This window comes from Pseudomonas sp. S3_B11 (assembly GCF_054667715.1).
In genome coordinates this window covers 575,536-802,505 of sequence record NZ_CP162749.1, presented here as the reverse complement: position 1 = coordinate 802,505, position 226,970 = coordinate 575,536, and the positions used below count along the sequence as shown (strand labels likewise).

Here is a 226,970-nt window from a genome sequence, read left to right as displayed (position 1 = left end):
GATAAATCCACCTATCAACTGGCCCTGCAGCACGACGTGGCGGCCGGCAAGAAAAGCATGAGCTATCAGGTCGTCGATGATGGCGAGGTCGATACCTATGACTTCCGCGTGCTGGGTTCGGAAAAGGTCGACACCAAGGCCGGCCAGATCGAGGCGATCAAGGTCGAGCGTGTGCGCGACCCGACACAAAGCAAGCGCATCACCGTGCTCTGGTTCGCCAAGGACTGGGATTACCTGCTTGTACGCCTGCAACAGGTCGAGACCGACGGCAAGGAGTACAACATCATGCTCCTGGACGGCACGGTCAACGGCAAGGCTGTGAAAGGCAGCTGATCGACGCCGACAACAAGAAGCCCCGCCGATGCGGGGCTTTTTTATTGCCCGGATTTCATGACCACCCACAGGGGTTGCGCTTTCACTCAGGTTTGCCGCTGCAACATGAAAATTTCTTCATGAAAAACCACCTGCGACCGAATGCCGCGCACTGCCTGGCCTGCAGGACTGATGCGCTTTCCATGAAAACTTTTTAACGCGCCGAAGCATTTACTTAGCACGCTACCAAAATCTATAACAAAGTCCTGCACACGCCTTGCTGCAGATAACAGAGATTGGAGCTTGCAAGATGACTGTGAAAGTAACTGAACGCGACGACGCCCACATGTCCCACGAAGGGATTGCCGCCGGTATCCGGATCTGGGATGTGCATCAACAGGATCTGCTGGTGGGAATGTTCCACTCCGAAACGGACGCTCACAGCTACAAGGCCGAGCTGGAGCGTGAGGAATGGCTGCACTCGCGGGAAATGGCAGAATCCTGAACGACAGAAACACTTTATGGGAGCGAGCTTGCTCGCGATGACGTCGTGTCAGTCAATGTTACTGCCACTGATATACCGCCATCGCGAGCAAGCTCGCTCCCACAGGTTTTGTGTTTCAACTCAATGGCATTGCGCTCGGCTTACCACATCAAATCATCAGGAATCTGATACGCCGCGTACGGATCATCGGCATCCACTTCTTCGGTCTGGGTGTTGAGCTGGACGATGCGCTGGGGGTCGCGCTCCTGGATCTTCAGGGCCGCCTCGCGCGGGATCACTTCGTAACCGCCGGCATGGTGGACAATCGCCAGCGAGCCACTGCTCAGCTTGTTGCGCATCAGAGTGTTGACCGAGATGCGCTTGACCTTCTTGTCGTCGACGAAGTTGTAATAGTCCTCAGTAGTCAGCTTCGGCAGGCGCGAGACTTCGATCAATTGCTTGATCTGCGCGGCCCGAGCCTTCTGCTCGACCTTTTCCTGCTGCTGACGGTTGAGTTCCTGGTCGCGCTTGACCTTCTCGGCCATGGCCTCCTGGGCGGCGCGCTGCTGGGAGTCATCCAGTTCGATCTGGCCTTTATGGGCCAGGCGTTGCTGCTTCTGTTTCTCTTTGCCGACCTGCTTGGCCTGCTTTTGGTTGACCAGCCCTGCTTTGAGCAACTGGTCGCGAAGGGAAAGGCTCATGGTGCTTACTCACTTAGGCAACGGCCTCAGCCACAGCTGGGCAAATTCTTTTCCTGACGTTTGGCTTCGCCCCACAAGGCGTCCAACTCTTCGAGGGTGCAATCTTCCATGGGACGGTGGGTGTCGCGCAATGCCTGTTCGATAAATCGGAACCGCCGCTCGAACTTTCCGTTGGCGTCGCGCAGCGCGGTTTCCGGGTCCACTTTCAAGTGACGAGCCAGGTTCACCACACTGAACAGCAGATCGCCGATCTCATCGCTGATGGCCACCTGATCGTTGTCGGCCATGGCTTCGAGCACTTCGTCCAGTTCCTCCCGCACCTTGTCGAGCACCGGCAACGGGCCCGGCCAGTCGAAACCGACCTGAGCGGCACGCTTTTGCAGCTTCGCCGAACGGGACAACGCCGGCAGCGCTCCCGGCACATCGTCGAGCAATGACAACTGCTCGGGTGCCGAGGCTTTCTCGGCCCGTTCCTCTGCCTTGATTTCCTCCCAGCGCCGCTTGACCTGTTCTTCGCTCAGGCGCGGGATATCCACGGGCGCATATAGGTCACCGGTAGGAAACACATGGGGATGGCGGCGGATCAGCTTGCGGGTGATGCTGTCGATCACACCGGCAAATTCGAAGCGGTTTTCTTCCCGGGCCAGTTGGCTGTAATACACCACCTGGAACAACAGGTCGCCCAACTCGCCCTGCAAGTGATCGAAATCGCCGCGCTCGATGGCATCGGCCACCTCGTAGGCTTCTTCCAGGGTATGAGGGACGATGCTCGCGTAGGTTTGCTGGATGTCCCACGGGCAGCCGTACTGCGGGTCCCGCAGGCGGTTCATCAGGTGGAGCAGGTCTTCAAGGCTGTACATTAAATCCGTCTCATCACACAAAACCCTGTGGGAGCGAGCTTGCTCGCGATTGCGGCTTTTGAGTCACTACATCCTTGACTGCAAGGCCCTCATCGCGAGCAAGCTCGCTCCCACATCAATCACGGGATCACCCTGGCGTCCGGTTGCGCCGGGTCTCGATGATGTTCGGCAACTGGGAAATCCGCCCCAGCAACCGCCCCAGCGCATCCAGCCCCGGAATCTCGATGGTCAGGGACATCAGCGCGGTGTTGTCTTCCTTGTTCGAACGGGTGTTGACCGCCAACACGTTGATCCGCTCGTTCAGCAACACCTGAGACACGTCACGCAACAGACCTGATCGGTCGTAGGCGCGGATGACGATGTCCACCGGATAGGTGAGCACCGGCACCGGGCCCCAACTGACCTGGATGATCCGCTCCGGCTCGCGACCGGCCAGTTGCAGCACCGAGGCACAGTCCTGGCGGTGAATGCTCACGCCACGGCCCTGGGTGATGTAGCCGACGATCGCATCCCCCGGCAGTGGCTGGCAGCAGCCCGCCATCTGGGTCATCAGGTTGCCCACGCCCTGGATCTGGATATCGCCGCGCTTGCCCGGCTTGTAGCCGGTAGCCTTGCGCGGAATCAGCTCCAGTTGCTCGTTGCCCCTCTCCGGCTCCACCAGTTGCTGGGCCAGGTTGACCAACTGCGCCAGGCGCAGATCGCCGGCACCGAGGGCGGCGAACATGTCCTCGGCGGTTTTCATGTTGGCTTTTTCGGCCAGCTTGTCGAAATCCACCTGAGGCAGGCCCAGGCGACCGAGTTCACGCTCGAGCAGGGTCTTGCCGGCGGCGACGTTCTGGTCGCGAGCCTGCAACTTGAACCAGTGGACGATTTTCGCCCGCGCCCGCGAGGTGGTGATGTAGCCCAGGTTCGGGTTCAGCCAGTCGCGGCTCGGCGTACCGTGCTTGCTGGTGATGATCTCGACCTGCTCACCGGTCTGCAGGCTGTAGTTGAGCGGTACGATCCGCCCGTTGATCTTGGCGCCACGGCAGTTGTGGCCGATCTCGGTGTGGACCCGGTAGGCGAAGTCCAGCGGCGTCGCGCCCTTGGGCAGGTCGATGGCGTGGCCGTCGGGGGTGAAGATATAGACCCGGTCCGGCTCGATATCGACCCGCAGCTGTTCGGCCAGGCCACCAATGTCACCCAGCTCCTCATGCCACTCGAGCACCTGACGCAGCCAGGAGATTTTCTCTTCATAGTGATTGGATCCGGACTTGACGTCGGTGCCCTTGTATTTCCAGTGGGCGCAGACGCCCAGCTCGGCCTCCTCGTGCATGGCATGGGTGCGGATCTGCACTTCCAGCACCTTACCCTCGGGGCCGATCACTGCAGTGTGCAGCGAGCGATAGCCGTTTTCCTTGGGATTGGCGATGTAGTCGTCGAACTCCTTCGGAATGTGCCGCCACAAGGTATGGACGATCCCCAGCGCGGTGTAGCAGTCGCGCATTTCCGGGACTAGGACGCGAACGGCGCGAACGTCGTAGATCTGGCTGAATTCCAGGCCTTTGCGCTGCATTTTTCGCCAGATCGAGTAGATGTGCTTGGCCCGGCCACTGATGTCTGCTACCACGCCGGTGGCCTGCAGTTCTTCTCGCAACTGGGTCATCACATCGGTGATGAAGCGCTCGCGATCCAGGCGCCGCTCATGCAGCAGCTTGGCGATCTGCTTGTACTGATCGGGCTCCAGGTAGCGGAAGGACAGATCCTCCAGCTCCCACTTGATGTGACCGATGCCGAGACGGTGGGCCAGGGGTGCATAGATGTCGAACACCTCCCGGGCGACGCGATTGCGTTTTTCGTCATCGGCTGACTTCACGGCGCGGATCGCACAGGTGCGTTCGGCCAGCTTGATCAGCGCGACACGCACGTCGTCGACCATCGCCACCAACATCTTGCGCAGGTTTTCCACCTGGCCCTGGGTGCCCAGCACCATGGACTGGCGCGGGCTGAGGCTGGCACTGATGGCCGCCATGCGCAGCACGCCGTCGATCAGCTTGGCCACCACCGTGCCGAAGCGCTGGCTGACCACCGGTAGCTGGATCTGCCCTTCGCGCACGCCGCGGTACAGCACCGCCGCCACCAGCGAATCCTGGTCGAGCTTGAGGTCCGCGAGAATTTCGGCGATCTCCAGGCCCGTCTGGAAACTCGAGGTGCCTTCGGACCACAGGTTCTTCGCCGCGTTGTGTTGCTGCTCCGCCTCGCGAGCGAACTCGCAGGCGGCCTTCAAGGCTTCGCGATCCAGAGCCATGTCGACGCTGACCGCATGATCGAGCCAAGCCTCGAGATTGATACTGCCGTCGGTGTTGATCGGCTGGTGTGCTCTCACCTGTACCATCTTTACTTACCTTCCCTACGACGCAGATTCAATGCGTCAACTTCGCTGACCTTCATGCCCGTGTTTGCGCCCAGGGCTGTGGCGGGTTGGCACGAACGGGTCAGTCGGACAAGCCATCCTGGCTCGCTTCAAATAACGCCATGGCCTCGACATGCGCCGTTTGAGGAAACATATCGAGAATCCCGGCACGTTTTAACCGGTAGCCCTGCTTGATCAGTTCGACCGTATCCCGGGCCAAAGTTGCCGGGTTGCACGAAACATAAACCAACCGTTTGGCACCCAGGGACGACAGCTTGCGCACCACCTCGAAAGCACCGTCACGGGGTGGGTCCAAGAGTACCGCAGAAAAGCCCTCGCCGATCCATTCGGCATCAGCCAGAGGCTGGGATAAATCGGCCTGAAAAAAGGCAGTGTTATTCAAATTGTTGCTGACGGCATTGGCCGCCGCACGCTCCACCATGGTCTGCACGCCTTCGACGGCCACCACCTGGCGCACGCTTTTGGCCAGCGGCAAGGCAAAGTTGCCCAGGCCGCAGAACAGATCCAGCACCCGCTCCTCGGCTTGCGGTGCCAGCCATTGCAGGGCCTGGGCGATCATCGCCTCGTTGACCCCGGCGTTCACCTGGATGAAATCCCCCGGCCGGTAGGCCAGCTCGAGGTCCCAGGCATCCAGGCGGAACCCCAGGGCCTGCCCAGGCTCCACCGGTCGCGGCTCACCTTCACCGTGCAGCCACAACTGGGCTTCATGGAACGCACAGAAGTCCTTGAGGATCGTCAGGTCGGCCTCCGACAGCGGCGCCATGTGGCGCAGCAATACCGCGAGGGACGAACCGGCGAACAACTCCACATGCCCCAGCGCCTGGGGTTTGCTCAAGCGACGCAGCATTTCCGGCAGACGGCTCATGATCGGCTGCAAGGGCTGTACCAGCACCGGGCAATCACCGATGGCAACGATGTCCTGGCTGCCGACGGCACGGAAACCGACTTCGAGTTTTTTCGCTTTCTGGTCCCAGCGCACCGCCACCCGGGCGCGACGTCGATAACCGAACTCCGGCCCGCTCAACGGCGCTGCCCACTCTTGCGGCTCAACCCCGGCCACCCGCGACAATTGCTCGGCGAGCATGCGCTGTTTCAGGGCGAGTTGTTCGTCATGGGGCAAATGTTGGACGCTGCAACCGCCACAGCGACCGGCATGGATGCACGGCGCCGCACGACGCAGTTCACTGGGCAGGAACACACGCTCGGTACGTGCCTCGACCACTTTGCCATGGGCACCGAGCACCCGCGCCTCGACTTCTTCGCCGGCCAGGGCACCGATGACAAACCAGGTGCGCCCGTCAACAAAGGCAATGCCCCGGCCATCGTTGGCCAGGCGTTCGATGGTCAAGCGCTGCTTTTTACCGGTGGGCACTTGCGGGGCCCGGCTTCCGCCGCTGGGTTGGAAGCGCAAGCCTCTTTCTTGCTTGGCCATCAGTTGGGCGCGTCGAAAATGCCGGTCGACAGGTAACGGTCGCCACGGTCGCAGATGATCGCGACGATCACCGCATTTTCAACTTCCTTGGACAGACGCAGCATCCCCGCCACGGCACCGCCCGAAGATACGCCGCAGAAGATGCCTTCTTCGCGAGCCAGGCGACGGGTCACGTCCTCGGCTTCGCTCTGGGCCATGTCGATGATGCGGTCCACGCGCTCGGCCTGGTAGATCTTTGGCAGATACTCCTCGGGCCAGCGACGAATGCCTGGAATGGCCGAACCTTCCATCGGTTGCAGGCCGATGATCTGCACGTTCGGGTTCTGTTCTTTGAGGTAGCGCGAGGTGCCCATGATGGTGCCGGTGGTGCCCATCGAGCTGACGAAATGGGTGATGGTGCCGTCGGTCTGGCGCCAGATCTCAGGGCCGGTGGTGGTGTAGTGGGCCTCGGGATTGTCGCCGTTGGCGAACTGGTCCAGCACCTTGCCACGACCCTCGGCCTGCATGCGCTCGGCCAGGTCCCGGGCACCCTCCATGCCCTCCTCCTGAGTCACCAGGATCAACTCGGCACCGTAGGCCGTCATCGCCGCCTTGCGCTCGGCGCTGGAGTTGTCGGGCATGATCAGGATCATCTTGTAGCCCTTGATCGCCGCTGCCATCGCCAGGGCAATACCGGTGTTGCCGGAGGTCGCCTCGATCAGCGTGTCGCCGGGCTGGATCTGCCCGCGCAATTCGCCACGGGTGATCATTGACAGCGCCGGCCGGTCCTTGACCGAACCCGCCGGGTTATTCCCTTCGAGCTTGAGCAAAAGCGTATTGGTGGTCACGCCGGGCAAGCGTTGCAAACGGACCAGCGGAGTGTTGCCGACGCAATCGGCGATGGTTGGGTACTGCAGAGTCATGGCGTATTCGCAATCCGGACTGCGGGGGCGCCTATCATACCGGCAAACCTGGCCAGGCCATATCACGCAAAGTAAGGGGGTTATGGCTTATGGGAATAAGCGAGGCGAAAGCCGAGCACGCGCTTAGCTTTCCCTCGATGGCTATCCCATGGACCGCGCGCCCATCGCCTTGTGAATTTTACGAAGATCGCCCGCCCGCAAATCGCTACACTGCGCAGGTAATGCGTGCCGGATGCGCGCACCGCTCAATCAGACGCTGGATGCAGGAGACAAGTGTGCTCAAGAAACTGGGAATCAAAGGCCGCGTGCTGTTGCTGACCCTGTTGCCGACCAGCCTGATGGCGCTGGTCCTGGGCGGCTATTTCACCTGGATGCAGCAATCGGACCTGCACGCCCAGTTGTTGCAACGTGGCGAGATGATCGCCGAACAACTTGCGCCGCTGGTCGCCCCAGCCATGAGCCGCCAGGACACCGATCTGCTGGAGCGCATCGCCACCCAGTCCCTCGAACAGGCGGACGTGCGCGCCGTAACCTTCCTCGCCCCCGACCGCATACCACTGGCCCACGCCGGCCCGACCATGCTCAACCGGGCGCCGGAAGGCAACAGCACGCAGCTACTGCAACGCACTGGCAACGACGCCACGCGCTACCTGCTGCCGGTATTCGGCAAGCACCGCAACCTGGCGGGCGAACTGATCCCCGAAGAAGCCGACCGCCTGCTGGGCTGGGTCGAGTTGGAGTTGTCCCACAGCGGCATGTTGCTGCGTGGCTATCGCAGCCTGTTCGCCAGCCTGCTGCTGATCGCCGCCGGCCTGTGCCTGACCGGGTTGCTGGCCCTGCGCATGGGCCGCACGATCAACCGTCCACTGAGCCAGATCAAGCAGGCCGTGGCGCAACTCAAGGACGGTCACCTGGAAACCCGCCTGCCGCCGCTGGGCAGCCAGGAGCTGGACGAACTGGCCTCGGGCATCAACCGCATGGCCAGTACCTTGCAGAACGCCCAGGAAGAATTGCAGCACAGCATCGACCAGGCCACCGAAGACGTGCGCCAGAACCTGGAAACCATCGAGATCCAGAACATCGAGCTGGACCTGGCCCGCAAGGAAGCCCTGGAAGCGAGCCGGATCAAATCCGAGTTCCTGGCGAACATGAGCCATGAAATACGCACACCGCTCAACGGCATCCTCGGTTTTACCCACCTGTTGCAGAAAAGCGAACTGACCCCGCGCCAGCTCGACTACCTGGGCACCATCGAGAAATCCGCCGACAGCCTGCTGGGGATCATCAACGAGATCCTCGACTTTTCGAAGATCGAGGCCGGCAAGTTGGTGCTCGACAGCATTCCGTTCAACCTGCGCGACCTGCTGCAAGACACCCTGACCATCCTCGCCCCCGCCGCCCATGCCAAGCAGTTGGAACTGGTGAGCCTGGTCTACCGGGACACGCCGCTGTCGCTGGTGGGCGATCCGCTGCGCCTCAAGCAGATCCTCACCAACCTGGTGAGCAACGCCATCAAGTTCACCCGCGAAGGCACCATCGTCGCCCGGGCCATGCTCGAAGACGAGCACGAAGACAGCGTGCAATTGCGCATCAGCATCCAGGACACCGGCATCGGCCTGTCCAACCAGGATGTGCGAGCGCTGTTCCAGGCATTCAGCCAGGCTGACAACTCACTGTCGCGGCAACCAGGGGGCACCGGGTTGGGCCTGGTGATTTCCAAGCGCCTGGTGGAACAGATGGGTGGCGAGATCGGCGTCGACAGCACACCGGGCGAAGGTTCGGAGTTCTGGATCAGCCTGCGTCTGCCCAAGACCCGCGACGATGCCGAGGACCTGCCCGGCCCGCCGTTGCTGGGCCGGCGCGTGGCGGTGCTGGAGAATCACGAACTGGCCCGCCAGGCCTTGCAGCACCAGCTCGAAGACTGCGGCCTGCAAGTGACGCCGTTCAACACCCTGGAAAGCCTGACCAACGGCATCACCGTCGCCCACCAGACCGATCAGGCGATCGACCTGGCCGTGCTGGGCATCACCAGCAACGACATGCCGCCGGAGCGCCTCAACCAACACATCTGGGATCTTGAGCACCTGGGCTGCAAAGTACTCGTGCTGTGCCCCACCACCGAACAGACCCTGTACCACCTCTCGGTGCCCAACCCTCACAGCCAGCTCCAGGCCAAGCCGGCCTGCACCCGCAAGTTGCGCCGCGCGCTTTCCGACCTGGTCAACCCGCGCCCGACCCGCAGCGAACCCCACGAGCCGGTTTCCAGCCGCGCCCCGAAAGTGCTGTGCGTGGACGACAACCCGGCCAACCTGCTGCTGGTGCAAACCCTGCTCGAAGACATGGGCGCCAAGGTGCTGGCCGTGGAAAGCGGCTATGCGGCGGTCAAGGCCGTGCAGAAGGAAACCTTCGACCTGGTCTTGATGGACGTGCAGATGCCCGGCATGGACGGTCGCCAGAGCACCGAGGCGATCCGCCTGTGGGAAAGCGAGCGGCACTGCACGCCGCTGCCGATCGTCGCCCTCACCGCCCACGCCATGGCCAACGAAAAGCGTGCCCTGCTGCAAAGCGGCATGGACGACTACCTGACCAAACCCATCAGCGAGCGGCAACTGGCCCAGGTGGTGCTCAAATGGACTGGCCTGGCCCTGCGCAACCAGTCACCGGAGCGCAGCGGCGATGCCCAGGGCGGCAGCGAACTGCTGGTGCTCGATCACGAAGAAGGCCTGCGCCTGGCCGCCGGCAAGGCTGACCTGGCGGCGGACATGCTGGCGATGCTGCTGGCGTCCCTGGAAGCCGACCGCGAAGCGATCCGCCAGGCCAGCGAGGCCAACGATCACAACGCACTGATCGAACGCGTCCACCGCCTGCACGGCGCCACCCGCTACTGCGGCGTACCGCAATTGCGGGCGGCCTGCCAGCGCAGCGAAACCCTGCTCAAGCAACAGGATCCCAAGGCCACCGCCGCCCTGGAAGAGTTGGAGCGGGCCATCAACCGCCTGGCCAGCGAGGCCCGTATCAGCGCCTGATCCAGGGCAAGATCCAGGGAACCGGAATCGCTGAAAATCCACGTTCCGACAGCTCCTACGGGCTTGTTTTTTTCTGCCAGGAGGCCGCCATGCGCGTGATTTTTTTCAGCAGCCAGACCTACGACCGCGACAGTTTCACCAAGGCCCCGACGCCCGCAGGTCTTCAATTGCAATTCCAGCCCGCCCGTCTGAACCTCGACACCGTGGCCCTGGCCGAACGGCATGAAGTGGTGTGCGCCTTCATCAACGATGACCTCAGCGCCCCGGTGCTGGAGCGGCTGGCCGAAGGAGGCACGCGGCTGATAGCCCTGCGCTCGGCCGGCTACAACCACGTCGACCTGCTCGCCGCCCAACGCCTGGGCTTGAGCATCGTCCGGGTGCCGGCCTACTCGCCCCATGCCGTGGCCGAACATGCCGTGGCATTGATCATGGCCCTCAATCGCTGCCTGCACCGCGCCTACAACCGTACCCGGGACGGCAATTTCAGCCTGCATGGGCTGACCGGGTTCGATCTGGTGGGCAAGACCGTCGGGGTGATCGGCACCGGGCAGATCGGCGCGACGTTCGCGCGGATCATGGCCGGCTTCGGCTGCCAGTTGCTGGCCTATGACCCCTACCCCAACCCGCAGGTCGAAGCTTTGGGCGCCCGCTACCTGCCCTTGGCCGAGCTGCTCGCGCAGGCGCAGATCATCAGCCTGCATTGCCCGCTCAATAAACAAAGCCGACACCTGATCAACGCCCGATCGCTTGCTGCGATGCAACGCGGCGCCATGCTGATCAATACCGGGCGCGGCGGCCTGGTGGACACACCGGCCTTGATCGAGGCGTTGAAAAGCGGCCAGTTGGGCTACCTGGGCCTGGATGTGTACGAGGAAGAAGCCCAGCTGTTTTTCAAGGACCGCTCCGACCTGCCCTTGCAGGACGACGTGCTGGCCCGGCTGTTGACCTTCCCCAACGTGATCGTCACCGCACACCAGGCGTTCCTGACCCATGAAGCCTTGGCGGCGATTGCCATGACCACCCTGGACAACATCGCCGCCTGGGCCGCCGGCACGCCGCAAAACCTGATAGACAGCTAAACCTTGAGCCGGCACAAACCCTGTGGGAGCGAGCTTGCTCGCGATAGCGGTGTGTCAGTCAACATCGATACTGACTGGTCCGCCGCCTTCGCGAGCAAGCTCGCTCCCACAGGGTGGAGTTTCGTCGGTCAGATCCCTTATGGAGCATCCAAAGCCATGCCCCGTGCTAGCATGTCGCGCCTATTTGGAGGACCCATGGCCGAACACGATTTCCGCTACACCCTGATGAACCCTCAGCACACCTTGACCGAAGTCCGCGCGCTGGCGCCGGGCCGCTACCAGGTCACCGGCAATGGCGGTTCGATCCAGGCCAATGATGTGTTGCTCGTCACGCTCAAGGGCAGCAAGGACTTGTCCATGCGCCTGACCGTGGACACCGTGCGGCACCTGCTCAAGCCCATGGGCCAATGGACGGCCATGACCACCGGCCCGGTGTTCGGCGAACTGGCGATCCACACCTGGCAGGTCAACTGCGACAGCTGCGCCAAGGAACTGAGCTTCGAATTCGCCGTGGATGCCAAGCTCGGCGTCAAGGCCGAAAAACCGGCCGCCACCGCGCGAATCGCCGAACTGGGCTGGACCACCGTGGGTGAAAAACACCTGTGCCCGAAATGCCAGGAAGCCGCCTGATGAAACGTTTGGCCCTGTCCGCGTTGATCGGCATGAGCCTGATGGGCTGTGCCGCTGAACCTGTGCAGCTGCAACATAACCGCAGCTACATCCTGGAGTGGATCGGTGAACGGCCATTGATGGACTACAGCCACCTGACCATCACCCTTGGGGATGACGGTCGCGCCTATGGCAACGGCGGCTGCAACCACTGGTTCGCGCCCTACACCCTGGAAGGTCACCGCTTGAGCTTCGGCAAGATCGGCAGCACACGCAAACTCTGCGCCCCGGCGGTGATGGAGCAAGAAACGCGCTTCTTGCAGGCCCTGGAAAAGGTCGAGCGCTGGGACATCTCGCCCATCGAGCAAATGCGCTTCTGGCCGGCCCAGGGCAAGCCGCTGCGTTGGTGGCTGGAAGAGGGCTGAGCTCCGGCCCCACTTGATCGTTCCCATGCTCCGCGTGGGAACGCCTCTGGGGACGCTCCGCGTTCCGCTTTTGGGACGCAGAGCGTCCCGGGCTGCATTCCCACGCGGAGCGTGGGAATGATCATCACTTGAGCGCTTGCAACGCCTCAAGCTTGGCCATCACCCCCGCCGCCGTCTGCTCCCCCAGCAACTGCTCGCGCACCTTGCCCTTGTTATCGATGATGTACGTCACCGGTAGCCCTTCGCTGCGAGGAAGGTCGAAGATCTCGGCCGGATCCCGGGCCAGCACCGTGAAGCGAATCCCCATCTTGTCGCTGGCACTCTTGAGCTCTTCGCCCTGCATCTGGTCGAAGTTGACCCCGAACACACCGACATTGCGGCCCTTGAGCTGTTCGGCCAAGGCATTGAATTCCGGGATTTCGGTACGGCACGGCGCACACCATTCGGCCCAGTAGTTGAGCACCACCCACTGTTTGTCCAACCGCTGCGAGGCAATGGCCTGGCCGTTCTGGTCCACGCCGTAGTCGTTCCCGCAGCCGGCGAGCAACAAAATGCCGATGAATGTCAGTGCCGCCGTCAATCGCCTTGCCATGTGCCAATCCTTGTCTGAATGTGAACGCTGCTGCGACCCGTCGCCTCTCTCAGGTGCTAGGGGCTTCGCGGCACAGTAGAATAGCCGCCACCTTACGCAAGATGCGACCCACTCATGACCGATCTGACGCTTTATCACAACCCGCGCTGCTCGAAATCCCGCGGTGCGCTGGAACTGTTGGAGGCCCGTGGCCTGACGCCCACCGTGGTCCGTTACCTGGAAACCCCGCTCGACGCCACGCACCTGGAACGCCTGCTGGGCAAGCTCGGCATCACCGCCCGGCAATTGCTGCGCACCGGCGAGGACGAATACAAAGACTTGAACCTGGCCGACGAAAGCCTGAGCCAGGCCCAGTTGATCGCGGCCATCGCCGCCCACCCGAAACTCATGGAACGGCCGATTCTGGAAGCCGGGGAAAAGGCCGTGATCGGCCGTCCGCCGGAGAAGATCCTGGAGATCCTGCCGTGACCACGCCGTACATCCTGGTGTTGTATTACAGCCGCAGCGGCTCCACCAACGAAATGGCCCGGCAGATCGCCCGTGGTGTCGAGCAGGCCGGGCTGGAAGCCAGGTTGCGTACAGTGCCGGCCATTTCCGCCGAGTGCGAAGCGGTTTCGCCGGACATCCCTGAGCAAGGCCCGCTCTACGCCAGCCTTGATGACCTGAAGAACTGCGCTGGCCTGGCCTTGGGCAGCCCGACCCGTTTCGGCAACATGGCCGCGCCGCTCAAGTACTTTCTCGACGGCACCAGCAACCTGTGGCTGACCGGCGCCCTGGTGGGCAAACCGGCCGGGGTGTTCACCTCCACCGCGAGCCTGCACGGCGGCCAGGAAACCACCCTGCTGTCGATGATGCTGCCGCTGCTGCACCACGGCATGCTGATCACCGGCCTGCCCTACAGCGAATCGGCCCTGATCGACACCCAGGGCGGTGGCACGCCCTACGGCCCGAGCCATCACGCCGGGGCCGACGGCAAAAGCGGCTTGAACGAACATGAGGTCGCCCTGTGCCGCGCCTTGGGTTTGCGCCTGGCGAAAACCGCCCTGTTGCTGGAGAACGGCCGTGGCTAAGAAGCCGAAGATCCTGCCTTCGATCCAATGGCTGGAACCGCGCGTACGCATCGCCCGCATCCTCAGCCTGCTGTGCTTTTTCGGCCTGGTGGGGTTGCTCAGCGCCTATTACCTGCTGATCGCCGACCTGCACGGCGCGCGCCCCTGGGTCATTCTGCTGATCGAACTGGTGCCGCTGCTGATACTCGCCCCCGGCATGCTCACCGGCAGCGCCCGTGGACACTCGTGGATGTGCTTTGTAGTGAACCTGTATTTCATCAAGGGTGCGCTGGCGGCCTACGACCCCAACCGACAGTTGTTCGGCGTGCTGGAAATGGCGGCGAGCGTGGCGGTGTTCTGCTCGGCGTTGTTGTATGTGCGGTGGCGGTTCCAGTTGAACCGGCGGTTGGCGGGCGAAGGCGAGCCTTCCGTCGCCTGATAGGCCGCTATCGCGAGCAAGCTCGCTCCCACAGGGGGTTTGTGAACGCCAAAGATCCAGTGTGGGAGCGAGCTTGCTCGCGATGGGCGCGACGCGATTTCAATGATTGACGGTGTAAGCCAGCATCATCGAAATCTGCGACATCGGCCGTCCGCCACTCTGTTCATGCCACTGGTTGAAGGCGTTCTGCACCGTCGCCAGGTCCCGCTGGCTGGTGGGGACTTTGTCGATGATCTCCTGGGCATTGAGCGCCGCCACTACGTCATAACTGGGCGTGAAGGTGTCCTTGCCCATCATGCGCAGGAAGCGCGGTGCCGACAGGCCGCCCAACTGATGGCCGTGTTTTTTCAGATAGGTCCACAGGCCGACGATGTCGGTCACTGGCCAGTCGGCGACCAGCGCGCCGAAGCTGCCCTTTTCATGGGCCACGTCCAGGATCAGTTGCGCGTTGCGCGGCACGCTCTTGAGCTTGCCCAGGTGGCGGATGATCCGCGTATCCTGCATCAATCGCTCCAGATGCTCAGCCCCCATCAACACGACTTTTTCCGGGTCGAACTTGAAGAACACTTCCTCGAACGCCGGCCACTTGGCGTCCACCAGGCTGTGCTTGAGCCCGGCGCGGAAGACCCGCAGCGCCATGGTCGAGAGGTAACGATCGTCGCTGATCTTGCGCAGTTGCGCCGGGGTCTTGGGCACCGGCAGACGGGCTTCCAGTTCAGCCGCCGAACCGAAGCGGTTCAGACAGTACTCGTGCAGCCACTTGTAATCGCGCATGCCCTCTCCTGGGGGTTAGAAATGAAAACGGCGCTTTCAAGCGCCGTAATAACTATCGGTAGAGTCAGAGATTCACCACATTGACGAACCGCGGCGTGGCGTTTTCATCGATGCGCAGGTTGGTGAAGTCAAACAGGTTGCGGTCCGCCAGTTGCGACGGAATGACGTTCTGCAGGCCGCGGAAAATGCTCTCGGTACGACCCGGCGTCTTGCGTTCCCATTCCTGGAGCATCTCCTTGACCACCTGACGCTGCAGGTTTTCCTGGGAGCCGCACAGGTTGCAGGGGATGATCGGGAATTGCTTGAAATCCGAATAGGCCTGGATGTCTTTCTCGCTGCAATAGGCCAGCGGGCGGATCACCACGTTGCGCCCGTCATCGGCGCGCAGCTTGGGCGGCATGGCCTTGAGCGAGCCGTTGTAGAACATGTTCAGGAAGAAGGTCTCGACGATGTCGTCGCGATGGTGCCCCAGGGCCATCTTGGTCGCACCGATCTCGTCGGCGAAGGTGTAGAGCGTTCCGCGCCGCAGGCGTGAGCACAGCGAACAGGTGGTCTTGCCTTCGGGAATCAGTTCCTTGACCACCGAATAGGTGTCTTTCTCGACGATGTGATATTCCACGCCCAGCGACTGAAGGTAGGCCGGCAGCACATGCTCGGGGAACCCGGGCTGCTTTTGATCCATGTTCACCGCGACGATGTCGAACTTGATCGGCGCAACCTTCTGCAGATGCATCAGCACATCGAGCAAGGTGTAGCTGTCCTTGCCGCCGGATAGGCAGACCATGACCTTGTCGCCGTCCTCGATCATGTTGAAATCGGCGACCGCCTCACCGGCCTGGCGGCGCAGGCGCTTTTGCAGTTTGTTCTGGTTGACCGTAAGAGTGCCCATGACGCGAAATCCGTGAGGTGTGACGAAAGGCCGGCATTTTACGCAAAAAATCCCGGATGTGGCACGTTCCTGCCTGCAAGGTTTGCGCGCACAGATCAAGCCGCGATTAGCCTTTTCCTTTACAGCGCGATTTGCTCTAAGCCCCCCATCCCCCTCGGGGTGACTCCTTTCTATACTGCGACATAAGGTCGCACACACTTACAGACCTTTACTTACCCGGCCATTTGGCCCGTAGGCGCTCCGTTGGGGGGCGATGGCAATAACAAAGGAGTGACTGACTATGATCTCTCATGTCGTGGGGCTCTTTACCCACCCTGATCAAGAATGGAAAGAAATCCGTGGCGATCAGGAGGAAAGCATCAGCCACATGTACCTCACCCACACGCTGATCCTGGCGGCCATTCCCGCGATTTCGGCGTTCATCGGCACCACACAGGTGGGATGGGTCATCGGCAATCGTGCACCGGTCATGCTTACCCAGGAAAGTGCGCTATGGATGACCGTCATGTCGTACCTGGCCATGTTGGGCGGTGTGGCAGTGATGGGCGCCTTCATCCACTGGATGGCCCGCACCTACGACGCCAATCCGAGCCTGGCCCGTTGCGTCGCGTTCGCCACCTACACCGCGACACCTTTGTTCATCGGCGGCCTGGCGGCGCTCTACCCGCACATGTGGCTGGGGATGATCGTCGGCACAGCGGCGATCTGCTACACGGTCTACCTGCTGTATGTGGGCTTGCCGACGTTCATGAACATTCCCCAGGACGAAGGTTTTCTGTTTTCCAGCTCGGTGCTCGCCGTCGGCCTGGTGGTGCTGGTGGCCATCATGGCGTTCACGGTGATTGTCTGGGGGCTCGGCGTCGGCCCGGTCTATACCAATTGAAGGAATGAAAAGGTCCCGATAGTACCCTCCAATAAAAACAGGATCTGCCGACACAGGCCGCCGCAAGGCGGCCTTCCTGTGTTTGAGCCGCTCGAAACGACCACTGGGCGCCTGGACGATTCGCAACGGCCGACGCTTGCGGCATACTCGGGCTTCTGGAGACCCGTAAAGCATGCTCGAGCAACTCAATACCCGCGTCGAAGAGTGTTACCAACAAGCCGAATCCTTTTTCAAACGTCCTTTCAAACGCCCCGTGGTCAGCTTCAAATTGCGTGGCCAGAAGGCCGGTGTCGCGCACCTGCATGAGAATCTGCTGCGCTTCAATCCACAGTTGTACCGGGAAAACGCCGAAGACTTCCTCAAGCAGACCGTCGCCCATGAAGTCGCACACCTGATCGCCCATCAACTGTTTGGCGAACGCATCCAGCCCCATGGCGAGGAATGGCAACTGATCATGCGCGGGGTGTACGAACTGCCGCCCAACCGCTGCCACACCTACGAAATCAAACGCCGCAGCGTGACCCGCTACATCTACAAATGCCCCTGCGACGGCAGCGACTTCCCGTTCTCGGCCCAGCGCCACAGCCTGGTGCGCCAGGGGCGGCGGTATTTGTGCCGTAGCTGCCGCAGTACCTTGGTGTTCAGTGGGGAGACGCGGGTCGAGTAGCAGGATTTTGTAGTGTCAGGGGCAGGCCTCATCGCGAGCAAGCTCGCTCCCACAGGGGTTTTGTGAGCGCCGCAAATCCAGTGTGGGAGCGAGCTTGCTCGCGATGGCGGCCTGACAGACGCTACAAAACCACCCCGCGCTTACGCAACGCTTCGATCCGCTGCGCACTGAACCCCAACTCCCCCAGCACCTGATCCGTATGCGCCCCCAACCCCGCGCCAATATGCCGAGGCTCGGGCAACCCTTCGGAAAATCTCAATGGACAAGCCATCTGCGCCTGGCTCGAACCATCACCCCGGGGCACCTGCGTCACCAGCTCCCGAGCCCGTAACTGCGGATGCCGGACAGCTTCCTCCAGGCTCAGCACCGGCTCGACGCAGGCATCGATCCCGGCAAACAGGCTGCACAGCTCGGCGAAATCGTGTTTTTCAAACTCGGCCTGCAGCGCCTGCTTGAGCGCATGTTGTTGTTCAGGCTTGGGCGACAACCCCTGGGCCGCCAGTTCCGGCCGTCCCAAGGCCTCGCACAACGCCTGCATGAACACCGGTTCCAGGCTGCCCACCGACATCCAGCGACCATCGCGGGTGCGGTAATAGTCATAGAAGCTGCCGCCGTTGAGCATCTGCTTTTCCCACCCCGGCTCGACACCGCAGGCCAGGTAACCGGCACCGGCCATGGCGTTGAGGCTGAACACACAGTCAGTCATGCTCACGTCCAGGTGCTGGCCCTGCCCGGTTTGCTGGCGGGCGATGACCGCCGCCAACAGCCCGATCACCCCGTGCAACGAACCACCGGCGATGTCAGCCGCCTGGATCCCCAGCGGCAACGGACCGCTGTCGGCACGGCCGGTGTGGCTGGCCAGCCCCGCCAGGGCCAGGTAATTGATGTCGTGGCCGGCGCGGTCCTTGTAGGGTCCGGTCTGGCCGTAGCCGGTGATCGACACGTAGATCAGCCGCGGATTGATCGCCTTCAAGGCCTCGTACCCCAGGCCCAGTCGCTCCATCACGCCGGGGCGGAACTGTTCCAGCAGGATGTCGTAGTCCTTCAGCAACTGCGTGACCACCGCCAACGCTTCCGGTTGCTTGAGGTCCAGGGCCAGGCTGAGTTTGTTGCGGTTGAGGTAGGCGTGGCTGGCCGATACCCCCTGGTCATGGGGCGGCAGTACCCGCAGCAGGTCCTGGCGGGTCGGCGACTCGATGCGCAGCACCTCGGCCCCCATGTCCGCCAGCAACAGCGAGGCGAACGGCCCGGGCAGCAGGGTCGAGAAGTCCAGAACCTTGAGCGATGCCAGTGGGCCTTGCATGGGCGATCTCCGAGGGGGATGGCTAAAGACTAGGCAGGGGTTGGCGGTGGGGCAATTACCGCAGGTGTCGTTTTGGATGACGATTGCGCTCAGTGTGAACCCATCGTGGCGAGGGAGCTTCAAAATTGAGAACCAATAAAAAACCCGCCGAAGCGGGTTTTTCATTGCAACCTGAAAATTACCTCACAGCGCCTGGAGCAGAGGTTTCAGCCGCTGCAATCTGCGCCGCTGCGATCTGCTCGTCATCTTCACGAACGTCGGAGATACCACGACCACCGGAAGCCAGCTCGGTCTGCAACTGGTCTTCGTCCAGCTCCTTGACCCACTTGGCAACCACGATCGTGGCGACAGCGTTACCCACGAGGTTGGTCAGGGCACGAGCTTCGGACATGAAGCGGTCGATACCCAGGATCAGGGCCAGGCCGGCCACCGGCAAGGTGCCCACGGCCGACAGGGTGGCCGCCAGCACGATGAAACCGCTACCGGTCACGCCAGCCGCACCTTTGGACGACAGCAGCAGCACCAACAGCAGGGTGATCTGGTGAGTCAGGTCCATCTGGGTGTCAGTGGCCTGGGCGATGAACACTGCGGCCATGGTCAGGTAGATCGAAGTACCGTCGAGGTTGAACGAGTAGCCAGTCGGGATCACCAGGCCTACGACCGACTTCTTGGCACCCAGGCGCTCCATCTTGATCAGCATGCGTGGCAGGGCCGATTCCGACGAGGAAGTGCCCAGCACGATCAGCAGCTCTTCACGGATGTAGCGGATCAGCTTGACGACGCTGAAGCCGTGGGCGCGGCAGATGGCGCCCAGCACTACCAGCACGAACACCACACAGGTGATGTAGAAGCAGATCATCAGCTGGCCCAGTTGCACCAGCGAACCGACGCCATAGGCACCGATCGTGAACGCCATGGCACCGAAGGCACCGAGGGGGGCCAGCTTCATGATCATGTTGATGATGATGAACATCACGTGGGCGAAGCGATCGATGAAGTCCAGCACCGGCTTGCCGTAGGCACCCAGGCGATGCAGGGCAAAACCGAAGATCACCGAGAACATCAGCACTTGCAGGATGTCGCCGTTGGCGAACGCGCCGACGATGGTGTTCGGGATCACGTTGAGGATGAAGGCAATGATGCTCTGGTCTTTACCAGCCGAGATGAAACCGGCGATCTTGCTGGTGTCCAGGGTCGACACATCGATGTGCATGCCGGCGCCCGGTTGCACGACGTTGACCACCACCAGGCCGATCAGCAGGGCGATGGTGGAAACGATTTCGAAGTACAGCAGCGCGAAGCCACCGGTCTTGCCCACCGACTTCATGTTCTGCATGCCGGCGATGCCGCTCACGACGGTACAGAAGATGATGGGGGCGATGACCATTTTGATCAGTTTGATGAACCCGTCGCCAAATGGCTTGAGGGCAACACCGGTCTGCGGATAGAAGTGGCCGAGCAAAATACCGATGGCAATGGCTACGATCACCTGGAAATACAGGGATTTGTACAGTGGCTGACGAGTCGTCATGGCAAACCTTCCTCAAGAGTCCCGTTTGACGACTTCCACCTGTCGTCCACGGCACCTCAATTGCGAACCCTCCTGCACTGGAGGGATTTGTTTTTTGTCGGCTGCACGCGGCAGACCTGGGTGCTCTATCGCAAGGCTCGTGCCATTTTTCAGAAAAACCCTACAAGCGCTGTTGCAGAAGGCTCCTGGAATTATTCACGGGTTAAACACGGGCGTGGAATGTGGCGGATTTCCGCCCACAGGGCGTTTATCACTCCGGGATTTGGCGGATATCCGCCTTGTCGAGCCGCAGTGCCCTGCTACCATCGCCCGCTCAACGGACGGACTTCAGCCATGCGCCAACGCACGATCGCCAGCCACTTCGCCCGCGCAGCCTTGGGCGGCGCGCGTCGGCAAGGCTTCGACTACTTTCCTCTGCTGCACCAGTTGGGCATCAGCCCAGAGTTGTTGGATGAGCCGCGCGCGCGGATTGCGCCCGAGCAGTTCGCGCGTCTGTTGCAGGCGCTGTGGCTGGCATTGGGGGACGAATACCTGGGATTCGGCAGGGCTGCGAGTAAACCCGGGACGTTTGCCATGATGTGTCACGCGTTGATCCACTGTCGCACCCTGGGCAAGGCCCTACAGCGCGGCTTGCTGTTCTACAGCCTGTTCCCCGACGCGCCGAGCCTGACGCTGGAAGCCGAAGGCGAGCGAGTGCGGCTGGTGCTGGACGATTCGACGCTGTGGGACCCGGATCACTTCCTGACTGAAAGCTTGCTGGTAGTCTGGCATCGCCTTGCCAGTTGGCTGATTGGCCAGCGGATCGGCCTGGAACAGGCGACCTTCGGCTACCCCAAGCCCCCCCACGGTGCCGAATACGACTTACTGTTTCCCTGTCCGCTGGTGTTCGAAGCGCGCAGCAGCAGCCTGTTGTTCCACAGCCGTTACCTGGACATGCCGCTGCTGCAGGACGAACGCACCCTCAAGCATTTCCTCGAACGCTCCCCCGCCGACCTGCTGTCGCGCCCGGACGATGGCCACAGCCTGAGCAGCCAACTGCGCCGGCTGCTCAGCCGCGACGCCGCCCGCTGGCCCGACCTGGATACCGTCGCCGGCCATCTGCACATCAGCCCACAGACCTTGCGCCGGCATTTGCGTGAGGAAGGCACCAGCTTCCAGGAGCTCAAGGATCAGCTGCGGCGGGATATCGCCATCTACCACTTGGGGCGTGCGGATTTGTCGTTGCAGCAGATCGCCGAGCAGTTGGGGTTCTCAGAGCCGTCGGCGTTTCACCGGGCGTTCAAGAAGTGGACGGGGGTCACGCCGGGGGCCTATCGGGAGTTGGAGAACTGAATGGATGTGCTGTGTTGACTGGCCTCATCGCGAGCAAGCTCGCTCCCACACTGGATTTTCGGCGTTCACCAAACCCTTGTGGGAGCGAGCTTGCTCGCGATGAGGCCAGTGGCGACACCAAGGACCCTCAGTCAAACCACCGAAAAATGAATCCTGAACGCCGCCCCGCCCAGCTCTGAATCCCCCAGGGTCAACTTGGCGCCATAGCTCTCGATGATGTCTTTCACCACGGCCAGCCCGATCCCCTGCCCCGGATGCTGGCGATCCAGTCGCTCGCCCCGCTGGAGAATCCGCGCACGTTGATCCGGTGGCACACCCGGCCCATCGTCCTCGACACTCAACTCCGTGCCGCCGAGGGTCTGGTGCACGCTGACGCGCACCTCGCCCAAACACAGCCGATAGGCGTTTTCCAGCAGGTTGCCGAGCATCTCCAGCAAGGCGCCCTGTTCGATCGGCACCTGGCAGTGCTCCGGCAGATCGAAACTGACACTGACCCGTTTGTCGCGATAGACCTTGTCCAGGGTGTCACACAGGCTTTGCAACACCGGGCGCAAGCGCACCTGATGGCGCACCAGCCCGCTTTTGCGCAGACTGGCGCGCTGCAACTGGTAGCCGATCTGCTGGCTCATGCGCTCGATCTGGGATTGCAGCACCCAAGCCTGTCCACGGTCCTCGGGGCGCCGGGCCATGTCCTCGCTGACGCCCTGCAACACCGCCAACGGGGTCTTCAAGCTGTGGGCCAGGTCATCGAGGGAGTCGCGATAACGGCTGCGTTGCTCCCGCTCGCTGTACAGCAGGCGGTTGAGGGAGCCGGTCAGGCGCAACAGTTCCCGGGGATGTTCGGTACTGAGGCTTTCCCGGGCCCCGCTTTCGATTTCGTCCAGTTCCTGGCTCAGGCGCCGCAGCGCCCGAAGGCCCCAGGTCAGGCCGATCCACAACAGCGCCAGCAACACCAACAGGGCCGCACCAAAGCCCAGGTACAGATTGTCCCGCAGCCCTTGCAGGGTCAATTCGTAGTCGCGCACAGGTTGCAGGGTGACGATGCTGAACGCCGCGCTCTGGCCGCCGAGCAGCTTGATCTCGACGTCATAGACAAAAAACTCCTGGCCGTCGTTCTCGCGAATGCGCGCGAACTGGTTGCCCTGGCCGTCATAGCGTGGCGTGTAATTGATGTTTTCTTCCTGGGTGGCCTTCGACCGCCAGACCAACCGCCCCTCGCGATCATAGATGTAGCCCAGCAGGCGGGCATCGGCGAGGTTGAAGCGCTCGTCGGGCAACTGCGCCGGCATCTTCAAGCGGTTGTTTTCCACTCGGGCGGCGGAAATCAGCGTGGTCACGTCCGAGGCCAGGCGTTGCTCGATGGATTCCTGCAACGCCAGGCTGAACGCGCCTTGCATGGCCGGCAACAAGGCCAGCATGAACAGCACCGCCAGGGTCATGGCGGCCAACATCAACCGCAGGCGAAGCGAACGAATCACTGGCAGCGCTCGTTGAACAGGTAGCCCAGGCCACGCACGGTATCGATCGGCTTGAAGCCGGCCGGGGCTTCCAGCTTACGGCGCAGGCGCCCGACCAGCACTTCGATGACATTGGGATCACGCTCGTCGTCATCGGGGTAAAGCTGCTCCATCAAGCGGTCCTTGGCCACCACCTGCTGGTGATGACGCATGAGGTATTCGAGGATGCGGTACTCGTAGGCGGTCAACGCCAGCGGCTCCTCGCCGAGGGACGCCTGCTTGCGGTTGAGGTCGAGCAGCAACGGACCGGCAACAATGGTCGATTGGGTAAAACCACTGGAGCGGCGCAACAGCGCGTTCAGCCGGGCCTCCAGCTCTTCGAACTGAAACGGCTTGACCACGTAGTCGTCGGCACCGGCGGCCAGGCCTTCGACCTTGTCCTGCCAGTTGCCGCGGGCGGTGAGGATCAGGATCGGAAACGTCTTGTCCTGCGAGCGCAGCCGGCGGATCAGTTCCAGCCCGCTGATGCCCGGCAGGCCCAGGTCGATCACCGCCAGGTCATGGTTGAATTCCCGGACCTGGTACAAGGCCTCTTCGGCATTGGCCACGGCCTGCACCACATGGCCGCTGTCGGTGAGACGGGTTTGCAGGTGGTGGCGCAACAGCGCTTCGTCTTCGACGACCAGTAATTTCATGGAGCCTCTCCCCAGGCAAATCAAACAATCCAGTGCGCACTTCAACGCAAGGCGCCGGATCGTCTTCGACCGATCCGGCTGGATACGCTCACCATCGACCGCTTAGAACGTGTAGTTGGCGGACAGGTACGTCTGGGCGCTGCTGGTCAGGTCCAGCGAGCCAACCTTGTCGCCACCGTGCGGGCTCATCTCGGTGCTGGCGTTGCTGCGCAGGTAACGGTAACCCAGTTCAACCGAGGTGTTTTGCGAAATTTGTTGCAGCACGCCCCCTTGCAAGCCCACGGCGTAGCCGATGTCGCTGTCGCGACTGAAGCCGGGAGAGTCCTGGGTCAGCTTGGTCAGGCCCGCCGTGCCGCCACCGAACAGTTTGGTGCTGCTGGTGACCGGATAGAACACATCGTAGCTGCCCAGCAGGTTTTCCTGGCGCAGCTTGATGCCGTTGTGGGTACCCGAGACGTTGTCGTAGGTGGCGTAGTAGCGGCCCTGGTCGTTTTGTTTGCCCAGTCGGATGCCATAGGTGGCGTCCTTGCCGATGACGCCGTCGGCGTTCGGGTTGTTCAGGGCGCTGTCCAGGGCGTTGGACTTCTTCACCTTGTCGCTGGTCTGGCCGAGGGTCAGGCTGGCGAAATTGTCATCGGCGTGGGCCAGGGCGCTGGCGCCCAGCACGGTGAAAGCCAACAGCAGTTTTTTCATAGCAGTCATGATCAAGTTCCTTTGCAGCGTGGATGTTTTGTGAAGTCGTGGTCACCTTAACCAGCGATCCCTGAACACCCCTTGAACGTTCTCTGAACCTGCGCTGAATGAATCGGCTAGAGTGTCCTGTCTCAGCACTTTTTAAGGAGATCCATCATGCGCAGGCTGCTTGCTGTTGTACTTCTGGCCATTAGCGGCGTGAGCCACGCCGCCATCCAGACCCAGGAGCTCCCCTACACCAGTGCCGACGGCACCAAGCTGATCGGCTATTACGCGTATGACGACGCCGTCAAGGGCCCGCGCCCGGGCGTGGTGGTGGTGCATGAATGGTGGGGGCTGAATGACTACGCCAAGCGCCGTGCCCGTGATCTCGCCGGCCTGGGCTATAGCGCCCTGGCCATCGACATGTATGGCGACGGCAAGAACACCGAGCACCCCAACGATGCCATGGCCTTCATGCAGGCGGCGCTCAAGGACGGCGCGGCAGCCAGTGCCCGCTTCCAGGCCGGTCTCGACCTGCTGAGGAAACAACCCCAGACCGATCCGGACAAACTCGCCGCCATCGGCTACTGCTTCGGCGGCAAAGTGGTGCTCGATGCAGTGCGCCAGGGTGTGCCGCTGGCCGGCGTGGTGAGCTTCCACGGTGCGCTGGTGACCAACACCCCGGCAACGCCTGGCAGCGTCAAGGCCAAGGTGCTGGTCGAGCATGGCGCCCTGGACAGCATGGTCACCCAGGACAACGTCACCGCGTTCAAGAGCGAGATGGACAAGGCCGGCGCCGACTATAAATTCGTCAGCCTCAAAGGCGCCAAGCACGGCTTCAGCAACCCCGATGCCGACCGCTTGAGCCACGGTGAACATGGCGGGCCGGACATTGGCTACAACAAGGAAGCCGATGAGAAATCGTGGGCGGATATGCAGAAGTTCTTCAAGAAAATCTTCTAATACATACCCCCTGCATGATCGCTCCCACGCAGAGCGTGGGAACGATCATTGACCACCTGCCTCGTTCACGACCTCCATTCATACAGCTCGCCCCCACTACCCAGCCTCCAGCCAACCCGGCAAAATGCCCGGCATGAAGACACTCCCCTCCCTGCCCGCCTGTTGCTCGCCTTTGGATGAACATTGGCTCTTGCCCGATGCCCTGTCCGATACGGTGCTGCTGAGCACGCGCTTCGACCCGTTGTTGCTGGTGGGCGCCGACTTCCCCAACAGTGCCATCGAGCCCCCTGCGAGCATCCAGCGCTCGGTAGCCAAGCGCCAGGCAGAATTCCTGGCCGGGCGGATCTGCGCCCGGGCGGCGTTGCAGCGGCTCGACGGCCTGGCCTGCGTGCCGGCCATCGGCGAAGACCGCGCCCCGGTGTGGCCGGCCCATGTCAGTGGCTCGATCACCCACAGTACGGGTCGGGCGGCAGCCATCGTCGCGAAAAAAGATCATTGGCAAGGGCTGGGCATGGACGTGGAAAACCTGCTCGATCCCGAGCGCGCCGAACGCCTGGCCGGTGAAATCCTCACCTCGCCAGAGCTGCAACGCATGACCAAGCTCGCCCGCGATGACCGGGCCTTGCTGGTGACCCTGACCTTTTCCGTGAAGGAAAGCCTGTTCAAGGCGCTGTACCCCATCGTCAGGCAGCGCTTTTATTTCGAGCATGCCGAGGTGCTGGATTGGACACACGATGGGCAGGTGCGCCTGCGCCTGCTGACGGACCTGTCGACCGAGTGGCGCCATGGCAGTGAGCTGCAGGCGCAGTTTGGGGTGAAGGATGGGCAGTTGTTGAGTCTGGTGGGGATCAGGGCCTGAGATCTTGGGTGTTTGGGAGGGCCTCATCGTGGGCAAGCCTTGCTCCCACAGCAAACAACACTTAAATGAGAGAGCACTGACCTGTGGGAGCAAGGCTTGCCCGCGATGGCGGTCGATCAGGCACCACCCCCATCAAGACCTGTCCTGATGCCTCGGCCAACTCAAGCTGAAACAAGCCCCGCCCAGGCTCTTGCTCTTGCCGATCAGCGCCCGGCCGTCATGCCAGTGGATGATCCGCCGCACGATCGACAGCCCCAGCCCATGGCCGCCTGACGCCCGGGCGCGGCTGTCGTCCAGGCGCAGGAAAGGTTTGAAAATCCGCTCCCATGCCGCTTCCGGCACGCCGGGCCCGTCGTCTTCCACATCCACCCGGCAGCGCAACTGGCCCACCTGGTAGCTGACGGTGACCCGGGAGCTGGCGTGGCGCATGGCGTTACCCACCAGGTTCTGCAGGGCGCGATGCAGAAAGCGTGGCTCGGCCTCGACCCAGGCGCCGTCGCAATCGGCGGCCGACAGGCATAAACCGCGCTCGACCGTGATCCCCACCCGCAACGGCCCCAGTTCATCGATCACTTGATTGACCAGCGCATCCAGGTCCACCCGCTGGAAATTCAGGGCCGGTGACCCCTGTTCCAGCCGCGCATAGGTGAGCATTTCGTCCACCAACCGATCCAGGTCTTCAATGTCGTGGTCCATGCCCGCCAGGTATTTGTCCCGAGCCTGGGGCGTGGTGGCGCTGCCGAGCATTTCCAGGCCGAAGCGCAGGCGCGCCACCGGGGTACGCAATTCGTGGGACACCGCCCGCACCAGCTCTCGCTGGATCGCCAACAGTTGCTGCAGGTGCTCGGCCATGCCATTGAACGCAGCGGCCAATCGTCCCACCGAGTCGGCGCCTCGGGCCGGCACCCGGGTTTCCAGGCTGCCCTGGGCGATATGGGTGGCGGCCGACTCCAGGCCACGCAAGCGCCGCTCCAATTGGCGCACCAACAGGTAGACGATCAAGCCGATCAGACTCAAGCCCAGCGCCGCGATCAGCACCAGCCATTGCGGCGGATAAGGGTTCATCTGGTACAGCGGGCCGATCTCCAGCACCCACGGCGTGCCGACCATGCCGGCGAAGACCCGGATGGAGTCGCCGCCCTTGCCCAACGCCATCACCGTATCGCCCTCGGACACACGACGGCGCTGGTCGTCGTCCATGTCCGCCTGCTCAGTGGTCATGAGTCGCAGATCGAAACCAAAACCTTTTTCCTGCGCCAGTTGCGCCAGCCGTTTGGGCTGTTCGGCCACCGGATAACGCACCAGCTCGTCGGCCAACAGATAGATGGTCGCGCGGGCCAGTTGTTCGCTGATCTGCTGGACTTCCCCCACCAACATCAGTTGCTCGGCATCATTGATCAGCCGATAGACTTTTGCCGCGTGCGGCCCGGTCTGCTCCACCAATGCCTGGCCGCGCATTACCCGGGTGCGCTGCCCGAGGTCGAGGTCGGTCTGGGGGAAAGTCTGCAACGCCAGGGGAATGCCCAGCAGACGCTCCCACACCAGCAACGCCCGGCGCCGTTCGGTGTCGTTCATCGGCCGCAGGTTGTCGGCCATCAACGAAAACGTGCCGTGGGCCAGCCGCTCGCGGTATTGCTCGCTGCGGGTCTGGTTGAGCAGATGCAGGGCCAGCACACCGAGGACCGCCACCAGCACCAGTGCCGCACACATGCCGCCATAAATACGCAGGAAGATCGAATTCACGGTGCCAGGTCTACGCAGGCTTCAGGAACGAACAGGTAGCCTTTGCTGCGAATGGTCTTGATCAGCCGTGGATGGTCCGGGTCGTCGCCGATCTTGGGGCGGATGCGTGAAATGCGCACGTCGATGGAGCGGTCCTGGCCGTCATAACCGATGCCGCGCAAGGCGGTGAAGATTTCTTCCCGGGACAGGATGCGCCCGGCATTGGACACCAGCAGCCACAGCAGGTCGAATTCGGCGCTGGTCAGCTCGATACCGTTGCCCTGCAACCAGGCTTCGCGCAGGGCGTCGTCGACCACCAGCGGGCCGAATTGCAGGCGTCGCTGCTTCTGCGCGACGCTCGGCTCCGGTTCGCTGCGCCGCAGCAAGGCCTGGATCCGCGCCAAGAGCAAACGCGGGCGAACCGGCTTGCAGACGTAATCATCGGCGCCCAGGTCCAGGCCCTGGATCTGATCGGTGTCGTCGGTGCGGGCGGTGAGCATCAGGATCGGCCCGTCATAGTGCCCGCGCACCTTGCGACAGATGCTCAGGCCGTCTTCGCCGGGCAGCATCAGGTCGAGGACCACCAGGTCCGGCTGCTCGGCAATGATCCGCGCCGCCGCCACCGCGCCGTCGCCTTCGATGGCAACGCGCAGTCCGTTGCTTTCGAGGTACTCCCGGGTCAACTCGGCCAGACGCTGGTCATCCTCGACGATCAATACCTGCCAGGCTTCTTGTTCCACTGAGGGACCTTTTGGCTGATTAGCTAAATAAGGAAAGGCGTGTCGCCAATATCACTGACAAGGCGAACCCTGTGGGAGCGAGCTTGCTCACGATGGCGGTGTGTCAGGCACCCTTGGTACGGCTGAACCGACGCTATCGCGAGCAAGCTCGCTCCCACAGGTTGGGTCCTGCGCAACTCCCGTCTTTTTGTCATGTTAAAGGAGGATAAACACGCCCATGCATGGGCCGATTGTATAAACGTCACCTGCGCAGAAAACAAGCGGACAAATGCGTTTCGATCGACTGGGTTTTATGTGGTAATGTCCGCGCCCGCAAAAATCACCGAGCTGTTTTCGGATCGTCGAAACCGATGAAAAAAGGTCCACTCCAGCTAGGTCGCGGCCTACAGAGCCGTTCCACGATTCGCACACAAATTACGCACAGGCTTATCCACAGGTAGTACGTTGCATACCCCCCGAAAACGCATTATCTTGTAGCCCGCCGCGTAAAAAACCCTACATGTAGGGTTTCAGGCCAAAAACCAAACACAAGTCGGGCAGAGAATTCAAGCGCTTTTCTTGCTTCTGTCCAACTGAAACACCGCATTTCCCCAAGCCCAGACCGCCCCTGCGGATGGCAACTGTTTCCAGGTCGAAAACGACCGAAACGGTACGGGTGTTGCAGTCAATTGCTGCCACCCCGGCAAGCCGGTTTCGAGCCCCGCTCGCAACCTGAGAACTTCGGATGGAAGCGGCATTAAACGTCTGCTTCCTACTGTCCCGAAGTTGTTATGCCCGGCGCCAGTCGGTTGTAGTGCTTCAGGACGGAACGGTGGGCACCGTGATGGTGCCCAAACAAACATAGAGAACGTGGAGACACCCATGCACACCGACACAACTCGCGAGAACCCGCAGGGCACCGCGCCGCTGGCCGCCGATTCGAACCCGGATCTGTCCGCCACCGCGCCGGGCCAACTGCGTGTGATCAAGCGTAACGGCACTGTCGTTCCTTACACCGATGACAAGATTACCGTCGCCATCACCAAAGCGTTTCTCGCAGTTGAAGGTGGCACCGCTGCCGCTTCGTCGCGAATCCATGACACCGTGGCCCGCCTGACCGAACAGGTCACCGCGACCTTCAAGCGTCGCATGCCCTCGGGCGGCACCATCCACATCGAAGAAATCCAGGACCAGGTCGAACTGGCCCTGATGCGTGCCGGCGAGCAGAAAGTGGCCCGCGACTACGTGATCTACCGTGACTCCCGCGCCAAGGAGCGTGCTACCCGTTCCCCGGCCGACGCACCGGTCCAGGCCCACCCTTCGATCCGCATCGCCCGCGCCGACGGCAGCCTGGCGCCGCTGGACATGGGTCGCCTGAACACCATCGTCACCGAGGCCTGCGAAGGCCTGGAAGAAGTCGATGGCGACCTGATCCAGCGCGAAACCCTGAAGAACCTCTATGACGGCGTTGCTCTCAAGGACGTCAACACCGCGCTGGTGATGACCGCACGGACCCTGGTGGAACGCGAGCCGAACTACTCCTTCGTGACCGCCCGCCTGCTGATGGACACCCTGCGTGCCGAAGGCCTGAGCTTCCTGGAAGTCGCCGAGAGCGCGACCCACCACGAAATGGTCGACCTGTACGCCAAGGCGTTGCCAGCTTATGTTGCCAAGGGTATCGAGTTCGAATTGCTGAACCCGGTCCTGGCTGAATTCGACCTGGAAAAACTCGGCAAGGCGATCAACCACGAGCGCGACCAGCAGTTCACCTACCTGGGCCTGCAAACCCTGTACGACCGTTACTTCATCCACAAGGACGGCGTGCGTTTCGAACTGCCGCAGATCTTCTTCATGCGCGTGGCCATGGGCCTGGCAATCGAAGAGAAGCAGCGTGAAGACCGTGCGATCGAGTTCTACAACCTGTTGTCGTCCTTCGACTACATGGCCTCGACCCCGACCCTGTTCAACGCAGGTACCCTGCGTCCACAGCTGTCGAGCTGCTACCTGACCACCGTGCCGGACGACCTGTCGGGCATCTACGGCGCCATCCACGACAACGCCATGCTGTCGAAATTCGCCGGCGGCCTGGGCAACGACTGGACCCCGGTTCGCGCATTGGGCTCGTACATCAAGGGCACCAACGGCAAATCCCAGGGCGTCGTGCCGTTCCTCAAAGTGGTCAACGACACCGCGGTCGCGGTCAACCAGGGCGGCAAGCGCAAGGGCGCGGTCTGTGCCTACCTGGAAACCTGGCACATGGACATCGAAGAGTTCATCGAGCTGCGCAAGAACACCGGTGATGACCGTCGTCGTACCCACGACATGAACACCGCCAACTGGATCCCTGACCTGTTCATGAAGCGCGTCTTCGATGACGGCAAGTGGACCCTGTTCTCGCCATCCGAAGTACCGGACCTGCACGACCTGACCGGCAAGGCTTTCGAAGAGCGCTACGAGTACTACGAAGCCCTGACCGAGTACAACAAGATCAAGCTGTTCAAAGTCGTCCAGGCCAAAGACCTGTGGCGCAAGATGCTCTCGATGCTGTTCGAAACCGGCCACCCATGGCTGACCTTCAAGGACCCGTGCAACCTGCGCAGCCCGCAGCAACACGTGGGCGTGGTCCACAGCTCGAACCTGTGCACCGAGATCACCCTGAACACCAACAAGGATGAGATCGCGGTCTGCAACCTGGGCTCGATCAACCTGCCGAACCACATCGTCGACGGCAAGCTGGACACCGCCAAGCTGCAGCGCACCGTGAACACCGCCGTGCGCATGCTCGACAACGTGATCGACATCAACTACTACTCGGTGCCACAGGCGAAGAACTCCAACTTCAAGCACCGTCCGGTCGGCCTGGGCATCATGGGCTTCCAGGACGCCTTGTACCTGCAGCACATCCCGTACGGTTCCGATGCCGCGGTCGAGTTCGCCGACAAGTCCATGGAAGCGGTCAGCTACTACGCGATCCAGGCCTCCTGCGACCTGGCCGACGAGCGTGGCGCCTACGAGACGTTCCAGGGTTCGCTGTGGTCCCAGGGCATCCTGCCGCTGGACTCGCAACAGATCCTGATCGCCCAGCGTGGCCAGAAGTACATCGACGTTGACCTGAACGAATCCCTGGACTGGGCACCGGTTCGCGCCCGTGTGCAGAAAGGCATCCGTAACTCCAACATCATGGCCATCGCACCGACCGCCACCATCGCCAACATCACCGGCGTGTCGCAGTCGATCGAACCGACCTACCAGAACCTGTATGTGAAATCGAACCTGTCGGGCGAGTTCACCGTGATCAACCCGTACCTGGTTCGTGACCTCAAGGCCCGTGGCCTGTGGGACTCGGTCATGATCAACGACCTGAAGTACTACGACGGTTCGGTACAACAGATCGAACGCATCCCGCAAGAGCTCAAAGAGCTCTACGCAACGGCCTTCGAAGTGGACACCAAGTGGATCGTCGACGCCGCCAGCCGTCGCCAGAAGTGGATCGACCAGGCTCAATCGCTGAACCTGTACATCGCCGGCGCTTCGGGCAAGAAGCTGGACGTGACCTACCGCATGGCTTGGTACCGTGGCCTGAAAACCACCTACTACCTCCGTGCCCTGGCCGCCACCAGCACCGAGAAGTCGACCATCAACACCGGCAAGCTGAACGCTGTTTCCAGCGGCGGCAACCATGGTGACGATTCGGTCCTGGCTGCTCCAGCAGGTCCTGCGCCAGTGCCAAAAGCCTGCGCGATCGACGAGCCGGATTGCGAAGCTTGCCAATAAGCTGAGCGAGTGGGCGCGTAAAGGCGCCTACTGAAAGAACCCCCCGATAGACCGCTGGTTTATCGGGGGTTTTCTTTTGTGTAGGGAAAAGCTCGCTAAAAAAAACGGCAAAGCCTGGGTTGTGGCTTTGCCGTTTGCGTTTATCTCAACGCAACATCCGCTGGAAAGCCACGGATGCTGCGGTGGCCAGATGGCGCTTAGACCGGAAGGGTGAAAGAGTCACCGTTATTGGTGAAGAACGTCTCGATAGTGTTGCTTCCTGCATACCAGTCCTTCAGGAAAACACCGGAGTCCAGGTTGCCGCTCTGGTAATCGGCAACGTTGAAGATGTAGGCACCTGCATCAGTCTTGATAACCTGCACCTCATTGACGCTCTGGATATTCTTCAGCCTGACAGTGTCGACACCTGTCGTCCCGGTGTCTTCAATGGCGACCATGCTTTTGGAGTTGACGATGTAGGCATCCCCACCTTCCCCGCCATAGGCATCGCCAGACGCATTCATATTGAAAGTATCAAAACCTGCGCCGCCATGAAGTTCATAGGCGTAGCCAGCTCCCGTCAGAATGTCGTTGCCATCGCCGCCATAGGCAATACCGGAGGAGACAGTCAACGTATCACTGCCAGCCTCGCCGTAAAGCACACTGCCCGCGTCGTTGCCACTGCTGGACATGGTGTCATTGCCATTGCCGCCATACAGCGTATCGGCCTGGTTGCCCGTGGAAGGCGTCAATGCAAGGGTGCTGATATCCGTGACGGTGCCGCCATAGATAAAGTCATCGCCATCGCCGCCATAGAGCAAGTCGTTACCCGCCCCACCTTCCAGCTTGTTCGAGTAGGCGTTGCCCGTCAGCGTGTCGTTGAATTGCGAGCCAATCAGATTATCGATATTGGCCAGCACGTCGCCTTGCGCATCACCGCCCGACGCAGTTCCCGCGAGCAGGTCGATCTGCACCCCATCGCTGCTGGTCAGGTACCAGGCACCATCACCACGGCCCAAACCATTGAGCGTGTCGGCGCCAGCACCACCGATGAAGTTTTCCGCAGCCCCCGTACTACCAGTGAAGGTATCGGCCTGGGCAGTTCCCTGGAAAATCTCAATGGAGGTATAGCTATCACCTGCCGCGACCCCCGTCACCAGCGGCGCACTCAGATCCAGCGTGATGCCTGAGCTCTCACTGGCGAAGCTCAACAAGTCCAGGCCGGTGCCGCCGTTGAAGATGTTGGCGCCCGCATCACCGACAAAGACGTCACTGAAGTTGGAACCGGTAATCGCTTCGATGCTGCTATAGGTGTCACCTGCGGCGATGCCTGTGTGAATGCCCGTTTGGATGTTGATGGTCACGCTCGCACCGCTGTCAGCGTAGCTGACTGTATCGGTTCCCGCGCCACCGATGAGTTGGTCCGCACCAGCGCCACCGAACAGGGTATCGTTACCCGCGCCGCCAATGATGATGTTGTCCGAGGCGTTGCCGCGACCGATGAAATTACCCGTGCCGGTGAACGTCAGGCGTTCAACCTCCGTGGCCAGGGTCACGCTGGCCTGATTGGTACGCACCTCATCGTCACCGCCACCGGCAAATTCCCGCACGAGCTGGCTGGCAGTGCCGTTGATGACGTACACGTCGTTACCCGCACCGCCATAGAACTCGGTAGTACCCACTGCAGTGGTGAAGACATCGTCGAAGTCCGAGCCCCTGATGGTCTCGAAGCTAGTGAACGTATCGCCTTGGGCATCGCCGCCCAGCCCCGTCCCCGCAGTGGCGGACGTCATGGTGATGTTGACGCTTTGTTCCGACTGCGAGTAAGAGAGCGTGTCGGTGCCCGTATACCCATCCAGGCTGTCGGCTGCTGCACTGGCGTAGAACGTGTCGTTGATTGTCGAACCCCGGTAGGTTTCGATGCCGTCGAATGTATCGCCCGCCGCAAACCCGGTGTGCACACCGGTTTTCAGGTTCAGGGTCACACCACCCGAGTCCTCGTAACTGGCGATGTCAATGCCGGCACCACCAATCAATTGGTCGGCGCCATTTCCTCCAATCAGCACATCGCCAAGCGCGCCGCCGGTAATGATGTTGTCCAAGGCGTTGCCGCGGCCGACGAAACTACTTGTGCCGGTGTACGTCAAGCGCTCGACTTCTGCCGCCAGGGTCACGTTGATCTGGTCGGTACGCACCTCATCGTCACCACCACCGGCAAACTCGCGTACGACCTGGGTGGCCGTGCCTTTGATGATGTAAACGTCGTTGCCATCGCCACCGTAGAATTCGGTTGTGCCCGCGGATGCGCTGAAGACATCGGCATGGTTGGAGCCGTTGATTCTTTCGAAGCTGCTGAACGTATCGCCTTGCGCGTCACCACCCGACCCCGTCCCCGTAGTGGCCGAAGTCATCGTGATGTTGACGCCCTGCTCCGACTGCGCATAAGAGAGTGCGTCGGTGCCTGTATAACCATCGAGATTATCGGCAGTCGCGCTGGCAAAGAAGGTGTCGCTGGATACTGAACCACGGAATGCTTCAATACCGTCGAAGGTATCGCCCGCCGCAAACCCGGTGTGTACGCCGGTTTTCAGGTTCAGGGTCACACCGCTTGCGTCCTCGTAACTGACGGTGTCAATGCCGGCACCACCAATCAATTGGTCGGCGCCATTGCCTCCAATCAGCACATCGCCAAGCGCGCCGCCGGTAATGATGTTGTCCAAGGCGTTGCCGCGGCCGACGAAACTACTTGTGCCGGTGTACGTCAAGCGCTCGACTTCTGCCGCCAGGGTCACGTTGATCTGGTCGGTACGCACCTCATCGTCACCACCACCGGCAAACTCGCGTACGACCTGGGTGGCCGTGCCTTTGATGATGTAAACGTCGTTGCCATCGCCACCGTAGAATTCGGTTGTGCCCGCGGATGCGCTGAAGACATCGGCATGGTTGGAGCCGTTGATTCTTTCGAAGCTGCTGAACGTATCGCCTTGCGCGTCACCACCCGACCCCGTCCCCGTAGTGGCCGAAGTCATCGTGATGTTGACGCCCTGCTCCGACTGCGCGTAAGAGAGCGCGTCGGTGCCTGTATAACCATCGAGATTATCGGCAGCCGCGCTGGCAAAGAAGGTGTCGCTGGATACTGAACCACGGAATGCTTCAATACCGTCGAAGGTATCGCCCGCCGCAAACCCGGTGTGTACGCCGGTTTTCAGGTTCAGGGTCACACCGCTTGCGTCCTCGTAACTGACGGTGTCAATGCCGGCACCACCAATCAATTGGTCGGCGCCATTGCCTCCAATCAGCACATCGCCAAGCGCGCCGCCGGTAATGATGTTGTCCAAGGCGTTGCCGCGGCCGACGAAACTACTTGTGCCGGTGTACGTCAAGCGCTCGACTTCTGCCGCCAGGGTCACGTTGATCTGGTCGGTACGCACCTCATCGTCACCACCACCGGCAAACTCGCGTACGACCTGGGTGGCCGTGCCTTTGATGATGTAAACGTCGTTGCCATCGCCACCGTAGAATTCGGTTGTGCCCGCGGATGCGCTGAAGACATCGGCATGGTTGGAGCCGTTGATTCTTTCGAAGCTGCTGAACGTATCGCCTTGCGCGTCACCACCCGACCCCGTCCCCGTAGTGGCCGAAGTCATCGTGATGTTGACGCCCTGCTCCGACTGCGCGTAAGAGAGCGCGTCGGTGCCTGTATAACCATCGAGATTATCGGCAGCCGCGCTGGCAAAGAAGGTGTCGCTGGATACTGAACCACGGAATGCTTCAATACCGTCGAAGGTATCGCCCGCCGCAAACCCGGTGTGTACGCCGGTTTTCAGGTTCAGGGTCACACCGCTTGCGTCCTCGTAACTGACGGTGTCAATGCCGGCACCACCAATCAATTGGTCGGCGCCATTTCCTCCAATCAGCACATCGCCCAGCGCGCCGCCGGTAATGATGTTGTCCAAGGCGTTGCCGCGGCCGACGAAACTGCTTGTACCGGTGTACGTCAAGCGCTCGACTTCTGCCGCCAGGGTCACGTTGATCTGGTCGGTACGCACCTCATCGTCACCACCACCGGCAAACTCGCGTACGACCTGGGTGGCCGTGCCTTTGATGATGTAAACGTCGTTGCCATCGCCACCGTAGAATTCGGTTGTGCCCGCGGATGCGCTGAAGACATCGGCATGGTTGGAGCCGTTGATTCTTTCGAAGCTGCTGAACGTATCGCCTTGCGCGTCACCACCCGACCCCGTCCCCGTAGTGGCCGAAGTCATCGTGATGTTGACGCCCTGCTCCGACTGCGCGTAAGAGAGCGCGTCGGTGCCTGTATAACCATCGAGATTATCGGCAGCCGCGCTGGCAAAGAAGGTGTCGCTGGATACTGAACCACGGAATGCTTCAATACCGTCGAAGGTATCGCCCGCCGCAAACCCGGTGTGTACGCCGGTTTTCAGGTTCAGGGTCACACCGCTTGCGTCCTCGTAACTGACGGTGTCAATGCCGGCACCACCAATCAATTGGTCGGCGCCATTTCCTCCAATCAGCACATCGCCCAGCGCGCCGCCGGTAATGATGTTGTCCAAGGCGTTGCCGCGGCCGACGAAACTGCTTGTACCGGTGTACGTCAAGCGCTCGACTTCTGCCGCCAGGGTCACGTTGATCTGGTCGGTACGCACCTCATCGTCACCACCACCGGCAAACTCGCGTACGACCTGGGTGGCCGTGCCTTTGATGATGTAAACGTCGTTGCCATCGCCACCGTAGAATTCGGTTGTGCCCGCGGATGCGCTGAAGACATCGGCATGGTTGGAGCCGTTGATTCTTTCGAAGCTGCTGAACGTATCGCCTTGCGCGTCACCACCCGACCCCGTCCCCGTAGTGGCCGAAGTCATCGTGATGTTGACGCCCTGCTCCGACTGCGCATAAGAGAGCGCGTCGGTGCCTGTATAACCATCAAGATTATCGGCAGTCGCGCTGGCAAAGAAGGTGTCGCTGGATACTGAACCACGGAATGCTTCAATACCGTCGAAGGTATCGCCCGCCGCAAACCCGGTGTGTACGCCGGTTTTCAGGTTCAGGGTCACACCGCTTGCGTCCTCGTAACTGACGGTGTCAATGCCGGCACCACCAATCAATTGGTCGGCGCCATTTCCTCCAATCAGCACATCGCCCAGCGCGCCGCCGGTAATGATGTTGTCCAAGGCGTTGCCGCGGCCGACGAAACTGCTTGTACCGGTGTACGTCAAGCGCTCGACTTCTGCCGCCAGGGTCACGTTGATCTGGTCGGTACGCACCTCATCGTCACCACCACCGGCAAACTCGCGTACGACCTGGGTGGCCGTGCCTTTGATGATGTAAACGTCGTTGCCATCGCCACCGTAGAATTCGGTTGTGCCCGCGGATGCGCTGAAGACATCGGCATGGTTGGAGCCGTTGATTCTTTCGAAGCTGCTGAACGTATCGCCTTGCGCGTCACCACCCGACCCCGTCCCCGTAGTGGCCGAAGTCATCGTGATGTTGACGCCCTGCTCCGACTGCGCATAAGAGAGCGCGTCGGTGCCTGTATAACCATCGAGATTATCGGCAGTCGCGCTGGCAAAGAAGGTGTCGCTGGATACTGAACCACGGAATGCTTCAATACCGTCGAAGGTATCGCCCGCCGCAAACCCGGTGTGTACGCCGGTTTTCAGGTTCAGGGTCACACCGCTTGCGTCCTCGTAACTGACGGTGTCAATGCCGGCACCACCAATCAATTGGTCGGCGCCATTTCCTCCAATCAGCACATCGCCCAGCGCACCGCCGGTAATGATGTTGTCCAAGGCGTTGCCGCGGCCGACGAAACTGCTTGTACCGGTGTACGTCAAGCGCTCGACGTTAGCCGCCAGCGTCAGGTCCCCGAGCGTTGTACGTACTTCATCGTTTCCGAAGCCAGCAGCCTCGTAGACCGTGACCCCCGCCCCGCCGACGATGTACACATCATCACCGGCCCCGCCTTGAAGCGAATGCCCACTGGTCTGAGCGGTCAGCGTGTCGTTGAAGGACGAGCCCACCACCGTTTCGATGGCCGTTAATGTATCGCCTTGAGCATCCCCGCCCAGGCCAGTCCCTGTGATCAGGTTGACTGTCACCCCGGCGGTCGAATTCGCGTAGGACGCCGTATCAATACCTGTCCCACCATTGAGGGTGTCCGCACCGGCCCCACCCTCCAACCAATCATTGCCGTCCCCACCGCTCAGCGAGTCATTCCCTTCCAACCCATACAACTGATCCGCACTCGCGGTACCAACCAGAGTGTCCGTACCCGATGTCCCATTAATCACTGCCATTTTTTCTTCCTTGCCCTATTGATGATTTGGTTGCGCGTCGATGAATCAGCAGAGCCTCATCCTTCCCGGAAGGCCCGCTGGGCGTGGTCACTGATCGGTTTAAGCAAATAAGACATGACGTTCCTGGAACCGGTCTGGATCATCGACTCCACGGGCATTCCCGGCACCAGCGCAAGCCCTTGCAGCTTTGCCAATTCGCTTTGAGGAATCTTGATACCTGCCCGATAGAACCCCACTCCGGTGCGCTCGTCCTGGATCAGATCCGCTGACAACCTCACCACGGTGCCGGTCAATTCGGGCGTGGTATTGCGGTTGAACGCGCTCAAGCGCAAGGTCGCGGATTGCCCGACCGTTAGCTGGTCAATGTCCTGGGCACTGATTTTCGCCTCCACCAGCAGTTCATCGTCGGCGGGTACGATCTGCATGAGCCCCTCGGCCGGTGAGATGACGCCACCGATTGTGTGCACTGCCAATTGCTGCACGCGTCCGGCAATAGGCGAGGTGATGTCGATGCGTTTGAGCTGATCGCTGGCAGTGATTTCCCGCTCGATCAATTCGCCCTGGCGGGCTAGCAAATCCCTCAGCTCCTGGGACACTTCACTGCGGAAAGTCTGGTCAACCTGGAGTCGTTGCAACTCGGTTTCGGCGATCTTGCCCCGGGCCTCGGCAATGGAGGCCATGAGTTGTCCACGCTCTCCGCGCAGCCGAGCGATACCCCGAGCCAGGGCATTGACCCTGTCGAGGGTCATCATGCCTTTATCGAACAGTTTCTTGACGGCCTGGTATTCGCTATCGATCAGTTCGATTTCTTCCTGTTTGGTTTTCTGCTGGATGTCGTGGCCGGCAATGGTTTCGGTGAGTTGCTGGACGCGCTCGCGCAGCTGTTTCTTCTGGCCTTCGCGGGAAGCGCGTCGATCAATAAACAACTGCTGCTCGATGGCCATGACCGACTTGGCCTCCTCCAGACTCATGCGGGTCAGCAACTCTTTGGGGACCGCTACTTCGCTGGCATTGTCCCGCTCGGCCTCCAGGCGAGCCAGACGCGCCCAAGCCTGGCTCAAGGATTTACTGACGATGGCTTGGCTGGCGGCGGGCAATGTGGCGTCGAGGCGCAACAACACGTCACCCGCGGCGACTGTCTGCCCTTCCTTGACCAAAAGTTCGGCTACTACGCCGCCGGTAGGATGCTGGACGGTCTTGACGCTGCCTTCCACAGCGACCACGCCGGTGGCGATGACGGCGCCGGACAGGTTGGTGCACACCGCCCAGGTCAACCCTCCACCGAGCAACACCACCAATGAGATCGCCCCCCAGCGCAGATGACGGGACAAGGAATCGGTCAGGGTGATTTCTTGATCGCTATGCATCAGTTGGATGCTCCCAGTTCCACGACATTATTGGAGGGCCGTGGGGGCGCTACAGGAGGTCGTTTAAGGACGACATCCCTGGGGCCGTAAGCGGCTTGCACGCCGTTCTCGAGGATCAGTACCTGATCGATCACCGATAAGATATTGGTGCGATGGGCAATCACCACCACGATTGCGCCACGGGCCTTGAGCGCCAGGATGGCCTTGGCCAACGCCTGTTCGCCCTCGGCATCGAGGTTTGAATTCGGCTCATCCAGCACCACCAGGAACGGATCACCAAACAATGCCCTGGCCAGGGCTACCCGTTGGCGTTGGCCGGCCGAGAGGTTGATGCCTCCCTCGCCCACTTGAGTCTCATAACCTTGGGGCAGTTGCAGAATCAGCTCATGAACCCCAGCCAGTTGCGCAGCGCTGACAATCGCGCTGTCCTGTGCCGAAGGGTCTAGCCGGGCAATGTTCTGGGCGACGGTTCCAGTGAACAAACCAACGCTTTGCGGCAGATAACCGATCAACTTGCCTCGGGCCTGCTCGGTCAGCAGATCCAGCGGCGCGCCATCGAGCCGGACATGCCCGCGAGCCGGTGCCCAGGCGTTGACCAGCACACGCGCCAATGACGACTTGCCGGATGCGCTCGGCCCCACCACACCCACGGCGGTGCCCGCGGCGACCATGAACTTGATATTTTGCAAGGTCAGGCGCTGCGCGCCGGGCGGCGCGGCAAACACACTTTCGACCTGCAAACTGCGATGGGCAGTGGGCAGCTCGGTCTTGCTCTGGGCATCCGGAAACAGCGAGAACACTTCCAGCAGCTTCTTCCAGGCGATCTGGGCGCCCAACAGGCTGCGCCACGAGGCAATGACCTGCTCCGCCGGTGCCAGGGTCCGTGCCACAATAATCGAGGCGGCGATCATCGTGCCGCCGCTCAAGTCACCTTTGATCACCAGCCACGCCCCCAGGGCCAGGGCCGCCGATTGAACGACCTGGCGCAGGGTTTTGGAAATGCCGCCGTAAAAGCCGCCAATGTCGATCGAGCGTCGCTGCAGAGTGATGAAGATGCTGTGATTGTTCTGCCAGATATTCGACGTGTTGGCCAACATGCCCATGGCCATCAGCGCTTCGGCGTTCTGGTGAGCTTGCTGACCCAGGTGATTGCGCTTGTTCAACGCATCGGCCGAAGCCTGCATCAGTTTACGGGTTTGCCGGTCAGTGATCAGGGTCAGACCGATGAGGATGATCATCAGGCCGGCGGCCAAAAGGCCGAACAACGGATGAATGTAAAAGCAGACCGCGAGGTAAACCGGCATCCAGGGCAAATCGAAAAAAGCCACCAGGCCCGGTCCGCCAATAAAACCGCGAATCTGATCCAGTTCCTGGGCCGGCTTCAAGGCATCGCCGGTAATGGGCGTTTTCAGCGACGCACCGGCAATGACATTGAAGACCTTGGCGGACAACGCCAGATCCAGCGAAGAAGCAATTCGCACCATGACCCGGGAGCGAATGATATCCAGCAGGCCTGAAAGCGCATAAACCCCCAGCGCCAACAGCCCCAGGGCGACCAGGGTCGGGACACTCTGGCTGGGGATAACCCGGTCATAGACTTCCAGCATGAAAAGCGGGCCAATCAGCGCCAGAATATTGATCACACCGGAGAACAGCGCAGCGCCCAGCAGCCCCCGACGCAGTACCGATTTCAATGAAGGCGCGACAATAGGCGCACTGACAGCGTTATGGGGTTTCAACTGGTATCCGTCCCTTGGTTTTCGTGACATCCCTGTCGTCAGTCAATACAGACTCGATGACAGTCGTATGGAAACTTGACGCTCGTTGAGCGATTAGGACTGAAGTGCAAGTTCCGCACCAGCCAGCCGACAAACGGTCGTTATCCGTGAAGAATTTCGTGCATAAAAAAACCGACGCCTCTGGACGTCGGTTTTTTGAAAACAGCCAGCTATCAAGCCATCTGAATGATGGTCTGCATGATGGTGCTCTGGGTGGAAATGGTCTTGGCGTTCGCCTGGTAGTTGCTCTGCGCCTTGATCAGCTCGACCAGTTCGTTGGTCAGGTTGACGTTGGACTCTTCCAGGGAGTTGGAGACGATCGAACCCAGGGTGCCGGTTTCCGGGGCATCGTAGCCCGGGATGCCCGACGCGAAGGTTTCTTTCCAGCTGGTGCCGCCTACCGGCTGCAAGCCTTGCTCGTTGGTGAAGCTGGCGAGCGCGAGCTGGCCGATCGGCTTGGTCTGGTTGTTGCTGAAGTTGGCCAGCAATACACCGCTGCCGTCGATGGTCAGGTTGGTGATCTGGCCGGTGGCGTAACCGTTCTGGGCCGGAATCGAGCGGGCGGTGTCGGCGTTGAATTGTGTGGTGTTGGCCATGGAAATCGTGATGGTTGGCGCACTCGCGGCACCGTTGGCGGCCCATACGCCGTTAGTCACGGTACCAGGAACCCAGCCGGTCAGAACCAAATCGCTGCTGGTGGACGACGGAGGGGTGGTGACCGTGGTCAACTTGCCGTTCGAATCGAAGTTCATGGTCGAAGGGACCGGCGCAGTAGCGCCCGTCGTGGTCGGCAAGGTGCCGTTCAGGTTACGACCATCGATCAAGGTATAGACGTTCCAGGTGTTGCCGGCAGTCTTGACCATGTACTGGTCCATGGAATGCTGGTTGCCCTGGGTGTCATAGACCGGGGTAGTGAATTGCTTGGTGAACGTGGCCGTGTCGGTCGGATTGAACGCAACGGTGATCGGCGTCGCCGTCGAATTCAGGTTGATCGTCGAGGAAACCAGGCTGGTGGCTTGCGGCGGTAGATTCGAGGTGTCGATGCGCAGGTCGGTCAGGATACCGTTCTGGATCTTGCCGTTGGCATCCACGCCATAGCCCTGCAGGCGCGAAGTGCCGTCGCTGTTGGTAATGAAGCCTTCCTTGTCGGTCTTGAAGGTACCGGCACGGGTGTAGCTCAGGGAGCCGTCGTTGCTCAGGACAAAGAAGCCCTGGCCCTGGATACCCATGTCCAGCACGTTGCCGGTATTGTTCACGTCACCCTGGCCAAACTGCTGGGAAACGTTGGCCAGGCGCACGCCGTTGCCGACGGTCTTGCTGCCCGAACCCAGCTTGGTGGCCGAGTAGACGTCTTCGAATTCCGCGCGGGACGATTTGAAACCGGTGGTCGCCACGTTGGCGATGTTGTTGCCGGTCACGTCCAGCTGTTTGTTGGCTGCATAGAGACCGCTAAGGCCGATGTTGAAAGACATGTTGACTCCTTTTGCCGGTTAGTCGGCTCTACATACCAATAGTTTGTACTTTGGACAGGGCAATGCTGCCCAGCCCGGCCAGGTTGAGCATCAGCTCACCGCCCGTCTGGCTGATCGTCACGCTGCTGACCGTGGCCGGCAGGTTGGTGATCAGCGACGTGGCCTTGCCGTCGATGGTGGTCGAGGCCGCGAAGGTGTAAGTGCCCGATTCAACGACCGCGCCCGCATCGTTCTTGCCGTCCCAGATGAACGCGGAGTTGCCGGCGTTCTGGCTGCCCAAGTCAATGGTGCGAACGGTCTTGCCGTCCTTGTCCACGATCTTGACCGCGACGGAGGACACCGATGTTGGTACCACCACCGTGCCGTTGAGGCTCTTGGAGGTATCGACCACAGCCTTGTCGCCCGGGGCAATGACCGAGCGACCGACCAGCGACGAGGCTTGCAGGGCCTGGGACGAGTTGTAGTTGCCGGCGATGCCGCTCACGGTCTCGTTGAGGGTGGTGATGCCTTCCAGGCTGCTGAACTGCGCCAGTTGGGCAACGAACTCGCCGTTATCCTGTGGCTCCAGCGGGTTCTGGTTTTTCAGCTGGGTGACCAGCAACTGCAGGAACGCATCCTTGCCCAATTCCTTCTTGCCGGTGGCCGCACCGGTCGCCGCGCCCAGGGCATCGGTGGTGGTGCTGGTCTTGACCGAGGAGTTGGCCAGAATCTCGTTGAGGCTCAAACCACTTGTTGTACTGGTAACGCTCATGTGACTCGCCCCTTATCACTGACCGAGGGTCAGGACCTTCTGCATCATGGTTTTGGCGGTGTTCATCATTTCGGCGTTGGTCTGGAACGAACGACTGGCGGAAATCATGTCGGCCATTTCTTCGACGACGTTGACGTTCGGGTAGTAGACATACCCCTTGGCATCAGCGGCCGGATGGTTTGGCTCATAACGGGCTTCGAGGTTGCTCTGGTCTTCGACCACGCCAAGCACCTGCACGCCCTGCCCGGCCGCGTCCTGCTCCTGGAACAGCGAGTCGCTACCGCCGGACTGGCCACCCTGGAACATGGTGGCGAATACCGGGTGGCGGGCGCGGTAGGTCTGGTCGATGCTCGACGAAACGGTCTCGGCGTTGGCGATGTTACTGGCGACGGTGTTCAGGCGAGTGGTCTGGGCACTCATGGCACTGCCGGCAATGTTGAATACGCTAGCAATCGACATGGCTTACTCTCCGCGCAGGGCCGATACCAGCCCTTTGAACTTGCTGTTGAGCAGGGTGAAGCTGGCCTGGAAGTTCACGGAGTTTTCCGCGTAGTTGGACTGTTCCAGTTGAGCGTCTACGGTGTTCTGGTCGATCGAAGGCTGCATCGGCGTGCGATACATCAGCGATTCGTCGCCATTGCCCAGGCCTTCGGCTTCGATATGACGGCTGTTGGTCATGTTCAAGGCGAAGTGGCCGTTCTTGGTCTTCTCGTTCTGCTCGGCGAGCACTTTGGAAAAGTCCAGGTCACGCGCCTTGTAGTTCGGGGTGTCGGCGTTGGCGATGTTGTTGGCCAGGACTTCGGCACGCTGGGCGCGGAAGCTCAGGGCCTGTTCGTGGATACCGAGCGCTTTATCGAAGCTGATGCTCATGTCGGAAACCTTTGGGTGACCAGAATGTACGTACGATGAACTTAGCAAGCAGCGTGCCACTTTGGAAAACCCCATAAACCGGGGCTTTGCGGGCATCGGCAAAGCGGCAATGCCAGAAAAGCGGCAACTGGCTTCCGCTGGCTGCCGCTTTTCTGCCGCTTCTCAAGGGCAAATGACATTCGAACTGTGGGAGCGGGATTAGTGGTGACCGGCAGGCATAAAAAAACGGGAGCCCGTGGGGACTCCCGTTTTTTGACAGTTCAAGCCAATCACTTTGCCTGGTAGATGATCCCCGGACTGCACTGGACCATCTGGTAATGATCCGGCAAACCGTTCAACGCCTCGGAGGCACCGAGGAACAGGTAGCCGCCCGGCTTGAGCGTGCTGTGGATGCGCAGCAGGATGTCTTTCTTCACTTCGGCGGAGAAGTAGATCAGTACGTTGCGGCAGAACACGATGTCGAACTTGCCCAGGCTGGCATAGCTATCCAGCAGGTTGAACGAGCGGAACTCCACCCGGCTCTTGATCGGCGCCTTGACCACCCATTTACCCGGCCCTTTCGGATCGAAGTAACGTTGCAGGCGATCCGGCGACAGGCCCCGGCCGATAGCCAGGCTGTCGTACTCGCCGGTCTTGCAGTTATTGAGCATGGTCCCGGACAGGTCGGTGGCGACAATCTGCACGCCGCCTTTCAACTGGCCGAGGTTGGACCGCTCGAACTCATCGATGGACATCGACAGCGAATAGGGTTCCTGCCCCGACGAACAGGCCGCCGACCAGATCCGCAGACGCTGGCCCGGGCTGGCCTTGATGGCCGCCGGCAGCACTTTGTTCTTCAACACCTCAAACGGATAGGTGTCACGAAACCACAAGGTTTCGTTGGTGGTCATCGCGTCCACCACCATTTCGCGCAAGCCACTGCGCGGTTGGGTCTGGATACGCTGCACCAGTTCGCCCAATGACTTGAGGCCCTGCTGTTCCATCAATTTATTGAGACGGCTCGACACCAGGTATTGCTTGTTTTCACCAAGCAAGATGCCACAGGCTTTTTCCAGGAAGACCCGGAACTGTTCGAAATCCAAATTACCCGTAGACAAGATACCGCCTCTTTCATCGTGTTGACTTGCCGGGCGCACAACGCGCCCGACCTTTTATTCTGCTGCCTTGATCCGCTCGACGACCCGGGAAGCCAGGTCATCTGGACGGAATTTCGCCAGGAAATCGTCGGCGCCGACCTTCTTGACCATCGCCTGGTTGAAAACCCCGGACAACGAAGTATGCAAGATGATGTGCAGCTTTTGCATGCGCGGATCGCTGCGGATTTCCGACGTCAGGGTGTACCCATCCATCTCCGGCATTTCAATGTCGGAGATCATCATCAGGAACTCTTCCTCAGGCTTCTTGCCCTCGTCGACCAGCTTGCGCAGGTAATCGAGCGCCTGTCGCCCGTCGTTCAACGCCACCACCTCGACACCGACCGTTTGCAGGCAACGGGTCACCTGCTTGCGGGCCACTGAAGAGTCGTCGACGGTCAACACCCGCAGCGAAATCGCCTTGTGCTGGGTTTCGGCATCCACCACTCCCACGGAGATCGCTTCCGGCGTGGGCGCTACTTCGGCGAGGATCTTCTCCACGTCGATGATTTCCACCAACTGGTTATCGACCCGGGTCACTGCCGTGAGGTAGTGATCGCGGCCGGTGCCCTTGGGCGGTGGATGGATCTCTTCCCAGTTCATGTTGACGATGCGCTCCACCGAGCGAACCAGGAACCCCTGGGTCTTGGTGTTGTACTCGGTGATGATCACAAACGGATTGCTCTGGTCCAGCAGCCGGCCGGAACCGGTCGCCATCGCCAGGTCGAGAATCGGGATGGTCGCACCCCGGATATTGGCCACACCGCACACGACGGGGCTGGATTTGGGCATCAGGGTCAGCTTGGGGCATTGCAGCACCTCGCGGACCTTGAATACGTTGATCCCATACATTTGTTGGCCGTCGAGACGGAACAACAACAGCTCCAGGCGATTCTGACCGACCAGCTGAGTGCGCTGGTTTACCGAATCCATTACTCCCGCCATGCCCTGACTCCTACCTAACGCTAATGTGTCCGACGCGCATTCATCACTAAACGGCACGGGGCTTGCTATTGAACCGGCATGAACGCACAAACGACATTTTCTCGACGCCTGACCACTCACTGCCGCCACTGGCTCGGTGCACTGCTGGCTGTCTGCCTGTTCACTTCGGGCGGTCCTGCCCTTGCTGCTGTTCCGGTTACCTTGCCTGATCTCCTTATCGGCGTCACTCAGGGCTTTCTTGAATTCACCGTAGAAGACTATCTGGCTACCAGTCAAACGGAAGGTCGCTACGAAATCGAAGTCAACCAACTCGACCCGCGCCTGCGCATGCCGATGTGCGACAAGGAACTGACTGCTTCGCTGGAGAGCCCGGCCCGGCCCCTGGGACGCGTCACGGTGAAGGTTCGTTGCGACAGCGCCGCGCCCTGGACAGTGTTCGTGCCCGCTCAAGTGCGCCTGTTTCGGGAAATTGTCACCACCACTCGTCCGCTCAAGCGGGCCGGGATCGTCGAGCCCCAGGACGTGATGTTGCGTGAACGGGACATCAGCCAGATCACCCAGGGCTTCCTGACCTCCGTCGATCAGGCCATCGGGCAGAAACTTGTCCGACCAATGGTCGCCGATCAGGTCGTGACGCTGGTGCATCTGGAGCAGGCCGAAGTAGTCCGCAAGGGCGACCAGGTTGTGATCACCGCCCGTACCGGTTCCCTGGCCGTGCGGATGCCTGGCGAGGCCCTGTCCAACGGCGGTATGCGTGAACAGATACGGGTAAAAAACCTCAATTCCCAGCGCGTGATCAAGGCGCAGGTGATGGCCCCGGGCCAAGTGGAAGTGGCGATGTAGTGATCTGGTAGAGGAGGTAGAAAGCTGGCGCTTGATCCCGGTGTTCCCTAGACTGTGCCTTACGCAAAGGCAAGCGCAGACGTGCGCACGTTCATTTCATAAATGAGCCTAAAGTTTTTTTGGGGATGGCCGAAAACATGGCAAGCGTCCAAATACCCAGAGGTTTTTTACCATGGTCATCGATTTCAATCGTTTAAACAGCTCTTCACCGCTGACAGGCACTACGCGTACCAGCGCCACCAAGGAAACCGCCGAAGCCGGCAAATCCGCGCCGCTGCCTACACCAGCCGAACAGGTCAGCAACGGGGAGTCGGTACACCTCAGCAATGAGGCTCAGCAGTTGCAGAAGGTCACTGACAAGCTGCGCGATCAACCTGTCGTCGACAACGCCCGCGTGGCCGAGTTGAAAGCAGCAATCGCCGATGGCAGCTACAAAGTCGACAGCAACCGCGTAGCCAGCAAACTGCTCAACTTCGAAGCCCAGCGCTAGGCCGCCGCCTGCGCCAGGCTTTTGGACGCTAAGACCCAAGGCCAGCCATGCACGACACTCATTTGTTGCAATTGATCATCGACGACTTTGTTCCAGCGCAACAGCTACTGGAATTGTTGCAGGCCGAATCAGTGGCATTGCACGGTCGTGACATGCCTCTGCTGGAGAATATCCTGGCGCAGAAACAGGCCTTGATCATCCTGCTTGACCAGCATGGCCGCAAACGCAGCGAGATCCTCGCCAGCCTCAACCTGCCCGCCAGCCATGAAGGCCTCGAGCAACTGGCCAGCCAGTCGACGATCGGCGATCAGCTGCTGTCCCAGAGCAAAGTACTCAACGACCTGCTCGCTCAATGCCAGGCAACCAACGCTCGCAACGGCCAGTCGATCCTGATGCAGCAGGCCGCCACTGCCAACCAGTTACGCATTCTCAACGGTGGCGAGATCCCGACGCTGTATGACGCTAGCGGTTCAACGGCCAGAATGGTCAAGCATCGCCCGCTCAGCCAGGCATGAAACGAACAATGCCTTCGCTCTATCAACGCGCGATACATGCTGGCAAAATGCCCGCCATTCGTAGTCGTATTTTGCCTGGAGACTGACTCACCGTGTTCAATGCCTCAAACCCGGATGATGCTCCGCAGCCACCCAAGGTCCTCACCACGCCCCTGGAAATCTCCGGCAACCTGCGGATGCTGCAAGAGAGCCACGACCCACTGATCATTACCTTCCACGAACGTAGCCAGCGTTTCCAGAGCTATCTGGTCAACGTCGATCGCGAGACCAACTCCATCGCCCTGGATGAAATGATTCCCCGGGACGGCGAGCGTTTCCTGCTGGCCGGCGAGCCTTTTCGTGTCGAGGGTTTTCATGACGGCGTGCGTATCGCATGGGATGGCAAGGGCCCACTGACCATCGATGAATCCAGCGACGGTCGCTGCTATCGCGGCGCCCTGCCCGACGAAGTGGTCTACCACCAACGTCGCAATGCCTTCCGCGCCGCCCTGAAACTGGCACAACTGGTGAGCGTTGAACTGGGCGGTGACAAGCTCAAGTCCCCGGTGGACGGCAAGCTGCTGGACATCTCCGCCACCGGTTGCAAGTTGCGGTTTGACGGCGACATCACGGAGCGACTGCAATTGGGCCAGGTGTACGAGCGCTTCATTGCGGCCCTGCCGTTTGGCAACATGACCGCGCCAGTCGAGCTGCGTTACCTGCATTTCGAAGAAAGGATCAATACCACGTTCGCCGGCGTACGCTTCCACAACATCAGTGGCCTGGTGCAACGGCAGGTCGAGCGGTTCGTCTACCAGCTCCAACGAGAAGCCCGGCGCTTCGATAAAGACGACCTCTGATTTTCGAGGCAAAAAAACGGGCAGTCCCTTGCGGCGACTGCCCGTTTTTTCATGCCTGCTTCAAGGCCTGGCCTGGGTAAAACTCGGTGTCTCAGGCTCCTCAGGCCCAGTCTCGGCCTCGGTCGCGGTCTCAGTGGCCGGCTCAGGCTCCACGTCCGGATTGGCCGGCGCCTGCATCTGCTCCTGCACCACCTGCTCATCCACTCGCGGATCAAGACACGCCACCAAAGGCGAACTCGACATGCTGTCCGGCATCGCCACGTGATGCAGCGGTGCGTCATCGACCTGATGCAGGTTGGTCACCGCTTTCGGCCGGATCCGCCACACCAGCACCAAGGCGAAGAAAGCGAAAAAGCCGTAGAGCATCTGGCTGCCGAACATTTTCATCAGCACGCCGGCCACCAGCGGCCCGATACTGGCCCCCACGCCGTAGGTCACCAGCAGCATCGCGGTCAGGGACACCCTTCGATCAGCTTCGACGTGGTCGTTGGAAAACGCTACCGCCAGCGGATACAGGCAGAACTGCACCAGCGAACAGAAGAACCCCGCGACGAACAGCACCTCCAGCGGCACCGTCGGAAGAATCGCCAATGGCAGCGCACAGATCGTCAGGACCAGCGCAAAGCAGCGGATCAGCAGCGCCCGGTCATATCGATCGGACAGCCAGCCCAGGGGCCACTGCACCAGCAGTCCGGCGAAGATGCAGCTACCCATGAACAGACCGACCTGCTCGGTCGACAGGCCCTGCTGAGAGGCATACAGGGGCGCCAGGCCATAGAACGAGCCGACGATCAATCCAGAGCCCAGCACCGTACTCAATGACTGCGGCACACGCTTGATGAAGAAGCGCGGCTCCATGGGTGCCGGATGCAGCGCCGCCGGGTGAATTCGCCGGGTCAGCGTCACCGGCACCAGGCACAAGGCGAAGCACAGCGCCACCAGCATCAACAGCTCAAGCCCAAGGGCCGGATGCATGACCAGGATCAACTGGCCCAGCACCAGCCCCAGGTACGAGGCAATCATATAGCCGCTGAACACCACGCCACGCTGCTTGGCATCGGCTTGCTCGTTGAGCCAGCTCTCGATGACCATGTACTGGCACATCATCCCGAGGCCGACAATCATCCGCAGCACGATCCAGGCCGGCAGCCAGTTCACCAGGCCATGGCCCAGCACTGCCGCCCCGACGATCCCGGCGCAGGCCGAATAGGCGCGGATGTGGCCGACACGGGCGATCAGCCGGTGGCCGATCTTGCCACCCAGCACCAGGCCGAAATAGTTGGCGGCCATCAGTGCACCGACCCAGAGGCTGTCCACATGGTCGGCGGCCAGGCGCAAGGCCAGGTAAGTACTCAAGAGGCCCGAGCCGATCAACATCATCAGCGAGGCGAAATAAAGCGCTCGAAAAGGTTTCCAGATTTGGCGCATCGGCGTTCCGAGCGGCTCCTTGAGGTGAGTAAGGGCTACCTGTTGAAGATAGCCCGAATGCGACGGTTCGTTAGGCCTGGGCCGCTAGGACACGCCGCTCCCAGGGCGTGATTTCATCGAAGAAGCTGGTCAGCTCCAGGGTCTTGGAGGCGATGTAGCCTTCGATGAACTCCGTACCGAACAGTTCCTTCGCCAGATGACTACGCTTCAGACGCTCCAAGGCGGCATGCAAGGTACATGGCAACGACAGATTATCCGGCACTTCGAATTCGCCCTGGATCGCCGCGCTCGGTTCCAGCCGATGCTCAATCCCATACAGTCCGGCGGCCAGGCTGGCGGCAATCGCCAGGTAGGGGTTGGCATCGGCCCCCGGCAAGCGGTTCTCGACCCGCCGGGCCACCGGCGAACTGGCAGGAATCCGCAACCCGGCCGAACGGTTGTCATGGGACCAACAGGCATTGTTCGGCGAGGCGAACGGGTGGCACAGGCGCTGGTAGGAATTCACGTTCGGCGCGAACAACGCGGTGAAGTCCGCCAGGCACGCCTGTTGCCCACCGATGAAATGCCGGAAAGTCGCCGTCGCTTCGCCCGCTTCGTCGCTGAAAACGTTACGACCGCTGTCTGCCTCGACGACGCTCTGATGGATGTGCATCGAACTGCCCGGCGTGTGGGCCAGGGGCTTGGCCATGCAGACCACGGTCAGACCGTGCTTGAGCGCCACTTCCTTGAGCAGGTGCTTGAACAGGAAGGTCTGGTCGGCCAGCAACAGCGGGTCGCCGTGCAGCAGATTGATCTCGAACTGGCTCACGCCCATTTCATGCATGAAGGTGTCGCGAGGCAGGCCCAGCGCCGCCATGCATGCATAGACTTCACTGAAGAACGGGCGCAGGCCATTGTTGGAGCTGACGCTGAACGCCGAATGGCCATCTTCGCGACGTCCATCCATGCCCATCGGCGGCTGGAACGGCTGGGTCGGGTTCGGATTGGGGGCGAACACGAAGAATTCCAGTTCGGTCGCCACCACCGGCGCCAGGCCCAAGGCTGCATAGCGAGCGACAACGGCCTTGAGCTGGCCGCGCGTCGAGAGCCGGGAGCCTTCACCGGTCAACTCGTCGGCATCGCAGATCGCCAGGGCCCGGGGCTGCTGGCTCCAGGGCAGGCGGTGGATCTGTTTCGGATCGGCCACCAGCGCCAGGTCGCCGTCGTCGCTGCCGTAGAAACGCGACGGCGGATAACCGCCCATGATGCATTGCAGCAGCACGCCCCGCGCCAGTTGCAGCCGCCGGCCTTCGAGGAAACCCTCAGCAGTCATTACCTTGCCCCGCGGCACGCCATTCAAATCCGGCGTGACACATTCAATCTCATCAATGCCCGTCAGTCGCTGCGCGAGTGAACGCTGGCCATCGGTCGTCATGACGCAATCCTTGTTATGTGCGAGCCGCGAACGGCAACCCGTACAAAATAGGCTTCGGCTGTTCGGAATATCAAGCACCCGCAGACAATTAAAATCTTGTGCAATACGAGTGTGGGAGCGAGCTTGCTCGCGATGGCGTCGGCTCAGTCAATATTGAGCTGACTGATACATCGCTATCGCGAGCAAGCTCGCTCCCACAGGGGATTTGTGCTGCTTTTTATAAAGCGCACGCTCAGGGCAGGTAAAGCCGGAACACCCCACCACCCAACACACCGCCATTGGCGATTTCGGTACGCCCGCTCACGCCGCCGCGCTGGTGCAGCCCGGCGATCCGCGCGGCGAAGTACAGGCCCAGCCCGGTGCTGCCGCTGCTGTGGTTGATGCCCTGCACGTACTCGGCCTGACGCTCGATCATCTCTGGCGGGTAACCTTCGCCGTCGTCATTGATGGTCAGCACCAGTTGCCCGGCCTCGTCGCTCACACTGATCAGCAATGCCTGGCGCGCATGGCGAATGGCGTTGTTGATGCAGTTGTCGAGCACCGAAGCAATCAGTTCACGGTCGAAAAAGCCCAAGGGGCTGAGCGGATCGACTTCATAGGTGACCATGATCCCGCGACTGCGGAACACGTCCTGATGGCCGGCCAGTTGCGCCTCGATGAAGTCATCCAGTTCATGGTAGGCCGGGTGCAGCGGCAACTGGTTGACACCGAGCTTGTACAGCCCCAGCAGTTGTACCAGCAAACCATTGAGATGGGCGAATTCGAACTCGATGACGCCTTGCTCCGAGGTCTGGCGCTCGGCGTCGGGCAAGCGCTCGAGCCATTGCGTATGCGTCTGCATGAGCAAGGTCAGGGAGTTCTTCATGTCGTGCACGGTAGACGCGATCACCGTGGAAAAATCGAGGGCCTGTTCGCTGTCATTCATCGCCAAATGCCTTGCTTCGCAGTTTTTGATAACGCGCAAAACGCGCATCGGTGTCGGGCATCATGCCCACCAGTTTCAGGCAGGCGCGGCACTCCTGCAGCAGTTCCGACTCCACGCTGGTGTCGGTGCCATGCAGCAGCGATTGCGCCATGTTCAGGGCAATACTGATGTTCTTCGGTTGCATCTTCAGGGCGCGGCGGAACAGCTCCCGCGCCTGCGGCAACGCGCCGGTCTTGTAGACACGCACGCCTTCGCGGTTCAACTCGGCGGCGGCATTGCCTTGATTGAGGATGGTCGGGTCATCGGTCAGCTTGGCGATGCCTTGCATCACCGTCGGGTCATCGCCGTAGATTTCCGCGCAGTTCTTGAGCATCGACTCGCCGGCGCTGGTCTGGCCAAGCATTTGCAACTGCTTGGCCACCAGCAACGCGGCCTCGGCGCTCATGAATTGCTCCATGCCATCGAGGCGCTGCAAAGCCTGTTCGGTGAGTTTTTCGGCGGTTTCGGCATCGTTGAGCAACAGGCTGGTGGCTTTCATCAGCCGCGCCCGGACCTGCAGCCCCGGGTCGTTGAGGTTCTCCTTCGCCACGGCGCTGAGAGTCGTGTTGATCTCCAGCCGGGTGCGGGTGTCGAGGCCTTTTTCGCTGCCCTTGCTGATCAGCGCATGGGCCAGGCCGAGGTTGCTTTCCGGGTCCTTGAAGCGCGACTGCGCGCCCTGCCCGACCGCCTGGCGATAGGCCCGGGAAGCCGTGTCGTAGTCTTCGTTGGTCATCGCCAGCTTGCCCAACAACGATTGGCGGCGCACCGCCAGCGGCGACAGGCGCACCGCCTCTTCCAGCACGTGCTGCGCCTGTTTGGTGTCACCTTCGGCCACCAGCACGTCGGCCATGCCGTCGTACAAGGCCGGCATCATCGGAAAGACTTTCAGGGCCTTTTCATAGACAGCCTTGGCCTGCCCTACCTGGCCGCGCTTGAACATCAACTTGCCCAGCCCCGCATAGGCCCACGGCAACGGGCGATCCGCGATGATGGAGTTGTACAGTCGTTCAAGAGCCTCGTTCTGATTCAGGTCGCGCAACGCATCGGCCCGATAACGCAGGCACAACGGCCCGTAGCGCGGATCCTGCTTGCACAAGGCGACGCAGGCATTGAGCACTTCCATCGGCTTGCCACGATCGAGGGCTTGCAGGATCGGCTTGAGCAGGGTCTTGCGCTGCTCGAGCCGCTCCAGCCGCTGGGCCAGGCCGGAGCGGTTGAACGGTTTGGTCAGGTACGCATCCGGCTCATGCTCCAGGGCACTGAGCACCATCGCCTGGCTGGTCTCGGCGGTCACCATGAGGAAAACACTTTCATGGCTGATCAGCTTTTCAACCATCAGGTCTTCAAGCACCTGCTGGCCATTCTTGCGCCCGTCGCCCAGGTGATAATCCTGCAAGATGAAGTCATAGCGCTTCTGCGAGCACATGCGCAGCGCCACTTCACCGGTGTCGGCGGTGTCCACGTCCTTGACGCCCAGCTCACGCAGCATGGAGCGGATCGAACTGCGGAAATCCGAGAAATCATCGACGATCAGAAAACTTTTTTGGTGGTACGCCAGCATCGAGGATGTCCAGGCAAGTAAGAAAATAACCCAATGGCATAACAACGAAACACCGTGTCACCGCCCCGAGGCGCGCAGATGATAGCCACCAGCCAGCAACGTTCAAGGGATTTCAGCAATCGCTTGGCCTGGCTGTGTCGTGACGCACATCGCGAGCCGAAACGTTGGAGAGAAACGGGCTCATCGGGTTATCGGCAGGAGATGGCGTTCCGTTAAGGGGAACATGGGGAGAAACCAAGTACGGAGGACTGGTCGAACACCCGTGGCGAGGGAGCTTGCTCCCGCTGGGCCGCGCAGCGGACCTGTTTGTTTGGCGGCTGCTGCGCACCCGAGCGGGAGCAAGCTCCCTCGCCACGATCAGCAGATAACTTCACCCTCGCCATTCACACCTTCGAACAACATTCCAGAGAGGTCCGCTCGCTCCAGCCGAAGCTTCACCTCCTCGCTAACGATCAATGCCCCCGAGTGTTTCTTGACGCGGAAAATATGCTTTCCCTGAACCCTGGCAGGATCAATGACGAGACTCAGAAAGACGCTGTATTCGCCGGCTCGATCTGGTCGTACGGGATCATTGACCTCATATTTTTTGAAAGCGGAACGTGATTCGTCTACGCAATCCAATTGGGTCTCAACGATCATTACATAGTGACGATCATGAGCGTGCTCCCCCGCAACCGTCACGGGCTCAAGCACGACATTCATATAGGGTTCATCAACGTCGGGAATGCCCACCAACGCGTCCCTGGCTTTTTCGCTCAGGATCGGCACAGAGGCATATCCAGCCAAGGAAAAATCCAGACTCACACCTTCCTCACGAACCTCGAGGGCGTAGGTACACGGCTCCATGTACTCAGAAGGGGGGTCGATGAAGAGCCAGTTGTTACAGTGTTTGATATCGCCCAGGTACCAGCGCTCAGGAAACTGCACGTCTTCCCGCAATAAGTAATACTTCATTTCAGCTCACCGCATGTCATTGCTTAACTGAAAAAAGGGTCGCGCCTGCGTCTAAAGCCCGAAGAAACGCTCGTAGGCCGTTTCCACTCGGACAGCAAGTTGATCAGGAACGGTGACCAGGTTTTCTAGCGCAGCCGTCTCTGCGGACAACAACGGACTCGACACCGCTGGAGCAGTCAAACCCAGTTGCTGTCGGACCTGGAAAATCGCGTGGATCTCTAAAGGCAACAGATCGAAAGGCGCATGCTTGAACTCAGGATCCCAGGCCCCACCGTTGTCTTCAGCGTTGGATAAGTGATACCGACAAAGCGCTTCCAACGCATCAGCTAGCCCTCGCTCATTTGTCCATTCGTCTATCACGTTTTGATAAATCCCCAGATCCATCGACTTGATCTCCGGAAGCGCAGCACCTTGCGAATAGACTGAATAAAGCCAGAGCATGAAAGGTTCAAATCGACGCCGTTCAAGATAGCTCGAATCGACGGCGCCTTTGACGGACAGCATTCCGGCAAGCACATCGGCCACGGATGCAACCAGATCACGACGATCCACAGCTATCAACCCGGCCAGCAAGCACCCAGCAATGCTCAACTGGTTAGTCAGGTTGGGGACGGTTTGGATGCCCTGAAGAAAACTCGTTTTGGAGAAAGCCTTGGCCTTGAGCATCAGCGCCCAATAACGGTACATCATCGAGCGCGAGACCTGTTCCCAGCCAGTAGCCTCTCCGTCACTGATCGCGACTTCGCCCCGAATGCCGTAATAAGCCGCCAGCATCCCCAACGAGTCAGCCACATTGTCCAATCCGCTTAATGAGTCGCTGGCCAGATCCTCATCGATAAAATCAAGCTCTTGAGCCGTCAGGCCTTCCGACTGTGACAGCCAGCGCCGGTGTTGGTGAAGCCGGACGTTGATTTCATCCATTTCGATATGCTCCTTTTACACCAGTACAACGCCCTTCCGCTTACTGTGCCCACTCAGGAACGCATCTGTCGAAGGCTCGTTAAGTGAATCTCTAAATTGCACTTAACCAACTGATCCAGCGAAGCCGTCCCTCCAACAAACAATGCTGGCTCAAAACCGTAGACCTCATGCTCGTCAAGTGCACCCAACTTTTCTAGGGCTCGCTCAAATAAAAACTCACCTTGACTATCCTCCAGATCATAACGTTCCTTATCAGACATAGCGAAAAATGTCTGAATAGCTAGATCTGGATCTTTATTAGGTACATTCAGTTTATTCATCAACGCGACGATAGACCCCGTCGGACATGAAACAACAATTTTCTGATTGTATTTCTCGCCCCAAGCATACAGCGTTCCAAAAGCACTCCGGGCAATAACGTGGTAATTATCTATTTGCGAAAATTCAGTATCGGCTAACCACGTATCGAGCAGGTGTTTGTAATCGTCCGGATCCACCGTCCAGAAAAGTCCATTGGCATACCCACACCAACCTTCTTTCTGCCAATAGGTGAGCAACACGTCCGGCAGTACCCCCCGATATTTCGCAACCTGGGAATCAAGCACCGGTCGATGTGATGTAGCGTCACCCATTACACCAATGAAGCACTCAAAATCTTCGTCTCGCACCCTGTGCCTCCCGTAGCTCAACGCCAAATTTCATTTACTGACCTGGCCGCCTTATTCCTGGTTAGCCACTAAGAAGCCGCTTTCGGTGAGAGCACACCTTCCGCCAGCCCGCCAGAATTTAAAATAGGACGCCAAATCAATATCAAACTTAAACAACGGCTGCCCAATATACCAAGCAAGATAGTAGTCCGTAGCCAACCCATAGAGCGCCTCAAACAGCGCATACACCTGCTCGCTCTCAGATACCCTACTCCCCCTGATTGCATCCCCGATCTCATCAAACAACCAGTAATGAGGAATATCTTTCTGAAACGCACCTTGCATACATTGCGCATCAACAAAAAGCACCTGGGCATTATGGCAAATTTCGAAAATTTCGGAATCACCAAGCACACCACATACCCTTTCCTGCTCCTTTAACCACTCCCGACCTAACTGAATCAACTGGTTTTTCTCCGCCCTACATTTAGGTAAGAGATAAAGAGAGTTTTCCATCTCTCCAGCGGTGAGAACGCGCCCTGTTCTAACAATCAACTCTTCCGCAAAAGGAAAGTAACTAAATATTCGCTTAAGCTCCTCAGCACTACCGTGCACCTTCAACAGACCCAGAAAATGAGACTTATCAAAAAGTGTTTCACCTTCACAGAAGGCACACCATTCCGACAACAAAGAGTTCATAGCCAACTTCTTCCAACTTCTGGCAGTGGCGAAAATAAACCCCCGCAACCATAGCTTTCACTCTTCATCCCAAAACTCCCCTGGTGGTGCATATTCACCATTTTTCAAGATAGCACACCAACCAAAACTCCTATAAAACATCTCAAGATCAATTATTTCATAAATCCCATTCCCAACGGCCTTCAGGGTAATCAAACCAGAAGCATGATGCGTGTACTGACCGCCCGCCCCAGCGACCGCTCTTAACTCCAACGCTTTCCGATCCCACTCCAACACCACTCCAGACGATTCAGGAATAGTTTCCGCAAAAAAAACCTCAAATTCCTTGGCTACCTTGCATACACAAGGAATCCGCTCCTGTCGGAGCAGCTCATCCGTAATCAAATTCTGGGGGAAATCAACTTTCAACATCATTACAAAACTCTCCATAAAAAGAAGACAGCTTTATTTAAACACCGAACAGTTAAATACCCCCTTTTCCCATCAAGATCCCGACAAAACCAAGAGCACGGATCTAAAAATATAAAATCTATCATCAACAGCTGATGATGCGTCATATATTGCTTCGGTCGCTGTCATAAGCGAATCATCTCCGCCAGCTAAGGACAGCGCCGATACAACACGCGCCTGACTAAACAGCCGAAGAACTTTTACATCTAAGCCCTGCCCCTCATTCAGGCTGTCTTGCAAGTCAAAATACTGCTCATCTAACTGCGCAGCCAAAACATCGAGCCCAGAAACCTGCTCGGCCGCGAGCTTATTACCAAGACATAGTTGCTTAAGAGATTCGACGACAATAGGCACGTCTACTGGACAAGCCTGAAAAGCAAGCTCACAGGCTACCTTTACCGCACTTCGACGCTGTTCTTCATTGGCTACTTTCAGTTTTTCTACAAGGCTTTTCTCAACTTCTTCTAAGCGCATGATCATTACTTAACCTTGGACAGTGGCTTAATGACGTTAGCACATTGCCCCCAGCCGCCTCAAATAATCTCTCTACCTCTCGTCAAGACATATCCGCTAGACCAACCCCAAGATCGGCTTGATCTGTTCATTCATTTCCACAAAAGTTTCATAGGACATGTCCGGGTTATCATTGAGAACCAAATAAACCCCATCCTTCAGCCGAACAGCCATACGACACTTGTCTTGCAGTCGTGCAATGACTTCATCAGGGCCATAGCCTAGAGCACGCTGACAAAGGATTTTGTATGTCGAGGGCAGCAATAATTGAAAGTACCAGCGCAAACGTGCGCCGGGTATCAGCCAAAATAAAAACAGCTACCAATTAAGACTTTGGCAAGACCGAAAGTACGGATCTAAAAATATGAGACCCATCATCAACCGCTGATGATGCCTCATATATTGCTTCGGCCGTGGCCATAAGCGAATCCTCTCCGCCGGCTAAGTACAGCGCCGATACAGCGCGTGCCTGGCTAAATAGCTGAAGGACTTTTACATCTGAGTTCTGCCCCTCCCCATGCTGTCTTGCAAGTCAAAATACTGCCCATCTAACTGTGCAGCCAAATCTTCTAACCCTGAAACCTGTTCAGTCGTGAGCTTATTACCAAGACATAGTTGCCTAAGGGATTCGATAACAATAGGCACGTCTACTGGACAGGCCTGAAAAACAAGCTCACAGGCTACTTTTACCGCATTTCGTCGCCGCTCTTCACTGGCGACTTTTAGCTTTTCGACGAGGTTTTTCTCAACCATCTCTAAACGCATAATCATTAGATCTTGATATCGGCTTCGGCGGTCGGCACACGCTTGAAGTTTTCCAGCGCCTGCTCGATGTCGCGCAAGTTGAGCAGATCGCCAGGATTGGCCGGCATCGCGTTCCAGGCATTGGCGCGGGAGCTGGTGCCCTCTTCGAAACGAATCTCGCGAATGCGCCCCGGCACCAGGGTCAAGACCAGAACCCCGCTGTTCAAGTCCTGGGCTTCGGCGAGCACGCGAGTGGTGACGTAGCCGGCCTCGATGATCGCGTTCTGCATGCGCTTCATCGTCAGATTGATCCCGCCACCGCCGAGGCAACGACCGATGGCAGGGTCATCCTTGGGGTTGGCAGCGCGCAACGCCCACTGGAATTTCTCCGACGCCTCGCCAATCAGACGGATGTCATTGATGGCAAAGCAGGGACTTTCCTTGGCGGGCAAGCGATCGACACCCTCAGCCACAGGGGCCGCCTGCAGGCGCACATCCGGCCGGGATTCCAACTGCTCCCTCAACACCCGTTCGCGCTCTTGCTGGCGCAGCAGTTCTTCTTCAGGCCCAGCCGCCTGCGCAGCGCTCCACGCACCCGTCATCCACGCTGTCATCAACAGCAGCGCGAGAGACTTGGCGTTTTGTGCAGATGAACGGGTTCCGTCAACACAACGGCGAGTATTGCTCGGTTTACGCGTTCGGCAGGGTGCGGCTGGGTGCATGTCACATCCTTGTGGCCTGAATCAAAGACACGGTGGGTCACGCCCGCCGGACGCGGCATTGGCGCTGACATAGATAAAAGAGGTACGAACTCCATCGAAAACGAAGGAAAAGTCCTACAACGTACCGAGACGGTCAGATAGCCGAGGGGAAAGAAAGTTTCGCATTACCGAAATATCCTCGATACAAATGGCTAGAAATGGGGAATCGGTCACAGCATTGAGGGGTGAAATGGCCGTGCAAGGCCTGAACGGCGCGCTCAGACCGGAGTTGATCGTTCGGGGATGGGGATGGGGATGGAAGCAGGAAAAGTCAGCGGCAATTTCGCTAACCCATTGTTTATAATGGTGTCCCAGGGCAGGTTCGAACTGCCAACCTTCCCCTTAGGAGGGGGATGCTCTATCCAATTGAGCTACTGAGACACGAGTCGACCACGAGATACGCGGTGCGCGGGACGGCGTGCATGTTAACGACCTGCCCTGCGTTTGTCATGTCGCCCATGGCTTTTTAAGTGTAGGCAAATAGTACTCCCTGTAAGGCTGGCAGATCCCGGATGCCGAGTTTTGGCCGCCATTCATCCGCCCTGGTTCGCTTATCCTAGTAAATCGGCAATTTGCCACTATCCTGTACAAGACAGGGACGGCACACGTTTTTGTCCATTTCCGTTATCCGCCAGACGGTATGGCACATAGACACAATCCGACGGTCACAGATGCGAACCTGTTGTTTTTTACCAACCAGTCCGCATTTTTTGATGAAGGGTACTGGCAGAACGCCTTTACCCGGATCAGAATTTGTCACAGAATTGGCGCCAATGATCTGGCAATTTTGAGGCATGATGCGGGCCTCTTAACAATTCAGGTTGAACATTTGGCAATGGAGCTTGTCTTATCGACATCCTGCGGCCAATCCCGAGAACCGCTCCCCTGAACTAACCGGTTAAATATATGCGCCCATTGAAACAGGCAATTTATTCCAGCCGTACGGCTGACAAGTTCGTCGTACGTCTGCCAGACGGAATGCGGGAACGCATTGCCGAAGTGGCTCGCAATCATCACCGCAGCATGAACTCTGAAATCATCGCGCGTCTTGAACAAAGCCTTATTCAGGAAGGCGCGTTGGGTGAAGAGTTGAGCATGCGCCTGGACAGCCCAGAGCTGTCATTGCATGAGCGCGAACTGCTTCAACGCTTCCGACAACTCTCCCATCGCCAGCAGAACGCCCTCGTTTCGCTGATTGCCCATGACGCAGAAATGGCCGCAGACGCGACCTGATAGTCCCCAAAATACTCAAGCCAGCCTCGTGCTGGCTTTTTTTTGCCTGGCATTTGGCCCAAGCCTGCTTTTCAAGCACTCATCAGCGAACCAACACCACTGCTGCCCCATGGCAGTAATGCTAAATTGATCCGCTAAAAAGTATGGGCATGGAGGCCTGCATGACAGGTCACGCATTCAAGATCCAAAGAATCCCAGGGCTGGGCGTGGAAATCGTCGAGGCCGATTCAGATCGAACGTTCGTCCGGCATATGCACGAACATTTTGGCATTGGCTTGCTTGTGCGCGGGGCGCAACGTTCAACCAGCGGCCGAGGCCAGGTAGAAGCGACGGCCGGCGACCTTATTTCGGTCAATCCGGCCGAAGTGCATGATGGCGCGCCCATCGGAAACGGGACACGTCGTTGGCAGATGCTGTATTTCGACCCGCCACTGATTGCGCAGGCATTCAAGGATATGGCGAACGATGGGGGCATCTGTGCCCAGGAATTCGCTTATCCGGTACTGCCGCGCCCGCGCGCGGCAGAATTGTTCCGCACTTTGTACCAAGCCGTCGCTCAAGCCGAGGAGCTTGGCGATCACCTCAAGATCGAAGAAACGCTCGCGCTTTTGCTCGAACATTTGCTGGATCGCTCCATACCGGTATCGTCTTTGCCGGAGGTCGCGGCAAACCGTGCAAAAGCCCTGATCGACGACGATCCGCAGTCGTCCATGTCGCTTGCCCTGCTCGCCAGGGAGGCCGATTTAAGCCGTTTTCAACTGGTACGCGCCTTCACCCGCCTGACCGGTTTGACACCCCACGCCTATCTGCTGCAACGACGTATCCACCGGGCACGACAACTGATCGCTGCTGGCATGCCGCTGGCCGATGCGTCCCTGGCCAGCGGTTTCGCCGATCAGAGCCATATGACCCGATGCTTCGTGCGCAGCTTTGGATTCTCACCCGGCATGTACGCCCGGCAAGGGCACCCGTAGCGACCCGCAATTTCGTTCAAGATGCTCCTCCTCATCACAGGCAGGCTGGAGACTCCATAACTGCCAAGGTCGGCGTCGCATGAACCTCGAATTTTTTGTCACTTCCCTGATCGTGGCGGCTTCGCCTGGTACTGGCGTGGTCTATACGGTTGCAGCCGGCCTGGCCCGGGGCTGGCGCGCGAGTGTGGTAGCGGCATTGAGTTGTACCCTGGGGATCGTGCCGCACATGCTGGCAGCCATCACGGGCCTCGCGGCACTGCTGCACACCAGCCCACTGGCTTTCGAGATCACCAAGTACCTGGGCGTCGCTTACCTGCTGTGGATGGCATGGAGCACGCTCCAGAGCCACGGGGCATTGCATATTGATCCGCACAAGACTCCGCGCTCGAATGACGCGGTGATTTTTTCGGGCATTTTGCTCAACCTGCTGAATCCAAAGCTGTCGATTTTTTTCCTGGCCTTTCTACCGCAATTTCTCGCGCCAGGAGAAACGGATGCCATGTGGCGCATGCTGCAACTGAGCTTCATCTTCATGGCGATCACCTTTGCCGTCTTCGTCATCTATGGCGTGCTCTGCGCATCGATGCGCCGCCATGTTCTGGAGCGTCCATCCGTGTTGCAGTGGTTGCGCCGCCTGTTCTCGGCAGCCTTTGTGTTACTGGCTGTACGACTGGCGTTGATGCAGTGATGCGTGGGGGATTTTGTGAAGAGCAGGGTTGGTGTGTATATCCATTGCTGCGGTAACGGGGCGCCGAAATCAACGTCCACCGCGAGGCGGCCTTGTAGCCGACCTGGCTCTTTGGTGATCGCGTTTCTCCTGTGGGAGCGAGCTTGCTCGCACGATAGCGGAGGGTCAGTTTGTGGTGATGTTGGATGTGCCGGCGTCATCGCGAGCAAGCTCGCTCCCACAGATTTTGCGGTGCACACGGATTTTGTGCCTGCCAAAGATCCAATGTGGGAGCGAGCTTGCTCGCGATAGCGGTGGTGCAGTTGCATAGAGGCTGGACCTGCCAGCTGCTCTTGTCTTTAGTCTTGACGCCCCGCAATCCAAAAGAAGCGCAAAAAAAACGGCGCTTCCCATTTCTGAAAGAAGCGCCGTTTTTTCTATGTGGACAGTATTACGCCAAACAGGCGGTTTTTTCGATGAGCGACTCAGAGCAGGAAAATCGTCGCCAACCCCAGGAAAATGAAGAACCCGCCACTGTCAGTCACTGCAGTGATCATCACACTGGCGCCCATGGCAGGGTCACGGCCCATGCGGGCCAGGGTCATGGGGATCAGGACCCCCATCAATGCCGCCAACAACAGATTGAGCGTCATCGCGGCCGTCATGACCACCCCCAGCGACCAGCTGCCATAGAGCAGATAAGCCACCACGCCAATCACCCCACCCCAAATCACACCGTTGATCAAGGACACAGCCAGCTCCTTGCGCATCAATCGCGATGTATTACCGGTACTGACCTGGTCCAGCGCCATGGCACGGACGATCATGGTGATGGTCTGGTTGCCGGAGTTGCCACCGATGCCGGCGACGATGGGCATCAGCGCCGCAAGCGCCACCAGTTTTTCGATGGAGCCTTCGAACAGGCCGATGACCCGGGAGGCAACAAACGCGGTGATCAGATTGATCGCCAACCAGGCCCAGCGGTTACGCAGGGATTTCCAGACCGAGGCGAAGATGTCTTCTTCTTCGCGCAGACCGGCCATGTTGAGGACTTCGCTTTCGCTTTCCTCACGAATCAAGTCGACCATTTCATCGATGGTCAGACGACCGATCAGCTTGCCGTTCTTGTCGACCACCGGCGCCGAAATCAAGTCATAACGTTCGAACGCCTGGGCCGCATCATAGGCGTCTTCGTCCGGGTGAAAGCTCACCGGATCGCTGGCCATGACCTCGGCCACCTGTTTTTCCGGATCGTTGACGAGCAAACGCTTGATGGGCAGAACGCCCTTGAGTACGCCGTCGTAGTCGACCACGAAAAGCTTGTCGGTATGCCCCGGCAGCTCCTTGAGGCGACGCAGGTAGCGCAATACCACTTCAAGGCTGACGTCCTCTCGGATCGTCACCATCTCGAAGTCCATCAGCGCACCGACCTGCTCCTCGTCGTAGGACAACGCCGAGCGCACACGCTCACGCTGCTGGCCGTCGAGGGCTTCCATCAGTTCGTGGACAACGTCCCGCGGCAGTTCAGGCGCAAGGTCTGCGAGTTCGTCGGCGTCCATTTCCTTGGCCGCCGCCAGCAACTCGTGATCATCCATGTCGGCGATCAGGGTTTCCCGAACCGAGTCCGACACTTCGAGCAGGATGTCACCGTCGCGATCAGCCTTGACCAACTGCCAGACCGTCAGACGCTCTTCCAGTGGCAAGGCTTCAAGAATGTAGGCGACGTCGGCGGAGTGCAGATCATCGAGCTTGCGTTGCAGCTCAACGAGATTCTGCCGGTGGACCAGGTTCTCGACCCGGTCATGATGCGGACCTTCCTGGCGATGCGTCAGGTCTTCGACGACCCGCTGGCGCTGCAGCAGCTCAACAACTTGAGCGAGGCGATCCTGAAGGCTTTCCTGCGTTTTTTTTACATCTACTTGGGTCATAGGCGAACTCCACTCCCAGCAGTGGAGCACGCCGGAAGGATCAATCAGTCAATTCATGATTGGCAAAACTAAATATTGAGTAACTACTGGGTAAGTCCATGGAGATATTCCAAAGCCCCGGCGGGGCTGACGGGCGCAATCATACACCGCTTGACGCTTTAAAACGCTAAAAAATCATGGCAAGAACAAGCGCTTGCGAGACAAACCTGAACACAGGCTGAACCTGTTCCTTTACGACGACTTATCCAGAAAAGAAAACACACGCCGCGGCGCAAATGCAGCGACTACCCTTCTCTTCTGCACCGTCAAGGAGGACGATCGGATGCATCCAAACCACTGCCTGTTCCTGCTCGCCTGCTTGCCCTGCCTGCCTTTGTGGGCTGCCGGGCAGACCGTGCATCGCTGCGAAAACATCGCAGGGCACGTGACATTCACCACCCTGAGCTGCGGCCCGGGAGAAGCCCTGTCGCTACAACAGATCCATCCGTACCGCCCAGGTTCGACCGAACCGACAATCAAACCGACGACCGAGGCAATGCTGCCTGAAGCGGAGCGCGGGCAAACATCCGGCAATAAAACCACGCGCAAGGAACCGACCGTGGTTGGCCAGTTCCAGGACCGCTGCGGGAACCTAATCGACGCCAGGCAACGCCGCGACGCCATCCTGGACCGACGCATCATCACCGGCATGAGCCAACAGGACGTAGAGAGCGCCCTGGGCAAGCCAGACTCGATCAAAGTTCGGAATTCGAGCACGCGGTATACCTACAAGGCGAGGAAAGGTCGCAGCGCAGAGGTCGTGTTCGATGAGAGGGGATGCGTGAAAGGCAAATCGTAGACAGCAAAAAGCCCGCGTTAAACGCGGGCTTTTTGGTGTTTGGTGCACTCGACAGGATTCGAACCTGTGACCGCTCGGTTCGTAGCCGAGTACTCTATCCAGCTGAGCTACGAGTGCAGATTGTGGTTTTATACCAGATCACAACTGGTTGAAGCCAAGTTATTTGCATTGCTGCAAACAACTCTTAAATGGTGCACTCGACAGGATTCGAACCTGTGACCGCTCGGTTCGTAGCCGAGTACTCTATCCAGCTGAGCTACGAGTGCATTTGTTGCCGCGCATTATAGGTCGTCAATTCCTTTTGTAAAGCGCTTTTTTCAGTAATTTCAATCACTTACTGAACAAGCCAGGTTTTGACGCACTAAACGAATAATGGCGGAGAACGGGGGATTCGAACCCCCGACACCCTTTTGAGGTGTACTCCCTTAGCAGGGGAGCGCCTTCGGCCACTCGGCCAGCTCTCCGCAACACGGGGCGTATATTAACCACCTTCATCCCCGTTTGCAAACATAAAAATCGATAAAAATTAATGGCTTGGTTCGTCGTCCTTCTCTTTCTTGATACGCAGGTAAATTTCCTCGCGGTGTACAGCAACCTCTTTCGGGGCATTGACGCCGATACGCACTTGGTTTCCTTTGACGCCGAGCACGGTCACGGTGATTTCGCCATCGCCAATAATCAGGCTTTCTGCACACCGACGGGTCAGAATCAGCATACCTTTCTCCTCACGCAATTCACTTAAGGGACAACAGTCTGCAAAAAAAAGGCGTTGGACCTACAACCGAAACGGTCGAAGCCTACAGGCCTAGTATTGACCAGCGCGGGCAAAAGAACAGTTTTGGGACGCGCCATTCAGAAAAACAAAGGGCGCGGTCCAGCCGCGCCCTCCAGACAACGCTTTATTCGCCCGGCTGGGCAGGAGCGTCGAGTTCGAAAGCCGTGTGCAGGGCGCGCACGGCCAGTTCCAGGTATTTCTCTTCGATCACCACGGAAACCTTGATTTCCGAGGTAGAGATCATCTGGATGTTGATGCTTTCCTTGGCCAGGGATTCGAACATGCGGCTAGCCACGCCTGCGTGGGAGCGCATGCCGACACCGACGATCGAGACCTTGGCGATCTTGGTATCGCCCACCACTTCACGGGCACCGATCTCGCCAGCGGTTTTTTTCAGTATCGCTTCGGCAGACTGGTAGTCGTTGCGGTGCACGGTGAAGGTGAAGTCTGTGGTGTTATCGTGCGAGACGTTCTGCACGATCATGTCGACTTCGATGTTCGCGGCACTGATCGGGCCGAGAATCTTGAACGCCACGCCGGGGGTGTCTGGCACGCCACGGATGGTCAGCTTGGCTTCATCGCGGTTGAAAGCGATGCCGGAAATGATCGGCTGTTCCATGGATTCCTCTTCATCAATAGTAATGAGGGTGCCCGGACCCTCTTTGAAGCTGTGCAGAACGCGCAGCGGAACGTTGTACTTGCCGGCGAATTCGACCGCCCGGATCTGCAACACCTTCGAACCGAGGCTGGCCATTTCCAGCATCTCTTCGAACGTGATCTTGTCCAGGCGCTGGGCCACAGGCACCACGCGTGGATCAGTGGTGTAGACACCATCCACATCGGTGTAGATCTGGCATTCGTCAGCCTTGAGGGCTGCTGCCAGCGCTACGCCCGTGGTGTCGGAACCACCACGGCCGAGGGTGGTGATGTTGCCCTGCTCGTCCACACCCTGGAAACCGGCGACCACCACGACACGGCCAGCCTTCAGGTCGCCGCGAATCTTCTGGTCGTCGATCTGCAGAATACGCGCTTTGTTGTGCGCGCTGTCCGTCAGGATACGCACCTGGTTGCCGGTGTAGGACACCGCTGGCACGCCACGCTTGATCAGCGCCATGGCCAGCAAGGCGATGGTCACCTGCTCGCCGGTGGAAACGATCACGTCCAGTTCCCGCGGAACCGGTTGCTGATCGCCGCTGATTTGCTTGGCCAGATCGATCAGACGGTTGGTCTCGCCGCTCATTGCCGACAGCACAACCACCAGGTCATCGCCCGCCTCGCGGAATTTCTTAACCTTGTCGGCGACTTGTTCGATTCTCTCGACAGTGCCGACCGAGGTGCCTCCAAATTTCTGTACGATCAAAGCCATTTCAAAGCCGCCTCTGCCCATGAAGGGCGCCCAATAATCACTCAACAGCGGTCGGGCCCGTGACTAGACCACGAGCCCGCGACGCTGCCTTAAATACCCTGCTCTACAAATGCAACGGTCTGGGCCAGTGCTGCGTCCAGTGCGCCGACGTCGGTACCACCGCCTTGCGCCATGTCCGGACGACCACCGCCCTTGCCGCCCACTGCCGCAGCGGCTTGCTTCATCAAATCACCGGCTTTGAGTTGGCCAGTCAGGTCTTTGGTCACGCCTGCGACGAGAACGACCTTTTCCTCATGGACACTGCCGAGCAGGATCACTGCGCGGCCGAGTTTGTTTTTCAGTTGATCGACCAGCGCCAGCAGCGCCTTGCCATCCTGGCCGTCCAGACGCACGGCCAGCACTTTCACGCCCTTGACGTCCACGGCCTGGGCCGAGAGATCGTCGCCCGCGGCGCTGGCGGCCTTGGCCTGCAACTGCTCGAGCTGCTTCTCCAGCAGGCGGTTGCGCTCCAGCACAGCCGACAGCTTGTCGATCAGGTTGTCGCGGCTGCCCTTGATCAGGGTTGCCGCTTCCTTGAGTTGTTCTTCGGCCGCGTTGAGGTAGGCCAAGGCCGCCGCGCCGGTGACCGCTTCGATCCGGCGCACGCCGGATGCCACGCCACCTTCGCTGATGATTTTCATCAGTCCGATGTCACCGGTGCGGTTGGCGTGGATGCCACCGCACAGTTCAACGGAGAAGTCGCCCATGCTCAGCACACGCACGCTGTCGCCGTATTTCTCGCCGAACAACGCCATCGCGCCCTTGCGCTTGGCAGTCTCGATGTCGGTTTCTTCGGTTTCCACCGGGGAGTTCTTGCGAATCTCGGCGTTGACGATCTCTTCCAGCGCCTTGAGCTGCTCAGGCTTGATGGCTTCGAAATGGCTGAAGTCGAAGCGCAGGCGCTGACTGTCCACCAACGAACCCTTCTGCTGGACATGCTCGCCCAGCACCTGGCGCAACGCGGCGTGCAGCAAGTGCGTGGCGGAGTGGTTCAGCGACGTGGCATGTCGAACATCGGCGTCGACATGGGCGGCCACCGGGGCGGCGATCATCAGGCTGCCCGAAGCCAGCACGCCGTGGTGCAGGAAGGCACCGCCGGTCTTGGTGGTGTCACGCACGTCGAAACGCGAACTGCCGGCCTGCAGGTAACCGCTGTCGCCGATCTGGCCGCCGGATTCGGCGTAGAACGGGGTCTTGTCCAGCACGATCACGCCTTCCTGGCCTTCGCTCAGGATGTCGACCGATTGCCCGTCCTTATAAATGGCAACGATCTTGGCCGAACCGGTGGTGCCTGCATAACCGGTGAACTCGGTGGCCACGTCAACCTTGACCAGGCTGTTGTAGTCCATGCCGAAGGAACTGGCGGAACGCGCACGCACCCGCTGGGCGTCCATCTCGCGCTCGAAACCTTCCTCGTCGAGGGTCAGGTTGCGCTCGCGGGCGATGTCGCCAGTCAGGTCCATCGGGAAACCGTAGGTGTCGTACAGCTTGAACACCACATCGCCCGGGACCACGTTGCCCTTGAGCTCGGCCAGGTCCTGCTCGAGGATCTTCAGGCCTTGCTCCAGGGTCTTGGCGAATTGTTCTTCTTCAGCCTTGAGCACGCGCTCGATGTGCGCCTGCTGGGATTTGAGCTCCGGGAAGGCTTCGCCCATCTCGGCCGCCAATGCCGCGACGATCTGATAGAAGAAGCTGCCCTTGGCGCCCAGCTTGTTGCCGTGACGGCAGGCGCGACGGATGATCCGACGTAGCACATAACCGCGACCTTCGTTGGAAGGCAGCACACCGTCGGCAATCAGGAAACCGCAGGAACGGATGTGGTCGGCCACCACTTTGAGCGACGCCTGGTTGTCGTTGGTGCAACCGATGGCCTGGGCCGACGCGCTCAGCAGGCTCTGGAACAGGTCGATTTCGTAGTTGGAGTGAACGTGCTGCAGCACCGCACTGATCCGCTCCAGGCCCATGCCGGTGTCGACCGACGGAGCTGGCAGCGGATGCAACACGCCATCGGCGGTGCGGTTGAACTGCATGAACACGTTGTTCCAGATCTCGATGTAGCGGTCGCCATCTTCTTCCGGCGAGCCGGGTGGGCCGCCCCAGATGTCGGCGCCGTGATCGTAGAAAATCTCGGTGCACGGGCCGCACGGGCCGGTGTCACCCATGGTCCAGAAGTTATCGGAGGCGTAAGGCGCGCCTTTGTTGTCGCCGATGCGCACCATGCGCTCAGCCGGGACACCGACCTCTTTGGTCCAGATGTCATAGGCTTCGTCGTCAGTGGCGTAGACCGTTACCCAGAGCTTCTCCTTGGGCAGGTTCAGCCACTTGTCGGAGGTCAGGAAGGTCCAGGCGAAGGTGATGGCGTCGCGCTTGAAATAGTCACCGAAGCTGAAGTTACCCAGCATTTCGAAGAAGGTGTGGTGACGAGCGGTATAACCGACGTTCTCCAGGTCGTTGTGCTTGCCGCCTGCACGCACGCACTTCTGGCTGCTCACCGCACGGGTGTAGGCACGTTTTTCCTGGCCCAGGAAGCAGTCCTTGAACTGGTTCATCCCCGCGTTGGTGAACAGCAGGGTCGGGTCGTTGCCCGGAATCAAAGAGCTGGAGGCTACTCGGGTGTGGCCTTGCTCTTCGAAGAAGCGAAGGAAGGCTTCACGGATTTCTGCGCTTTTCATTAGGTTCTTCCACGGAGGCTGCGGCCAAAGGCCTGTGCAAAACGTCAACAGACGAAGCAACGGCAAAGGGCCGCATTATATCGGCCCTTCGCGTGGGGTACAGCGTGTTTATGCGATAGAAACTGTCAATTGGCCCGGTTGACGGGTCAGTGGCGGGAAAATTCGACGAAAGTGGCGACCACCTGGTCGATTTGCGCCGCGCTCACGTCCATGTGCGTCACCATTCGCAGGCGTGGCGCCGCGCTGAGCTTGACGCCCCGTTCATCGGCAAATGCCTTGATCGCCTCGGCCCGCTCGCCCATTTGCACGTAGACCATGTTGGTCTGCACCGGCTCGACTTCATAACCCGCCGCACGCAAGCCCTCGGCGAGCCGCTGGGCATTGGCGTGGTCATCGGCCAGGCGCTGGACCTGATGTTCCAGGGCGTACAGCCCCGCCGCCGCGAGAATCCCCGCCTGGCGCATGCCGCCACCGACCATCTTGCGCAGCCGGCGGGCCTTGCCGATCAGTTCGGCGCTGCCACACAAGACCGAGCCCACCGGCGCGCCGAGGCCCTTGGACAAGCACACCGACACCGAATCGAAGTACTGCGTGATCTCATGGGCATCGACATTCAGCTTGACCGCAGCGTTGTACAACCGCGCCCCGTCCAAGTGCAGGGCCAGGCCATGTTCCTGGGTGAAACGCCGGGCCCGGGCCAGGTATTCCAGTGGCAGCACCTTGCCCTGCATGGTGTTTTCCAGGGCCAGCAGGCGGGTGCGGGCAAAGTGGAAATCATCGGGTTTGATCGCCGCGGCGACATGCGCCAGGTCCAGGGAACCGTCCGCCTGCACTTCAAGGGGCTGGGGCTGGATCGAACCGAGCACGGCCGCACCGCCGCCTTCGTATTTGTAGGTGTGGGCCTGCTGGCCGACGATGTATTCGTCGCCGCGCTCGCAGTGGGCCATCAAGCCCAACAGGTTGCTCATGGTCCCCGTGGGCACGAACAGCGCTGCGGCAAACCCCAGGCGCGCGGCCAGTTCGGCCTCGAGGCGATTGACGGTCGGGTCTTCCCCATACACATCGTCGCCGGTAGGCGCGCTGGCCATGGCATCCAGCATGCCGGCGGTAGGTTGGGTGACCGTATCGCTGCGAAGATCGATAACACTCATGAATCTGGCCTCGGGCTCAAGTGGAGGGAAATCCCTTTCGAAGGGCAATTACTGCGGTCATGGCGAGGAATAATCAAGCCCAGGACGACACGAACCAACAGATTATTCAAAACCCCTGTTGGAGCGAGCTTGCTCGCGATGACGGCGGCACATTCAGCAGCGATGCAAGCTGATCCACCGCCATCGCGAGCAAGCTCGCTCCCACAAGGGGTTATGTGTTAAAAATTGCCCGCCGTCACAAAGCGTGGCGGCAAAACGTTCTCAGGGCGGGGTGTAATTCCCCACCGGCGGTAATTGCACGCAACGTGCATAGCCCGCGAGCGCTTGGTGGTACACCACTTTTTTAGGGTGTAGCGACAAGGTCAGCAGACCCGGTGTGATTCCGGGGCCGACGGTCATAGTCCGGATGAAGAGAGAACGGGATTGATACCCAAGGGCCGACTGCGACTGTCCGTGCGCGGCGTACCCTCGAATCCCCTTCGATTCATGACGCCCTGTTTTTCACACAAACAGGAACCAGAACATGCAACCCACTGCAATCGACAGCAAAAGCAAAAGTCATCCGGGCGAGCGCGTCGCGTTCATCCAGGCCTGCTGGCACAAGGAAATCGTCGACCAGAGCCGTAAAGGTTTCGTCGCCGAAATGATCATCCAGGGTTACCAGGAAAGTGATATCGACTTCTTCGAAGTCGGCGGTGCCTTCGAGATTCCGCTGCACGCCAAGCTGCTGGCCAAGTCAGGCCGCTACGCCGGCATCGTCGCCGCCGGCCTGGTGGTAGACGGGGGCATCTACCGCCACGAGTTCGTCGCCCAATCGGTGATCAGCGGCCTGATGCAGGTCCAGCTGGAAACCGAAGTGCCGGTATTCTCGGTGGTGCTCACGCCGCATCACTTCCATGCCGGGGAAGAACATCAGAAGTTCTTCTTCGAGCATTTCGTGCACAAGGGCCAGGAAGCAGCGAAGACCTGTGCCGATACGTTGCACAAGACCCGGGCGTTGCGCCGTAGTGAGCAGCGGGCGGTAGCGGTCTAAAAGCCGCTAAAAACCTGTGGGAGCGAGCTTGCTCGCGATGGCGGTGGTTCAGCCTGCATTAATGTTGACTGATACATCGCTATCGCGAGCAAGCTCGCTCCCACAATAGTTCGGTGTGGGTTTTAGATCAGGTTTTCGTCGGTCGCCGGCACGATCAGGATGCCAGCCCGCAAGCCATTCTTGACCTTGGGGTTCGGAAAGATGATCCGGGCACCCTCTTCTTCGATCACCCAGCGGGTCTGGGCGATGTCTTCGGCCAGCACGTAGCCTTTCCCCAATTCCGAGAAGTTCTCGATGTCCGCTGGCAGGTTCAGGCGGAAACTGTCGCTGTGCTTGATGATTTCCCGGGCCACGCTGAACAGCTGCAGGCCATCGAGCCCCTCATCCAGCTCCGGCTCGTTGCCCTCGATGATCTGTTGCAGGCGGGTTTCCAGCAGGCTGACGTTGACGCCGTCGTTCTGCCCGAATGGCCGGGCCTTGCCCAGTTCCAGGGTGAAGGACTCGGCACCGAGCTGGTCGTAGGTGTAGGCGCTGAACACAATGGACGGCTTGTTCTGCAGCAGCACCGCCTCCATGCCCCCGGCACGCAGGCGTGCCAGCTCACGGCGTGAATGCTGGCGACCTTCTTTCCACGGGTAGAGGGCGAATTGCTCGATCTTCGAGCCGCGGATGGCGGTGTGCAGGTCGTAATGCAAGCGACTGCGTTCTGGCCGGCTGAAGAAACTGGCGGCCAATCGCTCCAGCTCGCAGGCCCGCAGCGCCTCGGGGCCGCCGCTCAGCTCGTGGCGGCCATTGAACAGGCGGTTGACGTCCTGTTCGACGAAACGCTCACCGCGCCGGATGGCCTCGGGGTTGCCGAACAGGAACAGAATGCGTGCCCGCGGCTTCAAATGGCCACGGGCGATGTCATGCAGCAAGCGGTCGAGCAGCTCGATAGGCGCGGTTTCATTGCCGTGGATACCGGCCGACAGCAGCAGGTCCAGGCCGTTGTCCCGGGCTTCGGGCGGCTTGACCTCCAGCGCGCCCTCGCTCAACCAGCGCATCCGTACGCCTTCGACAGTCAGTTGAGTCTTCTCCGCCGGTTCACGGCCGGCGAGGGTCAGTTCAAGCAGTTTGCCGAGGGCGAGCATAGCGCGGTTTCCTTAATGGTCGTGGCCGCAATCCGGGCCATGGACATGGTCATCGTCGCCGACGTCCGCTGGTTCCATTTCCAGTTGCAGGCTGACCAGGTTGGTCGCCAATGGACGCAACAACAGGTTGGCGTATTCCTCGTCCCCTTCCTCGACATCGACGCCGATCAGCAACTGACCGCGGCCATCCTGCTGGATCCACAATTCCTTGCCTTGCCACATCACCGCGACGCGGGTGCAGGAAGTTTCCAGTTGAGTGCCGTCGGTGTCTTCAAGGATCAGCTGCAGGGTATCGCTCATGTCTTTACATTCTCGTCTGGGGATAAGGCAACGCGCCCTGCTTTGACTGTAGTCAGGTCGCGCGCGCTTTCAATTGATCTGGAAAGGATAAACCGCGCCAAGTTTAAGGATTTGTGTCAGTTCATCCAGTGCCGCACGGCATTCGAGCAGCAACTGCGGGTCTGCCAGATCGTTTTCGGTCATGCGGTCGCGGTAGTGCCGCTCGACCCATTGGGTCAGCGAATCGTACAGCGGCGCGGTCATGATAACCCCTGGGTTGACGGCCGCCAGCTCGGTTTCATTGAGCGCCACGCGCAACCTCAAGCAAGCCGGGCCACCACCGTTCTGCATGCTTTGCTTGAGGTCGAAGACCTTCACTTCGCGAATCACCCCGCCAGTGCCCGTCAGGCCCTGCAGGTATTGCCAGACACGTTCGTTGCTACGGCATTCTTCCGGCACGATCAACAGCATCGAACCGTCGGGACGCGACAGTAACTGGCTATTGAACAGGTAGGAACGTACCGCATCATCGACGGTGACCGCCGAACGCGGCACGCACACCGATTGAAATTTCCCACCGACCTTGGCGAGTTTGCCGCTCAATTCGGCCAGCATCTTGTCGGTCTCGAGAAACGCGTCCTCGTGATAGAACAGCACTTCGCCATTGCCCACCGCGATCACGTCGTTGTGGAACACACCCTGGTCGATCACCGATGGGTTCTGTTGGGCGTACACCACGCCCTCCTCCCTCAGCCCGTGCAGACGGGCAACGGCCTGGGAAGCTTCGAGGGTCTGGCGCGCCGGGTATTTCTGCGGCGCGGGATAGCGGGTGTCAAAAGCACTGCGACCGAACACGAAGAATTCAACACCAGCCTCGCCGTAGGCGCGGCAGAAACGGGTGTGGTTGGCCGCGCCTTCGTCACCGAACTGCGCCACCGCCGGCAAGGCGGCGTGGTGGGCGAAGTGTTGCTGGTTGGCGAACATCGCCCCCAGCACTCGACTGGTGGTCGGATGTTCGATGCTGCGGTGGTATTTGCAGTTCAGGTTGGCGGCGGTGAAATGCACGCGGCCATCGGCCGTGTCGGCGCTCGGGCTGACTGTGGCGGCATTGGCCACCCACATGCTGGAGGCCGAGCAACTGGCAACCAGCAACGGCATCGCTTCTTTCGCGGCCTGCTGGATGACCTGGGCATCGCTACCGGCAAAGCCCAACCGACGCAGGGCCGCCACGTCCGGGCGTTCCTGTGGCGCCAGCACACCTTGCTGGAAACCCATGTCCATCAACGCTTTCATTTTCGCCAGGCCCTGCAACGCCGCTTCCTTGGGGTTGGAGGACTGCTGGCTGTTGCTCTGGGACGCGACGTTGCCGTACGAGAGCCCGCCGTAGTTATGGGTCGGCCCCACTAGACCGTCAAAGTTGACTTCATAGGATTTCATCAGCGAGGCTCCACGAGGATCTGTTTTTTTATAGGCATCAATAACAACCGAGTCGCGGCTATCGCGGGCAAGCCTTGCTCCCACAGGTTCTGCATAGTTCCTGTGGGAGCAAGGCTTGCTCTCACAGATTTGGCATAACTCCTGTGGGAGCAAGGCTTGCCCGCGATGGCGGTCTCAAGACATGCGCACGCCGGGAGTGAGGGCAGCCGGCATCACAAGGCTTGGTGTCTCCAGGGAAGCCACCGGATACGCGCAATAATCGGCCGCGTAATAAGCGCTGGCGCGATGGTTGCCCGAGGCGCCGACACCGCCGAACGGCGCGCTGCTGGCGGCACCGGTCAGCTGTTTGTTCCAGTTGACGATACCGGCGCGGCTTTGCAGCCAGAACTGCTGGTAACGCTCCAGGGAATCGGACAGCAACCCGGCGGCCAGGCCATATTGCGTATTGTTGGCCTCGGCGATTGCCGCTGCGAAATCTTTGTAGCGGATCACTTGCAGCAACGGCCCGAACAGCTCTTCATCGGGACGCTCGGCCACGGCCGTCACGTCCAGGATACCCGGTGTCAGCAATGCGGCCTGGGCCTGCGGTTGGGTCATGCTCAACAGCGGCACGGCGCCTTTGCCCAGCAAATGGTTTTGCGCATCCATCAGCGCCTTCGCCGCGGCCAGGGAAATCACCGAACCCATGAACGGCGCCGGTTGCTGGTCGAAGGCACCGACTTCAAGGGTCGAGCTGACCGCCACCAGGCGCGCCAGCAAGGCATCGCCCCAGGCGCCTTCCGGCACCAGCAGGCGGCGCGCACAGGTGCAGCGCTGCCCGGCGGAAATGAAAGCGGACTGGATAATGGTGTAGACCGCCGCATCGACGTCGGCCACCTCATCCACCACCAGCGGGTTGTTACCGCCCATTTCCAGCGCGAGGATCTTGTCCGGACGCCCGGAAAATTGTTGATGCAACAGATTGCCGGTGCGGCTGGAGCCGGTGAAGAACAGCCCGTCGATGCCTGGGTTCGCCGCCAGGGCGATACCCGTCTCCCGCGCGCCTTGCAGCAGGTTCAGTACGCCCGCCGGCAGACCGGCCTCGACCCAGCACTTGACCGTCAGCTCGGCAACTTTCGGCGTCAGTTCGCTCGGCTTGAACAATACGCTGTTGCCGGCCAGCAGGGCTGGCACGATGTGGCCGTTGGGCAAATGACCAGGGAAGTTGTAGGGGCCGAACACCGCCACCACACCGTGGGGCTTGTGGCGCAGCACAGCGGTGGCGTCGCCCAGGGGGCCGCTCTTCTCGCCAGTCCGCTCGCGGTAGCTCTGCACCGAAATGGCGACTTTGTTGACCATGCTGGTCACTTCGGTCGCCGCTTCCCACAACGGCTTGCCGGTTTCTTCACCGATGCAATGGGCCAGTTCGTCTGCGTGGCTTTTCAGGGCAGCGGCAAAGGCTTCCAGCACCTGGATGCGTTCATCCAGCGAGCGCCGAGCCCAGTCCGGGAACGCCTGGCGCGCGGCCTGCACCGCCGACTCCACTTGTGCCGCCGTGGCGCCGTTGCCCGACCACAATACCTGCTGGGTCACCGGGTTCAACGACTCAAAGAGATCACCCTGGCCTTCCAGCCAGCTTCCTGCGATGTACAGCGAGTTCATTATTTCGACTCCCGGGCAGCAGACAGCGCGACGGCACGTACCTGATCGCCGGCGTTGAGTTGAAGACGTTTGGCGGTCAGCGGATCGACCACCAGCGTGCCGGCGGCAAAGCGCGCCGGTGCAGCGGTGATGCGGCAGTCTTCGCGCTTGCGGTTATGGATGAGGAACGGCGTGGCGTCATCGCCCGGCGTACCGATGGCCAGCACCAGCGCCTGGCTGTCGCGAATCGCGCGGATCTTGCCGGTTTCGCATTCCACCGCTGGGCCGGCGTCGAAGATGTCGACGTAACCCTGGTAGCTGAAACCTTCGCTCTTGAGCATCGACAATGCAGGTTCGGTATCCGGATGAACCTGGCCGATCACGGCCCGGGCATCTTCGGACAAGAAACAGGTGTACAGCGGAAACTTGGGCATCAGCTCGGCGATGAACGCCTTGTTGCCCACCCCGGTGAGGTAATCGGCCTGGCTGAATTCCATCTTGAAGAAGTGCCGGCCCAGGCTTTCCCAGAACGGTGAACGCCCCTTGTCGTCGGACATGCCGCGCATCTCGGCGATGATCTTGTTGCCGAACAACTGTGGGAATTCGGCAATGAACAACAGCCGCGCCTTGGCCAGCATGCGGCCATTGAGACCACTGCGGAAATCGGCATGGAGGAACAGCGAGCACAGCTCGGAATTGCCGGTCAGGTCGTTGGCCAGGAACAGGGTCGGGATTTCCCGATAGATGTTCAATTCCTGGGACGCGCTGACCGTCAGGCCAACCCGGAAGTTGTACCAGGGCTCACGCAGCCCAACGGCACCGGCGATAGCGGAAATGCCCACCACGCGACCGTCGTCGTCTTCGAGCACGAACAGGTAGTCCGCGTCACCGCGCCCGGCTTCACCGCGAAAGGTCTTCTCGGCCCAGCCGACCCGATGGGCCAGGCGCTCTTCGTTGGCCGGCAGGGTGGTCAGGCCGGTGCCCGTGCTGCGGGCCAGGGCGATCAGAGCGGGTAAATCGCTGCTGCGTACGGGACGAACGATCATGCTATCTCCTCAAACGGGTCGCTCACGCCACCCGCGAAACTCAGCTGTAAAGCGTTATACGGCTACCAGACGCACGCTGGCGCCTTCGCCGACGCCCAAGGCTTCGGCCGCTTCCATGTCCAGCGTCACGGGTTTGCCCGGCGCGTAATCGAGCTCGAGCAGCACGGCGCGGTAATCCTGCAATTGGGCATTGGCCACCAGGTATTGGCGGCCGGCCCCCTTGACCGGTTCGCCGATCTTGACCGGCACCACGCGGCTCTGGGCAATCGAGCGGATGCCCGAGACACGAGCATGCAGGGTCGGACCACCGTCGAAGATGTCGATGTAGTGATCGGTCTCGAAACCCTCACGCATCAGGATGTCGAAGGTGATCTGCGCCCGCGGATGGACCTGGCCCATGGCTTCCTGGGCGGCGTCCGGCAACAGCGGCACGTAGATCGGGTAATGGGGCATCAACTCGGCGAGGAAAGTACGGCTTTTCAGCCCGCACAAGCGCTCGGCGGCGGCGTAGTTGAGGTCGAAGAAGTTGCGACCGATGGCATCCCAGAACGGCGAGTCGCCATTCTCATCGCTGTAGCCGACGATCTCGGTCACCACCGAATCGGCGAACCGTTCCGGGTGGCTGGCGACGAACAGCAGGCGCCCGCGGGAATTGAGTTCCGACCATGGCGAACCCACCAGCTCCGGCACCACGTAGAAACTGGTCAGCAGGCTGTTGCCAGTCAGGTCGTGACACTGGGAGAGCACGTGGATCTTGTTGTGGATCTTCAGCTCACGAGAGGCGTGAACGAAGGTCTCGTTGCGAAAACTGTAGAACGGTTCGGAATAGCCGGCCGAAGCGACGATGGCCGAACAGCCCACCAGCTTGCCGGTCGCGGTGTCTTCAAGGACGAAGAAGTAGCTCTCTTCACCATTGAAGCTGACTTCGGCGGCGAACGAGGCTTCGCTTGCGGCGATCTTGTCGCTCAGGCGTTCCACGTCATCCGGCAAGGAAGTGACACCGATCGGACTGTCCGCAGCCAGACGCTGTACCTCGCCCAGATCAGCCATTTGCGCGGGGCGCATCACCAGCATGGTGTCACTCCTTAACTTGAAATAAAGGGTTCGACCGTCAGGTCGATACACAGAAAAAAACTAAACGAACACCCTGGCCCGCATTGCATCTGCGGCGGTCTTCGATTTTTCAACCGCTGCAAGACTCCTGTGGGAGCGAGCTTGCTCGCGATAGCGCAGTGTCAGCCAACATTCATTTCACTGAGGCACCGCTATCGCGAGCAAGCTCGCTCCCACAAGGGGTCCGACTCAGCCTTAGGCTTGCGTCAACTTCGCCACGGCCCGCTCGAAGCGGTCCAGGCCTTCGTCGATATCGGCGTCTTCCACCACCAGGCTCGGAGCAAAGCGAATCACGTCCGGGCCGGCTTGCAGGATCATCAGGCCTTCCTGTTCGGCGGCGTTGAAGATGTCCTTGGCCTTGCCTTTCCAAGAGTCGTTCAGCACGCAGCCGATCAGCAGGCCCAGGCCGCGCACTTGAGTGAACAGGCCATACTTCTCGCCGATCTGCTCCAGGCGCGCCTTGAACTTGGCGTGCTTGGCTTTGACACCCGCCAGCACTTCAGGGGTATTGACCACATCGATCACCGCCTCGGCCACCGCGCAGGCCAGCGGGTTACCGCCATAAGTGGTGCCGTGGGTGCCGACGACCAGGTGCTTGGCCAGCGCTTCGGTGGTGAGCATCGCCGCGATCGGGAAACCACCGCCCAGGCTCTTGGCGCTGGTGAGGATGTCCGGGACCACGCCGTAATGCATGTAGGCGAACAGGTGGCCGCTGCGGCCCATGCCGGTCTGCACTTCATCGAACACCAACAGCGCGTCGTGGGCATCGCACAGGTCGCGGGCGCCTTGCAGGTAGGCCTGCTCGGCTGGCAGTACACCGCCCTCGCCCTGGATCGGTTCCAGCACCACGGCGCAGGTCTTGTCCGAAATAGCGGCTTTCAAAGCAGCCAGGTCGTTGTAAGGAACGTGGGTGATGCCAGTAATTTTAGGACCAAAGCCGTCGGAGTACTTCGACTGCCCGCCGACGTTGACGGTGAACAGGGTACGACCGTGGAAGCTATTGAGCGCGGCGATGATTTCGTACTTTTCGCTGCCGAAACGATCGAACGCGACGCGACGGGCCAGCTTGAAGGCGGCCTCGTTGGCTTCGGCGCCGGAGTTGCAGAAAAACGCGCGCTCGGCAAAGGTCGCGTTGACCAACTTATGGGCCAGGCGCAGGGCCGGCTCGTTGGTGAATACGTTGGACACGTGCCACAGCTTGTTGGCCTGTTCGGTCAGTGCACCGACCAGTGCCGGGTGGGCATGGCCCAGTACGTTGACTGCGATACCGCCAGCAAAGTCGATCAACTCACGACCGGATTGGTCCCATACGCGGGAACCGGCGCCACGCACAGGTATGAAGGCAGCAGGTGCATAGTTGGGAACCATAACCTGGTCGAAATCGGCGCGTTGTACCGCGGCTTGCTCAACGGACATCGGAGTCTCCTGATGAGGAACACCCGCCTGGAACTGGCGGGCTTGGTAAGGATTGTAAGGACAGTTTTCAGCCCGGCCTTGCCGCCAAGCGACAACTTCTTATAGCGCCAACCCACGTTTTTCGCGGGTTTACGGCAATGCGACAAATAGCGTCGCAAAGGCGCAGTTTAAACGTTGTGGCGGGATTTGAGGTGTCGGCATCTACGTGCGGCGAGGAATATATCTGGAGCAAAGCTTGCTCGCGATGCAGGCACCTCGGTTCACCAAGGACCGCGTCGCCTGTATCGCGGGCAAGCCTTGCTCCCACAAGTCCAGCCCCCCCCACAAGTCCTGTTCCCACAGATCTTGCTCCCACAATAAATCCCCTCGCCACAGAGAGGTTGTGCCTGCCCTACCCGCGCTCGGACGGCACCGAGGACAATTCGAACGGGCTGCTGCTGCGTCGCTGGTTGCGGTCTTCCCGCGGTGTGGCGCCGAAGAAGTTGCGGTAGGCGCTGGAGAAGTGTGGCCCTGAGGAGAAGCCGCAGGACAGGCCGATCTGGATGATGGATTTGCTGGTCTGCATCAGCATCTGCCGGGCCTTGTTCAGGCGCAGCTCCAGGTAATACTGGCTGGGCACGCGATTGAGGTATTGCTTGAAGATCCGCTCCAGTTGCCGACGGGATACGCAGACATGCTGGGCGATCTCGTCGGTGGTCAGCGGCTCTTCGATGTTGGCTTCCATCAGCAGCACCGCCTGGGTGAGCTTTGGATGACTGGAGCCAAGGCGGTTCTGCAACGGGATGCGTTGACGCTCGCCACCCTCGCGAATGCGCTCGACCACCAATTCTTCCGACACCGCACCGGCCAGTTCCGCGCCGTGATCGCGGGCCAGCACCGCCAGCAACAGGTCGAGTACCGACATGCCGCCGCAAGCGCTCAGGCGATCGCGATCCCAGTCAAACAGATGGCTGGTGGCGATGACCTTGGGGAAGCGCTCGGAGAAATCGTCCTGCCAGCGCCAATGCACGGCGGCACGGTAACCGTCGAGCAACCCCAGTTGGGCCAGGGGATAGACACCGGCAGACAAACCGCCGATCACACAACCGGCACGCACCAGTTGCTTGAGGGCGCTGCTCAAGGGTGAGGCCAGCGCAGCCGGCGGCTCATCGGCCAGCAGGAACAGCTTCTGGAAACCTTCGAGCTTGCCGGCCCAAGGCTCGCCCGGCAGTTGCCAGGCGCCATCGGCCGGTGGTTCGGCCTGCAAGAACGACAGTTCGTAGACCACATCCGGATGCACCCGCTGAGCAACACGCAAGGCCTCCTCGGCCAGCGCCAGCGTCAAGGCTTTAGTGCTGGGCCAAATCAGGAAACCTATTCGATGGGCAGTCATGGCGGGCGATCCGAAGCGAAAACAGTGTTAAAGCCAAAAGCGGCTGCAACCAAATTAGACCATCTGGCGCGCGGTGCGCAGCATGACCCAAATCAGGTGCGTAACGGGAGCGATTACTTGAGGCTGCCCGACAGAAATTGTTGCAAGCGCTCGGATTGCGGATTGACCAGCACTTCGCGCGGGTTGCCGCTTTCTTCGACGATGCCTTTGTGCAAGAACACCAGTTGGTTCGACACTTCACGGGCAAAGCCCATTTCGTGGGTCACCACCACCATGGTCCGGCCTTCCAGGGCCAGAGCCTGCATCACCTTGAGCACGTCGCCTACCAGTTCCGGGTCCAGAGCCGAGGTCGGCTCGTCGAACAACATCACCTCCGGCTCCATCGCCAGCGCACGGGCAATCGCCACACGCTGCTGCTCGCCGCCGGACATATGGCCCGGGTAGGCATCCTTGCGATGAGCCACGCCAACCTTGTTCAGGTAGTGCTCGGCCTTCTCCCGCGCTTCAGCCTTGGACACGCCCAGCACATGCACCGGCGCTTCCATGATGTTTTCCAGCGCAGTCATGTGGGACCACAGGTTGAAATGCTGGAACACCATCGACAGCCGCGAACGCATGCGCTGCAGTTGCTTGGGGTCCGCGGCCTTCAACGCGCCGTCCTTGCCGGCCACCAGCTTCAACTCTTCGTTGTTGAGCAGGATCTTGCCGGCGTGGGGCTGCTCAAGCAGGTTGATGCAACGCAGGAAAGTACTCTTGCCGGAGCCACTGGAGCCGATGATGCTGATCACATCGCCAGCGGCGGCTTTCAGGGACACGCCCTTGAGCACTTCGTGACTGCCATAGCGTTTATGCAGGTCTTGGACTTCAAGCTTGTACATGCGGTCGGTTCTCACAAAACGTCAGTCGTTGAGCAGTCGATCGGATCGATGCGTTATCAGTGCTTGCGCGGGGCCAGGTAACCCAGCCAGCGGCGCTCGGCCAGTTTGAACAGGCGCACCAGGATGAAGGTCAGGCACAGGTAGAAAACGCCGGCCGTGATGTAGGCCTCGAACGGCAAGTAGTACTGCGCGTTCACCGTGCGCGCGGCACCGGTGATGTCGATCAGGGTCACGATGGATGCCAGGCTGGTGGTCTGCAACATCATGATCACTTCGTTGCTGTATTGCGGCAGCGCCCGACGCAAGGCCGATGGCAGCAGGATCCGGCGATACAGCTTGTAGCGCGACATGCCCATGGCCTTGGCCGCTTCGATCTCACCGTTGGGCGTGGCCCGCAGGCTGCCGGCGATGATTTCGGCGGTGTAGGCGCTGGTGTTGATGGCGAACGCCAGGCAGGCGCAGAAGGTTGCGCTGGACAGCCACGGCCAGAGGAAGCTTTCGCGAACGATCGCGAACTGCGCCAGCCCGTAGTAGATCAGGAACAGCTGGACCAGCATCGGCGTGCCGCGGATCACGTAGGTGTAGAGCCACGCCGTCATGTTGACGACCGGCTGCTTGGACACCCGCATCAGTCCCAGGGGCAACGCCGCCAACAGACCGAAGAACAGCGACAGGGCCAACAGCTTCAGGGTGGTCAGCAAGCCACTGAAATACAGCGGCAAGGCTTCATAGATGACGTTGTAGTCGAAGATCATAGATCAGCCGCCCTTACGCCTACCGAGTAGCGCTTCTCAAGGTGACGCAATGCCAGCAACGAGACGCTGGTGATCACCAGGTACATCGCCGCCACTGCGAGGAAGAAGGTGAAAGGCTCGCGCGTGGCATCTGCCGCCTGCTTGGCCTTGAACATCATGTCTTGCAGGCCCACCACCGAAATCAGCGCGGTCGCCTTGGTCAGCACCAGCCAGTTGTTGGTGAAGCCCGGGATCGCCAGGCGAATCATCTGCGGCACCAGCACCCGGAAAAACACCTGGAAACCGTTCATGCCGTACGCCATGCCCGCCTCGGCCTGCCCCTTGGGGATCGCCATGAAGGCACCGCGGAAGGTTTCCGACAGGTAGGCACCGAAGATGAAGCCCAGGGTACCAATACCGGCCGCCAGCGGGTTCAGGTCGATGTAGTCGTCGTAACCGAGCATCGGCGCCACGCGGTTGAGCAGGTCCTGGCCGCCGTAGAAAATCAGCAGGATCAGCACCAGGTCGGGAATACCGCGAATGACCGTGGCATACAGGTCGCCCAGCCACGCCAGCCAGCGCACCGGAGAGAGGCGCAACGCAACGCCGATCAACCCCAGGACGATGGCCAGGGCCATGGACGACAAGGCGAGCTCAAGCGTCAACCATGCGCCATCGAGGATGACAGCCCCGTAGCCTTTCAACATGATTCAGGTCCTCGAAAGTGGGATGAAAAAATGGCGCAAACCGCAGAGATCCTGTTGCTTGCGCCATTTCGCACGAGTGGCGGGACGTCGTTACTTGCCGTAGATGTCGAAAGCGAAGTATTTGTCCTGGATTTGCTTGTACTTGCCGTTCTCGCGAATGGCCGCGATCGCGCCGCTGATCTTGTCCTTCAACGCGTCGCCCTTGCGCACCGCGATGCCGACGCCGTCGCCGAAGTACTTGACGTCGGTAAAGGCCGGGCCGACGAACGCGAAGCCCTTGCCGGCATCGGTCTTGAGAAAGCCGTCATCCAACAGCGTAGCGTCTGCCACGGTGCCGTCGAGACGACCAGCGGACACGTCCAGGTAGATCTCGTTCTGCGAACCGTATGGCTTGATCTCGGCACCCAGCGGGGCCAGGACTTCACGGGCGAAACGCTCGTGGATCGAACCACGCTGCACGCCGATGTTCTTGCCCTTGAGCTCGGCCAGGCCGTCGCTGACCTGGGTACCGGCCTTCATCACCAGACGGGCCGGGGTGTTGTAGTACTTGTTGGTGAAATCAACCGACTTCTTGCGATCTTCGGTGATCGACATGGACGACAGGATCGCGTCGATCTTGCGGACCTTGAGCGCCGGGATCAGGCCGTCGAACTCTTGCTCGACCCACACGCACTTGACCTTCATCTCTTCGCACAGCGCATTGCCGATGTCGTAGTCGAAACCGACGATGCTGCCATCCGGAGCTTTCGAGGCGAACGGAGGGTAAGCCGCTTCGATACCAATCTTCAGGGGCTTCTCATCAGCGAAGGTCGGCAGGGACAGCACGGACAGTGCCAGGGCGCCAAGCAGCACAAGTTTCTTCATCTTGGGACTCCATCGGTAAAGGGCAAAAACGGCAGAGTGAGCAACAGCCCAATATGCGAATGGGTGAAACGAACTTTGGTGCTGCGTCCTAGGAAGCTCACGTTTTATTCAACACGAGCCACGACGAGCGAGTGATCGGCATTCTAACGACAGGCCCGAAGCCGATATTTCTTCAATGCGACAACAAATTACAGAAGCACCGAGAAAGCTGTTCGAGCGCATTGACAGCCCCGCAAATTCATGCAAGAGCAAAAGAAGGGAAACCGATCTATGCTGCAAATAGCGGGCCCATTATTCGCAAACCCTTCTAATCCGGCAAGCACAGCGTGTCGGCTTATTTTGGGAGACGCCTGGAACCGCCCTGTAATGGGGCTTGGCGTTTCACATCGCCCCGCTGTGGCGCCTTTGGTTACACATTTCGAAACACCGGTAACGTTCAGACACCTCCTACTTTGAAGGTCGATATTTATTCATCCATTCGCACGAGCCAGGCCTGATCGTTCCCACGCTCTGCGTGGGCACGCCTCTACGGACGCTCCGCGTTCGACTTCTGGAGAGGAACGCGGAGCATCCCGGGCTGCATTCCCACGCGGAGCGGGGAACGATTATTCGAAATAAAAAAGCCCCGCTCGGTACTACCGGGCGGGGCTTTTCGGTTTTACACGCTACCGTCAGGCAACGTTCATGGTCTTGTGCGTCTCGATCAGATGTGCCACCACACCCGGATCAGCCAGGGTGGAGATATCACCCAACCCGTCGTACTCCGCCGTGGCGATCTTGCGCAGGATGCGGCGCATGATCTTGCCGGAGCGGGTTTTCGGCAGCCCCGGCGCCCACTGGATCACATCCGGCGAAGCAATCGGACCGATCTCCTTGCGCACCCAGTTCTTCAGTTCCAGGCGCAGGGCCTCGCTGGTTTCTTCGCCGGCATTGAGGGTGACATAGACGTAGATGCCCTGCCCCTTGATGTCGTGCGGCACACCGACCACCGCCGCTTCGGCGACTTTCGGGTGGGCGACCATGGCGCTCTCGATCTCGGCAGTACCCATGCGGTGGCCGGACACGTTGAGCACGTCATCCACCCGACCGGTGATCCAGTAGTAGCCATCCTCGTCGCGACGCGCACCGTCACCGGTGAAGTACATGCCGCTGAAGGTCTTGAAGTAGGTGTCGACAAAACGGTCATGGTCGCCGTACAGCGTACGCGCCTGGCCTGGCCACGAATCGAGGATCACCAGGTTGCCTTCGGCCGCGCCTTCGATCAGGTTGCCAAGGTTGTCCACCAACGCCGGCACCACGCCGAAGAACGGACGCGTGGCCGAACCTGGCTTCAACGCCGTGGCGCCTGGCAGCGGGCTGATCAGCACGCCGCCGGTTTCGGTCTGCCACCAGGTATCGACGATCGGGCAACGCTCCTTGCCGACATTCTTGTAGTACCAGTCCCAGGCTTCCGGGTTGATCGGCTCGCCCACCGAACCCAACAGGCGCAGGCTGCTGCCGTCAGCACCTTCGACGGCGGCGGTGCCCGAGGCCATCATCGCGCGGATGGCGGTCGGCGCGGTGTAGAGAATGCTGACCTTGTGCTTGTCGATGACCTTGGCCACCCGGGTGATGTCCGGGTAGTTCGGCACGCCTTCGAACAGCAGCGTGGTCGCGCCATTGGCCAGCGGGCCGTAGACGATATAGCTGTGGCCGGTGACCCAACCCACGTCGGCGGTGCACCAGTAGACCTCGCCTGGCTTGTAGTCGAACACCCGCTCATGGGTCAGCGCCGCGTACAGCAAGTAGCCGGCCGTGGTGTGCTGCACGCCCTTGGGCTTGCCAGTGGAACCGGAGGTGTAGAGGATGAACAGCGCTTCCTCGGCACCCATTTCCTTCGGCGCGCAAACGGTACCGGCCACTTTCATCAGGTCTTCGTACCAGATGTCGCGGTGCTGGTTCCACTTGATGCCGCCACCGGTGCGCTTGCACACGATGACCTTCTGGATGCTGCTGGTTTCCGGGTTGGTCAACGCGTCATCGACGTTGGCCTTGAGCGGGATCTTCTTGCCGGCGCGAACGCCTTCGTCGGCGGTGATCACCACTTTGGATTTGCAGTCGATGATCCGGCCTGCCAGCGCTTCAGGCGAGAAACCGCCGAACACCACCGAGTGAATCGCACCGATCCGGGCACAGGCCAGCATCGCGACCACGGCTTCAGGGATCATCGGCATGTAGATGGTCACCACGTCGCCGCGGTGCACGTCCTGGCCGCGCAGGGCGTTGGCGAACTTGCAGACTTCTTCATGCAGCTCGCGATAGGTGATGTTGCGGCTCTCGGCAGGGTCATCGCCCTCCCAGATAATCGCAATCTGATCGCCGCGCTCGGCCAGGTGACGGTCGAGGCAGTTGTAGGAAACGTTCAGGGTGCCGTCGGCGAACCACTTGATGTCGACATGGTGATCGTCGAAGGACGTCTGCTTCACCGTGGTGAAAGGCTTGATCCAATCGAGGCGCTTGGCCTGCTCGCGCCAGAAGCCGTCCGGGTTGACGACCGACTGCTGGTACATGGCCTTGTAGGTCGCCTCGTCAGTCAGCGTATTGGCCGCAACCTCGGGACGAACGGGATACACAGAAGCCGCACTCATCTTTCTTACCTCGGTGAATAGTTGTTTTTGTATGATCCCGTTGTAGCCCGGGGCGGGCCTATAGAACCATTCGACGATGGTAGTAACAAGTCCCTACAAAATGTCGGTACTAACGTGCAATCCCACCAAATCCCCTGTGGGAGCGCGCTTGCTCGCGATAGCGCCTGCCCATCCAATATCAATTCACCAGACAGCCACCGACTCCCAGTCGATTATTACCAGATCAACCAACAGTGTTTATCAAAACCGAGTCTGTTTACCCCCACCCTCACCTTCTAAAATCCACCTCGCCAACCGGCAAACACGATTAGCGCAACACAGCCCCCACGAAGGCCGTTAATCAAACTTCCAAAATCAGCTCCACACGCAACCCTAAAAAGGTTGCGTGACCCCACTCGACTTCAAGAAAGGTGAATTAGATGAAAGCTTTATGGGTTCTGGTCCTCGGCAGCCTTTGCGCCACCGCGATGGCAGACGAGCTCCCGACCGATGCTGCACAGCAAAAACCGGCCATCGAGGAGTACACCTACTCCACCCACCTGGACATCGCCAAAGTCATCTCCATGAGCGAAATCCCGAACGTCTGCGAAGTGGTCCCGGCGAAGATGGAATACGACGATTCCAAGGGCCAACGCCACATCCTGCGCTACAGCGTCATGGGCAATGGCTGCTCCAACGGCTGATCAACGTCATCGAACCAGGAACAACTACCAAATGAAAAGCAGATTGATCTTCGCCCTTGCCCTGTCCGTGCTGGCCACCAATACTTTCGCCGCCGACGGTTTTGATCGCACCGGTTCCGCAGCCGCGATCAAGGGTTACGACCAGACGGATTCCGCCACGATCGCCAGTGACGATCACGCCAACACTGACCCCACCGCGGTGGCTAGCGACGGCAGCGATCACACCGGTTCGGCCCATATCGATTGATCATTACTGACATTTTCCACGGCCCGGTTTCGATCGGGCCTGGTTGTGTCTAGAACCGCTTAAACCCCTCCGCAAACACAACATGTAGTGCAAACACGCAAAAAACGCTCGTTTTTTGATCAAAAAAAACTGCAATACGATCCATGCAAAAAAAATCTTCAGCGGCCAAAGCCTTGTAAACCCTCGCTCCCATGCGGATATGCCGCCCACTACCCCTTCTGTGAGCTATTTCGTCGCAGCACGTAGGCAAAAAAGTCCTTATAATGCCGCGTTAAACGGGCCTGCAATATTCCCTTACAGGGGATCACGCCTACCTGGAGCCCACGCAGAGGCCAATCGCCTCCTCGCGTTCACAGCCGCTCCGGAATGACCCGTACATTTTTCTGTTTATTGCCTGCGTCAGCTGCTGCAACAAACGATTTTTCAAGATCCACCGCGGCCAGTAGGCCTTCATCGGGCATCTGGCCCTCACGCAGGAGACGACACGTCATGCTGAGCTGGGACGAATTCGACAAAGAAGACGGCGAAGTTGCTGTAAAAGGCGCAAACGCCGGCCACGCTTCTGAAGCCAACATGGACCGCCTCGACAGCGCCGGCGGTGCCGCCGCCCTGGAAGCCCGGGCCGTGACAGCCAGCGACTCGGCCGCGATCATTCGCGCCAAGGCCGCCCTCGACAAACTCGACGTCGCCGAAGGCCTCGCCGAACTCGAAGGCGCCTCCGCCCGTGTCGCCGTCGATGAAAAGCGCATGATCAACTGCCGCGCCGACCTCAACCAGCTCGTGCCATTCAAATACGACTGGGCCTGGCAGAAGTACCTGGACGGCTGCGCAAACCACTGGATGCCGCAAGAAGTCAACATGACCGCCGACATCGCCCTCTGGAAAAACCCGGAAGGCCTGACCGACGACGAGCGCCGCATCGTGATGCGCAACCTGGGCTTCTTCTCCACCGCCGACTCCCTGGTTGCCAACAACCTGGTCCTGGCCGTGTACCGCCTGATCACCAACCCGGAATGCCGCCAGTACATCCTGCGCCAGGCGTTCGAAGAGGCGATCCACACCCACGCTTACCAGTACTGCATCGAATCGCTGGCCATGGATGAAGGCGAGATCTTCAACATGTACCACGAGATCCCATCGGTCGCGAAAAAAGCCGCCTGGGGCCTGAAATACACCCGTTCGATCTCCGATCCGAAGTTCGAAACCGGCACCCCGGACACCGACAAAGAACTGCTGCGCAACCTGATCGCTTACTACTGCGTCCTGGAAGGCATCTTCTTCTACTGCGGCTTCACCCAGATCCTCTCCATGGGCCGCCGCAACAAAATGACCGGCGTCGCCGAGCAGTTCCAGTACATCCTGCGCGACGAATCCATGCACCTGAACTTCGGCATCGACGTGATCAACCAGATCAAAATCGAAAACCCACACCTGTGGGATGCCGAGATGAAGGAAGAAGCGACCCAGATGATCCTGCAAGGGACCCAGCTGGAGATCGAATACGCCCGCGACACCATGCCTCGCGGCGTGCTGGGCATGAACGCGGCGATGATGGAGGACTACCTCAAGTTCATCGCTAACCGTCGCCTGTCGCAGATTGGCCTTAAAGAAGAGTACCCAGGGACGACTAACCCGTTCCCTTGGATGAGCGAAATCATGGACTTGAAGAAAGAGAAGAATTTCTTTGAGACTCGGGTGATTGAGTATCAGACCGGTGGGGCTTTGAGCTGGGATTGATTTGAAAGAAAAATCCTAGGCTGCACACGTAACTAAAACCCCGTGAAAACGGGGTTTTTGTATTCAACGGAACCAAAGCCGCGTTTAACTTCAGGACAGGCACGCCACCTCTGCCCTACGAAAAACTCAGAATCTTTCCGCATTGACGCCGTATCGCCTCGTTACTTATCTTAGTCGCAGGTGCCTAAGAAACGCCCAACGTAGTAGCTAATCGCCGAACATAGAACCGCGTACTGTCTAAGGACATTTGCAACTCTATGTGGAGAAATAGCTAGTTGGGATTTTTCTTACATCCTCTACGTCGGGCTCGCGCCGCTAACCTTTGAACGTAGAGGTCGTTATGCCCACAAAAATTTCACCCTGCTCTCCGTATACCTCGGAGACCCATCTGCCTGATGCTTATATTCCGATCGCTTTCACCCGTCACAACCTCCATCTGCATACCCTCTTGGTTGAAAACCAAGCTTGGTTCAGCGCCTCGGATTTGGGGCGGTTGATGAGCAAGCACCTTGATGAACGCATGACGCGCAAGCTTGACCCTGACCAGCGCCGGATGATGCCCGTGCATGTCCACGGTTTGACTGAAGAGCGTCTGATGTTGAGCGAGTCAGGCGTCTATGCCATTGCTGGTTTATCACTACTGCCCTGAATATCGATTGCTGCGTGAGTGGATCACGCATCAGGTAGTGCCAACCCTGCGGGATGAGCGCTATTCGCATAAGGTGGAACGGCCTACGTTGAGCGTGTTGGATTGGCCGAAGATGTCGCTCTGCATGCTGCACTGGCAGGATGAGCCATGGATTCGCCTGCGGGATATGCCCGCGGTGCTGGTGGATGATCCGTTTAGCCAGCATGAATCCTGGTGGCGGAAAGCTTCTCGGATTTTGCGAGGGTTTTGAGAATCAATCGGAAGCCGTCGTCCGTGTTCGGGCGGCGGTTTTTGTTGGGAATATTGAATTGGGGCTGCTGCGCAGCCCAGCGGGAGCAAGCTCCCTCGCCACAGGTGTCAGGTCACAGGTTGGTGTAGGGCTTGGTTGCTGCGTTGTTTTGAAGATCGCGGGCGGGTTCCCACGCTTTGGCAGTGTGGAATAGTGGTTGCGGGAAACGCCCAGTTTTTGTTGGACGAAAAAGGACATATGGGGATATGCAATGACGAACAAAATCAAAAGTGAGGCCTTCGAATCGATTCACAGCTCGGCCGAAGCGCTGCTGAAAATCGGTGCTATCGACAAGGCCACCATGCGAGAGTTTGACGAGGCCTGCATGGCTGAGGTATCTGCTGAAATCTCAGATCAGGAAGATTCGTCTGCACTCAGAGCCGACCCTCAAAACCCTCGATGATGTCCTCGGGGGTGCGCTCAAAATCCGCCGGCATCCGAATCTTTCCCTTCAACCGCCCAGGCTTGCGTGTCTGCGGTGTATCGATATGGGGCAGCAGATCCAGATAAGGCTTGCCGGCCTTGGTGATCACCACCTTGTCGCCCAGCCATGCACGTGCCCCCAGTTGTAAGAGCTGGGACTTTGCTTCTTGCAGGGTTACTTGCACCTGTTCACTCATACATCGCCTCCATGGATTTAGCTGACCAAGCTTGAGCGTTCGATAGACTCGATCTGACGCATCTAGTCTCTGTCTTGAGGATTTTGCCTCATCGCTTATTCAGTCCGCCCCATGTCGCTATTCTTACTCTTCGCAATAACACTACGGAGCGGTCCTCCGTTTTTGCGTTTTGGATTGGCACCGCGAACGGGCATTTTGGAAACCAGATTTGGCTGCCTGAGCGGCGGGGTGTAAAGGGTTGTGGCAGCCAGGGTCAGCCCCAGGCGAAGCCCGAATTTCCTGAGAATTTCGTCGATGGTGCTAATGGTTGGATTACCCTTGTCCTTCTCGATTTGGTATAGGGCCTTGGTCGACATGTTGCACATGACCGCAAAGGTTTCCTGATCCAGGCCGGTCACCTCAAGCCGTAGCCGGCGAATAGCGGTTCCCAGGGTTTCGATCCCCGTCACATGCTGCATGACGATGTCGTCAATGAGCTCCCTGCGCCGTTCGTTGGTGTTCTCTTTCATCGTAGCCCCCATTCAACCAGGCGCTTATCCAAATTGTTCAGCGGAATAGACTGAGCGCGCCTCACTTCCTCTGGAAGATCGACCAGCAGATCCGGTAAAGCTCTGAATGCCTCGGCGGCTCCAAGCAAGCGCTCGAAAAGCACGTCAGGGCTGACCAAGTCCTGGAAGTTACTGCAGATCACTTTCCAGTCTGGATTTCCCATGTGCTCGGGCTGCCATTTGGTTGCCCGAGTAACGCCTTCAGGATCGAGCACCATCGGTGCAAGGTCGTAGATCGGCGCCAGCTCGAATTTTTCCCGATATCTGAAAATGGCCGTATTGCGTCCATGGTTGTCCGAGTTTCCGAGGATACGGTTGAGCAGGTCACGACGCAGGTACTCGAATACCAATTCCTCAAGCTCACCTTCCTGCCCATTTGTACGCCACAGATGGATCAGGCGGCTGAGCACATCCTCATGATTCATTCTCGAACCAGGCTCAGTGTTCTCACACACAGAATAAATCGACTCGACCGGAATCCTTTCCACGACGCCGTCGGCGACTCGCCGATCAAAGCGAGGCATCCACAGGCTTGGCTTATCTGCCTCCTCAAGCACGAGTTCATTTGTGGATATCGTGTTCAAACCGAGTTGGGAGATCGCTTTGTAATAGTGGTACTCGGCCCGTAGGATGTTCTTGTCGCGCTCAGTCGCTTGGTTGCGAGCAAACTTCACCAACCAATGACGACGCGCAAGTTCGTCAGAAAGCATCGCATCGGCATAAAGCGCGCCATCCCCATCCTCAACCATAATCAGCTTCGGAGCTTCCCCCTGAGCGCCCGTAGCACCGCCCAGCGCAGCGCCAGATTCATAGGCGTATTCGAGGAAGTCATTTGTTCTGTCTACGATTTCTTTGCGTGCAAAGGCCTCCTTGCGAGTCTGGTCGATATGCTCGAAAGATTCCTTCACGCGCAAGTGCCCAATGGGTGAAGGTGTGCAGCGACTCAGGAGGAAAAAGCCCATGTCCATGCCATCAGGCTTTTCCCCACCGAATCGCTTTTGCAGAGATTTACGAGCAGCACCGGCCGGTATGATGTCGTAGACAAATGGGGGATAACCTTTGCTATCGACAGGGTTCCAACTCAGCGGAAGGTTTACGCTGATGGCGGGTTCGAATGGGGTCTCCAGCTTATGGATGAAATGGACCAAGTAATGTTGGTCATAAGATACGCTGCATCGCGACTCATCAACCTTCTGGGCGTTCGACACAGTGAGGACCACAGCGTCGCGCCAATGGCCTTCAACGTAAGTCTGGATAGTGAGATGCTCTGACATTTTCACCTCAACCGGAACTATGATGCTGGTTAGTCTCGCTCAAAGCCCCTATATCAGCAATATAATTCCGATTATCTGCAGAACCTAGCGATTAATCGGCATTATGATACCGATTACCCTGAGCCTGATACTGCGGAACGGGGGCCGCTTCGCAGCCCAGCGGGAGCAAGCTCCCTCGCCACAGGTTGGTGTCAGGGCGCAGGTGGGTGGCAGGCTTGATGGTTGGGTTGGGTTTGGGAATCGCGAGCAAGCTCGCTCCCACAGGGGGTTTGTGGTGTGTTGAAACTTTGGGTGCAGCCCGCCGCGTCCTTCGGTATTAATACACTTCCTCTCATGGACCCGAGCCCCGATGAAATTCGATACCGCCTACTGCCTCAGCCTCGATGCCAAGCTTTCGATCTATGACGTTCGGGATCTGAATTTCGACGAGACCATGGCCTTCGATTCGGCCAAGGAGCGCTTTCAGTGCCCCAACGATGCCTGTCGGGCGGCGTTTGATGAGGACAATCGGCTGACGACGTTCAACGCCAAGAACATCAATTACATCCGCACGCCACATTTCAAGAATCAACCGACTACCCAGCATATCGAGGGCTGTCCTTACGTCAGTCCGAAAACGCCGGGGTTGGGTGCGGAGAGTGTTGAGGCACAAACGGATGACGACCGTGAGGAGCATTTCCCGTCGGAGCTGTTGCTGACTCGGCGTCAGTACGTACGCAAGCCGTCCGATCCGTCGAAGGACGTTGAAGCAGCGACTCGGCCTACGTCGCCCACCCTATCGTCCCACGGTGATGACGTTCATTGCGCCCAGGATTCGACACCCGACAAGACCAGTGTCTTTGCCCACCCGGTGGAGTGTTTTGTGTCGAACTTCGCGGACAAGGACCTGCTCAAGCGCAAGCTGTTGAAGATTGGCGAGCACACGGCGCCCTATGGATCGTTCTTCAAGAAAATCGAGTATTTGCAGGACAACAAGGGCTTGATTTACTGGGGCAAGATCAAGGAGATCAAGGATTACACACAAAGCTTTCGCATCGATTTCGAAGCAAAGGTCTGGTTCAAGCAACCGGACGAGGCGAAGAAGAAGCCTTACTCGGTCAACGTTTACCTGAGCAAGAAGCTGATCGATAACTACCGCAAGCGCAAAGCGTTCCTGGAAGAGATCAAGCATGCCGTCGACAGTGACGCTCCGTTGTATTGCTTCTTTTATGGCGTGACGCCGGAGTTGAAACAGGTACCGAGCAAGAAGAACCCCGAACAGACGTTCGGGGTGTTCAGTGCCAATATCGAGAACCTGGATCACTTCGTTATTCGGAAAGCGCCCGGGTTGGCTGAGGGTTAGTCACCAGTCCCGGGCAATTGAAGTTTGACCGCACCGGGGTGTTGTTTTACGACTGCGTACGGCAGCACCGACCAGCCGGGGTCATCACAAACGCGTTGCGCGCGGACGAAGAACGGTCCCAAGTACAAACCTTTTTCGGTGAAGTACCAATTGGAATATCCCCAGACGCCTTCATCGGTGTAGTCGCAGCTGTCTTCATCCGTTGGTTTCAGCATCTCGTCGGGGTACAGCGTGGTGAGTTGCTTGATCAGCCATGGCGCGAATACCTCGCGTTGGTAAGTGTATCGCGCCTGGCTCTCTCCATCGGTCAACGGAGCATCACCCGCATCGTTGTGGCCGGCGTACAGCGGTGGCTTGCCTGTGCCAACCCAGAGCACATCTTCCAGCGACAAACTGTGGCCGGTGTGAGCATCGAGATTGAGCGGCGAATTGCCAAAATCCGGATGCACGCCGCCGCAGTAGTAACTTGTGGAAATGTTCAGGCTGATCACATCGGGCGATAGGAATTTGGGCGCGACACCTTGGTCGAACTCGGCATTATCCGCGCCCTGCAACAGACAGCCGTGGTAGCTGATGACTTCGGTCCAGAGCCGCCCCAACAATTGCCGATTGACCCGTTGTAGTTCGTCTTTCGAGTAGCCGGACTCGACGCTGAACATGGAAATACCGGATTGTGGCTCCGTCCACCATTGCAAGTCATGGCCCATGAAAGATTCTTTCTTGCCCGGTTTGAGTTTCAAGCCCAGCAGACGGAGATACTCATAAGGGTCACTTTTTCGCAGCTCGGCGATAACGGGGGGAAGATCAGCTCCGGGTGCAGGGAGCGTGGCTTCGGTCAACTGCACGGGCAGAACTTTGTCCTTGAGACTTTTCCATTCACCCTGCCAGCCGTTGGCCGTTTTTTGCAGCGTCAGGGTTGGCAGCGATTGGCCGTCGTCGTAACGGGTACCGCCCTCGACCAGCGTCAGGGTCTTTCCTTGCAGCGAGCCGCTCAATCCCAAGTCACGATGGTATTTCTCATAGAAATAACGACCGATGACCTCGTCCTCTTGAGCAGTGTTGAGTCCCAGCACAATCGGCATCTTGCCCAAGGTGCCGGTAAAGACGCCACTACCACCATCGGCACTGGCTGTCGAACAGAACGCGATCAGGCACACGGCGCTGGATGCGAGGAGCAACAGTCCTTTGAACATGGAATCTTCCTGGAAAAAGCGAGCGTCAGCTCACGAAATGAGTGGAGCGAAGTATGACGAATCAGCCTCATAGAATCGATATGCCACCCTCTCCCACAAAATTTTGAGCAATGCCATGCAGCAACTTACTGCACCGATATGCCCAACATCACGACGATCAACAATCCGATATAAACCCCGGCGTGAAATCGATCCGGTATCCGCCCGATCCATGGCGTAGCTAATCGAATCCCCACTAACGAGCCCAGTGTCAAAACCGCAAACGCCTGCAAATCCACATACCCAACAAACCACGGCCCCAAATCAAACTCGGTAAACCCGGCCGTGGCCATGTAAGTCAGCGTCCCGGCCACCGCAACCGGCAAACTCAGCGGGTTAGCCATGGACGTCGCGCGCGACATGTTCAGCCCGCAACGACGCAATAACGGCACGGTCATGACACTGCCACCCACGCCCAGAAAAGTAGCGATAACGCCGATGCTGATTCCGCCTGCCGATACCTCCGCCCTACCCAATCGCCGTGGGATTACAGCGTCAGCCCGTGTCAGAAAACCGCGTCTGAACAAGCAGTCCAGAATGGTTACACCCAGATAAGCGATGAAGGCATAGCGAATGACTTCGCTACTCGCCCACATCGCGGCAACGGCGCCAACGATAGCGCCCAGGCCGATGAAGCCGCCCAACGGCCACACGTAGTGGCGAATGAGGTTACCGGCGCGGTGATGCTTGGCGGTGGCGATCAGCGCGTTGACGATCATCACGCAGGTCGAGGTGGCCACGGCGATGTGCATCGCCGATTGGCCGATAGGGTCGTCAGCGCCGTGGCTGGCGGTGAGCATGCGGTATAGCAAGGGCACCACGACGAATCCGCCGCCGAAGCCGAACAACACAGCGGTGACGCCAGTCATGCAGCCGAAGAGTGCCAACAAGAGGTAGGACATCGCGCAGCTTCCGTTAATTGAGAGAGGCCGACGATAGAGCGATGGGGCTTGGCCTGCTTCAGCAAGTAAGCCAATAATGTTTGCGTTTACGCCAATCGTTGGATACCGCTCGATGCGCAATGTTTCGATTGACCTGCTGGAGGACACGCCACGGCCAGTAGTGGCTATCGGCACGGATTACCCCGACGGTCATCGGTTGCCGCGCCATACCCATCGGCGCGCGCAGTTGCTCTACGGCGCCACCGGAGTCATGCAGGTCAGCACGGCAGACGGCAACTGGGTGGTGCCGCCGCAACGGGCGGTGTGGATTCCGCCCGGGGTTGCCCATGAGGTACTGATGCTGGGCGTCAGCACTCGAAGTTTGTATATCGAACCGGCCGCGGTAACGACCATGGACGCCCGTTGCCAGGTCATCAGCGTGTCGCCCCTGATGCGCCAGTTGCTGATGGAAGCCGTGGAGCTTGTGCTGGACTATGACGAGGCTGGGCGGGACGGTGCGCTGATCGATCTGCTGCTGCACGAGCTGCTGCGCAGCGCCCATCTGCCGCTGCACCTTCCACTGCCTCAAGACCCGCGCCTGCTGGGCCTGTGCCAGGCATTTCTGAAACACCCGGACGCCCATGTCTCGCCTGTGCAATGGGAGGCGCAATTGCCTATCAGCTTGCGCTCGTTCAATCGCCTTTTTAGCCAGCAAACCGGCTTAAGTTTCAGCCAATGGCGACAACAAGCCTGCGTGATGTCGGCATTGTCCCGATTGGCCGTAGGCAATTCAGTGACCCGAATCGCCCTGGACCTGGGCTACGACAGTCCTGCGGCATTTTCCACGATGTTTCGTCGCGTACTGGGTCACGCCCCGAGCGCCTGGCTGGAGAAGACCGCCGGTCATTGATCAAAAAATGAGATTGATCGGGATTCAAAACAACTGTACAAAAACACAGTATTTTTTAATCCCACAGCTTTGGAGCCCCCCATGGCCTCTCTCGCAATCAAAACCACCCTGGAACGCATCGCTGTCTATCAATTCACCCCTGCTCACAGTGCACAGGCGCGAGTCATGCTGGGCTGGAGTGTCGAGGAACTGTCCCGCCAATCCGGCGTCTCGGTCCAGGCCATCCGCCGCTTCGAGGCCGGTGGCGAGTTGCTCGATGTGACTCGCCTGGCCCTGGCCTTTCGCCTGGAGGCCGAGGGCCTGGTGTTCTTCCCCGGCTTCGCACCGGGGCGCGGCATGAACATCAAGGGTGCGACGCCGGACCCGATGGGGCGCTCCGATTACGCAATGATTGAATAACGCCAATCCTGTAAGTGCTATGCGATACCGGCCTGGTCCTGGTACCCCGAGGGCTCCACGTCCAGCCACCAGGCGCGGCCACGTTGCGGATGCGTCAGGGTGAATGCTTCGCCCATTTGCGGCGTGGCAATGTAAACACTGCGCTCCCAGGCCAGGGCCAGGATGCGATCGAAGGGTTCATACCAGGCATGCATCGCCAGGTCGAACGTACCGTTGTGGATCGGCAGCAGCCAACGGCCCTTGAGATCTATATGAGCCTGCAGGGTCTGCTCCGGCTGCATGTGGACGTGGGGCCAATCGACGTTATAGGCGCCGGTTTCCATCAGCGTCAGGTCAAAGGGACCATATCGCTCGCCGATGCGTTTGAAACCCTCGAAGTAGCCGGTGTCGCCGCTGAAGAAGATTCGCGTGGCGTCGTCGATCATCACCCACGAGGCCCACAAGGTGCTGTTGCTGTCGAACAGGCCTCGCCCGGAAAAGTGCTGGGAGGGCGTGGCAACGAATTCGATACCGTCCACCTCGGTACCTTGCCACCAGTCCAGCTGACGCACCTTGCTGGCGTCGACCCCCCATTTGATCAGGGTGTCGCCCACGCCAAGGGGCGCCAGGAAGTGGCGAGTCTTGGCCGCCAGCTGGAGGATGGCCTGATGATCGAGGTGGTCGTAATGGTCGTGGGAAAGAATCACCGCTTCGATCGGCGGCAATTCTTCCAGGCTGATGGGCGGCTGATGAAAACGCTTAGGGCCGGCCCATTGCACAGGTGAGGCACGCTCGGAGAACACCGGGTCTGTCAGCCAGAATTTATCCCGCAGCTTGAGCAATAGGGTGGAATGGCCCAGGCGGAAGACGCTGGTGTTCGGCGCCGCCAGCAGCGCAGCGCGCGTCAGCGCTTGAACCTCGATGGCGCCCGAAGGCCGAGTGGTGCGCGGCTTGTGGAAGATCAGGTTCCAGATGATGCGCAGGGTGGTGCCAAAACCTTCCCGAGGCGTGAAGGCATGATTGCGATACTTGCCCTGTTCATGCCGGGATGCGTCATGGGCGGACGGATTGTCGGTCGAAAGAGAGGGAATGGTCATGGTGCGATAACTCCAAGGGCGTCGGCGCAATTGCGCTTCGCCGTTGTGGGACGCTGGATGGCCGTTGCATGCACGCTCAGCCGCTTGACTCTAGAAACTACACCACTCGGTGTAGTTTCTAGATTGCATGAATCCCGGGAGCAAGTAAACTGCCGAGTGTAAGTTCTCTCATCTCAACCGACGAATTGCCCATGACCGTACCGCAGCGCCTTACCGAGCGAAAACGCGAAGCCATCCTCCAGGCCGCGATTGCTGAATTCCGTAGCAGCGGTTTCGAGATCACCAGCATGGACAAGATCGCGGCGACTGCCGGCGTATCGAAGCGCACGGTGTATAACCATTTTCCGAGCAAGGAAGAATTGTTTGCCGAAATTCTGAATCGGTTATGGAACAGCATTACCGCAGAACAGGACATGCCCTACAGCCCGCAAAAGCCGCTACGGGAACAGCTTCAAACGTTGCTGCAAGCCAAACTGCATATGCTGGCGGACGAGAACTTCCTCGACCTGGCACGCATCGCCATCGCCGCAACCATTCATTCCCCGGAGCGTGCCCAGGACATGGTTTCGCGCATGGGCCAGCGTGAAGAAGGCCTGACGGCCTGGATTCGCCAAGCCCAGGCCGATGGTCGGTTGAAACCCGCGGAGCCGGCATTTGCCGCCCAGCAAATGCATGGGCTGCTCAAGACGTTCGCCTTCTGGCCGCAGGTTTCGATGGGGCAACCCAGCCTGACCCAGGATGAGCAGGCCCAGGTGATCGAATCGGCCCTCGACATGTTCCTGAGCCGTTACCAGGCTTGATCAGGAAGTCCTGGAATGTAGGGCTACTGCACCGATGGGTTGTGCACGACCTTCTGGTGCATTTCAGTGGTCAAGTTGTCGATACGCTCGGTCAATGCCTTGGTCATTTCCGTCAGGCGGGTGTTCTGCTCCAACAACTCAAGCAACTGCGCCGTATTCTGCGCGGCCTGGGCTTGGCGCTCGCTGTTGGCGATGGCCAAGGCTTCACGATGCTGAGCGTCGGCTTCCGCCTGGGCTTTGTCCCGAGCGGCCTGGCGGGTTTGCGCCAGCAAAATCAGCGGCGCGGCATAGGCCGACTGCAGGCTGAACGCCAGGTTCAGCAAAATGAACGGGTAGGCATCAAAATGAAAGACCCCCACCAGGTTCAGGCTGACCCATATCAGCACGATCAGGGTTTGCGCCCCGAGGAACATCGGCGTCCCGAAAAAACGCGCGAACGCCTCCGCTCTCAGCGCAAAGCGGTCATTGCCAAAGGTCGGCGCCAGATGCGCGTGAGGGCGATGAAAGCGCAAGTGGTCAACGGGTGCGGCGGGAGTGGGTTGGGAAGACTTCGTCATCGTGATGTTCTCTGCCAAGGGCTGGTGCTCAAGGCACTATAACCGTTGGGGAACCGTCATCCATTGCGTCATGCACACCCTACCCGTTAAAAGTCAGCGCCAGCGCAGATTGCGCCCCAGCTCATCGAACAAGGTCACCACCGAGCGCAAGGCCCGGCAGTCGGGGCGGGTCAGGAGCCACAGGGCTGTGTCATACCCCTCCAGCGGTTCCCCAAGGGGCATCAGCCCCTGGTGTTCATCGATCAGAAAGTCCGGCAGCGCCGCCACACCCAAGCCGGTTCGCACCAGTTCGGTGACCGAGAGCATGCTGTTGCAGCGATAGGCGGGCACCACGCCGGGTAGATGCTGGCGGCGCCAGGCCACGGTGGGGTGATCCGGGAGAAAATCGTCCGGCGCGATCCAAGTCATGGAAGCCAGGTCATCCGTATTCGCCGAGCGCAGGTAGGTGGCGCTGGCGCATACCCGGTAAGCCACATTGCCCAGATTTCGACCGACCAGGTGTTCCGGCGGCGTACGGGTCAGGCGTAACGCAATATCGGCATCGCGGCGGCTCAGGTTGGCGAAGTCGTTCGAGGTGCTCAGCTCAAGGGTCAACGCCGGATAAGCGGGCATGAAGCGCGCCAGCGCAGGTAGCAGCAACGCTTGCAGGACCGAGTCGCTGCACGTCAGGCGTACCGTCCCGCTGATGACCTCGCCGCCCTGCTCCACCCCCACCCGCGCCGCCTCCAAGGCCTGTTCGGCGCGCTCGGCTTGTTCGGCCAGTGCCTGGGCCAGGCCCGTGGGCAAGTACCCGGCACGGCTTTTTTCGAACAAGGGCTGGCCCAGGGCCGCCTCCAGCCGACGTACCGAACGAAACACCGTGGACACGTCCACCTGCAGCAGCCGCGCGGCCCGGGCCAGTGTGCCGCCACGGACCAGTGCGAGGATCAGGGACAGGTCGGGATAGTCCAGACGATAGTGCGCTGCTGCATTGATCACTTGGATAAACGCCAATATTGATTGCGTGAACGCCAATTTATAGTGGCGACCAGGAATCAACAAGCGGCGAGTCTCTCATGGAAAAACAGCGTCCTTTACACATCGCCCTGGTCGGCGACCACGACCCACATATCACCGCTCACCGGGCGATCCCCATCGCACTTGAGCTGGCCGGCGGACAAACCGGTCATGACATCCGCGTCCAATGGCTGGCAACGCCGCTCATCGCCGACAACGCAGTGCTGGAGGATTTCGACGGTATCTGGTGCGTGCCGGGCAGCCCCTACCAAAACGAAGCCGGCGCCTTGCAGGCGATTCGTTTTGCCCGCGAACAGCGTCGCCCTTTCCTGGGCACCTGCGGTGGTTTTCAACATGCCGTGCTGGAATTCGCCCGTAACGTGATGGGTTGGGCCGACGCCGCCCATGGCGAAACCGATCCCGAGGCTGAACGGGCGCTGTTGACGCCGTTGAGCTGCGCGCTGGTCGAAACCATCGACAGCCTGCAACTCGAGGCGGACTCGTTGATTGCCAAGGCCTATGGCCGCCTGATGGTATTTGAGGGCTACCATTGTCGCTTCGGGGTCAACCCGGACTTTGAAGAGGATTTGCTCAAGCAGCGCCTGCACCCCGTGGCCCGGGACTCGGCCGGCGGCCTGCGAGCGGTGGAGCTGCGGGATCATCCGTTCTTTGTCGCCACGCTGTTCCAGCCAGAACGTGCCGCATTGGAAGGGCGCTTGCCGCCGCTGGTCAGCGCGTTTGTCGAAGCCTGCGCCAGGACAACACCATGAGCGCCCACTACTACGCGGTGATTTTCACCTCCCTGCGCACCGAGGGGGACCAAGGCTACGCCGAAGCCGCCGAGCGTATGCTGGCCTTGGTTCAAGAGCAGCCGGGGTTTCTCGGTGTCGAATCGGCGCGTGGCGAAGATGGTCTGGGGATTACCGTGTCCTATTGGAGCGATGAAGCGGCGATCCTGGCCTGGAAGCAGCATCCCGAACACAGCGCGATCCGTGAGCGCGGCCGCTCCACCTGGTATACCCATTGCCATACGAGGGTGTGCAAGGTCGAACGCGACTATGCCTTCCAACGCCCAATCTGATGCCAGGAAAAAAACCTGTGGGAGCGAGCTTGCTCGCGATGGCGGTATGTCAGTCACGATAATGTTGGCTGATCCACCGCTATCGCGAGCAAGCTCGCTCCCACAGGATCTCTGTTCAACGCAAGATTGAGGGCTTCAGCCTTCCACCAACTGCCGCACCGCCACGATTTCCGGCAGGTCGCTGCGGGCCATGTACACCCGTAAAGGTTCGGAGAGGTTGATCCGGTCGTCGATGTGCTGGTCCAGCAGCAACTGGATGCGCTCGCGCTTGAGGGCCATGGTGCCGTCCGCCACGGGGGCCCAGACAAATTCGCAGGTGGGGATGATGCCGTCGTCGGCCACGTCCATGCCGAAGGCGTCTTCGCTGAACCGCACGATGTACTGGCCAGTCTTGCGGTTCAGGCCGACAAAACCCTTGAGCTGGTCGGCGGCCTGGCAGATGAATGTCGAAGTGGTGCGCATGGTAAACCTCATGGATACGTCCCTCGGGACGTCTGATCAATGGTTTACACGCAGGGCAAGCGGACACAGGATTTAAGGTTTCCCTCTGCCGGGGAAACTGATCCGGCAAGGGTACTGCAAAGCGGTCTGGAAATGCGTGGGAAAAATCTTCTTTGCACAGGTTTATGTCGGTATGGCGATAGCGCCGACAGCGTTCAGTTGTTAAAAGATAGTTTTTTGCACACACCCACGAAAGGATTTCGAGCATGCCTGTCACCTTCACCCGCACCGCCTTGATGCTGAGCCTGTTGCTCGGCTTCGGCCAGACCCAAGCGTCCGAGGCCCCAAGCCCCAAGGCCCTGGCAGCCCTCCAGGGTATTCCACATCCGGCGGTCATCGCCCACCGCGGCGCCTCGTTCGACGCGCCGGAATCCACCGCTGCTGCCTACAAGCTGGCCCGCGACCTGGGCGCCGACTACCTGGAACTGGACCTGCAACGCAGCAAGGACGGCGTGTTGTTCGTCCTGCATGACGACAGCCTGCTGCGCACAACGGATGTCGCGGTCAAATTCCCCGAGCGCAAGGACAGCACCGCCAACGAATTCACCATGGCGGAGCTCAAAACCCTCGATGCCGGCAGTTGGTTCAACACCGCTTACCCGGACCGCGCGCGACCTTCGTTCGCCGGCCTGAAAATCCTGACCCTCGATGAAGTGATCAATATCGCCGAGGGCAACCCGCAGCAAAAACCCGGGCTGTACATCGAGACCAAGGCGCCGAAGCTGTTCCCCGGCATCGAGCGCGACCTGAAGGACAAACTGCAGGACCGCGGTTGGCTGAGCCCGGCCGGGTCGAAACTGGCCAAGCGCGCCACGGGTGTCGGCCAGGGCAAAGGCAAAGTGGTCTTGCAGACCTTTGAAAAGAGCAGTCTCGAACTGCTGCACAAAGAGATGCCGAAGGTGCCGAAGATCCTGCTGTTGTGGGTGGGCGAAGGCAACATCGAGCCCAAGTCCAAGGTGCCTTTTGCCGAGTCCGGCGAAACGGACAAGGCCGCCTATTACGCCAAGCAGGAACCCAAGGACAAGGCTGAATTCGAAAAATGGATTCAGTATGCCAAGGCCCAGGGCGCCATTGGTACTGGGCCATCCGCGGCGTTGACCCATGGCGGCAGCCAGAGTTACGCGGACCTGGTGCAGCCATGGATGAACCAGTACACCCATGACCAGGGCCTGCTGGTGCATGTCTACACTGTTGATGAGCCGGTGGACTTCAAGAAAGTGATGAACGCCGGCGTGGATGGCATTTTCACCAATCGGGCCAGTGAGTTGCTCAAGTACTTCAAGCGTCCCGAAACAGGCAGTGTGGCGCAACTATTGGAGAAGAACGGTTACTGAGGAATCAGGGCCGGATCGGTGCAGTCGCTGCAAGTTTTCCGAATTAAGGGTGAATTAAGTTGCCACAGATAATCTGAGCCCACTTAAACGAATCACCCTTTAACGACAAAGGAAAGACCTATGAAAACTTTGACTGCCCTGTTTACCGCTGCCGCCCTGACCCTCACCGCTGGCCTGGCCCAGGCGAAGGATGTTCCGGCCACCCAGATTCCCCAACTGGTCAAGGAAGGCAAGATCAAATCTATGGACGAACTTAAGCAGATCGTCGAGAAACTGCACCCGGGAGCGACCATCGGACTTGCTGACTTGGATGAGCGTTTCAACGGTTATGAATACGAAGTTGAAGTACGTTACCCAGATGGCAGAGAGTTTGACGTTGAACTCAATGCCGCTACCGGAGAGGTCTTGGAAAACAAACAAGACCGAGATGACTGATTTAATCCATGTAGAGCCGCGCAACTTTCAAGTTGCGCGGCTCTTTTGCGTGCGTATGTAAACGGCTAACGGTCCAAGTGACACAGCCACCTGTCACAAAACCTTCAAAAAACCCTGCAATGATGCCGCTCAAGTGACCCTGTTGTCGCCGCGACAGGCACTCCCCGCCAGCGAGCCCTCATGAACCACAGCATCGACCAAAGCCATCGCGATCCGGACCTGTTCGGCCTGCTTTACGGATTTCGTTTCCGCCCCGGCGAGCGTGGCAGGGAGATCGATTCGGCCCAGGCCCTGCAAAGCCTGCAACAACCGCAAGACGCCGACGAATTCCTCTGGCTGCACCTGAACCTGGCCCACGCTGCCTGCGAGCGCTGGATGAAAAGCCACCTGGCCTTGCCCCAGGAATTCTTCGAAGCCCTGCACGAAGGCTCGCGCTCGACCCGCATCGAACATGTGGACTCGGCATTGCTGGCGGTGGTGAACGATGTGGTGTTCAACCTCAGCAACCTGGTGTCCTCGGATGTATCGACGTTGTGGGTTTGCGTGCACAGTCGGCTGATCATCAGCGCGCGGCTGCAACCTTTGCACTCGGTCGACAAGCTGCGCTCATCGGTCAAGGCCGGCGAGTGCTTTCGCTCACCGCTGGAACTGCTCGTGCATCTGCTGCGCGACCAAGGCGAAGTGCTGACCCAGATCGTGCGCAAGACCAGCCTCAACGTCGATCAGATCGAAGACCAACTGCTCTCTTCGCGACTGTCCACCAACCGCTCCGAGTTGGGCGCCCAGCGCCGAGTGCTGGTACGCCTGCAACGCCTGCTGGCCCTGGAGCCAGGCTCGTTGCTGCGCCTGCTCAACCGCCCACCGCAATGGCTGCAGAAGGAAGACGTCAAGGAGTTGCGCAAGTCCACCGAGGAGTTCGCCCTGATCATCAACGACCTCACCGCCCTGGGCGAGCGGATCAAGCTGCTGCAGGAAGAGATCGCCGCCAACCTCAACGAACAAAGCAACCGCACGCTGTTCACCCTGACGGTGGTCACGGTCCTGGCATTGCCCATCAACATCATTGCCGGTTTCTTCGGCATGAACGTCGGCGGCGTGCCGCTGGCCGGTGATCCGGAGGGCTTCTGGATCCTGGTGGCGCTGGTGGCAACCTTCACCGTGATTGCAGGCCGATGGGCATTTCGCAAGCGGCGCGATTATTGAGATTGATCCACCTCAGGTTCGCACAAGCTTTTGTGGCGAGGGAGCTTGCTCCCTCGCCACTGGGGTTAGGCACTCAACCGCGCCGTCACTTCATTCAACTGCCCCGACAACCCATGCAAATCCCGACTGGCCGCTTCGGTGCGCTGCACATTGTCGAGGTTGGTGCTGGCGATGCAGGTGATTTCGGTGAGGTTGCGCGAGATGTCTTCGGCCACGGAGGTCTGCTCTTCCGCGGCGGTGGCGATCTGGCGGTTCATGTCGCGAATCGCTTCCACCGCCTGGGTGATGCGTTCCAGCATGGCGCCGGCCTGGGTCACCTGCTCGACACTTTCTTCACTGCGCGACTGCCCGCTTTCGATGGCCTGGGCCGCGTCCACTGCGCCAGTCTGCACGGTCTGGATAATCTGATTGATCTCGATGATCGATGACGCCGTGCGCTGGGCCAAGTTGCGAACCTCATCGGCGACCACCGCGAAACCACGTCCGGCCTCCCCCGCCCGGGCCGCTTCGATGGCAGCGTTGAGGGCCAGCAGGTTGGTCTGCTCGGCAATCCCGCGAATCACTTCAAGCACTTTACCGATGCGCCCGCTGTCGGTTTCCAGACGACGGATCACCGTGGCCGTGTTGGCAATCTCGCCGCGCATCTGGGTGATGGTGTGGATAGTGCCCTGCATCACTTTCTCGCCCTGCTGCGCCGAGTGATCGGCATCATCGGCAGCCCGCGCCGCATCGGCGGCATGGCGGGCAACTTCCTGGGCGGTGGCGGACATCTCGTTCATTGCCGTTGCCGCCTGATCGGTGCGTTCGAATTGTTCGCTGGTGCCTTGGCTCATCAGGCTGGCGATGGCATTGAGTTCACCGCTGGCACTGTCCAGCTCCGTGGCACTGCGTTGCAGGCGCGTGAAGGTTTCGGCGAGGAAATCGCGCAAGGTATTGGCCGCCAGGGCGAGATCGCCCAGTTCGTCCTGGCGATTGCTGACGACCCGCTCGGCGAAACGACCGTGACTCAATTGGGTCACGTATGCGATCAGGTTGCGGATAGGCTGCACCAGATTGCGGTTGACCATCCACAGGCTGAACACCCCAATCAGCAGGCCTGAGACCAGCATCACCACAGTACCCAGCAGAATGGTCCGGTCGGCCCCGGTACTGATCGACACCGATTGCTCGCTGCCCATCTTGTGCAACTCAGCGACCAGCTCACTCATCTGCTCACTGGCAGCACGGTCGACGCCCTTGACGGCTGCATCACCAGCCGTCGCGTCAGCACCTGCCGCCACAAACGCGTCCCGGCCCTTCTGGTACGCCGAACCCAACTGACGGTGTTCGTCCCGCAGGCGTTCAATGCGCGCCTTGATTTGGGCTGGGAGGTCCTTGTGCCCGATCAACTCCCCCAGAATGCCCTGGACATCGTGCTGGCGTTCCTCGAATTGCTTCCAGTACTTATCCAGGTCCGCAGGCTGCTTGCCGCGCAACAGGACGTTTTTCCATTCCTGGACCTGCACCTTGAATTGCAGGTTGGCCTCGTCGATCAATTGTGAGGCGCGCAACGGGCCATCAATCAGCTGGCGATAATTCTGGACACCCTCGGACAGGAAATGAAAGGACGCCAGGGCGATCAGCAGCATCGCCAACAGACTGCCGCTGAGCAGGGCAAGGATCTGGGCTCTCAAGGATTTTTGTAGAAACATGGAAAGAATCTCGTGGGGGTAAAAAGAGCTAACGACGCCCCGACTTCCATGTCCGGTGTCGAAACCGAATGCCAAAGGATTTGTACAGACCATCGGCCTTGCAGAGGCATTCTTGAGCCTTGCCGACCACTGGTAACGGCCGGTAGCCGGGGCTGAAAAAGTTGCGCCAGGACGCCGCACGGAGGGATTGGTCATGACTTGTCCAGACAATCCCTTTTGTCGGCCCGACGGGATTTAAAAGTCTTTTTGTCATTTCTCCTGCTGTATCCTGCCCAGGCTTTGTAAAAGCGCGGATCTACCAGATCTATCCACAGACTTTGCGAGGAGCGCGATATGCACGAGATCCCTAATCTCCCCTTCCCAAGCCTGCACGACACTGAGCAGACGACCACGCTACAAGCCGGGGGGCAAGCAGACGCCCAGCAACCCGAGCCTAAAGAAGCCACTGAACGCCGCCAGGCCGACAGCGAAGACTGATTGACCCGCACCACCAGACCGTGTGGAAAGCGCTAAGATGCGCTTTCCACACTGCCTGAATCCCGAGCCCTCCATGACCGATGACACCCCTCCATTCAGCGAAGCCCAGGCCAGCGTGCTGATCGGCACTGCCGAAAAAATGGTCGAGATCTGGACCCGCCTTCCTGCCGAGAAACAAGCAGCCCTGCTGGCGCGCTTTGGCAGCGAAGAAAACGCCATCGCCGCACTGGTGACCACACGCCTGGTCAGCGGTGAGAACGGCAGCTGAACCACCATTGGGCAAATAGTTTTACTTTTCCCCGCCCTGACCCCACGGTCGCCGTTATCATAAGCAGCCTACCTATCCTGCTGCTCCGTGGACCTTTACCCCATGTCAGATTCCCAGCGCCCCCTGGCGGTCACGCTGCAAGTCGTTTCCATCGTCCTGTTCACATTCATCGGCTACCTGAATATCGGCATTCCCCTGGCCGTACTGCCCGGGTTCGTCCACGGCGAACTGGGCTTCGGCGCGGTGATCGCCGGGTTGGTGATCAGCGTGCAATACCTGGCCACTCTGCTCAGTCGTCCTTATGCAGGGCGAATCATCGATAACCTGGGAAGCAAGCGCGCGGTGATGTTCGGCCTCGCCGGCTGCGGGCTGAGTGGTGTGTTCATGCTGGTGTCTGCCTGGACGCCCCACCTGCCAACGTTCAGCCTGATCAGCCTGCTGATCGGTCGCCTGGTGCTCGGTAGCGCGGAAAGCCTGGTGGGCTCCGGTTCGATTGGCTGGGGCATCGGCCGGGTCGGCGCGGCGAATACCGCCAAGGTGATTTCCTGGAACGGTATCGCCAGTTACGGCGCGCTGGCGATTGGCGCACCGCTGGGGGTGTGGCTGGTCAATGCGCTGGGGCTATGGAGCATGGGCGTGAGCATTATCTTGCTCGGCTTGCTGGGGTTGGCATTGGCCTGGCGCAAAACCGCCGCGCCCATCGTCACTGGCGAACGCCTGCCGTTCATGCACGTGCTGGGACGCGTGCTGCCACACGGCTGCGGCCTGGCCCTGGGTTCCATCGGGTTTGGCACCATCGCGACCTTCATCACCCTGTACTACGCCACCCAGCACTGGGACAACGCCGTGCTGTGCCTGAGCCTGTTCGGCGCCAGCTTCATCGGCGCGCGCCTGCTGTTCGGCAACCTGATCAACCGTCTGGGCGGCTTTCGTGTGGCGATTGCCTGCCTGTCGGTGGAAACCCTGGGCCTGTTGCTGTTGTGGCTCGCACCGGATGCCCACTGGGCCCTGGCGGGCGCGGCGTTGAGCGGCTTCGGCTTTTCCCTGGTGTTTCCGGCGCTGGGCGTGGAAGCGGTCAACCTGGTGCCGGCCTCCAGCCGCGGGGCGGCGGTGGGTGCTTATTCACTGTTCATTGATTTGTCGCTGGGGATCACCGGACCGCTGGCCGGTGCGATTGCCGCGGGCTTCGGCTTTGCCTCGATCTTTCTATTCGCCGCACTGGCGGCCCTGGGCGGGTTGGCATTGAGCGTCTACCTGTACCGACAGGCGCCGAGGCATCGCCAGGAACGGGAGAAAAGCTAGAAGTCCACCTTGCCGCGCCCGGCCTTGATCGAGCCGCGCTTGGTCTTGGATTCCAGGCGACGCTTTTTCGAACCCAGGGTCGGTTTGGTCGGACGGCGCTTCTTTTCGACCTTGGTGGCGCTGAGGATCAGTTCGGTCAGGCGCTCCAGGGCATCGGCCCGGTTCTGTTCCTGCGTACGGTATTGCTGGGCCTTGATGATCAATACACCATCGCTGGTAATGCGACTGTCGCGCAGGGCCAGCAGCCGCTCCTTGTAGAACTCGGGCAGCGACGAGGCCGGAATGTCGAAGCGCAAATGCACGGCGCTGGAAACCTTGTTGACGTTCTGCCCCCCTGCCCCTTGGGCGCGGATGGCCGTCAGCTCGATCTCGGCGTCCGGGATGTGCACGGTGTTGGAAATCGCCAGCATGGAAAGTATCCGGTATCAGGACCCACAGGATACTCGAAACCGCTGGAATGAGGCTTGTGAGAGCCTGGCCTGTGGAGAGGTCTGTGGGAGCAAGGCCTTGCTTCCACAGACCTTGTTCCCACAGATTTTGTACCTTCCTTGAACGACAAACCCGGCACTTGGCCGGGTTTGTTGTATTTCAGGCTTGCTTACTTGGTGGCAGCCGCTACAGCCAGTTCATGCCGGGCACTGCGCTTGTTCTTGATCACGTAGCACACCCACATGAACACCACCCACACCGGAATCGCATAGACCGATACCTGGATGCCGGGGATCAGCAACATCACGCCCAGGATGAACACCACGAACGCCAGGCAGATGTAGTTGCCGTACGGGTACCACAGCGCCTTGAACAGCGGCGTCTGGCGGGTCTGGTTCATGTGCTGGCGGAACTTGAAGTGCGAGTAGCTGATCATCGCCCAGTTGATCACCAAGGTCGCGACCACCAGCGACATCAGCAGCTCCAGCGCATGCTGCGGGATCAGGTAGTTCAACAGCACCGCCACCAGAGTGACAGCCGCCGACGCAAGGATCGAACGCACCGGCACGCCGCGCTTGTCGATCTTGGACAAGGCCTTGGGCGCATCGCCCTGCTCGGCCATGCCCAGCAACATGCGGCTGTTGCAATAGGTGCCGCTGTTGTACACCGACAGCGCGGCGGTGAGCACCACGAAGTTGAGGATATGCGCCGCAGTGTTGCTGCCCAGCATCGAGAACACCTGCACGAACGGGCTGCCGCTGTAGGCATCGCCGGAAGCGTTGAGCGTGGTCAGCAGGCTGTCCCAAGGGGTCAGGGACAACAGCACCACGAGCGCACCGATGTAGAAAATCAGGATCCGGTAGATCACCTGGTTGATGGCCTTGGGGATCACGGTTTTCGGTTTGTCGGCCTCAGCGGCGGTGAAACCGAGCATTTCCAGGCCACCGAAAGAGAACATGATGATCGCCATGGCCATCACCAGCCCGCTCACACCGTTGGGGAAGAACCCGCCGTGGGACCACAGGTTGGTCACCGACGCCTGCGGCCCGCCATGGCCACTGACCAGCAAATAGCTGCCCAGGGCAATCATGCCGACAATCGCCACGACCTTGATGATCGCGAACCAGAACTCGGCCTCGCCGAAGACTTTGACGTTGGCCAGGTTGATGGCGTTGATCAGGATGAAAAATGCCGCCGCCGAGACCCAGGTCGGAATGTCCGGGGCCCAGTAATGGATGTACTTGCCGACTGCAGTCAGTTCGGACATGCCCACCAGGATGTAGAGAATCCAGCAGTTCCAACCCGAGAGGAACCCGGCGAAACCGCCCCAGTACTTATGGGCAAAGTGGCTGAAGGAACCGGCCACCGGCTCTTCGACGATCATTTCACCCAACTGGCGCATGATCATGAAGGCGATGAAGCCGCAGATGGCGTAGCCAAGGATCATCGACGGGCCGGCTGATTTCAGCACCCCCGCCGAGCCGAGGAACAGGCCGGTGCCGATCGCGCCACCGAGGGCGATCAGTTGAATGTGGCGATTTTTCAGGCCGCGTTTCAGCTCGCCCGAATGCGTATTTTCTACAACGGTCATGCGTCACCTATTTGTTTTTATCTGTGACGAAATCGAACCCGACACGCTTATGACGTGGCGGAGTGAACAAGGCGGATAACCTTGAAAATGCGTGGGTACGCTAAGGGTCACAGTAAAACGCCGCGCATTGTACACTGCGGCCCTCCTGCTGCCAGACACCACCGGATCAGCGTCTTACCCCGCACTTCAGGTATGGCGCGCATCTGACCCTTCCCCTTGGCCTGAAACAAGCGCTGCGAAGTATCAGAAAACTCGTCAAACCGGGGCCCTCGGCAGCTTTTTCTTACAGCCATCCGAAACGCCGATAGAGGCCCGTTCACAAGGCAAAAATCGTCAGCATTCCTTTACGGTGCGTAACGCAAACTTTCCAAGCAGGAAATTTCCGGGGGCTGACTGCAAATTGACGGTAGGTAGCTACCTATTTAAAAAAACACCCAGGCGGCTGTTTTTGAATGACTAATGCCGTCGCTGAAAATGGAACAAAAAGTTCAAACAAAAAAAATAAAATTATTTTTTTGCAATCCAAAAATCCCTCGACTAGGTTTTCAGCGACTTGCCCAGGCATCGTGCCGACAAGTTCTGCGGTGCCGTTGCCGGCCTGTTTCCATTCGCCGAATCGAGCCGCTTATTTCCATAAAAGTCATCTAGGAGATTCACTATGCAAGCACTGGACAAAGACTTGGAAACCGAACTGCAACTGGACGAATGGTTTGAAGCCCCAACCCATGAAGCCGCCGTTGAAATGATGCAGGCCGATGCCGTCGTTCCATTCGGCACGGCGATGTGGCCTCTGTAGGCACCGCCCGGCGGAGGCGATCCGGCCGGTCGACTCCGCCACTTTTGCCGGTTGTCAGGGACGTTTAATGAACTTGTCAGGGAAGAATAAGCATGGACACACAACGAGCCATCTCACATTTCCTTTACTACCTCGAACACCATCCCGCCCTGGCCGGCATCCAGCCCGCCAAGGTGTTGCTCGGCCATACCGCTGACTACGAAGCGCTGACCGGCGCCATCGCCGAACAGGCCGGCAGCGGCTCGCCCTTCCGGTTCAGCGCCATGCGCCTGGACCTTGAACCCACGGAACGCCTGTCCAAGGCCATTGCCGACAGCGATCTGTATATTTTCTTCTACGACTCCTCCACCCTGCCCAACCCTCGCCCCGACGGCCCGGACTTTGTCCGCGCACTGCAAGGCGTGATGGCCGACAACTGGAAGAAATCGCTGCTGTTCAAGGACTACGGCGACTACTTCTATGACACTTTCAGCGTGATTCCCCAGCGTATCGCCGGGCTCAACAGTCACCTGATCCGGCGCATGTCCCAGGCGACGACCCTGAGTTTCCAGGATGACCACGGTTCGTATTTCGACACCGCCCTGGGCGGCGTGAAGAAATGGACCGACATCAACGGCCTCGGCAACTACGATCTGGCCCCCGGCGAAATCGCTACTCACAGCGACACCATCAATGGCCGAGTGAATTTTGTCGGCACCTTCCTGAGCACCATCCCGTTCGCGCGCAAATACGGCGTCCTGCAATCGCCGCTGGAGCTGTGGATCGAAGACTCCACCATCCAGAAAATCGCCACCGAGGTGCCGGGTCTGGAGCACGACTTCAACAAATACCTGGACGCCAACCCGTCCAACCGCCGCATCGAGGAACTGGGGATCGGCACCAACGAAGGGGTCAAGAGCCTGTACGCCCGCAATGCCGGTTTCGAGGAGCGCCATTGCGGCCTGCACCTGGGGCTCGGCGGCGGGGCCAAGGGCAGCCATCACCTGGATCTGATTTTCGAGAAGGGGATGTTGGCGCTGGATAATGAGCCGATGTTTGATGGGCGGTTTGTGCTTTAGGTTGGGATTTCTGCAAGGCTGATGCCTCCATCGCGAGCAAGCTCGCTCCCACACTGGAACGGTGTCGAACACCTATCTCCATCCACCGAAGATCAACTGTGGGAGCGAGCTTGCTCGCGATAGCGAACTCACCGGCACCGCATCACTAAAGTCTGCTCAAAAAAAAAGCCAACTCGAAAGTTGGCTTTTTTTCATGGGCGCTCGCCGATCACTCCGGCTTACGACGCCCAAACCCCGGACGCTGTCCCGAACCTGCCGGTGCACCACGGCGTTTACCCGATGGCGCATCGCGATCGGCCAGGACGATACCCGGGCGCTTTTTCGGCGCGGGCTTGGCCGGGCGCTTGGTGTCGGCCGGGCGATCGGCGACTGGCGTACCGCGGCCAGCCGGAGCACCGCGCCCTTCACCACGTTCAGTCCGACCGTTGGCCGGACGCGGCGTGCGTGGACCACGCTCACCGTCCTGACGCGGAGCAGGCTTGCGGGCCGGGCGTTCGCCTTCGATCTGCGGCTCGCGCGAAGGACGCGGACCGGTCGGTGCGCCTTCGGCAGCCGGACGCAGCGTACGCACGCGCTCGGTCTTGCCCATCGGGCGCGAGGATTTACGCTGCATCCGCTCCAGCTTGTCCTTGCTCTTGGCGGTCATCTGCGGCATTGCCACGGGCTTGAGGCCCACTTCGGCTGCCAGGATGTCGACTTCGTACTGGCTCATTTCGCGCCAGCGGCCCATCGGCAGGTCGGAATTGAGGAACACCGGACCGAAACGCACGCGCTTGAGGCGGCTGACCACCAGCCCCTGGGATTCCCACAGGCGACGTACTTCACGGTTACGACCTTCCATCACCACGCAGTGGTACCAGTGGTTGAAGCCTTCACCGCCGGGCGCCTGCTTGATGTCGGTGAAACGCGCCGGGCCGTCTTCCAGCACGACGCCGGCCTTGAGGCGCTCGATCATCTCGTCGTCGACTTCGCCACGCACACGCACGGCGTATTCGCGGTCCATCTCGTAGGACGGGTGCATCAAGCGGTTGGCCAGTTCACCGTCGGTGGTGAACATCAGCAAACCGGTGGTGTTGATGTCCAGGCGACCGATGTTGATCCAACGGCCTTCTTTGGGACGCGGCATCTTGTCGAACACGGTCGGACGGCCTTCCGGGTCGTCACGGGTGCAGATCTCGCCGTCGGGCTTGTTGTACATGATCACGCGACGCACCGTTTCGGCGGCCTCTTCGCGCTTGATCACCTTGCCATCGATGGTGATGGCGTCGTGCATGTCGACACGCAGGCCCAAGGTGGCATCTTTGCCATTGACCTTGATCCGGCCCTGGGTGATCCAGGCTTCCACGTCACGGCGCGAGCCGACGCCGATACGGGCGAGGACTTTTTGCAGCTTTTCGCCTGCTGGGCCGATTTCCTGGCTGTCGTTCTGGTCTTGGTCTTTCATTCTGGGCACCTCCCGGTGTGGTCGAGCCAGGCTTGGCCTGACGCTTTGAAAACGGGTCTTCGACGAAGGGATCGCCAAAGGGTCGCGAATCATACGCTCGTTGAGGCGATTGCGCATCAGAGACTAGCTGATCAACGCGCGCCCGGCGCTTTTTCCGCCGACCGGTGCGGCGCACGAATCATGTGGGAGCGAGCCTGCTCGCGATTGCCGGTGTTGACTGTCAGACCGCTATCGCGAGCAAGCTCGCTCCCACAGGGATTGGGATGCACCGGGTTCCTGTGACCGCCGCAGATCCACTGTGGGAGCGAGCTTGCTCGCGATAGCGGAGGTCCAATCACCAAAAAATCGGATCAGTCGTCGAACTGTCGCCGTTCGTTCTCGATCGCTTCGGCCAAGGCGCGGGCTTCGGCTTCTTCATCACTCAGTTCGGGTTCCGGCAGCTGGAGGGCGGCGACGGCGGCCAGCAGCTTTTCCCGGGCTTGGGCAACGCCGAGGATGTCTTCTTCCGGTTCCGGTTCCGCTTCTGGCTCTGGCTCTGGTTCCGCCTCGCTGTCAGGCTCCGGCAACTCATCTGTCTCGCTTTCTGGCCCCGGCCCCTCACGCAGCAGGTCGTCGAAATCGGTCTTCAAGCCCTCCTCCATGGTGTCCAGCTCCAGCAACAACGAGTGGAAACTGGTCTCTTCCTTCGGCTCCTCGGGCTCGGCACTGGCGTCGGCCAGTTCCTGCAGGCCCTGGGGCACCGGGGCGTCGTCGAACTCCAGCATAGGCTCGGGTTCCAGCTCCCGCAGTTCGGCCAGTGGCGGCAAATCATCGAGGTTCTTCAGGTTGAAGTGATCGAGAAAGGCCTTGGTGGTGGCGAACATCGCCGGTTTGCCCGGCACATCTCGATAGCCGACGACACGGATCCACTCGCGCTCCAACAGCGTCTTGACGATATGGCTGTTGACCGCCACGCCGCGCACATCTTCGATCTCGCCACGGGTGATCGGTTGGCGATAGGCAATCAATGCCATGGTTTCGAGCATGGCGCGGGAGTAGCGCTGCGGCCGCTCCTCCCACAGGCGCCCGACCCATGGCGCGAACTTCTCGCGGATCTGCAGGCGATAACCGGACGCCACTTCCTTGAGCTCGAAGGCCCGCCCCTCGCAGGATTTGCCCAACAGCGTCAGGGCTTTCTTGAATACGGCCGGCTCAGGTCGTTCGCCTTCTTCGAAGAGTTCGAACAGGCGCTCCATCGATTGCGGCTTTCCCGAGGCCAACAGGAAAGCTTCAAGCAAGGGGGCCAGCTCGCGGGGTTCAGTCAGATTCATTGATTTGCTCGTTATTCGGCTCGTGCCCGCACGTGGATCGCTGCGAACGGCTCATTCTGCACCAGCTCGACCAAGGATTCCTTGACCAATTCCAGGACCGCCATAAACGTCACAACGACACCCAAGCGCCCCTCCTCGGCGGTGAACAGCTCGACGAACGGCACGAAGCCGCCGCCCTTGAGCCGCTCCAGCACATCGCTCATGCGCTCGCGGGTGGACAGCGCTTCGCGGCTGACCTGGTGACTTTCAAACATATCGCCCCGGCGCAGGACCTCGGCCATGGACATCAGCAACTCTTCCAGGCTCACATCCGGCAGCAACTTGCGCGCCCGCGCCTCGGGGGCATCGAGCTTGGGCACCACCACGTCGCGCCCGACCCGGTTCAATCCATCGAGGCCTTCGGCTGCGACCTTGAAGCGTTCGTACTCCTGCAAGCGGCGGATCAGTTCGGCCCGCGGGTCGTCTTCTTCCGCTTCGACCTCTGCCGAGCGCGGCAGCAGCATCCGCGACTTGATCTCGGCCAGCATGGCCGCCATCACCAGGTACTCGGCCGCCAGTTCCAGGCGCACCGACTGCATCAACTCGACGTAGCCCATGTACTGGCGGGTGATTTCCGCCACCGGGATGTCGAGGATGTTGATGTTCTGTTTGCGGATCAGGTACAGCAGCAGGTCAAGCGGCCCCTCGAAGGCCTCGAGGAACACTTCCAGCGCATCTGGCGGAATGTACAGGTCCAGAGGCATTTCCATGACCGCCTGGCCATAGACCATGGCGAACGGCAGCTCCTGCTGCGCGCCGGCCTGGCTGTCTGTACGGTCCACGGCGGTTTCCACGGCGGACATTCAGGCCTCGACCATGAACGGCGTCGGATCGCCACAACCGACACGCACCACCTGGGGCTCGCCATCGGCCAGGTTGATCACCGTGGACGCCGACATGCCGCCGAAACCGCCGTCGATGATCAGGTCCACCTGATGCTCGAGGATCTGGCGCATTTCATAGGGATCGGTCAACGGCTCGCTCTCGCCGGGCATGATCAGCGTCACGCTCATCAGCGGCTCACCCAGTTCCGCCAGCAGCGCCAGGGCAATGGGATGGCTCGGCACCCGCAGGCCGATGGTGCGTTTTTTCGGGTGCAGCAACAGCCGCGGGACTTCCCGCGTGGCATTGAGAATAAAGGTGTATGGCCCCGGCAAATGCGCCTTGAGCAGGCGGAAGGTGCCGGTGTCGATCTTGGCGAACAGGCCCAACTGCGACAGATCGCTGCAGATGAGCGCGAAGTTGTGCTTGTCGTCCAGTTGACGCAGGCGTCGTACCCGCTCCACGGCATTCTTGTCGCCGATCTGGCAACCGATGGCGTAGGACGAGTCGGTGGGATAGACCACCACGCCACCGCCACGAATGATTTCCACGGCCTGTTTGATCAGGCGCGCTTGCGGGTTTTCCGGATGAATCTGGAAAAATTGACTCACGTGTTCTACCTGTTCAGACGGCGGCGGTAACGGGATCATGTTTGAATCTACACCATAGTGGTGGCAGATCTTCCGGCAACGGGCGGTATTCGCCAATCTCGGACCAGCCCCCAGGGCCATGGAAATCACTGCCGGCGGTGACCAGCAGGCCGAACTCACGGGCCAGTATCGCCAGGCTGCCGACCTGCTCGGCAGGCTGATGGCCGTTGACCACCTCAATGGCATGGCCCCCCGCTTGAATATAGTCGGCGACTAGGCGACGGCGCTTGCTGCGAGTGAAGTCATAATGCCATGGATGTGCCAGGCTGACCCATGCGCCAGCGGCCCGCAGGGTCTCGACGGTTTCTTCCAGCGTCGGCCAGTGCTGCTTGACGTCCCCCAGCTTGCCGGCCCCCAGCCATTTGCGAAACGCTTCGGCCCGGTCCTTGACGAACCCTTCGCGCACCATCCAATCGGCAAAATGTGGGCGGGCCGGTGCGTTGCCGCTGTCGCCCAGTTCCTGCTGGATCTGCCGGGCGCCGTCCAGCGCACCGGGCATGCCCTTGAGGGCCAGCTTGCGGCTGATCTCTTCGGAACGCAGCCAGCGCCCGTCGCGCAGCTGTGCGATGGCCTGGACCAAAGCGGGCGCATTCACATCGAAACCATAGCCCAGCACATGAATGGTCGCCCCGCCCCAGGTACACGACAACTCGACCCCATTGACCAGCTGCATGCCCAGCGCCGTGGCGGCGCTGCGGGCCTCGTCGAGGCCCTCGAGGGTGTCGTGATCGGTCAGGGCCAGGACTCGCACGCCGTGCTCGAACGCCCGCGCCACCAGAACCGCAGGCGCCAGGGCGCCATCGGAGGCCGTGCTATGGCAGTGCAAATCAACATTCACGAGAGTTTGTTACCTCAAATCAGCTGGCCCTATCGCGGCCAAGGATGTTTGTTATTATGCCGCCACATCCTGCTTCTGGCTGCCACTGTGAAACAATTCATCGACTTCATCCCGCTCCTGCTGTTTTTCATCGTCTACAAACTTGATCCCCGGGCCGTCGACTTCGCCGGTCATTCCTTGACTGTAGGCGGTATTTACAGCGCCACCGCAGTGCTGATCATCAGCTCCCTGGTGGTCTACGGCGCACTCTTCGTGTCCCAGCGCAAGCTGGAGAAGAGCCAGTGGCTGACCCTGATCGCCTGCCTCGTGTTCGGCAGCCTGACCCTGGCCTTCCACAGCGAAACCTTCCTCAAGTGGAAGGCCCCGGTGGTCAACTGGCTGTTCGCCCTGGCCTTCATAGGCAGCCACTTCATCGGTGACCGCTTGCTGATCAAGCGCATCATGGGCCATGCCATCAACCTGCCGGAACTGATCTGGACCCGGTTGAACATCGCCTGGATCGCCTTCTTCCTGTTCTGCGGTGCCGCCAACCTGTTCGTTGCGTTCACGTTCCAGGAGTACTGGGTCGACTTCAAGGTCTTCGGTAGCCTGGGCATGACGCTGTTGTTCCTGATTGGCCAGGGTATCTACCTGTCCCGTCATCTGCATGATGCCGACCCCACCACGCCAAAAACCGAGGACTGACATGCTCTACGCAATCATTGCTACCGACGTCGCCAACTCCCTGGAAAAACGCCAGGCCGCTCGTCCCGCGCACCTGGAGCGCCTGCAAAAACTCCAGGACGAAGGCCGCGTAGTGCTGGCCGGCCCGCATCCGGCGGTGGACAGCAATGACCCGGGCGCCGCAGGTTTCAGCGGCAGCCTGATGGTGGTCGAATTCGACTCCCTGGCCGCGGCGAAACAATGGGCCGAGGCCGACCCGTTCGTTGCGGCCGGTGTCTATGCCAATGTCGTGGTCAAGCCATTCAAGCAAGTCATGCCGTAAATGCCCCTGGCGCGATGAGCCTTCACGGCTCATTGCCCCCAGTTGCTCATCTTTCTCATTTGCCTGCCGACAACCTGTCTAATCTCGATTGGAATTCAGGAGTTGCAATGCGCAAAGGTCCGTTGTGCCTGTTATTGGTCACGTTGGCGATCGGGGCTCCCGCCCATGGCGAGGAGAGCACCGAGGGCAGTCATTCGACGCCTTTGTCCCTGAGTGCCGGCGGCCAGATCGCCGAACTGCAGCAACGCTTGAAAGACAGCGAACGCCAGCGCGAAGAACTGAGCAAGCAATTGCAAAGCGCCGACACCGAGCGCGAGAGCGCATTGCTGGGCCGGTTGCGCCAGGAGAACCAACGCCTGAAGCTGCAACTCAAGGAAGCCCAGGCCAGCCCCCTGCCACGCCTGTTGACCGATCAACAGCAATGGTTTGTCATCGGTGCCGGGGTAGCGCTATTGGCCCTGCTGTGCGGTATCTTTGCCAGCGGTGGACGTAGACAACGTCGGCAATGGCTAAATTGAGTGAGTCATGAGCGAGCTGTTACTGATAGACGATGACCAGGAGCTGTGCGAGCTCCTTGTAAGCTGGTTGAGCCAGGAAGGTTTTCAGGTCCGGGCCTGTCACGATGGCCAAAGTGCCCGCAAGGCCCTGGCCGAAACCGCCCCGGCAGCCGTGGTACTGGACGTGATGCTGCCCGACGGCAGTGGCCTGGAACTGCTCAAGCAATTGCGCAGCGATCACCCGGAGCTGCCGGTGCTGATGCTGTCGGCCCGGGGTGAACCGCTGGACCGTATCCTCGGCCTGGAACTGGGCGCCGATGACTACCTGGCCAAGCCCTGCGACCCACGTGAACTGACCGCCCGCCTGCGCGCCGTGCTGCGCCGCAGCCACCCGACGGCCGTGTCCAGCCAGATCGAACTGGGTGACCTGACTTTCAGCCCGGTGCGCGGCGTGGTCAGCATCGATGAACAGGAACAAACCCTCACCGTTTCCGAAAGCCGCCTGCTCGAAGCGTTGCTCAAGCAGCCGGGCGAGCCGCTGGACAAGCAGGAACTGGCGCAGATCGCCCTGGGCCGCAAGCTGACCCTGTACGACCGCAGCCTCGACATGCACGTGAGCAACCTGCGCAAGAAAATCGGCCCCCACCCCGACGGCCGCCCGCGCATCGTGGCGCTGCGTAGCCGTGGTTACTACTACAGCCTCTGAACACTGCGCCGCGGGGCTGTGGGAGCAAAGCTTGCTCGCGATGCAGGCGCCTGGGTTCCCTCGGAGACCGCGTTATCTTCATCGCGGGCAAGCCTAGCTCCCACAGGGCTTTGTGTCCGGCCCTGCAGATTTGTCAGGTCCGCACCAAACCGTCTTTACCCAAGCTTTACCCACCCCTGACCGCCGCTGACCTTGATCTCCGTAATCTGCACTCATCCGGAACTGACCGGGAACGAGACAAGGAGACACACCATGCGCAAGACCCTTATCGCTCTGATGTTCGCTGCTGCCCTGCCGACCGTCGCCATGGCCATGCCTGGAGACGCCGGCCCGATGGGTCCGATGGATGGCCCGCGCCACGGCGGCATGATGCATGACAAAGGTCCCTTCAGCGACCTGGACCTGAGCCGCGAACAGCGCCAGCAGATTCGCCGGATCATGGGCGAACAGCGCCACGAACAACGCGAACTGGTAGACAAGTACCTGGCCAAGCTGTCGCCAGCCGACCAGAAAGCCATGCAGGACGAAATGGAGGCCCGGCATCAGAAGGTCGATGCCCAGATCCGCGGGCTGTTGAAGCCTGAGCAGCAGAAAGAGTTCGACGCGATCCAGAAGAAACAGGCCGAGCGTCGCGCCGAGTGGGCTGAGTTCAAGGCCTGGAAAGCGCAACAGCCGCAAAAAGCGCAATAATGCATTGACGCCCCCAGCCCAACGGCAAATCGCCGTTGGGCTTTCTTTGTTTTCGAGGATTTACCGTGCGTTCATTGTTCTGGCGCATCCTGGCCAGTTTCTGGCTGGCCATCGCCCTGGTTGCAGGGCTTTCGATCCTGATGGGCCACATGCTCAATCAGGACGCCTGGATCCTCAGCCGCCACCCGGGTCTCAATACCCTGCCCGAAGAGTGGACGCAAACCTACGAAAGTCAGGGCGAGGACGCCGCCCAGGACATCCTGCAACAGCGCAAGCGCCAGTATCACATCGACGTCCAGGTGTTCAACGAAAGCGGCGACCCGGTGGTGCGCGGCACCTTCCCCCATCGCGCCGCGGCCTTCGAAGCTCGGCAGAACAACAACGAGCGACGCCTGCCCTGGCGGCGACTGACCGACGAATTCACCAGCGCCAAAACCAGTGACACGTATCTGTTCATCTACCGCATTCCCCATCCCGAACTGGACGCCTGGCACCGCGACAGCCTGCTCTGGCCCCTCAGTGCGCTGGGGATCGCGCTGGTGGTGCTGACGTTGTTCAGCCTGTTGGTGACGCTTTCCATCACCCGTCCGCTGAGTCGCCTGCGTGGTGCGGTGCATGACCTGGGCCAGGCCGCCTATCAGCAGAACAGCCTCGCCAAGCTGGCCAACCGGCGGGATGAGTTCGGCGTACTGGCCACTGACTTCAACCGCATGGGCGCGCGCCTGCAAAGCTTGATCACCAGCCAGCGACAACTGCTGCGCGACGTGTCCCACGAACTGCGCTCGCCCCTGGCCCGGCTGCGCATTGCCTTGGCATTGGCTGAACGGGCCAGCCCCGAGGAACGTGAAAGGCTCTGGCCACGCCTGACCCGCGAATGCGATCGCCTGGAAGCGCTGATCAGTGAAATCCTGGTGCTGGCCCGGGTCGATGCCGACAACGCCAGCGCCGAAGAGGTGGAACTCAACGGCTTGCTGGTCACCCTGCAAAAAGATGCGCAACTGGCCTCACCGGAACAAACCGTGCAACTCGAAACCGAGGCGGACCTGACCCTCAAGGGCTGGCCGACCATGATCGAGCGAGCGGTGGACAACCTGCTGCGCAACGCCCAGCGCTTCAATCCGGCCGGGCAACCCATCGAGATGCGCGCGGCGCACCAGGGCGACCGGATCCTGATCAGCGTGCGCGACCACGGGCCAGGCGTGGAGGCCGAACACCTGGGGCAATTGGGCGAGCCGTTCTACCGCGCGCCCGGCCAGACCGCCGCCGGCCATGGCCTGGGCCTGGCCATCGCACGCCGCGCCGCCGAACGCCATGGCGGCACGCTGGTGCTGGGCAATCATCCTGGCGGCGGGTTCATCGCAACGCTGGAGCTGCCGTTGGTGCCGGGGGCTGTCGTCCAACCTTAACCCCCCCGTGGCAAGGGAGCTTGCTTGCTCCCGCTCGGCTGCGCAGCAGCAGCAAACTGGCTGGCAGGGTTTACCTGTTGCACAGCGTTGCCAGTCTCGTCGCATCAATGCCAAGGAAAGGTCATACCTCTTTGATCATCCATCCCCTTGCATAGTCGCTATCCTGGGACAGTAACTCTCGGAGTCCTGTCTTGGGGTTGATTGTATAAACAGTCCTTTCACCAGGACCTTGGTCCGAAGTCCATGCACGCGAGTCACCCAAACCTGGGTCGCCGTCATGGATGGTTCGAAGTGCTCCCCAAGTCACCAGGTCAGGGATGCCCCCTCCGGCGGTCCACGCAGCCCCCGAGCAATTCCAATATGTCTGCCAATCATTGTCTTTGCCTAAGTCAAACAGCAGCCAAACCTTGGAAGTAATGACTCGGTAAGACACGCGTGCACCCATTTGATCTCCAACGGTTATCGTAGCGGTCCCTGAGCGCTTCGATACAACCCGCGGTTCTGATGATGAAAAAAGCTCTGCCACCTCTGGGTCGCTGGAAGTATAGATATAGGGAGGCACACCTCCCGACGGTATCCGCTCTACGAACGCCCCTACTGGCGGACGATCAGGAAACTTATCGGCTCTAAACATTAACTGGTCGAGAATGGCGTCGCTGGTATCGATGCTTAGGGGTTCAGGCATCACGGTCAGGGTGCGTACGTTCGAATATATGTTCGTAGGGTGGTAGAGCGACTTTGCATACAGGCGGCGAGCACCGACCGGGACGGTAATTTCTTTGGTCCATAGGCCAGTTGTCGCATCGGCAAGCGCTTTGCCCTTAGGGACGGCACTGGCTCCGCTGCCGTCGTAGACCTCGATTTCCTTGCCATTACTTGCCTGACCCGACAGCGCCAAGGTGGTGCTGGTTGTTTCGCCTCTGTCAGGAATCTCCTGGCCGGTGGAATCCTTGACATTGGTAAGAGTAGGAGCAATCAGCACGCGGTCCAAATGGATATCCAAGTACTTGATCGACGACTGGTTGGAGTTGCCCAACTGGTCAGTCACCGTGAACTGGAGCGCTGTATTGGGGTTGTCCCCTGCCTGTCTGAATGTGTCGGTAAACAGCGTATGCGTCACCGGTCTGGAGGCATCAAATCCGTCAACTGGAACGGTCACATCGCCCACTAAAAACCTGATGCTGTCGTAATCTCGCGGATTGGAATAGGTAAAACCAAACGCCACACCCTGCGCCGCCCGCTCGGCGCTGACCCCATCACGGAGCACATCCGACGGGATCACCAGATCCAGGCCTTGGGGCGCCGGCTCACCCGGTGCCCGTAAGTGATAAAGCACGTGCAGGTCCCTGGATGATTCACCGTTTTGACTGGGACGGGTTACCTTGTAATGCAACCGGTTGATGCCATGCAACAACCGCCCATGGGGCACATACAACTCCATGCGCAGCTGTTCTTCTCCGGGCCCTACATCTTTGCCAGACACCGGAAAGGGATCGTCATTGACGTATAAATCAGCTCGATCATCCACAGCCATTGTCCAGGAAACTCGCTGGAGTTCGCTCCACGGGTCGATCAGACATCTCAGTCCTCTGGGCTGATCGTCGTAAAGGCTCTTGGGGATACCGCCATCCGCAATGCCGGCCGGTTTAACTGGCGTCACCCACCCCATGATGATCACGGGAATCAGATCGAATAGTTCGTTCAAGGCAGGGGATTGAATGTCCATGACGGTTCCTGACAAACGGAGGGCGCGCGGCTTTTCGGCATGGAGCCATGAGACTTCAGGTAGGGGACGCTGGCTACTGTCAGGATTGACAGGTCAGAGCCGATCGCCGACGAACGGTTAGGGAGAGAATGACTGGACGCTGGAGCCAAGCCTTAGAAAAGCGCCCTGGTAATCTGGATAAAGTGCTGCTCAAAAACCAAACGATAATCCCTCTTATTCAAACCGCCTCGCCCTGTTAGACTTTGCGCCCTCGTTTTCACTCATCTCCCAGGACACCCGATGCCGTCGTTGCCTCTTCGTTTATGTGCGCTGTTCATGGCCCTGGGCCTGGGCGCCTGCGATGATGCCCCGCGTTTTACCCAGGCCGAACCGGGTGAAGCCCGTTCCGGTGGTGCCGCGACGGTACGCAAGACGGATCAGAACGCCTTTTCCCTGCCCTCGGCCAACCTGTCGCCCTCGCGGCGTGTGGATTTCAGCGTCGGCAACAGTTTCTTCCGCAGCCCCTGGGTGATTGCCCCCTCGACCACCACTGCCCGCGACGGCCTCGGGCCCTTGTTCAACACCAACGCCTGCCAGAACTGCCACATCAAGGACGGTCGCGGCCACCCGCCAACGCCGGACGCGACCAGCGCGGTATCGATGCTGGTGCGCCTGTCGATCCCCGACGCGCCGCCTTACGCCAAGGTCATCGAGCAACTCGGGGTGGTACCGGAACCGGTTTACGGTGGGCAATTGCAGGACATGTCCGTGCCCGGCGTCGCTCCGGAAGGCAAGGTGCGGGTCGATTACACGCCGGTTCCGCTACGCTTCCAGGACGGCACCATCGTGGAACTGCGCAAGCCGGACCTGCAGATCACCCAACTGGCCTATGGACCGATGCACCCGGACACGCGTTTTTCCGCCCGCGTCGCCCCGCCGATGATCGGCCTGGGGCTGCTCGAGGCCATCCCCGACGAAGCCATCCTGGCGAACGCCGAAGCCCAGGCCCGGGAGAAAAACGGCATCGCCGGGCGTCCCAACCAGGTTTGGGACGATGCCCAGCAAAAAACCGTCCTGGGACGGTTCGGCTGGAAGGCCGGACAGCCCAACCTCAACCAGCAGAACGTCCACGCGTTCTCCGGCGACATGGGCCTGACCACAAGCCTGCGGCCCTTCGACGATTGCACCCAGACCCAGGTCGACTGCAAGCGCGCGCCCAGCGGAAATGGCCCCGATGGCGAACCGGAAGTCAGCGACAACATCCTGCGACTGGTGCTGTTCTATAGCCGCAACCTCGCCGTACCGGCCCGGCGCGAGGTGAATTCGCCCCAGGTGTTGGCGGGCAAGAATCTGTTTTTCCAGGCCGGTTGCCAGTCTTGCCACACACCGAAATACACCACCGCCGCCAACGCTGCCGAACCGGAGTTGGCGAACCAGGTCATCCGCCCCTACACCGACCTGCTGTTGCACGACATGGGCGAAGGCCTGGCGGACAACCGCAGCGAATTCAAGGCCAGCGGCCGTGACTGGCGAACCCCGCCGCTGTGGGGCATCGGCCTGACCGAAACCGTCAACGGCCACACCCAGTTCCTGCATGACGGTCGGGCCCGCAACCTGCTCGAAGCCGTGCTGTGGCATGGCGGCGAAGCACAAGCAGCGCAGCGCCAGGTTTTAGCGTTCAATGCCGAGCAGCGCGCTGCGTTGCTAGCCTTCCTGAATTCCCTTTAAACGCCTTTTCCAGAAGTGGGAGCACGACATGTTCCGTCCCAAGCTGTTGTTCACCAGCCTCGCCGCCATCGCCCTCGGTGCCTGTTCGCCCCAGGACCCGCAAGCGGTCACCTCGGCCGCCATCGCCAAGCAAGTGATCCTGCCGACCTACAGCCGCTGGGTCGATGCCGACCGGCAACTGGCAACCAGCGCCCTGGCGTTCTGCCAAGGCAAGGAAAACCTGGAAACCGCCCGCGCCGATTTCCTCAAGGCGCAAAAAGCCTGGGCCGAACTGCAACCGCTGCTGATCGGTCCGCTGGCCGAGGGCAACCGCGCCTGGCAGGTGCAGTTCTGGCCGGACAAGAAAAACCTGGTGGGCCGTCAGGTCGAGCAATTGGTCAACAGCGAGCCACAGATCGACGCCGCCGGCCTGGCCAAGTCCAGCGTCGTGGTCCAGGGCCTCTCGGCCTATGAATACCTGCTGTTCGACGCCAAGATCGACATGGCCGACAGCGCGCAAAAAGCCAAGTATTGCCCGCTGCTCACCGCCATTGGTGAACGCCAGAAACAACTGGCCGAAGAGATCCTGTCGCGCTGGAACACCAACGACGGCATGCTCGCCCAGATGAGCAAATTCCCCAACCAGCGCTACGCTGATTCCCACGAGGCCATCGCCGACCTGCTGCGGGTCCAGGTCACCGCCCTGGATACGCTGAAGAAAAAACTCGGCACTCCGATGGGCCGCCAGAGCAAAGGCGTGCCACAGCCGTTCCAGGCCGATGCCTGGCGCAGCCAGTCGTCGTTGCAAGGCCTGGAGGCCAGCCTGAGTGCGGCCAGGACCGTCTGGGCAGGCGTGGACAACAAGGGCCTGCGCGGGCTGTTGCCAAGCGACCAGAAGCCCCTGGCCGACAAGATCGATGCCGCCTACGATGCCTCGTTGAAACTGTTCGCCAGCAGCCAGCGCTCGTTGACCGAAATGCTCAACGACGATGCCGGGCGCCAGCAACTCAACGATTTGTATGACAGCCTCAACGTCGTCCATCGCCTGCACGAAGGCGAACTGGCCAAGGCGCTGGGCATTCAACTGGGCTTCAATGCCAACGACGGTGACTGATCATGTTTCGACGTCAGGTTCTGGCACTGGGCAGCTTGCTGCTCGGCGCCGTCACCCTGGGCGGCTGGACGCTGTTCAAGCAAAAGGACAAGCACCCACTCTTGCTTTCGGCACGGGACGATGGCGACGGCAAGCACTACGCCGTCGGCTATCGACTGGACGGCACCCGGGTGTTCGCCACCCAGGTCGCCCAGCGTTGCCATGACATCATCAATCATCCGACGCAGCCGATTGCGCTGTTCGTCGCCCGTCGTCCAGGTACCGAAAGCTACCTGATCGACCTGCGCGACGGGACGCTGCTGCAAACCATCACTTCGTTGCCGAACCGGCATTTCTACGGCCATGCGGTGATCCACAAAAGCGGCGAATGGCTGTATGCCACCGAGAACGACACCACCGACCCGGGACGCGGCCTGTTGGGCGTGTACCGTTTCGAAGGCGAGCGACTGGTGCACAGCGGTGAGATGTCCACCCATGGCATCGGGCCGCACCAGGTGTCATGGATGCCTGATGGCGAAACGCTGGTGGTGGCCAATGGCGGCATTCGCACCGAGGCCGAAAGCCGGGTCGAAATGAACCTCGACGCCATGGAGCCAAGCCTGGTGCTGATGCAACGCGATGGCACCCTGCTGAGCAAGGAAACCCTCGCCCAGTCGATGAACAGCGTGCGCCACCTGGGCATCGCCAGCGACGGCACCATCGTCTCCGGCCAGCAGTTCATGGGCGCTGCCCAGGAGTCCTCGGAACTTCTGGCGATCAAGCGGCCGGGCCAGCCATTCCAGGCGTTCCCGGTGCCCGAAGAGCAATTGCAGGCCATGGGGCACTACACCGCCAGCGTCGCCGTGCACAGCGACCTGCGCCTGGTGGCCCTGACCGCTCCTCGTGGCAACCGCTTCTTCATCTGGGACCTGGACAGTGGCGAAGTACGCCTGGATGCGCCGCTGGCGGACTGTGCCGGCGTGGGCGCGGTGGCCGACGGGTTTGTCGTGACGTCGGGCCAAGGGCGTTGCCGCTATTACGATTGCCGGCAGACACAACTGGTTGCAAAACCACTGGATCTGCCGGCAGGGCTCTGGGACAACCATTTGCATCTGGCCTGAGCCAGGGAGCGAAGCACCTCGGTGCCGAGCTCCCTGATTTTTCGGAAAAATCCCACGCATCACCGGCCCGCCAACATCTGGAATAGCCCGCACACTCAGAGTAATGTGCCCGCCTATCTGTATTTTCTCTCAGCTCTTTTCCAAGGAAGTGGAACATGCTGCGTCGCCGCATGCTGATCATGTTGGGTGTTGTCCTGCTGGTGGTGCTGTTGCTCGCCGGCTACAAGGCCTTCTCCGTCTACCAGCAGATCCAGATGTTTTCTGCACCCAAACCGCCGGTCAGCGTGGCCGTGGCCACGGCAGCCCAGCAACCCTGGCAAGCTCGCCTGCCCACCGTTGGCAGCCTCAAGGCGCTGCAAGGCGTGGACCTGAGCCTGGAAATCGCCGGGACCGTGCAGAAGGTGCAATTCCAGTCAGGGCAGAAGGTCAAGGCCGGCCAGCCGCTCCTGCAACTGGACAGTGAAGTCGAAAGCGCCCTGCTGGAAACCGCCGAGGCCGACCTTGGCCTGGCGCAACTGGATTTCGGGCGCGGCCGACAACTGGTGGGCAGCCAGGCGATCTCCAAGGGTGAATTCGACCGGCTCTCGGCGCAATTGAAGAAGAACCAGGCCACGGTCAACCAGCTCAAGGCTTCGCTGGCCAAAAAACAGATTCTGGCGCCATTCAGCGGCACCATCGGCATTCGCCAGGTGGACGTTGGCGATTACCTGGCCAGCGGCACGGTGATCGCCACCCTGCAGGACCTCAGCAGCCTTTACGTAGACTTCTACGTCCCCGAGCAAACCGTGCCCAGGCTCGCCGTTACCCAGTCGGTCAACGTCAGTGTCTCGGCCTATCCCGGGCAAAACTTCGTCGCCACCATCAGCGCGATCAACCCCAAGGTCGAGGACAGCACCCGCAACGTGCTGGTGCGTGCCACCTTGGCCAACCCCGACGGCAAGCTGCTGCCCGGCATGTTCGCCAACCTGCAGGTAATCCTGCCGGAAGTGGCCGCCGGAATCGTCGTGCCGGAAAGCGCCGTGACCTACACCCTCTACGGCAACTCCATGTACGTGGTGAGCCAAAAGAAAACCGCCGACGGCAATGTCGAGAAAGACGACAAGGGCCAGCCGCTCCTGATCGCTGAACGGCGTTCCGTAGAAACCGGCGAGCGACGCGACGGGCAAGTGCTGGTTACCAAAGGCGTGCAGCGCGGCGAGCAAGTCGTGATCGCCGGCCAGCTCAAACTCGACAACGGCACGCCGATCGCCATCAGCGACGACAAGACCCTGACCGAACAGAACAGCCCACCGCGCGTGGACTGATCAAGGAACCCCCATGGCTTTTACCGATCCATTCATCCGCCGTCCGGTGCTCGCCACCGTGGTCAGCCTGTTGATCGTGCTGCTGGGCTTCCAGGCCTGGAGCAAGTTGCCCCTGCGTCAGTATCCACAAATGGAGAACGCCCTGATCACGGTGACCACCGCCTACCCCGGGGCCAACGCCGAAACCATCCAGGGCTACATTACCCAGCCGATGCAGCAGAGCCTGGCCAGTGCCGAGGGCATCGACTACATGACCTCGGTCAGCCGCCAGAATTTCTCGGTGATTTCGGTCTATGCCCGCATCGGCTCCAACAGCGACCGGCTCTTTACCGAACTGCTGGCCAAGGCCAACGAGGTCAAGAACCAACTGCCCCAGGATGCCGAGGACCCAGTCCTCAGCCGCGAGGCCGCCGATGCCTCGGCACTGATGTACATCAGTTTCTTCAGCAAGGAACTGAACAACCCGCAGATCACCGACTACCTGTCACGGGTGATCCAGCCCAAACTGGCGACCCTGCCAGGCATGGCTGAGGCGGAGATCCTCGGCAACCAGGTCTTCGCCATGCGCCTGTGGCTGGACCCGGTCAAGCTCGCCGGCTTCGGCCTGACTGCCGCCAACGTGACCAATGCCGTGCGCCAGCACAACTTCCTCTCCGCCGCCGGTGAAGTGAAAGGCGAGTATGTGGTCACCAGCATCAACGCCAACACCGAACTCAAGTCCGCCGAGGCCTTCGGCGCGATCCCGCTCAAGACCGACGGCGACAGCCGCGTGTTGCTGCGGGATGTGGCCCGCGTGGAAATGGGCGCCGAGAACTACGACTCCATCAGTTCCTTTGGTGGCACGCCCTCGGTGTACATCGGGATCAAGGCCACACCCGGTGCGAACCCGCTGGATGTGATCAAGGAAGTGCGCAAGATCATGCCGGACGTGGAGGCCCAGCTCCCGGCCAACCTCAAGGCCGAGATCGCCTACGACGCCACCCTGTTCATCCAGGCCTCCATCGACGAAGTGGTGAAAACCCTGTTCGAGGCAGTGCTGATCGTCATTGTCGTGGTGTTCCTGTTCCTCGGTGCCCTGCGTTCGGTGGTCATCCCGGTGGTGACCATCCCGCTGTCGATGATCGGCGTGATGTTCTTCATGCAGTTGATGGGCTACTCGATGAACCTCCTGACCCTGCTGGCCATGGTGCTCGCCATCGGTCTGGTGGTGGACGACGCCATCGTGGTGGTGGAGAACATTCACCGGCACATCGAGGAAGGCAAGACCCCACTCGACGCCGCGATAGAAGGCGCCCGGGAAATCGCCATGCCGGTGGTCTCGATGACCATCACCCTGGCGGCGGTGTACGCGCCGATCGGCCTGCTCCAGGGCCTGACGGGTGCTTTGTTCAAGGAGTTCGCATTGACCCTGGCCGGGGCGGTGGTGATCTCCGGCATCGTCGCCCTGACCTTGTCACCGATGATGTGCGCCATGCTGCTGCGCCACGATGAGAACCCCTCGGGCCTGGCCCATAGGCTGGACATGGTTTTCGAGCGCTTGAAGAGTCGTTACCAGCGCATGCTTCACGGCACGCTCAACACCCGGCCGGTGGTACTGGTGTTCGCCGTGATCGTCCTGCTGCTGATCCCGGTGCTGATCATGTTCACCAAGTCCGAACTGGCCCCCGACGAAGACCAGGGCATCATCTTCATGATGGCCAACGCCCCGCAGCCAACCAACCTCGACTACCTGAACACGTACACCGATCACTTCATTACCATCTTCAAGGAGTTCCCGGAGTACTACTCCTCGTTCCAGATCAATGGCTACAACGGCGTACAGTCGGGTATCGGCGGCTTCCTGCTCAAGCCCTGGAACGAACGCAGCCGAACCCAGATGGAAATCCTGCCAGAGGTCCAGGCCAAGCTGGAAAGCGTGCCTGGCTTGCAGATCTTCGGTTTCAACCTGCCCTCGCTGCCGGGCACCGGCGAAGGCTTGCCATTTGCGTTCGTCATCAACTCGCCGAAGGATTATGCGACGCTGCTGGAGATTGCCGACCGGGTCAAAAAGCGTGCATTGGAATCCGGCAAGTTCGCCTTCATGGACATAGACCTGGCGTTCGACAAGCCCGAAGTCGTGGTGGATATCGATCGCGCCAAGGCCGCCCAGATGGGCGTTTCGATGCAGGACCTGGGCGGTACCCTGGCGACACTGCTGGGTGAAGCCGAGATCAACCGCTTCACCCTCGAGGGACGCAGCTACAAGGTCATTGCCCAGGTCGAACGCCCCTTCCGGGACAACCCGGACTGGTTGAACAACTACTACGTGAAAAATGCCAAGGGTGAATCACTCCCGCTCTCGACCCTGATCAAGGTCAGCGACCGGGCGCGACCGCGACAACTGAACCAGTTCCAGCAGCTCAATGCGGTGACCATTTCGGGCTTTCCCATCGTGAGCATGGGCGAGGCGATCGAGACCGTCCGCCAGATCGCCCGGGAGGAAGCCCCGGTGGGGTTCGCCTTCGATTACGCTGGGGCTTCGCGCCAATTCGTACAGGAAGGCAGCGCGTTGTGGGTGACCTTTGCCCTGGCACTGGCGATCATCTTCCTGGTACTGGCCGCGCAGTTCGAAAGCTTCCGGGACCCGCTGGTGATCCTGGTGACCGTGCCGCTGTCGATTTGCGGCGCCTTGATTCCGCTGTTCCTCGGCTGGTCGAGCATGAACATCTACACCCAGGTGGGCCTGGTGACGCTGATTGGACTGATCAGCAAACACGGGATCCTGATTGTCGAATTCGCCAACCAACTGCGCAGGGAACAGAACCTGACACCGCGCGAAGCCGTGGAACAAGCCGCGTCGACTCGTCTGCGACCGGTACTGATGACCACCGCAGCAATGGTGTTCGGTATGGTGCCGCTCATCTTCGCCACAGGCGCCGGGGCGGTGAGCCGCTTCGACATTGGCACGGTGATCGCCACCGGGATGTCGATTGGTACCTTGTTCACGCTGTTCGTGTTGCCTTGCGTCTACACGCTGCTGGCCAAGCCAGACAAGGCTTGAAGTGGACATCTGTGGCGAGGTTTTTTTGGGAGCAAGGCTAGCCCGCGATAAAGGCGGTGCGGTCTTCCAGTAATCGAGGCGGCTATTTCGCGAGCAAGCTTTGATCCCACAATCCAACAGGGATAAATCCCCTCGCCACAATGGGTTTTCTGCAGTCAAAAAATAAAGGCCTCGCACAAGCGAGGCCTTTATTTTGGCTTTGTCTCGTCCTGAATAAGGTTTACACCTTCTGACCTATCCTCAGGGGGAACCAATGGATTCAGGAAAAAAGCGCAGTCAGCGTGATTACACGCTGAGCTTTAAATTGGCGGTCGTCGATCAGGTTGAAAAGGGCGAACTGAGTTATAAAGAGGCTCAACGGCGTTATGGGATCCAGGGCCGGTCGACTGTGTTGGTGTGGTTACGCAAGCATGGACGGCAGGACTGGAGCCAAGGCGCCTCCATTCGTGCCCAGAGGAACCGACCGATGGCCGAGCCAAATTTGCCGCTGACACCAGAGCAGCGAATCAAGGAGCTGGAGGAAAAGCTGGCCCTTTCCAACCAGAAAGCCCAATTTTTTGAAGCTGTCGTTGACGTACTAAAGAACGATTACGGTGTTTCTGTCGTAAAAAAGCGATCCGGCAAGTCCTCACCCAAGGGCAAATCGAAGGCCTGAGTGTCACCAGGGCTTGCCAGTTTCTGGGTATCTCACGGCAGGCGTATTACAAGCGCAATCGAGCTTACGACGCACAAGCCAGCCACGCGCAAAAGGTGCTGGGGTTTGTGCTGGAGACACGCCTTGAAATGCCCCGGTTGGGCACCCGCAAGCTGCATGGCCTTATGCAATCCGAACCTGAACTGACGCAAACGGTAGGCCGAGATCGGTTGTTCGATATTTTGCGGGATCATCGACAACTGGTCCCACGCAAACGCGCTTATCACAAGACGACCGACAGCCATCATCGCTTCCGTCGACATCCGAATCGGCTCAAGCCCGGCCCTGACCAGGTCACTGCGACCGGCCCGGAACAGGTCTGGGTGGCGGATATAACCTACTTACCGACCGAGCAAAGCGTCGCTTACGTAAGTCTGGTCACTGATGCGTTCTCGCGCAAAATAGTCGGCCATCACGTGCATGAAAGCCTGCATACCGAGTCAGTCATCCGGGCGATGACGAAAGCTCTTCGCCACCGAAGAACCAATCAACCGTTGGTACATCACTCAGATCGGGGCTCGCAATACTGCTCTGATCTCTACCAAAAGCTGCACGCCAAACATGGCGTCAGGTGTTCGATGACTGATGGCTACGACTGCTACCAAAATGCTCTAGCGGAACGAGTGAATGGGATTCTGAAAACAGAATTTCTTTTACACCGTCCCAAAGACCTTGCCCAAGCCAAGCGCATGGTTGAGGAATCGATAGAAACCTATAACCGTAAGCGACCTCATCTGTCCCTGAAATACAAAACGCCCGATGCGGTGCATCGGGCGTTTTGAGACTGAAACAGGTGTAAACCTATTTCAGGACTAGACACTTCATGTCTCTCAACTTTGCGGCCTCATCCCCTGGGACAGGCTGAACATGAACAGCAGCAGGTCATTGTCCGGTCGGATCGTCTCGCTGACCTTTGCCACGCGCGGCAAAGGACAATGCGCATCAGCATTGGAAGCACTGAGGATCTGCGAGCGTGGCTGTTCCCACACAGCCACCGCCATCGATGCAACTGCCAGGGCTCCGACTAAAAACAAACCTCTAGCAATTTCTAATTTCATCGCTATAAACCTTTGATAGCGCTGCCAAACGCCGCCTCGTAAAAGTAGACGAGTTTTTTCCAGTCAGCGTCGCTAAACGACGAGTGGCGCCGCAACTGCTTCAGGTCATGGGATGCCGCACGTTGGGCCGTCAGACGCTGGCGACACTTCTCAAAATCGAGCAAAGCCACCTCAGCCTTGGCCGCCTCGCCCTCTCCGGTCACTCGCACAAAGACGTGCTTGATGTAGATACAGCCATGTTGCCAACGCCCCATGTGCATGCGCGCAAGATTCTCAGCCAGACCCAGGAGGATTTGATCGTGCACCGCTTCGCCATGGCGCTCGCGGCCACCTGCGGCATACCAGTGCTCGATCTCTTCAAAGCCTTCCAGCGCCTGGGTCACCAGCAGCGCACGCCACTTGTGAACCGGGTCCCGCTGGGCGCCACAGAAAATGAGCTGGGGGACGCGAACACCCAATCGGGTCAACGCCAGAAGTGCGTCTTGCTCGCGCAGCACGGTCGGTCGACCGAACGGGTGCAACCAGCTGCGATAAATATGTCCGGTCTGACGCTTGGCATAAAGCAGCTTGCCGTCCTTGCTCTTGATCCGTTGCACGCCGCTTTCACCGCCGCGACGCACATTGGGTTCTTCCACCCACTCACCCTGCTGACTCCAGAAATGTTCAAAGTCGTCGTGAAGAATCGTTGATGGTTCTGCTGCCTGTACACCCATGCCTTTACCTCTTGCGTAATACATAAACTCGCCACATGGCATAGAGCGGTAGAAAATCCAGTCGTTCCTGAATACGAAACCCTGCCTGCCGAAACTCCTCCTCTACTGTAGCAACCGGTAACACAAATCGATTCTGGTAGTCTTTTTGCCCACGAGTGCGTTCCTGGCGCTTGCGTTTCCAGGCCTTGAAATTGCCATCAACCCATAACGAAACGATCACGCTGTCGCGGCTGACACGCTGGAATTCCCTAAGGATCGCCAGTCGATGCGCGGGTTCACCGATGTGGTGCAACAGGCGCATGCAAAAAATGCTATCGACGGCGTTATCAGGCAAGGCGATGTCGAACGCAGAAGTCTGCAAGGGTTGTACCCGTTTCACCACTTCGGCCGGTTGAGACTCCATTGCGGTCTTGAGCATGGCCTCGGAATTGTCCGCGCCGATGATGACCCGGTTCGGTTTTTCGGCCAACAAGGACCAGAATCGCCCGGCACCGCACGGCAAATCCAATACCAGGCCTGGATCACCCACGAGTGCCAATGCGCGCCGGGCCAGCTGCTGGTCTCGTAGGTTGGAAAGACGGCGACTCAAGCTGCCTCGATGCTTATGAAAATACTTCTTGGCGTGCTGCTCGTCGTATTTCTCGGAAAAATCGAGTTTGATAGGGTCGGGCATTGATGGGGGCCTCCATGTCTGAATAGCCCCCACCTTATGAATTGATATGTCAGGGTCAGGTCGTCACTTTGTGAAAAGTTTGTCATGTACATGACCGAATCATTACAGGATTTTTCCAACCTAAGCGATCATACCTTCGGATTCAACTCCACCTCGAAACGGCAACCGTTGGGTTCCATCGTGCTGAGACTCACCGTCCAGCCCTGGTTCTCGCAAATCCGTTGCACCAGTGACAGCCCCAACCCCAGCCCCTCGCCGCGCTTTTCGTTGCCACGCACGAATGGCTCGAACATCGCCTCGCGCTTCTCCTCCGGGATGCCCACGCCACTGTCCTCGACCATGAAGCCGGTCGCAGACAACGAGAGACGGATGAACCCCTGGTCGGTGTAGTGCAAGGCATTTCGCAGCAGGTTGCCCATGACGGCAGTCAGGAAAGTGGCGTTATACAAGGTGTCGAGTGTTTGTCCCGGTTCGAAGATCAGCGTCAGGCCTTTGGATTCGATAGGGTCGCGCCACACTCCGAGGAGATTTTCGGCCACCTGTGCAAGGTTCGACCGAGGCGACATGCCGTTGTCGTCGCGCTGTGCCCTGGCGAGCATCAGGAAGGTCTGCACCAGTTCGCGCATCTCTTCACTGGCCCTGTTGATGCGCTCGACCTGGGTGCGACCACGCAGATCCAGTGCCGGGTTTTCCAGAAGCAATTCGCAGGAGGTCGCCAAGACCATCAACGGTGTGCGCAATTCGTGGCTTACGTCGCTGGTGAACAATCGTTCGCGGGTCAGGGCCTGGCGCAAGCGTCCCAGTGTTGCGTCGAACGCCACGGCCAGTTCACCCACTTCATCGGCGGCATAATCCGGGGCCAGCGGCGGAGCCAGGCCCAGGAGCTGGTCGCGATGGCGCACTTGCCGGGCCAGGCGAACCACCGGCGCCATCACCCGGCGTGCCAGGACCCAGCCCAAAAATACCGCCAGCGCCAGGCTGAGCACAAAGCCCACCAGCACCACGGCGAACAGCACCCGCTCGCGCTCCTCGAAGTCGCTCTGGTCCTGCAGCAACACGTAATGCCGGCCATCAACGATCTCGACCATGGCGTGATATGACAACTGCTCGCGAAACACCTCATGAAAACCACGTTCCAGATGGCGCAGGTCCTTGGGCAACTCGAAGTCACCTGGGCCACCGCTGAAATAAAACAACTGGTCGGGTTCCGGGCGATGGTTCCAGTCCGAGACACTGTCCATCAACAGCAAGCGCTGCAGATCGCCGCCAAGCCCGGCGGAGATCAGTTTTTCTTCGACCAGGTGGACCGTTGCCACGATGCCCATGGCGAAAGCGCCAGCCACCAATGCGCTCATCAGCGCAAAGGCGATGATGATCCGTTGGGCGAGGCTCTGCTTAAACTCCATCGCGGCCCTCGGCCAAGCGATAGCCGACGCCGTGTACCGTGTGCAACAACGGCTTGTCGAACGGCTTGTCGATCACTTGGCGCAGTTGATGGACGTGGCTGCGCAGGCTGTCGCTGTCCGGACAATCATCGCCCCACAACGCTTCTTCGAGGATTTCGCGGCGCAGCACGTGAGGGCTTTTCTGCATCAGTACCGCCAGCAGCTTGAGGCCTACGGGGTTGAGCTTGAGCAGCTTGCCTTCACGCGTCACTTCCAGGGTATCGAGGTCGTAGCTCAGGTCGCCGACCTGCAAGGCACGGCGGCCACCACCCTGGGACCGACGCATGACGGCTTCGATCCGCGCCGCCAGTTCCGACAGGGCAAACGGTTTGATCAAGTAGTCATCGGCCCCGGACTTGAAACCCTGCAGCCGGTCGTCCAACTGGTCCCGAGCGGTCAGCATGATCACTGGCGTATCGAGCCGGGCGTCTTCGCGCAGGCGCTTGCACAAGGTGTAGCCGTCGATGCCCGGCAGCATGATGTCGAGCACGATCAGGTCGTAGTGTTCGGTCGCGGCCAGGTGCAACCCCGACAAACCGTCCTGGGCACAATCGACGGTGTAGCCCTTGAGCCCCAGGTAATCGGCCAGGTTGGCCAGGATATCGCGGTTGTCTTCGACCAATAGAATTCGCATGGGCACCTCTGTGTACACAGTTAACGGCCATCTTGGCCCGCGCAGCTTACGGCCAATGCCGATTCAGGGCTAGGGCTGGAGGCTGCGGAAAATCGACGCCTACCGTACATCAGCTTTTAATGGTTTTTTCACTATCGGTTCACAACCTGACTACAGTGAGGTAGCAAGACTCTCGCGCTATCGGATTGATATATAAGGAAAGTAGTAAATGGACTTTATCAAAGCAGCGCCCATGCGCTTTCTGCTGCTGATCACCAGCATCTGGCTGGCAGTGTTTTTCCTGACCCGAACCGTTCTGCTGCTCACTCACCTGGATGAGGCCGGAGGCATCGCGCTTTCCGTGTTTGGCACCGGGCTGCTGTATGACCTGGGGTTCCTCGCCTATGCAATCTTGCCGATGGGGCTGTATCTGCTGCTTTGCCCTCCAGCCCTATGGCACCGTCGCGGTCACCGCTGGTTTCTTCGGGGGCTGCTGACGGTCAGCGTGTTCGTCATGCTGTTCACCTCGGTCGCCGAATGGCTGTTCTGGGATGAGTTCGGCGTGCGTTTCAACTTCATCGCCGTCGACTACCTGGTCTATTCCGATGAAGTGCTGAACAACGTGCTGGAATCGTATCCAATCGGCCCCCTGTTGACGACTCTTGCGGTACTGGCCGTGGGCTTGAGCCTGGCGTTGGGTAAACCGTTCAATGCCGCGCTGGCCGCCCCATTGCCCCCCTTGCGCGGACGCCTGCTCAATGCATTCGGCCTGTTGGCTATCGCTGGCCTGAGCCTGCAATGGCTCAGCCAGGATGCGCCCCGCGCCCAGGGTGGCAATGCCTACCAGAACGAACTGGCGAGCAACGGTCCGTATCAGTTTTTCGCGGCGTTTCGTAATAACGAATTGGACTACGGACAGTTCTACAGCAGCCTGCCCCCGGCGACCGTCGCCCAGCAGATACGTGCAGAACTGAGCGGGCCCAATGCACGCTTCATCGGTGAGGATCCACAAGATATCCGTCGAATGATCGACAGCCCCGGCACCGCCCGTAAACCGAACATCGTGCTGGTGACCATCGAAAGCCTCAGCGCCAAATACCTGGGCAGCAACGGTGATCAACGCAACTTGACGCCCAACCTGGACGCCCTGCGCAAACAGAGCCTGTATTTCAATAACTTCTACGCCACAGGCACCCGCACCGATCGAGGCCTGGAAGCCATCACCCTGGCTATTCCGCCTACCCCGGGGCGCTCGATCGTCAAGCGCATTGGCCGGGAAAGCGGCTTCGCCAGCCTTGGCCAGCAGTTGAACTCGGTCGGCTACGACAGCGTGTTTGTCTATGGTGGGCGCGGTTACTTCGATAACATGAACGCGTTTTTCAGCGGCAACGGCTATCGGGTCGTCGATCAAACCAGCGTCGATGAATCCGAGATCCACTTCAAGAATGCTTGGGGCATGGCCGATGAGGACCTGTACAAACAGACGTTGAAGTTGGCCGATGTCAATTACGCCAAACAGCAACCATTTTTATTGCAGTTGATGACGACCTCCAACCACCGCCCCTACACCTATCCAGATGACCGGATCGACATCAAGTCCGGCAACGGCCGGGATGGGGCAGTAAAATATACCGACTACGCCATTGGTCAGTTTCTGGAGCAAGCACGGCAGAAACCGTGGTTCGATAACACCCTCTTCGTTTTCGTCGCTGACCACACCGCCGGCAGCGCTGGCAAGGAAGACCTGCCGATCAGCAATTACCAGATCCCGTTGTTCATCTACTCGCCGAAGCTGATCGAACCACGAGAAAGCGCCCAACTTGCCAGTCAGATCGACCTCGCCCCCACCTTGCTCGGTTTGCTGAACATGGATTACCAGTCGACGTTCTTTGGTCGCGACCTGCTGCAGAACAACCCGTTGCCGCCCCGCGTCGTTGTAGGTAATTATCAGCACCTGGGCCTGTTCGACGGCAAGGATCTGGCAATCCTCAGTCCACGCCAAGGCCTGCGACGGCATGACGATGCACTGACCGAAAGTCGCGAATCCAGGGCGAACAGCGAAGACCCGCTGATCAGCCGCGCCATCACGTATTACCAAACCGCCAGTTATGGCTTCAAGCAACAGCTGCTTGGCTGGGAAGCACCCAAGGAGGGGGCCGAGCAAGTCAGCGAACGTTAATCGAACTGCCCCAGGCTGATGCCCTGGGGCGATTTCTTGGTCCTGGATCCGTCATGCAATCAAGCGCTCTACGCCCTACCCCTCGCCCGCTAAACTTCTGGTTGTGCCTCACAGCTCCCATCGCTGCGGCAATCACTCTGGTTTTGCTGGAGTGGACCGACCTGGACATGGATTTGGCCCGGCTGTTTTATGATCCGGCCGCCGGCTACTTCATCGGACGCCACAGCTTTTTCCTGGAAGACATCCTGCACGATCGAGCCAAAGAGGTGGTCATCGTGTTCTCCGTGCTGGCGGTCCTGGGATTCATCAGCTCGTTCTTCATCACCCGGCTCAAACCGTTCAAGCGGGAATTGGGCTGCCTGGTGCTGTCCCTGGCACTGGCGACGTCCTTCGTCACGCCGATGAAAGCGGTGACAGCGGTGCAATGCCCCTGGAGCCTGAAGGAATTCGGCGGCAAGGAAACCTATAGCGAACTGCTAAGCCCGCGCCCGGCCACGGACAAACCCGGTCGATGCTGGCCCGGCGGTCACGCCGCCACCGGGTTCACGTTGTTTGCGCTGTTCTTCGTCCTGCGCGACCGCCGCCCACGCCTGGCCCGCCAGGCTCTGATATTCGCCTTCACGTTGGGAACGGTGTTCTCCTTGGGGCGGATGATGCAAGGGGCGCACTTCTTTTCCCACAACGTGTGGACCGCGGTGTTCTGTTGGCTGATCTGCCTGGGGTGCTACTACTACATCCTGTACCGACCGGCCGTCATGACTGATCGCGTGGCGTTGAGCCAGCCTTCCAACGCCTGACAACGCCCCGGACAAACCCTGTGGGAGTAAAGCTTGCTCCCACAGAGACAGCTGGGTCCAGCTCAATGCCGGGATAAACTCAAGGCAATAAAAAACCCCGCCTGCTTTCGCAGGCGGGGTTTTTCGCTACAGGGGTAAGGCTGGCTTACATCATGCCGCCCATGCCACCCATGCCGCCCATGTCTGGCATACCGCCGCCAGCTGGAGCGTCTTCCTTGATTTCAGCGATCATCGCCTCGGTGGTGATCATCAGGCTGGCAATCGACGAAGCCGCTTGCAGAGCCGAACGAGTCACTTTGGCTGGGTCCAGGATACCCATTTCGATCATGTCGCCGTATTCGCCGGTAGCAGCGTTGTAACCGTAGTTACCCGTACCCTGCTTGACCTTGTCGACCACAACGCTTGGCTCGTCGCCGGAGTTGGCAACGATCTGGCGCAGCGGGGCTTCTACAGCGCGACGCAGCAACTGGATGCCCACGTTCTGGTCATCGTTGTCGCCTTTCAGCTCGGAGATAGCCTGCAGAGCGCGAACCAGTGCCACGCCGCCGCCAGGTACCACGCCTTCTTCGACGGCTGCACGGGTAGCGTGCAGGGCGTCTTCAACGCGGGCTTTCTTCTCTTTCATTTCAACTTCGGAACCGGCGCCAACCTTGATCACTGCAACGCCGCCGGACAGCTTGGCCAGGCGCTCTTGCAGTTTTTCACGGTCGTAGTCGGACGAAGTGTCGGCCACTTGCTGACGGATCTGCAGAACGCGAGCCTGGATGTCAGTCTCGACGCCGGCACCGTCGATCACGGTGGTGTTTTCCTTGGACAGGATCACGCGCTTGGCGTTACCCAGGTGCTCCAGGGTGGTGCTTTCCAGGCTCAGGCCGATCTCTTCGGAGATAACGGTACCGCCGGTCAGTACGGCGATGTCCTGCAGCATGGCCTTGCGGCGGTCGCCGAAGCCTGGAGCCTTGACGGCTGCGACTTTAACGATGCCGCGCATGTTGTTCACAACCAGGGTCGCCAGGGCTTCGCCTTCAACGTCTTCAGCCACGATCAGCAGTGGGCGGCCGGCTTTGGCAACGGCTTCCAGCACTGGCAGCATTTCGCGGATGTTGGAGATCTTCTTGTCGACCAGCAGGATCAGCGGACCGTCGAGCTCGGCAGTCATGGTCTCTGGCTTGTTGACGAAGTACGGGGACAGGTAGCCACGGTCGAACTGCATGCCTTCTACAACCGACAGTTCGTTTTCCAGGCCCGAGCCTTCTTCAACAGTGATCACGCCTTCTTTACCAACTTTTTCCATGGCTTCGGCAATGATGTCGCCGATGGAGTTGTCGGAGTTGGCGGAGATGGTGCCGACCTGAGCGATTGCCTTGGTGTCAGCGCATGGCTTGGACAGGGCTTTGAGCTCTTTGACAATGGCGATGGTCGCCTTGTCGATGCCGCGCTTGAGGTCCATCGGGTTCATGCCGGCAGCGACGGCTTTCAGGCCTTCGTTGACGATCGATTGAGCCAGGACGGTAGCGGTGGTGGTGCCGTCGCCGGCGTCATCGTTGGCACGGGAGGCAACGTCTTTGACCAGTTGCGCGCCCATGTTTTCGAAGCGGTCTTTCAGCTCGATTTCTTTGGCTACGGAAACGCCGTCCTTGGTGATGGTCGGAGCGCCGAAGCTCTTCTCGATGATCACGTTACGGCCTTTCGGGCCGAGGGTCGCTTTTACTGCGTCAGCCAGGACGTTGACACCGGCGAGCATTTTTTTGCGGGCGGAATCGCCGAATTTAACTTCTTTAGCAGCCATGATCGATATTCCTTAAATACTTTGTAGTAACGGGAAAATGGGCGGGGGAATCAGCCTTCGAGGACAGCGAGGATTTCGTTCTCGCTCATTACCAGCAGGTCTTCGCCGTCGACTTTCACTGTGTTGCTGCCGGAGTAAGGGCCGAACACAACCTTGTCACCCACTTTCACGGCCAGCGCACGTACTTCGCCGTTTTCCAGTGCCTTGCCTGGGCCTACAGCGAGAACTTCACCGTGGTTGGCTTTTTCAGCAGCCGAACCTGGCAGGACGATACCGCCAGCGGTTTTCTTCTCTTCTTCGCTGCGACGGATGACGACGCGGTCATGCAGAGGACGAAGCTTCATTGTCGATCTCTCCTAATTTTTGGTTTTCATCGGCCGGTGTAGTCCCGGCGGGTTTAACAAAGCCGGCGGAGCCGGGTGCGGTTCGTCAGTCGAACCGCGGAAGTCTGTCCGGTGTCACCACCGGAAACCTTGCGGTGACCGTTACATAAGGGCGCACAAGTGGATTACAAGGGCAGGGACAGAAAATTTTTTACTCCATGCCATCAAAACGAGCACGGCGCCCGAAGGCGCCGTGCTGATGGTTTTACTTGGAATCGCGGTGTTCGAATTCGCCTTCGATCACGTTGGGCTCACGGCCCACAGGCTCTCGCGGAGCCGGACCGCCACGAGGCTGGAGGTCATCGGCGAAAGCGCGCTGACGAATCGCCTGCTCTTCGGCGCGCTGGCGCATTTTATTGGCCAGCAGCCGACGGGTGAACGGCAACAGCATGACCAGGCCCAGCACGTCGCTGATAAAGCCTGGCAGGATCAACAGACCGCCACCCAGGGCCAGCATCAGGCCTTCGAGCATGGTCTGGGCGGGCAGCTCGCCGCGGTTCAGGCTTTCACGGGCACGCAATGCCGTGGCGAGGCCGGCGATACGCAGCACGAACACGCCGAGCATCGAGCCGAGAATGACCAGCAGCAGGGCCGGGAAAAACCCGATCGCACCGCTGACCTTGACGAATACGAACAGCTCCAACACCGGGAACAGCAGAAAGAGCAATAAAAAAGGGCGCATCAAATGGTTCCTCAACGCAAGAATACCTTGCTATGAAACTCTAAATGACGTCGCCCTTTCGTGAATTCAAGCGTCGACCTCGGCATTTTTCGGCCATTGCTCGGCGTGAGCCAGATAAACCAAGGCTTCGCGCACTTGTGTCGGGGTGTTGCAAGGCGTTGGAAACCCCAGCCAGTGCAGGCCCAGGCCAATACGCAAGTGCATGCCCTCGCTGTCGATACCCGCCAGTTGTGCCGGTTCGCTTTTCGGCAGGCCGGTCAATTCCACGTAATGGGCGATGGCCTTGGCGTGATCGGCATTCATGTGCTCGACCATGCTGGCTTCGGCTTTGCCGGCGAAGGGATTGGCCAGGGTGAGCTGGTCGATCCAGTGGATGGCGCCAAAGCCGCCGATGTAGCGATGGCGCACCGGCTCGAGCACCCAGAAGTCGAAATCATGGGCCTTGTGGTAGTTCTGCGAGTCAGGGAAATAGCGGTAGTAACGCTCAGCGGCAGCCTCGATGGCGGCGCTGTCTTCGAGTTTGCGGGCCTCGGCCAGGTAGGTCAGGCGCCCCACGGCCTGCACATCCTCGGCGCCCCGCTCGCCCACCAGCATCGAACACTTGGGGTCTTTCTGCAGATTGTGGGTGTGCTGGGCGATACGGCTGATCAGGATCAGTGGCCGACCTTGTTCGTCCAGGCAATAGGGCACCACGGAGCCGAACGGAAAGCCGGGCATGGATTTGGAATGAGTGGAGAGTACTCCACGGTACTCCTTGAGCAGCAGTTCCCGGGCATGCTTGGCAGCTTCAACGCTCAATTTATGACTCCTTTAATAAAATCCGTCTAGAAAACGGTCAGGCGACTGGAGTAATGTTCCGGGACACCGACAGGACAGTTCTCGTGTGCAACCGGGCTACACCGTCGCAAATCGAGAGACGTCCCAAAAAGTCTCCCCCTTCACCGCTGCGCCACCTGGACATGAGCATGCAACTCACTGACAAAGTAATCATTATCACCGGCGGTTGCCAGGGTCTGGGCCGCTCCATGGCCGAGTATCTCGCGGGCAAAGGCGCGAAGCTCGCCCTGGTGGACCTCAACCAGGAAAAACTCGACCAGGCGGTTGCCGCGTGTGTAGCCAAGGGCGTCGAAGCCCGGGCGTACCTGTGCAACGTGGCCAATGAGGAGCAGGTCAGCGACATGGTCGCCCGGGTCGCCGAGGACTTCGGCGCGATCCACGGCCTGATCAACAACGCCGGGATCCTGCGCGATGGCCTGCTGCTCAAGGTCAAGGACGGTGAAATGACCAAGATGAGCCTGGCCCAGTGGCAGGCCGTGATCGACGTCAACCTCACAGGTGTATTCCTGTGCACCCGTGAAGTGGCGGCGAAAATGGTCGAGCTGAAGAACAGCGGCGCCATCATCAATATCTCGTCGATCTCCCGCGCCGGCAACGTCGGCCAGACCAACTACTCGGCCGCCAAGGCTGGTGTGGCCGCCGCCACCGTGACCTGGGCCAAGGAACTGGCACGCTACGGCATCCGTGTCGCTGGCATCGCACCGGGTTTCATCGAAACCGAGATGACCCTGGGCATGAAGCCCGAGGCCCTGGAAAAAATGACCTCGGGGATTCCGCTCAAGCGTATGGGCAAGCCTGAGGAAATTGCTCATTCGGCGGCGTATATCTTCGAGAACGACTACTACACCGGTCGGATCCTGGAGATGGATGGCGGGTTGCGGATCTAAGAATCTGCACACAATCAATGTGGGAGCGCTTGTGGGAGCACAGCTTGCTCGCGATGAGGGCGTCACATACAACACATCTGCTGGCTTTAAAACCGCTATCGCGAGCAAGCTGTGCTCCCACAGGCTTGCTCACACAATGGATCGCATTTCAGCCGATCAATCGTCGCTCATGGTGATGTTCGGCATCGCCGGTGACGCAGCCTCTTGCAACACGATCCGCGCGCCCACGTGGCGGGCCAGTTCCTGATAGACCATGGCGATCTGGCTGTCCGGTTCGGCGATGACCGTCGGCTTGCCGCCGTCGGCCTGTTCGCGGATCAGCATCGACAGCGGCAGCGAAGCCAGCAATTCGACGCCGTACTGGGTCGCCAGTTTTTCCCCGCCACCTTCGCCGAACAGGTGCTCGGCATGCCCGCAGTTCGAGCAGATGTGCACGGCCATGTTCTCCACCACGCCCAGCACCGGGATGTTGACCTTGCGGAACATTTCCACGCCCTTGCGTGCGTCCAGCAAGGCCAGGTCTTGAGGCGTGGTGACGATCACCGCACCGGCCACCGGGACTTTCTGCGCCAGGGTCAGCTGGATATCGCCGGTGCCCGGAGGCATGTCGATCACCAGGTAATCCAGGTCGCCCCACGCGGTTTGCGTGACCAGTTGCAGCAAGGCGCCGGAAACCATCGGCCCGCGCCAGACCATCGGCGTGTTGTCGTCGGTCAGGAAGGCCATGGACATGACTTCCACGCCATGGGACTGGATCGGCACGAACCACTTCTGGTCCTTGACCTGCGGCCGGGTGCCTTCGGCAACACCGAACATGATGCCTTGGCTCGGACCGTAGATGTCTGCATCGAGAATCCCGACCTTCGCCCCTTCACGGGCCAGGGCCAGGGCCAGGTTGGCCGCGGTGGTGGACTTGCCCACGCCGCCCTTGCCCGAGGCCACGGCGATCACGTTCTTGACGTTCGCCAGCCCCGGCACCTGCGCCTGGGCCTTGTGGGCGGCGATCACACTGGTGACGTCGACTTTGGCGGCGCTCACCCCGTCCAGGGCCTCGATCGCCATTTGCAGCATCTGCGCCCAGCCGCTCTTGAACAGGTCGGCGGCATAGCCGATTTCCAGCTGGACACTGACGCGATCGCCCTGGATGTCGATGGCGCGCACGCATCCGGCGCTGACCGGGTCCTGGTTCAGGTAAGGGTCGGTGTACTGGCGAAGGACGGCTTCCACCGCTGCGCGATTGACGGCGCTCATGGGCAACTCCGATAGCAAGACTTGAAAACAGGCCGCTATCCTACGCCGCGCATGCTTTTGTGGCGACCCGATTAAGGGCGACGAATGCTTCCGCTGTGTGGGAGCAGGGCTTGCCCGCGATGCGGTCGATGCGGTCTTTCAGAAATCGAGGCGCCTGTTTCGCGAGCAAGCTTTGCTCCCACAATCCCCTCGCCGCAAGTTGTGCCTGGCTTGATCCTTGCGCCGCTCCCGGCAATGCATCCGTAAACAGCCCCGAAGGGTGAAAAAAAGCCGCCAGCGCTTTATAGTGGCCGACCTCCGTTTCATCAAGTAGCCGAGCCCCATGTCCGAGCCACGCAAGATCCTCGTCACCAGCGCCCTGCCCTATGCCAATGGTTCGATTCACCTCGGCCATATGCTGGAGTACATCCAGACCGATATGTGGGTGCGCTTCCAGAAGCATCGCGGCAACCAATGCATTTATGTCTGCGCCGACGACGCCCACGGTTCGGCCATCATGCTGCGCGCAGAAAAGGAAGGCATCACCCCGGAACAACTGATCGCCAACGTCCAGGCTGAACACAGCGCCGACTTTGCCGAGTTCCTGGTGGACTTCGACAACTTCCACTCCACTCACGCCGAAGAAAACCGTGAGCTGTCGAGCCAGATCTACCTGAAGCTGCGTGACGCCGGGCACATCGCCACCCGTTCGATCACCCAGTATTTCGACCCGGAAAAGAAAATGTTCCTGGCCGACCGCTTCATCAAGGGCACCTGCCCGAAATGCGGCACTGAAGACCAGTACGGCGATAACTGCGAAAAATGCGGCGCCACCTACGCACCGACCGACCTGAAAGACCCGAAATCGGCGATTTCCGGGGCGACGCCGGTGCTCAAGGACTCCCAGCACTTCTTCTTCAAGCTGCCGGACTTCCAGCAGATGCTGCAAGCCTGGACCCGCAGCGGCACCCTGCAGGACGCCGTCGCCAACAAGATCGCCGAATGGCTCGATGCCGGCCTGCAACAGTGGGACATTTCCCGCGATGCGCCGTACTTCGGCTTCGAGATCCCCGACGAGCCCGGCAAGTATTTCTACGTCTGGCTGGACGCTCCGATCGGCTACATGGCGAGTTTCAAGAACCTCTGCAACCGCACGCCGGAGCTGGACTTCGACGCGTTCTGGGGCAAGGACTCCACCGCCGAGCTGTATCACTTCATCGGCAAGGACATCGTGAACTTCCACGCGCTGTTCTGGCCCGCCATGCTCGAAGGCGCCGGCTTCCGCAAGCCGACCGGCATCAACGTCCACGGCTACCTGACCGTCAACGGCCAGAAAATGTCCAAGTCCCGTGGCACCTTTATCAAGGCCCGGACCTACCTGGACCACCTGTCCCCGGAATACCTGCGCTACTACTACGCGGCCAAGCTCGGCCGCGGCGTCGACGACCTGGACCTGAACCTCGAAGACTTCGTGCAGAAGGTCAACTCCGACCTGGTGGGCAAGGTCGTCAACATTGCCAGCCGCTGCGCCGGGTTCATCCACAAGGGCAACGCCGGGGTCCTGGTCGCCGGCAATGCCGCGCCGGAACTGACCGACGCCTTCCTGGCGGCCGCGCCAAGCATCGCCGACGCCTACGAGTCCCGCGACTTCGCCCGTGCCATGCGCGAAATCATGGCCCTGGCCGACCGCGCCAATGCCTGGATCGCCGACAAGGCGCCCTGGTCCCTGGCCAAGCAGGAAGGCAAGCAGGACGAAGTCCAGGCGATCTGCGCCCTGGGCATCAACCTGTTCCGCCAACTGGTGATTTTCCTCAAGCCGGTGCTGCCGCTACTGGCCGCCGATGCCGAGGCGTTCCTCAACGTCGCACCGCTGACCTGGAGCGATCACCAGACGCTGCTGAGCAACCATCAGTTGAACGAGTTCAAGCCGTTGATGACCCGTATCGACGCGACCAAGGTGCAAGCCATGACCGACGCCTCCAAGGAAGACCTGGCCGCCAGCCAGACCGACACCGGCGCGCCTGCCGGGAACGGCGAACTGGCCAAGGACCCGCTGTCGCCGGAAATCGACTTCGACGCCTTTGCCGCCATTGACCTGCGCGTGGCGCTGATCGTCAAGGCCGAGGCCGTCGAAGGCGCCGACAAGCTGCTGCGCCTGACCCTGGACATCGGCGACGAGCAACGCAACGTGTTCTCCGGCATCAAGAGTGCCTACCCGGACCCGGCCAAGCTCGAAGGCCGGTTGACGATGATGATCGCCAACCTCAAGCCACGCAAAATGCGCTTTGGCATCTCCGAAGGCATGGTGATGGCGGCAGGCCCCGGCGGCGAGGAAATCTACCTGTTGAGCCCTGACAGCGGCGCCAAGCCGGGCCAGCGGATCAAGTAACGCGACCGCTTGCTGCACCGATCCCACAGTCGCCTTGCAGGTGGCTGTGGGATTTTCATATCTGGCCCACGCCCCCGGCGTGCCGGATAATGCCTAATCTTGTAACAGGCCCTTTGTCGCCAACACACCCATGACCGAAATCGTCCTCACGCTGTTCAGCGCTGCCCTGATCAACAACCTGGTGTTGCACTGGCCGCTGGGCGTCGATCCGCTGCTGGCGGTCAACGGCAGGAAGCAGGTACACGCCCTGGGCCTGGCGACGGCATGCCTGATGCTGATCGTCGGCACCCTGGGCTACCTGATCGATCATGGGCTGCTGGTGCCGACCAACCTGGTCTCGCTGCGCCTGTTGGCCTGGCTGTCCTTGAGCGTATTGCTGATCGGCCCCTTGCTGCGCCTGCTGGCCCGCTGGCGGCCGACAATGCCGTTCGAGGGGTTGTGGCCGCTGTTGCTCGGCAATGCCGGCATACTTGGCGTCACGCTGCTCAACGGCCAGCATAACCGAGACCTGGGCTACGCCATCGCCCTGAGCCTGGGTGCCGGACTGGGGTTCTGGCTGGTGCTGAGCCTGTTCGACGATCTGCGCCAGCGCACCTTCAATAACGATATTCCCCTGCCCTTTCGGGGCCTGCCGATTCAGTTGATCAGCGCCGGACTGATGGCGGTGGCCTTTCTCGGATTGCGCGGGCTGGTCAAAACATGAGCCTGATTCAACGTATCGACGCCCTGCTGCCGCAGACCCAATGCGGCAAGTGCGGCCACCCCGGGTGCAAGCCCTACGCCGAAGGCATCGCCCAGGGCGAGCCGATAAACAAATGTCCGCCCGGGGGGCGCGAAACCATCGCCGCCCTGGCCGAGCTGATGAAAATACCGGTGGTGGAGCTGGACACCAGCCGCGGCGTGGCCCCGGCGCAAGTCGCCTTTATCCGTGAAGCCGAATGCATCGGTTGCACCAAGTGCATCCAGGCCTGTCCGGTGGACGCGATTGTCGGCGCCGCCAAGCTGATGCACACCATCCTCATCGACGAATGCACAGGCTGCGATCTGTGCGTGGCGCCCTGCCCGGTCGATTGCATTGAAATGCACCCGCTGCCGACGGCAAACGTGCTGCCGATCGTCGGCGGCCTGGCCTTCAGCGTCGAAGAACAACTGGCGCGAACCGCCAAGCGCAATCATGCCCGGCGCCGCTTCGAACAACGCAATGCGCGCCTGCGCCGCGAAGAAGAACAGCGCCAGGCCGAACGCCTGGCTCGAACCCAACGGGCGGCCCAGGCCCAGGCCCAAACCCAGGACCCGGCACTCGATCCCGTACAAGCCGCACTGGAGCGCGTTCGCGCGCAAAAAGCCGCCACGGCCGATGCAGCCTTGAAAAAAGCCAAGGTCGACCTGGCCATGAGCCGGGCACAGCTGAACAAATCCTTGAAAGCGTTCGGCCACCCGCCAACCTTTGAGCAGCAATCGCAACTGATCGTGCTGCAACGCCAGTTCGAAGCGGCCGAACAGGCCCTGAGCCAACTGGAAAATGCCGCACCCGCACCCGCACCCGCGGCCGCGCCAGCCCCTGCACCGACGCAAAACGCCGAGCTGAAGCGAGCCAAGATCCAACTGGCGATGCGCCGCGCCGAACTCAGCAAAGCCCGCGCAGCTACGGCATCGGATGAACAACTGCAGGCATTGGAACACGCGGTGAAGGATGCCGAACGCCAGGTGGACGCCCATGCCGCCTCTTGAGCCAGCGGACGAACGGCTGCGCCAGGCGATGACGCGAGTGTTGCTGGCGACGCTGCCCGGCGTGCTGGCGTTGCTGTGGTTCCATGGCTGGGGCGTGGCGCTCAACCTGCTGTTGTCCGGCGCCACTGCGCTGGCGGTCGAAGCGTTGGTGCTGCGCTTGCGACGCCGGCCACTCAAGCCCGACCTGAACGATGGCAGTGCGCTGGTCAGTGCCACGCTGCTGGCCCTGGCCTTGCCGGCCTATTGCCCCTGGTGGCTGACCGTCACGGCGGCCGCCTGCGCCTTGCTGTTGGGCAAGCACCTGTGGGGCGGCGTCGGCAGCAACCCGTTCAACCCGGCAATGCTCGGGTACGCCCTGGTACTGGTGGCGTTTCCTTCCCAGATGAGTCACTGGCCGGCGCTCCACGGCATGGGCCTGTCTGAAGGCTTGCAGCAGGTATTCGGCGCTCATCCGGCGCCCGATGCCTGGGCCGGGGCGACCGCACTGGACAGCCTGCGAATCAACACGAGCCTGACCGTCGATGAACTGTTCGCCAACGATCCTGCGTTCGGGCGTTTCGGTGGCCGGGGTGTCGAATGGGTCAACCTGGCCTTCCTGGCGGGCGGTCTGTTTCTGCTGCAGCAACGGGTGTTCAGTTGGCATGCACCCGTGGGCATGCTGGTGAGCCTGTCCGCCGTCAGCCTGCTGTGCTGGAACGGTTCGGGTTCCGACTCCCATGGCTCGCCGCTGTTTCATCTGTTCAGCGGCGCAACCATGCTCGGCGCGTTTTTTATCGCGACCGAACCGGTCTCGGGTGCCAAGGCCCCTCTCGCCCGCCTGCTGTTTGGCGCGGGCATGGGACTGCTGGTCTATCTGATACGCACCTGGGGTGGCTACCCCGACGGCGTGGCGTTCGCGGTGTTGCTGATGAACCTCGGCGTGCCGGCACTGGAGCGGTTTGCCGAGGCGCGACAACGGCGGCCGCTGACATGAACAATCCCCTCGGCGTGGCAATCCTGACCTTGTTGATCGGCCTGGGTATCGGTGCCACTTACCTCACGCACCTCGGCACCGCCGGGCGTATCGAGACCCAGCAGCAAGCACTGGCGAACAGGGCCTTGCTCGAGGTGCTGCCCACCGACCACTATGATAACCAGCCGTTGACGCAGCCCGTTGTCACAGCCTCGGTGCCCCTGGCCCATAGCACGCTGTTGGGCGGCTACCTGGCGACTCGCGGCGGCCAACCCAGCGCCGTGCTGCTGCGTAGCCAGGCGCTGGGCTATGAAGGCAGCATCGAATTGCTGGTCGCCATCGATCCACAGGGCCGGTTGCTGGGCGTCAAGACCCTGCGTCAATCCGAGACACCCGGATTGGGCGCAGCGATTGCCGGCTGGCCGAACGCCTGGTTGCAGACCTTCACGGGTAAATCACGCCAGGCGCCTGATGACAGCGGCTGGGCCTTGAAAAAGGACCAGGGCCAGTTCGATCAACTGGCAGGCGCGACAGTGACGTCCCGGGCAGTGCTCCAGGCTGTTCACGATGCGCTGCGTTACTTCGACGAGCACAAGGCCCAGTTGATGGGGGTGGCAGCCAATGAATAAGCCATGGGGACTGACACACGGCCTGCTGCTCGTCCCATTGGTCGGCGCAAGCGACTCGCTGGTTGGCGCGCTGGGGTTATGGCTCGCCTGGGCCGTGGTTCTTTTCAGCCATGGCTTGGCAATGGGGCTTGTCCGGCAACGCCTGACAGCCTGTCAACGGCTGCTCGCCGCCATCGTATTGGCCGCTACCCTGACCACCTGCATTGGCCTTGTCGCCCAGGCCTGGGTGCTGGAATTGTATCGACCGTTGAACCTTTACGCTGGCTGGATCGCCCTGAGCTGCGTCGCGCTGGAGCATGAGGGTTTCTTCGTTGAATCCCGCTGGCACGGACGCCTCAGGCTGGCCGGGCTGTTTGGCCTCTTGATGATCAGCCTCGGTGCCGTGCGTGGGCTGATCGGCAGCGGCCTGCCCCTGGCCTTGCTCGCCCCCGGCGGGTTCATTCTGCTCGGGCTGTTGTTGGCGGCTCGACAGGCCTGGACGGCCGCCAAACCCCATTCATCCGTTGAGGAAACGCCGCGCCCATGAACGCCGCAAAACGCCTGGAAATATTTCGTCGCCTTCACGAGGACAACCCGGAACCGAAAACCGAACTGGCCTATTCCTCGCCGTTCGAGTTGCTGATCGCGGTCATCCTGTCAGCCCAGTCCACCGACGTCGGCGTCAACAAAGCCACGGCCAAACTGTTCCCGGTGGCCAATACGCCGGAGGCCATCTATGCCCTGGGCGTCGAAGGACTGTCCGAATACATCAAGACCATCGGCCTGTTCAACAGCAAGGCCAAGAACGTGATCGAGACCTGCCGCCTGCTGATCGAGCGCCACGGCAGTGAAGTCCCGCAGACTCGCGAAGCGCTGGAAGCCCTTCCGGGGGTCGGCCGCAAAACCGCCAACGTCGTGCTCAATACCGCGTTTCGGCAGTTGACCATGGCGGTCGATACCCACATTTTCCGCGTCAGCAACCGCACCGGGCTGGCCCCCGGCAAAAACGTGGTGGAGGTCGAGAAGAAATTGATGAAATTTGTTCCCAAGGAATTCCTGCTGGACTCCCATCACTGGCTCATCCTTCACGGGCGTTACGTTTGCCTGGCGCGCAAGCCTCGCTGCGGCAGCTGCCGAATCGAAGATTTATGCGAATACAAGCACAAGACCTCCGACGATTGAGACGCTATTGCTTTTATCGATCCATCGATTGAAAAAATCTTTTTTACCCGCCCGTGGTTTATCGATATAAGGAGCGCCAATGGCAGTCTTAGCCTGGAGTCGAACCCATGAGTGCTGGCAAAGAACAACTGGATGTAGAAGACGAATTCATCGCCGCTGAAGCCGACGACGTCGAACCTGTGGTCGTGGAAGTGGCGAAAACCAACCTGAGCAAGCGCCGCACCATTGATAACCTGCTGGAAGAGCGTCGCCTGCAGAAACAACTGGCCGATTATGACTTTGACCTCTGACACGTAAAAGCCTCCCTGATGGAGGCTTTTTACTGAGTACGCGTGACCCGAAAACTCACACCAAGCCATTGCGCTGCGCCAGTTCGATCAGGTCGACCAGCGAACGGGCATTGAGCTTCAATAACAGGCGCGTCTTGTAGGTACTGACGGTCTTGTTGCTCAAGAACATTCCATCGGCGATCTCCTTGTTGGTCTTTCCGCGCGCCAGTTGCTGCAAGACCATCATTTCCCGCCCCGATAATCGATCGACCATATCGGACTCACTGGCATTACCCAGACTCGACCGCACCGTATGCAATGCCTGGTTGGGAAAGTAACTGTAACCGGAAAGTACCGCCTTGATTGCACTCAGTAACTCGGTGAGATCCTGTTGCTTGCATACATACCCGGCCGCCCCCGTCTGCATGCAACGCATCGAAAAATGTCCCGGTGCCTGGGAAGTCAGCACCAACACTTTCATGGGTGAAGGAATGGCCGTCAGGCGAGCGATGACTTCCAATCCGTCCAGCTTCGGAATACCGATATCGAGAATGACAATATCGGGCATAAGTTCGCGAGCAAACTGTAACGCATCGACGCCATTATCGGTTTCGGCAACGACTTCATAACCATGACGCTCCATCAGCAAACGTACAGCAAGACGAATGACGGGATGATCATCCACGATCAGCACTTTATTCATGGGCAAATCCAACTTCGCTGTTCGAATTTTTAGAGCACGCACAATAGCCTAGTCATTTCTACCTTGGCATGCTGCCCCCCCCTGAACGCTCGCATCGAGAGACAGAACCTACAAGCTATACAGAATATTCCTACAAATCGCCGCAAAAAAAATGTGTCATGGATTTTTTTAAAGAGAAGGAATGGCCGTTCTTAACAATCCCGAAACCCTATGAACAATGCGCTCTTTCACCGCCATACCCACCTGCAGGCAGCCCACTGAAAAGCGCTTTATTCATAGAAAGTAACTGAATTATTTACTGTTAAAACTGACTTCCACTCACTTAAGGAAGGGAAATTCATATATAAAACACACTCAGACGCCTAATATTCAACATGGCCGGCCATTGCGCCTTCGCCTATATTTCATCAGGCATGGACTGCCACTTTCCAACTCACTCTCCGAGCACAAGTATTCCATGAGCATTAACCATGAACAAACCGTTGAAGACCATAACCAACCCCATGACCCTCATCGCCATATTCGCAACTTTATCCGAAACTTCCGCAGCGATTTCCCTGCCCTTTCTGGATGACCAGGATCGTGAATACTATCTCTGGTTCCTGATCAGCTTTCCTTTTTATCTATTGCTGCTTTTTTTCATAACGCTCAACTTCAATTATCGCTCCTTGTATTCGCCTTCGGATTTTCGCAAGAGCAAACATTTCATAAAGACCATGGATGATTCGCCCTGTCGACGCAAACGACAGCTACGTCGGGCGGAGGACGTCAAGGAACGGCTGGTCATACGTCTTCATCGACGCAGGCGCGAACCAGACAGCCTTTGTATCGTATGCAGCCAATCGAAACGCCCAATCGAACCCCGTCGATCAAGACATTTGAAGCAAGCCAGCATCGTCGTGTACGTCATCTACAGCAACGCAGGCCTGACAACGCAAGGGCAGGATGAATGAGCGACCGAGGGCAGCGCCGCAGCAAGGGTCACACAAAAAAAGGGCAAAAAAAACGGCCTGCTCATGGCAGGCCGCTTTCATGTCAACAGGGTCAGAACAACTTGCGACCCTTGTTCGCCGCGATGCGCATGCGCAGGGCGTTGAGCTTGATGAAGCCAGCCGCGTCAGCCTGGTTGTAGGCACCGCCGTCTTCTTCGAAGGTCGCGATGTTGGCATCGAACAGCGATTCGTCGGACTTGCGCCCGGTGACGATCACGTTGCCTTTGTACAGCTTCAGGCGGACCACGCCATTCACGTGAGCCTGGGAGGCGTCGATCATCTGTTGCAGCATCAGACGCTCCGGGCTCCACCAGTAGCCGGTGTAGATCAGGCTGGCGTACTTGGGCATCAACTCGTCTTTGAGGTGAGCCACTTCGCGGTCCAGGGTGATCGACTCGATCGCCCGGTGGGCGCGCAGCATGATGGTGCCGCCTGGGGTTTCGTAGCAACCGCGGGACTTCATGCCCACATAACGGTTTTCGACGATGTCCAGACGACCGATGCCGTGTTCGCCACCGATGCGGTTCAGGGTCGCCAGCACGGTGGCCGGGCTCATCTCAACGCCGTCCAGAGCGACGATATCGCCGTTGCGATAGGTCAATTCCAGGTATTGCGGGGTATCAGGAGCCTTCTCCGGGGAGACGGTCCAGCGCCACATGTCTTCTTCGTGCTCGGTCCAGGTGTCTTCCAGCACGCCGCCTTCATAGGAGATGTGCAGCAGGTTGGCATCCATCGAGTACGGGGATTTCTTTTTGCCGTGGCGCTCGATCGGAATCGCGTGCTTCTCGGCGTAGTCCATCAGTTTTTCACGGGACAGCAAGTCCCATTCACGCCACGGGGCAATGACTTTCACGCCCGGCTTGAGGGCATAGGCACCCAGCTCGAAACGCACCTGGTCGTTGCCTTTGCCGGTGGCGCCATGGGAAATGGCATCGGCACCGGTTTCGTTGGCGATTTCGATCAGGCGCTTGGCGATCAACGGACGGGCGATGGAGGTACCCAGCAGGTACTCGCCTTCGTAAACGGTGTTGGCGCGGAACATCGGGAACACGAAATCGCGGACGAACTCTTCGCGCAGGTCATCGATGTAGATCTCTTTGACGCCCATGGCCTGGGCCTTGGCGCGTGCAGGCTCGACTTCTTCGCCCTGCCCCAGGTCAGCGGTGAAGGTCACCACTTCGCAGTTATAAGTGTCCTGCAGCCACTTGAGGATCACCGAAGTGTCCAGGCCGCCGGAATACGCCAGAACGACCTTGTTTATGTCCGCCATGCCATCACTCCACGGGTTGTACGGAAAGCCGGGAAGTCTAACGTCCAGCGCGGATAATTTACAGGGGCGCGACAGCTTATGACGACGAAGCGACAGATTATGTCGAGCGTGCGACGGTCAAAATCGACTCAGGACGTTCGTGCCGTAGCCCCAGCGGGCGCCTTGGCCGGCGCTGCGGTTGGCGCCGGAGCCTTGGCAGGCGCGGCAGTGGGCGCGGGCTGCGCGGCGGGTGCCTGCGGTGCCGGCGCTTCGGTCGGCGCCACGCGCTCCAGGCGCACGACTACGCGACGGTTCTTGGCTCGGTTGGCGGCGTTGGTGTTGGGCACCAGGGGATAACGCTCGCCGTGGAAGCGCAGGGTAATCTGCGACTCCTGGAAGCCATTGGCCTTGAAGAAGTCCTGGACCGCCAGGGCCCGGCGGCGTGACAGCTCACGGTTGGTCAGGCGGTTGCCGCTGTTGTCGGAGTGGCCGTCAAGCTCGACATGATTGACGCTGGGGTCGGCCTTGATGAAGTCGAGCATCACCTGCAACTGCGCTTTGGCATGGGCATCGAGTTCGACAGCTTCGCCGGGGAAGCCGATCTGTGTCTGCTTCACCTGCTCGAAATTCTTTGGCAACAGTTTTGCCACGCAGCCTTGATAGTCGTTGAAGGCCTTGCTGAAACGCACCGGCAGCAGACGGACTTCCGAGACTCGCCCGTCCTCGGTGTTGCGGCGCACCACGGGGCTGCGACCTTCCATCAGCCCACTGATCAAGCGGCCAGCCTGGACCTGGGAGCTGTTGAACAGTACGTCGCCGCTGCCGATGCTGACCGAGCCCAGGTTGATATCGCCCCGCCCCGGCTGCCACGGTGCGGCGGCCGCCAGCAAGGTTGCCGAACCGCCACCAAGCATCGGGTTATAGGTCTTGAGGCGAAACGTCGCCTGTTCGCCCGCCCGGCGCACGAATTCGCCACTGCCAAAATCAGTGATCGGCTGGCTCAGCCGGCACTCGAACTTGTCGCCTTCGACCGTCCACTCAATGCTCTCCAGACGGGTCTGGAAAGTGAGCGCCATGGCGGGAAGGCTGGCAAACACACTGAGCAAGGCTAGATAACGCTGGCGCACGGGAGGCTCCACTGACTTTTATACAAAGATCGACGCATGCTGGAGGCATGACGCCTGTCCGGCGCACTGCACGGATTCGTGGCACACCTGTAGGAGCTATCGGTAAGTTGCGGCAGAACTTGATAGCGGGTGCCTGAATCGGTCTTTTCCGGTAGCATTCCCACAGTTTGACCCGCCTGGAAGCCCCCCAATGTCCGACCGCCTGACCCTGCTGCGTCCCGACGACTGGCATATTCATCTTCGCGATGGTGCTGTGTTGACCCATACCGTCGCCGATGTCGCGCGCACCTTCGGGCGCGCAATCATCATGCCTAACCTGGTTCCGCCAGTGCGCAACGCCGCCGAGGCCGACGGCTATCGCCAGCGCATCCTCGCCGCACGCCCGGCTGGCAGCCGCTTCGAACCGTTGATGGTGCTTTACCTCACCGACCGCACCCAGCCCGAAGAGATCCGCGAGGCCAAGGCCAGCGGCTTCGTCCATGCCGCCAAGCTGTACCCGGCCGGTGCCACCACCAACTCCGACTCCGGCGTCACCAGCATCGACAAGATTTTCCCGGCGCTGGAGGCCATGGCCGAAGTCGGCATGCCGTTGTTGATCCATGGTGAAGTCACCCGGGGCGACGTCGACGTGTTCGACCGCGAGAAAATCTTCATCGACGAGCACATGCGCCGCGTCGTGGAGCGTTTCCCGACGCTCAAGGTGGTGTTCGAACACATCACCACCGGCGATGCCGTGCAGTTCGTCAACGAGGCACCGGCCAACGTCGGCGCGACCATTACCGCCCATCACCTGCTGTACAACCGCAACCACATGCTGGTGGGCGGGATCCGGCCGCACTTCTATTGCCTGCCGATCCTCAAGCGCAATACCCACCAGGAAGCCTTGCTGGACGCCGCCACCAGCGGCAGCGCCAAGTTTTTCCTTGGCACCGACTCGGCCCCCCACGCCCAGCACGCCAAGGAAGCGGCCTGCGGTTGCGCCGGCTGCTACACCGCCTATGCCGCCATCGAGATGTACGCCGAGGCGTTCGAACAGCGCAACGCGCTGGACAAACTCGAAGGTTTCGCCAGCCTGCATGGCCCGCGTTTCTATGGCCTGCCGGTGAACACCGATCGTATTACCCTGGTCCGCGATGAGTGGACCGCCCCCGCCAGCCTGCCTTTCGGCGACCTGGCTGTCATCCCGCTGCGCGCCGGTGAAAAACTGCGCTGGCGCCTGCTGGAGGAAAACGCGTGAGTGAAGATCATTTCGACGACGAACTGGACGGCAACGGTGGTTCGGGCGGCGCCCGTCACCCCATGGCTGCTCGGTTCCGTGGCTATCTGCCGGTTGTCGTCGACGTAGAAACCGGCGGTTTCAACTCCGCCACCGACGCCTTGCTGGAAATCGCGGCGACCACCATCGGCATGGACGAAAAAGGCTTTGTGTTCCCTGACCACACCTACTTCTTCCGTGTCGAACCGTTCGAAGGCGCCAACGTCGAAGCGGCGGCCCTGGAGTTCACCGGGATCAAGCTCGATCACCCGTTGCGCATGGCAGTCAGCGAAGAAACGGCCCTGACCGACATCTTCCGTGGCGTGCGCAAGGCGCTCAAGGCCAACGGTTGCAAGCGAGCGATCCTGGTCGGCCACAACAGCAGCTTCGACCTGGGCTTCCTCAACGCCGCCGTCGCGCGCCTGGACATGAAGCGCAACCCGTTCCACCCGTTCTCCAGCTTCGACACCGCGACCCTGGCTGGCCTGGCGTACGGCCAGACCGTCCTGGCCAAGGCGTGCCAGGCGGCTGACATCGATTTCGATGGCCGTGAAGCCCACTCGGCCCGCTACGACACCGAGAAGACCGCCGAGCTGTTCTGCGGCATCGTCAACCGGTGGAAAGAGATGGGTGGCTGGCAGGATTTCGACGACTAACCAGTAGAGCCATTGTGGCGGCCCTCCGTGGGAGCAAAGCTTGCTCGCGACACAGGCGACTCGGTTTCTGGAAGACCGCATCGCAGCCATCGCGGGCAAGCCTTGCTCCCACAGATAAATTCCCTCGCCATAAGGTCCTGTGTTTCAGCCGACAAGTTTGAAACGCCCATAAAAAAACCGGCCCATCATGGGCCGGTTTTTTTATGCCTCGGTGCGCTTACAGCTTGTCGCTGTGCTCGCCCAGGTAAGCGGCAACGCCTTCAGGCGAAGCGGTCATGCCCTTGTCGCCTTTTTTCCAGTTGGCCGGGCAAACTTCGCCGTGCTCTTCGTGGAATTGCAGCGCATCGACCAGACGGATCAGTTCTTCCATGTTACGGCCCAGTGGCAGGTCGTTGATGATCTGCGAACGGACAACGCCTTTGTCGTCGATCAGGAACGCGCCACGGAAGGCCACGCCGCCTTCGGACTCAACGTCATAGGCCTTGGCGATTTCGTGTTTCATGTCGGCAGCCATGGTGTATTTCACCTGACCGATACCGCCATTGTTGATCGGGGTGTTGCGCCAGGCGTTGTGGGTGAAGTGCGAGTCGATCGAAACAGCGACCACTTCGACGTTGCGCGCCTTGAAATCATCCATGCGGTGATCCAGTGCGATCAGCTCGGACGGGCAGACGAAGGTGAAGTCCAGTGGATAGAAGAACACCAGGCCGTATTTGCCTTTGATGGCCGAGGACAGGGTGAAGCTGTCGACGATTTCGCCGTTGCCGAGGACGGCTGGAACGGTGAAGTCTGGGGCTTGTTTGCCTACGAGTACGCTCATTGGGTATCTCCTGATGTAATAGCGTGAAAACATGGTCCGGGCCAGCCTGTCACCCTCAGGCGACAGCCCTGTGACACGAACCCGCTTGCAAGGGCCGACCATCATACACCGCGCATTTGGACTGTCTTCAACGGTTTTTCGGTGACATCGAAAAATCGCCGTCCGGTTTCATGCAGCCTCAATTGTCCTGGACAAACCGTTCGTCAGCCTGGCAACACTCAGGCGCAAGACCTTGAGAAACCACTTTGACAATCATTCTCGTTAACATTAAGATCCGTCTCAATTGAGTCACAACCAGCGACGGTTCTCACTTATGTATGTATGCCTCTGCACTGGCGTCACCGACGGGCAAATCCGCGAAGCGATCTACGAAGGTTGCTGCAGCTATCGCGAAGTCCGCCAGACCACCGGCGTAGCCAGCCAATGCGGCAAATGTGCCTGCCTGGCCAAGGAAGTGGTTCGTGAAACCCTCGCCAAAGTGCAAACGGCACAGGCCTCGATCCCCTACCCGGTAGAATTTAGCGCCGCGTAACAGCACGTAATAAACAATTTTCAAGGAACCGGACCCAGTGTCCGGTTTTTTTATGCCTGCAAATCAATTGCTTAGCGTCCAGACGCGGAACACAAACATTCTTATTCCGATTAATTTTCATTTATTATTCAATAACTTAGGTTTGACACTCGTAAATGCGCGGCTCAAACTCCGCCTTATACACGGCTATTACAGGGCAGGCCTCATCATGAAAGGCGACATTACAGTCATCCAGCATCTCAACAAGATCCTTGCCAATGAGCTGGTCGCGATCAACCAATACTTCCTGCATGCACGCATGTACGAGGATTGGGGCCTGAACAAGCTGGGCAAGCACGAGTACCACGAATCGATCGACGAGATGAAGCACGCGGACAAGCTGATCAAGCGCATCCTGTTTCTCGAAGGCCTGCCGAACGTCCAGGACCTGGGCAAGCTGCACATCGGCGAACATACCCGGGAAATGCTTGAGTGCGACCTGCGTATCGAGCGCACCGGCCACACCGACCTGAAGGCCGCTATCGCCCACTGCGAAAGCGTTGGCGACTTCGGTAGCCGTGAACTGCTGGAAGACATCCTCGAATCCGAGGAAGAGCACATCGACTGGCTGGAAACCCAATTGGGCCTGATCGACAAAGTCGGTCTTGAGAACTACCTGCAATCGCAGATGGGTGAAGAGTAAGCTTCCCCGAAAGCAAGCCACTAAAAAGCCCCGCCCTCTTTCGAGAGGCGGGGCTTTTTATTACCTGGGTTTCCAGGCCCACCTAAATCCACTGTGGGAGCGAGCTTGCTCGCTCCCACAGTGGTTCGTGTTCACCACAACCGGTGTAGTGAACAGAACCTCATGGATCAGGCTTCGGTCTTGTTCGCCGCTGCTGCTTCCACAGCTGCCTTGATCGTGGCCTGCAGAGAGCCGTCAGCAGCCATCTCGGTCATGATGTCGCTACCGCCGATCAGTTCACCACCCACCCACAGCTGTGGGAAGGTTGGCCAGTTGGCGTACTTGGGCAGGTTGGCGCGGATTTCCGGGTTCTGCAGGATGTCCACGTAGGCAAACTTCTCGCCACACGCCATCACAGCCTGAGCAGCCTTGGCCGAGAAACCGCACTGTGGCGCGTTCGGCGAGCCTTTCATGTAAAGCAGGATGGTGTTGTTGGCAATCTGGTCTTTAATCGTTTCGATGATATCCATGGAGCACCTCGGCTTAAAACTTTTGCGACTTAAGTTGTCGACACGGTGACGCATTGTAACGGAAAGCCGAACCTGCTCCAGAGACAATTTTACGCAGCCGCCACCTTCACCGGTACGCCGTTGAGTGCCGCGTTGCCGGACAACTCATCGAGCTGACAATCATCGGTCAGGTCGTTGGCGCTGGAGCCCGGTTGTCCGCTGGCGATGGTCATCTGCACGCCCGGCCGGGCATGGCCCCAGCCGTGGGGCAGGCTGACCACGCCTTTCATCATGTCCAGGCTGCCCAGCACCTCGACTTCGATGACGCCCACCCGCGAACTGACGGTCACCCGTTGCCCGTCGACCAGGCCACGACTGGCGAGGTCATCCGGGTGCATCAACAACTGATGACGCGGCTTGCCCTTCACAAGTCGATGAAAATTATGCATCCAGGAGTTATTGCTGCGCACATGGCGGCGGCCAATCATCAGCAATTCGTCCGGTTTTGGCGCCTGCAACGCAGCGAAGCGCGCAAGATCGGCGAGTATCACCGCTGGCGCAGCCTGCACCCGCTGGTTTTCGGTTTTCAGGCGTGCAGCCAGGTTGGGCTTGAGCGCACCGAGGTCGATGCCATGGGGATGACCGAACAGGGTCGTCAGGGACAGCTTGTGCGGCGAGGCGTCGCCATACGCCCCGCTACGCAGGCCGAAATCGATCATCTGCGCCGGCGGCATGGTCGGCTTGAGCTCCTTGCCGGTTCGGGTGGCAAAGGCCTTGGCCAAGCCGACGAAGATTTCCCAATCGTGCAGCGCACCCTCGGGCTTGGGCAGGATCGCCCGGTTGAAACGGGTCACGTTGCGCACCGCGAACAGGTTGAACGTGGTGTCGTAATGATCGTTCTCCAGGGCCGAGGTCGAGGGCAGGATCAGGTCGGCGTAACGCGTGGTTTCGTTGATGTACAAATCGAGGCTGACCATGAACTCCAGCCCGTCCAGGGCCTGCTCCAGTTGCCGCCCGTTGGGTGTGGACAGCACCGGGTTGCCGGCCACGGTGACCAGCGCACGAATCTGGCCTTCGCCTTCGGTGAGCATTTCCTCGGCCAGGGCCGACACCGGCAACTCCCCTGCGTACTCGGGACGCCCGGACACCCGGCTCTGCCAACGGTTGAAATGCCCGCCCGAGGTGGTAGCGACCAGGTCCACCGCTGGCTCGGTGCACAGCGCCCCGCCTACCCGATCAAGATTGCCGGTGACCAGGTTGATCAATTGAATCAGCCAATGGCACAGCGTGCCAAACGCCTGGGTCGACACCCCCATCCGCCCGTAGCACACCGCTGACGGCGCGGCGGCGAAGTCGCGGGCCAATTGCCGGATCTGCGCTGCAGGCACCGCACAGAGCGGGCTCATGGCTTCAGCTGTGAAAGTGGCGACGGCCTCGCGCACCTCGTCCAGGCCGTCCACCGGCAGGTGGCTGTCACGGGTCAGGCCTTCGCTGAACAATGTATTGAGCAAACCAAACAGCAGCGCAGCATCACCGCCGGGGCGTACAAAGACGTGCTGGTTGGCAATGGCCGCCGTTTCGCTGCGGCGCGGATCGACCACCACCACCTTGCCGCCACGGGCCTGGATCGCCTTGAGGCGCTTCTCCACGTCCGGCACGGTCATGATGCTGCCGTTGGACGCCAGCGGGTTGCCGCCCAGGATCAGCATGAAGTCGGTGTGGTCGATGTCCGGAATCGGCAGCAGCAGGCCGTGACCGTACATCAAGTAGCTGGTCAGGTGATGGGGCAGTTGGTCCACCGAAGTCGCCGAGAAACGGCTGCGGGTTTTCAACAGGCCCAGGAAATAGTTGCTGTGGGTCATCAGCCCATAGTTATGCACGCTGGGGTTGCCCTGGTAGACCGCCACCGCGTTCTGGCCATGGCGCGCCTGGATGTCCGCCAGGCGCTCGGCCACCAACGCGAAGGCGTCGTCCCAGGCAATCGGTTGCCATTCATTGCCAACGCGCTGCATGGGCTGGCGCAGCCGGTCTGGGTCGTTCTGGATATCTTGCAGCGCCACCGCCTTGGGGCAAATGTGACCGCGACTGAAGGTGTCCAGCGCATCGCCCTTGATCGAGGTGATCACCAGGCCCTGGCCGTCGGTTTCGGTGGTTTCGAGGGTCAAGCCGCAGATGGCTTCACACAAGTGGCACGCACGGTGGTGGAGAGTCTTGGTCATGGCCAGTCTCTGTTTTATTCGTGGCGGGCGCTTTCGGCCGCGGGAACAAAACTATGGCGCGTGATTCCCGGCAGCGCCAGCGACGTTCGTCCTGTGAATTGCCGGGCATCAGGCCCACCGATGAGAGGGCGTCAAGGCTGGTCGGGAGGCGGTGCCAGCATCTGGATTTCTTCGACGGTTTCCACCTGCTCCTGGGCAATGGGCACACCCGTTAGCTCGCCAATCAGCCGCCAATGCTCGTCGAGGCCGCTGCTGATAGTGGCCATGCGATCGATCATCCGACGGCCCGCGGCCTTGGTCACCTCGTCATCGCTGCGCAGCAATTCGAATGACATGGAAGTCACCGAAGCCGTCAGGTGCGTCAGCGATCGTGCAGTCAGCCCCAGCAGTTCCATCAGTTGTTGCTCTTTCGAATCCATTTCGGGCTCCTGTGCCGCTGAGGCTCATTTATAACTCAGGCCTTTGCATTAGGAAATGTTTCACGACCACCACCAGACCGGCGAAAGGCTGGGGGGCCACGGCGCAAACCGCCCCTCATCCATCGCGCGCCCGCCGCGCTTGATTGCCAAGCCAAGCAACGCCAGTGTACAAATGGGTCGCTGCTGTCAGGAAACCGGCCACAAATATGCCATCGCATTCGCGTGATGGTCTCGCTGAAATCCCCAAAAACCGTAGCCCTATTGGTAAGACGCGACATTTAATTATAAGATCGCGCCTTCCCCTATTTCGTCGCCCCGTGCGGCTTTTGCCGCAGGTCTCGCCCGTTTTTTGAATAAACAAGGCTTTGAGCATCTGCGGTCAGTTACAAAAAGGTAGTCAATCATGAGCGCAAGGCACTTTCTCTCCCTGATGGATTTCACGCCCGATGAGTTGCTCGGCGTGATCCGTCGAGGCGTGGAGCTCAAGGACCTGCGTAACCGCGGCGTACTGTTCGAGCCCTTGAAAAACCGCGTGTTGGGGATGATCTTCGAGAAGTCATCGACCCGCACCCGCATCTCTTTCGAAGCCGGCATGATCCAGCTGGGCGGCCAGGCGATCTTCCTGTCGCCCCGCGACACCCAACTGGGCCGTGGCGAACCGGTCAGCGATTGCGCCATCGTCATGTCTAGCATGCTGGATGCAGTGATGATCCGTACCTTTGCCCACAGCACCCTGACCGAGTTCGCGGCCCATTCCCGCGTACCCGTCATCAATGGCCTGTCCGATGACCTGCACCCCTGCCAGTTGCTGGCCGACATGCAGACCTTCCTCGAGCATCGCGGCTCGATCCAGGGCAAGACCGTGGCCTGGATCGGCGATGGCAACAACATGTGCAACAGCTATATAGAAGCGGCGCTGCAATTCGACTTCCAGCTGCGCATTGCCTGCCCTGAAGGTTATGACCCCAATGCCGAACTGCTCGCCAAGGCCGGGGACCGGGTGACCATCGTGCGTGATCCGAAACAGGCCGTGGCCGGTGCGCACCTGGTGAGCACCGACGTCTGGACCTCCATGGGCCAGGAAGAAGAAACCGCCAAGCGCCTCAAGCTGTTCGCGCCGCTACAGGTCAACCGGGCCTTGCTCGACCTGGCGGATGCCGACGTGCTGTTCATGCACTGCCTGCCGGCCCACCGTGGCGAGGAGATCAGCTTCGACTTGCTGGACGACCCGCGCTCGGTGGCCTGGGACCAGGCAGAAAATCGACTTCACGCGCAAAAGGCACTGCTCGAGTTCCTTGTCGAGCCGGCGTATCACCACGCATGAGCCATTCGCTGCTGCTGAATTTGCATAACCTGGCCTGCGGCTACCAAAACCAGCGGGTCGTGCAGAACCTCAACCTGCACCTCAATGCCGGCGATATCGGTTGCCTGCTCGGTTCGTCCGGGTGCGGCAAGACCACGACGTTGCGCGCCATCGCCGGCTTCGAACCGGTGCACGAGGGTGAAATCCAATTGGCCGGGGAAACCATCTCCCGCGCCGGTTTCACCCTCGCCCCGGAAAAACGCCGTATCGGCATGGTGTTCCAGGACTATGCCCTGTTTCCCCACCTGAGCGTGGCCGAGAACATCGCCTTTGGCATTCGCAAGCATCCGGACAAGGATCGCGTCGTCGAAGAGTTGTTGGAACTGGTCAATCTGAAGCACCTGGGCAAGCGCTTTCCCCATGAGTTGTCCGGCGGCCAGCAACAACGCGTGGCCCTGGCCCGCGCGCTGGCACCAGAACCACAACTGCTGTTGCTCGATGAGCCGTTCTCCAACCTCGATGGCGAGTTGCGACGCAAGCTCAGCCATGAAGTGCGCGATATTCTCAAGGCCCGCGGCACCAGCGCGATCCTGGTCACACACGATCAGGAAGAAGCCTTCGCCGTGAGTGACCATGTCGGGGTATTCAAGGAAGGTCGACTGGAACAGTGGGACACGCCCTACAACCTGTATCACGAACCTCTGACGCCATACGTCGCCAGCTTCATTGGCCAGGGCTACTTCATTCGCGGCCGGCTCGACAGCCCGGAATCGGTGCAAACCGAGTTGGGCACCCTGCGCGGTAACCGGGCCTACACCTGGCCCATCGGCGGTGCGGTGGATGTGTTGCTGCGCCCAGACGATATCGTCTATGCACCGGACAGCCCGCTCACCGCCAGCATTGTCGGCAAGACCTTCCTGGGCGCTTCAACCTTGTATCGCCTGCAATTGCCCACAGGCGCGCAACTGGAATCGATCTTTCCCAGCCACGCCGACCATCAGCTCGGGGACAGTGTCGGCATCCGTGTGGCCGCTGAACACCTGGTGCTGTTCCAGGCCTCGGGCAGCACCGCGGCGCACATCCCGCCGGTGGACAGCGGTGTACGGCGCTATAGCACCGCCAGCTGATAGCTCCCGCCCCACAAGGGAATTTGCAGCAGGCACAAATCAGCTGCCATCCATAAATCCTGTGGGAGCGAGCTTGCTCGCGATGGCATAGGCACATTCAGCATCGATGTACGCTGAACCACCGCTATCGCGAGCAAGCTCGCTCCCACAGTTGGTCTCATTGGCTTGAGTGCAGAGTCAACCCAGCATCAACGTCCCGCTGGCCACCAACGTCGCATTCCCGCCGATCTTCACCCGCTCCCCCTCCAACCGGCAGAACAACGCCCCGCCCCGGGCCGAGCATTGGTAAGCCGTCAGCCCGTGCTTGCCCAAGCGCTTGGACCAATAGGGAATCAGGCTGCAGTGGGTCGAGCCGGTCACTGGGTCCTCGTTGATGCCAATCGCCGGGGCAAAATAGCGCGAGACAAAATCATGCTTGCTCCCCGGCGCGGTCACGATAGCGCCCGGCCAAGGCAGTTTTGCCAAGGCCGCCATGTCCGGCTTGCAATCGAGTACCGCTTGCTCCGATTCCAGCACCACGAACAGCTCGTTGGAACTCAGCACGTCCACCGCTTCGACACCCAAGGCACTCTGGACGGCCAAGGACGCGCCCAACTCCGCAGGCACGACAGCCGGAAAATCCAGCCACAACCGATCACCTTCGCGCGTAACGCTCAACGAACCGGACTTGCAGATGAAATCCAGTCGCTCGACCGTTTCGTGGTAGACCTCGAACAGTACATAAGCGCTGGCCAACGTAGCGTGCCCGCACAGCGGGACTTCGGTGGCGGGCGTGAACCAGCGGATATGCCAATGCTGGCCTTCACGCACCAGAAACGCGGTTTCAGCCTGGTTATGTTCGGCGGCGATCTTCTGCATCAAGTCATCGGCAAGCCAGCCGTCGAGTCTATAGACCATCGCCGGGTTACCGCCGAACGGCCGGTCACTGAACGCATCGACCTGATGAAACGCAAGCTGCATGGCACTTCTCCTTTTTTTGATGCGCCAGCATGCGGTGCAGCGGCACAGCTTAACCAGTGACAGATCAGTAGAATTTTCACCCTACAGCATGGGATGGAAGCTCTGACTCCTAGCTTAGCCTTTCACACCCTTGTGGCGAGAACGCTTGCTCCCGCTCGGCTGCGCAGCCGTTAATCAAGCACGTCCAATGTCAGCAAACGTCGCCCCGGTGTGCTCCTTCAATACCGAAGGCGCCAACTCGACTTCCAAGCCGCGCCGTCCCGCACTGACAAACATACTGGCGAGCGGCTGTGCGGAATTGTCGATAAAAGTGCGCAGGCGCTTCTTCTGCCCCAGCGGGCTGATGCCGCCAAGTAAATAACCGGTCGAACGCTGCGCGGCGGCTGGGTCGGCCATCTCGACCTTTTTCACCCCGGCGGCATGGGCCAGGCCTTTCAAGTCCAGGCTTCCGGCCACAGGCACCACCGCCACCAACAGTTCACCCTTTTCGCTGGCCGCCAACAACGTCTTGAACACCTGCGCCGGATCCAGGCCGAGCTTTTCCGCCGCTTCCAAACCGTAGGACGCGGCCTTGGGATCGTGTTCGTAACTGTGGATGCGATGTTCGGCGCGCACTTTCTTAAGCAGATCCAACGCGGGTGTCATGACTGCTCCTGACAAGGAAATGAAAAAAGAGTGGCCGGATTCTAAGCCATCGCCAGCGAAAAGGCTTGGGACGGGGTCGCGAGTACGGTGACCCACCGTCAGTGGAAGAGTCATTCACGCCACGAATAGTTGAAATGTGACCGATGGTTCACTTTCGACCTTTGACATCAGCGTTTCTTGTCTATATTTTTTCGAAACTGAAAGTCATATCGCAGGTCTCAAGCAGCAACCCGAGATCAGGATGGGGATCCTGCCTCGGTGGAGATCGCGCAATCGAGCTTTATCGAAGGCGCAGCAAAACAACAAAAAACCGAGGTTTGAATGACAACTGCTTTACAACAGCCGTCCCTGTCCGGCCAATGCCTGGCTGAATTCCTGGGCACTGCCCTGCTGATTTTTTTCGGAACTGGTTGTGTCGCGGCGCTCAAGGTCGCGGGTGCCAGCTTCGGCTTGTGGGAAATCAGCCTCATCTGGGGCGTCGGCGTCAGCATGGCGATCTATCTGAGCGCGGGCATTTCCGGCGCCCATCTCAACCCCGCCGTCAGCATTGCCCTGTGTATTTTCACTGACTTCGAAAAGCGCAAACTGCCTTTCTATATGCTGTCCCAAGTGGCCGGTGCTTTCTGCGGCGCACTTCTGGTCTACACGCTGTACAGCAACCTATTCTTCGATTTCGAACAGTCCCGGCACATGATTCGGGGCACCGAAGCCAGCCTCGAACTGGCGTCGGTGTTTTCCACCTACCCGCACGCAGCGCTGTCCACCGGCCAGGCTTTCCTCGTGGAGGTGATCATTACGGCCATCCTGATGGGCGTGATCATGTCCCTGACCGATGACAACAATGGTTTACCCCGTGGCCCACTGGCACCACTGCTGATCGGCCTGCTGATTGCGGTGATCGGCAGCTCCATGGGGCCGCTGACAGGCTTTGCGATGAACCCGGCGCGGGACTTCGGTCCTAAACTGATGACTTTCTTCGCCGGCTGGGGTGAAATTTCCCTCACGGGCGGACGCGACATCCCGTACTTCCTGGTTCCGATTTTTGCCCCGATTGTGGGGGCGTGCCTGGGTGCTGCGGCCTATCGCGGCTTGATTGCCCGCCACCTGCCCAGCGCCATAACTGCTACAAAGGATGCAGAACCGGCCATTGACGGCAAGCCCAGAACGTCCTGAAACAGTCGACGCTGGCTCCTGCCATTCGAGCCTGCGCCGTGGCTTCTTCCCTAATTTACGTCCCAAGGCAATCGACATGACCGACATACAGAACAAGAACTACATCATTGCCCTCGACCAGGGTACGACCAGCTCACGCGCGATCATCTTCGACCGTGACGCCAACGTGGTCTGCACCGCCCAGCGCGAATTCGCCCAGCATTACCCACAGGCCGGCTGGGTCGAACACGACCCGATGGAAATCTTCGCCACCCAGAGCGCGGTCATGGTCGAAGCCCTCGCCCAGGCTGGCCTGCACCATGACCAGGTGGCCGCCATCGGCATCACCAACCAGCGTGAAACCACCGTGGTCTGGGACAAGACCACTGGCCGGCCGATCTACAACGCCATCGTCTGGCAATGCCGCCGCAGTACCGAAATCTGCCAGCAGCTCAAGCGCGATGGCCACGAGCAATACATCAGCCAAACCACCGGCCTGGTCACCGACCCGTACTTTTCCGGCACCAAGCTCAAGTGGATCCTGGACAACGTCGAAGGCAGCCGCGAGCGTGCACGCAACGGTGAACTGCTGTTCGGCACCGTCGACAGCTGGCTGATCTGGAAATTCACCGGTGGCAAGGTCCACGTCACCGACTACACCAACGCCTCGCGCACCATGCTCTTCAACATTCACTCGCTGGAATGGGACGCGAAGATGCTCGACATCCTCGACATCCCCCGCGAAATGCTCCCGCAAGTGAAATCGTCCTCGGAGATCTATGGCCGCACCAAGAGCGGCATCGCCATCGGCGGCATTGCCGGTGACCAGCAGGCGGCCCTTTTCGGCCAGATGTGCGTGGAGCCAGGCCAGGCGAAAAACACCTACGGCACCGGCTGTTTCCTGCTGATGAACACCGGCAGCAAGGCCGTCAAATCCAATCACGGCATGCTCACCACCATCGCCTGCGGCCCGCGCGGCGAAGTCGCCTACGCCCTGGAAGGCGCGGTGTTCAATGGCGGCTCCACGGTCCAGTGGCTGCGCGATGAGCTGAAGATCATCAACGACGCGCTGGATACCGAATACTTTGCCAACAAGGTCAAGGACAGCAACGGCGTGTACCTGGTGCCCGCCTTCACCGGCCTGGGCGCACCGTATTGGGACCCCTATGCCCGTGGCGCGCTGTTCGGCCTGACCCGCGGCGTACGCGTCGATCACATCATTCGCGCGGCGCTGGAGTCGATTGCCTACCAGACCCGCGACGTACTCGACGCCATGCAACAGGATTCGGGTGAACGCCTCAAGGCCCTGCGCGTCGACGGTGGCGCGGTGGCGAACAACTTCCTGATGCAGTTCCAGGCCGACATCCTGGGTACCCGGGTCGAACGCCCGAAAATGCGTGAAACCACCGCCCTGGGTGCTGCGTACCTGGCCGGCCTGGCGTGCGGCTTCTGGGGCAGCCTGGAAGAACTGCGCGGCAAAGCGGTGATCGAGCGCGAATTCGAACCGCAGCTGGACGAACAGGCGAAGGAAAAACTCTATGCCGGCTGGCAGAAGGCGGTCAGTCGCACCCGTGACTGGGAACCCCATGAAGACGCTGAATAAAGCCTGATAAGGTTCTGAAACTGGTCGGGAGTGGATTCCTGCGGCATCATGGGCAAATTTTGTACGGCAGCCCAAAGGAAGCCCCATGAATCTGCCTCCCCGCCAGCAGCAAATCCTCGAACTGGTCCGCGAACGCGGCTATGTCAGCATCGAGGAAATGGCGCAGCTATTCGTCGTCACCCCGCAAACCATTCGCCGCGATATCAATCAACTGGCGGAAGTGAACCTGCTGCGTCGCTACCACGGCGGCGCCGCCTACGATTCAAGCGTGGAAAACACCGCCTACGCCATGCGCGCCGATCAGATGCGCGACGAGAAGCAACGCATCGCCGAAGCCATCGCCGCCCAGATCCCCGATCATGCCTCGCTGTTCATCAACATCGGCACCACCACCGAATCCATTGCCCGGGCGCTGCTCAATCACAACCATCTGAAGGTCATTACCAATAACCTGCATGTGGCGTCGATCCTCAGCGCCAAGGACGACTTCGAAGTCCTGATCGCCGGCGGCAACGTACGACGTGACGGCGGCGTGGTAGGCCAGGCCAGCGTCGACTTCATCAACCAGTTCAAGGTCGACTTCGCCCTGGTGGGCATCAGCGGGATCGATGAAGACGGCAGCCTGCTGGACTTCGACTACCAGGAAGTGCGGGTCTCCCAAGCCATCATCGCCAACGCCCGGCAAGTGCTGCTGGCGGCGGACTCCAGCAAATTCGGGCGCAACGCCATGGTCCGCCTGGGGCCCATCAGCCTGATCGACTGCCTAGTGACCGACCAGCAACCGGTGCCGGCTTTGGCGCAATTGCTGAGCCAGCACAAGATTCGGCTGGAAGTGGTCTGACGATCTCCTCAATACCTTGTGGCAAGGCTGCTGCGGGAGCAGGGCTTGCCCGCGATGAAGGCAACACAGTTTCTACATAGAACGAGGCGTCTGTTCCGCGAGCAAGCTTTGCTCCCACAAACTCACTCGCCACAAAAGCGTGCCCAAGCACCTTCTCTCCTTCCTTCCATGTTCGAAAATTTTCCTTTCAGCTTCCCTTGATCAGTATTTTCAATCGAAGTTGACTGGCTGTTGCCGTCTTTATGGGCTAGTATTTTCGCAAATGAACATTTATGTTCGAATTCAAATATTGCGAAAAAGAGCCCGAGGCCAGCCGATGCCCACTTCTACCTTGCCTACGCCCCCTCTCGCCGAGGTTTACGACGTCGCCGTCATTGGTGGCGGTATCAACGGCGTGGGGATTGCCGCGGACGCTGCCGGTCGCGGTCTTTCGGTGTTCCTTTGCGAAAAGGACGACCTGGCCAGCCACACCTCGTCGGCCAGCAGCAAGCTGATCCACGGTGGCCTGCGCTACCTCGAACATTATGAATTCCGTCTGGTGCGCGAAGCGCTGGCCGAGCGCGAAGTGCTGCTGACCAAGGCCCCGCACATCGTCAAGCAAATGCGCTTCGTGCTGCCTCACCGCCCGCATCTGCGCCCGGCCTGGATGATCCGCGCCGGCCTGTTCCTCTACGATCACCTGGGCAAGCGTGAGCAGCTCGCCGGCTCGAAAAGCCTGAAGTTCGGTGCCGACAGTGCATTGAAAAGCGAGATCACCAAAGGTTTCGAATATTCCGACTGCTGGGTCGACGATGCGCGACTGGTAGTACTCAACGCCATGGCCGCCCGGGAAAAAGGCGCGCATATCCACACCCGCACGCGTTGCGTGAACGCCCGCCGCAGCAAAGGTCTGTGGCACTTGCACCTGGAACGTGCCGACGGCAGCCTGTTTTCGATCCGCGCCAAGGCACTGGTCAACGCCGCCGGCCCGTGGGTCGCCAAGTTCATTCGCGATGACCTGAAGCTGGAATCGCCCTACGGCATCCGCTTGATCCAGGGCAGCCACCTGATCGTGCCGAAACTCTACGAAGGCGAACATGCGCACATTCTGCAAAACGAAGACCAGCGCATCGTGTTCACCATTCCGTACCTGAACCAGTTCACCCTGATCGGCACGACTGACCGCGAATACACCGGTGACCCGGCCAAAGTGGCGATCACCGAGGGCGAAACCGATTATCTGTTGAAGGTGGTCAATGCCCACTTCAAGAAGCAGATCAGCCGCGGCGATATCCTGCACAGCTATTCCGGTGTGCGTCCGCTGTGCAACGACGAATCCGACAACCCATCGGCCGTGACCCGCGACTACACCCTGGCGCTGTCGGGTGGCGGTGAAGAAGCCCCCTTGCTGTCGGTGTTCGGCGGCAAGCTGACCACCTACCGCAAACTGGCCGAATCGGCGATGGCGCAACTGGCCCCGTACTTCACCCAGATGCGTCCGAGCTGGACCGCCGTAGAGGCCCTCCCCGGCGGCGAAAACATGACCACCCCGCAGGCGCTGTGCTCGGCGATCCGCGACAAGTTCGACTGGCTCCCAACCGACATCGCCCGCCGCTGGGCCACCACCTATGGCAGCCGCACCTGGCGCATGCTCGAAGGCGTGCACAACCTGGGTGACCTGGGCGAGCACATCGGCGCCGGTCTCTATACCCGCGAAGTCGACTACCTGTGCAGCGACGAGTGGGCCGTCGATGCCCAGGACATCCTGTGGCGCCGCAGCAAGCTGGGCTTGTTCACTACCCCGCTCGAGCAGGAGAAACTGCAGCAGTACCTGGACAAGGTCGAACACAACCGCCGCAAGATCGAAGCGGCCTGAACGCTAGCCCGCTGAACCCAAGGCCCCTGAATCCTGCGATTCAGGGGCTTTTTGCATTCTGGAACACACCGCCGAACCCTGCGGGAGCTAGCTTGCTCGCGATGACACCTGCACATTCAACATCTATGTGGCTGGCACACCACATTCGCGAGCAAGCTCGCTCCCACAATGGATCGATGCAGTCTCAAGCCATTCGGTTTTCCGAACAGAACCCATCAGTCAGTTCGGCTAACCGGATGAAACAGGTCGCAAAAAACCTGGAACAAAACATTAATTACCTTTAAAAACAACATTTTAAACAGACGCAACTGGCCTGGCACGAGTCATGCTCTACACTCCTGGAGACGAATGCCTGTACGCCAACACAACAGGAGCTGCCAGGCACTTCGAAGTACTCAGGGCCAACAAACCGGCCGAAATAAAAAAAACAATGTCGAGGAAACATCGATGCGTATCGTTCCCCATCTCCTGGGCGCAGCCATTGCTGCCGCTCTGATCAGCACTCCGGTTTTCGCAGCCGAACTGACCGGCACACTGAAAAAGATCAAAGAGTCCGGCGTTGTCACGCTTGGCCATCGCGACGCTTCCATTCCGTTTTCCTACATCGCGGACGCTTCCGGCAAACCGGTTGGCTACTCCCACGATATCCAGATGAAAGTCGTCGAAGCGCTGAAAAAAGACCTGGACCTGCCCAACCTGCAGGTCAAATACAACCTGGTCACCTCGCAAACCCGTATCCCGCTGGTGCAGAACGGCACCGTGGACCTGGAATGCGGCTCCACCACCAACAACGTCGAGCGTCAGCAGCAGGTTGACTTCTCCGTTGGCATTTTCGAGATCGGCACCAAGCTGCTGTCCAAGAAAGACTCCAAGTACAAGGATTTCGACGACCTCAAGGGCAAGAACGTCGTGACCACCGCCGGCACCACGTCCGAGCGTATCCTCAAGGCGATGAACGCCGACAAGCAGATGGGCATGAACGTCATCTCCGCCAAGGACCACGGCGAATCCTTCCAGATGCTGGAATCGGGTCGTGCCGTCGCGTTCATGATGGACGACGCCCTGCTGGCTGGCGAAGCCGCCAAGGCCAAGAAAGCCGATGACTGGGCCGTGACCGGCACCCCGCAGTCCTACGAAATCTATGGCTGCATGATGCGCAAGGGCGACGAGCCGTTCAAAAAGGCTGTCGATGACGCCATCAAGGCCACCTACGCTTCGGGCGAGATCAACAAGATCTACGAAAAATGGTTCATGCAACCTATCCCGCCAAAAGGCCTGAACCTGAACTTCCCGATGAGCGACGAACTCAAGGCACTGATCGCCAAGCCGACCGATAAAGCGGCTGACGACAAGAAATCCTGATTTCTGACTAACCTTATCTCCTGAAGGGGCCCGGCCCTTTCAGGGGATGGTCACTCCCTGCTGGCAAATCTGGAAACACTCGAACCGGTGGCTGTCGAGCCGATCGCGTGTGCCTGGCCTTCAAGTCGGGCGGGAACGGAGTTTCCCCAGGCGGGCATTTGTACATCGAACGATCTGAGGGGAGACCCTAATGAATTACAACTGGGACTGGGGCGTGTTCTTCAAGTCCACCGGCGTGGGCAGCGAGACCTATCTCGACTGGTACGTGACCGGTTTGGGCTGGACCATCGCCATCGCCGTCGTAGCCTGGATCATCGCCCTGCTGCTGGGCTCGGTGCTAGGCGTCATGCGTACCGTGCCGAACCGGCTGGTGTCGGGCATCGCTACCTGCTACGTGGAACTCTTTCGTAATGTGCCGCTGCTGGTTCAGCTGTTCATCTGGTACTTCCTGGTGCCGGACCTGCTGCCCGCCGATATGCAGGAGTGGTACAAGCAGGACCTGAACCCGACCACCTCGGCCTACCTGAGCGTCGTGGTGTGCCTGGGCCTGTTCACCGCCGCCCGGGTTTGCGAACAGGTGCGCACCGGTATCCAGGCGCTGCCGCGCGGCCAGGAATCCGCCGCCCGCGCCATGGGCTTCAAGCTGCCACAGATCTACTGGAACGTGCTGCTGCCCCAGGCCTACCGGATCATCATTCCGCCGCTTACCTCGGAATTCCTCAACGTCTTCAAGAACTCCTCCGTGGCCTCGCTGATCGGCCTGATGGAGTTGCTCGCGCAGACCAAGCAGACCGCCGAGTTCTCCGCCAACCTGTTCGAAGCCTTCACCCTGGCCACGCTGATCTATTTCACCCTGAACATGAGCCTGATGCTGCTCATGCGCATGGTCGAGAAGAAAGTCGCGGTGCCCGGCCTGATCTCCGTGGGGGGTAAATAATGGAACTCGACTTCACTGGCATCATCCCGGCCATTCCCGGTTTGTGGAACGGCATGGTGATGACCCTCAAGCTGATGGCCTTGGGCGTGGTCGGCGGGATCATCCTCGGCACGATCCTGGCGCTGATGCGCTTGTCCCATAACAAGCTGGTCTCCAATCTCGCTGGCGCCTATGTCAACTATTTCCGCTCGATCCCGCTGCTGCTGGTGATCACCTGGTTCTACCTGGCGGTGCCGTTCGTGCTGCGCTGGATCACCGGCGAAGACACGCCGATCGGGGCATTCGGTTCTTGCATCGTGGCGTTCATGATGTTCGAAGCGGCGTACTTCTGCGAAATCGTCCGGGCCGGCGTGCAGTCGATTCCCAAGGGCCAGATGGGCGCCGCCCAGGCACTGGGCATGAATTACGGCCAGACCATGCGCCTGATCATCCTGCCCCAGGCGTTTCGCAAGATGACCCCGCTGCTGTTGCAACAAAGCATCATCCTGTTTCAGGACACCTCGCTGGTCTACACGGTCGGCCTGGTGGACTTCCTCAATGCTTCGCGGGCCAGTGGTGACATCATCGGCCGCTCCAATGAGTTCCTGATCATCGCAGGTCTCGTGTACTTCACCGTCAGCTTTGCCGCCTCGCAGCTGGTCAAGCGTCTGCAAAAAAGGTTCGCCGTATGATCTCTATCAAAAACATCAACAAGTGGTATGGGGACTTCCAGGTACTGACCAATTGCAGCACCGAGGTCAGCAAGGGTGAGGTGGTGGTGGTGTGCGGGCCGTCGGGTTCGGGCAAGTCCACGCTGATCAAGTGCGTGAACGCCCTGGAACCGTTCCAGAAAGGCGACATCGTGGTCGACGGCACGTCCATCGCCGACCCGAAGACCAATCTGCCGAAGCTGCGGTCGCGCGTGGGCATGGTGTTCCAGCATTTCGAACTGTTCCCGCACCTGACCATTACCGAAAACCTGACCATCGCGCAGATCAAGGTGCTGGGCCGCAGCAAGGAAGAAGCCACCAAGAAAGGCCTGCAACTGCTTGAGCGGGTCGGCCTCTCGGCCCACGCCCACAAGCACCCGGGCCAGCTCTCCGGCGGCCAGCAGCAACGTGTGGCGATTGCCCGTGCCCTGGCGATGGACCCGGTGGTGATGCTGTTCGACGAACCGACCTCGGCCCTTGACCCGGAAATGGTCAACGAAGTGCTCGACGTCATGGTGCAACTGGCCCACGAAGGCATGACCATGATGTGCGTGACCCACGAAATGGGCTTCGCCCGCAAAGTGGCGAACCGGGTGATCTTCATGGACCAGGGCCAGATCATCGAAGACTGCAAGAAAGAAGAGTTCTTCGGCGACATCAGCGCCCGCTCCGAACGCGCGCAGCATTTCCTTGAGAAAATCCTGCAGCACTAAACAACACCGCTCCCCACTGTGGGAGCGAGCTTGCTCGCGAAGAGGGCAGCACATTCAACATCAATGTGGCTGACACACCGCCTTCGCGAGCAAGCTCGCTCCCACAAGGGAGAAGTGTTGGCTTGTCGATTTGTGTTGTGGTTGACCCAAGGCTTCTGTGATGAAATGCGACCCCACCCTCTATCGCGCCGCGCCGCCATCACTCGCCGTGAAACCCCGCCTGATCCGCCATCTGTTCCTGCCGCCACTGGTCATCGCCCTGATGATCGGCCTGGGTTACCTCGGCTTCTGGATCAGCGAGCACTATGGCGTACGTGGCCTCGCCGAGAATGGCGAACGCCAGTTGGAGCTGCACGCCCGTGCGGTCGAGAGCGAGATCAGCAAGTACACCTACCTGCCTAGCCTGCTGGAGCTTGAGTCGAGTGTCTCGCAACTGCTCGACGACCCGACGCCCGAGCACCGCAGGACCGTCAATGAATACCTCGAAGGCCTGAACCGCCGCAGCCGCAGCCGGGCCATCTACGTGATGGACACCACCGGCCGGGTGATGGCCACCAGCAACTGGCGCGATGTCGACAGTTACCTGGGCGAAGACCTGTCCTTTCGCGCCTATTTCCAGAACGCCGTGCGCGGCCAGCCGGGGCGCTTCTACGGCATCGGCAGCACCAACGGCGAACCCGGCTACTACCTGGCCCATGGTCTGGAGCAACAAGGCAAGATCATCGGCGTGGCCGTGGTCAAGGTGCGCCTCGAAGCCCTGGAGGAACGCTGGCAGCGAGCGCGGCTGGAGGCGTTCGTCAGTGACGAGAACGGCATCATCATCCTGTCCAGCGACCCGGCGCGGCGGCTCAAGTCGGTTCGCCCCCTGAGCGACGACACCAAGGAACACCTGGCCCGCAGCCTGCAGTACTACTGGTTCCCGCTCAATGAACTGGTGCCCCTGGCCCGGGAACGCCTGGCCGAAGGCATGGAGAAACTGACGTTCCCGGCCAACAGCGAACTGGTGTCCGACGAGCGCGCCATCAGCTACTTGTCGCAGACCCGGCCCTTGAGCGATACCCCGTGGAATTTCACCCTGCTGACCCCACTTGAAGACCTGCGTCGCCAGGCGATCAACCAAGGCATCCTGGTAGCCGTGGCCTTCGCCCTGGTGGCGTTCCTGTTGATCGCCTGGAACGAACGGCGCAAGGTCATCGCCACCCGTCTCGCGGCCCGGGAAGCCTTGCAGCAAGCCAACAACCAGCTCGAGCGTCGGATTACCGAACGCACCACCGACCTGCGCGCCAGCAACGAACGACTCAAGGGCCAGATCCGCGAGCGGCGGCAGGCCGAAGAGACCTTGCGCCGGGCCCAGGACGAATTGGTCCAGGCCGGTAAACTGGCAGCCATCGGCCAGATGTCCACCAGCATCGCCCACGAACTCAACCAGCCGCTGGCGGCACTGCGCACCTTGTCCGGCAATACCGTGCGCTTCCTGGAACGCGGCCAGCTGGACATCGCCAGCGCCAACCTCAAGACCATCAACGATTTGATCGACCGCATGGGCCGGATCACCGCCAGCCTGCGCTCCTTTGCCCGCCGTGGCGACGACCAGGGCCAGGCCAGCCTCGGCAAAGGCGTCGAGGCTGCGCTGCAACTGCTGGGCGCCCGCCTTGAAAGCTTGAACATCCAGATTCATTCCAGCTTCGACGATGTCCAGGTGCACATTGACCAGACGCGCCTGGAGCAGATCCTGGTGAACCTGATCGGCAATGCCCTGGACGCCATGCAGACACAACCCGAACCGCAGCTGTGGCTCGAAGGCCAGGCCGGCGATGGCAAATATCGCCTGCGCGTGCGGGATAACGGCCATGGCATTGACCCGCAAGCACGCAAGCATCTGTTCGAACCCTTCTTCACCACCAAACCCGGCGAACAAGGCCTGGGCCTGGGCCTGACGCTTTCCGCCAGCCTGGCCGCCGCCACGGGTGGATACCTGGGTGTCGAGCATCCGGTCGAGGGCAGTGGAACCACGTTTGTCCTCAGTTTACCGTTGGTAAGCCTTTTACCTGCCGAGCCGCTATGAACAACGACCTGAGCGTACTGATCGTCGAAGACGACCCCCATGTCCTGCTGGGCTGCCAGCAGGCGCTGACCCTGGAAGACATTCCCTGCATCGGCGTGGGCAGCGCCGAAGAGGCCCTGGAGCGCGTCGACGATAACTTTGCCGGCATCGTCATCAGCGACATTCGCCTGCCGGGCATCGACGGCCTGGAACTGCTGACCCGCCTCAAGGCACGGGACCGCAGCTTGCCGGTGGTGCTGATCACTGGCCACGGCGACATCTCCATGGCCGTCGGCGCCATGCAAAAAGGCGCCTATGACTTCATGGAGAAACCCTTCTCCCCTGAACGCCTGGTGGACGTCGCCCGCCGTGCCCTGGAGCAGCGCAGCCTCGCCCGGGAAGTGTCATCGCTGCGTCGGCAATTGGCCGAACGCGATTCCCTGGAAGGCCGGATCATTGGCCGCTCGCCCGCCATGCAGCACCTGCGCGCGCTGATCGCCAACGTCGCCGATACCTCGGCCAACGTGCTGATCGAAGGTGAAACCGGCACCGGCAAGGAACTGGTCGCTCGCTGCCTGCACGATTTCAGCCGACGCCACGACAAGCAGTTCGTCGCGCTGAACTGCGGCGGCCTGCCGGAGAACCTGTTCGAAAGCGAGATTTTCGGCCACGAGGCCAATGCCTTTACCGGAGCCGGCAAACGGCGGATCGGCAAGATCGAGCACGCCGACGGTGGCACGCTGTTTCTCGATGAAGTGGAAAGCATGCCCCTGCCCTTGCAGATCAAGTTGCTGCGCGTGTTGCAGGAACGCACCCTCGAGCGCCTGGGTTCGAACCAGAGCGTGGCCGTGGATTGCCGGGTGATCGCCGCCACCAAGTCCGACCTGGACGAAATGGGCCGGACCGGGCAGTTCCGCAGCGACCTGTATTACCGACTCAACGTGGTGACCCTGGAACTGCCGCCACTGCGCGAGCGGCGCGAAGACATCCTGCAACTGTTCAAGCACTTTCTCCAGCAGTCGTCCCTGCGCTTCGATCGCACGGTACCGGAGCTGGACAACCAGACCCTGTCGAACCTGATGAGCCACGACTGGCCGGGCAACGTACGCGAACTGCGCAACGTCGCCGAGCGTTACGCCCTTGGCCTGCCGGCGTTCAAGCGCTCCGGTGCCAGCGGCGGCAACCAGGGCCTGGCCTTCGCCGAAGCAGTCGAAGCCTTCGAGCGCAACCTGCTGGTGGACGCCCTGCAACGCAGCGGTGGCAACCTGACCCAGGCCAGCCTGGAACTGGGCATGGCCAAGACCACGCTGTTCGACAAAGTCAAAAAATATGGCTTGAGCCATTAATCAACTGGGCGGGAAACCTGTGGATATGATTTTCAAGGCGGCGCTCGGTGCAGCCGTGGTGGTCATCCTGGCGATGCTGGCCAAGACCAAGAACTATTACATCGCCGGGCTGGTGCCGCTGTTCCCGACCTTCGCCCTGATTGCCCATTACATCGTCGGCAAGGGCCGCTCGGTGGACGACCTGAAGACCACCATCGTGTTTGGGATGTGGTCGATCATTCCGTACTTCGTCTACTTGGCGACCCTTTACGTGATGGTCGACCGCATGCGCCTGGAGGCGTCCCTGGCCGTGGCGGCGGTGGCGTGGTTGATGGCGGCGACGGTGCTGGTCAGCGTCTGGGTGCGGGTTCACGGCTGATCCCTGTAGGAGCTGTCGAGCGAAGCGAGGCTGCGATCTTTTGATCTTTCGCTAGAGACTCAAGTGTCCAAGGAAAGATCGCAGCCTCGCGTTGCTCGACAGCTCCTACACAAACCAGTGATCAGTAGCCGACGGTAAACCGCGTCCGCGAAAACTGCGGTGTTTCCACTTCATCGATCATCGCAATGGCGTAATCGGCAAAGCTGATCCAACTGCGCCCGGCGGCGTCGAACAGCAAGTGATCCTTGCCAAGACGAAACTGCTCCGTGCGCTCGGTTTCGACGAACTCTGCCGAAGGCGAAAGGAAGGTCCAGTCCAGGTCCTGCTCCTGGCGCAGTACGTCCAGGAACAACGCTCCGGCGCTGGCTTCGGCCAGGTATTCCTCCGGGAAGCCATCGCTGTCGATCACACGAGAGCCGTCCGGGAGCAGCAACGAACCGGCCCCGCCGACCACCAGCAAACGCTTGACCCCGGCGGCTTTCACCGGCGCGATGACCTTGTCGGCCGGCACGGTGGCAAAGTGGGCCGCGCTGATCACCACATCGTGATCGGTCACCGCCGCCGACAATGCCTCGCTGTCCAATACGTCCAGTTGCTTGCTGACCACCCCGGCCCTTTCACCTATTTTCGCGGTGTTGCGGGCAATGGCCGTCACGCTGTGACCACGGCGCAGGGCTTCTTCCAGCAATTGGCTGCCGGCGCGACCGGTGGCGCCGATGATTGCGATTTTGCTCATGGTGTTCTCCATTGGTTAGCGATGTTCGAAATGCATGCTCTTGTGCGAGGGGATTTATCCCCTCGCCATAACGGTGCTCCGATCAAAGATCGTTTCTCACCACTTCATCTCGCCCTTTGCCACCTTGGCACTGAGCTCCAGGGAGCTGTCTTCACCCAGGTTCGGGTAGCGTTGCTTCATGGCGGCGATCAGCGCGGCGGAATCCTTGGCCTTGGCGGTTTCTTCATCGAAGGCCTTGATGTAGCCAGCGGTGAATGTCACCGGAGCCAGGGACCGGGTGCTTTCACCCAGGTAGTGGCCCGGGATCACGGTGTTCGGTTGCAGCTTTTCAATACCGGCGAGGGTCGCCAACCAGTCCTTGTGGGACTGCGGTGTCTGGGTGTCAGCCATCCAGACGTGAATGTTCTCGGCCACCACCACACCGCCTACCACGGCCTTGATCGATGGAATCCACACGAAACTGCGGTCCGGCTGTGGGCCATCGAGGCCGACGATCTGCAAGCGCTGGCCTTCCAGGGTCAGGCTGTCGCCCTTGAGCACCTGGGGCAAGATGGCTTTGGCCGGGGCATCGGTCTTCAGGATCGGCCCCCAATATTTCAGCTTGCCGTCCATGGTCTGCTTGATGTGCGCGACGGTCGGCGCGGACGCCAGCACCTTGGCCTCAGGGAACGCGGCGGTGAGGGTTTCCAAACCAAAATAGTAGTCCGGATCGCCATGGCTGATGTAGATCGTGGTCAATCGCTTACCGCTGGCGCGGATTTTTTCCACCACCTGTGCGGCCTGGGTCTTGCCGAACTGGGCGTCTACCAGGATCGCTTCTTTTTCACCGCTGACCAACACCGAGGTCACCGGGAAAACCGCCGCCGCGCCGGGGTTGTAGACGTCCAGCGTCAAGCCGGCGGCCCAGGTCTGGGCGGTGAAGGCCAGGGCGGCGGTTGCCAGCAGCAGGCGCTTGAGGGGGATAAATCCGGTCATGGTGTGCTCCGTTGTCCAAAAGCCCGAAAGGGAATGAGATGGAGCTTAGTGACCTGACTCGTTTCAAAAAATGCGATGATCGAACATAGTTTGTTTCTGAAATCGGGCAGATCATGGATCGTCTACAAGCAATGCGGGTGTTCGTCACGGTGGTGGACCTGGGCAGCCAGTCGGCGGCGGCCGAGCATCTGGACCTGTCGCGGCCGGTGGTGTCGCGGTATCTGGCGGAGCTGGAGGACTGGGTCGGTGCCCGGCTGATGCACCGCACCACTCGCAAGCTGAGCCTGACGGCCGCAGGCACGGAGATCCTGCCGCGCTGCCGGCAGATGCTCGAGCTGTCCGGCGACATGCAAGCCGCCGTCAGCACCCCGGACGACGCGCCACGGGGCATGCTGCGCATCAGCGCCAGCACCTCGTTCGGCCAGGCCCAACTGGCGAGCGCCATGGCCGAATACGTCAAGCGCTACCCAGGGGTGAGCGTCGACCTGCAAATGCTCGACCGCACCGTGAACCTGGTGGATGAGCGCATCGACCTGGCGATCCGCATGAGCAACGACCTGGACCCGAACCTGATTGCCCGCCGCCTCACGGTCTGCCGCTCGGTGATCTGCGCCTCGCCGCACTATCTGCGTGAACACTCGACACCGCTGCGCGTGGAAGAGCTGAGCCGGCACAACTGCCTGACCCACTCCTACGTCGGCAAGAGCCTGTGGCATTTCGAGCAGGACGGCGAGCAGGTCTCGGTGCCGGTGCAGGGCAACATCAGCGCCAACGAAGCCAGCACATTGCTTCAGGCCACGATAGCCGGTGCCGGCGTGGCCATGCTGCCCAGCTACCAGGCCGGCGCTCACATCAAGAACGGCGAACTGATCCGCCTGCTGCCTCACGCCGAACCGCGGCGGATGAACATGTACGCGGTGTACGCCTCACGCAAACACATGCCGTCGGCGCTGCGCAGCCTGCTGGATTTTCTGGTGCTGAAGTTTCCCGAGATGCCCGAGTGGGACGTGGGGCTCTAAACAGTAGTAGCCCCACCGAATTCCCCTTGTGGGAGCGAGCTTGCTCGCGAAGACGGTGTGTCAGCCAAATTAATGTCGACTGATACATCGCTATCGCGAGCAAGCTCGCTCCCACAAGGGATCTCTGTACGGCCTCAAGCTTTGCGCCAGGATTTCACCATTAGCCCGCCCCAAGGCATACTTGCGGCCCTCCGAGTTCCAGAATCCATCGCCCCATGCGTATCCACGTCAGTTTTATCGACCGCGTCGGCATCACCCAGGAAGTCCTGGCCTTGCTCGGTGGGCGCAATCTCAATCTGGATGCGGTGGAGATGGTGCCGCCCAACGTCTACATCGACGCCCCGACCCTCAGCCCGCAAGTGCTCGACGAGTTGCGCGAGGCGCTGTTCAGCGTGCGCGGCGTGCAGGCGGTCACCGTGGTGGACATCCTGCCGGGCCAGCGTCGGCACTTGCAGCTCGATGCCTTGCTCGCGGCCATGACCGACCCGGTACTGGCCCTGGACAGTGCCGGCAAGGTGTTGCTGGCCAATCCGGCGCTGATTGCCCTGTACGGTCGTGAACCGGCCGGGGAAAGCGTGGCCGAGCTGTTCGGTGACGAGGCCTTGCTGGACGCCTTGCTGGAGAACGGTTTTCGCTTGCCGCTGCGGGAAATCACCCTCAACGGCCAGACCTTGCTGCTGGACGCCACCCCCATCACCGACGCCGGCGCGCTGCTGACGCTGTACCAGCCGAACCGCATCGGCGAGCGCCTGTCGGCCCTGCATCACGATCACGCCGAAGGTTTCGACGCGCTGCTGGGCGAATCCCCGGCGATCCGCACCCTCAAAGCCCGGGCCCAGCGGGTCGCGGCGCTGGATGCACCGCTGCTGATCCAGGGCGAAACCGGCACCGGCAAGGAACTGGTGGCCCGGGCTTGCCACGCCATCAGCGCCCGTCATGGCGCACCGTTCCTGGCCCTGAACTGCGCGGCATTGCCGGAGAACCTGGCGGAAAGCGAACTGTTCGGCTATGCCCCCGGCGCCTTCACCGGGGCGCAACGGGGCGGCAAACCAGGGCTGATGGAGCTGGCGAACCAGGGCACGGTATTCCTCGATGAAATCGGCGAGATGTCGCCGTACCTGCAAGCCAAGCTGCTGCGCTTCCTGAACGATGGCAGCTTCCGCCGGGTGGGCGGCGACCGGGAAATCAAGGTCAACGTGCGGATCCTCAGCGCCACCCACCGCAACCTGGAGAAAATGGTCAGCGAGGGCTCGTTCCGCGAAGATCTGTTCTATCGCCTGAACGTGCTCAATGTCGAAGTCCCGCCGCTGCGGGAACGCGGCCAGGACATCCTGCTGCTGGCGCGTTACTTCATGCAGCAGGCCTGCGCGCAGATCCAGCGCCCGGTCTGCCGCCTGGCGCCCGGCACTTACCCGGCCCTGCTGGGCAACCGCTGGCCGGGCAACGTGCGGCAATTGCAGAACGTGATCTTCCGCGCCGCCGCCATTTGCGAAAGCAGCCTGGTGGATATCGGCGACCTGGACATCGCCGGCACCTCCGTGGCGCGTCAGGGCGATGTGGAAGTCGAAAGCCTGGAACAGGCCGTGGAAAGCTTCGAGAAGCACCTGCTCGAAAGCCTCTACGTCAACTACCCCTCCACCCGCCAGCTCGCCAACCGCCTGCAAACTTCCCACACCGCGATTGCCCATCGGTTGCGTAAATACGGGATTTCCGGGAAACCATAAGCTCGCTCCCACAAGGGTTCTGTGTTGTGGTCGAAATCGCGTCAAAAACGACCTCCACCTGTACTGAAAGCGCTACAGTGGAACGATATCGCTACACTCATCGCTAAGCAGCGCTGCGCAAGGCTTTGATCCCACAACGATTTTATCCAGCCTCCCAGCTGTAGCGATTTCGCTACAGCGAAGTCGAGCCAAGCTTCGAAAAAACCAGTCAAGCGGTTGATATATAAGCACTTATTAATATTGGCCGCATTCTTGCTATGGGTATTAGCATTCGGCCGGGCCAAGCCCCGCGCCTTCTTCGCGTCCACCAGACGAATCTGGCCCCAGGAGTTTCCATGAGCGAGTTGCGTTTCACTGAAGATCACGAATGGCTGCGCACCGAAGCCGACGGCAGCGTTACTGTCGGTATTACTGCGTTTGCCCAGAACGCCTTGGGCGATGTGGTCTATGTTCAGTTACCGGAACTGCAAAGCTATGACAAGGGTGCCGAAGCCTCCACCGTGGAATCGGTGAAAGCGGCCAGCGGTGTCTACATGCCACTGGACGGTGAAGTGCTCGAAGTGAACCCGGCCCTGGAAAGCAATCCGGAACTGGTCAACGAAGATCCCCTGGGCGATGGCTGGTTTTTCCGTTTCAAGCCAGTCAACGCCGCTGCCGTTGGCCAACTGCTGGATCAGGACGCTTACGACCGCCTGATCAAAGCCAACGCCGAAGCCTGAGGAGCGCCACATGACCGTTAATCTCGGCACTGCCAACGAATTCATCGCCCGCCACATCGGCCCGCGTGCCAGCGACGAGCAAGCCATGCTCGAGCGCCTGGGCTACGACTCCCTTGAAGCCCTGAGCGCCAGCGTCATCCCGGAAAGCATCAAGGGCACCAGCGTGCTGGACATGGGCGACGGCCAGAGCGAAGCCGATGCACTGGCCTCGATCAAGGCCATCGCCGCCAAGAACCAACTGTTCAAGACCTACATCGGCCAGGGCTACTACAACTGCCATACGCCGTCACCGATCCTGCGCAATCTGCTGGAAAACCCGGCCTGGTACACCGCCTACACCCCGTACCAGCCAGAAATATCCCAGGGCCGTCTCGAAGCGCTGTTGAACTTCCAGACCTTGATCAGCGACCTTACCGGCCTGCCGATCGCCAACGCCTCCTTGCTCGACGAAGCCACCGCCGCCGCCGAAGCCATGACCTTCTGCAAGCGCCTGAGCAAGAACAAGGGCAGCAACGCGTTCTTCGCCTCCGTACACAGCCACCCGCAAACCCTCGACGTGCTGCGCACCCGTGCCGAGCCCCTGGGCATCGACGTGGTGGTCGGCGATGAGCGCGAACTGAGCGACGTCAGCGGTTTCTTCGGCGCGCTGCTGCAGTACCCAGCCAGCAACGGTGACCTGTTCGACTACCGCGAACTGACCGAACGCTTCCACGCTGCCAACGCCTTGGTGGCCGTGGCTGCGGACCTGCTGGCCCTGACCCTGTTGACCCCGCCAGGTGAATTCGGCGCCGACGTGGCCATCGGCAGCGCCCAGCGCTTCGGTGTGCCGCTGGGCTTCGGTGGCCCGCACGCGGCGTATTTCTCCACCAAGGACGCCTTCAAGCGCGACATGCCGGGTCGTCTGGTTGGCGTTTCCGTGGACCGTTTCGGCAAGCCGGCCCTGCGCCTGGCGATGCAGACCCGCGAGCAACACATCCGCCGCGAGAAAGCCACGAGCAACATCTGCACCGCCCAGGTACTGCTGGCCAACATCGCCAGCATGTACGCCGTGTACCACGGTCCCAAGGGCCTGGTGCAAATTGCCAATCGCATCCATCACCTGACCGCGATCCTCGCCAAGGGCCTGGGCGCGCTAGGGCTGAGCGTCGAGCAAGAGAGCTTCTTCGACACCCTGACCTTGCGCACCGGCGCGCAAACCGCTGCCCTGCACGACAAGGCCCGCGCACAGCGCATCAACCTGCGTGTGGTGGACGCTGAACGCTTGGGCCTGTCCCTGGACGAGACCACCAGCCAGGCTGACGTTGAAGCACTGTGGAAGCTGTTGGCCGACGGCAAGGCACTGCCGGACTTCGCGGCACTGGCCGCCAGCGTGCAAAGCCGTATCCCGGCCGAGCTGGTGCGCCAATCGGCGATCCTCAGCCACCCAGTGTTCAACCGCTACCACTCCGAAACCGAGCTGATGCGCTACCTGCGCAAGCTCGCCGACAAGGACCTGGCCCTGGATCGCACCATGATCCCGCTGGGTTCCTGCACCATGAAACTCAACGCCGCCAGCGAAATGATCCCGGTGACCTGGGCCGAGTTCGGCGCCCTGCACCCATTCGCCCCGGCCGAGCAGAGCGCTGGCTACCAGCAACTGACCGACGAGCTGGAGGCCATGCTCTGCGCCGCCACCGGCTATGACGCAGTGTCGCTGCAACCCAACGCCGGTTCCCAGGGCGAATACGCTGGCCTGCTGGCGATCCGTGCCTATCACCAGAGCCGTGGCGAAGACCGTCGCGACATTTGCCTGATCCCGTCCTCGGCCCACGGCACCAACCCGGCCACCGCCCACATGGCCGGCATGCGCGTGGTCGTGACCGCCTGCGATGCCCGCGGCAACGTCGACATCGAAGACCTGCGGGCCAAGGCCATCGAGCACCGCGAACACCTCGCCGCATTGATGATCACCTACCCGTCCACTCACGGTGTGTTCGAAGAAGGCATCCGCGAAATCTGCGGCATCATTCATGACAACGGCGGCCAGGTGTACATCGACGGCGCCAACATGAACGCCATGGTCGGCCTCTGCGCCCCAGGCAAGTTCGGCGGCGACGTGTCGCACCTGAACCTGCACAAGACCTTCTGCATTCCCCACGGCGGTGGCGGCCCGGGCGTCGGCCCGATTGGCGTCAAGTCGCACCTGGCACCGTTCCTGCCGGGCCACGCCAACATGGAACGCAAGGAAGGCGCGGTGTGCGCGGCGCCATTCGGCAGCGCGAGCATCCTGCCGATCACCTGGATGTATATCCGCATGATGGGCGGCGCCGGCCTCAAGCGCGCCTCGCAACTGGCGATCCTCAACGCCAACTACATCGCCCGTCGCCTGGAAGAGCACTACCCGGTGCTCTACTCCGGCAGTAACGGTCTGGTGGCCCATGAATGCATCCTCGACCTGCGTCCACTCAAGGACAGCAGCGGCATCAGCGTCGATGACGTGGCCAAGCGCCTGATCGACTTCGGTTTCCACGCGCCGACCATGTCGTTCCCGGTGGCCGGCACGTTGATGATCGAGCCGACCGAAAGCGAATCCAAGGAAGAACTGGACCGCTTCTGCGACGCCATGATCTGCATCCGCGAAGAAATTCGCGCGGTGGAAAACGGCAGCCTGGACAAAGACGACAACCCACTGAAAAACGCCCCGCACACCGCGGCGGAAATCGTCGGTGAGTGGACCCACCCTTACAGCCGCGAACAGGCGGTGTACCCGGTGGCGTCGTTGATCGAAGGCAAGTACTGGCCGCCCGTGGGCCGGGTCGACAACGTGTTCGGCGACCGCAACCTGGTCTGCGCCTGCCCGTCGATCGAAAGCTACGCTTGACCTGAACGGAGGGCGATCTACCAGCCCTCCGAATCCCCTGTGGGAGCGAGCCTGCTCGCGATAGCGGCGTAACAGCCAATAGAGATGTTGCCTGACACTCCGCTATCGCGAGCAGGCTCGCTCCCACAAGGATCCATGTCAGACCTTAAACCACCGTCGATCCTCATAAAAAGAAACCGGAGAAACACCATGTCGTTAAGCGTGTTCGACCTGTTCAAGATCGGTATCGGCCCTTCCAGCTCCCATACCGTCGGCCCGATGCGTGCCGCTGCCCGTTTCGCCGAGGGGCTGCGTCGCGATGACTTGCTCAATTGCACCACCAGCGTCAAGGTCGAGCTCTACGGCTCGCTCGGCGCCACGGGCAAGGGCCACGGCAGCGACAAGGCCGTGCTGCTGGGCCTGGAAGGCGAGCATCCCGACACCGTGGACACCGAAACCGTCGACGCCCGCCTGCAAGCGATCCGCAGCAGCGGTCGCCTGAACCTGCTCGGCGAACACTCCATCGAATTCAATGAAAAGCTGCACCTGGCAATGATCCGCAAGCCGCTGGCCTTCCACCCCAACGGCATGATCTTCCGCGCCTTTGATGCCGCCGGGCTGCAAGTGCGCAGCCGCGAGTACTACTCGGTCGGCGGCGGCTTTGTCGTCGATGAAGACGCGGCCGGCGCCGACCGCATCGTCGAAGATGCTACGCCCCTGACCTTCCCGTTCAAGAGTGCCAAGGACCTGCTGGGTCATTGCAGCACCTATGGCCTGTCCATCAGCCAGGTAATGCTGACCAACGAAAGCGCCTGGCGCCCCGAAGCCGAGACCCGTGCCGGCCTGCTGAAAATCTGGCAGGTGATGCAGGATTGCGTGGCCGCCGGCTGTCGCAACGAAGGGATTCTGCCAGGCGGGCTGAAGGTCAAGCGCCGGGCCGCGGCGTTGCACCGCCAGCTGTGCAAGAACCCGGAAGCCGCACTGCGCGACCCACTGTCAGTACTGGACTGGGTCAACTTGTATGCCTTGGCGGTCAACGAAGAAAACGCCTATGGCGGGCGCGTCGTCACCGCGCCCACCAACGGGGCGGCGGGGATCATCCCGGCCGTGCTGCATTACTACATGCGCTTTATCCCCGGGGCCAGCGAGGATGGCGTGGTGCGTTTCCTGCTGACCGCCGCCGCCATCGGCATCCTGTACAAGGAAAACGCCTCCATCTCCGGCGCTGAAGTCGGTTGCCAGGGTGAAGTGGGCGTGGCCTGTTCCATGGCCGCCGGCGCCCTCTGCGAAGTGCTCGGCGGCAGCGTGCAGCAAGTGGAAAACGCCGCCGAGATCGGCATGGAACACAACCTCGGCCTGACCTGTGACCCGATCGGCGGCCTGGTGCAGGTGCCGTGCATCGAACGCAACGCCATGGGCTCGGTGAAGGCCATCAACGCGGTACGCATGGCCATGCGCGGCGACGGGCATCACTTCGTCTCCCTCGACAAAGTCATCCGCACCATGCGCCAGACCGGCGCCGACATGAAAAGCAAATACAAGGAGACCGCCCGCGGCGGTCTGGCGGTCAACATCATCGAATGCTGATGCGCTTGCCTCACTTCCACATTTTTTCCAGGAGCTGATATGTCCACCGAACAACTGCTGAAGACCCCGCTGCACGCGCTGCACCTCGAACTCGGTGCCCGCATGGTGCCGTTCGCCGGCTACGACATGCCGGTGCAGTACCCTCTGGGGGTGATGAAGGAACACCAGCACACCCGTGATCAGGCCGGGCTGTTCGACGTGTCCCACATGGGCCAGATCCGCCTGACCGGCGCAGGCGCCGCCAAGGCCCTGGAAACCCTGGTGCCGGTGGACATCATCGACCTGCCGGTGGGCATGCAGCGCTACGCCATGTTCACCAACGAGAACGGCGGCATCCTTGACGACCTGATGGTCGCCAACCTGGGCAATGACGAACTGTTCCTGGTGGTCAACGCGGCCTGCAAGGACCAGGACCTGGCTCACCTGCGGGCCCACATTGGTGCGCAGTGCAGCATCGAGCCACTGTTCGAAGCCCGTGCCCTGCTCGCCCTGCAAGGCCCGGCTGCCGTCACCGTGCTCGCACGCCTGGCGCCGGACGTGGCGAAGATGACCTTCATGCAGTTCCAGCGCGTCACGCTGCTGGGCGTGGACTGCTTTGTCAGCCGTTCGGGCTACACCGGTGAAGACGGTTTCGAAATCTCGGTACCCGCCGCCGATGCGGAAAAACTGGCCCGCGCCCTGCTGGCCGAGCCGGAAGTCGCGGCCATCGGCCTCGGTGCCCGTGACTCCCTGCGCCTGGAAGCCGGCCTGTGCCTCTATGGCCACGACATGAACACCGAGACCACGCCGATCGAAGCCAGCCTGTTGTGGGCGATTTCCAAAGTACGTCGTGCCGACGGCGCTCGCGCTGGCGGTTTCCCCGGCGCTGAAACCGTGTTCGCCCAACAACAGGGCGGCGTGAAGCGCAAACGCGTCGGCCTGCTGCCCCAGGAACGCACACCGGTGCGCGAAGGCGCAGAGATCGTCAACGAAGCGGGCGAGATTATCGGGACGGTGTGCAGCGGTGGTTTCGGCCCGACCCTGGGCGGTCCGTTGGCGATGGGTTACCTGGACAGCGCCTATGTCGCACTGGATACGCCAGTTTGGGCCATCGTGCGTGGGAAAAAGGTGCCTTTACTTGTAAGCAAAATGCCATTCGTCCCACAACGCTACTACCGCGGTTGATTGACTGTTTCTATAAGTAACGCGATTGCGTTATACGTGCACTAATGTGTAACGCAACCGCCATAAAAAGGTGCATATCCTTAGACATTCAATGGCGCTTATAACGGTCGTTAACAATTGAACTAGCCTATCGAATAAGCCCCGCCCGGCGATGTATGTAAATGCCTGCAAGCTGAGCAAATACGGGCTTCCCCGGGGGGTTGTTTTTTCATTCGTAGTTGGCGTAGAGTTTGGTCACTGTGTTTGCATGGGTCGCTTGGAATCGTGACCTGGGCAGTAGCTTATGAAGTTCGCTACATCCCGTTCGACGTCTCTTACTTTCCTGCAACCCAGCCCAGTACTCTTTCATGCGAAAGAGGCTGTCATCAATTTTAGCGTCAAAGGAAATAAGAAAATGTCTCAACGTCAGAGCGGTACCGTCAAGTGGTTCAACGACGAGAAGGGTTTTGGTTTTATCACGCCTGAAAGCGGTCCGGACCTGTTCGTGCATTTCCGCGCCATCCAGGGCAACGGCTTCAAGAGCCTGAAAGAAGGCCAGAAAGTCACTTTCGTTGCTGTGCAAGGCCAGAAAGGCATGCAGGCTGACGAGGTTCAAGCAGAAGCCTAAGGCTTTCGCACAATAAAAAAGCCCCTGATTGATATCAGGGGCTTTTTTATGGGCGTAAATCCGTAAAATGGCTTCTTTTTTCAACTGAGGCCGTCATGTCGAAACACCTGCTCACTCCCCAGGGCGACTTTCCTCCCGCCGGCCTGGGCCGTCGCCTGGCAGCGATGTTTTATGACTTCTTGCTGTGCACGGCGCTGCTGATCGTCACCAGCGGTGCCTACAAAATGATCCAGATGGCGATCATCGGCGAAGAAAAAATGCGCGCCCTGACCGAAGCCGGCGCACTGGACGGTGACCCGCTGCTGTCCACCGTACTGCTGTTCGTGCTGTTCGGCTTCTTCGCCAAGTTCTGGACCCACAACGGCCAGACCCTGGGCATGCAGGTGTGGTGCATCCGTGTACAGAACGCCGATGGCACGGCCATCAGCCTGTGGCAGGCGCTGTTGCGGTTCGTGGTAGCGATTGCGTCATTGCTGCTGGTGGGGCTGGGCTTCATCTGGGCGCTGTTCGACAAGCGCAAGCGCAGTTGGCATGACATCTACTCGGATACGCAGCTGGTGCGGATTCCCAAGAAAACCAAATAACTTCGTTCATCCTTGATCGTTCCCACGCTCTGCGTGGGAACGCCTCTGCGGACGCTCCGCGTTCGGCTTTTGGGACGCGGAGCATCCCTGGCTACATTCCCACGCAGAGCGTGGGAACGATCAAGCCTCTCGCCTTCAATCAGGCATTGCCCGCCAGCTTCATCCGCGCCGCCTGGGTGAAGTCCAGCATGCGCTTGAGCGGGCGAATCGCTTGGGGGATCAGCGCCGGGTCGACGAAGATCTCGTTGGCGCCCTCCTGCAAGCTCTTGAGCGTGCGCTCCAGGGTATTCATCGCCATCCATGGGCAGTGTGCACAACTGCGGCACGCCGCGCCGTTGCCGGCGGTAGGGGCTTCGATGAAGACCTTGTCCGGGCACAGCTGCTGCATCTTGTAGAAAATGCCCCGGTCGGTGGCGACGATCAGCGTCTTGTTCGGCAGGGTCTGGGCCGCGGCGATCAATTGGCTGGTGGAGCCCACGGCATCCGCCAGTTCGATCACCGACGTCGGCGACTCCGGGTGCACCAGGATCGCGGCGTCCGGGTACAGCGCCTTCATGTCCTCCAACTGCTTGGACTTGAACTCTTCGTGGACGATGCAGGCACCGTCCCAGAGCAGCATGTCGGCGCCGGTCTTGCGCTGGATGTAAGTGCCCAGGTGCTTGTCCGGGCCCCAGATGATCGTCTCGCCGTTGTCCATCAGGCTCTCGACGATTTCCAGCGCGCAACTGGACGTCACCACCCAGTCGGCCCGGGCCTTCACTGCCGCCGAAGTGTTGGCATACACCACCACGGTGCGCTCCGGATGCTGGTCGCAGAACGCTGAGAATTCGTCCACCGGGCAGCCCAGGTCCAGGGAGCAGGTGGCTTCCAGGGTGGGCATCAACACACGTTTTTCGGGGTTGAGGATCTTGGCGGTCTCGCCCATGAACTTGACCCCCGCTACCACCACGGTCTTGGCCGGGTGGGCATTGCCGAAGCGGGCCATTTCCAGGGAGTCGGACACGCAACCACCGGTCTCTTCGGCCAGGGCCTGGATGATCGGGTCGCAGTAGAAGTGCGCGACCAGCACCGCGTCCTGAGCCTTGAGCTCGGCGGCGATGGCGGCGCGGTACCAGGCCTCTTGCTCGGCGGTCAGCGGCTTGGGCTGCTTGGCGTCGAGGTGGGCCTGGACCAGAAGGCGTTCGGAAATTTGCGTCATGTTCGCAAGACCTGCAAGCGCGTTTAGCGCGAAAGTCGAGTATACACCCGGCTCCGGACCACTCGGGTACCGCCGGGAAAGTGGGTATCAATCAGGCACGGGACAGCGTGAAGCCGGCAAGGCTACAGAATATCCCGTCGATGCAAAAGATCATTCTGACCTGTGCCCGACCCTGGAAGCGGACGCGCGCCCCAGCAAGAGCAAGCTGACCGAAATGTAATCACCTGCCCGGCCGGCTTATGTCATCTTCTTTTCAAAGCGACACCGGGGGATTGCCCCCGTGTTCGCTGCGAATCGACTGACGGACTTCCATCGTATGCAAACAAAAACTTCCCGGCGAACCTTCGTAAAGGGCCTGACTGCCGGCGGCATCCTCGGCGGCCTGGGCTTGTGGCGCGCGCCTGTCTGGGCGGTCACCGGCCCGGGCCAGCCCAACGTCCTGAGCGGCACCGAGTTCGATCTGTTCATCGGCGAAAGCCCGGTCAATTTCACCGGCAAGCCACGCACCGCCCAGACCATCAACGGTGGCATCCCCGGCCCGCTGCTGCGCTGGCGTGAAGGCGACACCGTGACCCTGCGGGTGCGCAATCGCTTGAAGGACACCACGTCCATCCACTGGCACGGCATCCTGCTGCCAGCCAACATGGACGGCGTTCCGGGGTTGAGTTTCAAGGGCATCGAACCCGACGGCATGTACGTGTATCAGTTCAAGGTCCGGCAAAACGGCACCTACTGGTACCACAGCCATTCCGGCTTCCAGGAACAATCCGGGGTCTACGGCCCGCTGGTGATCGACGCCCGGGAACCGGAGCCCTTCCAGTACGAACGGGACTATGTGGTGATGCTCACCGACTGGACCGATGAGGACCCCGGCAACATCCTTCGCAAGCTCAAGAAACAGTCGGACTACTACAACTACAACAAACGCACCGTCGGCGACTTCATTGACGATGTGGGCAAGAACGGCTGGGCCAGTACCGTGGCCGACCGCAAGATGTGGGCCGAGATGAAGATGAATCCCACTGACCTGGCCGATGTCAGTGGCGCCACCTACACCTATCTCATGAACGGCCAGGCGCCGGACATGAACTGGACCGGCCTGTTCAAGCCTGGCGAACGTCTTCGCCTGCGCTTTATCAACGGCTCGGCCATGAGCTATTTCGACGTGCGTATTCCCGGCTTGAAGATGACGGTGGTGGCGTCCGACGGCCAATACGTCAAACCGGTGAGCGTCGATGAGTTCCGGATCGCCGTGGCCGAAACCTATGACGTCATTGTCGAACCAACCCAGGAGGCCTACACCCTGTTCGCCCAGTCCATGGACCGCACCGGCTATGCCCGCGGCACCCTCGCGGCCAGGGCCGGGTTGTCGGCACCGGTGCCGCCCCTGGACCCGCGGCCATTGGTGACCATGGACGACATGGGCATGGGTGGCATGGACCACGGCAGCATGGGCGACATGGGGCAGATGAGTGGCATGGACCACGGCTCGATGCAGGGCATGGCCGGGATGGACGACAGCCAGATGCAAGGTATGGATCATAGCCAGATGCAGGGCATGGGCGACATGGCCGGGATGGATCACGGTGCCATGCAGGGCATGGACGGCATGCTGTCGCATCCCGACACCGAGAAAGACAATCCCCTGGTGGACATGCAGGCCATGAGCGTCAAGCCCAAGCTCGACGACCCCGGCATGGGGCTGCGCAACAACGGCCGCAAAGTGCTGACCTACTCGGACCTGCGCAGCACCTTCCCCGACCCTGACGGCCGCGAGCCGGGCCGTACGATCGAGCTGCACCTGACCGGGCACATGGAGAAATTCGCCTGGTCGTTCAATGGCGTGAAATTTTCCGACGCCGCGCCGCTGCTGCTCAAGTACGGCGAGCGACTGCGCATCGTGCTGATCAACGACACCATGATGACCCACCCCATCCACCTGCACGGCATGTGGAGCGACCTGGAGGACGAGAGCGGCCAGTTCATGGTGCGCAAGCACACCATCGACGTGCCACCGGGTGCCAAGCGCAGCTACCGCGTCACCGCCGATGCCCTCGGGCGCTGGGCGTACCACTGTCATCTGCTGTTTCACATGGAGATGGGGATGTTCCGTGAAGTTCGGGTGCAGGAATGAGGAGCCGACCATGACCACTGTTTTTCACTACCCCATGGCACTCATTGCCAGCCTGACCCTCGGCGCCACCACCTCGGCCTGGGCGGCGGGCAACGACATGCAAGGCATGGATCACAGCCAGATGCCCGGGATGGACCATAGCCAGATGCAAGGTATGGATTCGATGCAAGGCATGGACTCGATGCAGGGCATGGAACCCATGCAATCAGCGCCGACCACCAGTCGCACGCCGATCCCGGAACTGACCGCCGCCGACCGCGCCGCCGTCTACGAGGATCATGGCGGACACGCGATGCATGACAGCGCCATCAATTCGTTTTTCCTCATCGACCAGCTGGAGTGGCAAGACGCCGATGACGGCAGCGCCCTGAGCTGGGATGCCTCCGGCTGGATCGGTGGCGACATCGACCGTTTGTGGCTGCGCTCCGAAGGTGAACGCCTCAACGGCAAGACCGAAGAGGCGGAACTTCAGGCCCTGTGGGGCCACGCCATCAGTCCTTGGTGGGACGTGGTGGCCGGCGTACGCCAGGACTTCAAGCCGGGCGATCCACAAACCTGGGCCGCCTTCGGCGTGCAAGGCATGGCGCTGTACAACTTCGAAGCCGAGGCCACCGCGTTCATCGGCGAAGGTGGCCAGAGCGCGGCGCGGCTGGAAGGCGACTACGACATCTTGCTGACCAATCGGTTGATCCTGCAGCCCACCGCCGGGGTCAACTTCTATGGCAAGAACGATCCTGCCCGCGGCGTCGGATCAGGGCTGTCGGACACCGAACTCGGCGTACGGTTGCGTTATGAAATACGCCGCGAATTCGCACCCTACATTGGCGTCACCTGGAATCGGGTCTACGGCAACACCGCCGATTACGCCCGTGAAGAAGGCGAAGACCGCAGCGAAGCCCGCCTGGTGTTGGGCGTGCGCATGTGGTTCTGAGCCACTGACCTGTTTCACTCAAAACTAAAAAACCAAGCTGTAGGAGTCCTTGCATGTCATTCATCAAAACCGCTGTTGTTGCTGTCGCCTTGTCCACCGGCCTGTTGGTCAGTGGCCTGGCCCAGGCCCACCCGAAACTGCTGTCCTCTACCCCTGCCGAAGGCGCCGAAGGTGCGGCACCGGCAAAGATCGAGCTGCATTTTTCCGAAAACCTGATGACCAAGTTTTCCGGTGCCAAGCTGATGATGACCGAGATGCCCGGCATGGCGGCGCATTCGCCCATGCCTATGCCAGCCAAGGTCTCCGGCAGCGATGACCCGAAAACCATGGTCATTGTCCCGAATGGTCCCCTCACCGCCGGCACCTATCAGGTCCAATGGCGCGCGGTGTCGTCCGACACTCACCCGATCACCGGTAACGTCACGTTCAAGGTGAAGTGAGTTGATGAGCGACTCGATCAACATTGCGCTGCGCTTTGCCCTGTACCTGGATTTGATGTTGTTGTTCGGCCTGGCCGCGTTCGGGCTCTATAGCCTGCGAGGCCAGGAACGGGTGTCAGGCGCGCAACTGCCTTTCACACCGCTGTTAGTGACCACGGCGGTGCTGGGCGGGTTGCTCTCCCTCGCCGCCATGGCGTGCATGGCCTGGGCCATGAGCGGCGTTGCAGACTGGGCCGAGCTGTGGCCGCACATTGAAATGATGGTGTTGGAGACCGACGTCGGCTCGAGTTGGACACTGCGGATGGCGGCGCTGCTGCTGGCCGTTGTCGCCGTGACGCTCAATAAACGTTGGCCGACTGCCAGCCTGGGCCTGGTCACGCTAGGCGGGGCCGTGGCCTTGGCGACGCTGGCCTGGGCAGGACACGGCGCCATGGACGAAGGCGCACGCCGCAACTGGCACTTCATCACCGACTTCCTGCACCTCTGGGCAGCGGGTGGCTGGGTCGGGGCCTTGGCCGCGTTTGCCCTGCTGCTTCGCCAGGCCGAACCGCAGTTGGCGGTACTGGCTCGGACATTGATCGGGTTTGAAACCGCCGGGGCGGTGATCGTGGTGCTCATCACCGTGACAGGGGTGGTCAATTATCTGTTCATCGTCGGCCCAAGCGTCGAAGGACTACTGGACAGCACCTATGGTCAGTTGCTGGCGCTCAAACTCGTCTTGTTCGCGGCCATGCTGGTGTTCGCCGCGCTGAACCGCTTTCACCTGAGCCCATTGCTGGAGCAGGCCCGACACACCGGCGAGCACAGGGTCGCGGTGACAGCCCTGCGGCGCAGCATGGTCCTGGAGTTCGCTGTGGCGGTGGCCATCCTTGGGTTGGTGGCATGGCTGGGGACACTGAGCCCGATGCCGGATTAAACCTTCCCCTCTGTGGGAGCGAGCTTGCTCGCGATAGCGGTGGGTCAGCTCGTACTGATGTGCAGGTATTGCCGCCATCGCGAGCAAGCTCGCTCCCACAAGGGATGGGCATTGGGCTCTCGGACAAGCTCCGTAGCGCTATCGAACTTTTAAATACCTCTGTCCAATTTTCAATTTGCCCACAACGTCCGGAGCCAGCCTAAATGCCCCTTTGCCCAGCAAAGGCGGCTCCATGGAAAATATTCGAACCTCAAGCACCCACGCCATCTGGCTGATGGTCAGCATCGTCTTGGTGGCGCTGAACCTGCGGCCCTCGATGGCAGCGGTCGGGCCGTTGTTGTCAGCTATTCGCGGCGAGGTGCCCTTGAGTTTCAGTACCGCCTCGCTGCTGACCATGTTGCCTGTCATGGCGATGGGCCTGGCGATGTTCTTGGGCATGCGCATCGCCCTGCGCATCGGTGAACACCGCACCATCGTGCTGTCGCTGTTGATCATTGGCATCGCCACGGCCTCGCGCTTGTACCTGGACAGCGCCGCCGGGTTGATCGCCAGTGCGATCGTGGCCGGGCTCGGGATCGCCTTGATCCAGGCTGTGATGCCGGCACTGATCAAGTCGCGCTTCGCCGACAACGTCTCGCTGTTCATGGGCTTGTACGTGACCTCCATCATGGGTGGGGCGGCGATTGCCGCATCGTTTTCACCCTTTGTCCTGACCCAGACCGGCAGTTGGCGCGTCGGCCTGGCAATCTGGGCATTGTTGGCGCTGGTCGCCCTGGGCTGCTGGTATGCCCAGCGCTCGAACATCACGCCCTTGCCCGACGCAGCGTCCCGGCATCACGAAGCGTTTTCCAGCAACGCCCGGGCCTGGCTCCTGGCGATTTTCTTTGGCCTGGGCACCGCCTCCTACACCTGCGTGCTGGCCTGGCTGGCACCGTACTACGTGGAAAAGGGCTGGAGCGAACAGCACGCTGGCCTGTTGCTGGGGTTCCTCACGGCAATGGAAGTGTTATCCGGCCTGGTCACTCCGGCGATTGCCAACCGCAGCCGGGATAAACGCCTGGTCCTGGCCGTCCTGCTGGCCCTGATCATCGGCGGCTTCTGCGGCCTGATCCTCAGCCCGGAACGCTTCAGCCTGCTCTGGGCCTGCCTGCTGGGGCTGGGGATCGGCGGCCTGTTCCCCATGAGCCTGATCGTCTCCCTCGACCACCTGGACAACCCACGCCGGGCCGGCGGCCTTACCGCGTTCGTGCAGGGTGTCGGCTATCTCATCGCCGGCCTCTCGCCATTGATTGCCGGGATGATCCGCGACCAATTGGGGAGTTTTGAGTGGGCCTGGTGGTCGCTCACGGCGGTCATGGTGTTGATGATGGTGATGGTATTGCGGTTTGACCCAAAGGGTTATGGGCGACATATCCGCTAACGCTACTACTTTGTCCCGGTGAAAAAACGACTGCTGTACTCTTCCAAGGCTCGGATTTTCTCCTCGGTATCGGTCGAGAAGCGCAGTTGCAAGGGATCTTCGTCAACAACGGAAGTCGCCGCCGTGTAGGACAGCAGGTAACTGGCAAGGCCACTCTTCCAGGCAAGGATGCCGATCGCCTTGGTCAGCTCGTTCAGGTTCAGCGGCAGCGCATCTTCAATGGTGAATAAACCGATACCGTAATTGGGGTCGAACAACACCAGCTTGTCCCCGCCTCGGATGATGTAGCCAATATGGTTGGTCAGCCATTTGGAGTTTTTCAAGTAGGACGCATAACCCAGCACTGGAAACCATCCCGACAAGCTCAGGAGGACTTTACAGCCTCGCGCTTCAAACTTGGACTTATGCAGGTCACCGCAGACGTCACGGGTTTGCTGGTATCGGCCCAGGACGGCCTGCAGCGTTTCGGCCGTGTTGAGGTTGGAATTGATCTTCAGCAACGCCGCCTTGGCTTTTACAAAAGCGACATGCTCGACCCAATGCCCAAAATCGGGTTGCCCTTCCACATCATAGGAGCCGACGGCAATGCCGACCGTGGCGGTTACCCCGGCACACCATCCGCCCTTGATATCAGCCTTGATATCCTTGCCCTGATCGAATGGAGCAAACTGGGTAATTCGCAGCTTCATGTCGAATCCTCCTTGATCGAACCTCTCGCGTTTTATAACGAGGTGCACGCTGCGCTTGAACAAGGAGCGGGCTTCAACAGTCTAGGAGTTGAGGCCGGCTTTTCCAGGTTAATGGCGTAATCTCCCAAGGACTGGCGCCACACCAGTCAGATTCGGGACTTGTCCGGCCACTTTCTCGCAGGCAAAAAAAAATCCGGAAATCCTCACTTTCGTGGGCCTTCCAGACTTTTAAAACTGCAAAAAATGGTGGGTCGTGTGGGATTCGAACCTACGACCAATTGGTTAAAAGCCAACTGCTCTACCAACTGAGCTAACGACCCGCTGTGTGGTGGCGCGTATAATACTGATTTCTAAGGACTATTCAACACCTAATTTGAAATAAATCAAAAATAACGGGTTGGATCGCTCACACCCGCCGCAGCGAAGCCTTCTGCGCGCAGGCGGCAGCTGTCGCATTTGCCGCAAGCACGGCCCTGATCGTCGGCCTGATAGCAGGAAACAGTGAGCCCGTAGTCCACGCCAAGCTTCACACCGGCCTTGACGATGTCGGCCTTGCTGAGATTCTGCAACGGCGCCAGGATGCGGAAACCCTGCCCTTCTACACCGGCCTTGGTCGCCAGGTTCGCCATGCGCTCGAAGGCTTCGACGAACTCCGGGCGGCAATCCGGGTAACCGGAGTAATCCACGGCATTGACGCCGATGAAAATGTCACGAGCGCCCAGCACTTCGGCCCAGCCCAATGCCAAGGACAGGAATACGGTGTTACGCGCCGGCACATAGGTCACCGGAATGCCTTCGCTAGGCGCCTCCGGCACGTCGATGGAACTGTCGGTCAAGGCCGAGCCACCAATGCCATTGAGGTTCAGGCCGATCACTTTGTGTTCCACCACGCCCAGGTCCCGGGCCACTCGCTCGGCAGCGTGCAGTTCAGCGCGGTGGCGCTGGCCATAATCGAAACTCATGGTGTAGCAGCGGTAACCCTCGGCACGGGCCATGGCCACGACGGTGGCCGAATCCAGGCCGCCGGACAACAGGATGACCGCACGTTTTTCAGCAATGTTCGAGTGTTCAGTCATATCAGCGCCCCGGCTCGTCGTTCCAAAGATATTTATGCAGCTGCAGTTGCAGGCGCACCGGCAGGTTATCCGCCACCACCCAGTCCGCCAGGTCCCGGGCGCTCAAATCGTGATGGCTCGGCGACAACAACACTTCGCCGGCCCGCTGGTCGAGCCCGTACTGGATCAGCTTGGACACGGCCCAGTCGTAATCTTCCCGCGAACAGATCACGAACTTGACCTGATCGTTGGGGGTCAGCAACTCGATATTCTCGTAACGGTTGCGGTGCGCTTCCTTGGAGCCTGGAGTCTTCAGGTCCACGACGCGACTGACGCGCGGGTCGACGGCCGAGATATCCAGGGCGCCGCTGGTTTCCAGGGAAACCTCGTAACCGGCATCGCACAACTGCTTGAGCAAGGGGATGGCATTGGGTTGCGCCAATGGCTCACCACCCGTGACGCAGACATAACGCGGACGATAATTGGCCACTTGCTCCAGGATATCGTCGAGGGTTCGCAAGGTGCCGCCGCTGAACGCGTAGGCACTGTCGCAGTATTGGCAGCGCAACGGGCAACCGGTGAGGCGCACAAATACTGTGGGCAGCCCAGCCGTCCGCGTTTCACCCTGCAACGAGTAAAAAACTTCGGTGATTCTCAATGTGTCTTGCATAGTCGCCACGGGCGTAACAGCTAAACAGGCTGTCCGCCTCCGTCAGGCACTTCAAGGAACCCCGCTAACGCGCAGATCCCAAAAAGCGTGTTTCATAAAAAGGGCGTGAATTCTAACGAAAAAACCCGCGACAGGCGCGGGTTTCTTCAAAACAGGTCAAGCCGACTTACATGCGTTGCAGATCACGCTGGGCCAACTGGGCGGCGGATGTACCCGGATATTGGGCCACCACCTGCTGCAGAATGCCTTTTACCTTGTCGGTGTGACCGAGGCGGCGCTCTACATCAGCCAGCTTGTACAGCGAATCCGGCACCTTGGCGTGCTTGGGATATAGTTGCGAAACCTTGGCGAATGCCTGGCCGGCACCTTGCAGGTCGCCTTTGGCCAGGTTCACTTCACCCAGCCAGTATTGGGCATTGCCCGCGTACTGGCTGTTTGGGTATTTGCGCAGGAAGGCGGCAAAGGCCTGGCTGGCCTTGTCGAAATCCTTGGCCTTGATCAGGTCGAAGGCAGCATCGTAATAGAGCTTTTCCTTCGCCGGATCAGCCGGCTCGCCACCGGCGGCAGGTGCTGCAGGGGCAGCTGCCCCCGCACCTGCGGCTGCACCGGGGGCGTTCAAGTCGCCACCGGCAGGAGAATTCTCAGGAGTCGCGGCAGGTGCAACGCCGGTTCCTATGCGCCGATCAAGATCCTGGTATCGCTCCAGGTTTTCCTGCTTCATGCGCGAAATATCATTCTGCAGAACTTCGATCACGCCTTGCTGGCGCGAAAGCTGATCCTGCATTTGCTGGAGCTGGTTGAACAGCTCGCCCTGTGCCGAGACAGGGGCCGAAACCCCTCCCCCGGCATAGGCGCCGTTCGTACCGTAACCTGCAGGCGGATAGCTGCTCCCGCTATTGTTATAGCCGGCATCGTTATCGACCACAGGAACCGCAGCCCACGCCGCAAGCGGCGCGAGGCTGAGAGCCAGAACAGTTACAGCACGACGGCACGTTCGCATGACGAATTACTTACGCAGTTCGACGCGACGGTTTTGAGCCCAGGACTGCTCGTCGTTGCCGGTAGCAACTGGACGCTCTTCGCCGTAGGAAACCAGTTCCAGCTGAGCTGGGGAAACACCTTGCAGTACCAGGTAGCGTTGAACGGCTTTCGCACGACGCTCGCCCAGTGCCATGTTGTACTCACGAGTACCACGTTCGTCGGTGTTGCCTTCCAGAACAACGCGAGCGCCGTTCGACTTCAGGTCTTTGGCGTGAACATCCAGAGCGCGCATGGCTTCTGGCTTCAGGTCCGAGCTGTCGTATTCGAAGTAGAAGGTGGTGATTGCGCGCAGAGCAGCTTCTTCGCTCAGGGAGCCGTCAACTGCACCGGTGTTAGCGCCGTAACCAGCGTTTGGATCAACAGCGCCTTCACCGGCATTGTCGCCGCCTTTGGACGAGCAACCTACAGCTACAGCCATGGCCAGAGCCAGCGCAGCAAATTTACCAAACTTCAGCATTTCCATCGTGAAACTCCTAATGAACCCCAGTGTGTTAAGTAAAACGTATAGCGCCGCGTCAGTTCAGGTAAGGGGACCAGGACGGTTCTCTGACTTCGCCTTGAGCGGTAGGAAGCGGGAGCCTCACGCGTCCATTAATGGACACGAGCATCAAGACTCCCCGGCCCTGCTGGCGGGTGGCGTAGATTACCATGGTGCCGTTGGGCGCAACAGTGGGTGACTCGTCCAGAGTGCTATCAGTGAGGATTTTTACGCTACCGCGCTGCAAATCCTGGGCCGCCACCTTGAAATTAGTGAAACCATCCTGGCGATGGATCATTACCAGGGTCTTTTCGTCCGCCGACAGTTTAGGGTTGGCGTTGTAGTTACCGACGAACGTCACGCGTTCGGCACCGCCACCACCAGCACTGGTCTTGTAGATCTGTGGCTTGCCGCCACGGTCGGAGGTGAAGTAGATGGTCGAGCCATCCTTGCCCCAGAACGGTTCGGTGTTGATGCCCGGGCCATTGGTGACGCGGGAGATCGAACGCGAAGCCAGGTTCATCACATAGATGTCCGGGTTACCGTCCTTGGACAGCACGAACGCCAGGCGCGAACCGTCCGGCGACCAGGCTGGCGCGCCGTTCAGGCCTTCGAAGTTGGTGATCTGCTCACGACGACCGGTGTCGATGTGCTGCACGAAAATGCGCGGACGCTTCTGCTCGAACGAGACATAGGCGATGCGCTTGCCATCGGGGGCGAAGCGCGGCGACAGGATTGGCTCGCGCGATTGCAGCAAGGTCACTGCACGGGCACCGTCATAGTCGGAGCGCTGCAGGGTGTAGCGGGTGTTGTTTTCGGAGAAGCGCTCGGCCGTCACGTAGAGCATGCGGGTAGAGAACGCGCCCTTGATGCCGGTGAGCTTCTCGAACGACTGGTCGGCGATGTAGTGCGACATGTCGCGCAACTGATCGACGCTGCCCGACACGCTGCCGGTCAGCACTTGCTGCTCGGTGGCGACGTTGAACAGGGCGTACTGCACCTGCAGGCGACCGCCGGCCGGAACGATGCTGCCGACCATGATGTACTGGGCGCCCAGGGCCTTCCAGTCACGGTAGATGACTTCGCTGGCCTGGGTCGGCAGGCTGATCATGTTCTGCTTCGGAATCGGCGCGTAGTAACCCGAGTTGCGCAGGTCGTTGCCGATGATTTCCGCCATGTCGTCCGGCAGGACGCTACCGCCCTGCCAACCGAACGGTACGACGGCGATCGGGGTCGCCCGGTCGCTGCCGCTGGTGACCAGGATGTTCTTTTCCTCTGCTACCGCTATCCCTGCCAGGCAGCAGATAACGACCAGCATTGATCGAAGAAGGTTTCTCACAAGGCTAGATCCTCAGGTGTGAATGTCATCTTGAATGAACGATAGGGAGCAAAGTCGCTCGGTTTCATTCCTTGCATTTCCGTCAATCGCCCAATGTTCTTGACCGCTGCGACCGCCGAAGCGTCGAACGGACCGTCACCACTGGACTTGGCGACGCTGACCGAGGTAACCGTACCGTCGGGCAACATGCCGATTTGCAATACTACCGTCATGCCTTTGCGCGCCGAAGGGGGACGAGCCCAGCCTTCCGCCGCTCGTGCGCGAATCAAATCATCGTAGCTGCCGGCGACTTCATCGCCCTGCTCATCAGCCAATGCCTGCTGGCGCTCCGGCGTGTCGGAAAGCAGATCTGCCAAGGCCTGGGCCTTTTTGTCTTCGGCGGATTTACGCGCTGCGTCCTGGGCCTTTTTCTTGGCGGCGTCGGCGGCGGCTTTCTTCTTCGCGTCTTCGGCGACTTTCTTTTTCGCCTCTTCAGCTTCAGCTTTCTTCTTGGCGTCTTCGGCCGCTTTCTTCTTCGCGTCCTCGACGATCTTTTTCTTCGCTTCTTCAGCGGCCGCTTTCTTGGCCTCTTCTTCAGCGGCTTTCTTGGCTTCTTCTTCGGCCTTCTTCTTGGCTATATCAGCCAATTGTTTCTCTTCTGCCTTTTTGGCCTCGGCGGTTTTCTTCGCTTCGTCGGCTTTCTTGGCTTCGTCAGCCTTTTTCGCCTCGTCAGCTTTCTTCGCCTCATCGGCCTTCTTGGCTTCCTCGGCCTTTTGAGCCGCTTCCTCTTTCTTTTGTTCCGCGGCCTTTATCGCTTCCTGCTCGACCTTCTTCTGCTCCATCTGCTCGACTTCAGTCTGGCGCGCGGCGGATTTCTTCGCCTCACCGGCAAGCTTCTGGTTGGTCTGGGTGGTCGCCTGGCTTTTCGACTTGAGCTGGTACAACGTCGCCTGCACGATCGGCTTGGCCGGCGGCAGCTCAGGGGTCATGGCAAAACTGACGAACAGCATGCCGAACACCAGTACGTGCAGACCGATTGCCAGGACACTAGGCCAGAAGTAGCTTTCCGAGGCGGACGGCTCTCGCTGTTGCTGCATCAGGGCGCCTCAGTGATCAAGCCAACATTACCGACCCCGGCTTTCTGCAGGCCACCCATGGCGCCCATCACGGCACCGTAGTCGACGGTCTTGTCACCGCGAATGAAGACCTGCGTGCGCTTGCCGGCGTCGTTGCCGACACGAATGATCTTGGTCACCGCATCGGTCATCTGCGGCAAGGTCATGGCCCGGTCCTGCTGCTTCTCGGTGTCGACTTCGCTGCCAAGGTTCCAGTAGTAGGTCTTGTCAGCCTTGATCGAAATGGTCAGTACCTGGGTGTTGTTGTCCTGCGGCAAGGCTTCGCTGGAAACCTTGGGCAGATCGACCTTCACGCCCTGATTGAGCATCGGCGCGGTCACCATGAAGATGACCAGCAGCACCAACATCACGTCGATGTAGGGCACCACGTTCATCTCGGCAACCGGCTTGCGCTTGTTTCGGGCTCGAGCGATTAAAGCCATGGGGAAATACCTGCTTATTCTTCGCTGGTGTGCACTTTGCGGTGCAGGATCGCCTGGAATTCATCGGCGAAGGTGTAGTAACGGCTGGTCAGCGCTTCACTACGGGCAGCGAAGCGGTTGTAGGCGATCACGGCCGGAATGGCCGCGAACAGGCCGATGGCGGTGGCGACCAGTGCCTCGGCAATACCCGGGGCCACGGTGGCCAGGGTCGCTTGCTGGGCAGAGGCCAGGCCACGGAAGGAGTTCATGATCCCCCACACGGTGCCGAACAGACCGATGTACGGGCTGACCGAACCAACGGTGGCGAGGAACGACAGGCCTTGTTCGAGTTTTTCTTCCTCGCGGGAGATGGCCACGCGCATGGCACGAGCCACGCCTTCCATCACCGCTTCCGGGTCAACGCCTGGCTGCTGGCGCAGACGGGAGAATTCCTTGAAGCCGGCACGGAAGATCTGCTCCACGCCCGAATCCGGGTCCGGGTTGCTCCCTGCCTGACGGTAGAGCTTGGACAGGTCGATGCCGGACCAGAAGCGCTCTTCGAAGCTCTCCAGGGCACGGCGACCGGCGCGCAGCATGTTGCTGCGCTGAAAAATCATGATCCATGAGGTCACCGATGCGGCTACCAGGATCAGCATTACCAACTGCACCACGACGCTGGCATTGCTGACCAAGCTCCACATGGAGGTATGGTCGACGACGTTAGCTTCCACGCTTTATCTCCTGCTCTGAGTGTGTACCCGCGCCGCTCACGTCGGCAAAGGCCGCACGTAGAGCTTCGGGAATGGCCCGGGGTTTCAAACTATGGGTGCGCACACAGGCCACCAAAAACTGCCCTTCACAGAGCAGCACGTTATCCGTAGCCCGCCTGACCTGCTGCTTGAAACGCAGGCTGACACGGTTCAATTCGATGACATCGGCACTTACCAGCAACTCGTCGTCCAGTCGCGCCGGCGCGTGGTAGCGCGCTTCGCTGGAATGCACGACGAATAACAGGTCCTCCCCTGCCAGCGCGGATTGGGCAAAACCCAGTTCCCGCAGCCGTTCGGTTCGAGCCCGTTCCATAAACTTGAGGTAATTGACGTAGTAGACGATGCCGCCAGCATCGGTGTCCTCGTAATAAACGCGACAGCGATGTGCGAACGACTCCAGCCCGTTTTGCGCGCGCATACTCTAGTGCTTACTCCTCAGGTTGCCAATCGGCCAGGCAACTGTTTTTTCATTCTCGAACGCATTGACGCTCCAGGCGTGGTCTGGGACAGCACGAACTGGAAAAAGTCGGCGTACAGAGCTCGTTCAATCGTCCACGGCATCGAGGAATTCGTCTACCACCGGCATCTCACCCATTCGTGTCGGGATGTTTAAGCCAAAGTGCAAATAAGCATGACGGGTCACCACGCGCCCGCGAGGGGTACGCATGATGTAGCCCTGCTGGATCAGGTACGGTTCCAGCACATCTTCAATGGTGTGGCGCTCTTCGCTGATGGCCGCCGCCAGGCTGTCCACGCCCACCGGGCCACCGTCGAATTTCTCGATCATGGTCAGCAGCAGGCGCCGGTCCTGATGGTCGAAACCGCGCTCGTCGATGTCCAGCAGGTTCAACGCCAGGTCGGCAATCGGCTTGGTGATGTGGCCCTTGGCGCGGACTTCGGCAAAATCCCGGACCCGGCGCAGCAGGCGGTTGGCGATCCGCGGCGTACCCCGGGCACGCCGGGCGATCTCATACGCACCGTCCGGGTCCAGCGGCAACCCGAGGATGCCCGCCGAACGACTGACAATCGTCGCCAGGTCGGCGTTGTTGTAGAACTCCAGGCGCTGGACGATACCGAAGCGGTCCCGCAACGGGTTGGTCAGCATGCCAGCGCGGGTGGTGGCGCCCACCAGGGTGAAGGGCGGCAGGTCGAGCTTGATCGAGCGTGCCGCCGGCCCTTCGCCGATCATGATGTCAAGCTGGAAATCTTCCATGGCCGGGTACAGCACTTCCTCGACGATCGGCGACAGCCGATGGATTTCGTCGATGAACAGCACGTCATGGGGCTCAAGATTGGTCAGCAGCGCCGCCAGGTCACCCGGCCGCTCGAGGACCGGCCCGGACGTGCTCTTGATCGAGACGCCCATTTCCTGGGCAATGATGTTGGCCAGGGTAGTCTTGCCCAGGCCCGGCGGACCGAAGATCAAGGTGTGGTCCAGCGACTCGCTGCGCCCACGGGCGGCCTGGATGAACAACTCCATCTGCTCGCGCACGGTCGGTTGGCCGATGTAGTCGGCCAGGCTGACAGGACGAATCGCGCGGTCCTGGATTTCCTCGCGGTCACGGGGCGCGCCCGTGGCGGCGATCAGGCGGTCAGCTTCAATCACTTAAATCATTCCCTTCAGGGCACGGCGAATCATGTCTTCAGTGCTCAGGCCTTTTTCCTTGATGGCGGAAATCGCCTTGCTGGCTTCCTGCGGCTTGTAGCCCAGGGAGATCAGCGCGGTGACCGCATCGTTTTCGGCGCTGACCGCAGGCGCAGGCGCGTCCGGCTGGTTCGGCACCAGGGCGAACATAGCCGGCACCGCCTCCCAGGCCTTGAAGCGGTCCTTGAGTTCGACCAGCAGGCGCTCGGCGGTTTTCTTGCCCACACCCGGCACCTTGGTCAGGGCCGAGGTGTCCTGGGACTGCACGCAACGGACCAATTCATCGACTTCCAGGCTCGACATCAAGGCCAGGGCCAGTTTCGGGCCGACGCCATTGAGACGGATCAGCTCGCGGAAAAAGTCTCGCTCGCGCTTGCCGACGAAGCCATAGAGTAACTGCGCATCCTCGCGCACGACCAAATGGGTGTGCAGGGTCAGCGGCTCGCCGACCGACGGCAAGCGATACAGCGTGGTCATGGGCACTTCCAGCTCATAGCCCAGGCCATTTACATCCAGAATCAGGTGCGGCGGCTGTTTTTCAGCCAGGGTGCCGCGCAAGCGTCCAATCACGTTTCAGATCCTTGGGTGTTGGCCAGCCTGCTGGCTGGCGAGTAACAGCCCGGGCAGGAAGGCCGACGACACAGGCGCAAGATGCTCGGGCTCACGAAAGATTGCGCTGATGCTATCAGAGACGCAGGCGCCCGCCACGACTGCGTGCGGTTCCCAGGCCGTGAGGCAACAGGCTGGAACGGGTATGGGCATGGCAAATGGCAATGGCCAGGGCGTCGGAGGCATCGATCTGCGGCTTGCTGACCAGTTTCAACAGGTGCATCACCATCATTTGCACCTGCTCCTTGTTCGCCGCCCCGGTTCCGACGACCGCCTGCTTGACCTGGGTCGCGCTGTACTCGGCGATCTCCAGGTTTTCCTCGGCGCCAGCAACGATTGCCGCACCCCGGGCCTGCCCCAGCTTCAAGGCCGAGTCGGCGTTGCGCGCCATGAAAACCTTTTCGATGCCCATGGTGACCGGGCCGTAGGTCTGGATGACCTCACGCACGCCGCGATAAACGATCTGCAAGCGCTCGTGCAGTTCACCCGCCCCGGTGCGGATGCAACCAGACGCGACGTACACGCAGCCGCGCCCGGTATCGCGAACCACACCGTAGCCGGTGATGCGCGAACCAGGGTCGATACCAAGGATTAAAGTCATAGCGCCTGCGGTTTGAAGGGGAGTTATCCAGACCTGTGGGAGCGAGCTTGCTCGCGATGGCGTCGGATCAGCAAGCACAGTGTTGACTGATGTATCACTATCGCGAGCAAGCTCGCTCCCACAGGTTGATCATTGGCAATCGTCAATATTTGAACTGGCTTTCTCAGCCCAGCTGTTCAGCCACCGACTCCGGAATGTCAGCGTTAGAGTAGACGTTCTGCACATCGTCCAGGTCTTCAAGCATGTCGATCAGCTTGAGCACCTTCTCGGCGCCTTCGAGGTCCAGTTCGGCACTGGTGGTCGGCTGCATGACGATCTCTGCGTCGGCGGGCTTGAAACCGGCCGCCTCCAGGGCGTTGCGCACGGCATAGAAGCTGGCGAACGAAGTAAACACGTCGAACGAGCCGTCTTCGTGGCTGACCACGTCATCGGCGTCGGCCTCCAGGGCCGCTTCCGTCAGGGCATCTTCATCGAGGCCCGGCGCGAAGCTGATCTGCCCCTTGCGCTCGAACAGGTAAGCCACCGAACCATCGGTGCCCAGGTTGCCACCGCATTTGCTGAAGGCGTGACGCACGGCGGCGGCAGTACGGTTGCGGTTGTCGGTCATGCATTCGACCATCACCGCCACGCCGCCAGGGCCATAACCTTCGTAGGTCAGCTCTTCAACGTTGTCAGCCTCGGTCGCACCGGCGCCACGGGCGACGGCCCGATCGATGATATCGCGGCTCATGTTGGCACCCAGCGCCTTGTCCAGGGCCAGGCGCAAGCGCGGGTTGGAACCCGGGTCGCCGCCACCCTGGCGGGCCGCGACCGTCAGCTCACGGATCCACTTGGTGAAGATCTTGCCTCTCTTGGCATCCTGACGTTCTTTGCGGTGCTTGATGTTCGCCCACTTGGAATGACCTGCCATAACTCGCTCCGTTTCTCTTTGGAACATTGCCCGCCCTGCGCGTACACAGTGGCCGGCAATCAGAAATATCGACCCCAATGAAAAGGCGCATCCGAAGATGCGCCCTCTCAGGTGCCAGCCTTACTCAGCCTTTGGCTGTTCACGCAGACGAATGTGCAACTCGCGCAATGCCTTGGCATCCACCACACCCGGCGCCTGGGTCATGACATCGGCCGCGCTCTGGGTTTTCGGGAACGCGATCACTTCACGGATCGACTGGGCGCCGGTCATCAGCATCACCAAACGGTCCAGGCCGAAGGCCAGGCCACCGTGGGGCGGTGCACCGTACTTCAGGGCGTCGAGCAGGAAGCCGAACTTCTCTTCCTGCTCGGCTTCGTTGATGCCCAGCAGGCGGAACACTGCCTGTTGCATTTCCTTGCGGTGGATACGGATCGAACCGCCACCCAGTTCGGTGCCGTTCAGGACCATGTCGTAAGCGCGCGACAGAGCGGTGGCCGGGTTGGCCTCCAGCTCTTGCGGCGAGCACTTCGGCGCGGTGAACGGGTGGTGCAGCGCCGAGAAGCTGCCGTCGTCGTTTTCTTCGAACATCGGGAAGTCAACGACCCACATTGGCGCCCATTCGCAAGTCAGCAGCTTCAGGTCGTGACCCAGCTTGATACGCAGCGCGCCCAGGGCTTCGCTGACGATCTTGGCCTTGTCGGCACCGAAGAACACGATGTCGCCGTCAACCGCGCCCACGCGATCGAGGATCACATTGAGGTTGGCTTCAGGGATGTTTTTCACGATCGGCGATTGCAGGCCATCAACACCCGCGGCGCGCTCGTTGACCTTGATGTAGGCCAGGCCCTTGGCACCGTAGATGCCGACGAACTTGGTGTAGTCGTCGATCTGCTTGCGCGGCATGCTGGCGCCGCCAGGAACGCGCAAGGCCGCGATACGGCATTTCGGGTCGTTGGCCGGGCCGCTGAACACCTTGAACTCGACGTCCTTGAGCTGGTCAGCCACGTCCACCAGCTCCAGCGGGTTACGCAGGTCTGGCTTGTCGGAACCGTAGCGGCGCATGGCCTCTTCGAAGGTCATGTGCGGGAACTCGCCGAATTCCAGACCCAGCACTTCCTTGAACAGGTTGCGGATCATGCCTTCGGTCAGGCCCATGATGTCTTTTTCGTCGAGGAAGCTGGTCTCGATGTCGATCTGAGTGAACTCAGGCTGACGGTCGGCACGCAGGTCTTCGTCGCGGAAGCACTTGGCGATCTGATAGTAGCGATCGAACCCGGCCACCATCAGCAGTTGCTTGAACAACTGTGGCGATTGCGGCAAGGCGAAGAAGCTGCCGGGGTGGGTACGGCTCGGCACCAGGTAGTCGCGGGCGCCTTCCGGCGTGGCGCGGGTCAGGATCGGCGTCTCGACGTCGAGGAAGCCGTTCTCGTCCAGGTAACGACGGATGCTGGTGGTCATGCGCGAACGCAGGCGCAGCTTCTCGGCCATCTCCGGGCGACGCAGGTCGATGAAGCGGTAGCGCAGGCGGGTTTCTTCGCCCACGTCGGAGTATTCGTTGAGCGGGAACGGCGGGGTTTCCGATTCGTTGAGCACTTCCAGCTCGTAACCCAGCACTTCGATCATGCCGGACGCCATGTTGGCGTTGCCAGCACCGGCCGGACGCAGGCGCACCTTGCCGGTGATCTTGACCACATATTCGCTGCGCACGCGGTCGGCGGTGGCGAAGGTGTCAGCGCGGTCCGGATCGAACACCACCTGGGCCAGGCCTTCACGATCACGGATATCGAGGAAAATCACCCCGCCATGGTCACGGCGACGATGGACCCATCCGCAAAGAGTAACTTCCTGACCTTCCAGGCTTTCGTTCAGTTGGCCGCAATAATGGCTGCGCATCATGGTAGTGGTTTCACTTCTCGTAATTCGAAATTCGGTTGGAGGACCTGCCCGTGCAAGCACTCGCGCGTGTTCAACTCAATCAGCTTTGTCGCCACCGGCCAAATTCTTCTTGGCGCCGGTCTTGAAGTCGGTTTCATACCAGCCTGTGCCGCCGAGGCGGAAACCAGGCATGGACAGCATCTTTTTCAGTTCTGGCGCCTGACAGGCAGGGCAGTCGACCAGCGGCGCCGCGCTGATCTTTTGAATGGCTTCCATCTGATGACCACAGGAAGCACATTGGTAGTCGTACATCGGCATGGGGTTGTCTCGGCGATCAGGTTACTCGCGCAAAGGCTGGGCTTTGCGGCAAAGAGCGGGATTATATCCATTAAATGCGGCCTGTGCAGCCGTAAGACCGCACAGGCCATTTCCGGATGCTGTGTAGGAGCTGACGAGTGCAACGAGGCTGCGATCTTGCCCCAGACACTTGAGTCGCAAGCGCAAGATCAAGATCCAAAGATCGCAGCCTTCGGCAGCTCCTACGCCGCACCATGATCCATCCCGGTCTCCTTCAAACTGTGCACCACGCAGACCACACGTACCAGCGCGCTGAAATTGCGCACCCCGCCATGGCGCAGGTGCACCTCCCTGTCGACATGGGACAGCAACGTGCTGATGGAACAGCTGTTGAGCTGGGCCATGTCACCGAGGATATCCCAATAGACCTGTTCCAGCCGCAGACAGGTGGCGAACCCGTTCAGACGAATGGATCGGGCCAGGGGGCGCACCAGCTGCATATCGAACCCCCTGACGAACGGATCGACGCTGATGGACTGAAAGCGCCCACGCAAACCCTCCCCCGGTTCTTTTCCTTGAATCATACCGTTGACACTCCTTTGCCATACGAACCTCTCAGTTGGAACACTCCATCTGTGGCTCTATGGAAGCTCAACGGCATCGCCAGTTCCAGACGACTTTATGACCATGGACGTAGGACAAGCCAACAGCAGGCAGGCGATGAATTACGCCGTCCTACACGCCACGTCATCACCTGCCTGAGGTTACTAACCCTCCAGCAACGCCCGCAGCATCCACGCGGTCTTTTCGTGAACTTGCATGCGCTGGGTCAGCAGGTCGGCGGTGGGCTCATCACTGACCTTGTCCAATAAAGGAAAGATGCCCCGGGCCGTACGCGTCACCGCTTCCTGGCCCTCGACCAGTTGCCGGATCATGTCTTCGGCGCCAGGCACGCCTTCCTCTTCCTTAATAGAAGACAGGCGCGCGTACACCGAGTAGGCCCCCGGGGCCGGGAAACCCAGGGCGCGAATTCGCTCGGCAATCAGGTCCACCGCCAGGGCCAGCTCGTTGTATTGCTCCTCGAACATCAGGTGCAGGGTCCGAAACATCGGCCCCGTGACGTTCCAGTGGAAATTGTGGGTCTTGAGATACAGCACGTAGGTGTCCGACAGCAGGCGCGAAAGCCCGTCGACGATGGACTTGCGGTCTTCTTCACTGATACCGATATCAATTGCCATGTTGGTTGATCTCCTGACGGTGATGAATTCGACAACGCCCCAAACTCTAGTGGTTTTGGCCGCCTATGGCCTGCGACAGATCGCCAGCCCTCCTGAACCGACAAGCCGGGACAGCGAGCGGTTCCGACCCCCCGAGGAATTCAACGCCGTTTGCCTGGCACCTTCAAGCACCGGCGGGTCTTTTCTGGCCGACGAACAGCGCGGTACGTGCCCGTAACGAGTTTGAGAAGGCCGGGGCTTTGCTGTTAAATAGACAGTGTGTCGCTACGCTTATTTTCCCGGGTGTGGCGCATAGGCTGATTCGGGTACGTGTCCAACGCCTCTCATTGTTTCGAAGCGAACCGCCCCCGACCAGCTCTTCCTTGTGATCTGTCTTAACCGTGAGCCAATCAAAATGTTGAAAATCGTCCACTTGCTAATGGGCGCAGCTGCCCTGCTGCTGTCCTTCATCCCTAGCCTGGGTTCCGAAGCCACACCTTACCTGCAACACCCCGATGCACTGTACCTGGCCTTTTTCGGCCTGCTCAACCTGACCCTCGCACCTGTTATCCCTTACTGGAACAAAGGTCCACGTCACCAACTGCAAAACCTGGTCAGTGCCCTGCTGGTGCTGGCCGTTGCCCTGCAAACCTTGGCCCTGCTGGCGCCTATGCCGGAAATCGGCGGTCAACCGGCCATTCTGTTCAGCCTGGGTGCAGCACTACTCGCCGTGGCACTGCACCTGGCCGTCAGCTTCTACAAGAAGTCGTCGCCGGCCGCCGCCGCTGCGCAGAACTACGACATGTCCAACCGCGATACCGGCACGGTGAAGTGGTTCAACACGTCCAAAGGGTTCGGCTTCATCTCCCGCGACTCCGGCGATGACATTTTCGTGCATTTCCGGGCCATTCGTGGCGAAGGCCATCGCGTCCTGGTGGAAGGCCAGCGCGTGGAGTTTTCCGTGATGAACCGCGACAAGGGCCTGCAGGCCGAAGATGTGATCGCCGCGCTGCCGCGCCGCTGATCCCAGCATAAAAAAACCGCGATGCAGCCTGGCTGCTCGCGGTTTTTTTATTGCCCGTCAAACGAGAGTCGGGCCTGGTCAGTAGTGAGGAGGCGGTGCCTCTTCTTCGAACGACTCGAACTGCCCGGCCATTTCTTCCTGGCGCTTGAGCAACGCCGCCATCTGCAGCTGCAGACGCTCGACGATCCGCTGCTGCTCCACAAGCACGTCGTTCAATGCCTGGATGGTGTCATCCTGAAACGCCAGACGGCTTTCCAGATCGGTTACGCGGTCTTCAAGGTTCATGGTTCAGCCCTCCAGAAACTTGAAATCATCGGTCAAGGCCACTCGCAACCGTTCACGAATGGCCGCGACCTGCCCTGCATTATAAGGCTGGGCTGGGTGTTTGCCCCAGACCGGCGCAGGCCAGGCGGCATCATCACGCTTGCGCACGATGACGTGCATGTGCAATTGACTGACGACGTTACCCAGGGTTGCAACGTTCATCTTGTCGGCATCGAACGAATCCTTGAGGGTTTCGGCCAGCGCCGTGGTTTCTTTCCACAGCTGTTGTTGATCAGCGTCATCCAATTGAAACAATTCGCTGATATCTTCCCGCCGCGGTACGAGGATGAACCACGGGTAGTTCGAATCGTTGGACAAGAGCAACCGGCACAACGGGAAATCACCGATGGGCAATGTGTCTTGTTGCAGTCGTGGATCTAAAGCGAACACCGCGTGTACTCCTCGCTCGTTATTGGTTCTGCCCGGTTTGGCGGCCCGCAGGCCTGCATAGGACTCAGATGCGCAGCATACCCGCGAACGCCGGATCGATCACTGCGTACCGTGCTGATGCCCGGCCTTCGAATGATTTTTTTCAACATACGGCATCAACCTGTGCAACCTGACGCACCAACACAGCGCAAGCGGCACGGTAAGGTCCTGACAGGACCATGCCAGAGCCCAGGCAAAGCCTCGACGCTGTAAGATTTTCGTACAACCTCAAATTTTTTTGCACCAAAACAGCACAGTGCGTCTACGCTCAGTGCACAAAGTATCCGTGATTTACTCACTGGGTAGGGTGAACCGGTAACGTTTTTGATTGTCTTGCCACGTTTGCTGGCGTCAAACACGAGAGCCGCACACGAGTCAACCCTATTTAAAACAAGGCCTTTGGAGCCCGGTTTCATGAGGTTTCACCGCGTCAATCGATAAAATGTGAAAAAAATGTAAACGAAAATCGGGTTTGAGCATGCTTGTTGCATTCATCCCCGCACTGTCCAAAGGTCCCGCCGGACGCGGGAACCTGCCGACATACAAAATTAAAGTGGCAAGGCTGCCCTCAGGAGCTTCAAGCGCAGTAATGACGGACTCTTTACACCGATGCCGGAAAAAGAAAACGACATTAAAGTTGTGAATACGGTTGCGTCGGGATAGCTGAAATACGACATGGATCGAGCCATTGGCGACATGGTCGTAAAGAAGCTGAAAGGTTGAATGGGCAAGTATCGCCAATAATGTCGTCGTGATATAAGTTTGCGCCGACACAAAAAGAAAGAGCCGCCCAGATAAAAAAACAGGTGGGACGGCAGTACTCTTCTAAAAACCAAAGGAGCAAATCACGATGCGCGTGATGAAGTGGAGCATGATCGCACTGGCTGTATCGGCCGGTACCTCGCAGTTCGCAATGGCGTCCTCCCAGGATGAATCCAAAGGTTTCCTTGAAGACCAGAGTCTGAAAGCCAAGACCCGTATGGAATACATGAACCGTGACTACAAGAATGGGGACAGCAACCCATCTTCTGGCACTAGCGGTTATCGTCAGGACACCGGTATCAGCGAGCTGATTACCTATGAATCCGGCTTTACCCAAGGCACCGTAGGCGTCGGCCTCGATGCAATGGTCATGGGTTCGGCCAAGCTGGACGGCGGTTCGGGTCGTCGTGGCAACGGTCTGTTTGCCAACGACAGCGACGGCAATCCGGAAAAAACCCAGTCCAAGGCAGGCGCAGCTATCAAGTTCCGTCTCTCCGACACCACTCTGAAATACGGCCAGCAATTCGTTGCCAGCCCTGTCTTTGCAACCGATGACAGCCGTCTGATCCCTGAAGTGGCTACCGGTACCCTGGTCACTTCCAAAGAGATCAAAGGCCTGGAGCTGAGCGCAGGTCGCTTCACGTCCCTGAGCAAACAAACCGGGATGGGCCGTGACAGCATCGGCGGTCTGCCTGATGAAAATGGTAACGGCGGTAAAGGCCTGACCAACATCAACATCTTCGGCGCCAGCTACGCCTTCACCGATAACTTTACCGGTGCTTTGGCTGCATCCGATGCTGACGACTACTTCAAGAAGTACTACGTCAACCTGAACTACACCCTGCCGATCAACGACGAACAGTCGCTGAACTTCGACTTCAACGGCTACAAAACCAAAGGCGAGAGCCGCGGCGATCTGGTTGATGCCATCGGCGACGGTACCCGAGGCGTTGATAACAACCTGTGGTCCCTGGCTGCTGCCTATAGCATCGGCGCTCACAAGTTCACCATCGCTCACCAGCGCTCCAGTGGCGACAACGCTTACTACTATGGCGTTGACGGCAACGGCACCATCTTCGTATCCAACTCCATTCAGATCTCCGACTTCGTGGGCCGCGACGAGCGTTCCTGGCAGGCTCGCTACGACCTGAACATGAAAACCTATGGTGTACCGGGCCTGAGCTTCATGACCCGTTACGTAATGGGTGACAACATCAGCACCAACGGTCTGGGCGAAGGCAAAGAAAACGAGTGGAACGTTGAATCCAAGTACGTTCTGCAAGAAGGCCCAGCCAAAGATCTGTCGTTCCGCGTGCGTTTCGCCAACTACCGTTCGAACGGCGCTTACAGCGGCTACTCGGGTGACGTGTATGACACTCGCGTAATCGTCGAATACCCACTGAGCATCTTGTAATTCAGTGCTAATTCGATAGCTGCACCCGCAACAAAAAAAAACCGCTCACCTGATCCAGGTGAGCGGTTTTTTTATTCCGACTGCATTCAGTCTTTATACAACTTCTTAATTAGCAAGCTAACTAAACATAACCTGACCCCAGCGCCAGGTTATAGTCGAATCATTATTGCGCTGGCCCTTCCTGAACGACCCGAATCACTCGCTGTGGAAACGGAATATCAATACCCGCGTCCTTCAAGCGATCCCGCGCCTGTTCATTGAGCATGAACATCACGTTCCAATAATCCGCCGTCTTGACCCAAATGCGCAGCGACACCGTGATGGAACTGTCGCCCAAGGTGGAAATCACCGCTTCAGGCGCTGGATCAGCCAGCACGCGCTCATCCTTGGCCAACGCCAACAACACTTCCCGGGCTTTTTGCAGGTCAGCCTGATAATCCACGCCTACATCGAACACGACCTTGCGGGTCGGCTGGCGATTGGTATTGGTGATGATGCCGTTCGACAGATTGCCGTTTGGCACGATGACAGTCTTGTTGTCACCGGTGCGAATCACGGTGTGGAAGATCTGGATGCTGTCGACCGTACCGGCCACACCCTGGGCTTCGATCCAGTCACCAATGCGGAACGGGCGGAACAGCAGGATCAGCACGCCACCGGCGAAGTTCGCCAGGCTGCCTTGCAAGGCCAGGCCAATCGCCAGGCCGGCGGCACCGATGGCGGCGACGAATGAGGTGGTTTCCACGCCGATCATCGAAGCGACGCTGACGATCAGCAATATCTTCAGGATGATGTTGGCCAGGGTACTGATAAACCCCTGCAGCGCCAGGTCGGCGTTACGCAAGGCCAGCAGCGCGCCGAGTTTCTGCGTCACTTTGTTGATCAACCACCAGCCGATGGCCAGGGTGATGACGGCCAGCAACACGCGGCTGCCGTATTCCATGATCATGGGGATCCAGGTCTGGGAAGCCTTGACCAGGTTGTCCACTTCAGCATTCAAATCCATCTTTCTCTCCTATTCCTGTTGCACGCAGCATTTTGTGGCGAGGGGATAAATCCCCTCGCCACAATGTTTAATACAACCCAGTATCAGTCGCGGAAGTTGTTGAATTGCAGCGGCATGCCGAATTCCTTGCCGCGCAGTGCCGCAATGGCTTCCTGCAAGTCGTCACGTTTTTTGCCGGTGACCCGCACCTGCTCGCCCTGGATGGCGGCTTGCACCTTGAGCTTGGCGTCCTTGATATGAGCGACGATCTTCTTCGCCAGCTCCTTGTCGATGCCTTCCTTGAGCACGGCTTCCTGTTTCATCAGCTTGCCCGAGGCATAGGCGTCCTTGACCTCAAGGCACTGCACGTCGATCTTGCGCTTGACCAGTGCCAGCTTGAGGATCTCGATCATCGCCTCGAGCTGGAAATCGGCCTCGGCGGTCAGGTTCACGGTCAGGTCTTTTTCCTTGAACTCGAAACTGCCCTTGCCCTTGAGGTCATAACGACGGTCGAGTTCCTTGACGGCGTTTTCAACCGCGTTGGTGACTTCGTGTTTGTCCAGTTCGGATACCACGTCGAATGACGGCATGTAGTGTTCTCCAAATAAAAAGGCGCGCCAGTATCAACGGCGCGCGCTTGGCTTATGGTTAAAATCGGGCTCATTATAACGGCTCTTTTCCTGCCGACACGGCGAGCCCTCAGATGCCTGCGCCAATCCGAGTAAAAAACTGATGTCTACCACCTGGCATGTCCTGGGGGCCGGCAGTCTCGGCACATTGTGGGCCACGCGCCTGGCCCGGGCCGGGTTGCCGGTGCGGCTGGTGCTGCGCAACGAAGCCCGCCTGCAGGCCTACCGAAGCGTCGGCGGCCTGACGTTGGTGGAACAGGGACAGGCGCAGAGCTACCCGATACCTGGCGAAACGGCGGACAGCCCGGAACCGATCAGGCGCCTGCTATTGGCCTGCAAAGCCTACGACGCGGAAGCGGCCGTGGCCTCGGTGGCCCATCGCCTGGACGCCGAATCGGAACTGATCCTGTTGCAGAACGGCCTCGGCAGCCAGGACGCGGTGGCCAATTGCGTACCCCAAGCCCGTTGCATCAGCGCCTCCAGCACCGAAGGCGCGTTCCGCGACGGTGACTGGCGCGTGGTGTTCGCCGGCCACGGCTACACCTGGCTGGGCGATCCTGCTCACCCAGTGGCGCCGTTCTGGCTCGACGACCTGGCCGCCGCCGGCATTCCCCACGAATGGAGCGCCGACATCCTCACCCGGCTCTGGCGCAAGCTGGCGCTCAACTGCGCAATCAACCCGCTGACCGTGCTGCACCACTGCAAGAACGGCGGCTTGCAGGAACACCGCTGCGAAGTGGCGACCCTGTGCGCAGAGCTCACCGACCTGCTCGAACGTTGTGGCCAGCCCGCGGCGGCCGAAGATTTGCAACCGGAAGTCGAACGAGTGATCCAGGCCACGGCCGCCAATTACTCCTCGATGTACCAGGATGTCGCCAATCGGCGCCGCACCGAAATCAGCTACTTGCTCGGTTACGCCTGCAAGGTCGCCCAACGCCATGAACTGACCGTGCCGCACCTGGAACAACTGCGGCAGCGACTGATTGCCCACTTGCACAACCTCGGATTGCCCAGCGACTGAGCAGCGGCTACGCTGGCCCTCGTATTCCCTTTTAGCGACGAGTCTGATGCCATTGCGCCAGCGCCTTGAAAACCTCCCGGTCGGCCAGAAACTGCTGGCCGCCCTGTTGGTGTTGTTGACCACTGTCCTGCTGGTGGCCAACCTGACCTTTATCAGCGCCGCCTACTACATTTCCCAGGAAAGCATGGCACCCCAGGCCCTGCAGACCATTGGCCGGCTGGTGGCCAATCCAAGCCTGATCTCCGACGCCCTGCAGTCGCCACAAAGCGCCCAACGCTTGCTCGACGAGCTCAACAGCTACGCACCGCTGAGGGCGGCGGCACTGTACGACGGCCAGGGCGAACGCCTGGCGCAGCTGCAACATGCCGAAAAACTCAAGCTGCCGGACCATTACCGCAATATGCAGGCTTGGCAGGCCGGTGAATTCCGCAGCAACCAGGTCATTACCCTGCCCCGTCCCGGCACGCTGCCCGGTCATCTGTTGCTGGTAGCCAGCAGCGAATTGCCGACCGCGTTCTACACCGGCACCCTGACCGCCAGCCTCGGCATCCTGATTTTCAGCGTGTTGCTGTGGCTGATCATTGCCCAGCAGATCAAGCGCCTGATCACCCAGCCGATTCATCAACTCGAAGAACTGTCACGCCAGGTCACCCGCGAAGAGAACTACGCCCTGCGTGCCGCACGCGGCAACCACGATGAGATCGGCAGCCTGGCCGAGGCGTTCAACACCATGTTGTCGCGGATCGAAGCCCGGGAGCAGCAACTCAAGCGCGCGCGGGACGACTCCCAGGCCGCCTACGACCAGGCCCAGGGTTTGGCGGAAGAAACCCGTCATACCAATCGCAAGCTGGAGCTGGAAGTCCAGGTGCGCAGCAAGATCGAGAAAAAGCTCACCGGTTTCCAGAATTACCTCAACAGCATCATCGACTCGATGCCGTCGGCGCTGATCGCCCTCGACGAGCAACTCTACGTCACCCAATGGAACCAGGAAGCCAGCGCCCTCTCCGGCACACGGCTGGACGAGGCGCTGAACCAGCCGATTTTCCTCGCCTTCGAACCGCTCAAACCCTACCTGCCGCAGCTCAAGCAGACCGTCGAGCAACACACGGTGGCCAAGATCGAACGCGTCACCTGGACCAAGGACGACGAAGCCCGGCACTACGCCCTCACCTTCTACCCACTGATGGGTGGAGCCGGGCGTGGCGTGGTCATCCGGATCGATGACATCACCCAGCGCCTGTCGCTGGAAGAAATGATGGTGCAATCGGAGAAAATGCTCTCGGTCGGCGGCCTCGCGGCGGGCATGGCCCATGAAATCAACAACCCGTTGGGGGCGATCCTGCACAACGTGCAGAACATCCGCCGCCGCCTGTCGCCGGAGCTGCCCAAGAACCTCGAACAGGCCGAGCTGCTGGGTATCCCGTTAGAGGAGGTCAATCGTTATCTCCAGGGTCGGGAGATCCCGCAGTTGCTCGACGGTATCCAGCAAGCCGGCGCCCGGGCGGCAAAAATCGTCACCCACATGCTCAGTTTCAGTCGTCGCAGTACCCGGCAAATGGCGCCTTGCGACCTGCCCGCGCTGATCGACCAGGCAGTGGAAATCGCCGGCAACGACTTCGACCTGGCAATCGGTTTCGACTTCAAGGGCCAGGCGATCACCCGTCAGTTCGATCCGAACCTGGGCCCAGTGCCCGGCACGGCCAACGAGCTGGAACAGGTGCTGCTCAACCTGCTGAAAAACGCCGCCCAGGCGATCCATCAACGCCAGGACGACAGCGAACCGGGGCGCATCATCCTGCGCACGCGGTTGAATCCACCGTGGGCGGAAATCCAGGTCGAGGACAATGGCATCGGCATGAGCGAGAACGTGCGCAAACGTACCTTCGAACCTTTCTTCACCACCAAGGAGATCGGCCAGGGCACGGGCCTCGGGCTGTCGGTCTCGTATTTCATCATCACCAACAACCACAAGGGCCAGATGGAAGTGCAGTCGGCGCCGGGTCAAGGCACCTGCTTCACCTTGCGCCTGCCCCTGGCGGGCACTTCGATGGTGCCGCAGGAAAACAGACAACTGGAGCGCTGAGCATGGGTTTTCGCCTGTCGAAGATTTACACCCGCACCGGCGACAAAGGTGAAACCGGGTTGGGCGATGGTCGCCGCGTGGCAAAGGACCACCCACGGGTCGAGGCCATCGGCGAAGTGGATACACTGAATAGCCAGCTGGGGTTGTTGCTGGCCGGGCTCGCCACTGAAACGACCCGACATCCGGGGCTGAAGGAGGTCAGTGACGTGCTGGCGCCTTGTCAGCACCGTCTGTTCGACCTCGGCGGGGAACTGGCGATGCCGGCTTATCAGGCCTTGAACGTGGCGGAAATCGAGCGACTGGAAGCGGCGATCGATGGGTGGAACGAGGAGTTGGGCCCCCTGGAAAACTTCATCCTGCCCGGTGGCTCGGCGCTGGTGGCTCAGGCCCACGTCTGCCGCAGCCTGGCCCGCAGCGCCGAACGGCGTTGCCAGCAATTGAACGCGGTGGAACCGCTGGCCGGGCCGGGGCTGGCCTATATCAATCGGTTATCGGATCTGCTGTTCGTGGCCGCTCGGGTCATTGCCCGGCGGCAAGGGGTAGCGGAGGTGCTTTGGGTGGCGGCGGCCAAGCCTGAGGGCTGATCACCTGCATGATCGTTCCCCACGCTCTGCGTGGGAACGCAGCCCGGGACGCTCCGCGTCCCTCCAGAGCCGAACGCGGAGCGTCCGTTGAGGCATTCCCACGCGGAGTGTGGGAACGATCAGTTCACTGCAGCTTCAAGCCTCTGGCCAAAACGCCCGAATCCCCGCCACACCCTGCGCCCCGGCCTCCCAGGCTTTTTGCCGCTCGCCAGGCCCGACCCCACCCAACAGATAAACCG

The 226,970-nt window shown here is 60.1% G+C and carries 217 protein-coding genes, 5 tRNA genes, 2 pseudogenes and 1 riboswitch (2 of these 225 only partly in view); of the genes and pseudogenes, 102 read left to right on the top strand and 122 right to left on the bottom strand.

The annotated features are described in order from the left end of the window. Together AB4O22_RS03710 and AB4O22_RS03705 are read left to right on the top strand one after the other, a co-directional pair. Window positions 1–333: the 3' end of a DUF3108 domain-containing protein gene (locus AB4O22_RS03710; protein ID WP_223471855.1), read on the top strand. The gene continues 381 nt to the left of window position 1, outside the view; the window shows 333 of its 714 coding nt (coding positions 382–714); its start codon lies off the left edge, out of view; its stop codon occupies window positions 331–333. A gap of 289 nt (window positions 334–622) precedes the next feature. Continuing rightward, window positions 623–817 (top strand): hypothetical protein, encoded by a 195-nt coding sequence (locus AB4O22_RS03705; RefSeq protein ID WP_223471856.1) that lies wholly within the window; start codon window positions 623–625, stop codon window positions 815–817. 140 nt (window positions 818–957) lie between these two features. Here AB4O22_RS03705 and AB4O22_RS03700 read toward each other — a convergent pair whose 3' ends face one another. The 5 genes from AB4O22_RS03700 to cysM form a co-directional block, all read right to left on the bottom strand. Continuing rightward, on the bottom strand, window positions 958–1,497 hold the full coding sequence (locus AB4O22_RS03700) for a DUF2058 domain-containing protein (RefSeq protein ID WP_003204668.1): 540 nt from the start codon (window positions 1,495–1,497) through the stop codon (window positions 958–960). Window positions 1,498–1,523: 26 nt separating this feature from the next. Then, window positions 1,524–2,357 (bottom strand): nucleoside triphosphate pyrophosphohydrolase, encoded by an 834-nt coding sequence (mazG, locus tag AB4O22_RS03695; protein ID WP_460095875.1) that lies wholly within the window; start codon window positions 2,355–2,357, stop codon window positions 1,524–1,526. Window positions 2,358–2,484: 127 nt separating this feature from the next. Continuing rightward, entirely contained in the window at window positions 2,485–4,731 is a 2,247-nt protein-coding gene (gene relA / locus AB4O22_RS03690; protein ID WP_003204671.1) for a GTP diphosphokinase, read from the bottom strand. Between the two features lie 100 nt (window positions 4,732–4,831). Next, window positions 4,832–6,202 carry a 23S rRNA (uracil(1939)-C(5))-methyltransferase RlmD gene (gene rlmD, locus AB4O22_RS03685; RefSeq protein ID WP_223471859.1) on the bottom strand — a complete coding sequence of 457 codons (1,371 nt, stop codon included), beginning with the start codon at window positions 6,200–6,202 and terminating at the stop codon, window positions 4,832–4,834. Continuing rightward, entirely contained in the window at window positions 6,202–7,104 is a 903-nt protein-coding gene (gene cysM, locus AB4O22_RS03680; protein ID WP_003204682.1) for a cysteine synthase CysM, read from the bottom strand. Before cysM ends, rlmD begins: the two co-directional genes overlap by 1 nt. Window positions 7,105–7,379: 275 nt before the next feature. Here cysM and AB4O22_RS03675 point away from each other — a divergent pair, with 275 nt between their 5' ends. The 4 genes from AB4O22_RS03675 to AB4O22_RS03660 all read left to right on the top strand — a co-directional run bounded on the left by AB4O22_RS03675 (window position 7,380) and on the right by AB4O22_RS03660 (window position 12,243). After that, window positions 7,380–10,130, top strand: coding sequence for a response regulator (locus AB4O22_RS03675; protein ID WP_027911886.1), 2,751 nt, complete (start codon window positions 7,380–7,382; stop codon window positions 10,128–10,130). Window positions 10,131–10,219: 89 nt separating this feature from the next. Beyond that, window positions 10,220–11,209, top strand: a complete 990-nt coding sequence (locus AB4O22_RS03670) for a 2-hydroxyacid dehydrogenase (RefSeq protein WP_460095874.1) — start codon at window positions 10,220–10,222, stop codon at window positions 11,207–11,209. A gap of 195 nt (window positions 11,210–11,404) precedes the next feature. Continuing rightward, complete coding sequence (locus AB4O22_RS03665) at window positions 11,405–11,839, top strand: hypothetical protein (RefSeq protein ID WP_003204688.1); 435 nt, start codon at window positions 11,405–11,407, stop codon at window positions 11,837–11,839. Further along, the gene (locus AB4O22_RS03660) at window positions 11,839–12,243 is read left to right on the top strand and encodes an META domain-containing protein (protein ID WP_027911884.1); all 405 of its coding nucleotides are present in this window, start codon (window positions 11,839–11,841) and stop codon (window positions 12,241–12,243) included. The genes AB4O22_RS03665 and AB4O22_RS03660 overlap by 1 nt, the downstream gene beginning before the upstream one ends. Window positions 12,244–12,367: 124 nt before the next feature. On the opposite strand, the gene AB4O22_RS03655 is transcribed toward AB4O22_RS03660, so the two are convergent. Then, window positions 12,368–12,835 (bottom strand): TlpA disulfide reductase family protein, encoded by a 468-nt coding sequence (locus AB4O22_RS03655; protein ID WP_460095873.1) that lies wholly within the window; start codon window positions 12,833–12,835, stop codon window positions 12,368–12,370. Window positions 12,836–12,949: 114 nt separating this feature from the next. Between AB4O22_RS03655 and arsC the strand changes: the two genes are divergently transcribed. Genes arsC through AB4O22_RS03640 form a run of 3 tightly spaced genes read left to right on the top strand, consistent with a single transcriptional unit; the run spans window position 12,950 to window position 14,323 of the window. Continuing rightward, window positions 12,950–13,303, top strand: coding sequence for an arsenate reductase (glutaredoxin) (arsC, locus tag AB4O22_RS03650; protein WP_027911883.1), 354 nt, complete (start codon window positions 12,950–12,952; stop codon window positions 13,301–13,303). Further along, window positions 13,300–13,905, top strand: coding sequence for an NAD(P)H:quinone oxidoreductase (gene wrbA, locus AB4O22_RS03645; protein ID WP_003204695.1), 606 nt, complete (start codon window positions 13,300–13,302; stop codon window positions 13,903–13,905). The genes arsC and wrbA overlap by 4 nt, the downstream gene beginning before the upstream one ends. Continuing rightward, window positions 13,898–14,323, top strand: a complete 426-nt coding sequence (locus tag AB4O22_RS03640; RefSeq protein ID WP_223471860.1) for a DUF2069 domain-containing protein — start codon at window positions 13,898–13,900, stop codon at window positions 14,321–14,323. Before wrbA ends, AB4O22_RS03640 begins: the two co-directional genes overlap by 8 nt. Window positions 14,324–14,422: 99 nt before the next feature. Here the strand turns inward: AB4O22_RS03640 and AB4O22_RS03635 are convergent, their stop codons facing one another. Together AB4O22_RS03635 and ttcA are read right to left on the bottom strand one after the other, a co-directional pair. After that, window positions 14,423–15,097 carry a DNA-3-methyladenine glycosylase I gene (locus AB4O22_RS03635; RefSeq protein ID WP_003204697.1) on the bottom strand — a complete coding sequence of 225 codons (675 nt, stop codon included), beginning with the start codon at window positions 15,095–15,097 and terminating at the stop codon, window positions 14,423–14,425. Between the two features lie 64 nt (window positions 15,098–15,161). After that, window positions 15,162–15,986 carry a tRNA 2-thiocytidine(32) synthetase TtcA gene (ttcA, locus tag AB4O22_RS03630; protein WP_038857410.1) on the bottom strand — a complete coding sequence of 275 codons (825 nt, stop codon included), beginning with the start codon at window positions 15,984–15,986 and terminating at the stop codon, window positions 15,162–15,164. 280 nt (window positions 15,987–16,266) lie between these two features. Here ttcA and AB4O22_RS03625 point away from each other — a divergent pair, with 280 nt between their 5' ends. Together AB4O22_RS03625 and AB4O22_RS03620 are read left to right on the top strand one after the other, a co-directional pair. Then, a complete protein-coding gene (locus AB4O22_RS03625; RefSeq protein ID WP_223471861.1) occupies window positions 16,267–16,869 on the top strand; it encodes a Yip1 family protein in 603 nt (200 codons plus the stop codon). Between the two features lie 172 nt (window positions 16,870–17,041). Then, window positions 17,042–17,536 (top strand): SprT family zinc-dependent metalloprotease, encoded by a 495-nt coding sequence (locus AB4O22_RS03620; RefSeq protein ID WP_210640118.1) that lies wholly within the window; start codon window positions 17,042–17,044, stop codon window positions 17,534–17,536. 121 nt (window positions 17,537–17,657) lie between these two features. Here AB4O22_RS03620 and AB4O22_RS03615 read toward each other — a convergent pair whose 3' ends face one another. Beyond that, window positions 17,658–18,839, bottom strand: a complete 1,182-nt coding sequence (locus tag AB4O22_RS03615) for a CaiB/BaiF CoA transferase family protein (RefSeq protein WP_460095872.1) — start codon at window positions 18,837–18,839, stop codon at window positions 17,658–17,660. 178 nt (window positions 18,840–19,017) lie between these two features. Then, complete coding sequence (locus AB4O22_RS03610) at window positions 19,018–20,370, bottom strand: dicarboxylate/amino acid:cation symporter (protein WP_223471863.1); 1,353 nt, start codon at window positions 20,368–20,370, stop codon at window positions 19,018–19,020. A gap of 333 nt (window positions 20,371–20,703) precedes the next feature. Here AB4O22_RS03610 and AB4O22_RS03605 point away from each other — a divergent pair, with 333 nt between their 5' ends. Continuing rightward, entirely contained in the window at window positions 20,704–21,702 is a 999-nt protein-coding gene (locus AB4O22_RS03605; protein ID WP_223471864.1) for an AraC family transcriptional regulator, read from the top strand. Between the two features lie 131 nt (window positions 21,703–21,833). Here AB4O22_RS03605 and AB4O22_RS03600 read toward each other — a convergent pair whose 3' ends face one another. The 3 genes from AB4O22_RS03600 to AB4O22_RS03590 all read right to left on the bottom strand — a co-directional run bounded on the left by AB4O22_RS03600 (window position 21,834) and on the right by AB4O22_RS03590 (window position 24,556). Then, entirely contained in the window at window positions 21,834–23,180 is a 1,347-nt protein-coding gene (locus AB4O22_RS03600; protein WP_223471865.1) for an ATP-binding protein, read from the bottom strand. Then, window positions 23,177–23,854, bottom strand: coding sequence for a response regulator (locus AB4O22_RS03595; RefSeq protein ID WP_013694070.1), 678 nt, complete (start codon window positions 23,852–23,854; stop codon window positions 23,177–23,179). Before AB4O22_RS03595 ends, AB4O22_RS03600 begins: the two co-directional genes overlap by 4 nt. Before the next feature lie 102 nt (window positions 23,855–23,956). Further along, window positions 23,957–24,556 (bottom strand): membrane protein, encoded by a 600-nt coding sequence (locus tag AB4O22_RS03590; protein WP_003204716.1) that lies wholly within the window; start codon window positions 24,554–24,556, stop codon window positions 23,957–23,959. Window positions 24,557–24,703: 147 nt separating this feature from the next. Between AB4O22_RS03590 and AB4O22_RS03585 the strand changes: the two genes are divergently transcribed. Together AB4O22_RS03585 and AB4O22_RS03580 are read left to right on the top strand one after the other, a co-directional pair. Further along, window positions 24,704–25,492, top strand: coding sequence for a dienelactone hydrolase family protein (locus tag AB4O22_RS03585; protein ID WP_460095871.1), 789 nt, complete (start codon window positions 24,704–24,706; stop codon window positions 25,490–25,492). Window positions 25,493–25,625: 133 nt separating this feature from the next. After that, the gene (locus tag AB4O22_RS03580) at window positions 25,626–26,351 is read left to right on the top strand and encodes a 4'-phosphopantetheinyl transferase family protein (protein WP_003204719.1); all 726 of its coding nucleotides are present in this window, start codon (window positions 25,626–25,628) and stop codon (window positions 26,349–26,351) included. A 132-nt stretch (window positions 26,352–26,483) separates the two neighbouring features. Here the strand turns inward: AB4O22_RS03580 and AB4O22_RS03575 are convergent, their stop codons facing one another. After that, entirely contained in the window at window positions 26,484–28,094 is a 1,611-nt protein-coding gene (locus AB4O22_RS03575) for an ATP-binding protein (RefSeq protein WP_223471867.1), read from the bottom strand. Then, the gene (locus tag AB4O22_RS03570; protein ID WP_003204721.1) at window positions 28,091–28,813 is read right to left on the bottom strand and encodes a response regulator; all 723 of its coding nucleotides are present in this window, start codon (window positions 28,811–28,813) and stop codon (window positions 28,091–28,093) included. Before AB4O22_RS03570 ends, AB4O22_RS03575 begins: the two co-directional genes overlap by 4 nt. Before the next feature lie 861 nt (window positions 28,814–29,674). Here AB4O22_RS03570 and AB4O22_RS03565 point away from each other — a divergent pair. After that, window positions 29,675–32,566 (top strand): ribonucleoside-diphosphate reductase subunit alpha, encoded by a 2,892-nt coding sequence (locus tag AB4O22_RS03565; protein ID WP_003204723.1) that lies wholly within the window; start codon window positions 29,675–29,677, stop codon window positions 32,564–32,566. Between the two features lie 197 nt (window positions 32,567–32,763). Here AB4O22_RS03565 and AB4O22_RS03560 read toward each other — a convergent pair whose 3' ends face one another. The 9 genes from AB4O22_RS03560 to AB4O22_RS03520 all read right to left on the bottom strand — a co-directional run bounded on the left by AB4O22_RS03560 (window position 32,764) and on the right by AB4O22_RS03520 (window position 47,178). Then, the gene (locus AB4O22_RS03560) at window positions 32,764–38,862 is read right to left on the bottom strand and encodes a hypothetical protein (protein ID WP_460105771.1); all 6,099 of its coding nucleotides are present in this window, start codon (window positions 38,860–38,862) and stop codon (window positions 32,764–32,766) included. A gap of 56 nt (window positions 38,863–38,918) precedes the next feature. Beyond that, the gene (locus tag AB4O22_RS03555) at window positions 38,919–40,229 is read right to left on the bottom strand and encodes an HlyD family type I secretion periplasmic adaptor subunit (RefSeq protein WP_223472652.1); all 1,311 of its coding nucleotides are present in this window, start codon (window positions 40,227–40,229) and stop codon (window positions 38,919–38,921) included. After that, window positions 40,229–41,968 (bottom strand): type I secretion system permease/ATPase, encoded by a 1,740-nt coding sequence (locus tag AB4O22_RS03550; protein WP_223472653.1) that lies wholly within the window; start codon window positions 41,966–41,968, stop codon window positions 40,229–40,231. Before AB4O22_RS03550 ends, AB4O22_RS03555 begins: the two co-directional genes overlap by 1 nt. Before the next feature lie 212 nt (window positions 41,969–42,180). Then, window positions 42,181–43,479 (bottom strand): flagellar hook protein FlgE, encoded by a 1,299-nt coding sequence (flgE, locus tag AB4O22_RS03545; RefSeq protein WP_223472654.1) that lies wholly within the window; start codon window positions 43,477–43,479, stop codon window positions 42,181–42,183. A 28-nt stretch (window positions 43,480–43,507) separates the two neighbouring features. Then, window positions 43,508–44,230, bottom strand: coding sequence for a flagellar hook assembly protein FlgD (flgD, locus tag AB4O22_RS03540; protein ID WP_003204727.1), 723 nt, complete (start codon window positions 44,228–44,230; stop codon window positions 43,508–43,510). A 15-nt stretch (window positions 44,231–44,245) separates the two neighbouring features. Then, window positions 44,246–44,689 carry a flagellar basal body rod protein FlgC gene (flgC, locus tag AB4O22_RS03535; protein ID WP_003204730.1) on the bottom strand — a complete coding sequence of 148 codons (444 nt, stop codon included), beginning with the start codon at window positions 44,687–44,689 and terminating at the stop codon, window positions 44,246–44,248. Between the two features lie 3 nt (window positions 44,690–44,692). Beyond that, window positions 44,693–45,100 (bottom strand): flagellar basal body rod protein FlgB, encoded by a 408-nt coding sequence (gene flgB / locus AB4O22_RS03530; protein WP_003204732.1) that lies wholly within the window; start codon window positions 45,098–45,100, stop codon window positions 44,693–44,695. Window positions 45,101–45,369: 269 nt separating this feature from the next. After that, window positions 45,370–46,197: a protein-glutamate O-methyltransferase CheR gene (gene cheR / locus AB4O22_RS03525; protein WP_003204735.1), complete on the bottom strand. Its 828-nt coding sequence runs from the start codon at window positions 46,195–46,197 to the stop codon at window positions 45,370–45,372. A gap of 54 nt (window positions 46,198–46,251) precedes the next feature. Next, window positions 46,252–47,178, bottom strand: a complete 927-nt coding sequence (locus AB4O22_RS03520; RefSeq protein ID WP_003204737.1) for a chemotaxis protein CheV — start codon at window positions 47,176–47,178, stop codon at window positions 46,252–46,254. Between the two features lie 78 nt (window positions 47,179–47,256). On the opposite strand from AB4O22_RS03520, the gene flgA reads away from it, so the two are divergent. From flgA to AB4O22_RS03500, 4 genes are all read left to right on the top strand, one after another. Then, window positions 47,257–48,021, top strand: coding sequence for a flagellar basal body P-ring formation chaperone FlgA (flgA, locus tag AB4O22_RS03515; RefSeq protein WP_003204739.1), 765 nt, complete (start codon window positions 47,257–47,259; stop codon window positions 48,019–48,021). Between the two features lie 172 nt (window positions 48,022–48,193). Continuing rightward, window positions 48,194–48,511 (top strand): flagellar biosynthesis anti-sigma factor FlgM, encoded by a 318-nt coding sequence (flgM, locus tag AB4O22_RS03510; RefSeq protein WP_223472655.1) that lies wholly within the window; start codon window positions 48,194–48,196, stop codon window positions 48,509–48,511. A gap of 47 nt (window positions 48,512–48,558) precedes the next feature. Further along, a complete protein-coding gene (locus tag AB4O22_RS03505; protein WP_223472656.1) occupies window positions 48,559–49,026 on the top strand; it encodes a flagella synthesis protein FlgN in 468 nt (155 codons plus the stop codon). 92 nt (window positions 49,027–49,118) lie between these two features. Then, entirely contained in the window at window positions 49,119–49,865 is a 747-nt protein-coding gene (locus tag AB4O22_RS03500; protein ID WP_223472657.1) for a flagellar brake protein, read from the top strand. A gap of 60 nt (window positions 49,866–49,925) precedes the next feature. Here AB4O22_RS03500 and AB4O22_RS03495 read toward each other — a convergent pair whose 3' ends face one another. The 13 genes from AB4O22_RS03495 to AB4O22_RS03435 form a co-directional block, all read right to left on the bottom strand. Further along, a complete protein-coding gene (locus AB4O22_RS03495) occupies window positions 49,926–51,293 on the bottom strand; it encodes an MFS transporter (RefSeq protein ID WP_460095868.1) in 1,368 nt (455 codons plus the stop codon). Between the two features lie 70 nt (window positions 51,294–51,363). Then, window positions 51,364–52,605, bottom strand: a complete 1,242-nt coding sequence (locus tag AB4O22_RS03490) for a glutamine synthetase family protein (RefSeq protein WP_460097781.1) — start codon at window positions 52,603–52,605, stop codon at window positions 51,364–51,366. Window positions 52,606–52,939: 334 nt separating this feature from the next. Beyond that, window positions 52,940–53,632, bottom strand: coding sequence for a sensor histidine kinase (locus AB4O22_RS03485; protein ID WP_003204750.1), 693 nt, complete (start codon window positions 53,630–53,632; stop codon window positions 52,940–52,942). Continuing rightward, window positions 53,625–55,232, bottom strand: a complete 1,608-nt coding sequence (locus tag AB4O22_RS03480; RefSeq protein WP_460095867.1) for a response regulator — start codon at window positions 55,230–55,232, stop codon at window positions 53,625–53,627. The genes AB4O22_RS03485 and AB4O22_RS03480 overlap by 8 nt, the downstream gene beginning before the upstream one ends. Window positions 55,233–55,589: 357 nt before the next feature. Further along, the gene (locus AB4O22_RS03475) at window positions 55,590–56,186 is read right to left on the bottom strand and encodes an imm11 family protein (RefSeq protein WP_053163142.1); all 597 of its coding nucleotides are present in this window, start codon (window positions 56,184–56,186) and stop codon (window positions 55,590–55,592) included. A gap of 51 nt (window positions 56,187–56,237) precedes the next feature. Beyond that, entirely contained in the window at window positions 56,238–57,107 is an 870-nt protein-coding gene (locus AB4O22_RS03470) for a hypothetical protein (RefSeq protein ID WP_053163144.1), read from the bottom strand. A 53-nt stretch (window positions 57,108–57,160) separates the two neighbouring features. After that, window positions 57,161–57,775 carry a GAD-like domain-containing protein gene (locus AB4O22_RS03465; protein WP_053163300.1) on the bottom strand — a complete coding sequence of 205 codons (615 nt, stop codon included), beginning with the start codon at window positions 57,773–57,775 and terminating at the stop codon, window positions 57,161–57,163. A 51-nt stretch (window positions 57,776–57,826) separates the two neighbouring features. Then, window positions 57,827–58,453: a hypothetical protein gene (locus AB4O22_RS03460; RefSeq protein WP_053163146.1), complete on the bottom strand. Its 627-nt coding sequence runs from the start codon at window positions 58,451–58,453 to the stop codon at window positions 57,827–57,829. A gap of 57 nt (window positions 58,454–58,510) precedes the next feature. Further along, entirely contained in the window at window positions 58,511–58,867 is a 357-nt protein-coding gene (locus tag AB4O22_RS03455) for a hypothetical protein (RefSeq protein WP_460095866.1), read from the bottom strand. A 69-nt stretch (window positions 58,868–58,936) separates the two neighbouring features. Further along, window positions 58,937–59,383: a hypothetical protein gene (locus tag AB4O22_RS03450; protein WP_460095865.1), complete on the bottom strand. Its 447-nt coding sequence runs from the start codon at window positions 59,381–59,383 to the stop codon at window positions 58,937–58,939. Between the two features lie 525 nt (window positions 59,384–59,908). Next, complete coding sequence (locus AB4O22_RS03445) at window positions 59,909–60,181, bottom strand: hypothetical protein (protein ID WP_460095864.1); 273 nt, start codon at window positions 60,179–60,181, stop codon at window positions 59,909–59,911. Between the two features lie 5 nt (window positions 60,182–60,186). Continuing rightward, window positions 60,187–60,762, bottom strand: a complete 576-nt coding sequence (locus AB4O22_RS03440; RefSeq protein WP_460095863.1) for a POTRA domain-containing protein — start codon at window positions 60,760–60,762, stop codon at window positions 60,187–60,189. Window positions 60,763–61,225: 463 nt separating this feature from the next. Continuing rightward, window positions 61,226–61,302 (bottom strand) — tRNA-Arg (locus tag AB4O22_RS03435). 525 nt (window positions 61,303–61,827) lie between these two features. Between AB4O22_RS03435 and AB4O22_RS03430 the strand changes: the two genes are divergently transcribed. The 3 genes from AB4O22_RS03430 to AB4O22_RS03420 all read left to right on the top strand — a co-directional run bounded on the left by AB4O22_RS03430 (window position 61,828) and on the right by AB4O22_RS03420 (window position 63,816). Beyond that, window positions 61,828–62,154: an Arc family DNA-binding protein gene (locus AB4O22_RS03430; protein ID WP_003204761.1), complete on the top strand. Its 327-nt coding sequence runs from the start codon at window positions 61,828–61,830 to the stop codon at window positions 62,152–62,154. A 161-nt stretch (window positions 62,155–62,315) separates the two neighbouring features. After that, on the top strand, window positions 62,316–63,128 hold the full coding sequence (locus AB4O22_RS03425; protein WP_080587852.1) for an AraC family transcriptional regulator: 813 nt from the start codon (window positions 62,316–62,318) through the stop codon (window positions 63,126–63,128). A gap of 79 nt (window positions 63,129–63,207) precedes the next feature. Continuing rightward, on the top strand, window positions 63,208–63,816 hold the full coding sequence (locus AB4O22_RS03420) for a LysE family translocator (RefSeq protein WP_223472666.1): 609 nt from the start codon (window positions 63,208–63,210) through the stop codon (window positions 63,814–63,816). A 464-nt stretch (window positions 63,817–64,280) separates the two neighbouring features. Here AB4O22_RS03420 and mgtE read toward each other — a convergent pair whose 3' ends face one another. Next, the gene (mgtE, locus tag AB4O22_RS03415; protein WP_003204768.1) at window positions 64,281–65,723 is read right to left on the bottom strand and encodes a magnesium transporter; all 1,443 of its coding nucleotides are present in this window, start codon (window positions 65,721–65,723) and stop codon (window positions 64,281–64,283) included. 322 nt (window positions 65,724–66,045) lie between these two features. On the opposite strand from mgtE, the gene AB4O22_RS03410 reads away from it, so the two are divergent. Continuing rightward, window positions 66,046–66,561, top strand: coding sequence for a cell envelope protein SmpA (locus AB4O22_RS03410; protein WP_223472726.1), 516 nt, complete (start codon window positions 66,046–66,048; stop codon window positions 66,559–66,561). A 40-nt stretch (window positions 66,562–66,601) separates the two neighbouring features. Here AB4O22_RS03410 and AB4O22_RS03405 read toward each other — a convergent pair. The 7 genes from AB4O22_RS03405 to ltaE all read right to left on the bottom strand — a co-directional run bounded on the left by AB4O22_RS03405 (window position 66,602) and on the right by ltaE (window position 72,564). Further along, window positions 66,602–66,678 (bottom strand) — tRNA-Arg (locus AB4O22_RS03405). Window positions 66,679–66,750: 72 nt separating this feature from the next. Continuing rightward, a tRNA-Arg gene (locus AB4O22_RS03400) sits at window positions 66,751–66,827 on the bottom strand. Window positions 66,828–66,934: 107 nt separating this feature from the next. After that, window positions 66,935–67,025, bottom strand: a tRNA-Ser gene (locus AB4O22_RS03395). A 62-nt stretch (window positions 67,026–67,087) separates the two neighbouring features. Next, window positions 67,088–67,276 (bottom strand): carbon storage regulator CsrA, encoded by a 189-nt coding sequence (csrA, locus tag AB4O22_RS03390; RefSeq protein ID WP_003178872.1) that lies wholly within the window; start codon window positions 67,274–67,276, stop codon window positions 67,088–67,090. A gap of 184 nt (window positions 67,277–67,460) precedes the next feature. Further along, on the bottom strand, window positions 67,461–68,702 hold the full coding sequence (locus AB4O22_RS03385; protein WP_003204774.1) for an aspartate kinase: 1,242 nt from the start codon (window positions 68,700–68,702) through the stop codon (window positions 67,461–67,463). Window positions 68,703–68,791: 89 nt separating this feature from the next. Continuing rightward, on the bottom strand, window positions 68,792–71,413 hold the full coding sequence (gene alaS, locus AB4O22_RS03380; RefSeq protein WP_003204776.1) for an alanine--tRNA ligase: 2,622 nt from the start codon (window positions 71,411–71,413) through the stop codon (window positions 68,792–68,794). Window positions 71,414–71,559: 146 nt separating this feature from the next. After that, entirely contained in the window at window positions 71,560–72,564 is a 1,005-nt protein-coding gene (gene ltaE, locus AB4O22_RS03375; RefSeq protein ID WP_223472667.1) for a low-specificity L-threonine aldolase, read from the bottom strand. A 253-nt stretch (window positions 72,565–72,817) separates the two neighbouring features. Next, a riboswitch (FMN riboswitch) is annotated at window positions 72,818–72,987 on the top strand. Between the two features lie 100 nt (window positions 72,988–73,087). On the opposite strand from ltaE, the gene AB4O22_RS03370 reads away from it, so the two are divergent. Further along, window positions 73,088–73,597: a 6,7-dimethyl-8-ribityllumazine synthase gene (locus AB4O22_RS03370; RefSeq protein WP_024618891.1), complete on the top strand. Its 510-nt coding sequence runs from the start codon at window positions 73,088–73,090 to the stop codon at window positions 73,595–73,597. A 122-nt stretch (window positions 73,598–73,719) separates the two neighbouring features. Here the strand turns inward: AB4O22_RS03370 and astE are convergent, their stop codons facing one another. The 13 genes from astE to acs form a co-directional block, all read right to left on the bottom strand. Beyond that, entirely contained in the window at window positions 73,720–74,727 is a 1,008-nt protein-coding gene (astE, locus tag AB4O22_RS03365; protein WP_003204782.1) for a succinylglutamate desuccinylase, read from the bottom strand. A 12-nt stretch (window positions 74,728–74,739) separates the two neighbouring features. Beyond that, the gene (locus AB4O22_RS03360; RefSeq protein WP_003178862.1) at window positions 74,740–75,027 is read right to left on the bottom strand and encodes a hypothetical protein; all 288 of its coding nucleotides are present in this window, start codon (window positions 75,025–75,027) and stop codon (window positions 74,740–74,742) included. Between the two features lie 69 nt (window positions 75,028–75,096). Then, window positions 75,097–76,443: an N-succinylarginine dihydrolase gene (gene astB / locus AB4O22_RS03355; RefSeq protein WP_003204784.1), complete on the bottom strand. Its 1,347-nt coding sequence runs from the start codon at window positions 76,441–76,443 to the stop codon at window positions 75,097–75,099. A 174-nt stretch (window positions 76,444–76,617) separates the two neighbouring features. Next, window positions 76,618–78,087: a succinylglutamate-semialdehyde dehydrogenase gene (gene astD / locus AB4O22_RS03350; RefSeq protein WP_223472727.1), complete on the bottom strand. Its 1,470-nt coding sequence runs from the start codon at window positions 78,085–78,087 to the stop codon at window positions 76,618–76,620. Further along, entirely contained in the window at window positions 78,084–79,109 is a 1,026-nt protein-coding gene (astA, locus tag AB4O22_RS03345; RefSeq protein ID WP_003204788.1) for an arginine N-succinyltransferase, read from the bottom strand. The genes astD and astA overlap by 4 nt, the downstream gene beginning before the upstream one ends. 54 nt (window positions 79,110–79,163) lie before the next feature. Then, entirely contained in the window at window positions 79,164–80,183 is a 1,020-nt protein-coding gene (aruF, locus tag AB4O22_RS03340; protein WP_003204790.1) for an arginine/ornithine succinyltransferase subunit alpha, read from the bottom strand. A 234-nt stretch (window positions 80,184–80,417) separates the two neighbouring features. After that, window positions 80,418–81,638 (bottom strand): aspartate aminotransferase family protein, encoded by a 1,221-nt coding sequence (locus AB4O22_RS03335; RefSeq protein WP_223472668.1) that lies wholly within the window; start codon window positions 81,636–81,638, stop codon window positions 80,418–80,420. A gap of 391 nt (window positions 81,639–82,029) precedes the next feature. Beyond that, on the bottom strand, window positions 82,030–83,010 hold the full coding sequence (argR, locus tag AB4O22_RS03330) for a transcriptional regulator ArgR (RefSeq protein ID WP_003204794.1): 981 nt from the start codon (window positions 83,008–83,010) through the stop codon (window positions 82,030–82,032). Window positions 83,011–83,123: 113 nt separating this feature from the next. Then, window positions 83,124–83,888, bottom strand: coding sequence for an ABC transporter ATP-binding protein (locus AB4O22_RS03325; protein ID WP_003204797.1), 765 nt, complete (start codon window positions 83,886–83,888; stop codon window positions 83,124–83,126). A 56-nt stretch (window positions 83,889–83,944) separates the two neighbouring features. Then, on the bottom strand, window positions 83,945–84,643 hold the full coding sequence (locus AB4O22_RS03320; protein ID WP_003204798.1) for an ABC transporter permease: 699 nt from the start codon (window positions 84,641–84,643) through the stop codon (window positions 83,945–83,947). Beyond that, window positions 84,640–85,329 (bottom strand): ABC transporter permease, encoded by a 690-nt coding sequence (locus AB4O22_RS03315; RefSeq protein ID WP_003204800.1) that lies wholly within the window; start codon window positions 85,327–85,329, stop codon window positions 84,640–84,642. Before AB4O22_RS03315 ends, AB4O22_RS03320 begins: the two co-directional genes overlap by 4 nt. A gap of 90 nt (window positions 85,330–85,419) precedes the next feature. Continuing rightward, window positions 85,420–86,193 (bottom strand): ABC transporter substrate-binding protein, encoded by a 774-nt coding sequence (locus tag AB4O22_RS03310; RefSeq protein WP_223472670.1) that lies wholly within the window; start codon window positions 86,191–86,193, stop codon window positions 85,420–85,422. Between the two features lie 671 nt (window positions 86,194–86,864). Further along, the gene (gene acs, locus AB4O22_RS03305; RefSeq protein ID WP_003204805.1) at window positions 86,865–88,820 is read right to left on the bottom strand and encodes an acetate--CoA ligase; all 1,956 of its coding nucleotides are present in this window, start codon (window positions 88,818–88,820) and stop codon (window positions 86,865–86,867) included. A gap of 419 nt (window positions 88,821–89,239) precedes the next feature. Here acs and AB4O22_RS03300 point away from each other — a divergent pair, with 419 nt between their 5' ends. The 5 genes and pseudogenes from AB4O22_RS03300 (at window position 89,240) to AB4O22_RS03280 (ending at window position 92,828) form a co-directional block, all read left to right on the top strand. Continuing rightward, a complete protein-coding gene (locus AB4O22_RS03300; RefSeq protein WP_003204807.1) occupies window positions 89,240–89,503 on the top strand; it encodes a DUF2790 domain-containing protein in 264 nt (87 codons plus the stop codon). A 31-nt stretch (window positions 89,504–89,534) separates the two neighbouring features. Then, on the top strand, window positions 89,535–89,750 hold the full coding sequence (locus tag AB4O22_RS03295; RefSeq protein WP_003204810.1) for a hypothetical protein: 216 nt from the start codon (window positions 89,535–89,537) through the stop codon (window positions 89,748–89,750). A 489-nt stretch (window positions 89,751–90,239) separates the two neighbouring features. Continuing rightward, complete coding sequence (locus AB4O22_RS03290) at window positions 90,240–91,487, top strand: ribonucleotide-diphosphate reductase subunit beta (RefSeq protein WP_003204812.1); 1,248 nt, start codon at window positions 90,240–90,242, stop codon at window positions 91,485–91,487. A 388-nt stretch (window positions 91,488–91,875) separates the two neighbouring features. Then, window positions 91,876–92,386, top strand: a pseudogene (locus tag AB4O22_RS03285) (BRO-N domain-containing protein). A gap of 250 nt (window positions 92,387–92,636) precedes the next feature. Further along, window positions 92,637–92,828, top strand: coding sequence for a DNA-binding protein (locus AB4O22_RS03280; protein WP_080675449.1), 192 nt, complete (start codon window positions 92,637–92,639; stop codon window positions 92,826–92,828). Here the strand turns inward: AB4O22_RS03280 and AB4O22_RS03275 are convergent. The 3 genes from AB4O22_RS03275 to AB4O22_RS03265 form a co-directional block, all read right to left on the bottom strand. Beyond that, window positions 92,800–93,045, bottom strand: coding sequence for a type II toxin-antitoxin system Phd/YefM family antitoxin (locus AB4O22_RS03275; RefSeq protein ID WP_029866779.1), 246 nt, complete (start codon window positions 93,043–93,045; stop codon window positions 92,800–92,802). The two genes, AB4O22_RS03280 and AB4O22_RS03275, sit on opposite strands and share 29 nt — an antisense overlap. Window positions 93,046–93,140: 95 nt before the next feature. After that, window positions 93,141–93,554, bottom strand: coding sequence for a helix-turn-helix domain-containing protein (locus tag AB4O22_RS03270; RefSeq protein ID WP_223472673.1), 414 nt, complete (start codon window positions 93,552–93,554; stop codon window positions 93,141–93,143). Further along, on the bottom strand, window positions 93,551–94,867 hold the full coding sequence (locus AB4O22_RS03265) for a type II toxin-antitoxin system HipA family toxin (RefSeq protein ID WP_223472674.1): 1,317 nt from the start codon (window positions 94,865–94,867) through the stop codon (window positions 93,551–93,553). Before AB4O22_RS03265 ends, AB4O22_RS03270 begins: the two co-directional genes overlap by 4 nt. A 349-nt stretch (window positions 94,868–95,216) precedes the next feature. Here AB4O22_RS03265 and AB4O22_RS03260 point away from each other — a divergent pair, with 349 nt between their 5' ends. Continuing rightward, the gene (locus AB4O22_RS03260; RefSeq protein ID WP_223472675.1) at window positions 95,217–96,209 is read left to right on the top strand and encodes a hypothetical protein; all 993 of its coding nucleotides are present in this window, start codon (window positions 95,217–95,219) and stop codon (window positions 96,207–96,209) included. Here the strand turns inward: AB4O22_RS03260 and AB4O22_RS03255 are convergent. Both AB4O22_RS03255 and AB4O22_RS03250 read right to left on the bottom strand, forming a co-directional pair. Further along, window positions 96,206–97,402, bottom strand: a complete 1,197-nt coding sequence (locus tag AB4O22_RS03255) for an RsiV family protein (RefSeq protein WP_460095862.1) — start codon at window positions 97,400–97,402, stop codon at window positions 96,206–96,208. The genes AB4O22_RS03260 and AB4O22_RS03255 overlap by 4 nt on opposite strands. Before the next feature lie 125 nt (window positions 97,403–97,527). After that, entirely contained in the window at window positions 97,528–98,343 is an 816-nt protein-coding gene (locus AB4O22_RS03250; RefSeq protein ID WP_223472677.1) for a sulfite exporter TauE/SafE family protein, read from the bottom strand. Between the two features lie 112 nt (window positions 98,344–98,455). Between AB4O22_RS03250 and AB4O22_RS03245 the strand changes: the two genes are divergently transcribed. Together AB4O22_RS03245 and AB4O22_RS03240 are read left to right on the top strand one after the other, a co-directional pair. Further along, entirely contained in the window at window positions 98,456–99,232 is a 777-nt protein-coding gene (locus AB4O22_RS03245; protein ID WP_460095861.1) for an AraC family transcriptional regulator, read from the top strand. Between the two features lie 81 nt (window positions 99,233–99,313). After that, complete coding sequence (locus tag AB4O22_RS03240) at window positions 99,314–99,631, top strand: helix-turn-helix domain-containing protein (RefSeq protein ID WP_028237368.1); 318 nt, start codon at window positions 99,314–99,316, stop codon at window positions 99,629–99,631. A gap of 17 nt (window positions 99,632–99,648) precedes the next feature. Here the strand turns inward: AB4O22_RS03240 and AB4O22_RS03235 are convergent, their stop codons facing one another. Continuing rightward, entirely contained in the window at window positions 99,649–100,707 is a 1,059-nt protein-coding gene (locus AB4O22_RS03235) for an MBL fold metallo-hydrolase (RefSeq protein ID WP_460095860.1), read from the bottom strand. 191 nt (window positions 100,708–100,898) lie between these two features. On the opposite strand from AB4O22_RS03235, the gene AB4O22_RS03230 reads away from it, so the two are divergent. After that, on the top strand, window positions 100,899–101,507 hold the full coding sequence (locus AB4O22_RS03230) for a TetR/AcrR family transcriptional regulator (RefSeq protein ID WP_003204829.1): 609 nt from the start codon (window positions 100,899–100,901) through the stop codon (window positions 101,505–101,507). 23 nt (window positions 101,508–101,530) lie between these two features. On the opposite strand, the gene AB4O22_RS03225 is transcribed toward AB4O22_RS03230, so the two are convergent. After that, window positions 101,531–102,064 (bottom strand): DUF1003 domain-containing protein, encoded by a 534-nt coding sequence (locus tag AB4O22_RS03225; RefSeq protein ID WP_003204831.1) that lies wholly within the window; start codon window positions 102,062–102,064, stop codon window positions 101,531–101,533. 93 nt (window positions 102,065–102,157) lie between these two features. Next, window positions 102,158–103,105 (bottom strand): LysR family transcriptional regulator, encoded by a 948-nt coding sequence (locus AB4O22_RS03220; protein ID WP_027912232.1) that lies wholly within the window; start codon window positions 103,103–103,105, stop codon window positions 102,158–102,160. 14 nt (window positions 103,106–103,119) lie between these two features. On the opposite strand from AB4O22_RS03220, the gene AB4O22_RS03215 reads away from it, so the two are divergent. Together AB4O22_RS03215 and AB4O22_RS03210 are read left to right on the top strand one after the other, a co-directional pair. Next, entirely contained in the window at window positions 103,120–103,830 is a 711-nt protein-coding gene (locus AB4O22_RS03215; protein ID WP_223472679.1) for a CTP synthase C-terminal region-related (seleno)protein, read from the top strand. Further along, window positions 103,827–104,141 carry an antibiotic biosynthesis monooxygenase family protein gene (locus tag AB4O22_RS03210; RefSeq protein WP_223472680.1) on the top strand — a complete coding sequence of 105 codons (315 nt, stop codon included), beginning with the start codon at window positions 103,827–103,829 and terminating at the stop codon, window positions 104,139–104,141. Before AB4O22_RS03215 ends, AB4O22_RS03210 begins: the two co-directional genes overlap by 4 nt. A 135-nt stretch (window positions 104,142–104,276) precedes the next feature. Here the strand turns inward: AB4O22_RS03210 and AB4O22_RS03205 are convergent, their stop codons facing one another. Next, window positions 104,277–104,603 carry a DUF2025 family protein gene (locus AB4O22_RS03205; protein ID WP_003204839.1) on the bottom strand — a complete coding sequence of 109 codons (327 nt, stop codon included), beginning with the start codon at window positions 104,601–104,603 and terminating at the stop codon, window positions 104,277–104,279. A 245-nt stretch (window positions 104,604–104,848) separates the two neighbouring features. On the opposite strand from AB4O22_RS03205, the gene AB4O22_RS03200 reads away from it, so the two are divergent. From AB4O22_RS03200 to AB4O22_RS03190, 3 genes are all read left to right on the top strand, one after another. Further along, a complete protein-coding gene (locus AB4O22_RS03200; protein WP_223472682.1) occupies window positions 104,849–105,976 on the top strand; it encodes a glycerophosphodiester phosphodiesterase in 1,128 nt (375 codons plus the stop codon). Window positions 105,977–106,096: 120 nt separating this feature from the next. Beyond that, window positions 106,097–106,411: a PepSY domain-containing protein gene (locus AB4O22_RS03195; protein ID WP_013694086.1), complete on the top strand. Its 315-nt coding sequence runs from the start codon at window positions 106,097–106,099 to the stop codon at window positions 106,409–106,411. Between the two features lie 180 nt (window positions 106,412–106,591). Next, the gene (locus AB4O22_RS03190) at window positions 106,592–107,614 is read left to right on the top strand and encodes a transporter (protein WP_003204846.1); all 1,023 of its coding nucleotides are present in this window, start codon (window positions 106,592–106,594) and stop codon (window positions 107,612–107,614) included. A 65-nt stretch (window positions 107,615–107,679) separates the two neighbouring features. Here AB4O22_RS03190 and AB4O22_RS03185 read toward each other — a convergent pair whose 3' ends face one another. Next, a complete protein-coding gene (locus AB4O22_RS03185) occupies window positions 107,680–109,305 on the bottom strand; it encodes a methyl-accepting chemotaxis protein (protein WP_460095859.1) in 1,626 nt (541 codons plus the stop codon). A 333-nt stretch (window positions 109,306–109,638) separates the two neighbouring features. Between AB4O22_RS03185 and AB4O22_RS03180 the strand changes: the two genes are divergently transcribed. From AB4O22_RS03180 to AB4O22_RS03170, 3 genes are all read left to right on the top strand, one after another. Then, entirely contained in the window at window positions 109,639–109,782 is a 144-nt protein-coding gene (locus tag AB4O22_RS03180) for a hypothetical protein (protein ID WP_003204853.1), read from the top strand. A gap of 37 nt (window positions 109,783–109,819) precedes the next feature. Further along, a complete protein-coding gene (locus tag AB4O22_RS03175) occupies window positions 109,820–110,050 on the top strand; it encodes a hypothetical protein (RefSeq protein WP_003204855.1) in 231 nt (76 codons plus the stop codon). Between the two features lie 102 nt (window positions 110,051–110,152). Further along, window positions 110,153–111,352: an MFS transporter gene (locus tag AB4O22_RS03170; protein WP_003204857.1), complete on the top strand. Its 1,200-nt coding sequence runs from the start codon at window positions 110,153–110,155 to the stop codon at window positions 111,350–111,352. Here AB4O22_RS03170 and arfB read toward each other — a convergent pair. Together arfB and AB4O22_RS03160 are read right to left on the bottom strand one after the other, a co-directional pair. Continuing rightward, window positions 111,349–111,762, bottom strand: a complete 414-nt coding sequence (arfB, locus tag AB4O22_RS03165) for an alternative ribosome rescue aminoacyl-tRNA hydrolase ArfB (protein WP_013694088.1) — start codon at window positions 111,760–111,762, stop codon at window positions 111,349–111,351. The genes AB4O22_RS03170 and arfB overlap by 4 nt on opposite strands. 188 nt (window positions 111,763–111,950) lie before the next feature. Next, window positions 111,951–113,372 carry an amino acid permease gene (locus AB4O22_RS03160; protein WP_038858465.1) on the bottom strand — a complete coding sequence of 474 codons (1,422 nt, stop codon included), beginning with the start codon at window positions 113,370–113,372 and terminating at the stop codon, window positions 111,951–111,953. Window positions 113,373–114,030: 658 nt separating this feature from the next. Between AB4O22_RS03160 and AB4O22_RS03155 the strand changes: the two genes are divergently transcribed. Together AB4O22_RS03155 and AB4O22_RS03150 are read left to right on the top strand one after the other, a co-directional pair. After that, window positions 114,031–114,168 carry a hypothetical protein gene (locus AB4O22_RS03155; RefSeq protein ID WP_003178782.1) on the top strand — a complete coding sequence of 46 codons (138 nt, stop codon included), beginning with the start codon at window positions 114,031–114,033 and terminating at the stop codon, window positions 114,166–114,168. A gap of 92 nt (window positions 114,169–114,260) precedes the next feature. Continuing rightward, complete coding sequence (locus AB4O22_RS03150; RefSeq protein ID WP_003204863.1) at window positions 114,261–115,226, top strand: M29 family metallopeptidase; 966 nt, start codon at window positions 114,261–114,263, stop codon at window positions 115,224–115,226. 208 nt (window positions 115,227–115,434) lie between these two features. Here AB4O22_RS03150 and rluB read toward each other — a convergent pair whose 3' ends face one another. The 5 genes from rluB to AB4O22_RS03125 form a co-directional block, all read right to left on the bottom strand. Continuing rightward, entirely contained in the window at window positions 115,435–116,670 is a 1,236-nt protein-coding gene (gene rluB, locus AB4O22_RS03145; RefSeq protein ID WP_003204865.1) for a 23S rRNA pseudouridine(2605) synthase RluB, read from the bottom strand. 350 nt (window positions 116,671–117,020) lie between these two features. Further along, window positions 117,021–117,980, bottom strand: a complete 960-nt coding sequence (gene scpB / locus AB4O22_RS03140; RefSeq protein WP_003204867.1) for an SMC-Scp complex subunit ScpB — start codon at window positions 117,978–117,980, stop codon at window positions 117,021–117,023. An 11-nt stretch (window positions 117,981–117,991) separates the two neighbouring features. Further along, a complete protein-coding gene (locus tag AB4O22_RS03135; protein WP_165826070.1) occupies window positions 117,992–118,690 on the bottom strand; it encodes a segregation and condensation protein A in 699 nt (232 codons plus the stop codon). Window positions 118,691–118,822: 132 nt separating this feature from the next. Continuing rightward, on the bottom strand, window positions 118,823–119,452 hold the full coding sequence (locus AB4O22_RS03130) for an L-threonylcarbamoyladenylate synthase (RefSeq protein ID WP_003204870.1): 630 nt from the start codon (window positions 119,450–119,452) through the stop codon (window positions 118,823–118,825). Between the two features lie 13 nt (window positions 119,453–119,465). Next, window positions 119,466–120,329, bottom strand: a complete 864-nt coding sequence (locus AB4O22_RS03125; protein WP_003204872.1) for a PHP domain-containing protein — start codon at window positions 120,327–120,329, stop codon at window positions 119,466–119,468. 87 nt (window positions 120,330–120,416) lie between these two features. Between AB4O22_RS03125 and AB4O22_RS03120 the strand changes: the two genes are divergently transcribed. The 6 genes from AB4O22_RS03120 (at window position 120,417) to AB4O22_RS03095 (ending at window position 124,613) form a co-directional block, all read left to right on the top strand. After that, a complete protein-coding gene (locus AB4O22_RS03120; protein ID WP_003204874.1) occupies window positions 120,417–121,013 on the top strand; it encodes a septation protein A in 597 nt (198 codons plus the stop codon). Between the two features lies 1 nt (window position 121,014). Continuing rightward, entirely contained in the window at window positions 121,015–121,314 is a 300-nt protein-coding gene (locus tag AB4O22_RS03115) for a YciI family protein (RefSeq protein WP_460095858.1), read from the top strand. A 107-nt stretch (window positions 121,315–121,421) separates the two neighbouring features. Next, the gene (locus AB4O22_RS03110; protein WP_028237363.1) at window positions 121,422–121,832 is read left to right on the top strand and encodes a translation initiation factor 2; all 411 of its coding nucleotides are present in this window, start codon (window positions 121,422–121,424) and stop codon (window positions 121,830–121,832) included. Window positions 121,833–121,839: 7 nt separating this feature from the next. Beyond that, window positions 121,840–122,517: a response regulator transcription factor gene (locus tag AB4O22_RS03105; protein ID WP_003204879.1), complete on the top strand. Its 678-nt coding sequence runs from the start codon at window positions 121,840–121,842 to the stop codon at window positions 122,515–122,517. Between the two features lie 252 nt (window positions 122,518–122,769). Further along, window positions 122,770–123,207: a Spy/CpxP family protein refolding chaperone gene (locus AB4O22_RS03100; RefSeq protein ID WP_027911855.1), complete on the top strand. Its 438-nt coding sequence runs from the start codon at window positions 122,770–122,772 to the stop codon at window positions 123,205–123,207. 65 nt (window positions 123,208–123,272) lie between these two features. Next, the gene (locus AB4O22_RS03095; protein WP_460095857.1) at window positions 123,273–124,613 is read left to right on the top strand and encodes a sensor histidine kinase; all 1,341 of its coding nucleotides are present in this window, start codon (window positions 123,273–123,275) and stop codon (window positions 124,611–124,613) included. A gap of 121 nt (window positions 124,614–124,734) precedes the next feature. Here the strand turns inward: AB4O22_RS03095 and AB4O22_RS03090 are convergent, their stop codons facing one another. Further along, entirely contained in the window at window positions 124,735–126,339 is a 1,605-nt protein-coding gene (locus AB4O22_RS03090; RefSeq protein ID WP_460095856.1) for a hypothetical protein, read from the bottom strand. 279 nt (window positions 126,340–126,618) lie between these two features. Between AB4O22_RS03090 and AB4O22_RS03085 the strand changes: the two genes are divergently transcribed. The 6 genes from AB4O22_RS03085 (at window position 126,619) to AB4O22_RS03060 (ending at window position 136,059) form a co-directional block, all read left to right on the top strand. Continuing rightward, window positions 126,619–128,046, top strand: coding sequence for a di-heme oxidoreductase family protein (locus AB4O22_RS03085; RefSeq protein WP_223472686.1), 1,428 nt, complete (start codon window positions 126,619–126,621; stop codon window positions 128,044–128,046). 28 nt (window positions 128,047–128,074) lie between these two features. Then, window positions 128,075–129,139 carry an imelysin family protein gene (locus tag AB4O22_RS03080; RefSeq protein ID WP_003204891.1) on the top strand — a complete coding sequence of 355 codons (1,065 nt, stop codon included), beginning with the start codon at window positions 128,075–128,077 and terminating at the stop codon, window positions 129,137–129,139. Between the two features lie 2 nt (window positions 129,140–129,141). Then, on the top strand, window positions 129,142–130,239 hold the full coding sequence (locus AB4O22_RS03075; RefSeq protein ID WP_223472687.1) for a DUF1513 domain-containing protein: 1,098 nt from the start codon (window positions 129,142–129,144) through the stop codon (window positions 130,237–130,239). Window positions 130,240–130,394: 155 nt separating this feature from the next. After that, on the top strand, window positions 130,395–131,543 hold the full coding sequence (locus AB4O22_RS03070; RefSeq protein WP_043042805.1) for an efflux RND transporter periplasmic adaptor subunit: 1,149 nt from the start codon (window positions 130,395–130,397) through the stop codon (window positions 131,541–131,543). 13 nt (window positions 131,544–131,556) lie between these two features. Next, window positions 131,557–134,583 carry a multidrug efflux RND transporter permease subunit gene (locus tag AB4O22_RS03065; protein ID WP_460095855.1) on the top strand — a complete coding sequence of 1,009 codons (3,027 nt, stop codon included), beginning with the start codon at window positions 131,557–131,559 and terminating at the stop codon, window positions 134,581–134,583. 253 nt (window positions 134,584–134,836) lie between these two features. After that, window positions 134,837–136,059 (top strand): IS3 family transposase gene (locus AB4O22_RS03060; RefSeq protein ID WP_460095854.1). Its coding sequence is split into 2 segments (ribosomal slippage): window positions 134,837–135,188 and window positions 135,188–136,059, totalling 1,224 coding nucleotides; the frame shifts between segments, so codons are not numbered across the junction. Between the two features lie 48 nt (window positions 136,060–136,107). Here the strand turns inward: AB4O22_RS03060 and AB4O22_RS03055 are convergent. From AB4O22_RS03055 to colR, 5 genes are all read right to left on the bottom strand, one after another. Then, a complete protein-coding gene (locus AB4O22_RS03055) occupies window positions 136,108–136,335 on the bottom strand; it encodes a hypothetical protein (RefSeq protein WP_013694093.1) in 228 nt (75 codons plus the stop codon). 2 nt (window positions 136,336–136,337) lie between these two features. Continuing rightward, complete coding sequence (locus AB4O22_RS03050; RefSeq protein ID WP_223472689.1) at window positions 136,338–137,048, bottom strand: lipopolysaccharide kinase InaA family protein; 711 nt, start codon at window positions 137,046–137,048, stop codon at window positions 136,338–136,340. Window positions 137,049–137,052: 4 nt separating this feature from the next. Beyond that, the gene (locus AB4O22_RS03045; RefSeq protein ID WP_223472690.1) at window positions 137,053–137,721 is read right to left on the bottom strand and encodes a class I SAM-dependent methyltransferase; all 669 of its coding nucleotides are present in this window, start codon (window positions 137,719–137,721) and stop codon (window positions 137,053–137,055) included. Window positions 137,722–137,849: 128 nt separating this feature from the next. Continuing rightward, window positions 137,850–139,127, bottom strand: a complete 1,278-nt coding sequence (locus tag AB4O22_RS03040; RefSeq protein ID WP_223527869.1) for a sensor histidine kinase — start codon at window positions 139,125–139,127, stop codon at window positions 137,850–137,852. Further along, on the bottom strand, window positions 139,117–139,800 hold the full coding sequence (colR, locus tag AB4O22_RS03035) for a two-component system response regulator ColR (protein ID WP_003204909.1): 684 nt from the start codon (window positions 139,798–139,800) through the stop codon (window positions 139,117–139,119). The genes AB4O22_RS03040 and colR overlap by 11 nt, the downstream gene beginning before the upstream one ends. A gap of 208 nt (window positions 139,801–140,008) precedes the next feature. Here colR and AB4O22_RS03030 point away from each other — a divergent pair, with 208 nt between their 5' ends. Together AB4O22_RS03030 and AB4O22_RS03025 are read left to right on the top strand one after the other, a co-directional pair. Continuing rightward, window positions 140,009–141,958, top strand: coding sequence for an LTA synthase family protein (locus tag AB4O22_RS03030; protein ID WP_460106711.1), 1,950 nt, complete (start codon window positions 140,009–140,011; stop codon window positions 141,956–141,958). Between the two features lie 53 nt (window positions 141,959–142,011). Beyond that, window positions 142,012–142,755, top strand: a complete 744-nt coding sequence (locus tag AB4O22_RS03025; RefSeq protein ID WP_460095853.1) for a phosphatase PAP2 family protein — start codon at window positions 142,012–142,014, stop codon at window positions 142,753–142,755. A 145-nt stretch (window positions 142,756–142,900) separates the two neighbouring features. Here AB4O22_RS03025 and groL read toward each other — a convergent pair whose 3' ends face one another. The 4 genes from groL to AB4O22_RS03005 form a co-directional block, all read right to left on the bottom strand. After that, window positions 142,901–144,544 carry a chaperonin GroEL gene (gene groL, locus AB4O22_RS03020; protein WP_003204912.1) on the bottom strand — a complete coding sequence of 548 codons (1,644 nt, stop codon included), beginning with the start codon at window positions 144,542–144,544 and terminating at the stop codon, window positions 142,901–142,903. 50 nt (window positions 144,545–144,594) lie between these two features. After that, window positions 144,595–144,888, bottom strand: coding sequence for a co-chaperone GroES (locus AB4O22_RS03015; protein WP_003204913.1), 294 nt, complete (start codon window positions 144,886–144,888; stop codon window positions 144,595–144,597). Window positions 144,889–145,132: 244 nt separating this feature from the next. Then, on the bottom strand, window positions 145,133–145,609 hold the full coding sequence (locus AB4O22_RS03010) for an FxsA family protein (RefSeq protein ID WP_013694095.1): 477 nt from the start codon (window positions 145,607–145,609) through the stop codon (window positions 145,133–145,135). Window positions 145,610–145,675: 66 nt separating this feature from the next. Continuing rightward, window positions 145,676–146,407, bottom strand: a complete 732-nt coding sequence (locus AB4O22_RS03005) for a HugZ family pyridoxamine 5'-phosphate oxidase (RefSeq protein WP_223472694.1) — start codon at window positions 146,405–146,407, stop codon at window positions 145,676–145,678. A 167-nt stretch (window positions 146,408–146,574) separates the two neighbouring features. On the opposite strand from AB4O22_RS03005, the gene AB4O22_RS03000 reads away from it, so the two are divergent. After that, on the top strand, window positions 146,575–147,333 hold the full coding sequence (locus AB4O22_RS03000) for an SDR family oxidoreductase (RefSeq protein WP_003204919.1): 759 nt from the start codon (window positions 146,575–146,577) through the stop codon (window positions 147,331–147,333). 156 nt (window positions 147,334–147,489) lie between these two features. Here the strand turns inward: AB4O22_RS03000 and apbC are convergent, their stop codons facing one another. After that, the gene (gene apbC / locus AB4O22_RS02995; RefSeq protein ID WP_223472695.1) at window positions 147,490–148,584 is read right to left on the bottom strand and encodes an iron-sulfur cluster carrier protein ApbC; all 1,095 of its coding nucleotides are present in this window, start codon (window positions 148,582–148,584) and stop codon (window positions 147,490–147,492) included. A gap of 322 nt (window positions 148,585–148,906) precedes the next feature. Here apbC and metG point away from each other — a divergent pair, with 322 nt between their 5' ends. The 8 genes from metG to AB4O22_RS02955 all read left to right on the top strand — a co-directional run bounded on the left by metG (window position 148,907) and on the right by AB4O22_RS02955 (window position 155,715). Next, window positions 148,907–150,952 (top strand): methionine--tRNA ligase, encoded by a 2,046-nt coding sequence (gene metG, locus AB4O22_RS02990; RefSeq protein WP_223472696.1) that lies wholly within the window; start codon window positions 148,907–148,909, stop codon window positions 150,950–150,952. Between the two features lie 130 nt (window positions 150,953–151,082). Continuing rightward, window positions 151,083–151,655, top strand: coding sequence for an Rnf-Nqr domain containing protein (locus AB4O22_RS02985; RefSeq protein ID WP_028237357.1), 573 nt, complete (start codon window positions 151,083–151,085; stop codon window positions 151,653–151,655). Beyond that, a complete protein-coding gene (gene rsxB, locus AB4O22_RS02980) occupies window positions 151,652–152,683 on the top strand; it encodes an electron transport complex subunit RsxB (protein WP_043042810.1) in 1,032 nt (343 codons plus the stop codon). Before AB4O22_RS02985 ends, rsxB begins: the two co-directional genes overlap by 4 nt. Then, entirely contained in the window at window positions 152,670–153,656 is a 987-nt protein-coding gene (locus AB4O22_RS02975; protein WP_003204928.1) for an RnfABCDGE type electron transport complex subunit D, read from the top strand. Before rsxB ends, AB4O22_RS02975 begins: the two co-directional genes overlap by 14 nt. Continuing rightward, entirely contained in the window at window positions 153,653–154,264 is a 612-nt protein-coding gene (locus AB4O22_RS02970; protein ID WP_003204931.1) for an RnfABCDGE type electron transport complex subunit G, read from the top strand. Before AB4O22_RS02975 ends, AB4O22_RS02970 begins: the two co-directional genes overlap by 4 nt. Next, window positions 154,257–154,790 (top strand): Rnf-Nqr domain containing protein, encoded by a 534-nt coding sequence (locus AB4O22_RS02965; protein ID WP_460095852.1) that lies wholly within the window; start codon window positions 154,257–154,259, stop codon window positions 154,788–154,790. The genes AB4O22_RS02970 and AB4O22_RS02965 overlap by 8 nt, the downstream gene beginning before the upstream one ends. After that, entirely contained in the window at window positions 154,787–155,425 is a 639-nt protein-coding gene (nth, locus tag AB4O22_RS02960) for an endonuclease III (protein ID WP_003204935.1), read from the top strand. The genes AB4O22_RS02965 and nth overlap by 4 nt, the downstream gene beginning before the upstream one ends. Before the next feature lie 107 nt (window positions 155,426–155,532). After that, window positions 155,533–155,715, top strand: coding sequence for a PA3496 family putative envelope integrity protein (locus AB4O22_RS02955; RefSeq protein WP_003204937.1), 183 nt, complete (start codon window positions 155,533–155,535; stop codon window positions 155,713–155,715). 55 nt (window positions 155,716–155,770) lie between these two features. On the opposite strand, the gene AB4O22_RS02950 is transcribed toward AB4O22_RS02955, so the two are convergent. Beyond that, the gene (locus tag AB4O22_RS02950) at window positions 155,771–156,397 is read right to left on the bottom strand and encodes a response regulator transcription factor (protein WP_003204939.1); all 627 of its coding nucleotides are present in this window, start codon (window positions 156,395–156,397) and stop codon (window positions 155,771–155,773) included. A gap of 470 nt (window positions 156,398–156,867) precedes the next feature. Here AB4O22_RS02950 and AB4O22_RS02945 point away from each other — a divergent pair. Beyond that, window positions 156,868–157,125 (top strand): annotated as a pseudogene (locus tag AB4O22_RS02945) (hypothetical protein); the annotation flags it as partial. A 316-nt stretch (window positions 157,126–157,441) separates the two neighbouring features. On the opposite strand, the gene AB4O22_RS02940 reads toward AB4O22_RS02945, so the two are convergent. After that, on the bottom strand, window positions 157,442–158,659 hold the full coding sequence (locus tag AB4O22_RS02940; protein ID WP_460095851.1) for an argininosuccinate synthase: 1,218 nt from the start codon (window positions 158,657–158,659) through the stop codon (window positions 157,442–157,444). Window positions 158,660–158,787: 128 nt separating this feature from the next. Continuing rightward, complete coding sequence (locus AB4O22_RS02935; protein WP_460095850.1) at window positions 158,788–159,765, bottom strand: flagellar protein MotY; 978 nt, start codon at window positions 159,763–159,765, stop codon at window positions 158,788–158,790. 190 nt (window positions 159,766–159,955) lie between these two features. Here AB4O22_RS02935 and pyrC point away from each other — a divergent pair, with 190 nt between their 5' ends. Together pyrC and rnt are read left to right on the top strand one after the other, a co-directional pair. After that, window positions 159,956–161,002: a dihydroorotase gene (gene pyrC, locus AB4O22_RS02930; protein ID WP_003204946.1), complete on the top strand. Its 1,047-nt coding sequence runs from the start codon at window positions 159,956–159,958 to the stop codon at window positions 161,000–161,002. Continuing rightward, window positions 160,999–161,676: a ribonuclease T gene (gene rnt / locus AB4O22_RS02925; RefSeq protein ID WP_003204947.1), complete on the top strand. Its 678-nt coding sequence runs from the start codon at window positions 160,999–161,001 to the stop codon at window positions 161,674–161,676. The genes pyrC and rnt overlap by 4 nt, the downstream gene beginning before the upstream one ends. 217 nt (window positions 161,677–161,893) lie before the next feature. Here the strand turns inward: rnt and AB4O22_RS02920 are convergent, their stop codons facing one another. Beyond that, window positions 161,894–162,496 carry a peroxiredoxin gene (locus AB4O22_RS02920; protein ID WP_003204949.1) on the bottom strand — a complete coding sequence of 201 codons (603 nt, stop codon included), beginning with the start codon at window positions 162,494–162,496 and terminating at the stop codon, window positions 161,894–161,896. Window positions 162,497–162,809: 313 nt separating this feature from the next. Here AB4O22_RS02920 and AB4O22_RS02915 point away from each other — a divergent pair, with 313 nt between their 5' ends. Further along, window positions 162,810–163,028 carry a bacterioferritin-associated ferredoxin gene (locus tag AB4O22_RS02915; protein ID WP_003204952.1) on the top strand — a complete coding sequence of 73 codons (219 nt, stop codon included), beginning with the start codon at window positions 162,810–162,812 and terminating at the stop codon, window positions 163,026–163,028. Between the two features lie 208 nt (window positions 163,029–163,236). Then, window positions 163,237–163,710 (top strand): bacterioferritin, encoded by a 474-nt coding sequence (gene bfr / locus AB4O22_RS02910; RefSeq protein WP_003204954.1) that lies wholly within the window; start codon window positions 163,237–163,239, stop codon window positions 163,708–163,710. Window positions 163,711–163,877: 167 nt separating this feature from the next. Here bfr and grxD read toward each other — a convergent pair whose 3' ends face one another. From grxD to AB4O22_RS02895, 3 genes are all read right to left on the bottom strand, one after another. Then, entirely contained in the window at window positions 163,878–164,219 is a 342-nt protein-coding gene (gene grxD / locus AB4O22_RS02905; RefSeq protein ID WP_018614171.1) for a Grx4 family monothiol glutaredoxin, read from the bottom strand. Window positions 164,220–164,308: 89 nt separating this feature from the next. Next, complete coding sequence (locus AB4O22_RS02900) at window positions 164,309–166,417, bottom strand: molybdopterin oxidoreductase family protein (RefSeq protein ID WP_460095849.1); 2,109 nt, start codon at window positions 166,415–166,417, stop codon at window positions 164,309–164,311. 131 nt (window positions 166,418–166,548) lie between these two features. Next, window positions 166,549–166,836, bottom strand: coding sequence for a hypothetical protein (locus AB4O22_RS02895; protein WP_003204960.1), 288 nt, complete (start codon window positions 166,834–166,836; stop codon window positions 166,549–166,551). Window positions 166,837–167,239: 403 nt separating this feature from the next. Here AB4O22_RS02895 and argF point away from each other — a divergent pair, with 403 nt between their 5' ends. Continuing rightward, window positions 167,240–168,160 (top strand): ornithine carbamoyltransferase, encoded by a 921-nt coding sequence (gene argF, locus AB4O22_RS02890; protein ID WP_003204963.1) that lies wholly within the window; start codon window positions 167,240–167,242, stop codon window positions 168,158–168,160. Then, window positions 168,157–169,266: an ABC transporter ATP-binding protein gene (locus tag AB4O22_RS02885; RefSeq protein ID WP_003204965.1), complete on the top strand. Its 1,110-nt coding sequence runs from the start codon at window positions 168,157–168,159 to the stop codon at window positions 169,264–169,266. The genes argF and AB4O22_RS02885 overlap by 4 nt, the downstream gene beginning before the upstream one ends. A 177-nt stretch (window positions 169,267–169,443) precedes the next feature. On the opposite strand, the gene AB4O22_RS02880 is transcribed toward AB4O22_RS02885, so the two are convergent. Further along, a complete protein-coding gene (locus tag AB4O22_RS02880) occupies window positions 169,444–170,226 on the bottom strand; it encodes a PhzF family phenazine biosynthesis protein (protein WP_027911865.1) in 783 nt (260 codons plus the stop codon). Window positions 170,227–170,400: 174 nt separating this feature from the next. Next, entirely contained in the window at window positions 170,401–170,871 is a 471-nt protein-coding gene (gene ybaK, locus AB4O22_RS02875; RefSeq protein ID WP_003204968.1) for a Cys-tRNA(Pro) deacylase, read from the bottom strand. A gap of 321 nt (window positions 170,872–171,192) precedes the next feature. On the opposite strand from ybaK, the gene AB4O22_RS02870 reads away from it, so the two are divergent. The 11 genes from AB4O22_RS02870 (at window position 171,193) to AB4O22_RS02820 (ending at window position 183,771) form a co-directional block, all read left to right on the top strand. Beyond that, the gene (locus AB4O22_RS02870) at window positions 171,193–172,044 is read left to right on the top strand and encodes an MIP/aquaporin family protein (protein WP_003204970.1); all 852 of its coding nucleotides are present in this window, start codon (window positions 171,193–171,195) and stop codon (window positions 172,042–172,044) included. Window positions 172,045–172,120: 76 nt separating this feature from the next. Then, window positions 172,121–173,626, top strand: coding sequence for a glycerol kinase GlpK (gene glpK / locus AB4O22_RS02865; protein WP_003204972.1), 1,506 nt, complete (start codon window positions 172,121–172,123; stop codon window positions 173,624–173,626). 85 nt (window positions 173,627–173,711) lie between these two features. After that, the gene (locus AB4O22_RS02860; protein ID WP_003204973.1) at window positions 173,712–174,467 is read left to right on the top strand and encodes a DeoR/GlpR family transcriptional regulator; all 756 of its coding nucleotides are present in this window, start codon (window positions 173,712–173,714) and stop codon (window positions 174,465–174,467) included. Window positions 174,468–174,783: 316 nt separating this feature from the next. Beyond that, window positions 174,784–176,322 carry a glycerol-3-phosphate dehydrogenase gene (gene glpD / locus AB4O22_RS02855; RefSeq protein WP_003204975.1) on the top strand — a complete coding sequence of 513 codons (1,539 nt, stop codon included), beginning with the start codon at window positions 174,784–174,786 and terminating at the stop codon, window positions 176,320–176,322. Window positions 176,323–176,769: 447 nt separating this feature from the next. Continuing rightward, the gene (locus AB4O22_RS02850) at window positions 176,770–177,684 is read left to right on the top strand and encodes a glutamate/aspartate ABC transporter substrate-binding protein (RefSeq protein WP_003204977.1); all 915 of its coding nucleotides are present in this window, start codon (window positions 176,770–176,772) and stop codon (window positions 177,682–177,684) included. Window positions 177,685–177,874: 190 nt separating this feature from the next. Continuing rightward, window positions 177,875–178,621 (top strand): amino acid ABC transporter permease, encoded by a 747-nt coding sequence (locus tag AB4O22_RS02845; RefSeq protein WP_003204979.1) that lies wholly within the window; start codon window positions 177,875–177,877, stop codon window positions 178,619–178,621. Continuing rightward, window positions 178,621–179,292, top strand: a complete 672-nt coding sequence (locus AB4O22_RS02840; RefSeq protein WP_003204981.1) for an amino acid ABC transporter permease — start codon at window positions 178,621–178,623, stop codon at window positions 179,290–179,292. Before AB4O22_RS02845 ends, AB4O22_RS02840 begins: the two co-directional genes overlap by 1 nt. Further along, entirely contained in the window at window positions 179,289–180,023 is a 735-nt protein-coding gene (locus tag AB4O22_RS02835; RefSeq protein WP_003204983.1) for an amino acid ABC transporter ATP-binding protein, read from the top strand. Before AB4O22_RS02840 ends, AB4O22_RS02835 begins: the two co-directional genes overlap by 4 nt. A 160-nt stretch (window positions 180,024–180,183) precedes the next feature. Beyond that, window positions 180,184–182,088 carry a two-component sensor histidine kinase AauS gene (gene aauS, locus AB4O22_RS02830; protein ID WP_460095848.1) on the top strand — a complete coding sequence of 635 codons (1,905 nt, stop codon included), beginning with the start codon at window positions 180,184–180,186 and terminating at the stop codon, window positions 182,086–182,088. Then, complete coding sequence (gene aauR, locus AB4O22_RS02825) at window positions 182,085–183,413, top strand: two-component response regulator AauR (protein WP_003204987.1); 1,329 nt, start codon at window positions 182,085–182,087, stop codon at window positions 183,411–183,413. The genes aauS and aauR overlap by 4 nt, the downstream gene beginning before the upstream one ends. Window positions 183,414–183,441: 28 nt before the next feature. Further along, a complete protein-coding gene (locus AB4O22_RS02820; protein WP_161796659.1) occupies window positions 183,442–183,771 on the top strand; it encodes a GlpM family protein in 330 nt (109 codons plus the stop codon). 121 nt (window positions 183,772–183,892) lie between these two features. Here AB4O22_RS02820 and AB4O22_RS02815 read toward each other — a convergent pair whose 3' ends face one another. After that, complete coding sequence (locus AB4O22_RS02815) at window positions 183,893–184,507, bottom strand: NAD(P)-dependent oxidoreductase (RefSeq protein ID WP_223472707.1); 615 nt, start codon at window positions 184,505–184,507, stop codon at window positions 183,893–183,895. 96 nt (window positions 184,508–184,603) lie between these two features. Further along, window positions 184,604–185,482 carry an MBL fold metallo-hydrolase gene (locus AB4O22_RS02810; RefSeq protein WP_460095847.1) on the bottom strand — a complete coding sequence of 293 codons (879 nt, stop codon included), beginning with the start codon at window positions 185,480–185,482 and terminating at the stop codon, window positions 184,604–184,606. Between the two features lie 113 nt (window positions 185,483–185,595). On the opposite strand from AB4O22_RS02810, the gene AB4O22_RS02805 reads away from it, so the two are divergent. The 8 genes from AB4O22_RS02805 (at window position 185,596) to AB4O22_RS02770 (ending at window position 195,725) form a co-directional block, all read left to right on the top strand. Then, window positions 185,596–186,501 carry a LysR family transcriptional regulator gene (locus AB4O22_RS02805; RefSeq protein ID WP_003204995.1) on the top strand — a complete coding sequence of 302 codons (906 nt, stop codon included), beginning with the start codon at window positions 185,596–185,598 and terminating at the stop codon, window positions 186,499–186,501. A 215-nt stretch (window positions 186,502–186,716) separates the two neighbouring features. Beyond that, window positions 186,717–188,225 (top strand): sigma-54-dependent transcriptional regulator, encoded by a 1,509-nt coding sequence (locus AB4O22_RS02800; RefSeq protein ID WP_013694106.1) that lies wholly within the window; start codon window positions 186,717–186,719, stop codon window positions 188,223–188,225. A gap of 335 nt (window positions 188,226–188,560) precedes the next feature. Further along, window positions 188,561–188,944 carry a glycine cleavage system protein GcvH gene (gene gcvH / locus AB4O22_RS02795; RefSeq protein WP_003205000.1) on the top strand — a complete coding sequence of 128 codons (384 nt, stop codon included), beginning with the start codon at window positions 188,561–188,563 and terminating at the stop codon, window positions 188,942–188,944. A gap of 10 nt (window positions 188,945–188,954) precedes the next feature. After that, window positions 188,955–191,804, top strand: coding sequence for an aminomethyl-transferring glycine dehydrogenase (gene gcvP / locus AB4O22_RS02790; RefSeq protein WP_460095846.1), 2,850 nt, complete (start codon window positions 188,955–188,957; stop codon window positions 191,802–191,804). A 189-nt stretch (window positions 191,805–191,993) separates the two neighbouring features. Beyond that, complete coding sequence (locus AB4O22_RS02785; RefSeq protein ID WP_003205004.1) at window positions 191,994–193,370, top strand: L-serine ammonia-lyase; 1,377 nt, start codon at window positions 191,994–191,996, stop codon at window positions 193,368–193,370. A gap of 39 nt (window positions 193,371–193,409) precedes the next feature. Then, window positions 193,410–194,534, top strand: coding sequence for a glycine cleavage system aminomethyltransferase GcvT (gene gcvT, locus AB4O22_RS02780; protein ID WP_013694108.1), 1,125 nt, complete (start codon window positions 193,410–193,412; stop codon window positions 194,532–194,534). A gap of 394 nt (window positions 194,535–194,928) precedes the next feature. After that, window positions 194,929–195,141 (top strand): cold-shock protein, encoded by a 213-nt coding sequence (locus AB4O22_RS02775; protein WP_003175786.1) that lies wholly within the window; start codon window positions 194,929–194,931, stop codon window positions 195,139–195,141. Window positions 195,142–195,236: 95 nt separating this feature from the next. Continuing rightward, entirely contained in the window at window positions 195,237–195,725 is a 489-nt protein-coding gene (locus AB4O22_RS02770) for an RDD family protein (protein ID WP_003205008.1), read from the top strand. 139 nt (window positions 195,726–195,864) lie between these two features. On the opposite strand, the gene nadA is transcribed toward AB4O22_RS02770, so the two are convergent. Next, window positions 195,865–196,923 (bottom strand): quinolinate synthase NadA, encoded by a 1,059-nt coding sequence (nadA, locus tag AB4O22_RS02765; protein ID WP_003205010.1) that lies wholly within the window; start codon window positions 196,921–196,923, stop codon window positions 195,865–195,867. A gap of 316 nt (window positions 196,924–197,239) precedes the next feature. Between nadA and AB4O22_RS02760 the strand changes: the two genes are divergently transcribed. The 5 genes from AB4O22_RS02760 (at window position 197,240) to AB4O22_RS02740 (ending at window position 202,764) form a co-directional block, all read left to right on the top strand. Further along, window positions 197,240–199,057, top strand: a complete 1,818-nt coding sequence (locus tag AB4O22_RS02760; protein WP_460095845.1) for a copper resistance system multicopper oxidase — start codon at window positions 197,240–197,242, stop codon at window positions 199,055–199,057. 10 nt (window positions 199,058–199,067) lie between these two features. Continuing rightward, the gene (locus tag AB4O22_RS02755) at window positions 199,068–199,988 is read left to right on the top strand and encodes a copper resistance protein B (protein ID WP_460095843.1); all 921 of its coding nucleotides are present in this window, start codon (window positions 199,068–199,070) and stop codon (window positions 199,986–199,988) included. Window positions 199,989–200,041: 53 nt separating this feature from the next. Next, complete coding sequence (gene copC / locus AB4O22_RS02750; protein ID WP_003205017.1) at window positions 200,042–200,428, top strand: copper homeostasis periplasmic binding protein CopC; 387 nt, start codon at window positions 200,042–200,044, stop codon at window positions 200,426–200,428. Between the two features lie 4 nt (window positions 200,429–200,432). After that, window positions 200,433–201,344, top strand: coding sequence for a copper homeostasis membrane protein CopD (gene copD / locus AB4O22_RS02745; RefSeq protein ID WP_223472709.1), 912 nt, complete (start codon window positions 200,433–200,435; stop codon window positions 201,342–201,344). A 232-nt stretch (window positions 201,345–201,576) separates the two neighbouring features. Continuing rightward, window positions 201,577–202,764 (top strand): cyanate transporter, encoded by a 1,188-nt coding sequence (locus AB4O22_RS02740; RefSeq protein ID WP_223472710.1) that lies wholly within the window; start codon window positions 201,577–201,579, stop codon window positions 202,762–202,764. Between the two features lie 5 nt (window positions 202,765–202,769). Here AB4O22_RS02740 and AB4O22_RS02735 read toward each other — a convergent pair whose 3' ends face one another. The 19 genes from AB4O22_RS02735 to AB4O22_RS02645 all read right to left on the bottom strand — a co-directional run bounded on the left by AB4O22_RS02735 (window position 202,770) and on the right by AB4O22_RS02645 (window position 217,497). Next, entirely contained in the window at window positions 202,770–203,453 is a 684-nt protein-coding gene (locus tag AB4O22_RS02735; protein ID WP_003205022.1) for a hypothetical protein, read from the bottom strand. A gap of 244 nt (window positions 203,454–203,697) precedes the next feature. Then, window positions 203,698–203,773, bottom strand: a tRNA-Lys gene (locus AB4O22_RS02730). A gap of 63 nt (window positions 203,774–203,836) precedes the next feature. Beyond that, window positions 203,837–204,511, bottom strand: a complete 675-nt coding sequence (queC, locus tag AB4O22_RS02725; protein ID WP_161796660.1) for a 7-cyano-7-deazaguanine synthase QueC — start codon at window positions 204,509–204,511, stop codon at window positions 203,837–203,839. 19 nt (window positions 204,512–204,530) lie between these two features. After that, window positions 204,531–205,178, bottom strand: a complete 648-nt coding sequence (gene queE / locus AB4O22_RS02720; protein WP_460095842.1) for a 7-carboxy-7-deazaguanine synthase QueE — start codon at window positions 205,176–205,178, stop codon at window positions 204,531–204,533. A gap of 166 nt (window positions 205,179–205,344) precedes the next feature. After that, window positions 205,345–206,178: a tol-pal system protein YbgF gene (gene ybgF / locus AB4O22_RS02715; RefSeq protein WP_100264203.1), complete on the bottom strand. Its 834-nt coding sequence runs from the start codon at window positions 206,176–206,178 to the stop codon at window positions 205,345–205,347. Window positions 206,179–206,184: 6 nt separating this feature from the next. After that, complete coding sequence (pal, locus tag AB4O22_RS02710) at window positions 206,185–206,682, bottom strand: peptidoglycan-associated lipoprotein Pal (protein ID WP_003205029.1); 498 nt, start codon at window positions 206,680–206,682, stop codon at window positions 206,185–206,187. A gap of 52 nt (window positions 206,683–206,734) precedes the next feature. Further along, window positions 206,735–208,036, bottom strand: coding sequence for a Tol-Pal system beta propeller repeat protein TolB (gene tolB / locus AB4O22_RS02705; protein WP_003205031.1), 1,302 nt, complete (start codon window positions 208,034–208,036; stop codon window positions 206,735–206,737). After that, complete coding sequence (gene tolA, locus AB4O22_RS02700) at window positions 208,033–209,112, bottom strand: cell envelope integrity protein TolA (RefSeq protein ID WP_003205033.1); 1,080 nt, start codon at window positions 209,110–209,112, stop codon at window positions 208,033–208,035. The genes tolB and tolA overlap by 4 nt, the downstream gene beginning before the upstream one ends. Beyond that, window positions 209,112–209,564, bottom strand: a complete 453-nt coding sequence (gene tolR, locus AB4O22_RS02695; RefSeq protein ID WP_161796096.1) for a protein TolR — start codon at window positions 209,562–209,564, stop codon at window positions 209,112–209,114. Before tolR ends, tolA begins: the two co-directional genes overlap by 1 nt. 23 nt (window positions 209,565–209,587) lie before the next feature. Then, a complete protein-coding gene (tolQ, locus tag AB4O22_RS02690; protein ID WP_003205035.1) occupies window positions 209,588–210,283 on the bottom strand; it encodes a protein TolQ in 696 nt (231 codons plus the stop codon). Further along, window positions 210,273–210,740, bottom strand: a complete 468-nt coding sequence (ybgC, locus tag AB4O22_RS02685) for a tol-pal system-associated acyl-CoA thioesterase (RefSeq protein ID WP_460095841.1) — start codon at window positions 210,738–210,740, stop codon at window positions 210,273–210,275. The genes tolQ and ybgC overlap by 11 nt, the downstream gene beginning before the upstream one ends. Window positions 210,741–210,866: 126 nt before the next feature. Continuing rightward, the gene (ruvB, locus tag AB4O22_RS02680) at window positions 210,867–211,928 is read right to left on the bottom strand and encodes a Holliday junction branch migration DNA helicase RuvB (protein ID WP_003178599.1); all 1,062 of its coding nucleotides are present in this window, start codon (window positions 211,926–211,928) and stop codon (window positions 210,867–210,869) included. Continuing rightward, on the bottom strand, window positions 211,929–212,537 hold the full coding sequence (gene ruvA, locus AB4O22_RS02675) for a Holliday junction branch migration protein RuvA (protein WP_058542614.1): 609 nt from the start codon (window positions 212,535–212,537) through the stop codon (window positions 211,929–211,931). Window positions 212,538–212,652: 115 nt separating this feature from the next. Further along, the gene (gene ruvC, locus AB4O22_RS02670; RefSeq protein WP_003178595.1) at window positions 212,653–213,177 is read right to left on the bottom strand and encodes a crossover junction endodeoxyribonuclease RuvC; all 525 of its coding nucleotides are present in this window, start codon (window positions 213,175–213,177) and stop codon (window positions 212,653–212,655) included. Window positions 213,178–213,340: 163 nt separating this feature from the next. Further along, window positions 213,341–214,087, bottom strand: coding sequence for a YebC/PmpR family DNA-binding transcriptional regulator (locus tag AB4O22_RS02665; RefSeq protein WP_003205041.1), 747 nt, complete (start codon window positions 214,085–214,087; stop codon window positions 213,341–213,343). Window positions 214,088–214,207: 120 nt separating this feature from the next. Next, entirely contained in the window at window positions 214,208–215,983 is a 1,776-nt protein-coding gene (gene aspS / locus AB4O22_RS02660) for an aspartate--tRNA ligase (RefSeq protein ID WP_003205043.1), read from the bottom strand. Between the two features lie 75 nt (window positions 215,984–216,058). Continuing rightward, window positions 216,059–216,280 (bottom strand): FmdB family zinc ribbon protein, encoded by a 222-nt coding sequence (locus AB4O22_RS02655; protein WP_003178589.1) that lies wholly within the window; start codon window positions 216,278–216,280, stop codon window positions 216,059–216,061. A 221-nt stretch (window positions 216,281–216,501) separates the two neighbouring features. Then, window positions 216,502–216,843 carry a ribbon-helix-helix domain-containing protein gene (locus AB4O22_RS02650; RefSeq protein WP_003205045.1) on the bottom strand — a complete coding sequence of 114 codons (342 nt, stop codon included), beginning with the start codon at window positions 216,841–216,843 and terminating at the stop codon, window positions 216,502–216,504. A gap of 183 nt (window positions 216,844–217,026) precedes the next feature. Then, a complete protein-coding gene (locus AB4O22_RS02645; protein ID WP_003205047.1) occupies window positions 217,027–217,497 on the bottom strand; it encodes a Dps family protein in 471 nt (156 codons plus the stop codon). Between the two features lie 394 nt (window positions 217,498–217,891). Here AB4O22_RS02645 and AB4O22_RS02640 point away from each other — a divergent pair, with 394 nt between their 5' ends. Continuing rightward, a complete protein-coding gene (locus AB4O22_RS02640) occupies window positions 217,892–218,500 on the top strand; it encodes a cold-shock protein (protein WP_317846350.1) in 609 nt (202 codons plus the stop codon). A gap of 78 nt (window positions 218,501–218,578) precedes the next feature. On the opposite strand, the gene AB4O22_RS02635 is transcribed toward AB4O22_RS02640, so the two are convergent. Beyond that, window positions 218,579–218,785 carry a SlyX family protein gene (locus AB4O22_RS02635; RefSeq protein WP_003205050.1) on the bottom strand — a complete coding sequence of 69 codons (207 nt, stop codon included), beginning with the start codon at window positions 218,783–218,785 and terminating at the stop codon, window positions 218,579–218,581. A 3-nt stretch (window positions 218,786–218,788) separates the two neighbouring features. Continuing rightward, a complete protein-coding gene (locus tag AB4O22_RS02630) occupies window positions 218,789–219,214 on the bottom strand; it encodes an HIT family protein (protein WP_003205052.1) in 426 nt (141 codons plus the stop codon). An 889-nt stretch (window positions 219,215–220,103) separates the two neighbouring features. Between AB4O22_RS02630 and AB4O22_RS02625 the strand changes: the two genes are divergently transcribed. Further along, window positions 220,104–221,429, top strand: a complete 1,326-nt coding sequence (locus AB4O22_RS02625; RefSeq protein ID WP_053163185.1) for an OprD family porin — start codon at window positions 220,104–220,106, stop codon at window positions 221,427–221,429. A gap of 163 nt (window positions 221,430–221,592) precedes the next feature. Here the strand turns inward: AB4O22_RS02625 and AB4O22_RS02620 are convergent, their stop codons facing one another. Then, window positions 221,593–222,435 carry a mechanosensitive ion channel family protein gene (locus AB4O22_RS02620; RefSeq protein WP_003205055.1) on the bottom strand — a complete coding sequence of 281 codons (843 nt, stop codon included), beginning with the start codon at window positions 222,433–222,435 and terminating at the stop codon, window positions 221,593–221,595. 83 nt (window positions 222,436–222,518) lie between these two features. Continuing rightward, window positions 222,519–223,004: a YajQ family cyclic di-GMP-binding protein gene (locus AB4O22_RS02615; protein ID WP_003205057.1), complete on the bottom strand. Its 486-nt coding sequence runs from the start codon at window positions 223,002–223,004 to the stop codon at window positions 222,519–222,521. Window positions 223,005–223,146: 142 nt separating this feature from the next. Here AB4O22_RS02615 and AB4O22_RS02610 point away from each other — a divergent pair, with 142 nt between their 5' ends. The 3 genes from AB4O22_RS02610 to AB4O22_RS02600 are packed head-to-tail and all read left to right on the top strand — an operon-like array spanning window position 223,147 to window position 226,731. Continuing rightward, window positions 223,147–224,064, top strand: a complete 918-nt coding sequence (locus AB4O22_RS02610; protein WP_223472713.1) for a putative 2-dehydropantoate 2-reductase — start codon at window positions 223,147–223,149, stop codon at window positions 224,062–224,064. A 46-nt stretch (window positions 224,065–224,110) separates the two neighbouring features. Further along, entirely contained in the window at window positions 224,111–226,147 is a 2,037-nt protein-coding gene (locus AB4O22_RS02605; protein ID WP_003205062.1) for a sensor histidine kinase, read from the top strand. A gap of 2 nt (window positions 226,148–226,149) precedes the next feature. Beyond that, window positions 226,150–226,731 carry a cob(I)yrinic acid a,c-diamide adenosyltransferase gene (locus AB4O22_RS02600; RefSeq protein ID WP_013694113.1) on the top strand — a complete coding sequence of 194 codons (582 nt, stop codon included), beginning with the start codon at window positions 226,150–226,152 and terminating at the stop codon, window positions 226,729–226,731. Between the two features lie 135 nt (window positions 226,732–226,866). Here the strand turns inward: AB4O22_RS02600 and AB4O22_RS02595 are convergent, their stop codons facing one another. Continuing rightward, window positions 226,867–226,970, bottom strand: partial view of a Nudix family hydrolase gene (locus tag AB4O22_RS02595; protein WP_003205066.1) — the 3' portion only. 841 nt of this gene lie beyond the right edge of the window; the window shows 104 of its 945 coding nt (coding positions 842–945); the start codon falls outside the window, past its right edge; it ends in the stop codon at window positions 226,867–226,869.

Excerpts from the sequence above, each read along its gene's own strand:
- AB4O22_RS03300 (WP_003204807.1), top strand. The coding sequence starts at position 89,240 with ATGAAAGCTTTATGGGTTCTGGTCCTCGGCAGCCTTTGCGCCACCGCG.
- AB4O22_RS03360 (WP_003178862.1), bottom strand. The coding sequence starts at position 75,027 with ATGAGCGATACCCTGCAGCTGATCCTTGAAGACACCGACGGCACTCAA.
- AB4O22_RS02885 (WP_003204965.1), top strand. The coding sequence starts at position 168,157 with ATGAGCCATTCGCTGCTGCTGAATTTGCATAACCTGGCCTGCGGCTAC.
- csrA (WP_003178872.1), bottom strand. The coding sequence starts at position 67,276 with ATGCTGATTCTGACCCGTCGGTGTGCAGAAAGCCTGATTATTGGCGAT.
- AB4O22_RS03320 (WP_003204798.1), bottom strand. The coding sequence starts at position 84,643 with ATGATCTTCGACTACAACGTCATCTATGAAGCCTTGCCGCTGTATTTC.
- AB4O22_RS02870 (WP_003204970.1), top strand. The coding sequence starts at position 171,193 with ATGACAACTGCTTTACAACAGCCGTCCCTGTCCGGCCAATGCCTGGCT.
- AB4O22_RS03660 (WP_027911884.1), top strand. The coding sequence starts at position 11,839 with ATGAAACGTTTGGCCCTGTCCGCGTTGATCGGCATGAGCCTGATGGGC.
- AB4O22_RS02635 (WP_003205050.1), bottom strand. The coding sequence starts at position 218,785 with ATGAACCTTGAAGACCGCGTAACCGATCTGGAAAGCCGTCTGGCGTTT.
- AB4O22_RS03585 (WP_460095871.1), top strand. The coding sequence starts at position 24,704 with ATGCGCAGGCTGCTTGCTGTTGTACTTCTGGCCATTAGCGGCGTGAGC.
- nadA (WP_003205010.1), bottom strand. The coding sequence starts at position 196,923 with ATGACGCAAATTTCCGAACGCCTTCTGGTCCAGGCCCACCTCGACGCC.
- arfB (WP_013694088.1), bottom strand. The coding sequence starts at position 111,762 with ATGCTGGCGATTTCCAACACCGTGCACATCCCGGACGCCGAGATCGAG.
- AB4O22_RS03610 (WP_223471863.1), bottom strand. The coding sequence starts at position 20,370 with ATGACGACTCGTCAGCCACTGTACAAATCCCTGTATTTCCAGGTGATC.
- AB4O22_RS03275 (WP_029866779.1), bottom strand. The coding sequence starts at position 93,045 with ATGAGTGAACAGGTGCAAGTAACCCTGCAAGAAGCAAAGTCCCAGCTC.
- AB4O22_RS02955 (WP_003204937.1), top strand. The coding sequence starts at position 155,533 with ATGAGTGCTGGCAAAGAACAACTGGATGTAGAAGACGAATTCATCGCC.
- AB4O22_RS03490 (WP_460097781.1), bottom strand. The coding sequence starts at position 52,605 with ATGACTGCTGAGGGTTTCCTCGAAGGCCGGCGGCTGCAACTGGCGCGG.
- relA (WP_003204671.1), bottom strand. The coding sequence starts at position 4,731 with ATGGTACAGGTGAGAGCACACCAGCCGATCAACACCGACGGCAGTATC.
- AB4O22_RS03240 (WP_028237368.1), top strand. The coding sequence starts at position 99,314 with ATGGCCTCTCTCGCAATCAAAACCACCCTGGAACGCATCGCTGTCTAT.
- AB4O22_RS03155 (WP_003178782.1), top strand. The coding sequence starts at position 114,031 with ATGCAAGCACTGGACAAAGACTTGGAAACCGAACTGCAACTGGACGAA.
- argF (WP_003204963.1), top strand. The coding sequence starts at position 167,240 with ATGAGCGCAAGGCACTTTCTCTCCCTGATGGATTTCACGCCCGATGAG.
- AB4O22_RS03370 (WP_024618891.1), top strand. The coding sequence starts at position 73,088 with ATGCAACCCACTGCAATCGACAGCAAAAGCAAAAGTCATCCGGGCGAG.
- metG (WP_223472696.1), top strand. The coding sequence starts at position 148,907 with ATGTCCGAGCCACGCAAGATCCTCGTCACCAGCGCCCTGCCCTATGCC.
- AB4O22_RS02650 (WP_003205045.1), bottom strand. The coding sequence starts at position 216,843 with ATGATTCAAGGAAAAGAACCGGGGGAGGGTTTGCGTGGGCGCTTTCAG.
- ybaK (WP_003204968.1), bottom strand. The coding sequence starts at position 170,871 with ATGACACCCGCGTTGGATCTGCTTAAGAAAGTGCGCGCCGAACATCGC.
- AB4O22_RS03430 (WP_003204761.1), top strand. The coding sequence starts at position 61,828 with ATGCGCCCATTGAAACAGGCAATTTATTCCAGCCGTACGGCTGACAAG.
- rsxB (WP_043042810.1), top strand. The coding sequence starts at position 151,652 with ATGAGCCTGATTCAACGTATCGACGCCCTGCTGCCGCAGACCCAATGC.
- AB4O22_RS03460 (WP_053163146.1), bottom strand. The coding sequence starts at position 58,453 with ATGAACTCTTTGTTGTCGGAATGGTGTGCCTTCTGTGAAGGTGAAACA.
- apbC (WP_223472695.1), bottom strand. The coding sequence starts at position 148,584 with ATGAGCGCCGTCAATCGCGCAGCGGTGGAAGCCGTCCTTCGCCAGTAC.
- ruvC (WP_003178595.1), bottom strand. The coding sequence starts at position 213,177 with ATGACTTTAATCCTTGGTATCGACCCTGGTTCGCGCATCACCGGCTAC.
- ybgC (WP_460095841.1), bottom strand. The coding sequence starts at position 210,740 with ATGCGCGCGCAAAACGGGCTGGAGTCGTTCGCACATCGCTGTCGCGTT.
- flgE (WP_223472654.1), bottom strand. The coding sequence starts at position 43,479 with ATGTCTTTCAACATCGGCCTTAGCGGTCTCTATGCAGCCAACAAACAG.
- rlmD (WP_223471859.1), bottom strand. The coding sequence starts at position 6,202 with ATGGCCAAGCAAGAAAGAGGCTTGCGCTTCCAACCCAGCGGCGGAAGC.
- AB4O22_RS03565 (WP_003204723.1), top strand. The coding sequence starts at position 29,675 with ATGCACACCGACACAACTCGCGAGAACCCGCAGGGCACCGCGCCGCTG.
- AB4O22_RS03315 (WP_003204800.1), bottom strand. The coding sequence starts at position 85,329 with ATGTTGAAAGGCTACGGGGCTGTCATCCTCGATGGCGCATGGTTGACG.
- glpK (WP_003204972.1), top strand. The coding sequence starts at position 172,121 with ATGACCGACATACAGAACAAGAACTACATCATTGCCCTCGACCAGGGT.
- AB4O22_RS03215 (WP_223472679.1), top strand. The coding sequence starts at position 103,120 with ATGGAAAAACAGCGTCCTTTACACATCGCCCTGGTCGGCGACCACGAC.
- aauR (WP_003204987.1), top strand. The coding sequence starts at position 182,085 with ATGAACAACGACCTGAGCGTACTGATCGTCGAAGACGACCCCCATGTC.
- AB4O22_RS02900 (WP_460095849.1), bottom strand. The coding sequence starts at position 166,417 with ATGACCAAGACTCTCCACCACCGTGCGTGCCACTTGTGTGAAGCCATC.
- AB4O22_RS03105 (WP_003204879.1), top strand. The coding sequence starts at position 121,840 with ATGAGCGAGCTGTTACTGATAGACGATGACCAGGAGCTGTGCGAGCTC.
- AB4O22_RS03580 (WP_003204719.1), top strand. The coding sequence starts at position 25,626 with ATGAAGACACTCCCCTCCCTGCCCGCCTGTTGCTCGCCTTTGGATGAA.
- astE (WP_003204782.1), bottom strand. The coding sequence starts at position 74,727 with ATGCTCGCCCTCGGCAAACTGCTTGAACTGACCCTCGCCGGCCGTGAA.
- AB4O22_RS03250 (WP_223472677.1), bottom strand. The coding sequence starts at position 98,343 with ATGTCCTACCTCTTGTTGGCACTCTTCGGCTGCATGACTGGCGTCACC.
- AB4O22_RS03705 (WP_223471856.1), top strand. The coding sequence starts at position 623 with ATGACTGTGAAAGTAACTGAACGCGACGACGCCCACATGTCCCACGAA.
- ybgF (WP_100264203.1), bottom strand. The coding sequence starts at position 206,178 with ATGCGAACGTGCCGTCGTGCTGTAACTGTTCTGGCTCTCAGCCTCGCG.
- AB4O22_RS03700 (WP_003204668.1), bottom strand. The coding sequence starts at position 1,497 with ATGAGCCTTTCCCTTCGCGACCAGTTGCTCAAAGCAGGGCTGGTCAAC.
- AB4O22_RS02940 (WP_460095851.1), bottom strand. The coding sequence starts at position 158,659 with ATGGCGGACATAAACAAGGTCGTTCTGGCGTATTCCGGCGGCCTGGAC.
- AB4O22_RS03150 (WP_003204863.1), top strand. The coding sequence starts at position 114,261 with ATGGACACACAACGAGCCATCTCACATTTCCTTTACTACCTCGAACAC.
- AB4O22_RS02860 (WP_003204973.1), top strand. The coding sequence starts at position 173,712 with ATGAATCTGCCTCCCCGCCAGCAGCAAATCCTCGAACTGGTCCGCGAA.
- cysM (WP_003204682.1), bottom strand. The coding sequence starts at position 7,104 with ATGACTCTGCAGTACCCAACCATCGCCGATTGCGTCGGCAACACTCCG.
- gcvT (WP_013694108.1), top strand. The coding sequence starts at position 193,410 with ATGTCCACCGAACAACTGCTGAAGACCCCGCTGCACGCGCTGCACCTC.
- arsC (WP_027911883.1), top strand. The coding sequence starts at position 12,950 with ATGACCGATCTGACGCTTTATCACAACCCGCGCTGCTCGAAATCCCGC.
- AB4O22_RS03000 (WP_003204919.1), top strand. The coding sequence starts at position 146,575 with ATGCAACTCACTGACAAAGTAATCATTATCACCGGCGGTTGCCAGGGT.
- argR (WP_003204794.1), bottom strand. The coding sequence starts at position 83,010 with ATGACTGCCCATCGAATAGGTTTCCTGATTTGGCCCAGCACTAAAGCC.
- AB4O22_RS03230 (WP_003204829.1), top strand. The coding sequence starts at position 100,899 with ATGACCGTACCGCAGCGCCTTACCGAGCGAAAACGCGAAGCCATCCTC.
- AB4O22_RS03595 (WP_013694070.1), bottom strand. The coding sequence starts at position 23,854 with ATGAAATTACTGGTCGTCGAAGACGAAGCGCTGTTGCGCCACCACCTG.
- AB4O22_RS02880 (WP_027911865.1), bottom strand. The coding sequence starts at position 170,226 with ATGCAGCTTGCGTTTCATCAGGTCGATGCGTTCAGTGACCGGCCGTTC.
- AB4O22_RS03445 (WP_460095864.1), bottom strand. The coding sequence starts at position 60,181 with ATGCGTTTAGAGATGGTTGAGAAAAACCTCGTCGAAAAGCTAAAAGTC.
- AB4O22_RS03295 (WP_003204810.1), top strand. The coding sequence starts at position 89,535 with ATGAAAAGCAGATTGATCTTCGCCCTTGCCCTGTCCGTGCTGGCCACC.
- AB4O22_RS02845 (WP_003204979.1), top strand. The coding sequence starts at position 177,875 with ATGAATTACAACTGGGACTGGGGCGTGTTCTTCAAGTCCACCGGCGTG.
- AB4O22_RS03665 (WP_003204688.1), top strand. The coding sequence starts at position 11,405 with ATGGCCGAACACGATTTCCGCTACACCCTGATGAACCCTCAGCACACC.
- AB4O22_RS02805 (WP_003204995.1), top strand. The coding sequence starts at position 185,596 with ATGGATCGTCTACAAGCAATGCGGGTGTTCGTCACGGTGGTGGACCTG.
- AB4O22_RS02655 (WP_003178589.1), bottom strand. The coding sequence starts at position 216,280 with ATGCCGATGTACGACTACCAATGTGCTTCCTGTGGTCATCAGATGGAA.
- copC (WP_003205017.1), top strand. The coding sequence starts at position 200,042 with ATGTCATTCATCAAAACCGCTGTTGTTGCTGTCGCCTTGTCCACCGGC.
- copD (WP_223472709.1), top strand. The coding sequence starts at position 200,433 with ATGAGCGACTCGATCAACATTGCGCTGCGCTTTGCCCTGTACCTGGAT.
- AB4O22_RS03335 (WP_223472668.1), bottom strand. The coding sequence starts at position 81,638 with ATGTCCGTTGAGCAAGCCGCGGTACAACGCGCCGATTTCGACCAGGTT.
- AB4O22_RS02755 (WP_460095843.1), top strand. The coding sequence starts at position 199,068 with ATGACCACTGTTTTTCACTACCCCATGGCACTCATTGCCAGCCTGACC.
- AB4O22_RS03010 (WP_013694095.1), bottom strand. The coding sequence starts at position 145,609 with ATGCGCCCTTTTTTATTGCTCTTTCTGCTGTTCCCGGTGTTGGAGCTG.
- aspS (WP_003205043.1), bottom strand. The coding sequence starts at position 215,983 with ATGATGCGCAGCCATTATTGCGGCCAACTGAACGAAAGCCTGGAAGGT.
- AB4O22_RS03290 (WP_003204812.1), top strand. The coding sequence starts at position 90,240 with ATGCTGAGCTGGGACGAATTCGACAAAGAAGACGGCGAAGTTGCTGTA.
- AB4O22_RS02620 (WP_003205055.1), bottom strand. The coding sequence starts at position 222,435 with ATGGATTTGAATGCTGAAGTGGACAACCTGGTCAAGGCTTCCCAGACC.
- AB4O22_RS03670 (WP_460095874.1), top strand. The coding sequence starts at position 10,220 with ATGCGCGTGATTTTTTTCAGCAGCCAGACCTACGACCGCGACAGTTTC.
- AB4O22_RS03635 (WP_003204697.1), bottom strand. The coding sequence starts at position 15,097 with ATGCGCGATTACAAGTGGCTGCACGAGTACTGTCTGAACCGCTTCGGT.
- AB4O22_RS02920 (WP_003204949.1), bottom strand. The coding sequence starts at position 162,496 with ATGAGCGTACTCGTAGGCAAACAAGCCCCAGACTTCACCGTTCCAGCC.
- AB4O22_RS02625 (WP_053163185.1), top strand. The coding sequence starts at position 220,104 with ATGCGCGTGATGAAGTGGAGCATGATCGCACTGGCTGTATCGGCCGGT.
- AB4O22_RS03160 (WP_038858465.1), bottom strand. The coding sequence starts at position 113,372 with ATGACCGTTGTAGAAAATACGCATTCGGGCGAGCTGAAACGCGGCCTG.
- groL (WP_003204912.1), bottom strand. The coding sequence starts at position 144,544 with ATGGCTGCTAAAGAAGTTAAATTCGGCGATTCCGCCCGCAAAAAAATG.
- AB4O22_RS03310 (WP_223472670.1), bottom strand. The coding sequence starts at position 86,193 with ATGAAGAAACTTGTGCTGCTTGGCGCCCTGGCACTGTCCGTGCTGTCC.
- AB4O22_RS03055 (WP_013694093.1), bottom strand. The coding sequence starts at position 136,335 with ATGAAATTAGAAATTGCTAGAGGTTTGTTTTTAGTCGGAGCCCTGGCA.
- gcvH (WP_003205000.1), top strand. The coding sequence starts at position 188,561 with ATGAGCGAGTTGCGTTTCACTGAAGATCACGAATGGCTGCGCACCGAA.
- AB4O22_RS03325 (WP_003204797.1), bottom strand. The coding sequence starts at position 83,888 with ATGTACAAGCTTGAAGTCCAAGACCTGCATAAACGCTATGGCAGTCAC.
- aruF (WP_003204790.1), bottom strand. The coding sequence starts at position 80,183 with ATGCTGGTGATGCGCCCCGCGCAAATGGCTGATCTGGGCGAGGTACAG.
- AB4O22_RS03190 (WP_003204846.1), top strand. The coding sequence starts at position 106,592 with ATGAACCACAGCATCGACCAAAGCCATCGCGATCCGGACCTGTTCGGC.
- AB4O22_RS03185 (WP_460095859.1), bottom strand. The coding sequence starts at position 109,305 with ATGTTTCTACAAAAATCCTTGAGAGCCCAGATCCTTGCCCTGCTCAGC.
- AB4O22_RS03015 (WP_003204913.1), bottom strand. The coding sequence starts at position 144,888 with ATGAAGCTTCGTCCTCTGCATGACCGCGTCGTCATCCGTCGCAGCGAA.
- AB4O22_RS03625 (WP_223471861.1), top strand. The coding sequence starts at position 16,267 with ATGATCTCTCATGTCGTGGGGCTCTTTACCCACCCTGATCAAGAATGG.
- AB4O22_RS02840 (WP_003204981.1), top strand. The coding sequence starts at position 178,621 with ATGGAACTCGACTTCACTGGCATCATCCCGGCCATTCCCGGTTTGTGG.
- acs (WP_003204805.1), bottom strand. The coding sequence starts at position 88,820 with ATGAGTGCGGCTTCTGTGTATCCCGTTCGTCCCGAGGTTGCGGCCAAT.
- AB4O22_RS03265 (WP_223472674.1), bottom strand. The coding sequence starts at position 94,867 with ATGTCAGAGCATCTCACTATCCAGACTTACGTTGAAGGCCATTGGCGC.
- AB4O22_RS02605 (WP_003205062.1), top strand. The coding sequence starts at position 224,111 with ATGCCATTGCGCCAGCGCCTTGAAAACCTCCCGGTCGGCCAGAAACTG.
- flgD (WP_003204727.1), bottom strand. The coding sequence starts at position 44,230 with ATGAGCGTTACCAGTACAACAAGTGGTTTGAGCCTCAACGAGATTCTG.
- AB4O22_RS02815 (WP_223472707.1), bottom strand. The coding sequence starts at position 184,507 with ATGAGCAAAATCGCAATCATCGGCGCCACCGGTCGCGCCGGCAGCCAA.
- flgC (WP_003204730.1), bottom strand. The coding sequence starts at position 44,689 with ATGTCGATTGCTAGCGTATTCAACATTGCCGGCAGTGCCATGAGTGCC.
- AB4O22_RS03075 (WP_223472687.1), top strand. The coding sequence starts at position 129,142 with ATGTTTCGACGTCAGGTTCTGGCACTGGGCAGCTTGCTGCTCGGCGCC.
- AB4O22_RS03065 (WP_460095855.1), top strand. The coding sequence starts at position 131,557 with ATGGCTTTTACCGATCCATTCATCCGCCGTCCGGTGCTCGCCACCGTG.
- AB4O22_RS03045 (WP_223472690.1), bottom strand. The coding sequence starts at position 137,721 with ATGCCCGACCCTATCAAACTCGATTTTTCCGAGAAATACGACGAGCAG.
- flgM (WP_223472655.1), top strand. The coding sequence starts at position 48,194 with ATGGTCATCGATTTCAATCGTTTAAACAGCTCTTCACCGCTGACAGGC.
- AB4O22_RS03455 (WP_460095866.1), bottom strand. The coding sequence starts at position 58,867 with ATGATGTTGAAAGTTGATTTCCCCCAGAATTTGATTACGGATGAGCTG.
- AB4O22_RS02895 (WP_003204960.1), bottom strand. The coding sequence starts at position 166,836 with ATGGATTCGAAAGAGCAACAACTGATGGAACTGCTGGGGCTGACTGCA.
- AB4O22_RS02615 (WP_003205057.1), bottom strand. The coding sequence starts at position 223,004 with ATGCCGTCATTCGACGTGGTATCCGAACTGGACAAACACGAAGTCACC.
- AB4O22_RS02770 (WP_003205008.1), top strand. The coding sequence starts at position 195,237 with ATGTCGAAACACCTGCTCACTCCCCAGGGCGACTTTCCTCCCGCCGGC.
- AB4O22_RS02600 (WP_013694113.1), top strand. The coding sequence starts at position 226,150 with ATGGGTTTTCGCCTGTCGAAGATTTACACCCGCACCGGCGACAAAGGT.
- AB4O22_RS02735 (WP_003205022.1), bottom strand. The coding sequence starts at position 203,453 with ATGAAGCTGCGAATTACCCAGTTTGCTCCATTCGATCAGGGCAAGGAT.
- AB4O22_RS03485 (WP_003204750.1), bottom strand. The coding sequence starts at position 53,632 with ATGAATGACAGCGAACAGGCCCTCGATTTTTCCACGGTGATCGCGTCT.
- scpB (WP_003204867.1), bottom strand. The coding sequence starts at position 117,980 with ATGAATCTGACTGAACCCCGCGAGCTGGCCCCCTTGCTTGAAGCTTTC.
- AB4O22_RS03110 (WP_028237363.1), top strand. The coding sequence starts at position 121,422 with ATGCGCAAAGGTCCGTTGTGCCTGTTATTGGTCACGTTGGCGATCGGG.
- AB4O22_RS03090 (WP_460095856.1), bottom strand. The coding sequence starts at position 126,339 with ATGGACATTCAATCCCCTGCCTTGAACGAACTATTCGATCTGATTCCC.
- grxD (WP_018614171.1), bottom strand. The coding sequence starts at position 164,219 with ATGGATATCATCGAAACGATTAAAGACCAGATTGCCAACAACACCATC.
- nth (WP_003204935.1), top strand. The coding sequence starts at position 154,787 with ATGAACGCCGCAAAACGCCTGGAAATATTTCGTCGCCTTCACGAGGAC.
- AB4O22_RS03280 (WP_080675449.1), top strand. The coding sequence starts at position 92,637 with ATGACGAACAAAATCAAAAGTGAGGCCTTCGAATCGATTCACAGCTCG.
- AB4O22_RS03420 (WP_223472666.1), top strand. The coding sequence starts at position 63,208 with ATGAACCTCGAATTTTTTGTCACTTCCCTGATCGTGGCGGCTTCGCCT.
- AB4O22_RS03025 (WP_460095853.1), top strand. The coding sequence starts at position 142,012 with ATGCAATCAAGCGCTCTACGCCCTACCCCTCGCCCGCTAAACTTCTGG.
- AB4O22_RS03245 (WP_460095861.1), top strand. The coding sequence starts at position 98,456 with ATGCGCAATGTTTCGATTGACCTGCTGGAGGACACGCCACGGCCAGTA.
- AB4O22_RS03210 (WP_223472680.1), top strand. The coding sequence starts at position 103,827 with ATGAGCGCCCACTACTACGCGGTGATTTTCACCTCCCTGCGCACCGAG.
- AB4O22_RS02665 (WP_003205041.1), bottom strand. The coding sequence starts at position 214,087 with ATGGCAGGTCATTCCAAGTGGGCGAACATCAAGCACCGCAAAGAACGT.
- AB4O22_RS02810 (WP_460095847.1), bottom strand. The coding sequence starts at position 185,482 with ATGACCGGATTTATCCCCCTCAAGCGCCTGCTGCTGGCAACCGCCGCC.
- AB4O22_RS02760 (WP_460095845.1), top strand. The coding sequence starts at position 197,240 with ATGCAAACAAAAACTTCCCGGCGAACCTTCGTAAAGGGCCTGACTGCC.
- AB4O22_RS03410 (WP_223472726.1), top strand. The coding sequence starts at position 66,046 with ATGCATCCAAACCACTGCCTGTTCCTGCTCGCCTGCTTGCCCTGCCTG.
- ltaE (WP_223472667.1), bottom strand. The coding sequence starts at position 72,564 with ATGAGTGTTATCGATCTTCGCAGCGATACGGTCACCCAACCTACCGCC.
- astA (WP_003204788.1), bottom strand. The coding sequence starts at position 79,109 with ATGATCGTTCGTCCCGTACGCAGCAGCGATTTACCCGCTCTGATCGCC.
- AB4O22_RS03225 (WP_003204831.1), bottom strand. The coding sequence starts at position 102,064 with ATGACGAAGTCTTCCCAACCCACTCCCGCCGCACCCGTTGACCACTTG.
- AB4O22_RS03505 (WP_223472656.1), top strand. The coding sequence starts at position 48,559 with ATGCACGACACTCATTTGTTGCAATTGATCATCGACGACTTTGTTCCA.
- AB4O22_RS03425 (WP_080587852.1), top strand. The coding sequence starts at position 62,316 with ATGACAGGTCACGCATTCAAGATCCAAAGAATCCCAGGGCTGGGCGTG.
- AB4O22_RS03205 (WP_003204839.1), bottom strand. The coding sequence starts at position 104,603 with ATGCGCACCACTTCGACATTCATCTGCCAGGCCGCCGACCAGCTCAAG.
- AB4O22_RS03620 (WP_210640118.1), top strand. The coding sequence starts at position 17,042 with ATGCTCGAGCAACTCAATACCCGCGTCGAAGAGTGTTACCAACAAGCC.
- mgtE (WP_003204768.1), bottom strand. The coding sequence starts at position 65,723 with ATGACCCAAGTAGATGTAAAAAAAACGCAGGAAAGCCTTCAGGATCGC.
- AB4O22_RS03040 (WP_223527869.1), bottom strand. The coding sequence starts at position 139,127 with ATGGAGTTTAAGCAGAGCCTCGCCCAACGGATCATCATCGCCTTTGCG.
- mazG (WP_460095875.1), bottom strand. The coding sequence starts at position 2,357 with ATGTACAGCCTTGAAGACCTGCTCCACCTGATGAACCGCCTGCGGGAC.
- tolA (WP_003205033.1), bottom strand. The coding sequence starts at position 209,112 with ATGCAGCAACAGCGAGAGCCGTCCGCCTCGGAAAGCTACTTCTGGCCT.
- AB4O22_RS03050 (WP_223472689.1), bottom strand. The coding sequence starts at position 137,048 with ATGGGTGTACAGGCAGCAGAACCATCAACGATTCTTCACGACGACTTT.
- AB4O22_RS03385 (WP_003204774.1), bottom strand. The coding sequence starts at position 68,702 with ATGGCTTTGATCGTACAGAAATTTGGAGGCACCTCGGTCGGCACTGTC.
- AB4O22_RS03480 (WP_460095867.1), bottom strand. The coding sequence starts at position 55,232 with ATGCTGGCGTACCACCAAAAAAGTTTTCTGATCGTCGATGATTTCTCG.
- AB4O22_RS03200 (WP_223472682.1), top strand. The coding sequence starts at position 104,849 with ATGCCTGTCACCTTCACCCGCACCGCCTTGATGCTGAGCCTGTTGCTC.
- flgB (WP_003204732.1), bottom strand. The coding sequence starts at position 45,100 with ATGAGCATCAGCTTCGATAAAGCGCTCGGTATCCACGAACAGGCCCTG.
- flgA (WP_003204739.1), top strand. The coding sequence starts at position 47,257 with ATGAACGCACAAACGACATTTTCTCGACGCCTGACCACTCACTGCCGC.
- AB4O22_RS02775 (WP_003175786.1), top strand. The coding sequence starts at position 194,929 with ATGTCTCAACGTCAGAGCGGTACCGTCAAGTGGTTCAACGACGAGAAG.
- colR (WP_003204909.1), bottom strand. The coding sequence starts at position 139,800 with ATGCGAATTCTATTGGTCGAAGACAACCGCGATATCCTGGCCAACCTG.
- bfr (WP_003204954.1), top strand. The coding sequence starts at position 163,237 with ATGAAAGGCGACATTACAGTCATCCAGCATCTCAACAAGATCCTTGCC.
- pal (WP_003205029.1), bottom strand. The coding sequence starts at position 206,682 with ATGGAAATGCTGAAGTTTGGTAAATTTGCTGCGCTGGCTCTGGCCATG.
- rluB (WP_003204865.1), bottom strand. The coding sequence starts at position 116,670 with ATGAAAGACCAAGACCAGAACGACAGCCAGGAAATCGGCCCAGCAGGC.
- AB4O22_RS02985 (WP_028237357.1), top strand. The coding sequence starts at position 151,083 with ATGACCGAAATCGTCCTCACGCTGTTCAGCGCTGCCCTGATCAACAAC.
- AB4O22_RS03520 (WP_003204737.1), bottom strand. The coding sequence starts at position 47,178 with ATGGCGGGAGTAATGGATTCGGTAAACCAGCGCACTCAGCTGGTCGGT.
- AB4O22_RS03195 (WP_013694086.1), top strand. The coding sequence starts at position 106,097 with ATGAAAACTTTGACTGCCCTGTTTACCGCTGCCGCCCTGACCCTCACC.
- AB4O22_RS02915 (WP_003204952.1), top strand. The coding sequence starts at position 162,810 with ATGTATGTATGCCTCTGCACTGGCGTCACCGACGGGCAAATCCGCGAA.
- AB4O22_RS03085 (WP_223472686.1), top strand. The coding sequence starts at position 126,619 with ATGCCGTCGTTGCCTCTTCGTTTATGTGCGCTGTTCATGGCCCTGGGC.
- AB4O22_RS02965 (WP_460095852.1), top strand. The coding sequence starts at position 154,257 with ATGAATAAGCCATGGGGACTGACACACGGCCTGCTGCTCGTCCCATTG.
- ttcA (WP_038857410.1), bottom strand. The coding sequence starts at position 15,986 with ATGGGCACTCTTACGGTCAACCAGAACAAACTGCAAAAGCGCCTGCGC.
- AB4O22_RS02950 (WP_003204939.1), bottom strand. The coding sequence starts at position 156,397 with ATGAATAAAGTGCTGATCGTGGATGATCATCCCGTCATTCGTCTTGCT.
- AB4O22_RS03070 (WP_043042805.1), top strand. The coding sequence starts at position 130,395 with ATGCTGCGTCGCCGCATGCTGATCATGTTGGGTGTTGTCCTGCTGGTG.
- AB4O22_RS02740 (WP_223472710.1), top strand. The coding sequence starts at position 201,577 with ATGGAAAATATTCGAACCTCAAGCACCCACGCCATCTGGCTGATGGTC.
- AB4O22_RS02610 (WP_223472713.1), top strand. The coding sequence starts at position 223,147 with ATGTCTACCACCTGGCATGTCCTGGGGGCCGGCAGTCTCGGCACATTG.
- AB4O22_RS03555 (WP_223472652.1), bottom strand. The coding sequence starts at position 40,229 with ATGCATAGCGATCAAGAAATCACCCTGACCGATTCCTTGTCCCGTCAT.
- AB4O22_RS03080 (WP_003204891.1), top strand. The coding sequence starts at position 128,075 with ATGTTCCGTCCCAAGCTGTTGTTCACCAGCCTCGCCGCCATCGCCCTC.
- AB4O22_RS03655 (WP_460095873.1), bottom strand. The coding sequence starts at position 12,835 with ATGGCAAGGCGATTGACGGCGGCACTGACATTCATCGGCATTTTGTTG.
- AB4O22_RS03605 (WP_223471864.1), top strand. The coding sequence starts at position 20,704 with ATGCGCCAACGCACGATCGCCAGCCACTTCGCCCGCGCAGCCTTGGGC.
- AB4O22_RS03270 (WP_223472673.1), bottom strand. The coding sequence starts at position 93,554 with ATGAAAGAGAACACCAACGAACGGCGCAGGGAGCTCATTGACGACATC.
- AB4O22_RS03235 (WP_460095860.1), bottom strand. The coding sequence starts at position 100,707 with ATGACCATTCCCTCTCTTTCGACCGACAATCCGTCCGCCCATGACGCA.
- AB4O22_RS02800 (WP_013694106.1), top strand. The coding sequence starts at position 186,717 with ATGCGTATCCACGTCAGTTTTATCGACCGCGTCGGCATCACCCAGGAA.
- glpD (WP_003204975.1), top strand. The coding sequence starts at position 174,784 with ATGCCCACTTCTACCTTGCCTACGCCCCCTCTCGCCGAGGTTTACGAC.
- AB4O22_RS03115 (WP_460095858.1), top strand. The coding sequence starts at position 121,015 with ATGCTCTACGCAATCATTGCTACCGACGTCGCCAACTCCCTGGAAAAA.
- aauS (WP_460095848.1), top strand. The coding sequence starts at position 180,184 with ATGAAATGCGACCCCACCCTCTATCGCGCCGCGCCGCCATCACTCGCC.
- AB4O22_RS03100 (WP_027911855.1), top strand. The coding sequence starts at position 122,770 with ATGCGCAAGACCCTTATCGCTCTGATGTTCGCTGCTGCCCTGCCGACC.
- queE (WP_460095842.1), bottom strand. The coding sequence starts at position 205,178 with ATGCAAGACACATTGAGAATCACCGAAGTTTTTTACTCGTTGCAGGGT.
- AB4O22_RS03260 (WP_223472675.1), top strand. The coding sequence starts at position 95,217 with ATGAAATTCGATACCGCCTACTGCCTCAGCCTCGATGCCAAGCTTTCG.
- AB4O22_RS03255 (WP_460095862.1), bottom strand. The coding sequence starts at position 97,402 with ATGTTCAAAGGACTGTTGCTCCTCGCATCCAGCGCCGTGTGCCTGATC.
- AB4O22_RS03440 (WP_460095863.1), bottom strand. The coding sequence starts at position 60,762 with ATGACGGGTGCGTGGAGCGCTGCGCAGGCGGCTGGGCCTGAAGAAGAA.
- AB4O22_RS03475 (WP_053163142.1), bottom strand. The coding sequence starts at position 56,186 with ATGAAGTATTACTTATTGCGGGAAGACGTGCAGTTTCCTGAGCGCTGG.
- AB4O22_RS03495 (WP_460095868.1), bottom strand. The coding sequence starts at position 51,293 with ATGCGCCAAATCTGGAAACCTTTTCGAGCGCTTTATTTCGCCTCGCTG.
- AB4O22_RS03470 (WP_053163144.1), bottom strand. The coding sequence starts at position 57,107 with ATGGATGAAATCAACGTCCGGCTTCACCAACACCGGCGCTGGCTGTCA.
- AB4O22_RS03170 (WP_003204857.1), top strand. The coding sequence starts at position 110,153 with ATGTCAGATTCCCAGCGCCCCCTGGCGGTCACGCTGCAAGTCGTTTCC.
- AB4O22_RS02645 (WP_003205047.1), bottom strand. The coding sequence starts at position 217,497 with ATGGCAATTGATATCGGTATCAGTGAAGAAGACCGCAAGTCCATCGTC.
- AB4O22_RS02970 (WP_003204931.1), top strand. The coding sequence starts at position 153,653 with ATGAACAATCCCCTCGGCGTGGCAATCCTGACCTTGTTGATCGGCCTG.
- alaS (WP_003204776.1), bottom strand. The coding sequence starts at position 71,413 with ATGAAAAGCGCAGAAATCCGTGAAGCCTTCCTTCGCTTCTTCGAAGAG.
- AB4O22_RS03175 (WP_003204855.1), top strand. The coding sequence starts at position 109,820 with ATGCGCTTTCCACACTGCCTGAATCCCGAGCCCTCCATGACCGATGAC.
- AB4O22_RS03180 (WP_003204853.1), top strand. The coding sequence starts at position 109,639 with ATGCACGAGATCCCTAATCTCCCCTTCCCAAGCCTGCACGACACTGAG.
- AB4O22_RS03450 (WP_460095865.1), bottom strand. The coding sequence starts at position 59,383 with ATGATCATGCGCTTAGAAGAAGTTGAGAAAAGCCTTGTAGAAAAACTG.
- AB4O22_RS02835 (WP_003204983.1), top strand. The coding sequence starts at position 179,289 with ATGATCTCTATCAAAAACATCAACAAGTGGTATGGGGACTTCCAGGTA.
- pyrC (WP_003204946.1), top strand. The coding sequence starts at position 159,956 with ATGTCCGACCGCCTGACCCTGCTGCGTCCCGACGACTGGCATATTCAT.
- AB4O22_RS03560 (WP_460105771.1), bottom strand. The coding sequence starts at position 38,862 with ATGGCAGTGATTAATGGGACATCGGGTACGGACACTCTGGTTGGTACC.
- astB (WP_003204784.1), bottom strand. The coding sequence starts at position 76,443 with ATGAAATCCTATGAAGTCAACTTTGACGGTCTAGTGGGGCCGACCCAT.
- gcvP (WP_460095846.1), top strand. The coding sequence starts at position 188,955 with ATGACCGTTAATCTCGGCACTGCCAACGAATTCATCGCCCGCCACATC.
- AB4O22_RS03615 (WP_460095872.1), bottom strand. The coding sequence starts at position 18,839 with ATGCAAGGCCCACTGGCATCGCTCAAGGTTCTGGACTTCTCGACCCTG.
- AB4O22_RS02850 (WP_003204977.1), top strand. The coding sequence starts at position 176,770 with ATGCGTATCGTTCCCCATCTCCTGGGCGCAGCCATTGCTGCCGCTCTG.
- AB4O22_RS02640 (WP_317846350.1), top strand. The coding sequence starts at position 217,892 with ATGTTGAAAATCGTCCACTTGCTAATGGGCGCAGCTGCCCTGCTGCTG.
- AB4O22_RS02975 (WP_003204928.1), top strand. The coding sequence starts at position 152,670 with ATGCCGCCTCTTGAGCCAGCGGACGAACGGCTGCGCCAGGCGATGACG.
- AB4O22_RS03590 (WP_003204716.1), bottom strand. The coding sequence starts at position 24,556 with ATGACTGCTATGAAAAAACTGCTGTTGGCTTTCACCGTGCTGGGCGCC.
- AB4O22_RS02785 (WP_003205004.1), top strand. The coding sequence starts at position 191,994 with ATGTCGTTAAGCGTGTTCGACCTGTTCAAGATCGGTATCGGCCCTTCC.
- AB4O22_RS03030 (WP_460106711.1), top strand. The coding sequence starts at position 140,009 with ATGGACTTTATCAAAGCAGCGCCCATGCGCTTTCTGCTGCTGATCACC.